This is a genomic window from Paenarthrobacter sp. 4246, from assembly GCF_040546855.1.
In the GTDB taxonomy this organism is placed as follows: domain Bacteria; phylum Actinomycetota; class Actinomycetes; order Actinomycetales; family Micrococcaceae; genus Arthrobacter.
This window is the reverse complement of sequence record NZ_JBEPOP010000003.1, coordinates 230,687-461,372: the sequence shown is the minus strand read 5'-3', so window position 1 is coordinate 461,372 and position 230,686 is coordinate 230,687. Positions and strand designations below refer to the sequence as shown.

The following is a 230,686-nucleotide window of genomic DNA, read 5'->3' as shown; positions in this document are numbered from 1 at the left end:
TAGCCGTAAAGATCAGCCCCCCGGCCAAGGAGTGGCTGGATGACCACGCCACCGCTGGAACCCATGAGCGAATCGAAACTGACTACGGTGGCCCGTTGTTTCGAAGGGATCATGTCATTGATATACGCCTGTCTGACCGGAGTTGCGGCGGCGCCCACTACGCCCCACAGGGCCAGGAGCACCAACGCAAGCCAGAAGTTGCGGGTGAACCCGAGGATCAGCAGGATGACGGCACCTACCAGGCCACCGAGTATCAGGACGGACGTGCGTTTGTGGAACAGTGTTCTTGCGTGGGGAGCGAGCCAGCCGCCCAGGATCTGCGAACCAGCCACAATGGCTGCAGCCAGTCCGGCGATGGAGTAGGCGCGCGGGTCGCCGAACAGATCAAGCAGGAACGGCTGAAGTGCGTAGAAAACATAGATTCCGACGCCGGCGCTGAACGGTGCGGCGAGCATCACGTAGCGTACTGGCGGTTTTTTCAATCCGTTCTCAATGGACGCCGAGAGCACTGCCCGGGTAGCACGAAGGGGGTGCGTCGAGCGTTCAGGCGAGAACCCGACGTCGTGCATTAGGGCGAACGCTACTGCGAACATCGCTGCCAACACAGCTACCCGGAGGATGAACGGCACCCCGAGATTGGTTGCCTGAGCTATGACGCCGCCAGCCACGGAACCGAGCAACATGGCCACGCCTTGCACCATTTGCCCCCGGCCCAGCACGGACTCGAGCCCGCCTTCGTAACCCGAGAAGCGCAAAGCGTCCACTAGCCAGGCCTCCACAGCCCCGGAGAAGAAGGTAAAGCCCAAGCCCAGCAGGACGGAGACCACCGCCCACATCCAGAACGGCGCCGAGATCTGCCACAGCACAAAGTACAAATAGGTGGAGACGGTCAGCGTCACCGTGCCCAGCAAGAAGGAAACCCTACGGCCCCAACCGTCGGCGATGACCCCGGTAGGAACCTCGAAAAGGACCATCCCTGCTGTGAAGAACGCATTGGCGGCGAATGCCTCAAGGTTGCTCAGCCCGGCATCAAGCAGGAAGAGAGTATTGATACCCCAGATGAACGAGGCAGCAATGGTGTTTCCCAGCGTCAGCGTCAGATAGACGCGCTGGATCTTCCGTGCGGCGGGGTTCATGGTGGTCACCCGCACAGCTGCTCGAGTGTCTTTCGCGCAACCAAGTCCATCTGCGATGCGTACTGATCCAGTCGGCGCCCGGTTACTGGATCCCCGTCCTCCGCTGGCAGGGTGGGCAAGGCCATTCCGATGGTGACTTGTCTGTCGCCGTCGTCGCTGGAAATCGACGTGGAAAGGTAGCCGTAAACGCTTCCCCGGTGGCCGTAGCCGTAGCCGGTGGGAGAACATCCATCCCGCCATCGGGTCAGGCCCAGGCCATAGTCCATTGACGGTGCTTTCTTCATTTCCGCGAGGCTTCCGGGAGAGACCAGCCTGCCCGTGAGCAGGGCACGGTAGAAGTCATTGACATCTTCAACAGTGGAGACCACTCCACCCCCTGGGAATCCGACCAGTTGTTCCGCCTGGGTGACTTCAACGCGTTCCCCATCCACCAGGACATAGGCCCTGAGGTTGTCGGAGGCCTCCCGGTCCTCAACTCCGAATGTCGTTCGATCAAGGCCGAGGGGCACGAAGGCGTCGTCCTTCAAGACCGCGGCCAGCGGTTTGGCCCGGAGCTTCTCAATAAGCTGGGCAAGCGCGAGGTAGTTGCCGTTTGAGTATGCGAAGTAGCCTACGCTGCTGCGTTCCCAAGGCAGCGCTGCCGTCAGTTCCAGTCCGCGCTGCACAGTGAATCCTGAGGTGACTAACTCCTTGACGGTGCCCGTGGTGCCATACAGTGCGAGGAACTCGGGCATTCCTGAGGTGTGGTTCAACAACTGGCGGACCGTGATGGGACCAGGAGGCGTTAGTACCGTGACGAAGCTTTCCAGCACCCCGTTGACTGGATCGTCCAGCCCGATCAACCCGTCATCCACGAGCTTCATCACCGATGCCGCAACCATCGATTTGGTGACGCTGGCTATGGAAAAACGATCCTGGGGCCGCGCGGGGTCATCCCCGCCTTCATCACGCAGGCCGTAACCCCGCGACCATTCCCCGCCTTCCCAGCGCACCTGCACCACCACGGAGGTGACGTCGTCCTCCATGAAGCGGCCAATGGTGTTCTCCAAGGACTCAACGGCAGCCGGGGCAGTACCTGCAGGGGTGGGCGCAGGGACTGGTCCGCCAACGGTGCATCCCGTGAGCAGACATGCCAAGGTGACCATCAGGACTGTCCCCGGCGTCGTGCGCCAATCGCCCATAGGGCCGTTTTACGCCCAAGCCACCCCGAATACTAGGGGCGTGCCCGGCACTTGCCGGCCCCGACATCCAGGGGGTTTCCGGAGAGCTTGAACGGCAGGTGTCCCAACGGTCCCCAGGCAGAGCGTCCAGACACCAAAAGGGTCTGTTTCCCGGGCGGGGAAGCAGACCCTTTTGCTGTGGCAGGAGCTGATTAGTGCCAGAGCCCCAACGCGAATTCCGCGATCACCGTGGAGAGGAGGAAGGACGCCGTAATGGCCACCAAGCCAACCGGGATGATCTTCCATCCGATGTTCCGCAGCAGGGGGATATCCTTGCCAAGCGACAGGCCGGCGAGGGTGAGCATCACCGTAGCGATGGAGAGGAAGTCCACCGTCTTGACGGCTTCGTTCAGGACACCGGATCCGAAGAACCACGGACTGGAAATGTACGCGCCGATGGTGGTGATGAACACGATTGCGGAGATCTTCCTGGTGATCTTGGCCAGCAACAGGCTCACGAGGACGAGGGCCAGCATGATGCCGTAACCGGCCAGGATGGAAAGGCTCAAGCCCTTGGCCGCCACCGCTGCTGTACCCACACCCAGGACGGTTAATACCGACAGGGAAAGCCACAGCGGCAACTTCATTGCTGCGGAGGACCTGGCGACTTCCTCACGGAAGCGGCGGTTCTCTTCGGCCTGGACTTCATCATGGGCGAGCTCGGCTTCAGACCGTACCTGGGGCACCGGGCCGGCGGCAACCTTCTGGTTTTCCTTGTTCCGGGTCAACACCTTGTAGAACTTGTCAGCCACGGGAAGCGCGATGTAGATGCCGACGTAGACGCCCAGAATGGTGGTGATGAGGTTGGAGACTGCGGCCATGCCGAGAATTGCTTCCTGGTCTGCAGGGTACGCCGCGATGATGCTCGCTGCGGAGGCGGCCATCATGGAGCCCGAGCCCACGCCGGCGCCCATGGCCAAGGCCAGGGGATCGAAGATCTTCCAGTTGGCCACCAGGGAGGTCAGCAACGTGATGAAGATGGCGCCGAACAGTGTGCCGAAGACGTACATTGCCAGGACACCGCGGTATTGGTCAGAATCCGGACCGTACTTCTCCGAGACCATGGCGAATGAGGGCTCGCGGTCCAGCGAGAAGGTGGCGCCGACGGTGGCCTTGCCCATCCGCAACAGCACGGCCAGTGGAAGTGCAAGGACTATGGTTCCCAGCAGGTGGCCCACTTCCTGCAGGAGGAGGGCAGGACCGGCCTTGATCAGGCTGGGAAGGCTCGGACCGATGTTGAACGCCAACCTTGCTACCAAGAGCAGGACAGCAACGCCCACGAGTGCGGCGGCTACCCGCTGAAGGTCAAGGCCAAGCGGCTTGAACTTCTGAATGGAGACGAGCAGGCCAAGAATCAGGCCCCACACCATCGGGAAGATAATGATCGCGCCGATGCCCAGATCGATTTTGGCTTGGCCAATGAACTGAACCGCAAGGGCAATGACAAAGGCCAGCGCGGCAATCGGAAGCGTAAGGCGTGTGTCGGCCTTGTCCGTCCGCGCGGTTGAGGTGTTGGTGCTGGTGCTCATGATGATGCTTCCTGGATCAGGGCTTCGGGGCGGTAGGCCGCCTTGACGAAGCGTTCTCTCTGTCGGGGACTGGATGCGGCGCCTGCCACGGTCAAAGCCAGCGCTGTGGCTGCCTCGAACATCACGGCGTACGCCTGGGGAGTGTTCGCCAAGGCCGCGAAGCCGTGCGAGTGAATAGGCACGTTTGCTCCGGGTATGCTGAGCCACGGATGCAGGGATGGAATGACCTGGGAGATGTTGCCCATGTCCGTGGAGCCACCGCCCATGCCCGCCGCCGGCGAGGTGTCCTTGCCGAAAGCGTCCATGGCTGCCGTCCAGTGGCTGGCCAGGTCCTCGTCCTGAACCAACGGTTCGTACAGTGGCTCCGCTGCAGTGATTTCCAGGGTGGTTCCCGTGGCCAGGGCCGCCCCTTCAAAGCATCGCTTGACGCGTTCCAACAGCACTTCATACTCAGGGATCGTGAACGCCCGGCACTCAAACGGCACCACTGCATGATCAGGAATGATGTTGGTGACGTGTCCGGCCTCAGACACGTAGCAGGCGATCCGGTGATCGCCCGGTATCTGCTGGCGCAGCAAGCCGATGGCAACCTGGCTCAGGACCGCCGCATCAGCGGCATTGACACCATGGTGTGGGGCGGCCGCAGCATGGGCGGCCTTGCCGGTGAAGATTGCCTCGTACCGGCCCACGGCCTGGGCGGTGGTTCCTGCCGGGTTGTAGGTGATGCCATCCTGGACAGGATGGACCATCAAGGCCAGGCCTACGCCGTCAAAGGCGCCGCGTTCGAGCATGAGAACCTTGCCGCCACCATGTTCCTCGGCGGGCGTCCCGATCGCCCTCAAAGTGATGCCGAGTTCGTCAACGTGGGGGAGAAGAGCCAATGCTGCAGCCACCGAAGCCCCGGCAATGAGGTTATGCCCGCATGCATGGCCCACGGATGGAAGCGCATCGTATTCCACGCAAAGTGCCACCACGAGGTCACCGGTTCCCGCGCTCGCCGTGAACGCCGTGGGGAGGTCCGCTGTTCCCTTGGCCACCTCGAAGCCGCCCTCGGCCAACAAGGACGTGATGGCTTCGGCCGCCTGGACCTCCTCGAAGGAGATCTCTGGGTTGGCATGCAGGTTCTCAGACAGAGCCTGCACCCTCGGCCTCCACGTGGCGACGCCGTCTTGCAACGCTGAGCGCAGATCGTCAGCTGCTGATGTTGTGTTGGTAGTTTCCATGATCATTCCTGCTAGTAGGACAGGGACGGGAACGGGGAGCCAGCTGCCCGCGTGGGCACCCAGACGGCTTTGGTCTGGGTGTACTCATCCAGGACTCCCGGACCGGAGGAACGGCCGTGTCCCGAATCGCCGAAGCCGCCGAAGGGGACAGCGACGTGGATGGTCTTGTAGGAGTTGATCCAAAAAGTCCCGGCTTTTACTTCACGGGCGATATGGTGTGCCCGGGAAACATCGGAGGTCCATACGGCTCCTGCCAGGCCGAAGCTGGTGTTGTTGGCACGGGCAATTGCTTCCGACTCCGTGTCGAAGGCATCGGCACCCACCACAGGACCAAAGACCTCGGTGGTTTCCAATCGGTTGGCAGGTGTCACGCCGTCCAACAGCGTCGGCATGACCCAGTGGCCGCCGGCGAGGCCCGAGCCGGCCAGCGCTTCGGGGAGCGCCGAGTCCGTCACCCGACGGCCGCCGTCGTTCATTCCGGCCTCAATCAACGATGTCACGGTGGCAAATTGCGGCGCGGTGATGATCGGCCCCACCTCGGTGTCCGCGTCCAACGGGTCTCCGACACGGAGCCTGGCGGCGCGGTCAGCGACCAGTTCGACGAACCGGGCGTGGACGCTGCGTTCCACCAGCAGGCGCGAACCGGCAACGCAGGACTGGCCTGCGCCTGAGAAGATCGCTGAGATGGCCCCGTCGGCGGCCCGTTCGAGGTCGGCATCTGCGAAAACGATGTTGGCGCTCTTGCCGCCAAGCTCCAGAAGGGCCGGGATACCGGCCCCAGCGGCCGCAACGGCCACCCGGCGCCCGGTAGGAACCGATCCGATGAAACTGATTTTGCCCACACGCCGGTCTGTAGTGAGTGCTGCTCCGACGGTCTGTCCCAGCCCGGCAGCAACGTTGAAGACGCCGTCGGGCAGCCCCGCGTCGTGGGCCAGCTGGGCAAGCCGCACCGTCGTAGCCGGAGTGAACTCACTGGGCTTGATGATGACGGCGTTGCCCGCGGCCAGTGGAGCGGCTGAGTTCCAGCCAGCGGTGAACAGCGGGGCGTTCCACGGCGTGATGGCCACAACGACGCCCCAAGGAACACGCTCGGTATACGTGTGCCACGGCCCAGGAACGGGGATGGTCTGACCGGTGAGCTTGTCCGCCCAGCCGGCGTAGTACCCGAACATCTCGGCGACCTTGGCGGCTTCGGCGCGGGCATCACGGATTGGCTTGCCAGTGGTTCCTGCTTCCAGGATGGCCAGTTCCTCGATGTGCGCGGCAACTACCGCGCTGACGTTGCGGAGGATGGCCGCACGTTCGAAGCCGTTCAATTTTCCCCAGGTTTCGGCGCCGCGGAGCGAGCTTTCAAGAATGGCGTTGGCTCCCTCGGCACCTGGATCGGCGTAGCCGGCGAACTGTTCGCCTGTAGCTGCGGACGTGAGAGTGATGGTGCTGCCGGAACCCGGGACTACTAATCCGTCCATGAAAGCGCCGAGGCCCTGGGGAAAAACCGAGTCCAGGATTGTCCGGGCGGTCTCCGTGGAGGATGCTGCGGGGGCTGTTGTGATGCTCAAAATGCTGTCCTTCTCTCAGGGAGTGCGTGCTACGCGTCCGTACTGCTTTTCGGAGCGCCGGCAGGTGTAATGGAAGGTGCCACGGTCCGGGCGATTTCAGTGAAGTCGGCAGATGGGCCCAGTGCGGCCAGAGCATGCTGCCACTGGCCGGCGGCCGCGGCCAGGAGTTCCGGTTCCTCACCCATCTGACGGGCAACGTCAATGGCCAAGGAAGCATCCCGGGCCATTAGGCCCAGGGAGAACCCGGAATCATGCGTGCCGGATAGGACCCACGTCGGGTACATGGCCGCTGAGACCTTGCTGCCGCCGGAGGCGTTGCTGATGCTGGTTGCCGCCACGGCCGGATCAATCCCGTAGGCCTTCGCCACCCCCAGGGCTTCACCCACGGACACCAAGTTGGCAGCGGCCAGGACGTTGTTCAACAATTTGACGACGTTGCCGCTGCCCGGGCCGCCGATGTGGGCGTACTGGCCGCCCGTCAACGCCTCAAGAACAGGACCTGCGGCGGTCAGCGCGTCCTTGCTCGCTCCGACAAACGCACTCAGGCTTCCACTGGCTGCGCCGTCCCGTCCCCCGGAAACCGGGGCGTCCACGAATGCTGCGCCACTGGAAGCGGCGAGGTCGGCCATGGACTTACTGGTCCCAGGCTCAGAGGTGGTGGTGTCGATGATCGCAATTGTGCCTGGCGTTGCGAGAAGCACCGGAACTGTGGCTTCCACGATTTTGGCCGAGGGTAGGGACAGGACTGCGTAAGAGGTTCCCGCCAGTTCACCTATCTCTGCGGTAGTGGAGATGCCGGTGCCGGCGGCAGCTTCCCGTGCGGCTTCCGACGGATCGAAGCCGGTAACATCCCAGCCTGCGCGGTTCAGGGTGGAGGCCATGGCTCCGCCCATGGATCCGAGGCCGATGACGGCGACACGACGATTGTTGCTCATGTGCTACTCCTTGCTGGGGCAATGCTTGGATCTTGATGGCCAGGGGGTGCTGGCCACGGGGGTGCTTAGTCCAGGTAGATATCCAGGTCTTTCCACAGCTGCTGGGTACGCCGGATAGCGACACGGCTGCGTTCCGGGTGGGCTGCTTCCATGCCGGCAAGCAGTCCATAGACCATCGAATTTGCGGCCGTGACGGACTGGAAAAAGGAGATGCCTTCTGATGCGACGATCAGTAAGTGGTCAGCAGCTGCTGCGAGACGGCCACGGCGCATGTCACTGATGGCCACCACTGTGGCCCCGGACTGCTTGGCAGCTTCGGCGGTGACGATGACCTGCTGGACGGACCGCCACATATTCACAACCACCAGGACATCGCCGGGGCCGAGGTTGTTCGCCGCCGACGCGAGGTGGACGCCGCCGCGGTTTTCCAGCGTGATGGGGTAGCCCATGGTCGAGCCAAGGTGGGCCATAACGCTTGCCGGGCCTGCGAAGGATCCGATGCCAATCGCGGTAATGGACTTGGCCGAGGCAAGGGCGCTGATGGCAGCCTCGACATCTTCGGCAGTGTTGGAGTCGAGCGTCAGCCGGAGATTCTCAATGTCATGGTTCAAAGCATCATGGAGGGGACTGCGGTGCTCACCGTGTTCAAGCAGGGTGTCTTCGGTGGAGATCATCACCAGGTACCGGGAGCGGAGTTCGCGCTGCAGGTCGGGCCAACCGCGGTATCCGAGCCGCTGTGCCGTCCGGACGACGGTGGAGTTGTTCACGTCCGAGCGTTGGGCGATTTCGGCTATATCAGCGTAAGAGGAGAGCTGCGGATTGCGTGCGATGACTTCCACCACCCGCGCTTGCGACTTGGACAGGGTTACGTCCGGGAGCGCGTCCCCAAGCCACGCGTGGTCCACAGGCTCCCGTGCCCCGGAGGGTGCCCCCACTTGGTCCCGGTTGATCTTCACTTAATCTCCTTGTAACCCACATCACTCTGCAAACCGCATTGCAATAAAGATACTCTGCAATCTGGTTTGCTTCTAGTGGTTTGGGTTACAGGGATGTAAAACTTTCACCAAGGGGCATCCGCCCGCAGATTCTCTGTCCATACTTCCGCCGCTCAAGGGAGTGCCGGCAGGCCCGTGGCCTACCGGCACTCCCAACTCCGACTATGGGACCTTTATGTCCACTGGCTGGTTGCTAAGCCTGGACGAGTCCAGCGCCCGGGTGTGAAGCCAACAGCGGCGCGAAAAACCGGCCAAGTTCGGCCGTCGCGGTCAGGGGCAGCACATTGGCGACGTACTGGTCCGGGCGGACAACGACCACGACGCCGTCGCGGCTGAGTCCGCGCAGGTCAAAAATGTCATTCTTGGGGTCGGTACCGAATACTTTTTCGAGGTAGGTGAGCTTGAACGGTCCGACTGTCGGTTTGAATGCCGCAGGAACGGCGTTGATGTCCACGTTGGTGTGATCTTGCTGGTAGATCACTTTCACGTCGAACCAGGCGTCGCGGTCCGAGTCCGACGGCGTCGCGGCCAGCGGCGATTCCGGTGAGTTCGCGATCCACTCGGCGAAGTCGGCTACCGGACCTGGACTGCCCGCCTGTGCAGTGTCGGCGAAGACGTAGATGCGCCAGCGGCCGTCTGCTTTCGCGTGGTGGCCAAGGTGCATGGGGTTGGTGTCGCAGACCCTCTGGACGGGTGCGGATTTGAAGCGTTTGCCGACGGGGAAGCCGGTGGCGAGGTCCTGGTGCTGCGCCTCGGCAACCAGCATGGATGGGGCGTATTGGGTCATGAAGCCGGCCGGGAACTCGGCGGTGCTGGTGTAGAAGTTCTCCAGTTCAGTGGGGTCGTCGAATTCTTCGGGTTTCTTGGCCATCAGCGTGGACCACTGCTTGTCGAAATCGATGAGGTTCTTGGCCACCACTTGGCGCTCCGCGGAGTACGTGTCCAGCAGACTCTCAGGGCTGCGGCCTTCCAGGACATGGCCGAGTTTCCAGCCGATGTTGAAACCGTCCTGCATCGAAACGTTCATGCCTTGGCCGGCCTTGGCGCTGTGGGTGTGGCACGCGTCCCCGGTGATGAAAACCCGCGGCGTGCGGGTTCCGCGGTCCTCCGGCAGAACGTCGTCGAACCTGTCTGTGAGCCGGTGGCCTACTTCGTAGACGCTGTGCCAGGCGACATTGCGGACATCCAGGGTGTAGGGGTGGAGGATGTCGTTGGCCTTGCCGATGATTTGCTCGATGGTGGTTCTCCGCACGGCGCCCTTGTCGTTGGGATTAACTTCGCCCAAGTCCACGTACATGCGGAACAGGTGGCCACCTTCGCGGGGGATCAACAGGATGCTGCCACCGGCGCCGGACTGGATGGCGCACTTGGTGCGGATGTCCGGGAAATCTGTGACGGCGAGGACGTCCATGACACCCCAGGCGTGGTTGGCCTGATCGCCGGCAAGGTGGCACCCGATGGACTCGCGAACCTTGCTGCGGGCACCGTCAGCCCCCACCACATATTTTGCCCGGACAGTGCGCTCCCGGCCTTCCTTGGGACCGGACGTATGGGCCAGTGTGACGGTGACAGGGTAGTCGCCGTCTTCGGTGACTTTGAGGCCTTGGAATTCGTAGCCGTAGTCCGGCGTCATCCGCGTGGGGGAGTTGGCCATGAACTCGGCAAAGTAGTCCAGCACGCGGGCCTGGTTCACAATCAGGTGCGGGAACTCACTGATCCCCGCGGGATCGTCCACAGCCCGGGCAGCCCGGACAATGCGGGAGTGGTCGGCCGGGTCCGGCTTCCAGAAGGCCATCTCGGTGATGCGGTAGGCCTCCGCGATGATGCGCTCGGCAAACCCGAATGCCTGGAAGGTCTCGACGCTGCGGGCCTGAATGCCGTCGGCCTGGCCGATGGCGAGCCGACCGGGGCGACGCTCCACAATCCGGGTTGTGATGTCAGGAAACTGAGACAGTTGCGCCGCGGTCAACATTCCGGCAGGGCCGGTGCCCACAATGAGGACGTCAACTTCGTCGGGCAGCTCGGCGGGGCGGTTGATGCCGACGCCGGCGGCCGGTTCGACTCGCGGGTCACCGGATACGTAACCGTGGTGGTGGAACTGCACGGGCTTTCCTCACTTCTTTGTGGGCAATCAATCACTGGTGTGTTCGATAATAGAACAGCTTGTTCTATTATCGCTCACATAATAGTAATGCCGCTCACAGTAGTCTTCAAGTGTTCGTAGTGACCCACCACCGAATCTGCCGGAGCTTCCTGCCCAAAGGGCTGTGGACATGTCAGGATCAGGTATGCCGCGACTGATGCTTTTGGACACTGCCTCTTTGTACTTCCGCGCCTTCTACGGCGTGCCCGATTCCATCCGCCGATCCGATGGAACACCTGTGAACGCGGTGCGGGGGCTCATGGATATGATCGCCCGACTCACCACCGACTACGAAGCCACGCACTTGGTCGCCTGCTGGGACAACGATTGGCGCCCGCAATGGCGCGTGGACCTGATTCCCAGCTACAAGTCGCACCGGGTCGCGGAAATCGTTCCAACTGGTCCGGATGTGGAGGTTGTCCCCGACCCTCTTGAAGCGCAGATTCCCATGATCCGGCGAGTATTGGACCTCGCCGGGATCGCTGTGGTGGGCGTTGACGCGCATGAGGCAGATGACGTCATAGGGACCTACGCGAGCCAGTCCCGGATGCCAACAGATGTGGTCACCGGCGACCGCGACCTGTTCCAGCTCGTCGATGATGACCGTGGGGTCCGCGTCATTTACACAGCGCGCGGCATGAAGAACCTGGAAGTCCTCACCGACGTGGTTGTGGTGGGCAAGTACCGTGTGCTGCCCCAGCAATATGCCGACTTCGCAACACTCCGGGGAGATGCTTCCGACGGACTACCCGGCGTTGCCGGCATTGGAGAAAAAACGGCGGCGTCGTTGCTTGGCGAACACGGGTCGTTGAAAGGGCTGCTTGAGGCGGCGGAAGCTCCCGACGGCGGGTTGTCGGCTTCTGTGCGCGCCAAGCTGTCCGCGGCGGCTGACTACCTCAAGGTGGCGCCCGCCGTCGTAAATGTGGTGCGCGACTTGGAAGTGCCGACACTTGATGAAGCAGGTGCCCAGCTGCGTCCCGTCACCGGGGACGCGCGCGCGGAACTTGAACAGCTGGCGACAGAGTGGAATTTGGGGGGATCGGTCAAAAGGCTGCTGGAGTCGCTGGAGCGCGTCCGCTGAGCACATCCCCCACAGGCTACGGTTCACTTTCACAGCCGAATGACAGGTTCGGAACAGCCGGGGCTGTGGTGCGTCTCCCATCGTATTAAGGAGGACGGAATCATTGACCGTCCCTCAGACACCAGCCGTACCGACGGCTCATTGAGGAGAGGCACATGTCGAAAGTCATGAGAATCACGCTGGGCGTAGCAGCCGGAGCACTGGCATTGGGAGCAGGCTTGGGCGCGACGAGTATCGCGACGGCGGCCACCACGCCGGCACCGAGCGCAACGGCGTCCCCGAGCGGCACATCGTCAGCGGACCCAACCATCCGTTCAGACCGTAGTGGAAAGCCTGGTGGGCACGGACGCGATCGGGGACAGATAGCCGCTGAGCTGGCAACCAAGCTCGGTGTGGACGAGGTTAAGGTCACCGAAGCCTTGAAGGCGTTCCGTGAGGCCAACAAACCCACCACGCCGCCTGCCGAAGGAACCAAACCGGACCGGACGGAGCGAGACGCGGCACTGGCGAAATCGCTCGCTGACGCCTTGGGCGTCGACGAAGCCAAGGTCACCACGGCACTGGATGAAATCCGGGCCGCGGGCCAAGCCGAACGCGCCGCTGCACTGAAGTCCAAGTTGGACAAGGCGGTGACGGACGGCAAACTCACCCAAGCAGAAGCCGACGCCGTGACCAAAGCCGTAGAGGCTGGAGTCATCGGGGGAGGCGGCCGCTGACAACGCCAAGATGATCAGCTGATCCAAGGGATCTCCCGGGCGATATCCGGGAGATCCCTTATGGCCTGGTTTTTACTTGGCCTGGCACTTAGCGGGGACGGAATTGGTTAGTGACCGGACATTCAAACGGCTCTCCGGCGAATAAGCCAACCTCGTCCAAGTACTTCACCACGATCACGTAAGACGCCCCCAAACTGGTTTCGGTATAGGGGATATCCAGCTCAGTGCAGGACGCTTTGACGATCCCTGAGGCGCGGTGCAGGTAGGGCCGCGGCATGTCGGGGAAAAGATGGTGCTCAATCTGGTGGTTCAACCCACCCATCAGCACGTCCATGAACCTGCCGCCGGAGATATTCCGTGCCGTGAGGATTTGGCGTTGCAGGAAGTCTGTCCTGCTCGTGCTCGGCAGAACGGGCATGCCTTTGTGATTGGGAGCGAAGGACGCACCCATGTAGAAACCGAACACGCCCAACTGAACTCCGAGGAAAGCGAACGCCATACCCAACGGCAGGAATGAGAACACCAGGATGGGCACCACCAACAGTCGCAGCATGATGACCGGGATCTCAACCCAGCGGTGATCCACCGTTCTTTGATGCAGCAGGAACTTCAAGGAATCAATGTGCAGGCTCACGCCGAGGAAGAACAGCAAGGGGAACAGCAGCCAGCCCTGCCTGCGCGTGACATGGACCATGACGCCGCGACGGGTACTGGCTGCTTGAGGGTGAAAGGCGATAGCTCCGGTGTGGATATCCGGGTCCTTGTCGATGACATTGGGAAAGTTGTGATGACGCGTGTGTTTCTGCGCCCACATGGAGTAACTGATACCTACCAGACCTGTACCGACGAGCCGTGCAGTCCACTCATTCATGCCCTTGGACTTGAACACCTGCCGATGCGCGGCTTCATGGGCCAAGAATGCGAACTGCGTGAGGACCACGCCCATTCCCGCCGCAATGAGAAGCTGGAACCAGGTGTCCCTCAGCAGGAGGAAGCCGCCCCACGTGCCTGCCCAAGCCACCATCAGCAGCACAAAGACTGTGATGTAAAACCCTCTGCGTCGCCTCAGTAGTCCTGCATTCCGCACGGACTTCAGGAGCGTGGAGTACGTAAGGACCGTCCGGGTGGCACCCCGGTCCGGCAGAATTCCATCGGACGAACGACCTGGTGCCATGATGCCTCGAACCACTTACCGGCGGACTCAACAGAATCGTTTCCCACCGTCCCTTCAGACTACGCCGGTCTTGTCCCCAAAGAGCCTGGAAATTCATGAACTCTTTTGGCCGGGGTTTACTGGTGGTGACGGAGAGGCTCCGGGTCTGCGGCCGACGCGGGAGTGCTCGCAGCCCAGCTTGCGAGCAACTGAAGGGCGTCCGCAGTGCTCGTCCCGGGCTCGGCGTTGTAGACGGTCAAGGTCAGGCCAGCATCAGCGGATAATTCCAAGGCCTCGTAGATCAGGTGCAGATCACCGAATATCCGGTGCCGGAAGCGTTTCTTGCCGGTGAAATGCTGACGGACATTGTGGGATGCCCAGCGGACCCGGAATTCCTCGCTGCGGGTGGACAGCTCGCCCACAAGGTCGCTGAGCCCCCGGTCATAGGGATCACGGCCGGCTTCCGTACGCATGATGGCCACGGTGTCGTTGGCGGCGCGCTCCCAGTCTGTGTAGAAATCTTGGCTGCGGGGATCAAGGAACAGGAAACGTGCATGGTTGGGCGGTCCGGATGGGCTGTCGTACATGTCCGCGTACAGGGCCCGGCCCAAGGCGTTCGTTGCCAGAAGGTCCAACCTGCCGTTGCGGATGAAGGCCGGCGAGCCGGTGATCGCATCCAGCGTGAGTTGCACCCCCGGCCGGATGGCCTGCTTCCGGACAGGTCGACGCCGGAACTTGCCGCCGTCGCTTGCCGCGCGGGCGAGGTCATACAGATGGGCGCGCTCGGCGTCGTCCAGCTGCAGGGCGTTGGCCAGCGACTCCAACACACTTTCAGAGACACCGGAGAGGTTACCGCGTTCCAGCCGGGTGTAATACTCAACACTCACGCCGGCCAGCATGGCCACTTCTCCGCGTCGGAGGCCCGGGACCCGTCGATTGCCTCCGTAGGCGGCCAATCCCGCTTGTTCCGGCGTGATCTTCGCCCTTCGGGTGGAAAGGAAGTCACGCGTCTCAGTCCGGTTGTCCATGGTTTCAACGGTATGGCTTTTGGCCGGCTAAGGGAGTCCCTGTCATTACCCCTTACAGCAGTAACTCCTTGCGTCCAGGGAAACAGGGTTAGATGGAGACATCCACCAACGTTCAGAACGCAGGAGAAACATGCCTACCGCTAACGCTTACGCTGCCCCCTCGGCTACGGGCGACCTGACCTTGACCACCATCGAACGTCGCGAGGTCGGCCCGAACGACGTCCACATCGACATCAAGTTCGCCGGCATCTGCCATTCCGATATCCACACTGTCCGCGGTGACTGGGGACCGCAGCAGTATCCTTTGGCTCCCGGCCACGAAATCGCCGGCATCGTCACCGAGGTTGGCTCCGACGTGACCAAGCACAAGGTGGGCGACCGCGTTGGCGTCGGCTGCATGGTCAACTCGTGCAAGGAGTGCCGGAACTGCACAGCCGGAGAAGAACAGTACTGCCTCAAGGGAAACGTCGGCACCTACGGTGCCGTTGACCGCGACGGCACCATCACCCAGGGCGGATACTCCAGCCATGTGGTGGTGAACGAGGACTTCGTCGTCACCATACCGGAAGGCCTGGAACTGGACGTCGCTGCTCCGCTGCTGTGCGCAGGCATCACCACCTACTCGCCCCTGCACCACTGGGGCGCCGGCCCCGGCAAGAAGGTTGCAGTCGTTGGGCTTGGCGGACTCGGCCACATGGCCGTCAAGATCGCCCATGCCATGGGCGCTGAGGTCACGGTCCTTTCGCAGTCACTGAAGAAGATGGAGGACGGGCTCAAGCTCGGCGCGGACCACTACTACGCCACCAGCGATCCCGCCACGTTCGAGCAGCTCGGCGGCACCTTCGATCTCATCATCAACACGGTGAGCGCTTCGATCGACATCAGCGCGTACCTCCAGTTGCTGACGCTCGACGGAAGCCTGGTCAACGTCGGCGCCCCGGCCGAACCACTGCCTGTGAACGTCTTCTCCTTGATCACGGGTCGTCGCAGGTTCGCAGGCTCAGCCATCGGCGGCATCCGCGAAACGCAGGAAATGCTGAACTTCTGCGCAGAGCACGGCCTTGGTGCCGAGATCGAGGTCATCCCGGCCAGCAAGATCAACGAGGCGTACGAGCGCGTACTCGCCTCCGACGTCCGCTACCGCTTTGTTATCGACGCTTCCACCATCGGCTAAAGCAAGGCACCCAGAGGAAGGGCCACGCCCGGTTCACGCCGGCGTGGCCCTTCCCATGCCGGCCAACTGGGACAATGGACTGGTGACTTTCAGATTGGACACCATCGGTAAGGGGCTGGTCTTTGCTGAATCCCTCGCCGACCTGACCGCAGCGCTGGAACGCCAGGGTAACGGCGGCGTAGCAGTCGTCCAGGCGCCGCCCGGCACCGGCAAGACCACGCTGGTGCCTCCGCTGCTGGCCAACCTGCTGGCCGAACGGCAGCTTCTCTCCGAACGGCAATCCTGCCAGCCACGTATCGTTGTCACCCAACCACGGCGTGTTGCTGCGCGTTCGGCTGCACGCCGGCTGGCGTCATTGGACGGCAGCCGCTTGGGCAGCAGAGTGGGATACACGGTTCGCGGGGAGAGCAAGACCGGCAAGGACACGGTGGTGGAATTCGTCACCCCCGGCATTCTCCTCCGCCGGCTCCTCGACGATCCCGGCCTGGAGGACGTTCATGCTGTGGTCCTGGATGAGGTGCACGAGCGCGGGCTTGATACCGATCTGCTGATTGGCATGCTGGCCGAGGTCCGTGAGCTCCGTGGCGACCTGACATTGATCGCAATGTCGGCGACCCTCGACGCACCGCGTTATGCAGCATTATTGGAGCAGGGCGAGACAGCTCAAGACGACGGCTGCCCGGCTCCCGTTGTTGATTGCCCTTCTGCCCTGCACCCGCTGGAGGTTAAGTGGGCCCCCTCCGGTGAGCACCGCCTCAACGAACGGGGAGTGGCCCGCACGTTCCTAGATCACGTGGCCCGTACTGCTGCAACAGCCCACGGACTGGCTTTGGCCGCCAACCCTGATGTTGATGCGTTGGTCTTCCTGCCGGGCGCCCGTGAAGTGTCCGACGTCGCACATCGCCTTCGCGCCCAGGTTCCCCGGAACGTGGAGGTACTTGAGTTGCACGGCCAGATCGGTCCCGATGCCCAGGATCGGGCTGTGTCCGGGCGGGAGCCCGGCGGCCCGCCTCGGATCATTGTGTCGACCTCGCTGGCTGAGTCATCCCTCACCGTTCCCGGCGTGCGGCTCGTGATTGATTCGGGGTTGGCCAGGGAACCGCGGCGGGACTCGGGGCGTGGGATGTCGGGCTTGGTGACCGTCTCCTGCTCACGGGCTTCGGCCGACCAGCGTGCCGGACGCGCGGCACGGCAAGGGCCAGGCGCGGTGGTCCGCTGTTATGACCACCAGTCTTTCGCAGCAGCCCCGGCCCACCAAACACCCGAGATTTCGGTAGCCGACCTCACGGGAGCCGCGCTGGTCCTCGCCTGCTGGGGCGCTCCGGGAGGCCTGGGCTTGCAGCTGCCTGACGCTCCACCTTCAGGAGCCATGGACGAGGCTGTGGAAGTCCTCCGGGAACTGGGTGCAGTGGCCTGGGACGGATCCGTCACCGCGCTGGGCAAGTCACTGGCACGCATTCCGGCCGATCCCCGCCTGGCCCGGGCCTTGCTGGATGGAGCTGCAGTGGTCGGCACACGGGCAGCGGCGGAAACCGTAGCACTCGTGGCTGGTGACCAGCGCGCACCCGGTGCGGACCTCACCGCCTTGCTGACGTCGCTGAGGTCCGGTTCCGATCCCGCCGCGCGACGTTTCGCGGAGGAGGCCAAGCGGATGGAGTCGATGGCCCGGCAGGAGGCGTCCGGCGTCGTGCCTTCACAGCCCCCAGTGGTCGTTACCGCCAGGGATGCGCCCGGGTTTGTGGTGGCGTTGGCATTCCCGGACCGTGTGGCACGTCGGGTTCCCGGCGATGGTTCCACCTACCTGTTGTCCTCCGGGACACGGGCCGGGCTTCCTTCCGGAAGTCCGTTGTCCGGGCATGAATGGCTGGCAGTGTCCGAAGTGTCACGGGCACAGGGCCGCGACGCTGCGGGAACGGGTGCGGTGATCCGCGCAGCGGCGCCCTTGTCCGCGGAACTTGCACAAGCTGCTGCCCCCGATCTCATGGTCACCAAGGTGCAGGCCAAGTTTGACCACGGGAAGGTGGCCGCCCGCCTGGAACGCCGGTTGGGATCGATCGTCTTGTCCTCCACGCCTGTGCGCCCCAGCGCCGAAGCCGGACGCCACGCGGTGGGTGATGCCCTGGCAAAAACCGGGTTGTCCATGATCGGTTGGTCAACAGCAGCCGACGCCCTGCGGAGGCGGCTCGCCTTGCTGCACCACGAGCTCGGCGCGCCCTGGCCCGACGTCCGCGAAGCCAGCCTGCTGGCCCGGCTGGAGGACTGGTTAAGCCCGGAGCTGGAACAGGTGGCCACCGGGACGCCCGTTAAGTCGATCAACCTGGCGGAGCCCTTGCGTCGGCTGCTGCCTTGGCCGGAAGCTTCCCGCCTGGACAGCTTGGCTCCTGAGCGTCTGCAGGTTCCCAGCGGTTCGCGGGTCAGGATCGATTATCCCGAGGTGTCGGAGAAAAGCCCGGAAGAGCACGACGGCGGCCGGCCGGTAGTGGCGGTCAAACTCCAGGAATGCTTCGGCTGGGACTGCACGCCACTGCTTGTCGATGGCCAGGTCCCTGTGCTGTTCCACTTGTTGTCTCCGGCAGGCAGGCCGTTGGCCGTCACTGACGATCTCGCCTCTTTCTGGTCCGGTCCCTATTCCCAGGTCCGGGCCGAGATGCGTGGGCGCTACCCCAAGCATCCCTGGCCCGAGGACCCCTGGACTGCGCCGGCCACCGCCAGGACCAAGAACAGGATGCAGTCCGGCCCCTCGAGCTAGGCGAGCCGCTCCAGCATGAACTGGATCTCGCCGTCCACGAATGTTCCCAGGACCGCACTGGCAGCCAACTCGTCGGGGTCGGTGGTCAGGGGGTCGAGTTCGAACGCCGTGAAGTCTGCCCGTTTGCCCACCGAGATGGAACCGGAGACATTCCAGAGGCCTGCCGCTTTTGCCGCATGTGAGGTGTAGCCCTCCAGTGCCTGGTACGCGGTAAGGCCTTGCGCCGGAGCGATGGGCTCCTGCTCGGGATGTCCGGAACGCCGTCGCAACTGTGCATCCGCGATGATGGGAAGGGGCTCAAACGGAGCGATCGGCCAGTCCGAGCCGATGCCCAATGTCACTCCCGCCTCGCGGAGGTCCCTGCAGCGCCAGGCCCGGTCCGCACGCTCCTTGCCCAGCCGGGTGGACCAGTTGTCGCTGTGGTCTGCCAGGGAGTAGTGGGTGCAATGCGTCGGTTGCATGCTGGCAACTATGCCCGTTCCCTTGAAACGCTCTACGAGCCCATCCGGAACCGTCTCGAGGTGCTCAATCCGGTGGACAGTTCCGCGCAGGATGTCCGCAGGCACATCGCCTCGCAGCGACTCCAGCGCCTCCAGCACGTACTCCACTCCCGCATCCCCAATGGCGTGCGTAGCGGTCGGTATTCCTCGGGCCGCGAAGTAGCGGATGGCGGCCGTGTACTCTTCCGGCCGAGGCCAGAACGGTGCCGTGGACTGGCCATGGGTGTCTGGCTCATGGAGCCAAGCGGTTCCGTTGTCCACTGTTCCATCGACGAAGAGCTTGATGGCTTCAACGGACCACCGCCGGCCACCAGTTCCCATGGTCCGGGCGAGCTTTTTCCACTCGGCTTCATCGCTTCCGGGCATGCACCACGGAGCGCTGCGCAGCCGCAGTGGAAGCTCACCACCGGCCTCCAGCGCCTGAAACAGCGCGGAGGACTCCTCGCTGTGGTCCATGACGTGTCCACCGGTCAGCCCTGACCTGGCAAAGTCCCTGAGGAGGGTGGCGAGACGTGCCTTGCGTTCGCTGAACGGCTCTTGGGGAATGTGCCGCTGGACGAGTTCCATGGCGGCTGCTTCGAGGAGGAGACCGGTGGGAACGCTGTCGGCATCGCAAACCACCTCGGATGCCTGCTCGAATTCGTGCCTGCCCCGGATTCCTGCCAGGTCCAGGGCCCGGCTGTTGGCGAGCGCCGAATGACCGTCGAACAACCGGATCAGCGCGGGCTTGTCACCGCTGACAGCATCCAGAACGCTCCGGTGCAACGGAACTTCGCCAAAAGCGTTCGGATTCAGGCCCCAGCCACGCAACCAGCCGCCGTCGTTCTCTGATTCCGACTGGAGCAGGGCGCGGACCTCCTCCAGGGTGGCAGCGCTGGACAGGTCAACACCGATTGTCAGGTCCAGTCCGAACACCGGATGGATGTGGCAGTCCACCAGGCCCGGAGTCAGCGTCGCGTTGCCAAGGTCAACCACGCGGGTGCCGGCGTACGCCCAGTCCTGCGCTTCAGCCCGGCTTCCGACGGCGGTAATCACCCCATCGCGGACTGCTACAGCTTGATGGGAATCGCCCATCTGGCCGTCCATGGCATGGATGGTGTCGGCAAGGACGATGAGGTCAGGAGTCATGTTTTTCGAAGCTTCCAATCCGGGCAAAGACGTCAGGGCGGGTGGTGCGCAGGCGGCGTGCAATCAGCAGGCCTGCCAGGAACACAACTGGTGATACCAGGAGGAGGACGGTGTTGGTGAGGGGATCGGCAAACGTGAGGAGCTCGATGTTAATAGCGATCAATGCCACCACCCCGAACAACAGGATGGCCGAGGCCATGCTGACTGGAATGAGGAAACGGTTGGTGACGGCCGCGGGATGGCGGCGCAGGTAGATGAAGGCGGCCACTGACACCAGGCCCTGGAGGGCAACGATCCCCACTATCCCCGGGGTGTTTACCCAGATCAGCAGCTGCTTGTACGGATCGGCGCCGGCGATGGCGCAAATGATGATGACGACGGCGGCCAGGATGGTCTGGATCTGGCCGGCACGGTGCGGGGACTTGTATTTGGGGTGAGTCTTCCCCAGGAACGCGGGGAGCACGCCGTCTTTAGCGAGCATGTATACGTAGCGGTTGATGGCGTTGTGGAAAGCCAGTTGTGAAGCATAGACGCTGGTCACGATCAGCACGTACATCACCACCTCGGCCCACGGCCCCACGTACTGGTTGATGGTGGCGAAGAACATTCCGTCGGCCAGTTCACCGGCTGCGGTGACCACGTTCCCGTCGCCGAAGGCTTGAATGACTGTCCAGACAATGAAGGCGTAAAACACGGACATGAATCCGACGGCGATGTAGGTTGCCCGAGGGACGGACTTGTCCGGGTTGCGGGCCTCGCGCCGATACAGCACGGTGGATTCGAAGCCCATGAATGCCGCGAAGCAAATAGCCAGAATGGCCAGGACACCCGGCGTGAAGGCGTGCTCAGGGGAGAAGGAGGCGAAACTGATGCCGGCAGCTCCGCCGCGGGCAAGGATCGCTACGCCCATGATCCCCAGGATGGCGGTCTCGGCGATGAGCAGGACTCCGAGGACTTTCGCGCCGACGTCAATGCCGCGGAATCCGAGGAGCCAGACGGCTGCGATGGCCACCAACGCCACAACGGGCCATGGCACGTCCAGGCCAAAGAGTGTGCGGAGCATGGCCTGGGTCTGGACGGCGAACAATCCGTAAACGCCGATTTGCAGGCAGTTGTAGGACACGATCGCCAGTATGGCCGCGGCCAGCCCCACTGTCCTGCCCATGGCCAGGCTGATGTAGGTATAGAAACCGCCGGCAGCTTTGACGTGTTTGGTCATGGCCATGAAGGAGATGGCGAAAACCAGCAGGACGGCCCCGGCAATGACGTATCCCATGGGGGCGCCAATGCCCCCGATGCCGATAGCCACAGGGGCTACGCCGGCCATCACTGTCAGGGGGGCTGCTGCGGAGATCACCAGGAAGGCGATGCCGCCGGTGCCGATGGCATTCCGTTTGAGCCCATTTCCAGCATCTGCTGCTGGAGGTCGGGTTTCGAGGTCAGACATGGGGATCCTCAAGGGTGTTGGGGGAGGGAATGTTCAAGGAGTGCCAATCATTAAGCGAAAGGCTTTCGTTTAGCGTAGGGCCTAGTGATCCGGAGCACAATACCTGGACGGAAAGTTCTGGCTAGAGTCGTAACAACAACCTTGAATGGAGACACCCGTATGGCACGCCCGCTGGTCCCGCTGATATCCATCGATGCCCTCGTCACCGCCGCCCTCCAGTTGGTGGACGAGACGGGGGACTTCAGCCTGCCCAAACTGGCCAAGCGAATCGGCGTCAGCCAGTCCTCCATCTACAACCATGTGAGCGGACGGGAAGAGATCCTTGAGCTGATGCGTGGCCGAATCATCGGCGAAAGTCCTTACGTCCTGGAGGACGAGCAGGACTGGGAGGCGTCGCTTCGCGCCATTGTCCGGAGTTACCGCGATGCCTTCGCCCGTCATCCGAAACTCGCACCCCTGCTGGTGCTCCAAACAGTTCAAGATGACAAGGTGATGGCCCTCTACGAGAACCTTGCCGTTGCCCTTGAAGTCGCCGGGTTCCGGGGCCGGGACGTGATGTCGGCGATTTCCACCATTGACAGCTTTGCCCTGGGTTTCGCCTTGGACCTGGCAGCACCGGATGTCGTCTGGGCTCCACCTGCGCAGGGGTATCCGGCCCTGACCGATGCCTTGGCACAGGCTGGACCCGCAGTGGAGCGTGGCGAGGCAGCTTTCGACTTCGGCCTCGAAATCCTTATTGCCGGGCTGCATTCCCGCCTTCAGTCGACAGTGCTGTGAGACTGTCCGTGCATTGAATCCGGAAGGCGCAATGACCCTCTTTCAAGCGTGGTGGGACGCGGTGGTCCGCGGTTTCACCGAAACGCACACCACCGCGGTGCCACTGCCGGCCTTGCTGGGCATCCTTGCGTGTGCCGTTGTCCTCAGCATCCCGCGCGTGACCTGGCGCTGGTTCGGTCTGTACGTCACGTTCGTCCACGAGCTCGGCCACGCCTATGCGGCGCTGATGACGGGGCGCTATGTGCACGGGCTCCGGATAGGCCTCGACCATTCGGGACGCCTTGTCAGCAGTGGCCGGAGTGCTTTTGGCGCGGCCTGGTCCGGGTTTTGGGGATACCCCGCACCAGCGGTAGTTGGCCTCGGGCTGATCGCCGCGTTTGCGGCAGGCCGTTCCGGCGCGGCGATGTCCGTCGGGGCCTTGATCCTGCTGGTGTCGCTCATTTTCCTGAGGAACCTCACCGGGATTCTCGTGGCCGTCGTGAGCGCTGCGGTAGCCCAGCTGCTGATCCTGTTCGCTGCGCCGGCAACAATGAACTATGTGGTCCTTGCCCTTGGCGTCGCCCTGTCAGTAGGCGGTGTCCGCGACCTCTTCAAACTGGCCAGTGTGCACACCAGCCGCCGGGACCGGATTGGGGCCTCCGACGCCTTCATCCTGGGCCGCACCACAGGCCTCCCGGCCTTCGTGTGGTTGACGGGTTTTACTGTGGTGATCCTCGGATGCGCGGCAGCATCTGCCTGGTTGCTGTGGGGGATGCTCGTCCTGTAATTCGTATTTCTTCCCGCTGCCAAGGACCCGACGGCGGCTGGCCGGTTTTGCCGTCTGCCAGCCCTTGCCCTGTGGTCACCTCAGGGTGTCCAATCCTGTTAACGTTCGAACAGGATGTGTTCGGACTCCCTGCCGGGATTCAACACGAGGAGGTGCCCATGTCCGCGAAGGGCACACGCGAAACGCCTAGGGGAGCCGGACCCGGCATGCCTGAAACGCGACGGGGTGATGCCGGTGCGGCATTGGCAGCAAGGGACCCTTCTCGACTCAGGAATGTTGCACTCGTAGGGCATTCGGGAGCCGGCAAGTCGATGCTGGTGGAGGCGCTGCTCGCCGCAACCGGGGCCATCACCAGGATGGGATCCATCAGCGAGGGCACCACCGTCAGCGATTCCGATCCTTCCGCCGTCCACCAACAACGCTCAGTGACCATGTCTGTGGCGCCAATTCTGGTGGGTGATATCAAGGTCAACCTGATCGACACCCCGGGCTACACCGACTTCACCGGCGAATTGCGCGCTGGTTTAAGGGCCGCCGATGCGGCCCTTTTTGTTGTCTCGGCTGTCGACGGCATTGACGCTGCCACCATTGCACTGTGGGGCGAGTGCGAGAGAGTCCGCATGCCTCGGGCGGTGGTGCTCAGCAAACTGGACCATCCGCGCGCCGACTTCCGTGCCGCCGTCGTGCGGTGCCAGGAAGCTTTTGGTGAGTCGGTGCTCCCCTTGTACGTTCCGGCGGTGGGCAATACCGGCCTGGTCGGCATCCTCAATGCGCCGGCTGATGGGGATCCGTCATCGATGCCGGATGGTGAGGAGGCGCGGGGCAACTTGATCGAAGGGATCATTGCCGAGAGCGAAGACGAAACACTCATGGACCGGTACCTCGGTGGCGAGGAATTACCACTGGCAGACCTCATCAAGGACCTGGAAACCGCTGTGGCCAGGGGGAGCTTCTTTCCGGTCATTCCGACGTCGGCGGAAACCGGGGTGGGCCTTCCCGAGCTCATGGCCTTGTTGACCGATGCCTTGCCATCGCCGGTGGAACGCATCACCCCCGCGGTGATGAAACTGGACGGTTCGCCCATGAAACCGTTGGAATGTGATCCTGCGGGGCGTCTGGCCGCAGAAGTGGTGCGGACCACCGTGGATCCATTCCTTGGCCGCGTGTGCCTGGTCCGTGTCTTTTCCGGGACGTTGCGGGAGGATTCCGCCATCCATGTGGGCGGCAGGGGACTGGCGGACAGGGGCCATGAGGACCACGACGCCGATGAACGCGTCACCCACCTTTATTCGCCGGTGGGCTCCAGCTTGAAGGCCGTTCCACAGTGTATTGCCGGGGACATTTGCGCCATCAGCAAGCTCGCCAGTGCCGAGACCGGCGATACCGTGTCCGACAGGGAAGCGCCGCTGCTGATCGAAACGTGGAACATGCCCGAGCCACTGATGCCCATCGCCATCGAAGGTGCTTCACGGAGTGATGAAGACGCGCTGGCAAAAAGCATCGGGAAGGTCGCGGCCGCAGACCCGACGCTTCGATTGGAACGCAACCAGGACACCCACCAGCTCATCCTCTGGTGCATGGGAGAAGCCCACGCCGAGGTAGTCCTGGACAGGTTGCGCGGCCAGGGCGTCAAACTGCAGACCGTGGACGTTATTACTCCGCTTAGGGAGACTTTCGCCGGCAAAGCTGTGGGACACGGACGGCACGTCAAGCAATCCGGGGGCCATGGGCAGTTTGCCATCTGTGACATCGAGGTGGAGCCCCTCGCCAGAGGTGAAGGTTTCGCCTTCACTGACAGGATCGTGGGCGGGGCGATCCCTGCAACGTTCGTTACCAGCGTGGAAAAGGGCGTCCGTTCCCAAATGCTCAAGGGCGTATCCGCAGGATTCCCGGTGGTGGACATCAAAGTGACGTTGGTGGGCGGAAAAACCCATAGCGTGGACTCATCGGATGCGGCCTTTCAGGCAGCCGGGGCGCTGGCCCTTCGTGAAGCTGCGGCAGCCACCAAAATCCAGTTGTTGGAACCTGTCTCATCGGTGGTTATCAGTGTCCCTGACGAGTACGTAGGTTCCGTGATGAGTGATCTTTCGGGCCGGCGCGGCCGGGTTACCGGCACAACCGCGACCGACGCCGAGGGAACGGACATCAGTGCCGAGGTGCCGGACCAGGAACTTGTGCGCTACGCCATTGAACTGCGTGCCCTCACCGCCGGTACCGGTCGTTTCCGCCGGTCCTACCTCCGCCACGAGCCCCTGCCAAAGTAGTGCCGCCGGGACTGGCTCAGGAGTTGGCCCGCAGAAAGGCAGCCACCGCAGGCGCCAACGATGCCCCTGTCTCAGCCGGCCCGCGTTTGACACCCTTGACCGCGAACGAATGGTCACCGCCTTCGCTCCACTGGAGCGTCGCCGTCGGGCCTATCTTGTCCACCACGGACTCCAACAGTTCCGGTGTCGCGAACGTATCCCGTGTGCCTTGGAGGAAGAGCATGGGCGCCGTAACGCCGTAGAGGTGTTCGTCGCGCAGTTTCTCCGGCTTGCCGGGCGCATGCAGGGGGTAGCCGAGGTACACCAATCCGCTGGCAGGCATGCCTTCGGCCACCGCCATGGACGCCATCCGACCGCCAAAGGACTTTCCGGCAGCCCAGAGGGGCTCACCATCGCTCAGTTCAGCGGCCTTGTCCATGACGTTGCGCCATGTGGCGATGGCCAGGGGTGGGCGGTCGGGGAACCGTCGGCCGGCCTCGCGATACGGAAAATTGAAGCGGAGGGTAGCCACTCCTTCACCCGCCATCGCCTCGGCGAAGCCCTGCAGGAACGGATGTTCCATTCCAGCTCCGGCGCCGTGTGCCACCACCAACGTGGCAAACGGGCTGTCCGGCCTGATGTAGAGGGCGGAAATGACGGATTCATCGAGCGTGATGGTGACAGGTGTTTCAGTGGTGGGCATGTAACCATCATTGCCCACGGCATCAAAAACGCCGTGGATGCTGACGCGCAAGCCATTAACGGGGTAGCTTGTGCCCATGGCGAGCGAAGCAACCACTGTCACTGTTCCCGGTCCCGACGGCCCCAGAGAAGTCCGGATTTCCAGTCCAAGCCGGGTGATGTGGCCCGAGGCGGGACTGACAAAACTGGACCTCGCCAACTATCTCATCGACGTCGGAGACGCGTTTGTGGCCGCCAACGGAGGCCGGCCCGTCAGCCTTCAACGCTATTCAGGCAATATTGAGGGCGAGATGTTCTTCTCGAAAAATCCGCCCAAGGGCGCGCCGGAGTACGTCCGTTCCGTCCCGGTGACCTATCCCAGTGCCCGGTCCCATCCGCAGCTGGTCATCGACGAGCCTGCGGCGGCTGTGTGGGCGGCACAGATGAACACCGTGGTGTTTCACCCTTGGGCCTCGCGGGCCGACGATCCCGATAACCCCGATCAACTGAGGATCGACCTCGATCCCCAGCCGGGCACCGATTTCGACGACGCCATCCCTGCCGCCCAAGAGCTCCGGTCCGTGCTGGAAGAAGCCGGATTGACTGCGTTCATCAAGACATCCGGTAATCGGGGACTTCATGTCTACGCGCCAATCCACCCCAAGCATGAATTCCTCGACGTACGCCATGCTGTGATTGCCGCTGGACGCGAGTTGGAGCGCCGCCAGCCGGAAAAGGTCACGACAGCCTGGTGGAAGGAGGAACGCGGGAGACGGATCTTCGTGGACTTCAACCAGGCAAACCGGGACAGAACCATCGCTGGCGCTTACAGCCCCCGCGCCGTACCCACGGCACAGGTGTCCTGCCCGCTGACGTGGGATGAATTGGAGAGCTCCGATCCCGCGAAGTACACCATCACCACAGTCCCGGACCGCCTGGCGAAGACGGGCGACCCCTGGGCCTCCATGCACGATCACCCCGGCGATATTGACGTGCTGCTCGAATGGTGGGAGCGGGACGTGAAGAACGGCCTGGGCGAGATGCCCTTCCCGCCTGAATTTCCCAAGATGCCGGGTGAACCCATGCGCGTGCAACCCAGCCGGGCCCGCAAGCCCGAGGAGTAGACCGGGAGTCTGCGTGCCGCGACGTCCAGGTCAGGGGGTAACGAGCCTCGCACTTGCGTGGGGGTGGTTTCTTTGTGGGTGCACCGGAACGCCGGACCCCCTGCCGACGCAGCCCACCACGCCGGCACCGCCTCCGGCAACCACAACGGTGGTGCCTACGAAGACGGCCCCTCCTTTGGTGCCGACGGTCACCGAATCACCAAGCGCGCTGCCCACGGACACCCCCTCGGTTTCGCCGGCGTTCCAGGAGCTTCGGGCCACCTTGGAGCTCTTCTCCCGGGAGAAACTGGAGGAAGGCGCCTCAGCGGTGCTCATCAAGGCGAAAGTTGGCCGTCAGGAGTGGACCAGCGCAGCAGGAGTAAGGAGCCGGGAAGCGCGCACCACAGTCCAGCCCAGCGACAGTTTCCCTGTGGGCGGGCAACTCCGGACCATGGTGGCAGTGTCCATCTTCAAGCTCGCGGAAGAGGGACTGCTGACGTTGGATGACACCGTCACTACGTACCTGCCGGGTTCCGTTGCTTCGGATAGCCCCCTCACCATTCGCCAGCTCCTGGGAATCACCGCGGCTCTCCCGGACATGACCCCTGCCCAGGCCGATGCGTTGTTGGGACGGGTGGTGGAGCAGCTCCGTGGTTCCTCGCTGGAAGCTGCCCTCCGGGCCGACATCCTGACACCCCTGAATCTCGGGACCACCCAGCTGTTGGTCCCGGGCTCCACCGTGCCGGATGACCTTGTGCATGGCTATATCCAGGTGGGCGGGGATACCGTGGATGTCACGTTTCCTTCGGCGCCACCCGGGGTCGCACCAGGTGGCCTGGTGTCCAGCGTCGGGGACATCAGTACTTTTCAAGATGCCTTGCTTAGGGGGCGGTTGTTGGCGCCGGCAAGCCTCATTGCCTTGAAGGGCACGGTGTTCGCCGAGTACGGTCTTGGCCTGGATCACTGGGACGACCGCTGTACAAACGGCTCCTACTACGGCCACGCCGGAGATGTTCCAGGCTACGGAAGCATTGCCCTCAGCAGCGCCGATGGCAACCGCCAGTTGGCCATGTTCGTGGCCTATCCTCCGCAGCCTGTTGTGATGCAACCGTCCGCACTGTCGCTGGAGATGACGGGTGTTGCGCAGGTGGCCTTGAACTCAGGTTGCCGTTTCCAGTTCCGCTGAGCGTGCCTTCCAAGCATCCGTGCGGCTACTCGAAGCGCGAGGTATCACCCATTCCGCGACGCACAACCTCGGCCACTCCACTGGAGAAATCGATCACGGTAGTGGGCTCTGAGCCGGTATCGCCGGCGTCGATGACGCCATCCACCTGGTTGTCCAGGCGCTCCTTGATTTCCCAGCCCTGGGTCAACGGTTCTTCCTCATCCGGCAGCAGAAGGGTGCTGGAGAGCAGAGGCTCGCCGAGTTCGGCCAACAGCGCCTGGACTACCTTGTGATCGGGAATGCGCACCCCCACGGTCTTCTTCTTGGGGTGCAGCAGCCGCTTGGGGACTTCACGCGTAGCCGGGAGGATGAAGGTGTAGCTGCCGGGAGTGACGGCCTTGATGCTCCTGAAGATGTCGTTGTCCAACATCACGAACTGACCCATCTGGGCAAAGTCCTTGCAAACCAGGGTGAAGTGGTGTTTGTCGTCCAACTGCCGGATGGTCCTGATCCGGTCCAGAGCTTCCCTGTTGCCGATCTGGGCGCCCAGCGCGTAGCAGGAGTCGGTGGGGTAGGCGATCAAGCCGCCGCCTTGGAGCATGTTCACCACTTGGCCGATGGCGCGTGGTTGTGGATCTTCCGGGTGTACGTCAAAAAATCTGGCCATGGGAAGAGCCTACGACAAAGCTATGACAAGACGTCCTTGGTAGAGAATTTGGCGTAGGCCAGCGCGCCGCACACTGCCATGTACCCAGCCTGGAGAAGCGCGTTGTCGCCGAACGACGTCCAGGAGATGGGCTGCCGCAGCAGATCCGCGAAGCCCAGCCAATGGTGGCTGAAGAGCCAAGGGTGCAGCCATTCAAGTTGGGGGAGGTTGTCCAGTACTTGCGAGACCACCGAAAGGACGATCGTGGCCGCCATAGCCCCTACCGGCACGTCCGTGAACGTCGAAATGAGCAGGCCGATCGCCGAGAGTCCCAGCAGCGACACAGTGATGTAGGCAGCGATCAACAGCGATCTCATGGCCGACTCACCCACGCTGATGGTGTCACCGGACAGCAGGGTCACCGGCCCCACGGGAAAAAGTACGACGCCGGCCAGGGCGCCGGAGGCCGCGACAGTCGCCGTTGCGGCGAAACAGAAGGCAACGGCCCCGGCATACTTCACCAACAGCAAGCGGATCCGTCCTGAGGGAGCCAGCAGAAGATACCGCAGAGTTCCCGTGTTGGCCTCTCCCGCGATGGTGTCTCCGGCCACCACGCCAACGGTCAGTGGCAGGAACAGCGGAACGCACACCACCAAGGCAGTCACAGCCACGAAGAGACCATTCTGGGTGATGCGGTCCAGGAAAAGCGGTCCACGCCCGGGCGTCGTGGGCCGGGATGACAACTTCACCGCCACGGCAATCAGCAGGGGAACTGCAGCCAAGGCGATCAGCATGGCCCACGTGCGGAGCCGGCGGAACAGCACGGACAACTCGGAACCCAGGAGTGCCCATCCGGCTCCGGGCCGCCCAGCAACCGCGGTGCGTTGACCAGCAAGTTCAGCCGACAACGTCGAACCCCTCTCCTGTCAGTGACACGAACCGTTCTTCGAGGCTCGCGTTTTCCACGGCGAAGCCACGGACGCGGACACCCTCGGCAACCAGTGCGGCCACGATCATTTCGGGTTCCAGGCCATCGAGCCCAGTGCCCAACAAGGCTGTGGTTCCCCATGGGCTGCCGGTACCGGGAGCTTGGCCGGGAATCAGTCCCAGGCGGGCCATGACGCTGGCGGCACGTTCGACGTCGGGTGTGTGGACCACAACGTGAGCCTGCCCGGCGGAACGCAGCTCCTCCAGGGGACCTTGGGCAACCAGCCGGCCGGCACTCATCACGCCCACGTGGGTGCACATCTGTTCCACCTCAGCCAGCAAGTGGCTGGAAACAAACACGGTGGTCCCGCCTGCGGCCAGTGCACGAACCAGGCCGCGCACCTCACGCGTGCCCTGCGGGTCCAGTCCATTGGTTGGTTCGTCGAGGACCAGCAGTTTCCGTGGCCGCAGCATGGCGTTGGCGAGGCCAAGGCGCTGCTTCATACCCAGCGAATAGGCCCGGACCTTCTTGCCCGCGGCGTGGCCAAGCCCCACTCGCTCCAAAGCGTCGTGGACACGTTGCCGCCTGGTGGACGAGGCGGCATGGCGGTCGGCGGTGTCCAGGCGCATCAGGTTGCCCGCACCGGAGAGAAACGGATAGAAGCCCGGCCCCTCCACCAAGGCGCCGACATCCGGCAGCACGGACGCCAGCGACTCGGGCATCTCCTGGCCGAGCACCCGGATGTCGCCACCGCTTGCCGAAGCAAGGCCCAGCAGCACCCGGATGGTGGTGGTTTTGCCCGAACCGTTGGGGCCAAGGAAGCCGAAGACAGAGCCCCGGGGGACTGCGAGATCTATCCCATCAACGGCGGGACGGTGACCGAAGCGCTTGACCAGGCCTCGCGTTTCTATGGCGAAGTCAGTGGGTAAGGAACCGCTCACTGGGTGGCAGCGGCTGACTGGAGCCGCTCCAATGGCACCATGCCCGCGTAAACGCGGCCGTCGTCGAGAATCAAGATGCTGACCAGCGACGTCGTCAACGCACGGCCACCGACAACAGGTTGGAGTGCCTGGGACAGCTGGGGGTTTGACGTGAGCCCGGCCGGGGCAGAGCCGGCCGGCAAGGCAACAACCGACTCCCAACCCTCACCCGTGACGGTAGGGCGGGGCCGATGATGCTCCGGTGCAACTCCAGGTGTGGGCGTGCCGGGAGCGGCCATGGTGGGAACCGGCTTGGCCGGGAGTGCCTTCTCCGTCACAGTGGCGCCCGGTGGCGGGGTGAACTCGAACAACGCAGCATCCGGAGTGGACAGGTTCAACTCAGTGAAGCCCAGTGAATACGCGGGGTCCGACTGGCCCTTGGCCCGCACTTCGACACCCAGCGGCAGGCCGGTGTCGGCATCAACATCGATCGCCACGGACTCAACCAAGGTCGCGGTGCTGCGGGGATGCAGGCTGAGCCGGTACGCATTGCGGCCGGCAACCGAGGTGGAATCACCAACGGACACCTCGGTGTTGTCGTCGATCGCCGCCAGGAACCGGCTGGCCAGTGCTTCGGGCGTGGGCACGTCCCGTGAGGACACATCCGGTGAGGACATATCCGGTGAGGGCCGGTCTGATGAGGAGGTGGGCGGAAGCGACGGCCTGGGGCCCGCGAAGGACGGGACCTCGGCTGGAGATGGCTGTGGCGCAGTTAAGTGCGTGGCGCTGTTGTCCGCCGAGTTGTAGAACCAGGCGTCGCGCCCGTTGATCACCACGTCACGCTCCGCCATGCGGTCCATGATCTGCAACCGGGCCCTGTGCGGACCGTCGACATAAACCCGGGCTGTGTGGGAGCCGGTCAACAACTCCATCGCCGAGGCCGCCCCGGGGGCAATGCCCGGGCCCACCGCGGGGATTTCCGGCAACCCCAGTGCGGCGGTTTGTTCTACGGTGCCGGACAAAGCCCGGACCTCTGTGCGGGCAATCATCGCCAGGACCTCGTCAGCGGTCTTGGCCGGGAGGGAGACGGTGGCGCCGGCTTGGACCGAGCCGAACACGGCAGCCATCGCTACAACAAGGGCGATCACGCCGACAGGCAGCCACCGCTGCTTGGACCGCGCCATTGTCACCAACCACCGATCGGGAAAGGCATGAACCCAGACTACTCCGGTTGCCTGCGCGGATCACCTGTCCGGGCATCAGTCCTTGATGAGTTGGCGTGCCAGTTCCACCGCCCCGTGGACCGGGGTTTGGGAGAGAATCCGGATCGATGACGGGTCTTCCAGGGAGACCTTCCGGGCAACGGAGCCAGCGAGCTGGCTGTGGTTCACCAGTAAGCTGCCGGCCATGACCAGCGGCAGCTCAAGGCCGAGCTCTCCCAGTACCTGCCTGGCCAAACTTGCCAAATGATGGGCTGCCTCAGCCTGGATCCGGACGGCTGCCGAGTCGCCTTCGGCCGCGAGTTCAAGGACCAGTGGGGCGAGAGTCGCCCAGTGATCCGGCTCAGGTTTGGCGTAGAAGGAATCCATGAGTTGCAAGGCGTCCACATTGGCCGTCGCGGCCATCAGCGAGCGGACCAACGTCCCGGGTTCCAGGCCTGCGTAGTATTCTCGAAGGGCTTCACGCACGGCGTCACGCACCACGGAGTAGCCACCGCCCTCGTCGCCCAGCAAGTAGCCATAGCCACCGCTGCGGGCTTCCACTCCGTCTGCATTCCGGCCCCAGGCCACTGACCCGGTACCAGCAACCAGCACAACTCCGGCATCCAGGCCTGCTGCGGCGAGGACGATGCGGGTGTCATGGACCACTTCGACGCGGGCGCCCGGAAAATGCTCAGTCAGGAGCGCGGACAGCACAGCCCGGCTGGCTGGGGTGTCGGCGCCGGCCGCACCAGCACAAACGGCTTCGATTCCGCTGCCCACACTCGCGGCAATCCTTCGCAGAACTGCGTCGGCTCCTTGGTGGCCTACTGAGGAAAGATTGGCGCTCGCTTCGGTGATTTCGACGCCCCCGCCCTCGGCATGGGTTCCGTCCCAGCGAACGGCATGCGTCTTGGAGCCGCCGATGTGCAGGCCGAGAACCGCCGGCGTCATCGACGGGCCGCCGTTTCATCTGTCCCGGTCAAAGGGGCAACGCTGGTTTTGGAGCTGTCCCCGGACCTCTTCCCGCCGTTTTCACCGAACTGCTTTATATCCTCCAACTGACGTCCCTTCGTTTCCTGGCTTTGTCAGATCAGCGTGGCCCACATGAACCCAGTTCACATTGGCATAGACCAATTCCGTTGTCTACAAGTAGGATGTCCAATATGCCCACAGACCTCGCGCCGGCAACGCCTAAGTACTACCTCCTCAAGACTGAGGTACTCGCGCTCATCGCGGACCTCCAGCCAGGAACGCTGATCCCCACCGAACGCGCATTGGCAGAAAAATACGCCACGTCCCGCACTACTGTCAGGCAAGCAATCAGCGAGCTGGTGGCCGAAGGAAAGCTGGGCCGCATCCAAGGGCACGGAACCTTTGTCGCCCCACCCAAAGTGACGCATGTCAGGCAACTGACGTCCTTCTCCGATGACGCCCGCAACCAGGGGCTGCGGCCGGATTCCCGGCTGCTTGCCCTGGATGTGGTCGGGTCCGATGCCGGCGTCGCAGTCAAGCTGGGACTTGTGCAAGGCGAGCCTGTTACCCGGCTCGAGCGCATCCGGTTGATCGAGGGGGAGCCACTGGCGCACGAGGTCGCCTGGCTCCCAGGCAGGCTCCCGCGCTTCAAGTCCAATCTGGCTAAAACCGGTTCGCTCTACGCTGTACTGGCCGATGTCTACGGCCTCCGCGTGGCCGACGTTGAAGACACTGTGGAGACGGCCCTGGCTGGGCCGGAGGATGTCAGGCTGCTGGGGATCGAGATGGGCGCGCCATTGTTGGTGGTCCACCGGCTGGCCCGCAGCGCCAACGGCGCCCCGGTGGAATGGACCCGCAGCGTCTTTCGCGGTGACAGGTTCCGGTTCGTATCCCGCGTGAAGTCGGGAGCCTGACGTGGCCAACTCGTCCTCGGGGGAGTCAATTATCAGGCGTCTGGTCCGGCTGGTGGGAGCGTTCGACGACGACCACCTCACCATGAGCGTCGCCACCTTGGCCAGGCGTTCCGGGCTTCCGGTCACAACCACCTACCGTCTGGTGGACGAGCTGTTGAATGAAGGCTTGCTCGAGCGCGGAGCCAATGGCGAGGTGCGGATCGGCACCCGGCTGTGGGAGCTGGTGTCCAGGAGCTCACGCATGGTTGGCCTCCGCGAAGCGGCCCTGCCCTTCATGGAGGATGTGCAGTCAGTGGTCCAGCACTCCACCACTTTGGGAATCCTGGATTCGGACGAGGTCCTGTATATCGAACGGATCGGCTCCCGGGATTCCTTGGTGGACATCACCAAAGTGGCCGGCCGCCTTCCGGTTCATGGAACCTCGTCAGGGCTGGTGCTGCTGGCCTATTCGCCCCCTGCGTACCAGGACCTGTTCCTGTCACGAACGCTGGAGAAATTTACCGATGCAACCCTGACCCAGCCCAATGAGCTGCGCCGTCACCTGGCAAGTATCCGGCAACAGGGGTTTACCTCCATGCCCGGAATCATCGTTCCGGAATCCAGCGGAATCGCAGTCCCCATTTTTGGCCGTGCGAATACGGTGGTCGCCGCCCTGAGCGTCGTGGTTCCAAGAAATGAAGAAAACGTCGCAGCCCGGGTTCCTGTCCTGATGACTGCGGCGCGGGGCATCTCACGTGCGCTTGGCTGGCGGGGCGAGCTCAAGGGCGCTGTCCGGCAAAGCAACGGAAGCATCTGATTCCCGTTCATCGGTAACCTCGTGGTTCCACTCACAAGCGCGCTGGCAGAGTGGAACCCAGCAGGGCATCACCGCCCGATCTCCACCTCAACAGGGCCCCTGGGGCCCTGTTCCGTGCTGCCCTGCGTCGTACCCGGGTTTCAGCAGCCGCAACGCCGCGGCAGGAGGAGTTGGTCATGGAAACAGCAACGCAGGCGGGGCAGGAGTCAGTCAGCGGGAGAGTGGCCGGCAAGGTCGCCGTGGTGACCGGAGGCAGGGGAGACCTTGGCGGTGCAACAGCCCGTCTGCTTGCCCACCACGGAGCGATCGTTGCCAGCCTGGACCGGGCAGGAACATCCGCCACAGCAAGCCACTCACGGATCACTGAGTACGACGTCGATGTCACCAGTGAAGCCAGTGTCGCGCAGGCAGTGCAGCAACTGACCGCTGATCTCGGCGCACCGGACATCCTGGTCAACGCGGCAGGAATCATCGGTCCGGCAGGTGCCAGCCATACTGCCAGCATGGACCAGTTCAACCTCGTCTTCGACGTCAATGTCAAAGGCGTATGGCTCCTGACCAAACACGTTGTTCCGGCCATGATCGCCAAGCAGTCCGGCAGCATCATCAACTTTTCGTCCATCCACGGATTGACCGGCGGGCGCAACGTCCCCCTGTACCACGCCACCAAAGGAGCCGTCCGGCTCTTGAGTAAATCTGACGCAGCGGCCTATGGCACCTACGGAGTCAGGGTGAACTCCATCCATCCCGGATCCATGAATACGCGGATGAGCAGGCACTCGGCAGAACAGTCGGACATCGGAGCGGAGGCCTACTACCAGCAACTGGTGGGCGGAAACCCGCTCCCGCGCCAAGGGGAGCCGGATGAGATCGCCTACGGAGTGCTCTATCTGGCCTCCGATGAGTCCCGGTTCACCACCGGCTCCGAGTTGGTCATCGACGGCGGTTACACGGCCGTCTGACAGCCCCCCAATCCATCACGCCCATTGAGAGGTACCACCATGAAATTCCTGAACGGCACTCCCTCCGCTACCTATGACGTCGTCGTCGTCGGTTCCGGGGCCGGCGCCCTGACTGCAGCCGCCACGGCCGCACGTGCCGGCAAGTCCGTCGTCGTGCTTGAAAAGACCCAAATGCTGGGCGGAACAACCGCCGTCTCGGGAGGCATGTTGTGGGTTGCCGACAACCATCATGCCCGCGAAGCCGGGCTGCGTGACTCCAAGGAAGCGGCAGCACAGTACGTCCGCGCGGTTGCCCGAGGCCGGGGCCGCGAAGAACTTCTGGATGCGGCCCTGACCTACGGCGACACCATGCTTCGCTTCACCGAAGACGAATGCGGAGTCCGGTTTATCTTCCTGGACAACTTTCCGGACTATCGGCAGGACCTGCCCGGTTCCGTGGAAGGCGGCAGGACAGTTGAACCTGAGCTGTACAACATTCGTGAAGCGCTCGGCGGCCTCGCCGCCCACGTCCGTTCCGATGGCCGGGCCCCATTCACCATGCAGGAGTATGAGACCTGGGGCGCATTCACCAAGTTCCCATGGGCGCAATTGCACCAACGGCAGGAGCAGGGGCTTGTTGCCAAAGGCCAGGCGCTGGTCGCCATGCTGTTGGCCAGCTTGGTGCGGGATGACGCTGCGCTGGTGGTGGGCGCCCGTGGGCATCGACTGCTGAACGACGGCGGCAGGGTAGTGGGCGTGCAGCTGGCGTCAGGCGAAACTTTCCATGCGAACGACGGCGTCGTCCTCGCCACGGGCGGCTTCGAATGGGACAAGGCGCTGGCGGACTCGCTCCTGGCCTCACGCCTGTACATCATGTGCTCACCGCCGTCGAATACCGGCGATGGCCTCAAGATGGCCCAGCGGGTGGGGGCCCACACCCGGGGAACCCGGGAAGCCTGGTGGGCTCCCATGTCCATCACGGGAGATACCCGGGATGGTGAACCGGTTGGTACGCTTCTGCGTTTCGAGCGTCAAGGACCGGGATCGCTCATGGTCAACCGTCATGGCCGGCGGTTTGCCAACGAATCCCAGAACTACAACGACCTCGCCCGGTGCCTCCAATCGTGGGATTCACCCAACAACCAGACCCTGAACACCCCTGCCCACGTGGTGTTCGATCACGGCTACCTGGCGCGCTACGGCATCCTTGCCCATCGGGCGGGGCAACCGACGCCGGCTTACCTGACGGAAGCCCCCACGTTGGCGGAACTGGCCGCGAAGATCGGTGTCCCTGCCGAAAACCTGGCGGCCACCGTTGAACGCTTCAACCACTATGCAGTCAACGGCGAAGACCCCGATTTCGGCCGCGGAGAAAGTGCCTACGACAAGTACTGGGGTGACGATGACCGCCCTTGGCCCAACCCTTCCCTGGGTCCACTGCAGTCCGGTCCTTTTTATGCCATGGAGGTGGTCAATGGCGCCTTCGGCAGCAACGGTGGCGTGGCAACCGACGCGCTGGCGCGGGTCCTGGACGTCGACGGAGAGCCCATCCCCGGCCTGTTCGCCGCCGGAAACACAACGGAGAACGCCTACGCTGCTGGCTACCCTGGGGCGGGTGCCACCCTTGGGCCCATTATGACCATGGGCTATCTGGCAGGACGCACCATCGCAGGCAAGCCGGCAGAGTACACGTCCGCGGGGTATAAGGCGGTAGCAGGAGTTGACGCATGATTCGCCACGCGGTGCTCTTCAAGTTCAAGGCCGACTTTCCCGTGGCAGACAAGGCTGCCTGGCGGGAAGGCCTGGACAGGATGAAGGGCAATATTCCCGGCCTGCTGGAGCTCACCCACGGGCCGGATGTCCTCCACCATGACCGGTCCTTCGACTACGCTATTGTGGCTGACTTCAGTACGGTAGACGACCTTGAGGTCTACACCACGCACCCACTGCACGAGCCGCTTAAGAAGTACTCCTACCCCAACAGCGAGCAGATCATCGCCGTGGATTTCGCGCTCTAGCTGGCCGTTTCCTTCAAGGTCCGGCGAACAAACTCCGCACTGGGCTCCGCATAGGCGGCAACTATCCGGCGGAACAGTGCCGAACCTTCGGCCCCGGGCCAGTCCTCCGGCAGGAATGCAGAAGGTAACCCGGGGTCCAGGTACGGGATGATCCGCCATCGGTCGATGCACTGCACGTAGGTGGAAAAAGCTTCGGCAGAGGGCTCTACCGTCCGGCCCGGAGACACAGCAAGGCCGTCGCCGGCCGAACCGTGCTCACGGATAAAGTCCCGGTGCAGCGCGGCCACTGCTCCCAGGTCCCACCACTTGGAGGCTGCGTCCCTAAGGCTGCCGCCGACCATGGGTGTTTCCGCGACGAAGATCGTCGCCATGTCCCGGAGCGACAAATCCGTCAGGATTTCCTCTACTTCGCCTCGCAGCGAATCAGGGCAGATCCACAAACCCGCCGCCACCGTCCCGCAACCGATCCAGTGGAGCCGGCGCCGCAGCTGGTGCCGCTTTTCGCGTTCAGTCTCCGGAATGGAGAAGGAAATCAAGCACCAGGGATCCTCCAGTGACATGCTCCGTGGGTTGTAGATGCGGCGGTCGCCGCGCGCCAACATGGTGGCGGCCCCGTCTGTAAGCGTGAACCCGGGAACCCCGGTACGCGCCTCCTGAAGCACCACATCCTTTTTGCGCAACCGGCCCAAGGCGGTCCGGGTTACTGTTCCTGACGTGCCCAAGGCCTCCATGAGTGCCACGATGTCCTTGGCGGACATCCATCCGCCGGCGTCGCGCAGGTACAGGCCGATCACGGTACGCAGCAACGAGGTTGTACTCCCCGGACGGGAGTCCATGTCGTCGAGGACAGCACTCATTTCCGGCTCACTGCAATTCGGAGAGTGCGTCGCGGATGGCTGCCACACCCAGTTCAACTTCGGCAAAGCTTGTGCTCAAGGGAGACAGGCCAATGCGCAGGCCGTGCGGGGGACGGAAGTCGGGGATGACACCCTTTTCCCAAAGCCTCGCCGTGACGTCTGCGAACAACGGGTGGTCCACGGTGATGTGGGATCCGCGCTCGGCCACATTCCGGGGGCTCACGATTTCCGCGCCAAGAGGCACCAGGAGCTCCTCGGAGAGTGCGATTGCGTACTCAGTGAGCTTGATGGACTTTTCCCGGACCGCGTCCATCCCCACGGAGGCAATCAGTTCCAGCATGTCCTTCATAGGCTGCATGGCCAGCACGGGAGGAGTTCCCGTGATGAACCTGCGCATCCCTTGTGCGGGACGGTAGGCGTCCGTCATGCCAAACGGGTTGTCGGCACCCATCCAACCCCAGATGGGTTGCTGCAGCCGGTCCTGCTGGGAAGCGTTGACGTAGGCGAAGGCAGGCGAACCTGGGCCACCATTGAGGTACTTGTAGGTGCAGCCGACTGCGATATCCACGCCCCACTTGTCCAGCTCCATGGGCACGGAACCTACGGAGTGGCAAAGGTCCCAGAGCATCAGGGCACCGGCCTGGTGAACCTTGGCGGTGATGCCCTCGGCGTCAGCCAGGAAGCCTGACCGGTACGCAACATGGCTGAGGACCACTACGGCGGTCCTCTCACCCAGCAATCCATCCAGGTCCTCCGAGCGGACACCGCTGGCGGGGTTTGCAGCGATCCACTTAATGCTCACCCCACGCTCCGCGGCGATACCCTCGATGATGAACCGGTCGGTGGGGAAGTTGTCGCGGTCAATGATGATCTCATCCCGACCCGGCTGGGCCTCCACTGCCGCGCGGATCATCTTGTAGAGCATCACGGACGTGGAGTCGCCCACGGTGGTCTGCCCAGCGGCGGCGCCCAGCGTCACTTCGCCGATGCGGTCTCCCACGACCGTCGGCTCATCCATCCATTGCTCGTCCCAACCCCGGATAAGGCGGCTGCCCCAAGCCTCGTGCACAAACGAATCGAGCTTCCCTGCCGTGATTTTCAGCGGGCGTCCCAATGAGTTGCCATCCAGATATGAGGTGAGTTGGGCGGCGTCGGGCGCGTAGAAGGCCTCGCGCTGGGCGGCGAGGGGATCAGCGGCATCCAGTTCGGCCGACGTTGGCCGTTGGGTTTGCTGTGCTGTGGTCATGGTTCCTCCTGCGGAAGTGTTGTGCGTCGATGCTGGATGCTTGCCTGGGTGCTTGCCTGGGTGCTTAGTTGCCGATTTCGGTGCGTACGGCGTAGAGCTCGGGGAAGAAGGTCAGGTCCAAGGCGCGCTTGAGGAAGTCCACGCCCGAGGATCCTCCGGTGCCCACCTTGAAACCGATGGTCCGCTGAACGGTCCGCAAGTGGCGGAAACGCCATGCCTGGAAGTTGTCCTCGATGTCCACCAGGTCTTCGCACGCTTCGTAAAGGCCCCATGGGGTGTCGTCCGATTCGTAGATCTTCTGGAAGATGGGGACCAGGTCCTTGCGGAAGGTCCACGGCTCGCTGGTGTCCCGCTCAAGGATGTCGGCGGGAATGTCATAGCCGGCGCGGGACAGCACTGAAAGGAAGGCGTCATACAGCGTGGGCTCCACCAGGAGTTTGCTGAGCAACGCATGAGCCTCGGGTTCGCTTTCGAAAACGCGCAGCATCCCACGGTTCTTATTGCCCAGCAGGAACTCAACACCACGGTACTGATAGGACTGGAAGCCGGACGAGCTGCCCAGGAACCCGCGGAACTGGGCGTACTCGCGGGGCGTTAGCGTTCCCAGGACCGACCATTGTTCCGTCATGGTCCGTTGGATGGCCTTAACGCGAGCGATGCACTTCAGTGCCTTGCCCAGGTTGTCCGCGTCAAACAGCCTGCGGGCTTCCAGAAGTTCGTGTAGGACCAGCTTGAGCCAGAGCTCGCTGGTCTGGTGCTGGATGATGAACAGCAATTCATCATGGTGTTCCGGCTCGCTCAGAGGATGCTGGGAGCTGAGCAGGTGATCTAGGTCCAGGTATCCGCCGTAGGACATCGCATGACGGAAATCTGTGCGGACGGTGTCCTCGATGTCCCGGACGCTGTGGGCGGAATGGACTGTGGGCTTTTCCATAGTTTGAGATTATCACTTCCAAGACGCACGTCAAGGTATTGATTTAATGCTCGTGGGGGATCATTTCAAGGTCGTGGGGAATCCCCGTCACGTAGGCTGAAGCACAACCAACGGGGAAGGGGGGGAGTGCGCATGGAAAGTGCGGAAAGGGCTGCCGCGCCCGTGTCGATCTACCTCGACGTCGACGGCGTGGTGAACCCCTTCAGTCCGGTGGGAACCACCGATTGGGGTGGCGAATGGACCATCGCCGACGCCGGGATCCTGGAGGTGGCCTTCGCGCCGGAACTCGTGGCAGGACTTAATGACCTTGCCCACCATCCAGATGCGCGTTTCGTATGGCTGACCACGTGGGAGCGCCTTGCACCCGAGTTCCTCTGCCCGGCTATCGGCCTCAAGGGGGAGGACTGGCCGGTACTGTCCAGCCAGGGCTGGGACCAAGGCCCGGAGTGGTGGAAACTTGTCGCCCTCCAAAAGGACCTGGCGGCTACGGGGAGCCAGCGGATCGTATGGTTGGACGACCAGCTCAGCCGGGAATCCGACGCCCGCTCCTGGGCTGAGTACCAGCACGACCGTGTGCTTTACATCTCACCTGATCCCCGCAAGGGACTGTCCCCGAGCCACCTTGCAGCAGTACGGGAGTATCTGGGCTGAAGGGAAGGGCGAGTACGTTTGTCCGCTCACTGGATGCCACGTAAGATTCTTAAGGTTTCAAGCCCGCCAGAGTGAATTCCGCAAGCCCGGTCAGTTGAACACTTGCTGAACTATGCTGTGGATGGCAGGTACGGGGAAGTGAAACTGCTGAACGTCGACGACTCTGCAGATTGGGCAACAGGTGGATATCACCTTCATGGTCGCGCTGGTAATAGCGTTGGCCCTTTTCTTTGACTTCACCAACGGGTTTCACGACACAGCGAATGCGATGGCCACGCCTATCGCCACGGGGGCGATCAAGCCCAAAACGGCCGTTGCCTTGGCCGCTGTGCTCAACCTCGTCGGCGCGTTCCTCTCCACGGAAGTGGCCAAGACCATTTCCGGTGGGCTGATCCGGGAAGGCTCGGATGGTATCCACATCACTCCGGACATCATCTTTGCCGGACTCATGGGCGCAGTTCTCTGGAACATGGTCACGTGGCTCAAGGGCCTGCCATCGAGCTCATCGCATGCCCTGTTCGGCGGCCTGATTGGCGCGGCAGTGGTGGGCATCGGGCTCCATTCCATCAACTTCGAGACCGTGCTGCAGAAGGTGATCCTGCCCGCGATCTTCGCGCCGCTGATCGCCGGCCTGGTGGCTTACATCTGCACCCGCCTCGCCTACGCACTGACCTCGCGCCACGATCCCGAAACCGGCGACAAGCTCACGCAGAAACGCGGCGGTTTCCGTACCGGACAGATCTTTACGTCCAGCCTGGTGGCACTCGCGCACGGCACCAACGACGCCCAGAAGACAATGGGCATCATCACTTTGGTTCTCATCGCAGGTGGAACCCAGGCTCCAGGCAGCGGTCCGCAGTTCTGGGTGATCGCCGCCTGTGCCTTCGCCATCGCCATCGGTACTTATGCAGGCGGCTGGCGGATCATCCGCACCATGGGTTCCGGCCTGACCGAGGTCAAGCCCGCCCAGGGTTTCTCTGCCGAAACCAGCACGGCTTCGGCCATCCTCGCTTCCTCGCACTTGGGCTTTGCCCTGTCCACCACGCAGGTCGCTTCGGGATCGGTCATCGGCTCGGGCCTGGGCCGTAAGGGCACCTCGGTTCGTTGGGGTACCGCAGGCAAGATCGCGTTGGGCTGGCTCTTTACCCTCCCGGCCTCGGCCATTGTCGGTGCGCTGACCGCGCTTTTGGTGAGCATCGGCGTCGTGGGCGTCATCATCGCGGCAGTTGTTGGAACATCAGCGGTGCTCTTCATGTTTGTTGCCTCGCGCAAGTCGCATGTGGGCCACCATAACGCCGTCGAAGTTGAAGAAGCCGGCCATGCCGTCCGGTTCCGCAAGAAGAAGAAGACCCGTAAGACCACCCAGATTGAGGATGTGCAGCGATGAAATGGTTGGAATTGCTGCAGGTAGGAGGAGTCACCCTCGTAGCGGCGGTGACTTTGGTGGTCCTTTACTCCCTGGGGGTCCGCCTCACGGCCATCGCCGGTGACGCCCAGCAGAAGTCGCCTGTCCTGGTCCGGTCCCTGTCCTACGTTTGCTTCGGCGTGTGCGCTGTTGCCGTGCTGTTCGGGATCTATCTGATTGTTCCCTACTTCGGTAAGTAGCAGCTTCTCTGGCAGTCAAGGGCTTTCGGGAGAATAATCAGCAGTGTAGTTATGCACGTAACTGCGTGGTTGTGATCCGGCAGATGCGGGGCTGTCATGAATTGCCCATCTCGAAGCCATCCCATCCGACTGGCCCTGGTTCCGGTCTTGATGATGGGGCTCTCCGCCTGCCTTCCACCCGCTGCGGAGGGTGGCGGATCATCCCCTCCGGGCTCTCCCTCCTCCACAGCCGCCACCACTGGGCAACCAGCACCAAGCACGCTGGTTCCTACAGCCACCCAACCGGTCGGTCCGGCAGGCCCAGGCGTCCCACAGACAGATGCTCCCGTGGTTCGCTGGGTCCCCATCGGACCCGTTGGCCCGAACGATCCCACCTCCGGCCAGCGATACCTTTTGCTCCAGCAGTTCCAATGCGATGCCTTAGTGCAGAGCGTGGAGGGTGCCGACGACGCGGCAGTCTGGCTGGCGGGCGCCGCCGTGTGCAAGGCACTGCAGAGCGGCAGTCAGCAGGATTGGCAGCGGGCATCCATCGCAGTTGCTGCCACGCCCCGGATTCCGCAAACCCAGTGCCTTGAATTCCGGGTGGCCGCCACTTCAGCGTCGCTGCTCGCCCAACACCGCAGCAATCCCTACGCCGTCTTCAGCGTGGAGCCTGGACAGGGCGAAGCATGCCCGAGGCAGTTGGTTGGATTGACGGTGGTAGACGAAGAGCTCAGGCCGGTCCCCGGGCTGGCACGCGCGTCCGGGCCCAGCAGTGGTGGCACGATCGTTCGCTTGGACGGCTACTACGTCCGGGTGGGCGACGTCTTGTTTGACGGCGTTCCCGTGGATGCGGAGTTCGTTGGCGCCAGGGAAGACTACCAGCCCGTCTATCTGCGGATGCCCTCGTCAGGTGGCCGGGACTCGATCCGGATCTCCATCACGGACACCGTGGATATTGCCGGAACGGTGACCTTCTTCTACGACGACTCCGGAACCGCCACTGGCTCCGCACCACCCCCGGAGACCGCAAGCCCGGGCACCGGTACGCCTGGCCACAGTCCCTCCGGCACTCCATCCCCGACTGCGCCGCCGTCCGGCGCCGCCTCCCCAACGGCTGCGCCGTGAGCGACACACCGGAAACCGAAGAAGGAATCAACAACACACGCTGGCAGCGGACCCTTGAGGTCCTCTCGGTCATCGGTCCGCCGTTGACCATAGCCACGGCGCTGCTGGTCTATTTCGGGTGGGCGCGCACTGACGCCCAGGCCAAAGCCATGGGCCTGGATGTCAGCCTTTTCGGTTACACAGTCCAGGACTTTGTCCTGAGGAGTATCCAGTCGCTTTTCCAGCCGTTGGCATGGCTCGTGGTCATCGGTTTGCTGTGGCTCATGCTGGACCGCGCAGTAACGCGGCTCCTTGAAGCCGGGCGGCACAGAAAAGCCGTCCACTTGACCGCCACACTTGTGATGTTGCTCGGCTTTGCCTATGCCACGGCGATGTGGCTGGCTATTTCGGCACGTCCCGGCCAGATAGTGCTGTACGCGCCCTTCTTGATCGCCGGGGGATTGGTGGTGGGGGCCTGGGGCCTGAGTGTGCGACGCCGGGCGGTTGAGCGTGGCCACCCGGCGCAGAGGATCACCCCAAGGGCCCTGGAGAGGTCGCTGGTGTTCGTGCTGGTAACGCTCCTGCTGTTTTGGGGTACGTCGGATTACGCGCAGGCACTGGGGCGCGGGGCTGCCCTCGACTACGAGGAACGGTCCAGCCTTTTGCCCACGGCGGTGGTCTACAGCAAGGAACGTCTTGCGGTTGGCGCCCCGAACGTCCGCGAGGAGTCCGCGGGCTCGGACACGGCGCCCCTGTATCGGTACACCGGGTTGCGGTTGCTGGTGGTCAGCGGCGGACGGATCTTCCTGCTTAACGAAGGCTGGTCCCTGGAGCGGGGCCGCGTGGTGGTGCTGCAGGATGATGGCAGTGTCCGCGTGGAGTATGGGAACCCCACGGCGGATTGACTAGTCTGGGCCCATGTCGACGTTTCAGTACTACGTAGCTTGCACCATCGACGGCTTCATAGCCTCCCCGGACGACGACCTTGGCTGGCTCCTGCAGTTCGACCGGGTTGAGGGCGTAAACCAGGGCATCGAGTCCTTCATGGCGGGCGTCGGGTGCATCGTCATGGGCGGGGACACCTACCGCTGGCTCATGGAACACGAGCCGGGCCAATGGCCCTATCCGGACACTCCCTGCTGGGTGTTCACCCACCATGAGTACTCGGCTCCGGCCGGAGCCGACATCACCTTCGTCCGGGGAGACGTCCGCGAGTTCACCCCGGACCTGCTCAGGGACGCCGGGGACAAGAATGTCTGGTTGGTGGGCGGAGGCGACCTCGTGGCCCAGTTCGCCAATGCCGGGCTGCTGGACGAGATGATCGTCACGATCGTGCCCGTGGTGTTGGGCGCGGGGAAGCCGCTGTTGCCGCTTAAAGGCCCGACGGCGCCCCTGGAGTTGGTTTCGCACAAGATCCTTGGCGGGGCCGCGGCCGAGCTTCACTACCGGCTGCCCAAGGGCTCGGATTAGGTGCTCAGTGCCGGTTGTGCCGGATCATGTTGGTAATCCGGGCGGTCGAGAGCCGGCGGCCCTTGTCATCGGTCATCACGATCTCGTGCGTGGCCAGGGTTCCGCCCAGGTGAATCGCCGTGCACGTGCCCGTCACCAGGCCGCTGGCCACTGAACGGTGGTGTGTTGCGCCCACCTCAATGCCTACGGCATGGCGCCCCCGGCCGGCATGGAGGGATGCCGCGAACGATCCCAGGGTCTCGGCGAGGACAACGTGGGCCCCGCCGTGAAGGATGCCCGCTACCTGTGTGTTTCCTTCCACCGGCATGGTGGCGACCATTCGTTCCGCGCTCATCTCCGTAAACCGGATCCCGAGCTTCACCACCAGTGCACCCACACCGTGTGCCGAGAGCCAATCGTGGAATTCTTCGGGCACCCCTGCCTCGTTGAGCTCATCGGCAAAGGGGTTCGGCGTGAAATTGTCCATCATGCCAACTAGGCTGGCACCTGTGAGTGAAACAACCAAACCGGACCAGGTTCCAACGGCCCAAGCTGCTGCCATTGCGACAGCCCCCACCCCCTCTGCCACAGCATCCGCCAGCACCACGGGGGAGGGCCGGCCCAGGTTGCTGGTCCTTGACGGCCACTCGATGGCGTTCCGGGCTTTCTATGCCCTTCCTGCAGAGAATTTCTCCACTGCCAGGGGCCAGTACACCAACGCAGTCCATGGGTTCACCTCCATGTTGATCAACTTGATCAAGGACCAGAAGCCCACGCACGTCGCCGTAGCTTTTGACGTCTCCGACGACACCACGTTCCGCAAGGCCGAATACAGCGAATACAAGGGCGGGCGCAACGCGACGCCCGCAGAGTTCGCCGGCCAGATCGGCCTCATCGCCAAGGTCATGGAGGCCTGGGGCATCAAGACCATCGCCATGCCCGGGTACGAGGCAGATGATGTCCTGGCCACGCTGGCCGCGCAGGGGGACGCCGCAGGCTTCGAAGTCCTTCTCGTTTCCGGCGACAGGGATGCGTTCCAGCTGATCAACGACAACGTCTTTGTGCTCTACCCCAAGCAGGGCGTGAGCAACATTCCCAAAATGGACGCTGCGGCGATTGAAGAGAAGTACTTCGTCAAGCCCGGCCTGTACTCGGACCTCGCCGCCCTCGTTGGCGAGACCGCTGACAACCTGCCCGGCGTCCCGGGCGTTGGCCCCAAGACAGCTGCAAAGTGGATCAATCTCTACGGCGGCCTTGAAGGCATCCTGGAAAACCTTGACTCCATCGGCGGCAAGGTGGGCGGTGCCCTGAAGGAGAACCTGGAGAACGTCAAGCGGAACCGCCGGCTGAACCAGTTGCTGACCGACCTCGACCTTCCCCTCACCTTGGCTGACTTGCACGAGCCACGTCCGGATCGCCAGGCGATCGAGGAACTCTTCGAGGAACTTGAGTTCAGGACCCTCCGCACGCGGCTGTTCGATCTCTACGGCGATGACACGGCAGGAGAGGCTCCGGACACCATTGAGGCCCCGGAGTTCGCGACGCTCACTGATGCTCCCGGGCTGGAGTCCTTCTTCACTGCAGGAGCAGGGATGCGCTCCGCCCTCGCCGTGCATCTGGTTCCCGGCAGGATCGGCGACGACGCGAATGCCCTGGCTGTGGTCAGGAACAACGGCGCCGCATATATAGACCTCACCGCCTTGGATGCGGCGGCGGAGGCTGTAGTGGCTACGTGGCTGCGGGACCCCGAGGAAGCCAAAGTCCTGCACGAGTTCAAGTCCGCACTCAAGGCCTTGCACCACCGGGGCCTAGCCTTGGAAGGCGTGGTGGATGACACCTCCATCTCGGGCTACCTGATCCAGCCGGACCGCCGCAGCTACGACCTCGCCGAGCTCGCCCAAGTGCACTTGAAGATCTCACTCAGCACGGGCGTTGCCAGTTCCGGCCAGCTGGAGCTTGACCTCTCCGGGGAGACGGACCAAGCTGCCGCAGCAGCGCTCGTACAGCAGGCCGCCGTCGTGCATGCCCTCAGCAAGCACTTCGAAACTGAACTCGCCGCTATCAAGGCCGATGCCTTGTTGACCACGCTGGAACTTCCCGTGGCCCGCGTGCTGGCCCACATGGAACTGACGGGCATTTTCGTTTCCACGGACCGCATGGACGAGCAACTAGCGGACCTCACCAAGGTGATCGAGAACGCCCAGGAGCAGGCGTTCGCTGCGATCGGGCACGAGGTCAACCTCGGATCACCCAAGCAGCTTCAGACTGTCCTTTTCGAGGAACTTGGGCTGCCCAAGACCAAGAAGATCAAGTCCGGCTACACCACCGATGCCGCGTCCCTGAAGGGCTTGCTGGAAAAGACCGGTCACGAATTCCTGGTCCAGCTCATGGCCCACCGCGAGTCGTCCAAGCTGGCCCAGATGGTGGAGACGCTCAAGAAGTCGGTCGCGGAGGACGGCCGTATACACACCACGTATGCCCAGAACATCGCAGCCACCGGCCGCATTTCCTCCAACAACCCCAACCTGCAAAACATCCCGGTCCGCAGCGAAGAGGGCCGGCGGGTTCGCGGAATCTTTGTGGTCAGCGAAGGCTACGAGTGCCTGTTGTCGGCAGACTACTCGCAGATTGAAATGCGTATCATGGCACACCTTTCCGGTGACGAGGCCCTGATCCAGGCATACCGCGACGGAGAAGACCTGCACCGTTTCGTGGGTTCGCGGATCTTCAATGTAGAGCCGGCCGAAGTCACCAGCGCCATGCGATCCAAGGTGAAGGCGATGTCTTATGGCCTCGCGTATGGACTCACGTCCTTCGGGCTCTCCAAGCAGTTGGAGATCTCCGTGGACGAGGCCCGCACGCTCATGAAGGACTACTTCGACCGCTTCGGCGGCGTGCGCGACTACCTGCGTGGTGTCGTCGACCAAGCCCGGACGGACGGCTACACAGCCACCATCGAGGGCCGCCGCCGCTACCTCCCTGACCTGACCAGCACCAACCGGCAGGCGAGGGAAGCAGCAGAACGCATCGCCTTGAACTCGCCCATCCAGGGCTCTGCAGCAGACCTTATCAAGCGCGCCATGCTTGGCGTGTCCGCCGAGCTCGCCAGCCAGGGCCTGAAGTCCCGGATGTTGCTGCAGGTCCACGATGAACTCGTGCTGGAAGTGGCACCGGGAGAGCGCGAAGCCGTGGAAAAGCTGGTCATCGAGCAGATGGGATCAGCTGCTGAGTTGTCAGTGCCGCTCGATGTCCAAATCGGCATTGGTTCCAGCTGGTACGAGGCCGGGCACTAGTCCGGGCACGGAATTCCGGGTATCGCCGCAGGGCGCGCCGCCGAGATGGTGGCGCGCCCTGCGGCGTCTGGCTAGGCTCGGGATCGTGGCTGATCCCAATGAACCAACCTCCCGGAAATATTCCGTCCAGCGTTTCCCCGCTGTCGCCGATAAGGAAGACTCCGATGCCTACAGCCGCTGTGCCACCTGGGTGCAGGCTGTATCGCACGGATTTCACCAGCAACGGCGTGACGACGAGTACCTCGCGAAGACCCTTGCCGCCTACCAGGCGGACAAGCGCGAACTGACAGGCGTTTACGCCACGGGCACCGTTCCTGAGCACTCCCTCGGGGCGAATGTGCCGGTGGCAACTTACGCCACCATGCGCAAGACCTTAAATATCGGTTTTGGCCGACAGTTGGAGTCCAACCTGGTCACAGCTGTGACGGTCCGTGGAACGCACCGCCGTCAAGGAATCCTGCGTGGCATGATCACGGCCGACCTGGAGGGCGCCAAGGATGACGGCCTGGCCATGGCGGCACTGACGGCTTCGGAAGGTTCCATCTATGGTCGTTTCGGTTTCGGTGTGGCTACCTTTGAGCGCAGCATCAAGGTTGACACCGGACCCCGCTTCCGGATGAAGGGCCAACCGGAGGGAACTGTGGAAGTCGCGGATCCTTCCGTGCTGCTTGAATTGGCGCCCAAGGTGTTCGAGCGCGTCCAGCGGCTGTCGCCGGGCTCGGTGGACCGGCAGGAGTATTACCGGCTTGCTGCCTCCGGCTCCCTCGGGCAGGATGGCAAGCCCGACACCACCGTCCGCTGCGCCCTGCACTACGACCTTTCCGGAGCGTTGGACGGCTACGTCTCGTACCGGTTCAAGGGCTGGGACCACAAGCCATACACCATGGAAATTGTGGACCTCGTTGCCGCTACCAACGCCGCCTACCTCGATCTGTGGCGCTTCCTGGGCAGCATCGACCTCATCGAGGACGTGACGTGGGCTGAGGCCCCTGTGGACGATCCCTTGGCATGGGCCTTGGAGGACCCACGGTGCATCGAGGCCTCCGAGGTCCGCGACATGTTGTGGCTCCGGATCCTGGATACCCCGGCCGCCTTGCAGGCACGCCGCTTCGCCTCTGCAGGACGCCTGGTCCTGGAAGTGACGGACTCCCTGTCGCTGGCAGGCGGCACCTGGGTCCTGGAGTCCGACGGCGGTGCTGCCGCCGTCGTGACTGAAGCTTCGGGCCAATCAGCAGACCTGACGATGGACGTGGCCGACCTCGCGTCCATCTATCTTGGTGCAGTGTCTCCGGTAACCCTTGCTGCTGCGGGACGCATCCGTGAGAAGTCGGCCGGTGCCGCATTCCTGGCCCAGCAACTGTTCGCGGTGGAACGCCCGGCGCATTGCCTGACGCACTTCTAAGCTGCACCACGTCATCAAAAGCACATAGCCACACCTAGTTAAGGACATCCATGGGGGATTCCACGCGGCGGCCTTTGGCCGGCCGGCGATCAGTGCTGCTTGGAATGGCGGGCCTCGCGTCAGCTGCGTTGGCGGCGTGCGCATCGGTCGAGGGACCGTCAGGATCGGCATCACCGGCGGTTGCGCCGCCGACAGGCCCGGCCACGCCGCCGCCGTCGATTGCTGCAACATCAAGCGAACAGGCCGCTGCTGCCCTTGTGCCTACGGTAATCGCCACAGCGGCCACAGTGCCCGACAAAAAGCAGATCCTGGCCGAATTCGCTGGCAGGCGGCCCATTGAGTGGGGGCTGCACATTACGGGAGTGGTGAACAATTCGCCGTCGAAGCACGTGGCGTTGACGTTCGACGCGTGCGGCGGCCCCGGGGGCACTGGTTGCGACCACGCCCTGCTGACGACACTCCGCCGGCTCAATGTCCCGGCGACGCTGTTCATCAACAGCCGCTGGCTCCACGCCAACCCATCGCTGGCCGCCGAGCTGGCCGCCGACCCACTGTTCGAACTGGCCAACCATGGCACCCTGCATCAGCCCCTGTCCGTCAACGGAAGGTCTGCCTACGGGATCCCTGGGACAGCCGACACTGCTGCTGCCTACGACGAGTTGATGGGAAACCAGGCGCTGATGCAGGAGCTCGACGGCTCCGCTCCCAGGTTCTTCCGGCCGGGAACTGCCTTCTACGACGACGTCGCTGTGGAGATGACGCGCAGGCTTGGCATGCTGCCGGTCAACTTCACCATCAACGGTGACGGTGGGGCCACCTACCCGGCGGCCACCGTCGCAGCCGAGGTGGCCCGCGCCGCTGCCGGCGACATTGTGATATCGCACTTCAACAGGCCTGCCGCGGGCACTGCCGAAGGCTACGCCCGGGCTTTGCCGGGAATGCTGGACAGGGGTGCCACGTTTACCCGTCTGGGAGACGTACTGACCACGTGACACTCCTTTTGACCCTGCTTTGCCAATGCGACTAGAATAAACGGGCGTGTACTACGTGCATGCATCCATTTTGTATTAATCCACAAATCAGGATGACCCGGTATTTTGCCGTGTTCTGCCGTCCGGACCCGGACGGCAGCGGTTTGCCTGACCGACTCACTATCCACAACGGAGCCCCTACTACATGACCATCACCTCCACCGAGAAGCCCGGTACCCCCGTAGTCGCTATTAACGACATCGGTACCGCTGAGGACTTCCTCGCAGCTGTCGACGCCACCATCAAGTACTTCAACGACGGAGACCTCGTCGAAGGTACCGTCGTCAAGGTCGACCGCGACGAAGTTCTGCTCGACATCGGTTACAAGACCGAAGGTGTCATCCCTTCCCGCGAGCTTTCCATCAAGCACGATGTCGATCCCGGTGACGTTGTCGCCGTTGGCGATCAGGTCGAAGCTTTGGTTCTCACCAAGGAAGACAAAGAAGGCCGTCTGATCCTCTCCAAGAAGCGTGCTCAGTACGAGCGCGCCTGGGGCGACATCGAGAAGGTCAAGGAAGAAGACGGTGTCGTCACCGGTACCGTCATCGAGGTTGTCAAGGGTGGCCTCATCCTGGACATCGGCCTGCGTGGCTTCCTGCCCGCATCCCTCGTCGAGATGCGCCGCGTCCGCGACCTCGCTCCGTACATCGGTCAGCAGATCGAAGCCAAGATCATCGAGCTGGACAAGAACCGCAACAACGTTGTGCTGTCCCGCCGTGCATGGCTCGAGCAGACCCAGTCCGAGGTTCGCTCCACGTTCCTCAACAAGCTGGAAAAGGGCCAGGTTCGTCCGGGCGTTGTTTCCTCCATCGTCAACTTCGGTGCCTTCGTGGACCTGGGCGGCGTAGACGGCCTCGTTCACGTTTCCGAGCTGTCCTGGAAGCACATCGACCACCCCTCCGAGGTTGTCGAGGTTGGCCAGGAAGTCACCGTCGAGGTCCTCGAAGTGGATCTGGACCGCGAGCGTGTCTCCCTGTCGCTCAAGGCTACGCAGGAAGATCCGTGGCAGACCTTCGCCCGCACCCACGCCCTCGGCCAGGTTGTTCCGGGTAAGGTCACCAAGCTGGTTCCGTTCGGTGCGTTCGTTCGCGTCGAAGACGGCATCGAAGGCCTCGTGCACATCTCCGAGCTGGCTGTCCGCCACGTGGAGCTCGCCGAGCAGGTTGTCTCCGTTGGCGACGAACTGTTCGTCAAGGTCATCGACATCGACCTCGAGCGTCGCCGCATCTCCCTCTCCCTCAAGCAGGCTAACGAGGGCGTTGACGCTGACAGCACCGAGTTCGATCCCGCTCTGTACGGCATGGCCGCTGAGTACGACGAAGAGGGCAACTACAAGTACCCTGAGGGCTTCGACCCCGAGTCGAACGAATGGCTCGAAGGCTACGAGACCCAGCGTGCAGCTTGGGAGCAGCAGTACGCTGACGCCCAGACCCGTTGGGAAGCCCACAAGAAGCAGGTTGCCCAGCACGCTGCTGACGACGCTGCTGCTGCAACGTCCGGTGAGAGCGATTCCGGCACCACGAGCTACTCCTCGGAGCCGGCTGCTGCTGAGTCCAACACCGGCGGCGGTACCCTGGCGTCCGACGAAGCACTCGCCGCACTGCGTGAGAAGCTGACCGGCAACTAATTCCGCCTCCCTCACGGGATGTGCTGAATAGCCAAAGAAGGACCCCTGCCTCCGGGCGGGGGTCCTTCTGCTTTAAACCTTCGCGATGTGGGAACTGCTCAGCGGTGGACGTCTACCCATTCGGTTCCCTGCGGCCGCAGCTCAAGATGTCCAGCCGTCAGTGAAGCCAACCGCGCGCGTGCCTCGGAGATTGCCGTTGCTTCGTCGGGCAAGGCGAGTTGAAGAACCGCGTGCTGGGGTTCGTATCCGGTGTCCGCCATGACGTACCCGGCGCCGCGAAGCTCGTTTTCCAAGCGGCCCGCCTCGGCATGGGGGACATCAATGGCGCACAGGCGCAATCTTCGCCGATGAACCAACGGAGCCTGGTCCAAACCAGCGGACACCGATTCGGAGTATGCACGGACCAGTCCGCCCGCGCCCAGGAGAATCCCGCCAAAATAGCGCACGACGACGACACTGACGTCGCTGAGGTCCGTCACCCGTGGTGAGGTCTCACGTTTGACGAGTGCCTCCAGCATGGGTATGCCTGCCGTACCCGACGGTTCGCCGTCGTCGCTGGAACGTTGAATCATCCGATCCGGACCTATGACGAAGGCTGAGCAGTGATGTCGGGCGTCGTGGAATTCACGCCGAAGGTCACTGACCAGTGAACGCGCGGTTTCCTCATCGGGTGAGCGCCGAAGGACTGTGATGAAGCGGGACCGCCGGATCTCCAGTTCGTGTCGGAAATCCGAACCAGCCGCGATTGTCGTATACGTTGTCGCGCGGCTGTCATCCTCATTTTCCACCGCTTCAGTCTAGTGTTGGAGGGTGCTGAAGATTGGGTTGACGGGCGGCATCGCCTCGGGGAAATCGCTGGTGGCGTCCAGATTGCGGGAATTGGGTGCCATCCTCGTGGACGCGGACGTCCTTGCGCGGCAAGTGGTGGAGCCTGGAACTCCTGGGCTGACCCGCGTTGTGGAAGCGTTCGGCCCTGGAATTCTCGACTCTGATGGAAGGCTTGATCGGCCCAAGCTCGGAGCTATCGTGTTCCAGGATCCCACCCAGCGCGAAGTGCTCAATGGCATCGTTCACCCGCTTGTCCGCGAAGCAGCGGGCACGATTGTTTCAGGTGCCGGCCCTGGCGACATCGTGGTCCAGGACATTCCGCTGCTGGTCGAGACCGGGCAGGGCAGCAACTTCCACTTGGTGGTGGTGGTGGATGCGCCGGAGACGGTTCGCATCCAACGAATGGTGCATTCCCGGGCGATGACTCCCGACGATGCCCGTGCCCGTATAGCAGCCCAGGCCACGCGGGAGGAACGCAATTCTGCTGCCGACGTTGTCCTGGCCAACGACGGTGACCGCGAAGAGCTCCTTGCCAAGGTTGAGGCATTATGGACGGACAGGTTGTTGCCTTTTGCCAAGAATCTCAGCCAGGGAGCCAGGGCTGAACGGCACGTTGGGCCGGTCATGACGCCATACAACAGTGACTGGAGCAGGCAGGCTGATCGCCTCGCCGCCCGTATTACCGTTGCTGCCCCCCACCACATCCTGGCGGTGGACCACATCGGCTCTACATCGGTGCCTGGACTGGCAGCCAAGGATGTGATCGACCTTCAGGTGGCGGTTTCCGACCTCGGGGTCGCTGATCTGATCGCGGATCAGCTCGCAGCAGCCGGATTCCCGGCTGTCCCGGGAGCCAACCGGGACACTCCAAAATCCATTCAGCCTGATCCTGCAGAATGGCAGAAGCGGTTCCACGCCAGCGCCGATCCCGGCCGGCCGGTGAATCTGCATGTCCGCGTGGCCGGGTCGCCAGGGTGGCGGTACGCATTGCTGTTCCGTGACTGGTTGCGCTCTGAGCCCTCCGCCGCCGAGATGTACGAGGCGTATAAGCGCAAGTTGGCCACCACCTTTGCGGCCGATGGGGGCACGTCCGCCTATGCCGATGCCAAAGAGCCATGGTTTACCGATGTTGCCTGGCCACTCATGGATGAGTGGGCCAAGCGCACAGGGTGGCAGCCGCCGTCGTATATGTCTTCAGCTGAAGGCAAACGCGGACAGTAGCTGTCCTAGGGCAGGGGTAGATTGGTTTTATGAGCCTTGCCCAGGAAATCAACCGTGTCGTCGCACCTTTCGAAGTAATCAGTGAGTTTAAACCCGCCGGTGATCAGCCGACAGCCATTGCAGAACTGACGGAACGAATCAACAACGGTGAAAAAGACGTAGTCCTCCTCGGCGCCACTGGTACGGGTAAAAGTGCCACCACGGCGTGGCTCATCGAGCAGGTCCAGCGACCCACCTTGGTGATGGTCCAGAACAAAACACTCGCCGCGCAGCTGGCCAATGAGTTCAGGGAGCTGCTGCCCAACAACGCAGTCGAGTACTTTGTCTCCTACTACGACTACTACCAACCCGAAGCATATGTAGCACAGACGGATACCTTCATTGAGAAAGATTCCTCCATTAATGAGGAAGTCGAACGCCTCCGGCACTCTGCCACCAACGCCCTGCTGACCCGTCGCGACGTCATTGTGGTGGCCACGGTGTCCTGCATCTACGGTCTGGGCACGCCCGAAGAGTACATCGCCGGCATGGTGACGCTCCGCAAGGGTGCGGAAATGAATCGGGACCACCTCCTGCGCAAGTTCGTTTCCATGCAGTACGCCCGCAACGACATGGACTTCCACCGGGGAACGTTCCGCGTCCGCGGTGACACCGTGGAGATTATCCCCATGTACGAGGAACTGGCGATCAGGATCGAATTCTTCGGTGACGAGATCGAGAACATCCAGACCCTCCACCCCCTGACCGGAGAGGTTCTCCGCGACGAAGAGGAGATGTACGTTTTCCCGGCGTCGCACTATGTTGCCGGTCCGGAGCGCATGGCCCGTGCCATCAAGCGCATCGAGGACGAACTCGCCGACCGTTTGAAGGTCCTCGAAGGCCAGAACAAGCTGGTGGAGGCCCAGCGCCTCCGGATGCGCACCACGTACGATCTCGAGATGATGCAGCAGATGGGTTTCTGCAACGGCATTGAGAACTACTCCGTGCATATTGACGGCCGTAATCCCGGGACCGCCCCGCATTGCCTCATCGACTACTTCCCGGACGACTTCCTGCTGGTCGTAGACGAATCACACGTCACCATCCCGCAGATCGGTGCCATGTATGAGGGCGACATGTCACGCAAGCGGAACCTCGTGGACTTCGGCTTCCGCCTCCCGTCCGCCATGGACAACCGGCCGCTGAAGTGGGATGAGTTCCTCGAACGCATCGGCCAGACGGTTTACCTGTCCGCAACGCCCGGTAAGTATGAGCTCGGAAAAGCTGATGGCTATGTGCAGCAGATCATTCGTCCCACCGGCCTCATCGATCCCGAGGTAGTGGTCAAGCCCACCAAGGGACAGATCGACGACCTCCTCGGTGAAATCAGGACCCGCACGGAAAAGAATGAACGCGTTCTGGTCACCACGTTGACCAAGCGCATGGCGGAGGATCTCACAGATTACCTGGTGGGCCACGGCGTCAAGGTGGAGTACTTGCACTCCGACGTCGACACCCTCCGGCGCGTGGAACTGCTCCGTGAGCTGCGGATGGGCGTGTTCGATGTCCTCGTAGGCATCAACCTCCTCCGCGAAGGCCTTGACCTGCCTGAGGTTTCCCTCGTGAGCATCCTCGACGCTGACAAGGAAGGTTTCCTGCGTTCTTCCACCTCGCTCATCCAGACCATCGGCCGCGCAGCGCGTAACGTGTCGGGCCAAGTCCACATGTACGCGGACCGGATTACCGACTCCATGGCCCACGCCATTGAAGAAACCAACCGGCGCCGTGCCATCCAGGTGCAGTACAACACGGACCATGGCATTGATCCGCAGCCGTTGCGGAAGAAAATTGCTGATATCACGGACCAGTTGGCCAAGGAAGACGCAGACACCCAGGAACTGCTCAACAACAACCGACTCGCCAAGGGCGGCAAACGCGGCAAGTCGGCAGCCAAGGGTGCGGCGACAGTTCGGCAGGACGGCCTTGCCGCCGCTCCCGCCGAGGACTTGGTGGGACTCATTGAGCAACTCACCGAACAGATGCACGGGGCGGCTGCTGAACTGCAGTTCGAAGTCGCCGCCCGCATCCGTGACGAAGTCAAGGAGTTGAAGCGCGAATTACGCCAGATGCAGTCCGCCGGGCACGCCTAAGGTAAGGTTTAGGTCACGTAGGGGAGTATCCCAAGCGCTACGTCCGTCAGCACGCAAGGCACAGATGCCTCGCCGGATCTAGCGGGCCGCCAATTTTTGCATTCACCGCACCCTGGCAGGCCGGAGAGACTTACACCGCTTTCCCGTACCCTGCGAAAGGCACCTTTAATGCAGCTTCCCGTCTGGTTTGAGATCGGCTCGTTTGTCGTTCTCGGAATCATCCTGCTGATCGACCTCCTGTTGGTCGTCAAGCGTCCCCATGAACCTTCCATGAAAGAAGCCGGCCTGTGGGTCGCCTTCTATGTAGGACTGGCACTGCTCTTTGCCGTGGCCATGTTCATCTTTGCCGGTGCAGAGTATGGCGGCCAGTTCGTCGCCGGCTGGGTCACTGAGTACAGCCTGAGCATCGATAACCTCTTCGTTTTCATCATCATCATGGCCCGTTTCTCGGTGCCCCGTAAGTACCAGCAGGAAGTGCTGATGGTGGGCATCATCATCGCGCTGATCCTCCGCGGTATCTTCATCGCGCTGGGTGCCGTGGTCATCGAGCAGTTCAGCTGGGTCTTCTACATCTTCGGCGCCTTCCTGCTGTGGACTGCCTGGAAGCAGGCGAAGGACTCCGGCGAAGACGAGGAAGACACCGAGAACCCTCTCATTGCCCGCCTCCGCAAGGTCCTGCCGATGTCCGAAAAGTTCGACGGCAACAAGATCCGCACCACTGTGGACGGCAAGAAGGTCTTCACCCCCATGCTGATCGTCTTCATCACGATCGGCCTGACAGACCTCCTCTTCGCAGTGGACTCCATCCCGGCGATCTTCGGCCTGACGCAGAGCGCGTTCATCGTGTTCACTGCGAACATCTTCGCGCTGATGGGCCTGCGCCAGCTGTACTTCCTCCTCGGTGGTCTCATGACCCGCCTGGTGTACCTCAAGCACGCACTGTCCGTCATCCTGGCGTTCATTGGCGTCAAGCTCGTCCTGCACGCCATGCACGTCAACGAGCTTCCGTTCATCAACGGCGGACAGCACATCGAATGGGCACCGGAAATCCCCACCTACGTTTCCTTGGCGGTCATCGTTGGAACGATCGTAGTTGCGGTTGTAGCCAGCCTCCTGAGCCCGGCAGCACGCCAGGCCAAGATCGATGCCCGTTTGGAAGAAGACGCACGAAAGAGCATGAGCGAGGCAGAGTAACTCTCCTCGGAAAGTTGTAGTCTCGTGAAGTGACTACCACTTCAACTACGGCGCTGGACCCACAACGGGTTCAGCGCCGTACTGTTTTCCTGCTCAGTTCCGCACAACTTCTCAGCGGAGTCGGCAACGGAGCAACGCTCTCCATCGGATCGTTGCTGGCAGTGGACCTATCAGGTTCAGAAGCCTGGGCAGGCTCCATCACCACAGTGCTGACACTGGCCGCAGCGATCGCGGCCCTGCCCCTGGCGCGGCTGGCCGAAACGCGGGGACGCCGGACAGGTCTGGTTACAGGACTGGTGGCCGCGATGATGGGGGCGCTGTTGATTATCGCGTCCGTGGTGGGGCAGTCCTTCGTGCTGCTCTTGTTGGGCGCAGCTTTCCTGGGTCTTGGAACCGCCGCGAACCTGCAGGCGAGGTTCGCCGCCGTCGACCTCGCTGACCCGGAGCACCGCGGCCGGTCATTGTCCACCGTGGTCTGGGCCATCACTATTGGTGCTGTCGCGGGCCCCAACCTGATCCAGCCCGGTGCAGTGGTTGGGGAGGCACTCGGGCTGCCGCCCATTGCCGGTCCCTTCGTATTTTCTGCGGCCGGCCTGTTCCTGGCAGCTGTCCTGTTGTTCGCAGGCCTCCGCCCGGACCCCCTGTTGCTGTCCCGGCGGCTGGCATCCCAGGCAAACGGCGACGCAGGGGAAGGCGCGCTGCCTGTCAGGGGGACCATCCGTTCAGGATTGAGTGCCGTTCGCTCATCACCGTCGGCGATGCTGGCCTTGGCCGCCGTTGTGGCTGCGCACGGCGTCATGGTGGCCGTCATGTCCATGACGCCCCTCCACCTTCAGCAACTCGTCGGCGGTTCACACGCAGGCCATCATGGCGGAACCTCCGACAGCGCGGATGCCTTGGTAATCATCGGCCTCACGATTTCGCTTCACATTGCCGGAATGTTTGCGTTGTCGCCTCTATGGGGGTGGCTGACTGACAAAGCAGGGCGCCTGCAAACCATCGCCATGGGACACGGCCTGTTGCTGGTCGCCGTGTTCATTGCCGGGTTTGGCCAGCATGAGCCTGGTCTTGTCACCGCTGGCCTTATCCTCCTGGGTTTGGGCTGGTCTGCGGCCACCATCGCAGGTTCAACGTTGCTGGCTGAAAGCGTTGCCCCCGATGCGCGAGTTACCGTTCAGGGCGTCTCTGACACACTCATGGGTGGCGCCGGCGCCATCGGTGGCGCCACCTCCGGTCTGCTGCTCGCGTGGATCGGTTACCAGGGCTTGAACATGGCGTCCAGCGTTCTGGCCGCTGTGGTGCTGGCCTTGACGCTCGTCATGGCCGTACGGTCAGCAAGGGCCCGCAACGCGCCGGCGCTCCAGCCACCGGCCTAGCGGACTGCCCGAACCATCCCAAGGAGACGTGCGAAGATTCCCTCGCCATCTTCCCCAATACCATCGTGGTGGAAGTCTGCGGTGACCCATGGTTGAAGCCCACGCACTGCCGCAGCCGTTTCCAGGGACAGATCATGATCTACGTAGATATCATCCTTGTAGACGGCGGCCGCCACGGGGACGGTGTTTGCCGCCAGGCGTTCGGGACTGTACAGGGGCTTCCAGTCCTTCTTGGCGGCCAACAGCACAGCCACGTCCCGCAGGGGCACCAAGGCTGGATCCTGTTCGAAATACCAGGGGTAGACCATCTCACCGGTGAGCAGTGGCTCGTTCGCGTCGGGTTTGAATTCCGGATGGTCCTCCAGCACCCGCCACGCGGCCCAGTCGGTTGCCTCACCCTGTCCGTAAATCGACTCGTGCATGACGGCGTACAGAGGATTGGCCGCGCGACTTACGAGGCCCCGCACTTGTTCAAGGAACGCATCGGACAGGCGTGGACCGGAAGGAGTGTCAATAAATGCATCCTCCAGGAGGTAGTGCAGCGCATCCACCCGGGTGTTGCCCCCGAGGAAGGACCCGACCATCTGGAAACGCTCGGTCGTGAGCCTTTCGCCGCTGGCGAGGAACTCAGCATGCTGGTCCAGGTGGCGGGCGATCCGGGTGACGATGTCCCGGTCTTCCGGGTACCAGGAGAAGTATTCCGCGTTCCGCAAAGCGACACGGTGGAACGTGGCCTGGTACACGCGGTCCGCCGGACCGTGGAGCGGCGCCAGCCCACCGGTGATAAGGACCTCGCGGAGGCCCTCCGGTGCGAAGGACAGGTACGTCAACGCGCAGAAGCCGCCGAAACTCTGGCCGAGGACAGACCATGGACCGGAACCGAGCACACGGCGGATGTACTCAGCGTCAGCCACGATCGAGTCGGCACGGAAGTGGGTCAGGTATTCGGCTTGTGCTGAAGGGTCGCCCCGGAGTTCGAGTGACTGTTGTTCAACGGGTGTGGACAAGCCTGTGCCGCGTTGGTCGAGCATCAGGATGCGGAAGTCCTTCGCGGCCGCCTTCATCCAACCCGACAATGATGTGACCCGGTTGCCGCGGCCGCCCGGGCCGCCTTGCAGGAACAACAACCAGGGCAGCCTGGCGGCTTCCTCGGCCGTGTGGTCGGTGGATGAGTATTCCCTGGCGAAAACCGTGATGGTCTCGCCGGCAGAAACTGATTCATCCGGTGCGTGCACCAGGGGAACGGTGAAGTAATGCTCCGCCGTTCGCAAGCCACGGAACTCGTGGCGCGCGTGGACACTGTGCACGCCGGCAGTGCTACGGCCGGGGTACTGGTCAGCCACGGGCGAGAGCTTCGTTGGCATGGCCCGCTTTCGCGCCGAACGCCTCAAGTGCCTCGCCCGTCAGGCGGAACGTGGACCACTCTTCCATGGGGAAAGCGCCCAGATTCTTGTAGAACTCGATCGATGGTTCGTTCCAGTCAAGGACGCTCCACTCAACACGGGCGTAGCCACGTTCGACGGCGGTGGCCGCCAGATGCTGCAACAGCGCCTTGCCATGGCCCTCGCCACGTGCGTCGGGGATTACGTAGAGGTCCTCCAAGTAGATGCCGTGGACGCCCTCCCAGGTGGAGTAGTTCAGGAACCAGAGGGCGAACCCTTGAACTGTGCCGTTACTGTTTTCGGCGATGGTGGCGTAGACACGGGGGTTCTCGCCGAAGAGTACGTCGGTGAGCATGGCCGGGGTATTTTTGACCGCGTCCGGCTCCTTCTCGTAGATCGCAAGATCATGGATCATCCGGAGGATGGCAGGGACGTCGTCTACAGTAGCTGGGCGGATTACACTCATGGCTTCGAGCTTACTAGGCGAGCCGTACCTGCCGCTCCCGGTTCTTACTGCCAAGCCAAGGCGGACGTTCCATACTTCACCGGCGCCTTGCCGTACTGGAGGGGAACACCGTCCATGGTCAGGGGCGGCCCTACGAAGCGAAGTGGCCCATAAGGGCTGTCCATCAGATGAAAGTCCGGAATGGGCACTCCGCCGACGCTGCTGGCGGGCTCGCGCAAAGGCAGGCTGAAGAGCACTTCCGCCGTGCGGGCCAGGGAAACGTGCGCCGATCCTCCTTGTCCTGTGTGGAGTCGTTCGGACAGGAGAGCCAGGGCGGCTGCAGCGATCCCATACCCCGTTGCGTGATCCAGTGCCTGGACGGGCAGCGCGCCGGGTGTCCACCCGTCGTCCTCATATCCGTATCGCTCAGCGATTCCGCAGGCTGCCTGGACCAGGCTGTCGAAGCCGCGCCGGCCATTCCACGGTCCTGAGCTGCCCCAGGCGCTCAATGTCACCACCACCAGATCAGGCCTGGCGGCCAGCATCGCGTCCGGGTTCAAGCCGAATCTGTCCAGTCCACCGTAGCGGTAGCCGGTCACTACGACGTCGGCCGCCGAAAGCAGACGGTGCACCACTTCCAAGGCCCCGGCATTGTTGAGGTCGGCTTCGGCGCTGCGCTTATCGAACCCGGAGTCAACAAAGGCATCAGTGAGCTCAGGAAGACCCGGCGGATCGATCCGCAGGACATCCGCACCCAGGGCGCCCAGAAGTCGCGTGGCCGTGGGTCCGGCTATGACACGGGTCAAGTCCAGGACCTTGAGTCCTGACAAGGGCCGGAACGGGTCCGTTGAGGGAATCCACGACGACGGCCGCGGAGTCTCATCCTGCGATGCAGGACAGGTGAATCCGATCCACGGACCCGTGCTTGCCGCGACATGCATTGGTGTGGCAGTCCACTCCTCCCGGGTACGGACGGCCGCAGCAACACCCCTCCCGGCGGTGATGGCCATCTCTGCCTCCAGTGCGGTCATGGAACGCAACGCCCGGTCAAGCCCATCGGGCGTCGTAGTCCGGAGCGTTTCCATCAGCCGCGCCGCATGGTGCGGGTAGTTGGCATGCAGACGGATCCAACCATCTGCGGTGGGACGGAACCCGGACATCGGAGCAAAACCTTCGGGTTTCCGGCCCGAGATCCTCAGGTGCCCCAACGAATCAAAAGAGGCTGCCGTCAGTTCTGACGACACCGCGTATCGTCCCGTAGAGCCCGTCAGGAATTCGAGGGCAGTGGCTGCTGCCTGGACGGACCCCAACGCGAGCCCTTCGACGTCCAGGCTGCCACCCCACCACCAGCGTGGACCGATGCAGGCTGCCGGCTCTGCAGTACTGAAGGCGTCCAGCAACCGCAGGCTGCCAGTCAGGTCCGGGACCGGTTCCACAGCGGTTGGCCTAGAGCCTGTTGGCGTCTGTCACCCGGACCACTGCGGTACCGGTCTCGTCGGATGCGGCCAGGTCCACTTCGGCCGAGATTCCCCAGTCATGGTTGCCGGCGGGATCATCGAAGATCTGCCGCACTTTCCACGTGCCGGGTTCCTCGGTGATGATGAGCAGTCCCGGGCCACGGGCATCAGGACCCGTGCCGATGTCGTCGTGTTCATCGAAGTAGTCATCCAGGACTTCTTCCCAGCGTTCTGCGTCCCAGCCGGCATCGCCATCCAGCTCACCCAGTGTCGTAGAGTCTTCGTCCGCAAAAAGTTCAACCCGGCGGAACATTTCGTTCCTGACCATCACACGGAAAGCCCGGATGTTGGTCGTCAGGAGCGGCGGCGGAGGAGGGGGAGCGTCGTGTGGTGTGGGGGCAAGCCCCGAAGTGAGCTCTTCCCATTCGTCCAGCAGACTGGAATCAACCTGGCGGACCAGTTCTCCCAGCCACGCAATCAGGTCTTCCAGGTCCTCACGCAGCGAATCCTGGGGAACGGTCTGCCGGAGCGCCCGGAACCCGTCCGCCAGGTAGCGCAGGACGATGCCCTCCGAGCGTGCCAAGCCATAGAACTGAACGAACTCCCCAAAATTCATGGCGCGCTCGTACATGTCCCGGATGATCGATTTCGGCGCCAGCTCAAAGTCACCCACCCACGGCGCGGCCTTGCGGTATACCTCAAAGGCTTCGCCGAGGATCTCCGCCAAAGGCATGGGGTACGTAACTTCGTCAAGCATGGCCATCCGCTGGTCGTACTCGATGCCATCGGCTTTCATGGCCGCAACTGCCTCGCCGCGTGCCTTTTTCTGCTGCGCCGAAAGAATCTGGCGGGGCTTCTCCAAGGTTGACTCGATCACGGAGACCACGTCCAGGGCGTAGGACGGCGACTCGGGATCGAGCAACTCCAAGGCGGCCAGAGCGAAGGGGGAGAGCGGCTGGTTCAGGGCGAAGTTTGCTTGCAGGTGCACTGTCAGGCGTACGGAGCGCCCCTCAACTTCCTGCTCCTCCTCCGGGATCCGTTCAACCACACCTGCGGCCAGCAGTTCGCGGTAAATCCCCAAAGCCTTCTTCATGAGTTTGAGCTGGGCTGCGCGGTTCTCGTGGTTCTCGCTGAGCAAGCGCCGGGTTGCCTGGAACGGGTCACCCGGGCGTTCCATGAGGTTCAGGAGCATTGCGTGCGTCACGGTGAAGCTGGACGTGAGTGGCTCAGGCACGGACTCCACCAGCCGTTTGAACGTGGGTTCACCCCAGGAGACGAATCCTTCAGGAGGTTTCTTCTTCACCACCTGGCGCAACTTTTTCTGGTCATCGCCAAACTTGGCAGTTGCCTTGGCCATCGCTTTGGTGTTCTCCACCACATGGTCCGGGGCCTGGACTACCACTGTGCCGGCGGTGTCGTACCCCGCGCGACCGGCGCGTCCGGCAATCTGGTGGAACTCACGTGAGTTAAGCGATCTGGTGCGTACGCCGTCGTACTTACTCAAAGCAGTCAACAACACGGTCCGGATGGGCACGTTGATGCCCACCCCCAAGGTGTCGGTACCGCAGATGACCTTCAGCAGGCCGGCCTGGGCCAGTTGCTCCACCAGCCGGCGGTATTTAGGGAGCATGCCGGCATGGTGGACACCGATGCCGTGACGGACCAGCCGGTTGAGGGTTTTTCCGAAGCCGGCGGCGAACCGGAATCCAGCGATGAGCTCAGCGATCCGGTCCTTCTCCGCGCGGCTGCACATGTTGATGCTCATAAGGTTCTGGGCACGCTCAATGGCTTCGGCCTGGCTGAAGTGGACCACGTACACCGGAACCTGCTTGGTGGAGAGCAGTTCTTCCAGGCTCTCGTGGACCGGTGTCAGGTGGTAGTAGTAGTGCAGCGGAATGGGACGTTCCGCTGAGCTCACTGTGGTGGTGGGCCGGCCAGTGAGTTCGGTCAACCCGGTTTCGAAGCGTGTGACGTCGCCCAGGGTTGCGGACATGAGGAGGAACTGGGCCTGGGGAAGTTCCAGCAGGGGTACCTGCCACGCCCAACCGCGCTGAGGATCGGAGTAGAAATGGAATTCGTCCATGACCACCGAGCCGAGCTCCGCCGTCGAGCCTTCACGGAGGGCAATGTTGGCCAGGATTTCAGCGGTGCAGCAGATGATCGGGGCGTCCTGGTTGACGCCGGAATCGCCGGTAATCATTCCCACGTTTTCCGCGCCAAAGATGTCACAGAGGGCAAAGAACTTTTCGGACACCAGTGCCTTGATCGGAGCCGTGTAGTAGCTCCGCTGGCCCCGTGCCATCGCCTCGAAGTGTGCCGCGATGGCCACCAACGATTTTCCGGAGCCCGTGGGGGTGGCGAGGATGACGTTGGCGCCGGAGGCAAGCTCCATGATCGCTTCGTCCTGGGCCGGGTACAGCTGCAGCCCGCGGGTTTCGGTCCACTCCACGAACCGTGTGTAGATTTCGTCCGGGTCCAGGGGACCGGTGGCGGTGGAACCGGGAAGCTGCTCAAGAAGTTTCATTGGTTTCCAGCTTAGTGCCCGCACGGTTTAGGCTCGGCCCAGCAATGGTGGCAGATGCGAGGAGGCTTTGATGAAGTGGGATCCGTCCAAGTATGTGGAATTCGGAAACCATAGGGACCGTCCATTCCACGACCTCGTCGCGAGGGTCCAGGCCAGTGAACCCCGCACGGTAGTGGACCTCGGCTGTGGCCCGGGAAACCTTACTGCTACGCTCACCGAGCGCTGGCCCGGCGCCCGCATTGTTGGCCTGGACTCCTCTGCGGAGATGCTCGGTCAAGCAGACGCCCTTACGCAGCGGTTCAAGCATCTGGAATTTACACAGGGCGATATCGCGAAGTGGTCGCCCGACGCCGAGACAGATGTTGTTATCAGCAATGCAGCCCTTCAATGGGTCCCCGGCCATCTGGAATTGTTGGCCGGCTGGCTGCGGGCCCTGCAGCCCGGTGCATGGTTTGCCCTGCAGGTTCCCGGCAATTTCACGTCGTCCTCCCACACGCTGATGCGGCACCTCGCGGAATCGCCCCGGTGGTCGGCCCGGCTGGGCGGCGTTCTCCGACATGAGGGTGCAGTCGGCAGTCCGGCGGACTACTTGGAAATAATGCTCGACGCCGGATGCTCGGCTGACGCTTGGGAGACCACCTACCAGCAGGTACTGCCGGGCAGTGACCCGGTCCTGCAATGGGTCCGCGGCACAGGGCTCCGTCCTGTGTTGGCGGCATTGTCCTCTGAAGAAGCTGCCGACTTCGAGACGGAGTACGCCGCAATGCTGCGCGAGGCCTATCCCGCAACAAGCCATGGAACCGTCTATCCGTTTCGACGCATTTTTGCCGTGGCACGGAAGAACGCGTGACGCCGTTGGATTCCCCGGGAGGGGAGGCAGCGACCTTCTTGCGCCGTGAGCTGCGTGGTGATCTGCCTGGTCCTCGATGTGGATGTGCCTGTCGTCATGGCTTGTCCACTGCCGTCGTCGCTGGTCTAATTCTCGGCATGGACCAAGGACGCTTCCGACATCAAACGCCCCGCTACATGCCGGCACCAAGGCGGAGATCGTTGTGACTCCCACCGGCGATTTCCCGGGCACCTGGCGGCCCAACACCACCAGCGCTGTCGCCCTCTTTGAACAGTTAAGGTTGCGGATCATCGAGCTCGCTGACTCGGGAGTCCTGGCGGTTGGAGCGAAACTTCCACCCGTGCGCAATCTGGCCGGCGTACTGGACGTCGCACCCCACACCGTCGCCCGGGCCTACAAAGAACTGGAAGCCGCGGGCGTCGTGGCAACCCGCGGTCGGAACGGCACCGTGGTCTGTGCACGGGACGATCGCTGGGGAGCGCTGGCCGAGGTGGCCGGGCAGTATGCGTCCGCTGCGAAGGCACAGGGCGCCTCTTTCGCCGAGGCAGTCCAGCTTCTCGCCGCAGCGTATGACGCGGATTGATACCGATCGGTAGCATGTGAGGCACGACATGGAAATTCGAAGAAGTTTTCGATTAGCATTGGTAAGTGCCCAAAGCCTTAGCTGAAGATACCGCCATCGAATCCCCGAACAGCATCCCTGTGGTTCCTGACTCCAAACCCGCGAGGCCAGACCTCTCGCGGCTGGTGGTCAAGGGTGCCCGGGAGCACAACCTGCGCAACGTGGACCTCGACCTTCCGCGCGATGCCATGATCGTGTTCACGGGACTCTCGGGTTCCGGTAAGTCATCGTTGGCTTTCGACACCATCTTCGCCGAGGGGCAGCGCCGCTACGTAGAGTCGCTGTCCGCTTACGCGCGCCAGTTCCTTGGCCAGGTAGACAAGCCTGATGTCGACTTCATCGAGGGATTGTCGCCTGCGGTCTCCATCGACCAGAAATCCACCAGCAAGAACCCGCGTTCCACCGTGGGCACCATCACCGAGATCTACGACTACATGCGGTTGCTGTGGGCCCGCGTCGGCCGCCCGCACTGCCCTGTCTGTGGCGAACCCATCGCGCGCCAGACACCGCAGCAGATCGTCGACCAGCTTCTGGAGCTTGAGACGGGCACCCGTTTCCAGGTCCTCGCCCCGGTGGTCCGCGGACGCAAGGGCGAGTTCGTTGACCTGTTCAAGGAACTGACCGCCAAGGGCTATTCCCGGGCACGCGTTGACGGCGAGCTTGTCCAACTGAGCGATCCTCCCAAGCTGGGGAAGCAGTTCAAGCACACCATCGAAGTGGTGGTTGACCGCTTGGTGGTCAAGGAAGAGATCAGCCAGCGGCTCACAGATTCCGTGGAGACCGCCCTGGGCCTGGCGGAGGGCCGTGTCCTGGTGGAGTTCGTGGATCTTGACGCCGCGGATCCCGGTCGTATCCGGGCTTTCTCCGAGAATCTCGCCTGCCCCAACGAGCATCCTTTGGCGATCGATGAGATTGAGCCCCGCTCGTTCTCCTTCAACAACCCCTTTGGTGCCTGCTCGGCCTGCAGCGGCATCGGAACCAAGCTCGAAGTGGACGAAGAACTCATCGTCCCCAATCCTGAGCTCTCCTTGGGCGAAGGCGCCATTGCCCCGTGGTCCTTGGGAACGGCAACCACTGAGTACTGGAACCGCCTCCTTGAGGGCCTGGCCCATGAGCTCGGTTTCTCCATGAAGACACCTTGGGAGAAGCTCTCCAAAGAAGTCCGGAACACCGTGCTGCATGGCAAGGACCACAAGGTTGTTGTCCAGTACAAGAACCGTTTTGGCCGTGAACGCAAGTACAGCACGGGCTTTGAAGGCGCCATTCAGTACGTTCACCGAAAGCACGGTGAAACCGACTCCGACTGGGCCCGTGACCGGTACGAAGAGTACATGCGCCAGATTCCCTGCCCTGAGTGCAATGGTGCACGCCTCAACCCGGCATCGTTGTCCGTGCTGATCAACGGCAAGTCGATCGCAGCCGTTGCTGCCATGCCGATGCGCGAGTGCGCAGAGTTCCTCGGCAGCCTGACCCTCACCAGCAGGGAAGCGCAAATCGCCAACCAGGTGCTGAAGGAGATCCAGGCCCGCCTGACCTTCCTTCTGGACGTGGGGTTGGAATACCTCAACCTCGAGCGGCCGTCAGGAACCCTGTCCGGTGGAGAGGCCCAGCGCATCCGGCTGGCAACCCAGATCGGTTCGGGCCTGGTGGGCGTCCTGTATGTCCTTGACGAGCCGTCCATCGGCCTCCACCAGCGTGACAACCGGCGACTCATCGAAACCCTCACCCGCCTCCGGGACCTCGGCAACACGCTGATTGTGGTGGAGCATGACGAAGACACCATCCACGAGGCCGACTGGGTGGTGGACATCGGACCAGGCGCTGGTGAGCACGGAGGCCAGGTGGTGCATTCAGGCACCTACAAGGAGCTGCTGGAGAACACGGATTCCCTGACGGGTGACTACCTGTCGGGACGCCGGAAGATCGACGTTCCCACCAAACGCCGTAAGTATGACAAGAAGCGTGAGCTCAAGGTTGTTGGTGCCCGTGAGAACAACCTCAACAATGTCGATGCCACGTTCCCGCTGGGGCTCTTTACTGCGGTGACCGGCGTCAGCGGTTCCGGCAAGTCCACACTGGTCAACGAGATCCTCTACAAGGTCCTCGCCAATAAGCTCAATGGCGCCAAGCAAGTGGCAGGACGGCACCGGACTGTGGCCGGCCTGGAACACCTGGACAAGGTGGTCCACGTCGATCAAAGCCCCATCGGCCGTACTCCCCGCTCCAACCCCGCGACGTACACCGGGGTGTTCGATAACATCCGCAAGCTCTTCGCCGAGACCATCGAAGCCAAGGTTCGTGGATATCAGCCCGGACGGTTCTCATTCAACGTCAAGGGCGGTCGCTGCGAGGCGTGTTCAGGCGACGGCACCTTGAAGATCGAGATGAACTTCCTGCCGGACGTCTATGTTCCTTGCGAGGTGTGCCATGGTGCCCGGTACAACCGGGAAACCCTTGAAGTTCACTACAAGGGCAAAACCATTGCCGATGTCCTCAACATGCCCATTGAGGAGGGTGCGGAGTTCTTTGCTGCCTTCACCCCGATTGCCCGCCACTTGACTACTCTGGTGGACGTTGGCCTTGGCTACGTACGTCTGGGACAGCCGGCAACCACGTTGTCCGGTGGCGAGGCCCAGCGCGTGAAGCTTGCAGCAGAGCTGCAGAAGCGCTCCAATGGGCGCAGCATCTATGTTTTGGACGAACCCACCACGGGCCTGCACTTCGAGGACATCCGAAAGCTCCTTATGGTGCTTCAGGGCTTGGTGGACAAAGGCAATACGGTCATCACCATTGAGCACAACCTCGACGTCATCAAGTCCGCGGACTGGATTGTGGATCTGGGCCCCAATGGTGGCTCGGGTGGCGGAAAGATTGTTGCCACGGGAACACCCGAACAGGTGGCGAAATCCACGGACAGCCACACGGCCACCTTCCTGGCCGAGATTCTCGGATAATCGCCAGAAGTATTCCGGTAGCGGCATGCGAGTTTCAGGCATGCCGCTACTCGTGAGAAACTAACCCGGTGACTCAAACAACGGTGCCCGTAATTTTCGATCTGGACGGCACCCTTGTCGATCCAGCCGGCGGTATCACGGGAGGAATCTCCGCGGCCCTCCGTGAATTGAACCTTCCCGTTCCTGAACAGGCCGTGCTGAATTCCATGGTGGGTCCCAAGCTCAGCGATTCCCTGCTGCATTTGGCCAATGTCCCGGAAGCTCTGGTCAATGAAACCATTGAGCGTTACCGGCGCCATTACAAGGAAACGGGTATCGGGCAGAGCAGGCTTTACCCCGGAATCTTGGAACTTCTTGAGTACTTTGCTGAATCCGGCCGGACTGTAGCAGTGGCTACTCAAAAGCCGAACTCCATTGCGAGGCTCGTCCTCGAGCACCATAAGATTGCCGATTTCTTCGTGTCCATTCGCGGGGCGGCGGACGACGAGTCCTTGGAAGCGAATACGGCATCCGGCAAGGTCGAAATTGTTGGGGCAGCCCTGGCTGACCTGCATTCACAGCCGGCGGTGATGGTGGGAGACAGACATCAGGACGTTGCAGGGGCCATGGCAAACGGCCTGGATTGCATCGGGGTGGCTTGGGGATTCGCCCCGGACGGAGAACTCGAAGAAGCCGGCGCTGTGGCCGTAGTGCAAACCGCGGCCGAGTTGCGGACCAAAATTGAAGAACTTGACGCTGTCCGTGCGGCAGCCCTGAGCGAGGTACAAAACGATGGCAGTCTTTGATGCGATCCGGTGGACTACCCGTGGACTGATTTCATCCACGTGCCGGCCTACTGTCATTGGTTTGGAGAACGTTCCCAAAGAGGGGCCCTTCATTGTGGCACCCAACCACCTTTCCTTCCTTGACAGCGTGATCGTCCAGGCTCTGATGCCGCGTCCGGTCGCCTTTTTCGCCAAGGCCGAGTACTTCACCACCAAGGGCGTCAAAGGCGCCGTGATGAAGTCCTTCTTCGAAGCTGTGGGATCCATTCCGGTGGAGCGCGGCGAGCAGGCTGCCAGCGTGCAGGCGCTCAAGACCTTGCTGGACATCCTCGAGTCAGGCAAGGGCATCGGCATCTACCCCGAGGGCACCAGGTCCCGCGATGGGATCCTTTACCGTGGACGTACGGGCGTGGGATGGCTTGCCCTGACCACAGGCGCGCCCGTCATTCCCGTGGGCCTGATCGGAACCGAAAAGCTCCAGCCTGCGGACAAGAACGCAGTAAGGCCGCAGCACTTCACCATGAAGGTTGGCGAACCGCTCTATTTCGAGAAGACCGGGCCGGACCACTCGCTTCCGGCACGGCGTGAAGTCACCGATAGAATCATGGACGCCATCGCCGTGCTGAGCGGCCAGGAACGCTCTGCAAGCTACAACCAGAGCAAATCCGTCGACTAGCAGCTGCCGCCGCGAAGACGTGGCATTGGTTGTCGTTCCGGTTCACTAGACTGGAAACGTGGCAGATCCAGCAAGTTACCGGCCCCAAACAGGTGAGATTCCTACCACCCCGGGCGTCTATCGATTCCGCGACCCCCATGGCCGGGTCATCTACGTAGGCAAGGCAAAGAACCTCAGGTCCAGGCTTAATTCCTACTTTGCCAACCCTGCAGGGCTGCTTCCCAAGACCTATGCCATGGTGCATGCGGCCAGCAGCGTCGAATGGACCGTAGTGGGCAGCGAGCTGGAATCGTTGCAGCTGGAATACACGTGGATCAAAGAATTCAAGCCGCGCTTCAACGTAGTCTTCCGCGACGACAAAACCTATCCCTACCTTGCCGTCACCATGGGGGAGAAGTACCCGCGGGTGCAGGTCATGCGGGGCGAGCGCAGGAAGGGCACCAGGTACTTCGGCCCCTACACCGCGGGCGCCATCCGCGAAACGATGGACACCCTCTTGAGGGTTTTCCCGGTCCGCAGCTGCAGCGCGGGCGTCTTCAAGCGCGCGGAATCCAGCGGACGTCCTTGCCTGCTCGGTTACATCGACAAATGTTCGGCCCCTTGCGTCGGCCGTGTGAGTCCGGACGAACACCGCAACCTCGCCGAGGACTTCTGTGCCTTCATGGGCGGCGAAGCGAAACGCTTTATAGGCCGCTTGGAAAAGGACATGGCAGCAGCCGTCGCCGAACTCGACTATGAGCGGGCTGCCGGGCTCAGGGACGACATCATCGCGCTCCGGAAAGTTTTTGAGCGCAATGCCGTGGTCCTCGCCGAAGATACCGACGCTGACGTTTTCGCCCTCCACGACGACGAACTGGAGGCTTCCGTGCAGGTCTTCCACGTCCGCGGTGGCCGGGTCCGCGGACAGCGTGGCTGGGTAGTCGAGAAGGTCGAGGACGCCACGACCCCTGAGTTGATCGAACATTTGCTGCAGCAGGTCTACGGAGAGGACAGCGAGGTCCAGGGCCGGATTCCCCGGGAAGTCCTGGTGCCGGAAGCGCCCAGCAACCATGCCGAACTCACTGAGTGGCTGGGCGGGCTGCGTCGTGCCAAGGTGGACATCCGCGTGCCCCAGCGTGGTGACAAGGCCGCCCTGATGTCCACAGTGCGCGAGAACGCCGAACAGGCCCTCAAACTGCACAAGACCCGCAGGGCCGGCGACATCACTGTCCGCTCCGTGGCACTTCAGGAATTGCAGGAAGCCCTGGATATCCCGGTTCCCTTGCTGCGGATAGAGTGCTTCGATATCTCGCATGTGCAGGGCACCAACGTGGTGGCCTCCATGGTGGTGGTGGAGGACGGCCTGCCCAAGAAGGCGGACTACCGCAAGTTCTCCATCACGGGCGCAGCGGCAGCTGACGATACCGCGGCCATGCACGACGTCCTGACCCGGCGGTTCCGGCATTATCTGACGGACAAGGCTGCCCAGGTCCCCGTGGTGTCCGGCGAGATCGTTAACCCGACGCGTGCGGGAGCCAAGAGCAACACCGAAGCCCCGCCGTCGGACCCCACTATGCCGGCCCCCAAGGCCAAGTTCGCCTACCCGCCCAACCTGGTGGTGGTGGACGGCGGCCAGCCGCAGGTCAACGCTGCCAAGCGGGCGTTGGCGGAGCTCGGCATCGACGACGTCTACGTCGTGGGCCTTGCCAAGCGCCTGGAAGAAGTCTGGCTGCCGGACAGCGACTTCCCGGTCATCCTGCCGAGGACGTCGCAGGGACTGTATCTGCTTCAACGGATCCGTGACGAAGCCCATAGGTTCGCCATCACTTTCCATCGGCAGAAGCGCGGGAAGGCCATGACGGTATCGGTCCTTGACGGCGTTCCGGGCCTGGGTGAAGCCAAGCGCAAGGCTTTAGTGGCACACTTCGGCTCGCTTAAAAAGATCAAGGCGGCTTCCGTCGAAGAGCTCACGTCTGCCAAAGGCATTGGCCCTGCGTTGGCAGCTGCCGTGGTTCAACACCTGGGTTCCACGGAAGACTCCGCCGGGGCAGTCCCGGCGATCAACATGACCACCGGCGAAATCCTTGAATCTTAGCTAGGGTTAGAACTTGGCCGATGGCCGCGTCAGCGGTCACCGGCCATTGAACATATCGAGGGTGCACTGACCCAACGGGAGGGCACCTCAGGCTGTAAACACCACTTCGGACGAAACGGGGAACAACTCATGGATGAGGCAACGGCAGGGTCCGGAACGGAGCAGGACGGCCTCACGCCCGTCAAGCCCCCGGAGGCGGAACTGCTGGTAGTCACCGGCATGTCCGGGGCAGGACGCAGTACGGCCTCGGATGCCTTGGAAGACCACGGCTGGTATGTGGTGGACAACCTCCCGCCGCAGATGCTGGGAACCCTGGCCGAAATCGTCTCGCATGCTCCGAAATCAATTCCCAAGCTGGCAGTGGTGGTGGACGTCCGCAGCAAGGACCTCTTCACTGACATCCAGACGGCGCTGGGCGCGCTCAGCGCCAGCGGCATCACCTTCCGGGTGCTCTTCCTGGATGCCAATGACGACGTCCTGGTCCGCCGTTTTGAGCAGGGACGCCGTCCGCATCCCCTGCAGGGCGGCGGCAGGATCCTTGATGGCATCGGGGTCGAGCGCGAAGTCCTGCGGGAACTGCGCGAGCATGCCGACGTCGTGCTGGACACGTCCGACTTCAATGTCCACGGCCTGGCAACAGCCATCACCGAACTGTTCAGCGACACAGGCCCGGTGACCCTGCGCCTGAACGTCATGAGCTTTGGATTCAAGTATGGGCTTCCCGTGGATGCCAACTTCGTGGCCGATGCCCGCTTCATTCCCAACCCGCATTGGGTTCCCAAGCTTCGGCCCCATACAGGGCTGGATGAGGACGTCAGCAATTACGTGCTTGCGGCCGACGGCGTGCACGAGTTCGTGGACAGGTACGTCCGGGCTTTGGAGCCTGTCCTGGACGGCTACCGCCAGGAGAACAAGCACTATGCCACCTTGGCTGTTGGCTGCACCGGAGGCAAGCACCGTTCAGTGGCGGTCGCCGTCGAACTTTCCAAGCGATTGGCGCAGTATCCCCGCGTCACCGTCACCACCACCCACCGTGACCTGGGACGCGAGTAGTGGGCGTCCTCACTGGCCCGCTGCCCTTGATTCCGCCCAAAGGCGTCCCCGGCAGCCAGCAGAAGAAAAGTCCGTCAGTGGTTGCTTTGGGTGGCGGCCACGGACTGGCGGCGTCGCTGTCGGCACTGCGCTTGCTCACCTCCGAGCTGACGGCAATCGTCACAGTAGCGGACGACGGCGGCTCGTCCGGGCGTCTCCGCGAGGAGTACGGCGTCCTTCCGCCCGGGGACCTGCGGATGGCGCTCAGCGCCCTGTGCGACGATACCGACTGGGGCCGGACCTGGCGGGACGTCATGCAGCACCGTTTCAATGCCGGGTCCGCCAAAGGCGGCTCACTGGACCATCACGCCATGGGCAATCTGCTGATCGTGACCCTGTGGGAGCTCTTGGGAGATACGGTTGCCGGCCTGAAGTGGGCCGGCGCCCTGCTGGGAGCCCGGGGCCAGGTACTTCCCATGTCCAGTGTTCCGCTCACCATTGAGGGACAGGCCCACATTGACCTTCCGGGGGGCGGCCAGGAACTGCGTACCGTCCGGGGCCAGGCCAAATGCGCTGTGGCGGGCAAGCTTGAAGACGTCAGGCTGCTGCCTGAGGATGCCCCTGCCTGCACAGAAGCCCTGACGGCCATCGAACTGGCTGACTGGGTCATTCTTGGACCCGGCTCCTGGTACACCTCGGTCCTGCCGCATCTGCTGCTGCCTGAGCTGCGCCAAGCCCTGGGCGACACCGCTGCGAAGCGTTGCCTCACCATGAACCTTGACGTCGAAACCAAGGAAACCTCAGGTATGACAGCCGCAGACCATCTGGACGTCCTGCGCCGCTATGCACCTGAGTTCAGCGTCGATGTGGTCCTTGCGGATCCTGCTGCAATCCAGGATCTCAAAGCCTTTGAGAAGGCCGCGGGGATGATCGGGGCCGAAGTGGTGTTGGGTAGAGTAGGGGCGTCGAGGCGCCGCCCCGTCCATGATCCACTGCTGCTGGCAGCGGCGTACCACGATATTTTCGGGAACAGTTAGGAATACGCGATGGCACTTACTGCGTCGGTCAAGGACGAACTGTCCCGGCTGGACATCAAAAAATCTTCGGTCCGGAAGGCTGAAGTTTCGGCAATGCTGCGCTTCGCGGGCGGCCTGCACATCATTTCAGGCAGGATCGTCATCGAAGCTGAAGTCGATCTCGCTTCCACGGCACGCCGCCTCCGGGCAGCGATCGCCGAAGTGTACGGCCACCAGAGCGAAATCATCGTCGTTTCCGGCGGCGGCCTGCGCCGGGGAAGCCGCTACGTTGTCCGTGTGGTCCGGGACGGTGAAGCACTCGCCCGCCAAACGGGCCTGCTGGACGGACGCGGACGCCCGGTGCGGGGACTGCCCTCGGTGGTGGTCAACGGCTCGGCTGCAGACGCCGAGGCTGTCTGGCGGGGAGCGTTCCTTGCCCACGGTTCCCTCACCGAGCCGGGACGTTCTTCCTCGCTGGAAGTTACTTGCCCCGGCCCCGAGTCAGCGCTGGCGCTCGTAGGAGCTGCCAGGCGGCTCGGCATCCAGGCCAAGGCCCGTGAGGTGCGCGGAGTGGACCGTGTGGTCATCCGTGACGGAGACACGATTGCTGCCCTCCTGACCCGCATGGGGGCCCATGACGCCCTGATGGTTTGGGAAGAGCGGCGCATGCGCAAGGAAGTCCGTGCGACGGCCAACAGGCTTGCCAACTTTGACGACGCCAACCTGCGCCGCTCTGCCCAGGCGGCAGTGGCCGCGGGTGCCAGGGTGGACCGTGCCCTCGAAATCCTCGGGGACGACGTACCGGACCACCTCAAATACGCCGGAGAGCTCCGTGTTGCCCACAAGCAGGCCAGCCTGGACGAACTCGGACGCCTCGCGGATCCGCCCATGACCAAGGACGCAATTGCGGGTCGCATCCGCCGCCTGCTCGCCATGGCGGATAAACGTGCCCTTGACCTGGGCATCCCGGGTACTGAGGCAAATGTGACTCCGGAAATGATGGACGAGTAGTCCGCACCCATAGAATCAAAAATGCGGGAAGGAAATACTGCAAGGCCCCCCGGGGTTGTTCCCGATGGAGGCAAGAGCAGGCTTCTTCGCCAAGGATTTCCGGCCAGCGTGCTGGCCGGATGATATTAACGAGAGTTACCAACCCGGACGTCAGTCCATTACATTGGAGGATTTCGTGACAGAGTACGTTCTGCCCGAGCTCGGCTATGACTATGCAGCACTCGAGCCGCACATTTCGGCAAAGATCATGGAGCTGCACCACAGCAAGCACCATGCTGCTTACGTCGCAGGCGCCAACAATGCCCTGTCCCAGCTGGCCGATGCCCGCGAGAAGGGTGACTACGCCAACATCAACCGTCTCTCCAAGGACCTCGCGTTCCACACCGGCGGACACATCAACCACTCCGTTTTCTGGAACAACATCTCCCCGGACGGCGGCGACAAGCCCGAAGATGAGCTCGCAGCAGCCATCGACGACGCTTTTGGTTCGTTCGACGCTTTCCGTGCACAGTTCAGCGCTGCCGCACTTGGTTTGCAGGGTTCCGGATGGGCTTTCCTGGCGTACGAGCCCATCGGGGGCAACCTGCTCATCGAGCAGCTTTACGATCAGCAGGGCAACGTTGCAGTAGGCACCACGCCGCTGCTGATGCTGGACATGTGGGAGCACGCCTTCTACCTGGACTACGTCAACGTCAAGGCTGACTACGTCAAGGCCTTCTGGAACATCGTCAACTGGGCGGACGTTGCGAAGCGCTTCGAAGCCGCGCGCGCCAACGCCACGGGCCTCATCGTCCTTTAGTTGGTGAGCCCCGGTTCACGCCGATGTAACAAAAGTCACTTTTTGCGTGAATTGGGGCCAAATGCTGGAAAGCCTGCCTCCGCAGTTGCGGGGGCAGGCTTAGTTAAACGTAAGATGGATCACGGAAGGCGGTTAGCCTTCAGCAACGTGGCTGGTCGCCCTCCGATCTGATAATCACCTCTGCCCAAAGACGTGCGGGGTCTGTTAGTTGGAAATAAAAAATCCGACTCACTAGGCGTGCTTGCAAGAGCACCAAGGAGATTGACACATAGTGACCACCCGTATTGGTATCAACGGCTTCGGCCGCATCGGCCGTAACTACTTCCGCGCAGCACTGGCCCAGGGCGCAGACCTGGAGATCGTCGCCGTCAACGACCTCACCAGCCCCGAAACTCTCGCCCACCTCCTGAAGTACGACTCCGTCGGTGGACGCCTCGCCCAGACCGTGGAAGTTGTCGATGGAAACCTGGTAGTCGATGGCAAGTCCATCAAGGTCCTGGCTGAGCGCGATCCCGCCAACCTTCCGTGGGGCGATTTGGGCGTTGACATCGTGATCGAGTCCACCGGCTTCTTCACCAAGGCCGCAGCAGCCCAGAAGCACATTGATGCCGGCGCCAAGAAGGTCCTGATCTCGGCACCTGCCAGTGACGAAGACATCACCATCGTCATGGGCGTCAACCACGAGCTTTACGATCCCGCAGCGCACAACATCATCTCCAACGCCTCCTGCACCACCAACTGCCTCGGCCCGCTGGCCAAGGTAGTGAACGACGCCTTCGGTATCGAGCGTGGCCTCATGACCACGGTCCACGCCTACACGGCCGACCAGAACCTGCAGGACGGACCGCACGGCGATCTCCGCCGCGCCCGCGCCGCCGCCATCAACATGGTTCCTACGTCCACCGGCGCAGCCAAGGCAATCGGCCTGGTCCTGCCGGAGCTCAAGGGCAAGCTGGACGGCTACGCAATCCGCGTTCCGGTCCCCACGGGTTCCGCTACGGACCTCACGGTTACCGTTTCCCGCGAAGTAACGGTTGAAGAAGTCAACGCAGCAGTCAAGGCCGCCGCGGAGTCCGAACAATTCGCTGGCATCCTCAGCTACACCGATGCTCCCATCGTGTCTTCGGACATCGTCGGGGACCCGGCATCTTCCATCTTCGACTCCGGCCTCACCAAGGTCATTGGCAACCAGGTCAAGGTTGTTTCCTGGTACGACAACGAGTGGGGTTACTCCAACCGCCTCGTAGACCTCACGGAGCTCGTCGCATCCAAGCTGGGCTAGGGTAGACACATGACATCTCACACCCTCAACGAACTCATCGCTGAAGGTGTCCGCGGGCGGTACATTCTGGTCAGAAGTGACCTGAATGTGCCGCTCGACGGCTCTACAGTGACCGACGACGGCCGCATCAAGGCCTCACTGCCGGTCCTCAAGAAGCTCTCGGACGCCGGTGCCCGTGTGCTCGTTACCGCACACCTGGGACGCCCCAAGGGCGCTCCTGAAGACAAGTACTCCCTGAAGCCCGCTGCAGCCCGCCTTGCGGAGCTTGCGGACTTCCCGGTACAGCTCGCCGCAGATACGGTGGGGGACTCCGCCAAGGAGCTCTCATCCGGCCTCAACGACGGTGACGTACTCATCCTGGAAAACGTTCGTTTCGATGCCCGCGAAACCAGCAAGGACGACGCCCAGCGCGGCGCCTTTGCGGACGAGCTGGTCGCCCTCACGGGAAGCAACGGCGCTTTTGTGGATGATGCCTTTGGAGCGGTCCACCGCAAGCACGCCAGCGTTTATGACGTGGCTACCCGCTTGCCGTCCTATCTGGGGGACCTCGTCCACACCGAGGTAGAGGTTCTCCGGAAGCTCACCACGGACACGCAGCGCCCATATGTCGTAGTTCTTGGTGGCTCCAAGGTCTCGGACAAGCTGGCGGTGATCGAGAACCTCCTGGGCAAAGCGGACACCATCCTTGTTGGCGGCGGCATGCTCTTCACCTTCTTGGCTGCAGCAGGCCATAAGGTAGCGGGAAGCCTTCTCGAAGAGGACCAGATCCCCGTAGTCCAGGACTACCTCCAGCGCGCTTCAGCTGCCGGTACCTCCTTCGTGATCCCCACCGACGTAGTGGTCGCCAGCCGCTTTGCAGCTGATGCAGACCACGAGGTCGTCAGGGCTGACGCCATCGAGGACAGCGCTTTCGGAGCTTCCGGTATCGGCCTGGACATCGGACCGGAGTCCGCTTCCGCGTTTGCAGCCCAGATCGAAGGCGCCAAGACCGTCTTCTGGAACGGCCCCATGGGTGTCTTCGAGTTCGAAGCCTTCTCCAGCGGCACGCGGGCCATTGCCCAGGCGCTGACGGATACGGTTGCCTTCACCGTCGTGGGGGGTGGCGATTCCGCCGCAGCCGTTCGGACCCTAGGGTTCGAGGACTCGCAGTTCGGACACATCTCCACTGGAGGTGGCGCAAGCCTGGAATACCTTGAAGGCAAGGAACTTCCCGGCCTGAGCGTCCTGGACCGCTAAGTACCACCCGGCCGGCAGGACGCCATCGCGTTCTGCCGGCCGTTCCACATTTCAACGCATTCTTTGGAGTTCATGTGACTACCTCTGCCAACGGCAACTTTGTCCGCAAACCTTTCATCGCCGGCAACTGGAAGATGAACATGGACCATGTCCAGGGCATCACCTTGCTGCAGAAGCTCGCTTGGACGCTGTCCGACGCCAAGCACGACTACAACCGGGCCGAGGTCGCTGTCTTCCCGCCGTTCACGGACCTCCGTGGCGTCCAGACGCTGGTCCAAGGTGACGACCTCGAAGTCGTCTACGGTGGCCAGGACCTCTCGCAGTTCGACTCCGGAGCCTACACCGGTGACATCTCCGGTCAGTTCCTCAGCAAGTTGGGCTGCGCCTACGTCCTGGTGGGCCACAGTGAGCGCCGCACTGTCCACAACGAGTCCGACGACATTTTGAACGCCAAGGTAAAAGCTGCGTTCCGCCATGGCGTCATCCCCGTCCTCTGCGTCGGCGAAGGCCTTGAGATCCGCCAGGCAGGAACGCATGTGGAGCACACTCTTGCCCAACTGCGCGCCGGTGTTGAAGGACTCACGGCTGAGCAGGCTGCGGAACTCGTGGTTGCCTACGAACCCGTCTGGGCCATCGGCACGGGTGAAGTTGCCGGTCCGGAGGATGCACAGGAAATGTGTGCAGCCATCCGAGCCGAACTTGCCGAACTCTTCGACGAATCCGTCGCAGCAAAGACCCGCCTCCTATATGGCGGCTCCGTCAAGGCCAACAATGCTGCCGCCATCATGGCCGAAAGTGACGTTGACGGATTGCTTGTGGGTGGCGCGAGCCTGGACCCCGCTGAGTTTGCTAACATTGTCAGGTTCGAGAGCCACCTCGTCACGGACTAGTCCGGCTCCCGTTTTCCGCTTCTTCGAAAGGCCGTCGTGGACGTTCTTCAAGTCATTCTGCAGATCTTGCTGGGAATCACCAGCCTTCTGCTGACGCTGCTCATCCTCCTGCACAAGGGACGTGGAGGCGGTTTGTCCGACATGTTCGGTGGCGGAATGAGCTCCGGATTGAGTTCGTCCGGTGTAGCCGAGCGCAACCTGAACCGCTTCACCATCATTCTCGGTATCACGTGGGGAGCTGTCATCATCGGCCTTGGCCTGATCATGCGCTTCACCTCAGGCGGCGATTCGTAGTCTCCACCTCAACGGATCTGTCACTAGGGGAGTGGTTCCTGCCAAGGGACCACTCCTCTTTTTGTCGGTTACCCATCCCAGTGCCGTCCTCGAGCACTTCGCATTAGAATGTCCGTGTTGGCCGAAAGGCCCACAGGCCGTGACGGCCGACCACCGAGTCGCTAGGGGTTCGAAAATGGTTCATGGCACGCCAGGATATCGGGGCACCCGCGTTGGTGTGGCCCAGGGTTCTACTCCGAGAAACCAAAGCGACCATGGCGAGGGAGTGCAGCTGCCGCGAATTCGGGTTCCTTATTGGTGCGCCAAGGGCCACGAAACGCGGCTTGTTTTTCTTAAACTGCCGGACGATCAAATTCCCAGTAACTGGGACTGCCCCAAGTGCGGTCTTCCGGCCTCACGGGATCCTGGCCATCCGGCCACGGCCCGGCCAGGGGATGAGCTCTTCAAGTCCCATCTCGATTACGTTAAAGAGAGACGCTCCAGCCAAGACGCAGAAATTGTCCTGACTGGAGCGTTGGAGCGGCTACGCGCCCGCGGGGTCCTTCCGGACCAGTTGCTGGGGGACGCGTGACGCTGCATTCTCGTCGATAAGCCACAGGGTCCGCGCACGGCCAACGGGGCCGGATGCGGGCACCTGGACAGGGTTGGCACCCGCCAAGGCCAGGCCAACAGCTCCTGCCTTGTCCTCGCCGGCAACAACCATCCAGATCTCCTGGGCGGTGTTTATGGCGGGCAACGTCAAGGATATGCGCGACGACGGCGGCTTGGGCGAGTTCTCGACTCCCACCACCGTGCGTTTCTTCTCACGGACGGCGGCCTGCTCGGGAAAGAGCGACGCCACGTGGGCGTCCGGGCCCACACCGAGAAGCAGGACATCGAAGCGTGGCAGGATGCCAGGTTCGTCGGAGCGTTTATCAGACATATCTGCTGCATGCTCGGCTTCGGCTGCTGCCTTGAGTTCCTCGGCATAGGCAGAGGCGGCCTCGTCAGCTGTGGCAAACTGGTCCGTCGAACCAGGCTCGTGGATCCTGGCAGGATCTACATCCAGGTGGGCCAGCAGGGCCTGGTGCGCTTGACGGGTATTCCTGTCCTCGCTGTCGGCGGCAACGAAGCGTTCATCACCCCACCAAAAGTTAACTTTCGACCAGTCGACGGCCGGTGCTGCAGCTGAATCGGCCACGGCCTTCAGGGTTCCGATACCGACAGTGCCGCCGGTCAGGACCACCGTGGCCTCGCCGTGCTTGTCCTGGACATCCACAAGCTTGGTAATGAGGCGTGCCGCGATGGCGGCCATCAACACCTTGGAGTCGGGATGGATGCTAACTCTTGGCTCAGCGTGCACTTGTCTGGACTCTCCTCTGGCTGGTAAGTGGCAGTCCCATCGTAATCACTTCTCCGAAGACTTCGTCGGGGTCGAGCCGTCGGAGCTCTTCGGCGAGGCAATCTTTCAGGCTGCGCCGGGGGAGGGTGATACGCTGTGCCGGCTGTCCGGGCTGGGTCAGTTCCGCCACGGACAGTCCGGGACGGAAGAGCTGGACGTCGCCGCTTGCACGGGTCAGCCGGACCCGCCGAATGCCGGTACCTGCGGGGTCCGCCACAATCGTCACGGGCGCCTCCAGCGCCAGGCTCAGCCAGGCGGCCAGCAGCAGGGTGCTGGGAGAGTCCGATGCACCTTCTACGGCCACTGCCGAGACGGGGTCGCTGTCAACTTGGTCGAAGACAGCGGCGAGTTGCATGCGCCAGTTGGTCAGTCGCGTCCAGGCGAGGTCGGTGTCGCCGGCTTTGTACGTTGCCCGGATGTTCTCCAGCGCCAGGCGGGGGTCAGGTTCATTGGCCGAGTCCGTGATGCGCCGGTGCGCGATGCGGCCAATCGAGGTCTCGCACGCACTCTCCGGGGCTCCGTGTGGCCACCAGGCCACAATCGGGGCATCCGGCAGGAGCAGGGCGGCCACGAGAGATTCGGATTCGTGGGCCATGTGCCCATGCCCGCGCAGGACGATGACTTCGGACGCGCCGGCGTCGCCGCCCACCCTGATCTGCGCGTCAAGACGGTCCGGACCCTCAACGCCGGCATCGGCCAGGACAATGATCCGGCAGGGGTGTTCCCTGCTGGCTTCATTGGCGGCCTCAATGGCTTCTTCTTCCTGCCCGGACTTGGTCACCACCACCAGGGTCAGGACACGGCCCAAGGCGATGACGCCGCCTTGTTCACGCAGCGACATGATCTTCTTGGAGATTTTGGAGGTGGTGGTATCGGGAAGATCTACAATCATGGCCTTCTCCAGGTTCGTCCGTCACGGGCAAGCAGGTCAGCGGCCGACGCCGGCCCCCAACTGCCGGGTGCGTAGGGTTGCGGTTGCTCGTCCAGGCCGGCCCAGTATTCCTCGAAGGGGTCCAGGATCTTCCAGGACAACTCCACTTCCTGGTGGCGCGGGAAGAGCGGCGGTTCGCCCAGGAGTACGTCCAGGATGAGTCGTTCGTAGGCTTCGGGGCTGGACTCCGTAAAGGAGTGACCGTAGCCAAAGTCCATGGTGACGTCGCGGACTTCCATCTGGGTGCCCGGGACCTTGGAACCGAAACGGATGGTGGCGCCCTCGTCGGGCTGGACGCGGATCACTACGGCGTTCTGACCGAAGTCGTCCTCACCATGGTCGCGGAACAACAGGTTCGGAGCACGCTTGAACACCACGGCAATTTCGGTGACGCGGCGGCCCAGGCGCTTACCGGCGCGCAGGTAGAACGGCACACCATTCCAGCGGCGGGTGTTAATGTCCACCCGGATCGCAGCGAACGTTTCGGTCTTCGAATCGGCAGGGATGCCGTCCTCGTCCAAATATCCGAGGACTTCCTCGCCGCCCTGCCAACCACCGGTGAACTGACCACGCGCCGAATGGGTGGACAGGTCATCGGGCAGCTTGACTGCCGCGAGGACCTTCTCCTTCTCCGCCCGCAAATCATCGGCATTGAAGGAAATGGGCTCCTCCATGGCCGTCAACGCCAGCAACTGGAGCAGGTGGTTCTGGATGACGTCGCGGGCAGCACCCACGCCGTCGTAATACCCTGCACGCCCACCAGTGCCGATGTCCTCGGCCATGGTGATCTGGACGTGGTCCACGTAGTTGGCGTTCCAGAGCGGTTCGAACAACTGGTTCGCGAAACGCAACGCCAGGATGTTTTGCACCGTCTCCTTGCCAAGGTAGTGGTCGATCCGGAACACGGCATCGGCCGGGAACACCGATTCGACGATGTCGTTCAGCTGCCGGGCGGACTCAAGGTCATGCCCAAACGGCTTCTCGATCACCACACGGCGCCATTGGCCAGGCTTGGCCTGGGCGAGGCCGTGCTTGGACAGCTGGCGGCAGACCTGCTCAAAGGCCTTGGGCGGGATCGACAAGTAGAATCCGTGGTTCCCGCGGGTACCGCGGGTCTCATCCAGCTCATCAAGGACATCGCCGAGGCGCTCAAAAGCGTCGTCGTCGTCGAACTCACCCCGGACAAAGCGAATACCCGAAGCCAACTGCTCCCATACCGCTTCATCGAACTTGGTCCGGGCATGGGCCTTGACGTTTTCCTTGACCTCGGCCGCGAAGTCAGCGTTGTCCCAGTCACGGCGGCCGAAACCGACCAGCGCGAAGCTGGGAGGCAACAAACCACGGTTGGCGAGGTCATAGACCGCCGGCATGAGTTTCTTACGGGCGAGGTCGCCGGTGACTCCGAAGAACACCAACGACGACGGCCCGGCGATGCGGTTCAGGCGCCGGTCCCTCGGATCCCGCAAAGGGTTCCGCAGACCAGCGTTCTTCCTGCCGTTTTCAGTTTCTGGCATGTTTGGTTCTGTGCCTTAGCTTTCGAGTGCGCTGGCCTGGTCGGCCAACGCAGCGACGACTTCCTGGAGTTGGGCCACGCCGGCAGCACGTTCGGTGAGGTGCAGGCGCAATACAGGGCGGCCATGGCCTTCAAGGACCTGGGCGTCGCCCGAGGCTTGGGCGGCAATGAGCTGGCCGAAAGTGAAGGGCCGCTCCGGGATGTCCAGATCGGTCGAGGATGCTGCAGTGACCTGCAGGAACACTCCGATTGCCGGTCCACCCTTGTGGAACTGGCCCGTGGAGTGAAGGAACCGCGGACCCCAACCGAACGTCACGGGACGCCCGCTGACGGCTGCGAGTTCATCGCGGATACCTTCAAGGGGTGCGTGGGAAATACGGTCGAGGTAGGCCTGGACGCTCAAGTAGCCATCCGTGCCGAGCTGGCTGAGCAGTGCCTGCACAGCTTCGCTTACCGTTGAGGCGTTACCGAGCCATTCGCCTCCGCGTACTTCCACAGCACCGTCCGTGAAGGCGGCGGGTGTGGGTTCGGGACGGGCGTCCAGCAGGCCGCGCGCTGCCACCTTGGCGGCCTCGACGTCGGGCTGGTCAAACGGGTTGATGCCCAGCAGTCGACCCGCCACCGCGGTTGCGAACTCCCAGACAAACATCTGCGAGGCCAGGCCACCGGCGATGGCTACCTCGTTCTCACGAAGCTCGACGTCGGCATCCGCACCGACCAGCCGGACCACCAGTACGTCGTCGGCACCGTTCAGGGCCTCAGGAGAATCCGGGCCGGCAACGACAGGCAGGACACCCGTGCCCAGTTTGCCCGTGGATTCCGCAATGAGCTGTTCGGCCCAATCAGCGAAACCAACAATGCCTGAGCCGTCTTCGGCGATGACGACCTTGTTGCGCAGCGGGCTGGTACCACCCAAAGCTATGCCCAGTGCCAGGCCGATATTGTCAGCGGAGTCCTCGTTGAGGATCTCCGCAGCTTCCTCTGCCTCATCCAGGAAGGCCTGGATGTCCACACCGGCAAGCCCACAAGGGACCAGGCCGAACGCAGTCAGTGCCGAGAAACGGCCTCCCACGTTGGGGTCGGCGTTGAATACCGCACGATAGCCTGCCTCGCGCGAAGCCTTATCCAGGGGCGAGCCCGGATCGGTAACGATGATGATGCGGCTCTCAGCGTCGATTCCGGCGTCGTTGAACGCCTTCTCGAATACACGGCGCTGGGAGTCGGTCTCGACGGTGGAGCCGGACTTGGAGGAAACCACGATTGCCGTTTCCGCCAGCCGCTCCGCCAGGGCAGCACTGACCTGTTCAGGATCAGTGCTGTCCAGCACAGTCAGCTCGACGCCGGCAGTGCCGGCAATGACCTCGGGAGCCAGCGAAGACCCACCCATGCCACACAGGACGATGCGGGTAACTCCTTCGGCGCGAAGGGCGTCACGAAGTTCCAGAATGTCGCCGACCAAGGCCTGGGACACTGTGGCGGCCTCTACCCAGCCGAGACGGATCGCGGACTCGGACTCCGCATCAGGACCCCACAGAGTGTGGTCCTTGGCGAAAATCCGGGTGGCGATCCTGTCCTCGACCAGGCTGTCAATGTGCTGGGCGATGGCCTGCTGCGCGGCACCGCTGGCGTCGTAGCTGATTGTGCTCATGGTGGGTTAGGAAGCCTTCCGTGCGGTGGCGAGGGCGCCTTCGACGTCGGCGAGGAGTTCCTTCCAGGAGCCCACGAACTTCTCAAGGCCTTCGGTCTCAAGCAACGTCACAACGTCGTTGTAGGAAACGCCGAGGGCTTCGAGAGCATTGAGGATTTCGTTTGCCTCGTCGTAAGTGCCGGTGATGGTGTCACCAGTGACGACGCCGTGGTCAAACGTGGCATCCAGCGTTTTCTCCGGCATGGTGTTGACCACTCCGGCTGCCACGAGTTCGGTCACGTAGAGGGTGTCCGGGTAGGCCGGGTCCTTGACGCCGGTGGAGGCCCACAGCGGACGCTGCGGGAGCGCGCCGGCTTCTGCCAGCACTGCCCAGCGCTCGGTGGAGAAGAGCTCTTCGTAGACCTGGTAGGCCAAGCGTGCATTGGCGACGCCGGCCTTGCCCTTGAGCGCCTTGGCTTCATCGGTGCCGACGGAGTCGAGGCGCTTGTCGATCTCGGAGTCAACGCGGGACACGAAGAACGAAGCTACGGAGTGGATCTTGGAGAGGTCGTGGCCGTTCTCCTTGGCCTGCTCAAGGCCGGACTGGAAAGCGTTGATGACCGCGCGGTAACGCTCCAGGGAGAAGATCAGGGTCACGTTGACGCTGATGCCCTCGGCCAGGGTAGCCGTGATGGCTTCGAGGCCTTCCAGGGTTGCGGGGATCTTGATGTGGACGTTGTCCTTGTTGACTTTGGCGTACAGGTGCTTGGCCTCGGCGATGGTGCCGGCGGTGTCCCAGGCAAGGCGGGGATCCACCTCGATGGAAACACGGCCGTCCACGCCGTTGGTGGCGGCAGCTACCGGTGCAAAGAGATCGCAGGCGTCTGCGACATCAGTTGTGGTGATTTCAAAGATGGTCTCTTCGACGCTGGCGCCAGCCGCAGCCTGCGCTGCGATGGTGGCGTCGTAGTCCGTCCCGGCGGTGATCGCGGCGTGGAAGATGGACGGGTTGGTGGTCACACCAACCACGTTCTTTTCGTCGATGAGCTTCTGCAGGGTGCCTGTGTCCAAGCGGGTGCGGGAGAGGTCATCGAGCCAGATGGAGACGCCGGCGTCGGAGAGCTGCTGCGTGGGAGTGCTGGTCATGTGTTTTTTCTCCTTGTGAGAGGGAAGCAGACTGTTATGCGTTGGAGTCTGCGAGGGAGTCTTTGGCTGCGGCCGCGACGGCTTCGGCGGTGATGCCGAATTCGTTGAAGAGCCGCTTGTAGTCTGCCGAGGCGCCGAAGTGTTCCAGGGAGATGGAGCGGCCGGCGTCACCGACGAGTTCGCGCCAGCCCAGAGCCAGGCCTGCTTCAACGGAAACGCGGGCCTTCACGGATGCCGGGAGAACCGACTCGCGGTAGGCCTCGTCCTGCTTGTTGAACCACTCAACGCAGGGCATGGACACAACACGGGCGGCGATTCCTTCAGCCTGGAGGGCTTCGCGGGCCTGCACGGCGAGCTGGACTTCCGAGCCGGTGCCGATCAGGATGACCTGCGCATCAACGGTTTCGCCGTCCTTGGACGCTTCTGCCAGCACGTAGCCGCCCTTGGCAACACCTGCGGTGGAACCGAACGTGTCACCGGTTGCTTCACCTTCGCCGCGGGCGTAGGTGGGGATGTTTTGACGGGTCAGGACGATTCCGGCCGGGTTCTCGTGGTTCTCCAGCATGACCTTCCATGCCGCGGAGACCTCGTTCGCGTCGCCGGGGCGGACAACGTCCAGGCCCGGGATGGCGCGCAGTGAGGCGAGCTGCTCCACCGGCTGGTGGGTGGGGCCGTCTTCGCCCAGGCCGATGGAGTCGTGCGTCCATACGTACAGGGACGGAACACCCATCAGCGCCCCGAGGCGGATGGCCGGGCGCTGGTAGTCGCTGAAGATCAAGAACGTTCCGGAGAAAGCGCGGGTGCGGCCGTGCAGGGAAATGCCGTTCACGATCGACGCGGCAGCGTGCTCACGGATACCGAAGTGCAGTACACGTCCGTAGGGGTTGCCCTTCCAGGCGTCCGTGGAGCGTGAGGTCGGGATGAACGACGGCGAGCCTTCGATGGTGGTGTTGTTGGACTCCGCGAGGTCGGCCGAACCGCCCCACAGCTCCGGCAGGACCGGGCCGATGGCGTTCAGGACCTTGCCCGAAGCCGCGCGGGTGGAAACGTCCTTGCCTGCTTCGAACACGGGAAGCGCAGCATCGATGCCCACGGGGAGCTTCTTCGCTTCAACGCGTTCCAGCAGGGCAGCGGCGTCCGGGTTGGCGGACTGCCATGCCTCGAACGAGCGCTGCCAGGCAGCGCGGGCCTCTGCACCGCGGTCCAGGACCTTGCGGGCGTGTGCCAGGACTTCTTCGTCAACATCGAAGGACTTGGCGGGATCGAAGCCGAGCACGGTCTTCAGAGCCGCGACTTCCTCGGCACCCAGGGCGGAACCGTGGATCTTGCCGGTGTTCTGCTTCTTCGGAGCCGGGTACCCGATGATGGTGCGCAGCGAGATGATGGACGGCTTGTTCGTCTCTGCCTTCGCAGCGAGCAGTGCTGCGTAGAGTTCCTGGACGTCTTCGACGTAGTCTCCGGTCTTGGTCCAGTCAACGCGCTGGGTGTGCCAGCCGTAGGCCTCGTAGCGCTTGAGGACGTCCTCGGTGAAGGCGATGTCGGTGTCGTCTTCGATGGAGATGTGGTTCTCGTCGTAGATCACTACGAGGTTGCCAAGTTCCTGGTGGCCGGCCAGCGAGGACGCCTCGGAGGTCACGCCTTCCTGGAGATCGCCATCGGAGGCGATGACCCAGATGGTGTGGTCGAACGGCGATTCGCCGGCGGGAGCATCGGCGTCGAACAGGCCGCGCTGGCGACGCTGGGAGTACGCGAAACCAACAGCCGAGGCCAAGCCCTGGCCCAGCGGGCCGGTGGTGATTTCCACGCCGGCGGTGTGCTTGTACTCGGGGTGGCCGGGGGTCAGTGAACCCCATGTGCGGAGCGCCTCAAGGTCCTTCAGTTCCAGGCCGTATCCGGACAGGAACAACTGGATGTAAAGGGTCAACGACGTGTGGCCGGGGGACAGGACAAACCGGTCGCGGCCAAGCCAGTCCGGGTTCTTGGGGTCATGACGCATCAGCTTCTGGAACAGCAAGTATGCTGCCGGAGCCAAGCTCATCGCCGTACCCGGGTGGCCGTTGCCGACCTTCTCGACGGCGTCTGCGGCCAACACGCGAACGGTGTCAACTGCCTTCTTGTCCAGATCGGTCCATGACAGTTCTTGCTCTTCCAAATGTGGCACGAAAACCGAGCCCCTCTCTGTGCTGACGGCAGGCGTATGGACACGGCACGCAGGAAGCACAGGATGGCGCCCGCTGCAATGTGTCTACCAGCCGTTCACCATTGAAACGTTGATCTCTCATCCAGACGCACGGATTCCCGAGAATACGGTTTCCCGGATCGTCAACGTGTGCTGATCTGCTCAACAGCTTAGCCCTAAACGTGTCAAGGAACTCAGGGAATCCCACTAACTGGACAGAAATTCCCTTATATGAATCACGATGGCCCGGAAGCGGAGTGAAGATTCGGAAACATTGGCGAATTTTGCGGACATTGGGCCACTTCCGGCCACGGTATGATATTTGGAGGCCACCAGCGGTTCATGCGCCCGTGTCAGCTTTCGAAGACCGGGACGGCAGCCGTTGCGAGAACCCCAGAGCATAGAACAGAGTGACTGCCGCCGTGAGCACAACTGATACGCCCCTCAACGCGTCCCCGGCCCGGGGAAGCATCGGAATTTCCCGTAAGTTCAAGGCGTATCTGGCACTCACCAAACCCCGGGTCATCGAACTCCTCCTGGTCAGCACCCTGCCCACCATGATCTTCGCCCAGCGCGGCTTCCCCTCCATCGGCCTGATCCTGGCCACCCTCGTCGGCGGAGCGTTTGCAGCCGGCAGCGCCGGCGTCTTCAACTGCTACATCGACCGCGACATCGACAAACTGATGCACCGCACCGAGAAGCGCCCCTTGGTCACGGGTGAGGTGACGCCGCGCGAGGCCCTGGTCTTCGCCTGGATCCTGGGTGCAGCGTCAATCGCCATCCTGTGGTTCGGCGCCAATCCTCTGTCCGCCTGGCTCGGGCTCGGTGCCATCGTCTTTTATGTGGTCATTTACACCATGATCCTGAAGCGCCGCACGGCCCAGAACATCGTGTGGGGCGGAGCGGCCGGATGCTTCCCCGTGCTGATCGCCTGGGCTGCTGTCACCAACACAGTGGAGTGGCCGGCAATCGTGCTCTTCATGGTGATCTTCCTGTGGACGCCCCCGCACTACTGGCCCCTGTCCATGCGCTACGGCGAGGATTACCGCAACGCCAAGGTGCCCATGCTCGGTGCCATCGCCGGCGCCAAGGTGGTATCGGTACAGGTTGTCCTCTACGCCTGGGCCATGGTCGCCTGCTCACTCTTGATGGTGCCCGTTGGCGGTGCAGGCTGGGTTTACACGATCGTCGCTGTTGCCGCCGGCGCTTGGTTCCTCTACGAGAGCCACGCCCTGTACAAGCGCGCACAGGGTGGTGACGTGTCCAACAAGGGCGCCATGAAGGTCTTCCACGGATCCATCAGCTACCTGACGCTGCTCTTCATCGCACTGGCCGTTGACCCGTTCATTGGCTCAGCGATCGTCGGCGGCTAGGTCCACAGCTCGTCAAGCAAAAGCGTTCGACGCCGGTGCCCGCCAGGGTGCCGGCGTCGCGCTTTTCCCTCACACCACTGACGCTCGCTCACATCCCAAAAGACGCAACCAAGTGAGCCAACGGGGGAGGTGCCTTGTCAGCGGGCAGCGCAGAGACCAGCAGGGGAGCGTAGCGAATCTTGTTGCCACTCCGGCCCCCGAAGAACCGCCGTAATTGGCCTTCCACGGACCGGTCCCGCAGTGAGGGCTGGCGCTGGAGCAGCTTGAACGAGGCCAAGTCGCCCTGGGCCTCGATGACCTCGAGGACTGCGTCGATTCCCAGGCATTGGATGAGTTCATCCTCCAGGTCGGCATCACAAACCTGGAATCCCCGCTCTTCCAGTGGCCCGGATCCCATGCCAGCACGCATGAGTGCCCTGGCAATGACTTTGGACTCGCCTGCATCACAAAGCCCAAGTAATCGGTGGTCGGCTCCTTTCGGGCCGTAGCGCTCGAGGTAGTGGAGGGCTTTGACGCGCTTCTATACCTAGAGTTCTCACGGCAGCACCTAGTTTCGCCCTTCCGGGCACCTATTTCTTACCCAAATGCCACCTAGTTTGCGGAAAAGTCGTCTAGGTGGTGCCGTGCGCACCCTAGTGTTCGAGATGGAACAGAGCCGTTCCACACCGCACGAACATTGGGGAAAACAATGAAAGCGCTCCTCCGTACTGCAGGAATCGTGACCATCGCGTCGGCTTCAGTTTTGACCGGAGTGACAGCGGCGCAAGCAGCGCCGGCCTGCTCCACAGCCAGGGTCTGCCTCTACGACAACTACTGGTTCACCGGAACGCAGCGGACCTACAACTGGGTCGCATCGTATGTGGGCGACGCGGCAAACGATAAAGCCAGCTCCATCGTCATAGGCCCGGCTGCGAACGTTCAATCGCCGTACGTGTATCTCTACAGGGACCTCAATTACTCCGGGCATGCAGTGATCTTCCGTGGTGGCAACGCAGTTAACGATCTTCGGGGTGTGTCAATGTATGCCGGTGTGAACTGGGACGACGAGATCTCAAGCATTTGGGGTTAGCCTTGCAATCTCCCGTTCTTCGTTCCACCGTGAAGGTCGCCGCGTTGCTTGCAGGGATCGCGATGGCCGGCGCGGCTTGTTCCGGCCCGCCGGCATCGTCGCCCATTGAATCCATGGCCGCCAGCCTGCCCGCCATCGATCGCTCTGCCGGCACCGGGGCCAAGGCGTCCCTCAACGAAGCGAGCGGCGAGGTGATTCTTCCCATGAGTTCCTACTGGTACTCGGACCGTGAGAACGTGATCGTAAACTCGGCGGTCGCCTTCCTCATCTACGACTGTGTGGAAGACGCCGGGTTCACGGTGGCGCCGTGGGGCGGCGGAGGCAAGGCCCTGCAGGACTACAGGTTTGGCCAATGGTCCCGTCCTTTGGCAGCCAGGAACGGTGCCATGCCGGAGATACGTGAGGTGCCAGGGGTGCTCGACGAGCAACCGGAGCGCCCACCCCTCAGCGCCAGGCACCAGGCGCAAGAAGCGAAGTGCGCCACCTCTGTGGGGCGGGCAGGCTTGCCCGAACTCCTGGAGGGGCTGGCCGGAGACACATCCCTCCCACACCGGATCACCCGTAACGCCGTGGCGCTGACGGAACACGATTCCGACTACGTTGCTTTCCGGAAGAGCTGGGAGGACTGTGTGGCCGGCAAGGGCCTGAAGGTCGCGGAGGAGGGTTCCTGGAATCTGTCATCGAGCGGCTCCAAGGAAGACGAGATCCGAGTCGCCTTGCTGGACCTTGATTGTAAAGAGGCCAGCGGCGGGGCCAGGAAACCCTATGACATTCTCGCTGAGTACCAGGCAGCACAGATGAAGGACCACCAAGCCGAACTGAACGCCTTGGCAGAAGAGAAGACGGCCGCCGTGGAGCGAGCCAAACAAATACTGCGGGACCATGGCGTGGCTGATGCAAGACCCTGAGTCAATGCTGATTCGCCGCGGCATGCGGCGTGTTCCGCGATGGTGGCTGATGCCTGTCGCCGTGCTCATTGTCCTTGGAGGTTTGGGCATTACCTATTGGGCCGGGGCTTCCAGCACGGCCGAGATGGAGTCAGTACCACCCGCGCCCGGGGTGGTTCCTGTTTCGGCAACGGTGGAGCGCCGCGCGGTGGCCAAACAGGTGGTTCTTTCAGGAAAAGTCATAGCAGGAGCCCAGTCCGCACTGCAGGCAAGCCCGGCCGAAGGTGTGGACAGGCTGGTGGTGACGGCGGTGGCCAAAGAGGCTGGGAGCATCGTCGTGCCCGGTGAACTGCTGGCGGTCGTCTCCGGCAGGCCCTTGCTGATACTGCCCAGCAGTGTGCCGTTGTACCGTGACATCATCCATGGGGAGTCGGGACCTGACGTCATAGCCCTTCAAGCGGCTTTGTCGACGTTTGGTTTTGCATGCACCACAACAGGAACCTTTGACCTGGATACTCAACAGGCACTGCGATCGTGGTACAAAGCCGCAGGGTTCAAAGCCCCCACCGCGCCCGCTCAACTGCCTCAGGAGGACGCTGGAAAGGCAGCACCAAAGGCTGCCTCGTCCGACGTCATGTTCCGTTGGCGGGAATTCGTGCAGGTCCCCGGCGACACTGGGACAATTGCATCCCTGGCTGGCCCAGGGGCCCTGCTGGCAGAGGATGGGATCGTAGCCCGCATAAGAGTTGCCGACGATTCGATAGTTGCGCGGGCTGACGTTGTCCAGTCCGAGAGTTTTGCGGTGGGCACGCCCGTCAAGGTCAGGGCCGGCTCAACGGTCCTGGACACTACAGTGGCGAATATCAGCGGCTTTCTGGAGGGTGACTCAAGCACGAACGAAATCCCTGGAAAAGACATCACGGTGGCAATCCCCCCAGGGTCGCCGGGATTCCCCGCAGAACAATCAGTCACTGTAACTGCAGGCAGCGCTACTGAAGAGTCCCTCGCCGTTCCGCTGATAGCGATTCGCCAGGATCGTGGAACACCGTACCTCTTGATTGAGGGGAACGACGAGCCTCGCCGCCTTGAGGTGAAGGTCACCGCACAGGCCGATGGTTGGGCGGCGATCGCTGATGTGGACGGCCTGGTTGTTGGGGATCAGGTGAAGCTCCAATGAGCGCACTGGTGCACACGCACGAATCAGCAGGGCCTGAACGGCCCATGCCTGTCCTTAGCCTGCGAGGCGTAAACCGGGGATTTCCCGGAACGAAGGCACTGGTGGACGTGGATCTCGATATTCACGAGGGGGAGTTCGTCGCGATAGTGGGTCCCTCCGGTTCGGGAAAGTCCACGCTCCTCAACGTCCTGGGCCTGCTGGACACACCAACATCAGGCACATATCGCATCAGGGGTACGGACGTCGCCCAGTTTGACGAGAGGCAGCGGGCCGATCGACGGGCCGAAGTATTTGGCCTCGTCTTCCAGGAATCACATATGGTGGGCCGGGACGCCGCCGCCCGCAACGCTGTGTTGGGGCTACGTGCACGAGGCATCGGGTTTGCGGTTCAAAAACAACTGGCCATGCCTGCTCTTCACAAGTTTGGGCTTGGGCATAGGGCAGCGACCCCAGCGTCAGTCTTGTCCGGGGGAGAACGGCAACGCCTGGCCATCGCCAGGGCAGTGATCGGAGCACCGAAGGTAGTCCTCGCGGACGAGCCCACAGGCAGCTTGGACACAGAGAATGGAAAAATCGTCATCCGCCATCTGCGTGGACTGAGTGATGCCGGTACCACGGTGGCCATGGTGACCCACGATCCGGACATTGCGGCCGCCGCGGACCGGATTATCACGATGCGCGACGGAGCGATCGTCAAGGACTCAGGCCACAGCGGGGGCGCCAATACCCTTCCCGAAACATCAGTTGCAGGTCCGGGAAGCAATGAGCCCACCTTCGCTCGGCGCCGGCGCCACGAAGCCATTGACGTCGTTGCCGACGCGCTTTCTGCGCTGACGGTTCGTCCGTCCAAGGCCCTTTTGCTGATCATGGCATTCCTCCTTGGCAGTGGAGGGTTGGTAGCGGCCATTGGACTGAGCGAGAGCGCTTCCGTGAAGGTGTCCGCCCGGATCGACACAGCCGCCAGCGATGAAGTCAGGGTGACACGCGAGGCTGGTTATTCATCATGGGAAGCCGTCACCAGCGATCTCAAGGCATCCGTGAGACTCTCCGGCGTGCACGATGCCGGAGTCGTCGCCGAGCTCTCGTCGTCGGTGGTGCAGCCATCAACCTTCCGGCCCGCATCCTTTCCTGAACAACCCGCTTTCAACGGAGCCGTCCGGATCATCGACTCAGCGTACCTTCGACTCCAAGGGGCAACCGTGTCCTATGGTGACGCTGCCTTGCTGGATCACTCATTTGGAGGGCCTGTCGCCATCCTGGGCCAGGGTGCCGCCCAAGAGTTGGGAATCGCCAAGCCAGGTCCCGGCGTCGTGGTGTGGCTGTATGGCCAGGCGGTCCCGGTGGTGGGGATCGTTGACGAGCCGGGCCGTGACCCAGTACTGCCATCAGCGGTGATGGTGGGTGTTGGGTCTTACGCTTTGACCAGCAACGTGTCAGCCAGCCTGGTCCTTCGGACGAGTCCGGGGATGCCGGCAGCCATAGCAGAGGCCCTGCCAAAAGCACTCAACCCTGCCGAACCCGGGACCGTGGAAGTACAGACGGTGGCCGACCTTCGGGAGCTCAAACAGGGGATCAATACGGACCTCGGCAGGCTGGTGGCCATTGTCTCCGTCATCCTGCTCGCCATGGCCTGCCTCAGCGCCGGAACCACCATGTACTTGGGCGTGCTGGCTCGATCAAGCGAGATTGCACTGCGACTGGCCCTGGGCATGCGACGCGGAGTGCTGGCCTCGATGTTCCTCACCGAAGGTGCCGTGGTGGGAGCATTGGGCGGGGCAGCAGGCGCAGCCGCCGGAATGGGCGCCGTCCTGGCTTACGCATCCAGTGAAGGCTGGGCTGCAGTGATTCCTTGGTACGCATCGATGTGGGGCATGGGGGCTGGACTTGCCAGCGGTACGCTGTCGGCCGTATATCCGGCAATACTGGCCATGCGGTCCAACCCGGCGCACCTGATCCGGGCCTAGGAGAGGCGCAGGAGAACGGTTATTGGACCGGGCTGTGCTTCGCAAGGTCGGCGGCATTGGTGGCGGCACTCATGAGGACGGCTGCCCCGAACATGTGCGCACCGACCAGGAGAGCCGGAATGCCGTTGTAGTACTGGGTAAAGCCGATGACGGCCTGCAGCAGCGTCACCCCCAGGAGAAGGAACGTCGCCGTCCGGAACGGACCGCCAATCTTGTGACGGAACACCAGGTAGAGGGCGAACAGAGTGCCGGCCGTGATCAGGTACGCGGGAACGGCGTGGATGTGGGAGAAGAGGTCCCAGTCAAGGTTGTTGCGGGGGGCATCGGCATCACCTGCGTGCGGACCGGCCCCCGTGACCACTACCCCGAGCATGACGGACAGCGCCGAGAAGACTGCAACGGCAATGGTGAGCGGCCGGGTAACAGCAGGAAGTACAGGCAAGATGCGGTTCATGAACTTGCCGGTGCGGCCGTAAGCCCGGTTGACCAACAGTGTGGCGAAGACCACCAGAGCCATGGAAACAAGGAAGTGAAGGCCAACAACCCAAGGGTTAAGGCCGGAGAGAACCGTGATTCCTCCGATGATGGCCTGGGCCGGGATGCTCGCCAAAAGACCCAGTGCCAGCAGGAAAAGATCGCGGCGTTCCTTGCGGAGGTTCCACAAGTACACCAGCATGAGTGCGGCAACGGCTGCCAGGGCGAAGGTCAGCAGGCGGTTCCCGAATTCGATGAACCCATGGATGCCCATTTCCGGTGTATTGACCAGCGAGTCATCGGTGCATCGCGGCCACGTGGGGCAGCCCAGCCCGGAAGCGGTAAGGCGGACGGCACCTCCGGTCACCACGAGGACCGTCTGCCCAATGAGTGAAAACAAAGCCAGACGGCGAACGGCCTTGTTTACCTCGGTAGGCAACTTGGAGGCGAACCGCTGAATGGTTTTGGGAAGGCGCGATGCCGTGCTCACAGTTTTCTCACTTCTCAGTTCTGCATTGTTGTTGGTGCCCGGTTGGATTAGTTCCACTTGAACCAGCGGATGGCTGCAGCGCCGGCAAGTACCGTCCACAGCAAAAGGACAAGGACCGCTGTAAATGGAACGGCACCCGTGAGGAAAGCGTCGCGGAGCGCTTGGCCCAGCGCACCCGACGGCAGGAAATGGACGATGCCCTGGAGCAAGCCGGGAAGTCGTTCGGACGGGACCACGATTCCGCCCAGCGCACCCAGCAGGATCCACAGCAGGTTGGTGATGGCCAGCGTTGCCTCCGGACGGACCGTGCCCGCTACCAGCAGCCCCAGGGCAGTGAAGGCAGCGGCGCCAAGAACCAGCAGTCCGAACCCGGGGAGCCAGGCCTCGGGCCGGGGCTGCCACCCCAGGAAGGCTGCAATGGTGCCGACCACCACTACCTGCAGGAAAAGAACCACCAGCACGGCAAGGATCTTGCCGGCAATGAGCCCACCCCTGCCCAGGGGTGTGGTGGACAGGAACCGGAGGACTCCATAGCGACGGTCGAATCCAGTAGCAATGCCTTGCCCGGTGAAGGCGGTGGACATCGCGCAAAGAGCAAGGATGCCCGGCGTGGCAACGTCCACACGTGATCCCCCCAGGCCATCCAGGAGGGGAGTCACTACGAGCCCAACCAAAGCCATCAATGGCAGGACGATGGCAAGGATCAACTGTTCGCCGTTCCGCAGCATGGCGATGGTCTCATAGCGTCCCTGCTGCATGATACGGCGCGGCAGCGATGCGGGTCCTGCGTTGGGAGAGAGGAGCTTGCTCATCGGAGGTCCCTTCCGGAAATGTCCAGGAACACGTCTTCAAGGCTACGGGCTTCCAGCCGAAGTGAGGCCGGCATGATGTTTCGTTCCGCCCACCAGGCAGTCAGCGCCGCAAGGTCTTTCGGTGTGATCGCACCGGTGATGGAGTAGCTTCCCGAGCGTGTCTCGGTCAGCTGGAGACCCGGCCCCAAGGCGCCGGCAAAGTCGAGTCCGCCCGGCGCATCGAAGTAGAGCGTGCGGTCCGTGATGGCAGAATCCGTGGCGTGGTCATGTCGAAGCAGTTCCGCGACGGTTCCCTCCACCACGTTGTGGCCGCCGTCGATGATGTAGACGTAGTCGGCCAGGCGCTCGGCGTCGTCCATCAGGTGGGTGGTCAGGACGATACCCATGCCGGCGTCCCGAAGTTCGGCGATCAGGTCAAAAACCATCTGGCGCGATTGCGGATCCAGCCCCGCGCTGGGCTCATCGAGGAACAGGATCTCCGGGTTTCCCACCAAGGCAGCCGCCAGAGCGAGGCGTTGCTTTTGGCCGCCGGACAACCTGCGCACGCTGGTCCTGCTGAATTGGCCGATTCCCAGCCGTTCCACCAGCGCGTCAACATCCATGGGGTTTTGGTACATGCCGGCAACGTGCCGCAACAGTGGGATGGGACGGGCCGACGGCGGCAGCCCGCCGTCCTGGAGCATGACGCCTACGCGGGACCTCAAGTCGGCGCCTGCCGCATCAGGGTCCGCACCAAGGAGAGAGATACTCCCACCGGTCCTCTTCTGCAGTCCTTGCGCGCATTCAAGGGTGGTGGTCTTGCCGGCACCATTGGCGCCGAGGAGGGCGGTCACCTGGCCGCGCTCCGCCACAAGGGACAGTCCGCTGACCACCCGGAGCATTTTGCCGTCAAGGGAAGCCAGAGGGCCTACATCCTTAATGAGTCCGTCTATGGTGAGGACAGGGGATTCGGGTGAGCGCACCAGAGTATTCTACGTGAAGTAGTACGGTCACACTTGGCGGGCGACTGAGGTCAGTCTTGCCTTACTGGATGCATGAAACAAATTACGACATGATTGTGTTGTGTATTCCATGAGCAGTCCAACTTCCATGCCCTCACCACGGCATGCTGCAGCGGCAGGGGCATTCGTTGCCCCGCCTGCGCTGCCGGACGCGGATGACCGCACAAGGGACCGGGTGCTGAGCGCAGTCCTTGAGAACGGTCCGGTGAGCGCCGCGGAACTCGGCGACCTCCTCGGCTTCACACCGGCTGCGGTCCGCCGCCACCTTGACCATTTGGAGCGAAGCGGCGTCATAGAGGTCAAGCGCGTGGCCAAGGCCGGCTCCGGAGCTGGACGTCCCGCACGCCGCTACGTCCTAAGTTCCCAAGGGCAGTCCACCCTCGGCGACGACTACCTGAACATCGCCAGTTCGGCGCTCCGCCGCCTCCAGGAACTCGCCGGCGAAGACGCAGTCCGTGAGTACGCGGAGGAGCGCTTCTCCGACATGGAACGGCGCTACGCCCCCGAGGTCGACGCCGCCGGAGATGACATCACCGCCCGGGCCATGGCACTCTCCAAAGCCCTCAGCCGCGACCGCTTCGTTGCTTCGGCGCACTCCATTGAGGCCAAGGCCCCGTTGCCTGCTGCGCTATCCAGTGTTCAGTTGTGCCAGGGTCATTGCCCCATCCAGCGGCTCGCCGCGGAGTTTCCAGTGTTTTGCGACACCGAGACCAACGTCTTCTCGCGTTTGGTGGGCGTCGATGTCCGGCGCCTCTCCACGCTCGCGCAAGGCGGCCACGTCTGCACCACCCATATACCTACCGGGCGCCCGGTTGCCACGGCATCCCCAGATGCCGCAGAGCAGTCCGGGAACCCGTACCAGGAATCAAACAACCAGCAAGAAAGGCCGTGATGACGGACCAAATAGCAGAGAAAGCGGTAGCTGACGGCACTGTGATCTCGGAGATTCTGGAGAAGAATCCCGAACTGCACGGTATCGGAAACTACGAGTACGGCTGGGCCGACAAGAACGACGTAGGCGCAAACGCCCGTCGTGGCCTCAACGAGGAGGTTGTCCGCGACATCTCCTCGAAGAAGAACGAGCCCGAATGGATGCTCGATCTGCGGCTTAAGGGCCTGAAGTACTTCGACCGCAAGCCCATGCCTACCTGGGGTGCAGACCTCTCCGGCATCGACTTCGACAACATCAAGTATTTTGTGCGTTCCACCGAGAAGCAGGCAGCAACGTGGGAAGATCTTCCGGAAGACATCCGGAACACCTACGAGAAGCTGGGCATTCCGGAAGCTGAGCGCAGCCGCCTCGTCTCGGGCGTCGCTGCCCAGTACGAGTCAGAGGTGGTCTACCACCAGATCCGTGAGGACCTTGAAGCCCAAGGCGTCATCTTCCTGGACACGGACACCGCACTGCGCGAGCACCCGGAGATCTTCCAGGAATACTTCGGCACCATCATTCCGGTGGGCGACAACAAGTTCGCATCGCTGAACACGGCCGTATGGTCCGGCGGTTCCTTCGTGTATGTGCCCAAGGGCGTGCACGTGGACATCCCGCTCCAGGCCTACTTCCGTATCAACACCGAAAACATGGGCCAGTTCGAGCGCACGCTGATCATCGCCGATGAGGACTCTTACGTTCACTACATCGAGGGCTGCACGGCTCCGATCTACACCTCGGATTCCCTGCACTCGGCCGTTGTGGAGATCATCGTGAAGAAGGGCGCCCGCGTCCGCTACACGACCATCCAGAACTGGTCCACCAACGTGTACAACCTCGTCACCAAGCGCGCCATCTGCGAAGAGGGCGCCACCATGGAGTGGATCGATGGCAACATCGGTTCCAAGGTGACCATGAAGTACCCGGCCGTTTACCTCGTGGGCGAGCATGCCAAGGGTGAAACCCTCTCCATCGCTTTCGCCGGCGAAGGCCAGCACCAGGACACCGGCTCCAAGATGGTGCACATCGCACCGAACACCAAGAGCTCGATCATTTCCAAATCCGTGGCCCGCGGCGGTGGCCGTGCTGCATACCGCGGCTTGGTCCAGGTTCGCGAGGGCGCCAAGCACTCGGCCAACACGGTCCGTTGTGACGCCCTCCTGGTGGACACCATTTCCCGCTCGGACACGTACCCGTACATCGACATCCGTGAGGATGACGTTGTCATGGGCCACGAGGCCACCGTTTCCCGCGTCAGCGAAGAGCAGCTCTTCTATCTGATGTCCCGCGGCATGCCTGAAGACGAGGCCATGGCCATGATCGTGCGCGGCTTCATTGAGCCGATTGCCCGTGAACTGCCCATGGAATACGCCCTTGAGCTGAACCGCTTGATTGAACTGCAGATGGAAGGGTCCGTCGGTTAACAATGACTGATATCACTACTGAAAAGGCGCGCATCGGCGCGCCCTCGGCCCAGCCGTTTATCAACGGCTTCACCGAGGAAGGCGAGAACCTTTCGCCCGTGAACACCGGTACGAACACCAGCACGACGTCGGAGCAGCCTTCCGCTGGTCCGCTGGCCGGCGCTTCGGCCAAGAGCCACTCGCATGGTGGCGGCGTAGGCATCCCGGACAGCTCGCGTGCCGGCCGCCTCACGTCCTACAAGCTGGCAGACTTCAAGCCGCTTAACGGACTTGAGGAAGACTGGCGCTTCACCCCGCTGAAGCGGCTTCGTGGCCTTCACACCGACGTCCTCAACGGCGCAGCCCCGGCTGTCAGCGTTACCGCGCCCGCCGGCGTCGTTGTTGAAACCGTTGGCCGCGATGACCAGCGCATCGGCCAGGCAGCCATCCCGGAGGACCTTGTGTCCGCCAACGCCTGGGAGAACTTCGCCGAGGCAACCGTCATCACCGTGCCCGCCGAGCTGCAGGCCGAGAGTGAAGTTTCGGTCCTGATCACCGGCGCCGGCGAGGAACCGTCTGCCCAGCACATCGTGATTGTGGCGGAACGCTTCTCCAAAGCCGTTGTGGTCCTGGACCACCAGGGCACCGCGATTGTCTCCGAGAACGTGGAGATCATCGTTGAAGACGGTGCTGAACTGACCGTTGTCTCCTTGCAGGAATGGGCAGACAACGCTGTGCACGCGTCGTCGCAGCAGGCAGAGATCGGCCGCGATGCCAAGTTCAAGCACATCGTGGTCAGCCTTGGCGGCGACCTCGTTCGCGTCACGCCGTCCACGCGCTTCACGGCTCCCGGTGCCGACGTCGAAATGTTCGGCTTGTACTTCGCCGACGCCGGACAGCACCTTGAGCAGCGCCTGTTCGTTGACCACGCGGTGGCCAACTGCAAGTCGCGCGTTCTCTACAAGGGCGCCCTCCAGGGCCGCAACGCCCACAGCGTGTGGGTTGGCGATGTCCTGATCCGCAAGGAAGCAGAAGGCACGGACACGTACGAGGCCAACCGCAACCTGGTCCTCACGGACGGTGCCCGCGCCGATTCCGTCCCCAACCTCGAAATCGAAACCGGGTTGATCGAGGGTGCCGGCCACGCCAGTGCCACCGGCCGTTTCGACGACGAACACCTGTTCTACCTCATGGCCCGCGGCATCCCTGAGAAGGTTGCCCGCCGACTGGTGGTCCGAGGCTTCCTCAACGAGATCATCCAGCAGATCAAGGTTCCGGCAATCGAAGATCGCCTGACCGCAGCTGTTGAGCGCGAACTCGCCGCGACCGACAACTAAGACAGGCCAGGCAGAGCAACAATGAGTGAAGAAACCAAGGGCGAACTGGTATGCAACGCCAATGACATCCAGGTCAAGCAAGCGCTGCGCGTCCTGATTGATGACTACCCCGTAGCCATCGTCAAGGACTCGATGGGCGAGATCCACGCCATCGCCGATACTTGCTCGCACGCGGACATCTCGTTGTCCGAGGGTGAGGTTGAAGGCTGCGCGATCGAGTGCTGGGGCCACGGATCCCAGTTTGACCTCCGCAGCGGACAGCCGCTCCAGCTGCCTGCTTATGACCCCGTCCCTGTTTTCGCCGTCACCATCGACGGAGACGACGTGTATGTGGACGTGACCAACGTTGTGAACGGCGCCTCGGTAGATCACTACTGAGCGCCCAGTACCGCCAGACTTACGAACGGAAAAGAAAGAAGAGCATGTCAACTCTTGAAATCAAGGACCTGCACGTCAGCATCGAGACGGAGCAGGGCACCAAGGAGATCCTTAAGGGCGTCAGCCTCACCATTAAGACCGGTGAGACGCACGCCATCATGGGCCCCAACGGCTCGGGCAAGTCCACTCTCGCCTCCACCATCGCCGGGCACCCGCGCTACAACGTCACCAGCGGCACCATCACGCTGGATGGCGAAAATGTGTTGGAAATGAGCGTCGACGAGCGCGCCCGCGCAGGCGTCTTCCTGGCCATGCAATACCCGGTAGAGGTTCCCGGTGTCACCATGACCAACTTCCTGCGGACCGCCAAGACTGCAATCGACGGCGAAGCACCGGCCCTGCGCACGTGGACCAAGGACGTCAAGGCTGCCATGCAGCAGCTCCGTATCGACGCCGACTTCGCACAGCGCAACGTCAACGAAGGCTTCTCCGGTGGTGAGAAGAAGCGTGTTGAGATCCTTCAGCTCGAACTCTTCAAGCCGAAGTTCGCCATTCTTGACGAGACCGACTCCGGCCTTGACGTTGACGCCTTGAAGGTTGTCTCCGAGGGCGTTAACCGCGCTCATGAAGAGGGCAACATGGGCACCCTGCTCATTACGCACTACACCCGCATCCTGCGCTATATCAAGCCGGACTTCGTTCACGTGTTCGTCGACGGCAAGGTTGTCGAAGAGGGCGGCCCCGAGCTCGCCGACCGTCTTGAAGACGAGGGCTACGACCGCTACGCCCCAGGCGCCGGCGTTGCCGTTGCTCCTGCCGTACAGGCCTAGTTAGGATCGTTCCATGACCGAAATCAACACGGCGCGCACCAGCCTCGAGGACGTCGAGGAAGCGCTCAAGGACGTCATTGACCCCGAACTTGGGGTCAACATTGTGGACTTGGGCCTTCTTTACGGACTGAAGTACTCCGACGACGACGGCGCACTCCTGATCGACATGACACTGACCACTGCGGCTTGCCCGCTGACGGACGTGCTTGAAGAGCAGGTAGGCAAGTCCCTTGACGGCGTGGTTGATGATTGGCGCCTGAACTGGGTATGGATGCCGCCATGGGGTCCTGAGCGGATCACCGATGACGGCAAGGACCAGATGCGGGCCCTCGGCTTCAACATCTGATCAGCAGTTTTACGCTCGCTTGCAGCGGGTAAAAGGAAGGGTTCCGGGCCACTGGCCCGGAACCCTTCCTTTGTCGTTAGCCCACTGCACTAGGGCGCAGCTACACCAAACGTGTCGCATTTGTTGATGTCGCCCGTGGTGTACCCCTGATAGAACCATTTCTGCCGCTGCTCACTGGAGCCGTGGGTCCATGACTCAGGAGAGACGCGGCCCGTAGCAGCCTCCTGGATGCGGTCATCGCCAACCGCGGAAGCAGCGGAGAGCGCATCCTGCAGATCCTGTTGGGTCAGGGGATCAAGGAAGGGTTTGCCGCTGGCGTCCGTTTGCGTCGTCGCATGCCTGACCCACAAACCCGCATAGCAATCAGCCTGCAGTTCCACCCTGACGGCACCCGACTGCGGACCTTGGGGATCCTGCTGTGCCTGATCCAGGTTTCCGAGGACATTCTGGACATGGTGTCCGAACTCGTGAGCCACGACGTACTCTTGTGCCAGCGGTCCTCCGGAGGAACCAAAGCGGGTCACCAGTTCATCAAAGAAGCCCGGGTCAAAGTAGGCCGTGGTGTCGGCCGGGCAGTAGAAGGGGCCCACGGCACTGGTAGCTGCACCGCAGCCGGTGTTGGTGGCTTCGCTGAAAATGACGGTCTTGGGCCGTGGATACTGGACGTTGTAGTCGGCAAGGTAGTCAGGCCAGAAAGCGTTCAGGCTGTTCACCGTTCCGGTGATCCGGCAGTCCAAGCGTTTGTCCGCGTCAGCACCTGTCTGGCATTCCTGGACACCTCCGGCGCCGCCACCTTCGACGGCGGGCGGCTGGGTTCCGCTGCCTGTCAGGTCGCCCAGGATGTTCGGGTTTATGCCGAAGAGAGCCAGCAGCAGCACCACGATCCCGCCACCAATGCCACCGCCGATCTTGGTCCCGCGGCCCATTCCACTGCCACGTCGGTCCTCCACTTGGGAGGGGTCAAGCTGTGCGCCGTCATTGAAACTCATACAGTCAGAATAGACGTCACTATTGGTGCCCGGCTGCTGACACTGCCGTAAAATCGTCTGGATGCCTTTCCTGGACAAACTTCAGCTCTGGGCCGATGAGCGCCCCCACGACACCGCAGTCGTTGTGGGCAGCAGCCGGCTCACCTGGGTGGGACTCCGCGACGCCGCAGCAGGGCTGCTGGACGATGCGACCACCACTACTGTTCTTGCCGAGCCCAATTCCGTTCGCTTCGTGGAACGCTACACGGCAGCGGTGGCGGGGGAGCGGAGCTGCGCTGTGCTCGACCCCGAATGGCCAATTCCGATGATCGAAGAAGTCACGTCGCGAATCGGCGGGAGCACCAGTCCGGTCGAGACCGGGTTGTTGGACGGGGAGCCGTCCAGTACGTTCCTCATCGGCCTTACATCGGGCACTACCTCCGTCCCCAAAGCCTTCACCAGGTCCCGCCGTTCCTGGCAAGTGTCCTTCGAGGCATCCATCGAGTTCTTCGGCCTCTCACAGGACGACCGGACGCTTGCGCCCGGCCCTTTGTCAGCCAGCCTGAATCTCTATGCGCTCTCGGAGTGCCTGTACGCGGGTGCCGCGTTTCACACGCTCGAATCCTTCGACGTGGGAGACGCCCACGCTGCCATCAGCCACGACGGTATTACCCGCTTGGTCCTCGCACCCACTGCTCTGCGATTGCTCAGCGAACGGGGACTGGCAGGAGACGTGGACGCCTCGGGAATCCGCAGCATCATCTGTGCCGGTTCCAAGTTGGACGCCAGAACCTTGGAGGCGGCCCGGCGGTGGGCGCCCAGGGCGGCCATCTACGAGTATTACGGCGCTTCCGAATTGAGCTTTGTTTCGGGCACCCGCCTGGCTGCCGGGGAACCAATGGACGCCGGTGGTACCGGCATTGGCTCGCCCTTCCCGGGTGTTGAACTGAACATCCTTGACGACGCCGGCAATCCACTGCCGGACGGCGGGCATGGAAACATCAGCGTTCGCAGCGGAATGGTCAGCAATGGCTACCTGTGGGGAGACGATGGCCAAGCCCTGAGGTGCCTCGACGGTTGGTACACCGTAGGGGATCAGGGGTTCCTGGAGAACGGCACCCTTCACATCCTGGGCCGCAGGTCAGACATGATCATTACCTCGGGAAAGAACGTCTATCCGCATGAGGTGGAGCTTGCCGTCGCCTCCGTGCCCGGCGTAGACGGTGCTGTTGCGGCCGGAGCGCCCGACGATATCCGCGGCCAAAAGGTGATCGCCGGCGTTGTGCCTGCCTGCGGTGAGGTCACTGCCACCCAGCTCCGCACGGGACTGGATGGTCTGCTGGCACGGGACAAATGGCCCCTTCAGTACTACTTGTTGGCGGAGTTGCCCCTGACCGACCGGGGCAAAGTCAGCAGAAAAGTCCTCCTGGACTGGATCAAGAACCACGACCCCCGGGCGCAGCTTCTTGGATAGCGACGACGACTCCGCCCGAGAGATCCACGAGTCCCGGCAACCCGTCATCATCGCCGCGCTTCGATCTCCGATTTGTCGCGCCAACGGCCAGCTGAAGCATCTCCGTGCCCCGGACCTCCTGGCACCTGTGCTGACCGCCCTGGTGGAAACAGCAGGTGTGGACCCGGCCGACGTTGACGACGTCATCATGGGCAACGCCGTGGGCGGCGGCGGGAACGTGGCGCGCTTCGCAGCGCTCCAGGCGGGCCTGCCCATCACCGTTCCCGGGATCACCGTTGACCGGCAATGCGGTTCGGGCCTGGACGCCATTGCGCTGGCGTCCCGTCTGGTGGCGGCCGGAGGTGACCCGCTGTTCCTGGCGGGCGGCGTTGAAAGCATCAGTACCGCCCCGGCAAGGGCCAACAGGAACGACGACGGCGAACTCGACTTCTACTCGAGGGCCATCTTTGTGCCACCACAGTTTGGCGACCCTGACATGGGCGTTGCCGCCGAGAACGTTGCCCGGGGGTTTGGCGTTACGCGTGAGCGCCAGGATGAATACGCCCTCCGGAGCCATCGCCGTGCCGTTGAAGCGGCCAGGACAGGCTGTTTCTCTGCGGAAATCGTTCCGCTGAGCTACAACGAAAAGATGGTGGATTCCGACGACGGTCCCCGGGCTTCCCTCCGGGCGCCGCTGATGGCCAGGTTCCCTGCGGCGTTCGTGCCCGGCGGAACGGTCACGGCAGGGAACTCTTGCTGCGACGCGGACGCAGCATCCGCCGTCGTCATCACGTCACTGCAGCGTGCCCGCACCATGGGGGCCACCGACGGATTGGTGGTGCTGGGGTGCGACACCACCGGGGTTGATCCGCAGTTCCCCGGTATTGGCGCGGCGCATGCGGCCGAACGTCTTCTGGACAGCCACTCTATTGCGGCAGCTGATATTGATCTAGTGGAATTCAACGAGGCCTTCGCATCCCAAACCATTGCATGCCTGGAATACGTGGGCATCGATCCGGTGAGGGCCAACCTCCAGGGCGGTGCCTTGGCACTGGGACACGGCTATGGTGCCTCGGGGGCTGTCCTGGTGACCCGCTTGTTGGCTCAGGCACGCAGCATGTATTCCGCTAAGGGAAAGGGCCCGCTGGGGTTGGCCATGATCAGCAGCGCAGGCGGCATGGGAACCGCAGCGCTCCTGCGGTACTCAAGGCTCTAGTCCTTCTCCGGTTCGCCCAATCCGCGGGCCGCCAGTGCATCACCGGTTTGCCGGGCATACGCCACGGTGGTGATGAAGACCGGAAGAACCAGCGCCCGGGGATTGCGTTCAAGCCCGCGTGCCCGCGCTGAGTCCCGTACATCCGAGAATGCGCCGGCAATAAAGGGAATGCTCCTGAGCATCACCGCGATGGTCAAGGCGAAGCGCTCAGGGTCGGCACCGAAGCGCCGGAAGGGCTTTGCCAGTGCCACCACACCATCCAACAAGTCCTGCACGGGGGTGGTGGCTGTCAACACTGAAGCTGCCACCACGCACACCAGCACGTTCAACACGATGCGGGCACCGGTGGGCGCGCCAAGTTGCCACCACTGGAAGAGGCCGACGACCAAGAGGATGGGCATCACCATCCAGATAGCCCGCACGAGGCGACGGAACCCGGCGCCGGTCAGCATGAACAAACCACACATGATGGCAAAGATCGCCACCGAAACGGCCCAGTCGACAATGAGGAACGATGCCGCACCACAGACCGCCACCACCAGGAACTTCAGCCACAGGGGCGTGCGGTGGATGATCGAATTGCCGCGAACGTAGTTGGCGATCAGGAAGCCGTGGCCTCTCACCTGGACACACCACCCAAGCGGGGACTGGGCAGGGGAGTTGCGCACAGCGCACGGTAACGGGCGACGCCTTCGGCAGCACCGCCGTCGAACACGATGCGTCCGGATTCCACCACCAGGACCCTGTCCATGTCGAGCGCAAGCTCCAGATCATGAGTGGACATGATCACCTGTTGGTCCAGGCCGGCAACGGTACGCCGCAGGAGTTCACGGTTCCTCAGGTCCAGAAGCGTGGACGGTTCGTCGAGGACCAGCACTGTGGGATCGACGGCCAGGACTACGGCCAAGGCCAGCAACTGCCGTTCACCACCGGACAGTTCGTAGATGCTTTGATCGGCCAAGTGCAGCAGGCCGAAACGTTCCAGGACTGTTTCTGCCCGGGCCGCCCGCTCTTTGGAGTTCTTGATGGAACGACGCAAGGAAAGCTCAACATCTTCGCGCCCTGTCGGCATCACCAGTTGGGACAAGGGATCGGTAAAGACAAAACCCACATTTCCCCGGACACGGCGCACGGCGGCAACAGTGTCATCGCCGTGGACCTCTACGCTGCCTTCGGACGGCTCAACCAAGCCATTCACCAGCCGTAGCAGGGTGGACTTGCCCGATCCGTTGGCACCGATCACTCCGATCCGGCGTTCGGTCAGTTCAAGGGAAAAATCGTGCAGCAGGGTCTTGGGCGTGTCGCTGCCATCGACAGCGACACGCACCGAAACCCTGCTGAAACTGATGGAATTCATGGAGTGACTGTTCCCGCTTTACTTGACCCGACGCACCAGGACGTCCGGGAAGGCTTTGTGGATTGCCATGGCGATGATCACGGCCAGGACGTTCTTAAGGATATCTCCGGGGACAAAGGGAAGGTCGGCGAGGAAGGCCTTGGCGAAGTCCAACCTGGCGTTGACCATCATGCCCACAACACCCAGCCCGTGGATGATGACGATGCTGCTCACCATGGTGGCGGCGAACAACCAGAGGGCCCGGAACTTGACGGTCCGGCGGATGACGATGGCCGCGAGGTACCCAGTGGCTGCTGCAGCCAAAGGGAACGCAATGATGTAGCCCGCGGAGGGAGTCGCCAGGATACCCAGTCCGCTGCGGCCGCCGCTGAAGATCGGCAGCCCTGCCAAACCCAGCAATACATACAGCCCGACGGCGGCAAAGCCGCGCCCGGCGCCCAGCACCAGTCCGCTGAGCATCACTGTCAGGGTCACCAGGGTGATGGGCACGCCCAGGGCGCCTACCGGGATGCCGGGAACGATCGCGGAGGCTGCCACGAGGGCCGCGAAAACCGCGACGAGACCGAGGTCGGTGGCAGTCCACCGTTTACGGGACATTGGCTTGTGCTGCGCGGTGGCAGCGTTGGTCTGGCTCATGACAGGTCCAATCAGGTGTGATGCGATGTGATGAATGCGGAGCTTTCTCCCCTGTTCATGAGGATACGGATGCCGCTGAAGTGGAATTTTGGAGCCTTCCCACAAAGCTGGCCAGGAATTGTTTGGCCGTTGGCACAGTTAGTTCTTGCGGGGCCCGATGTCACCGCGCGGCCGGGGTACCGGTAGACTTGAACAGGCTGTTCTCACAGCCGCATCCCGCCGCACTTATCGGACCCACCGGTCCCCGCGAGCGTTCCCCATTGAAAGGCATCACCCGAATTGATTACCGTCCAGGACCTCGAACTCCGCGCTGGCGCACGCCTGCTCATGGACCAGGTCAACTTCAGGGTGGACAAAGGGGACAAGATCGGCCTCGTCGGACGCAACGGTGCCGGCAAGACCACCCTCACCAGGGTCCTCGCCGGCGAAGGCCTTCCCGCAGGCGGCAAGGTCACCCGCACCGGTGAAATTGGCTACCTTCCGCAGGACCCGCGGACCCCGGACATGGAGCAGCTCGCCCGCGACCGCATCCTCTCCGCACGTGGCTTGGACGTCGTGGTGGGCAAACTCAAAAAGGCCCACGATGACATGGCCAGCGACGACGCGTCCGTCCAGCGCAAAGCCATGAACCGCTATGACCGTCTGGAAGCTGAATTCCTGGCCGGTGGCGGCTATGCTGCCGAGGCTGAGGCCGCGGCGATCTCCTCCAACCTCGCGCTGCCGGACCGTCTCCTGAACCAGCCGCTGAAGACTCTTTCCGGTGGCCAGCGACGACGCGTGGAATTGGCGCGCATCCTGTACTCCGATGCCGAGACCCTGCTCCTCGACGAACCAACCAACCACCTTGATGCCGACTCCATCACGTGGCTGCGCGACTTCCTGAAGAACCACCAGGGTGGCCTGATCGTGATCAGCCACGACACCGAACTGCTGGAAGCAACGGTCAACAAGGTCTATCTGCTGGATGCCAACCGCGCCCAGATCGACTACTACAACATGGACTGGAAGCGCTACCTGCTCCAGCGCGAAACGGACGAGCGCGCCAGGAAGCGCGAACGTGCCAACGCTGAAAAGAAGGCCCAGGTACTGATTGACCAGGCCAACAAGATGCGTGCAAAGGCCACCAAGGCTGTCGCCGCCCAAAACATGGCCAAGCGTGCTGAGCGGCTGCTGAGCGGACTGGAGGCTGTACGCGAGAACGACCGCGTGGCCGCACTGCGCTTCCCGGATCCCTCTCCATGCGGCAAGACTCCCCTCACCGCGGAAGGGCTCAGCAAGTCTTACGGTTCGCTGGAAATCTTCACGGACGTGGACCTCGCCATCGACCGCGGTTCCAAGGTAGTCATCCTTGGTCTCAACGGTGCCGGCAAGACCACTCTGCTGCGCATGCTGGCAGGCGTCGACAAGCCGGATACGGGCGACATCATTCCCGGTCATGGCCTCAAAGTGGGCTACTACGCCCAGGAACATGAGACGCTCGACGTCGACCGTACCGTCCTGGAAAATATGCGTTCATCCGCGCCGGACATGAAAGATGCCGAAGTCCGCGGCATCCTGGGTTCATTCCTCTTCTCCGGGGACGACGTCGACAAGCCGGCGGGTGTTCTCTCCGGTGGTGAGAAGACCCGCTTGGCCCTGGCCACCATCGTGGCTTCCAGCGCCAACGTCCTCCTCCTCGATGAACCCACCAACAACCTGGACCCCGCCAGCCGTGCGGAAATCCTGGGTGCACTCAAGAACTACAGCGGCGCCGTCGTCATGGTCAGCCACGACGAAGGCGCTGTGTCCGCGTTGAACCCCGAACGTGTGGTGTTGCTCCCGGATGGCGTGGAGGATCACTGGAACGAGGACTACCTGGACTTGATTACGCTGGCGTAAGCCTCGCTTGTCCGTCCGCTGCGTGTGTTGCGTTCCGCTGCGCGGCGCGCCTGATCTGCCGCGTGCTCGCTCGTTCCTCGCTTAGACGCACGCTACGCAGATCAACCGCGTCGCTTCGCTGGCGGTTAGGTCACCCCGCAGGCTGACGCAGCTAGCGGACTTGGAGTTCTTCCGCGGCGGTGATGCGCGCTAGTTCCTCGTAGGCGATGGAGAACATGGAGTTGTGGTCTCCGGCTCCGGCCCAGAGCAGTGGGTGTTCCTGCAGGGACGTGTCCAGAAGTGTCCTGATCTTCCTGGGGTGGCCGACCGGTGCCACTCCGCCTACTTCCTGGCCAGTGTGTTCCAGCACGAAGTCCGGTGTGGCACGGCGGATCTTGCCGATGCCCAGTCGATCGGCCACCATCGCGGTGTCCACCTTCCCCGCTCCACTAGCGAGGATGAGCAGGGGTTCGCCGCTGACCTCGAAGATGAGGCTGTTGGTGATGGCTGCGACACCGCATCCCAGAACAGAAGCTGCGGCAGCCGCCGTCGGGACTTTATCTTCAAAAATCCGGACGGTGTCCTGGGCACCGGCAGTCGTCAGCGCTGACTTCACGTTGAGCACGGAAACGGGGATTGAATCAGTAGCCTTGTGCATCCAGGATGGCGTCTTCCTCTTCTTCGGACGTAGCGCGCTTGTTCTTCCGGGGAGCCGGAGCCCGCTTCTTCGGCGTGCCACCAGCAGCGATGATGTTCTCTTCCTCTTCCTCTTCGGCATCGATGGCGGCGTTGCGGGCCTGTTGCCGCGCCGCGTAGCCGAACCCGATAAACATGAGGACACCAAAGGCAAACCACTGCAGGGAGTAGGAGAGGTGCGTCCCCTCCTCGGTTACCGGTTTAGGGAAGGGCGTCGGCATTGGTTGAACTGCAGGATCTTCACTGGCCAGCTGCCCGTAGGCCCCAGTAGCGATGGGGTAGGGAAGCTCGCTGGCGAAACTGGCCAGGTCAATGGAGGCCAACTGCCCGTCCACCGCTCCACGGTCCAACTTGGGTTCAGCAGGCTTGAGGCGCGCCACTACGGTAACTTGCCCCGTGGGTGGGTCCGGTACAACATCGGGGCGGCCGGGAGTGTTGTTGCCGATGGGCAACCATCCACGGTCAATGACCACCGCTTCGCCAGTGGTGAGGCGGAAGGGAACCACGACGTCGTAACCTGGCTGGCCGTTCAGCGGGCGGTTTCGGACAACCCGCTGGCCCTCCAGGTCGTAGCTGCCGCGCAGTTGGACCTGGGTCCATTCCCGTTCAGGATCCAGGGTGTTGAACTGGTCCTTGATTTCCGTGTAGGGGACAGGCGTGGCCGAGTAGTTGCTCACCACGCGATTGATTTCCGCCAAAGTCTCGGCGCGGCGGTCCATCTGCCAGCGGCCCAGGAAAACACACGCGGTGGCAAAAATGACAGCCAGGACAAAGTACCCCAGCCACTTGCTGGAGAAGAGGAAGCGGTACATTCAGCCGGCCTCGTTCACTGCAGCTTCGCCCGCCGTGAAGGCGATCGTTTCTTTCCACAATCCCCGGGTGGTCAGATACTCCTCCAACCATTCCCGGTGGTCTCCGCAGGAAAGCCACACTTTGCGCCGTTCCGGAGTGTGGATACGCGGGTTGTTCCACAGGAGTTGCCACTGGGCAGCGGACCGGCACCCCTTCCGGGAGCACACAGCCGGAGCCGCGGCACGTTCGGATTCCTGGCCGGCTGCGCCTGGACCGCCGAGGTTAAAGATGTTCATGAAGCCGCCCGTTCCTCGCCGGGGTGTCCGGCCTCGCCTGCAGGCCCCGTTGAAGGGCCGGCTGGATTGCTTGTTGGTTCGTCGTCCACCAGCTCGCCCTGGAGCACCGTGGGTCCATCGGCAGTGGCTTCTTCCGGCTGGGAGGAGCGCTCGATTTCGGGGACAGCCACGTAGTCCAACAATGACTCGCTGTGGTCCTCAGCTTTGTCGTTGCCGTTGGCGATGACAACCGCGATCCATGGGAGGAAAACAGCGCCGGCGATCGCAATGATCTTGAACCACCCATCAACCACGAAAATGAGGATGATGCAGACCATGCGGATACCCATGGCCACCGCGTACTTGATCATGCGCTCACGCATGTCCTCGGAGTGGGCAGCGGCGGCATCCGTGATGCTGTGGACCTCGGGGTCGCCGGAAAAAGCGTCCGGCTCCCCGGGCACTTGCTGCAGGGGACTGTTTTCTCGTGTCACAACTGAATCATCACGCTCCAAAGGCCTCTCCCAATTCTCTCACCAAGGCCGTAGCGGCCCAAACCGCGCAGGATGCCGGTTACCCACGGGTTGGGATGGGCGACAGATAAGATCGTCACAGGAAAATCCCCCTTCAATGCGGCACTTCGATGCCGCGGAACCTGGAGCCACAGCATGTCTGAAGCAGTCACAACCGGCCGCAGCGTCTTGATCACCGGCGGCAACCGCGGCATTGGCCTGGCCATTGCGGAATCGTTCCTCGCCAACGGCGACAAGGTGGCGGTGACCTACCGAAGTGAAGCAAAGCTGCCTGAAGGTATCCTGGGCGTTCAGGCCGATGTCACGGACGAGGCCTCCATTGACGCTGCGTTCAAAATCGTCGAAGAAGCCCATGGACCGGTTGAAGTACTGGTTGCCAATGCCGGCATCACCAAGGACACGCTCCTGCTCCGCATGAGCGAACACGACTTCACGTCGGTCCTCGACACCAACCTCACCGGAGCATTCCGTGTGATCAAGCGGGCGTCCAAGGGAATGATCCGGCTCCGGAAGGGCCGCGTAGTCCTCATCTCTTCCGTCTCCGGCCTCTATGGTGCACCCGGCCAGATCAACTACTCCGCGTCCAAGGCAGGCATGGTGGGCATTGCACGTTCCCTGACCCGCGAGCTCGGCAGCCGGGGCATCACGGCCAACGTGGTGGCGCCCGGCTTTATCAACACCGACATGACGGCTGAACTGCCCGAGGACACCCAGAAGGCCTATCTGGCCAGCGTTCCGGCAGGTCGTTTTGCCGAGGCCTCCGAAGTGGCTGACGTGGTGCGCTGGGTTGCCAGCGACGAAGCAGCGTACATCTCAGGGGCAGTGATTCCGGTGGATGGTGGACTGGGTATGGGCCACTAGCCTGAAGCGCGGTTTTTTGTCCGGGGCCCACAAGCGATTTCGTCCTTGCCGCTGGCATGATGGAAGGCGAGGCCACGGAATTTGGATGAAGTGAACAAAAGGAGCATGAATGGGAACGCTGGATAACAAGACCGCCATCGTCACGGGATCTTCCCGCGGAATTGGCGCCGAAGTTGCCAAGATCCTCGCGGGCGAGGGTGCCGCCGTCGTCGTTAATTACCGGCAGAAGGCGCCCCGGGCCAATAAAGTAGTGGCGAGCATCCAGGAAGCAGGCGGCCGTGCGGCTGCCGTGGGCGCAGACCTCACCACCGACGAAGGCGTGCACGCCCTTGCGAGCAAAGCAATGGAGGAGTTCGGATCCCTGGACGTCCTGGTGCTGAACGCGTCCGGCGGGATGGAATCGGGCATGGAAGAGGGTTACGCCCTCAAACTGAACCGCGATGCCCAGGTCAATATGCTCAACGCAGCCGTTCCTCTCATGCCCGAGGGTTCGCGCGTCGTTTTCGTGACCAGCCACCAGGCGCATTTTGTGGAGACTGTTCCCACCATGCCGGAGTACGAACCCGTCGCGAAGAGCAAGCGCGCAGGGGAGGACGCACTGCGTGACCTGATTCCCCACCTCGCGGACAAGGGCATCTCGCTGGTGGTGGTTTCCGGTGACATGATCGAGGGTACAGTGACTGCGACCCTGCTGGATCGGTCCAACCCAGGAGCCATCGAAGCGCGGCGTGCCGAGGCCGGCAAGCTTTACTCCGTGGAGGAATTCGCAGCCGAGGTTGCCAAGATGGTCACGGCGGACGTCGAATCCGGACACACGGAATACGTTGGCGGAGCCGATTACTTCGGCAAGACTGCCGAGTAGCAAATACCAGCACACAGCTGTGGCCCGGGACCCTGTTCCCGGGCCACAAGTGTTTAACTCCATAGTGGAGGAACAGGCTCCCATGCTTTGAAGTGTCGGTTTGATAAATATTCCGGATTCTCGCGTCACGAAATGGAAATCATTGTTTTGCAGAATTGGTTTTGCATTATGAGAATCCTTCTGGTTGACTCTCCAAGGCAGCCTCGCACGTAGTTGTCAGCACGTTGCATAAACCACGATGAGAGGGTTGTGCATGCCTTAGGAGCTTCTTTGGACCTGTTATTACATGCTGATGATATTCACGCATCGTACGATCAGCGGCGTATCCTCAAAGGTGTAGGGCTTTCGTTGCATCGCGGCGAGATTCTGGGGCTGATTGGGACCAACGGCGCCGGCAAGACCACCCTGATGGGCGTCCTGGCCGGATCCGTCAAGCACGACCATGGACGGATTACCCTGGCCGGTGAAAAGTACGTGCCTGATTCCATCGCAGAAGCGCAGGCCTGCGGAGTGGGCCTTATTCCCCAGAACTTCCACATAAACCCGGAACTGACCATCACCGAAGCCATCTTTCGCGGGACCTTCCAGTCGGGCCGGTCGCACGCGGAACTCCGCAATCAAGCGGGCAAGCTGATCCGGGACATTGGCATCACCATGGACCCTGACGCGAAGGTCGGGACGCTGATTCGAGCCGAGCAGGCCTTGGTGGAGGTACTCCGAATGGTGGCTGAAGAAGCCCAACTGGTGATCATGGACGAAGTGGCCGCGTCACTTCCGGACCACGATGTCGCGGTTTTGCATCAGGTACTGAGAATGCTGACACGGCAAGGACGGGCCATTATTTACATCACCCACCGCCTTGATGAGGTCCGTTCCATAGCCCACCGCATCGCTGTTATGCGCGACGGCAAGGTGCACAAGATCGTGGAAGCCAGCAAGACCGACGTCGACGAACTTGGATTCCTCCTGCTACAGCAGGAACTGGAACGGATTTCCCGGCCTTCCGGCCCGGTGACGGGCGGAGAGGCCCTGCGGATCTCCAACCTCAGCGTGGGGGAGAAAGTCCGCGATGTGAGCTTCAGTGTGGCCAAAGGCGAAATCTTCGGTCTGGTAGGTACCCACAGATCGGGCGTTTATCAACTGATATCAGCACTGGCGGGTATCCGCCCATGCACCTCGGGAAAGATCTACGTGAACGGAACCCACGTCCACATCCGAGGGCCCCAGGATGCACAGCGGTTGAAGATCGGTTACTCCCCGGATGCGGCCGATACCCTTGGGCCTGCGACCAGCATCGCGGGGGGGCTTTACCAGGGCGCCGGGGCAGGCGCTGAAAGCCTGCAGGATGAGATCACCCACCTCAGGGGTGTGGCTGAGGTAGTGCACCGCATGCGCATTAACACCACCAACATCCAGGGCGCCCTCTCCACTCTTTCCGGCGGCGACCGCCAGAAGGTGGAACTGGCCCGATGGATCTCCAGCGACTGTGACGTCCTGATCCTCAGTCATCCCAGCCGCGGCATTGACATTGGGGCCAAAGAGATTGTGTACAAGATGCTGACGCAACTCAGCAAGACCGGCGTCTCCATCATTCTCCTGTCCTCAGACCTCTCGGAGATGGTCAACTGGTGCCACCGGATTGGTGTCATGCGGGACGGGGAACTTGTCACCATTGAGGCCAACGCCAATACCAATGAGGATGTTCTGGTGCACCATATGCTGGGCGTCAAGTTCGAATCGGGGGGCAGCGCAGCCCGCCGCGCGAAAGTCTGACGCGCCCTGCATCACCGGCGGATGAAGGGCGGCTGCGATATTCGCAGCCGCCCCTCACACTTAACACCCGGAGGTCAGATGGCGATGGCCTTGGCGATGTTATTGAGCTTGTGCCGCGCCAAGGCCAGGTTGGCATAGGTCCGATCCAGCACGAGGTAGACAAAGAGCCCCTTGGACCCCGCCGAGTTCAGGACGTTGATGAGATGGTACTGCGAATCCAGAGTGATGAGGACGTCTTCAATGGAGCTGTCCAGTCCGAGGTCGGCCATGGTTCGTAGCTTGGAACTGACAACATTGGAGTTTCCGGCAGCAGCTGCTCCCAGATCAAAGCCTGGGTTGCCGCCCTGCGCCAGTGCCATTCCGCTGGTGTAGTCAACAATGGCCGCACCAGTGGCGCCTTCGATGGAGAGCAGTTGCTTCGTAGCTTCGTCAAGTGAGCTCATGATCAGTTCTTCCTGTTCTGTGGTTTCATCACTGGCAGCCATGAAATAGACGGACGGAACTTCATGGTAGGCAGGGGCGCCAGGACCGGAATCCCATTGGTTGGGGACCATGCCCGTTGCCACCGCGTCAGGGTGCCGCTCGCGAATGATCTCATGGAGAGGTGTTGGAAGGGGTTCAAATCCTTCGCTGCGTTTCCACCATTTCCACGTACGCTCCGAACGGTTCACTTACTGACCCTGCACTTCCGTCATTCAGACTGCCGCATGTCCTACGGATTTCTTCGTCGAGTTTTTCACTCTACACATCAATTACCGGCAAACAGAAAGAGTGTTCATTTCCCGGGGAATCCGCGGCAAAGAATGCACCATTAATGACAATTTGATAAATAGTCAGAATAATCGCGTCACGAAATACACATTGTTGTTTCACGCCGCAGGCAACAGGGCCGGGCAGGTTCGGCACCAGTTGTTTTTGGGCGCGCTAATGCGACCCGCAGCAAGTGCGGGTTGGCCGTGGGTCACCGCGGCGTAGGCAGAGCAGGGGTCAGACGTTGGCGATGTGCCGGACAGCGTCAAGGTAGGGCATGTTGATTGCAGCGTCCGCTGCCGCACGAACAGCCGGCTTGGCATTGAACGCAATCCCAATTCCTGCCGCACTGAGCATGTCCAGGTCATTGGCGCCGTCGCCGACCGCGATGGTGTGCTCGAGGCTGATGCCCTCCGCGGCTGCCCACTCACGCAAATACTTCTCTTTGGCCGCGCGGTCGATGACAGCGCCAAGCACCTTGCCGGTCAACACGCCGTCGACGATTTCGAGCTCATTGGCTATCCAATGGTCCAGCCCAAGTTCCGCGGCAATGGGACGGAGGATCTGGTTGAAGCCACCGGACACTACGGCCACAACATGGCCCGCTTCCTTGAAGGCCGCCACGAGTTCTGCAGCACCAAGACTGAGGCGCACCTCTTGCCGGACTGACTCGACGACCGCCACGGGCAACCCTGCTAGCACGGCAACCCGGGCATGGAGACTCTGGGCGAAGTCCAACTCACCGCGCATGGCGGCCTCGGTGACAGCAGCGACTTCCTCGCGCTTGCCCGCGTGGGCTGCCAGCAATTCAATGACTTCCTGCTGGATCAGCGTGGAATCGACATCCATGATGAGGAGCTTCCGGGAGGCCTGGCGCAGGCCCTCGGGAACAATGGCTGTATCGATGCCGTCACTGGCTGCCGCAGCAACGTGCCGCCGAACGGTTGCAAGATCCGCCAACGTCTCCGTGCCCGCAGCAAGACCGGCCGTCATGACACTGAAGCGATGATCGCCACCCTGTGATTCCGATGACACCTCGACGCCGGCGTCAGCAAGTACCCTCCGAAGGCCAACGAGGGATTCGGGGGACAAATGCACGCCATAGCTGACTGCAGCCAAGTTCGAAGTCATGGCGTCAATCCTACTGAGCACTTCCTGTCCGCCCGAATTCATTTCGACTGGCAAACACTGCTACGTGACCGGTTATCAGTCATATGGATTTTTGTCCTAGTGTCTACTGCTATGAGTGATGTTCTGGAATTGGCTTCCGTCAGCGTTGTCCGAGGCAAGAAGACCCTGCTGGACAAGGTTGACTGGCAGGTCAACGAAGGGGAGCGCTGGGTCATTCTGGGACCGAACGGCGCAGGCAAGACCACCCTTCTCCAAATTGCCGCAGCCCGGCTCCACCCCAGCAGCGGCAAGGCCGGGATCCTGGATGAGGTCCTGGGTCGCGTTGACGTCTTTGAACTCCGCCCCCGGATCGGACTCTCCTCGGCCGCACTTGCTACCCAGATTCCCGAGCACGAGAACGTCCTGAACGTGGTGGTTACCGCCGCCTACGGTGTTACCGGACGGTGGCGTGAGGGCTACGAGCGCGACGACGAACGTCGCGCCTTTGGGCTGCTGAACGACTGGGGGATGGGCCCGCTGCTCAACCGGACCTTTGCCACGTTGTCCGAAGGGGAGCGCAAGCGTGTGCAGATTGCCCGCGCCCTCATGACGGACCCCGAACTGTTGCTCTTGGATGAACCGGCTGCGGGCCTGGACCTCGGCGGCCGGGAGGAACTGGTCCACAAGCTCAGCGAGTTGGCCGGCGACGAAGCCGCACCCGCCATGGTGCTGGTCACCCACCACCTTGAAGAAGTGCCTCCAGGATTCACCCACGCCATGCTGCTTCGCGAAGGTGGAGTGGTCGCTGCCGGCCCCATCAAGGAAGTCCTCACCGACGAACACCTGAGCACCACGTTCGGCCTTGCCCTGGATGTCTCGGAAAACGGTGGCCGTTACACTGCCACCGCCCGCCGCTAGAGCGGTCCGGTAGCCAACAGTGGAGATTCTTAGCAGCATCCTGGTCTTTTTTGCCGGCTTGTGGGCCGGCACCATCAACGCGGTCGTCGGCTCCGGCACGCTGGTGACCTTCCCCGTGCTCATCGCCATCGGCATCACACCCGTGGTTGCGTCCATGAGCAACGCCATGGGCCTGGTGGCTGGCACAGCAGCAGGGGCCTGGGGTTACCGCCGCGAGTTGGCCGGCAGGGGACGGCAGCTGATGAAGCTGCTGCCGGCCTCACTGCTGGGCGGCATCACCGGTGCTTGGCTGTTGCTGCATCTGCCGGAGAAAGTCTTCCACTACGTAGCGCCCGTCCTGCTTGTCCTGGCGCTCCTGATGGTGCTGTTCCAGCCCAAGCTGCAGGCCTGGGTGCGCAGCAGGGAACAAAACCCCGAACATGCCATCCGGGACCGCAGCCACGGCATCCTCCTGGTGGTGCTTGTCTACCTCGCCGGCGTCTACGGTGGCTATTTCGTGGCGGCGCAAGGGATCTTGCTGGTAGGCATCCTCGGCGTGTTCCTCACGGGAACCATGCAAAATGCCAACGCCATGAAGAACATCCTGGTGCTCGGTGTCAACATGGTGGCAGCAATCTCCTACCTGATTTTTGCTTTCGACCGGATCGAATGGCTGGTGGTCCTCCTCATTGCCGTGAGCTCCACCATCGGCGGCTTGGTGGGATCAAAGGTTGGCCGGAAGTTGTCCCCGCGCGTCCTCAGGGCCGTCATCTTCACCCTGGGGATAGTGGCCCTGGGCTTCATGATCGCCAACCTGCTGAAATAATCACCCGGTGACATTCCACTACCTTGAGTCCGCGGATGATCCACGCGTGACGGACTACACCACCCTCACCGATGTGCATCTGCGGAAGTTACGCGAGCCTGAAGAGGGCATGTACATCGCCGAATCCTCCAGGGTCCTGCGCAGGGCATTGGCAGCCGGGCACCAGCCCCGCTCCTTTTTCCTGGCGGAGAAGTGGCTGGAAGACCTCGCCGACGTTTTCCAGGCATATCCGGACGTTCCGGTGTTTATCGGCAAGGCGTCCCTGCTGGAAGAAATCACCGGTTTTCATCTGCACCGCGGTGCCATGGCAGCGATGCACCGGCCTGCCCCTGTTCCATTGGAAGTGCTGCTGGCCAACGCGCGGCGCGTGGCCGTGCTCGAGGACATCGTTGACCACACCAACGTGGGGGCCATCTTCAGGTCCGCCGCCGCACTTGGCGTGGACGCTGTCCTGGTCTCTCCACGCTGTGGAGATCCGCTCTACAGGCGCAGTGTCCGGGTCAGCATGGGCACGGTCTTCCAGGTTCCCTGGGCCCGCCTGGAAAGCTGGCCCGACGACTTGTTCCGCCTCAAGGAGCAGGGCTTCACCGTGGCAGCAATGGAGTTGACCGAGGACGCGTTGGACCTGGACGATCTTGCGGCAAAGCAGTATGCCAAACTGGCCTTGGTGCTTGGTACAGAGGGTCCCGGCATGAGCCAGGACACGTTGGCCGCGGCTGACCTCGCAGTCAAGATTCCCATGCGTGCCGGCGTTGACTCGCTCAACGTCGCGGCTGCCTCGGCGGTGGCCTTCTGGGAACTCCGTCCACGGGACTGATCGCGGTTTCGTCTGACGGGGCGCTTTCCGCTATGATTGGTTGTTGGCCCGGCAGCTGGATTATTCATCCTGCAACAACCGGACCACCTCCATTCATACCTGGCAACTGGCAAAATCCAGTTGCGTGAACAAAAGGTCCCATTATGAAGTCTGATATCCACCCGAAGTACGAAGCTGTTGTTTTCAACGACCTGGCTTCCGGTACGCAGTTCCTGACCAAGTCCACCGTGTCTTCTTCGAAGACCATCGAGTGGGAAGACGGAAACACCTACCCGGTTATCGACGTCGAAATCTCTTCGGAGTCCCACCCGTTCTACACGGGCAAGCAGCGCATCATGGACTCCGCTGGCCGCGTCGAGCGCTTCAACGCCCGCTTCAAGGGCTTCGGCGGCAAGAAGTAATCTACTTCACCCCAAGGCTTTCAAAGCCCGCATTGCCGGATTCCCGGCAATGCGGGCTTTTGCGTTTTCCGGCAAGATGGACAGCATGACTTCCAGCCCTGAGCAGCGACCCACCCTCGACGACGCCGACAACCGCCTTCACGGCGAATATAAAGTTCCCGGCGGCAAACTGGTGGTGGTTGACCTGAACGTCGTTGCAGGGAGGTTCGCCAACGTCTCGCTGAGCGGTGACTTCTTCCTTGAACCGGACGAAGCCCTGCAGGCCATCAACGCCTCACTCACCGGACTTCCGGACAGCTCAACGGCAGCAGACATCGCCGCAGCCGTCACGGCCGGGCTGCCCAAGGATGCCGTCCTGTTTGGGTTCTCCGCGGAAGCCGTGGCTGTCACCGTCCGCCGTGCACTGGCCAAAGCCACCAGCTGGGCGGACCACCAGTGGGACGTCATCCCGCCGACCGTGCTGCCCACCCAGATGAATGTCGCCTTGGACGAGGTCCTCACTGAGGAGGTAGGTGCCGGATTGCGCAATCCTACGTTGCGCTTCTGGGATTGGGAGGAGCCATCCGTGGTGATCGGCAGCTTCCAGTCGGTACGCAACGAGGTGGACCCGGAGGGTGTAGCCCGCCACGGCATAACGGTGGTGCGACGCATCAGCGGTGGCGGCGCCATGTTCATGGAAGCCGGCAACTGCATCACCTATTCGCTCTACCTGCCCCAGACCTTGGTGGACGGCATCAGTTTTGCCGACTCCTATGCTTTCCTGGATGCCTGGGTGATGGCAGCCTTGGAGAAACTGGGCATCACCGCTTTCTACGTTCCCCTCAATGACATCGCTACCGAACAAGGCAAGATCGGGGGCGCAGCCCAGAAGCGCCTGGCGAACGGTGGCATGCTGCACCACGTCACCATGAGCTACGACATCGATGCCGACAAAATGGTGGATGTTCTTCGCATCGGCAAGGAAAAGCTCTCGGACAAAGGGACACGCAGCGCCAAGAAGCGTGTTGATCCGCTTCGACGCCAAACGGGGCTCGCCCGAGCGGCCATCCTCGCGGCCATGCAAGAGGTCTTCGTGGAACGCTATGGCGCTGAAGAGTCCCGCCTCACCGAGGCCGAGCTCGGTGAGGCCAGGAAACGCGTGGAGGGCAAGTTCGGCACCGACGAATGGTTGAACCGGGTTCCGTAGCTTTTCGGCGGGATCTACCCCACGGCGGCCTGTGCCGTGAGTGCCCGCAGCAAGTGGCTTCGCTGCTCTATGACTATCCGGCGAAGTGCGCGGGGAGCATCAGCGTGCGTCTTCAGCCAATCATCTGTCCGCACCAGCACCGGATGTTCGGCGGGCTGCATGCCCTCGGTCAGGTCCTGTGCGCCCGGGAACAATCCGCGCACAATCCTGCCGGCAATCTCGATGCTGCGTTCCGCCCATACCTGCTCGAGGCAGTCGAAGTAGCGTTCCACATACGGTTCCAGCAGGAACCCCGGGGCCGTGGAGAAGCCCGCTATTGTTGCGCTCAGGATCTCGTTGGACAGCCCAGGGCTGTTAACCGTGGAATCCCAAGCGGCTGCCTTGACTGAGGCATCCGGCACGGCGGCCGATGCCAGGGCATGGCCCTCCCTGCCGGACGCTGTCTTATCGGCCTGCAGTTCCCGGTCCAATTCGGCACGTGACGCCTGGCCTTGGGCGGACAGGGCCTGCCAGAAGCTCCACCGCAGTTCTGCGTCCACCGCAAGTCCGTCAATGACAATGCTGCCTTCCAGGATTCCGCGCAGCAAAGGAAGTTCTGTGTCCCCGTGCCGGGACACGTCCGCCAATGTCCTCGCCCATGCCAGCTGATGGTCGGAGCCGGGGGCCGCTGCCTTCATCCTGGCCGCCAATACTGCGAGGAAGTCTTTGCGTACCCCTTCACGGGCTGCCACCGGAACGTAGCGTTCAATGGCGCCGGAAGCATTGCCAAGCACGTTCAACAGGACCCCGATGCCGGTCTCCGAGGAGGCAAACTGCTCCACTGCGGCCACGTAGCGTACGGCGGGCGTTACACCGTCGCGGGCAGAATCCCACAATGCGGTCCAGCACAGGGCGCGGGCCATGGGATCGGTGATTTTGTCGAGCGACGTCCGGACAGTGTGTTCGGAATCCGGATCCAGGCGGACCTTGGCGTAGCTCAGGTCGTCATCGTTGACCAGAAGCAGGGCAGGACGGCGCTTGCCGTTCAGCTGCGGCACCAAGGTGCTGGGCCCTGTTACGTCCACCTCATGGCTTTCGGAGCGGACCAGCCGGCCCGAAGCATCGGCGTCGTACAGACCCAACCGCAACCGGTGCGGTCGGAGTTCCTGATGTCCGGTGATGGGGTCAATGGCATCCTGCCGAAGCGTCACGGCGCCAAAGACGCCGTTGTCGTCCACGATTTCTGCCGCGATGGTGGAAATTCCGGACGTCTGAAGCCATTGACGGGCCCAGTCTCCAAGGTCCCTTCCTGATGCGGTGCTGAGCGCGCGGAGGAGGTCCTGGAGAGAGGTATTGCCGAACGCATGGTCCCGGAAGTACTGACGGGAGCCGGCAATGAAGGCATCAAAGCCTACGTAGGCCACCAGTTGTTTCAGTACCGAAGCGCCCTTGGCATAGGTGATCCCGTCAAAGTTCTGCTTGGCTGCTTCAAGGTCCGGGATGTCGGCCACAATCGGGTGCGTGGTGGGCAGCTGGTCCTGGACATAGGCCCAGGCTTTACGCTTATTGGCGAAGTTCACCCATGCGGTGTCCCAATCGGTGGCACGGTCCACGCCAAGTGTCCCCATGTAGTCGGCGAACGACTCCTTGAGCCAGAGATCGTCCCACCAGTTCATGGTCACGAGGTCGCCGAACCACATGTGGGCCATCTCGTGCATCAAGGTGTTGGCACGGGCCTGGTACTGGGCATCGGTTGCGCGGGAGGCGTAGACATACTTTTCCGTGAATGTGACCAGCCCGGGATTTTCCATGGCGCCGAGGTTGTATTCGGGCACGAAGGCCTGGTCATACTTACCCCACGGGTAGGGGTAGTCGAAGAGGTCGTTGAAAAAGGCCAGCCCGCTCTTGGTCAACCGGAACAGTTCATCGGCATCGAAGGAGTCCGCCAACGAGGCCCGGCAGAAGAGTGCCAGCGGCACGTCAAGGCGGGTGTCGTCGTCGAGCGTTACGCCCCAGTGGTCAGTTGCCTTGAAGTAGGGCCCCGCGAGCACGGTGGTGATGTATGTGGACATGCGTTGGGTCCTGGCAAAATCCCAGCGCGCGGCGCGGGTGTCACCGGCCTCCGGTGTCCGCAGTTCCTCAACGCCGTTGGACGCGACTTCCCAGCCTGCCGGAGCGATCACATGGAACGTAAATTCGGCCTTGAGGTCGGGCTGTTCGAAGTTGGCGAAGACCCGGCGGCTGTCGGCAGGTTCGTACTGGGTGTAGAGGTAGCACTGGCCATCGGCAGGATCAACAAATCGGTGCATGCCCTCGCCTGAGCGGCTGTAAAGCGCTGTCCCGGTCACGGTGACCGTGTTCTCGGCCCCCAGTCCGGCCAGGATGATCCTGTCGCGGTCCACCACCGACCCGACGTCCAACGCCTGACCGTTCAGCACCACGGACTGCACGCCGCCATGGATGAAATCCAGGAAGGTGGCAGAGCCTGGCTCAGCGGAGAAAGTGATGGTGCTGGTACTCGTGTAACCGGAAACGGCGGGATCTTCCGCGTCGCGGACATCGAGGGTGACGTCGTAGCTGTGGGTGGTGATCAGGGCTGAACGGGTAGCGGCTTCATCGCGCGATAGATTGTGATTCGACACACAGCTATCTAATCATGATCAAGGCGGCGCCCAGGCCCAGCGATGCGATGAGCAGCCAGGATCCCAGAGCCACCAGAACAGCACGCCCTCCGGTGTGGATCAGGGTCCGTATGCGCACGGCAGAGCCCAGTCCAAAGAGCGCCGTCGCGAGCAGAATGTCCTGGACCGCTGCCGCGATCTCCAAGGCCACCGGCGGCGCCCAGCCCAACGACCGTACGGCCACCAATGCGAGGAAACCCACCACGAACAAAGGGACAATCGGCGGAAACCTACTCTCCATTCCGGCCGCTCCATTGGCGCGTTCCCGGACATGGAGGACCCGCTGATGAAGCCCCGCGGTGGCTGCTATCGGTGCCAGCAGGACAACCCTGGTCAATTTCACGACGACGGCAATTGCCAACGCCGAGGTCCCGGCGGTTTGGGCGGTGGCCACCACCTGGCCGACGTCATGGACGGAGGCGCCTGTCCATGCACCGAACTGCCCGGGGCTGAGGCCCAAGGGGTGCATGAGCAGGGGAAGAACCCCAATGGCCAACGTGCCGCAGAGGGTTACCAGCGCTACTGGCAGGACCGTGTCCTGGTGCCTGATCCGCCGCACTGCAGCCATGGCCCCGATCGCCGAAGCGCCGCAGATGGAAAAGCCTGTGGCAATCAACAACGCAGCCTCGCGGGGGAGGCGCAACAAGCGGGCCAGGCCATAGGTTCCTGCGAAGCTCACCAGGACCACCCCGGCGATCAGCAGCAGTGCCACCCACCCAAGTCCAAGGACATCGCCCATGCTGACCTTGAGTCCCAGCAGGACAATGCCTGCACGCATGAGGTGTTTCCCCGCGAAGTCCAGCCCCGGGCGGGCGCGCCCCGCCGTGAGGACAGCCGTCCCCGGTATATTTGCTGAGAGCAAGCCCAAGGCAACAGCGAGCGTCATGGCCGGAACCGCCGGAAACACGGCGTGGATTGCGAAGGCAAGACCCGTAGCGGCGATGCTCAGGACCAACCCGGGCCCCAGCCGGGACAGCTGGGGCGCAAGACTATTGAAGGGCATGCCATAACCCTGCCGGATGGGGGCACGGAAAGGCGAACCGGGAACATCCGGAAACCGCGACACAATCAGTGCGTAATGCGCTCGACTCAAAAAGGTGATTGTCTAATTCCCATGTCTGACCTATTCCAGGATTACTCCGAGGCCGCTGCCCGCAGCGGCGCCTATGACGAGATGTTTGCCCCCGGCCACGTTGCCAGAAAATCCTACGGTCAGGTTTCCGGCGCCTTGCGGGAGCTGTCGCTGGCCGATGTGACAGCCCGGGCCGACTCCATGGCGCGCACGTTCCTGGACCGCGGTGTCACCTTCGACTACGCGGGGGAGGAGCGCCCGTTCCCGCTGGACATCGTTCCCCGCGTTATCCCTGCCGACGAATGGAATGTCCTGGAACGCGGGGTAGCCCAGCGGGTCAAAGCACTGGAGGCTTTCCTCAACGACGTCTACGGACGCATGGCGGTAGTCACCGACGGCGTGATCCCCCGGCAACTCGTCACCACCAGCGCACACTTCCACCGGGCAGTCCATGGATTCGAGCCATCCGGCGGTGTACGTGTCCATGTCTCGGGCATCGACGTCGTCCGTGATGCTGCCGGGACCTTCAGGGTGCTTGAGGACAACGTCCGCGTTCCCTCCGGCGTCAGCTACGTTTTGGAGAATCGCCGGGCGATGGCCAAGGGCCTTCCAGAGGCTTTCGGCCAGCAACACATCCGCCCCGTGGAGGAATATCCCCGGCGCCTTCTCTCAGCACTCCGTAAGACTGCTCCGGCGGGCGTGGACGATCCCACGGTGGTTGTCCTGACGCCCGGCGTGTTCAACAGCGCCTACTTTGAACACACGCTCCTTGCCGGCCTCATGGGTGTGGAACTGGTGGAAGGCCGCGACCTCATTTGCCGCGGCAACCGCGTCTACATGCGGACCACTGCGGGCGAACAGCGCGTGGACGTCATCTACAAGCGCATCGATGACGACTTCCTGGATCCGCTCCAGTTCCGTTCCGATTCCATGCTGGGTTGTCCGGGCCTGGTCAATGCTGCACGTGCCGGGGGAGTGACCATAGCCAACGCAGTAGGCAACGGCGTAGCTGATGACAAGCTCGTGTACAGTTACGTGCCTGACCTGATCCGGTACTACCTTCACGAAGAGCCGATCATCGCCAACGTTGACACTTTCCGGCTAGAGGAAAAGGAAGCCAGGGAGCATGTGCTGGACCGCCTTGACGAACTGGTGGTGAAGCCCGTGGACGGCTCAGGCGGCAAGGGACTGGTTATTGGACCTGATGCCACGAAGGACGAGCTCGATGCCCTGCGCAAGCGGGTTATTGCCGATCCCCGCGGATGGATCGCGCAACCTGTCCTGCAGCTGTCGACCGTGCCGACGCTTTCCGGGGACAAATTCGGACCCCGCCACGTTGACCTCCGGCCCTTCGCAGTCAACGACGGCGACGACGTCTGGGTCCTCCCCGGCGGACTGACCAGGGTGGCACTCAAGGAAGGTTCCTTGATCGTGAACTCCAGCCAGGGCGGCGGTTCCAAGGACACCTGGGTCCTGGCCGACTCGCCGAAGCTCCCCGCCGAGGTCATCCCTCGCCAGTCCGTCACCGTCCGTGAACAGGTATCTGTGTGGCCCGTGGAAAGCAATTGGCGTGACCGCCAAACGGAGCAGCAACAGTGACCCCGCTCCACCACCACTTGAACTTCGACCTGCACCACTCGAAGGAGGCAGTTCCATGCTGAGCCGTATTGCTGAGTCTCTTTTTTGGATCGGACGCTACGTAGAACGCGCCGACGGTACGTCCAGGATCCTGGATGTGCACCTCGAACGACTGAACCACCTGCCCCTGGAGGAGCAGCAGAGCGTAGCCCGGGAACTCCTGGCCGTGATGGGTGCCAAGCCCCAGAGCGAGGACTTCGGACTCCCTGAACTCCTGCATGCACTTGCTTATGACAAGCAGAGTGCGTCCTCCATTGCCGGTTCCCTGGGGGCTGCCCGCGAGAATGCACGGCGTGCCCGGGAAACTGTCTCGCAGTCCCTCTGGGAAAGCCTCAACACCACCTATTACGGCCTCAACCAGCATCGCAAGGACGTGGTGGGAACCTACCGTTTCTGCAACTGGGTCCTCGAACGGACAGCGATGGTCCGTGGTCTTGCGGACACCACCGTCAGCCATGACGAGAGCTGGTTGTTCATGGTGTTGGGTCGTTCCCTGGAACGGGCGGACATGACTGCCCGCATGCTCTCAACGCGCGATGTCCAGTCTGCAGGAATGTCGTGGGTCAACATGCTCCGATGCGCCGGCGCCTATGAGTCGTTCATCCGTACGCGCAGGGCTGCCTTCGGAGACCAGCACGCCGCGGAATTCCTGCTGTTGGACCGTTTGTTTCCGCGGTCCATCGTCTATGCCCTGCGCGATGCCGATGAATGCCTCGCGAAACTGGACCCATCAGCCCAGCGTGTGGGCTTCATCAACGATGCCCGGCGCATTGTGGGCCAGGCCCGCACGTTCCTCGAGTTCCACCGCACAGACGACCTCATGTCCGAGCTGCCCGAGCACATGGAACGTGTGCAGAAGGCCGTGACGCAGGCGTCCGATGCGATTTCCCGTAAGTACTTCAATCAGGCTGATGAGCACGCCTGGGTGGGAGAAGTTTCATGACCCGGCTGAGCATCGTCCACAAGACGGCTTACAAGTACAACCGCCGCGTGACGTTGTCCTATAACGAGGCCCGGATGACGCCCCTCACCGACGGCCAGCAGGTGGTCCTCGAGTCCTCGCTGAAGGTCTCACCCAACCAGGCGTCCGTCAGCACCTACCGTGACTACTGGGGCACCAGGGTCACGGCATTCGATATGCAAATGCCGCATGAGAGCCTTGAGGTCCTCGCCACGGCCACTGTGGAAGTGCACCGCACCGAACGCGTGGCAGTCGAGGACGACATCGTCGGATGGGACATCATTGCTTCGGACAAGGTGCAGGACGAGTTCAGCGACTGGTTGCCCCAGTCCAGGCTCAGCGGACCGGGCGAGGAAGTTCTGGGCATTGTCCCCGGCATTGTAGAGGGGAAGAATCCCCACGAGGCAGCCTTGGCGGTGTTCGCCTGGATGGCCGGTGAGATGACTTATATGAAGGGCACCACCGGGGTGACGACGAATGCCGAGCAGGCGTGGTCCCAGCGCCAAGGCGTGTGCCAGGACCTGGCCCACTTGGCCATTGGAGCATTGCGCTGCAGCGGCATCCCTGCCCGCTATGTTTCGGGGTACATCCACCCGAGGTCCTCGGCCGACATCGGCGAAACCGTTGCGGGCCAATCCCACGCGTGGCTGGAATGGTGGGATGGGGAATGGCGCAGCTGGGACCCCACCAACCACAAGCCGGCAGGCGATTACCACGTCACGGTGGCGCGGGGTCGTGACTACCGCGATGTTCCCCCGCTGAAGGGCATCCTGTCCGGTGGCGGCGGCTCGGGACTCTCCGTTTCGGTGGAGATCACGCGCCTCGCGTAAGAGATCAGGCATGGACAAGGCCCCCAAGAGTCGCTCTCAGGGGCCTTATCCATGCTCGTCCGTAGCCTGTTTACCAAGGTGACGGTTTGTAGTCCTTCAAGAAGACACCGTACTGGTCCTCGCCCTTTTCGCCCATCACGATGGGGTCGTAGACTCTAGCGGCGCCATCCACCAGATCCAACGGTGCATGGAATCCTTCTTCCATGAGCCTGACTTTGGTGTAGTGCGGTCGTTCGTCAGTGATCCATCCCGTATCCACCGCCGTCATGAGGATGCCATCGGAGTCCAGCATTTCCTGGGCGCTGGTCCGGGTCATCATATTCAACGCGGCCTTGGCCATGTTGGTGTGGGGGTGTCCGGGGCCCTTGTAGGCGCGGGAGAACTGTCCCTCCATGGCGGAGACGTTCACGATGTACTTCCTGTGGGCCGTCGACCGCTTCATGGCATCCCGAAGGCGACTGACCAGCAAGAATGGCGCAGTGACGTTGCACAGCTGGACCTCGAGCATCTCCAAGGGATCCACCTCGTCCACCACTTGGGTCCAGCTGTTGATCGAGGCGAGGTCGGGGACCAAGCCGCCGGCATCGATCGCTGTTCCAGACTCGATCCGTTCCAGGGACGCGGACCCGGTGGAGAGCGCCAGAGAGGTGATCGCATCGCCCGCCAGGACAGGGTGCTCGGTGACGCTGCTGGCAAGGGCCAAGGGATGTTTGTCATGGGCATGGCCGAACGTGACCAACTCCGGGCCACCATTGGCAGCGTCAAGGGCGGCAGGCAACGGCTCGTCCTCTGCGTCGACCAGGGGCTTGTATGCATTGCCGGAGCGCCGAACGGTCTGGGCTGCGTTGTTGATGATGATGTCCAGCGGGCCAGCCTCGTTAAGGGAGTCCGTCAGAGCCATGACCTGTGCCGGGTCGCGGAGGTCGATGCCCACGATCCGTAGCCGGTGCAGCCACTCGCTGCTGTCTTCCATGGCAGCAAAACGACGGGCCGCGTCCTTGGGGAAGCGGGTGGTGATGGTGGTATGGGCGCCATCCCTGAGCAGGCGCAGCGCGATGTACATGCCGATCTTGGCACGTCCGCCGGTCAATAGGGCCCTGCGTCCCGTGAGATCGGTGCGGGCATCGCGCTTGCTGTGGCTGAAGGCCGCGCACTCAGGGCAGAGCTGGTGGTAGAAGGCATCAACCTGCGTGTAGTGCTTCTTGCAGATGTAGCAGGGACGCGAGCGGATGAGGTGGCCGGCAATCTCACCAGTAGCGGAGGGTGCCAGCTTGTTGCCGCGGGTTTCGTCGTCAATGCGGTCCGGGGCGGCGGTGGCAGTCAGGGCTATGACGGCCCGGTCAGCCTCGGCAATGGAGTCGCGCTTGGTGACCCGGCGGTGTCGCTTGACGGCTTTGAACATCTTGCCGGTGGCACGGCGGACTGCAACGTAGTCCGGGTGCTCCTCGTCATAGACGTGGATCGTGGTCAGAACCTTGAGGCAGGCCTGGATCTCTTCAGGCGTCAGATCGGTGGAGCTCATTGACCTGATTTTACAGCCTTGGGAGCCAGTGGCCTGCCTCGGGTTCTGTCGGCGTCAGCCGGGCGCCCAGCGCTTAGTGCGAGGCACCCTGCGCTGCGGCGTCCGCTACGCGCGATTGGATTCCCGCTGCTACCTTTTCGGCAGAGTCGCGGATGTCCGGATCATCATGGGTGGCAGCCTTGACAGCCTCTGGCAATCCACGGCGGTGTTGCGCGGACAGTGCGAGCTCGGCCTCGCCGGGCTCGGGCACAACCTGGCCCTTTGCCAGCACGGTGATGCCTGACTCCGTCACCTTGTACCCCCGCGCCTTATCCAGTGCTGGGTCCAGGCCGATGGCCGCACCTGCAGGAACCTTGACGTTCTTGTCCAGGATGGCCCGCTTAATCACGGCGCCTTCGCCTACCCGGACCTTGTCCATAAGAACGGAGTCCTGGACACGGCTTCCGGCGGCCACGTAGGCGTCGTTGGAGATCACGGAACCTTCAACGATTCCACCGGAAACCACCACACCGCTGGCAACAATGGAATCGAGGGCCGTACCCACCGTGTTGTTCTCGCCCCGGACAAATTTTGCAGGGGGCGAGATGCTCTGGCGCGTGTAGATCGGCCACTCGGAGTTATAAAGGTTGAAGATCGGCACGGGGGAGATGAGGTCCATATGGGCGTCATAGAACGAGTCGATGGTACCGACGTCCCGCCAGTAAGTGCGGTCCCGATCCGTGGCTCCCGGGATGTCATTGAGCGTGAAGTCGTATACGCCTGCTTCGCCCTGGTCCACGAAATACGGAATGATGTCCCCGCCCATGTCGTGCTTGGTATCAAGGCGCTCTGCATCCACGTGCAGGGCTTCAACCAGGGCGTCTGCGTTGAAGACGTAGTTGCCCATGGAGGCCAGGAACTGCGTGGGATCTGCTGCCAGCCCGGGGGTGCTGGCCGGTTTTTCCACGAAGGCGGCGATTTTCTGGGGATCGTTCTGGTCTACCTCGATCACACCGAATTGGTTGGCCATGTTCAGGGGCTGCCGCACAGCAGCCACCGTCGCTTTTGCGCCACTGGCAATGTGCTGCTCCACCATTTGGGAGAAGTCCATGCGGTACACGTGGTCTGCGCCGACCACAACCACGATGTCCGGGGCGTCGTCATGGATGAGGTTCAGCGATTGGTAGATTGCGTTGGCACTGCCAAGGAACCAGCTCTTGCCCACGCGTTGCTGCGCGGGCACAGAAGCTACATACCGGCCCAGCTGCGTTGACATACGCCAGGTCTCCGAGATGTGCCGGTCAAGGCTGTGCGATTTGTACTGCGTCAGTACGACGATTTTCAAATATCCCGAATTAACGAGATTGGATAGTGCAAAGTCAATTAACCTGTAGCCGCCTGCGAACGGAACCGCGGGCTTGGCCCGATCCGCCGTCAGCGGCATGAGTCGGTTGCCTTCTCCGCCTGCCAATACGATTGCCAGAACTTTCTTCAACGCCATGGTCACAGCTCCCCGTACGTCTTCGTATCCCCCAAAAGTCCGATTTTCCGGACTCTTTCACACTAGAACACATACGCCGGAACGACTACGTTGGTTAGCGTGCGAATAGACATTGTGACTAAAGAATTCCCTCCGGAAATTTATGGCGGTGCCGGTGTCCACGTTGCCGAGCTCAGCCGGGTGCTGGCAAAGCACGTCGATCTTCACGTGCGGGCCTTCGGCGCGCCGCGTGATACCGACTATCACGGGGCTTCGGTGGCTTCCTACGCCACCCCTGAAGACCTCGGCGATGCCAACGCAGCCCTTCAAACCCTGGGCGTGGACCTGAGGATCGTTCCGGATATTGCGGGAGCGGACTTAGTCCACTCGCACACCTGGTATGCCAACATGGCGGGCCACCTCGCGTCGCTGCTGCACGGAATTCCCCATGTGCTCAGCGCCCATAGCCTTGAGCCTCTCCGCCCCTGGAAGGCTGAGCAGCTGGGGGGCGGCTACGCGTTGTCCTCATGGGTGGAGAAAACGGCTTATGAGGCAGCGGCCGCGATCATCGCCGTCTCCGACGGCATGCGTCAGGACATCCTGCGCAGCTACCCCAACGTTGATCCGGACAAGGTCCGCGTTGTCCACAACGGCATCGATGTTTCCCTCTGGGAACGCGATGAAGAGGACGACGCAATCCGTGCCCTGGGCATCGATCCCGCCAAGCCCAGCGTGGTCTTCGTGGGACGCAACACCCGCCAGAAGGGGGTACCGTACCTGCTTCGCGCGGCGTCCAGCCTTCCTGACGACGTCCAGTTGGTGCTGTGCCTCGGAGCCGCCGACACACCCGAGCTTGCCGCCGAAACTGCACGGCTCATCGAGGAACTGCAGACCAAGCGCCAAGGGGTGGTCCTCATCGAGCGGATGCTGCCCCGGAAGGAACTCATCCAGGTGCTCAGCCATGCCACGGCGTTCGCCTGCCCTTCGATCTACGAGCCCCTGGGCATCGTGAACCTCGAAGCCATGGCATGCGGTGCGGCGGTAGTGGCCAGTGCCACGGGCGGCATTCCAGAGGTGGTCCAGCACGGCGAAACCGGGCTGCTGGTGCAACTGGAACAAGTCACCGACGGAACCGGGACGCCCCTGGACCCGGAGAAATTCGTCAGCGACTTCGCGGCTGCCTTAAACGAGGTGGTGGCAGATCCTGCTCGTGCCCGCGAGATGGGCATTGCGGGGCGCCGCCGGGCAGAAGAGCACTTCTCCTGGGAATCCATTACGGAGACGACGCTGGAGGTCTACCGGTCGGTCTTGCGCTGAACCAGCAGCGCTCCAACAGCAGACAATGAAAGCACGACGACGCCGCCCCCTTCGGTGGGTACGGCGTCGTCGTGCTGTTTAACAGTTCCGCAACTCTTAACCGCGTAGCTGCTTGGCTCTGCTAGCGGGTTTTGGACGCTTTCAGTGCAAGAAGGGCTTTCTCGTCGGCGGGTGCACTGCCGCTGGCCCGCTGCTCACGGAAGTGCTTGCGTGCCTCGTCCTGACGGTTGGATTCTGCGCCGGTCGCGATCGAGGCCCGCAGGTGCTCAGGACCGTAGCCGAAAGCATCGACGAGGTCCACAGCGTGCGGGCGGATCTTGACCAGCAACCGGTTGATGTACGTGCCCACCGTACGGCCACGCTGCATCGAGAGCCTGCCGTTCATCAAGTACCAGGAAAGGTGCTTCTCAATCAGGGACAAACCGAACAGGTCGCGCAGCCAGGTCAGCACGCGCTTGGTTCCCTCATCCGTGACATGGGTCAGGGCCTCGGTAAAAGCTTCCCACTGGAGCAGTTCAGCGTGTGCCTGGGCCGCCTCTATGAGTTCGTGCTGGTGCTGGTTGAACAGCGCTGCGGCCTGGTGCTGGGGGAGTTTGTTGGCTCCCTTCAGTGCAGAACCGACCTCGGCGACCATGGACTGCACGCGGTCAGCCAGGAGGGTGCGCTGGCCTTCCTCGTCCCGCAAAGCCAAAGCCGCCTTCTGAACCGACCCGGTGTCGGCCACAAACTGGGCTACCTGGCGAAGGCCCGTCCGGTGAAGGGCCACACCTGCAGCCTGGTCCACCACGTAGCGCGCAAGGACACCAAAGTCAGCGCTGCGGAATTCCTTGGCGTAGTCGGCAAGCAGCCGCTTGGCGACCAGCTGCAACAGGACGGTGTTGTCGCCTTCAAAGGTCACATAGACATCAAGGTCCGCACGCAGCGAAGCAAAACGGTTCTCAATCAGGAAACCCGCACCGCCACATGCTTCGCGGCACTCCTGCAAAGTGTCCAGGGCATGCCATGTACTGAGCGGCTTGAGCGCGGCCGCCAGCGTTTCCAAGTCCTGACGGTCGGCGTCGGTGTCGTGCGCGCCGGAGAAGACGTCGTCGAATTTCTGCAGTAGCTGCTCGTGCGCGAAGCTGGCCGCGTAGGTAGTGGCCAGCCGGGTGAACAGCCGGCGCTGGTGTCGCTGGTAGTCCAGGAGGACTTCCTCATCGGTTGCCGAGGAGGCGTTGAACTGACGGCGTTCAGTGGCGTACTGGATGGCAGTCTTCAAAGCCACTTTGCTGGCAGCAACCGCTGCTCCGTCCAGGGAAACACGTCCTTGGACGAGGGTGCCAAGCATCGTGAAGAAGCGGCGCCCCGGGCTCTCGATGCTGGAGGAGTAGGTGCCGTCCACAGCCACATCGCCGTAGCGGTTCAGCAGGTTGGTGCGCGGGATACGTACATCGGTGAAGTGCAACCGGCCGTTGTCGATGCCGTTGAGTCCGCCCTTGATGCCGTCGTCTTCACCGCCGATGCCCGCAAGGAACTCCTTGGTGGTTGGATCACGGAGTTCAACATAGAACGCATGGACGCCGTGATTGACGTTCCTGGTGATCAACTGGGCGAACACCACAGCAGCGAGGCCGTCATTGGCAGCATTGCCAATGTAGTCCTTCCACGCCGCACGGAAAGGTGTATTGATGACGAATTCCTGGCTGGCTTCGTCGTAGGTCGCCGTGGTGGCGATGCTGGCAACGTCAGAGCCGTGGCCGGTCTCGGTCATGGCGAAGCATCCGGGAATCTCCAGGCTCATGATGCCGGGGAGCCACTTGTCCTGATGTTCCATCGTGCCGAGGTGCATCACGGCAGAGCCAAACAGACCCCACTGGACGCCGGCCTTGATCTGAAGCGACGGATCGGCGGTGACGATCTCTTCGAAGCCGGCGATGTTGCCGCCGTGATCGTCGGAGCCACCCAAGCGGGTGGGGAAGGCACGATGGACTGTGTTGTTGTCCACCAGGAACTTCAATTGCTCAAACACGCGGGCGCGGTGCTCGGTGTGGTGCAGCCCTTCGATCTTTTGTACCGCCGGATTGCCTGCCACCTTGCGGGCCTCGTGGCGGATGTGCGCCCACTTGCCGAGGAGTTGCTCTCCAAGCGCGGCGACGTCCACCACAGGCTCGGCGCCAGTGGCGTCATCCTTGCTGCCTGTGGGGCGCTGGGCGGAGGCGGTCCGGTCCACTACTTCAGTCATGTTGCTTCCTTCTTTGGTTCCGACAACTGATGAGTCATTGCTGGTGTCAGGTGGATGTCTTGAGCGCTGGAGCAATGCCGAGGCACAGCCAGTCGGTGATTTGAGCCGCCATGGTTTCCTGGTCCGGCTTGGCGCCGCTTGCCGGACTCCCCAGCCACATCTCTCCGGCGTTCCTGACGAGGCCGATGGCGGCGGTGGGCCAATACACGAGCACAGCTTCCTTCTCTTCGCCCAGATAATCCCGCATGGGGGTGGCGATCATTACCGTGATCTGCTCGAAGAAGTTTCCCAGCGCTCCCGACGCCGCAATGGCGTCCTGCGCCGACGCTTCCCCTGGAGTGAGCCGGGTAATGAACGCATACACGTGAGGGCTTGATTCGGCCATCTGCAGGTAGGCGGAGACCATGGCGAACAACCCTTCCCGGGGAGTCTGGGCCAGCTGGGCGGCTTCCTGCATGCGGCGCTGCATCTGCCCCAGCACTACCTCACCCATGGCTTGCTGTAGTCCGGCTTTGTCACCGAAATAGCGGTAGAAGACAGACTTCGATGTACCGGCGGCTCCCGCTATGTCCTCCATGGACGCGTCACTACCGAGCCTGTGAACGGCTTTGCGCGCCTGCCGGATGAGTTCGGCACGCCGCTCCTCGCGGTGGGACTGCCAACGGGCAGCCCGGCCGTCGACCGCGGTACTTTGCGCATCCGCTGCGGCACTGACGAATTCTTCGTGGCGACTGTTCACGATACCCAGCGTATCAGGTACGCTGGGTATCAGTAACTGGCATTGATCGAAGGAGACCAGCATGGCTGCAGCAGACGTCACCACGGGCGGGACCCGCGAACCGGATTCCACCCCCCAAGCACCACGCAAGGCGGTCATCGTGGGCGGCAACCGCATCCCCTTTGCCCGCACGGGAGGCGCGTACGTCAAGTCCTCCAACCAGGACATGCTCACTGCGGCGCTGGAAGGCTTGATCGCGAGGTTCGGGCTGCAGGACGAACGCATCGGCGAGGTAGCCGCCGGAGCAGTGCTCAAGCACTCAAGGGATTTCAACCTCACTCGGGAAGCTGTCCTCGGCTCAGCGCTGTCACCGGAAACCCCCGCATATGATCTGCAGCAAGCATGCGCAACCGGGCTCGAGACAGTGATCGGTTTGTCCAACAAGATCAAGCTGGGGCAAATTGAGTCAGCCATTGCCGGCGGGGTGGATTCGGCATCCGACGCCCCGATTGCCGTGAGCGAGGGACTGCGTGAGATCCTGCTGGACCTCAACCGTGCCAAAACCCCTGTCCAGAAGCTCAAGATCATTGGCCGCATCCGCCCCAAGGACCTGGCCCCGGACGCACCGAACACGGGTGAGCCACGCACCGGCCTGTCCATGGGGGAGCACCAAGCACTCACTACGGCGCAGTGGAAAATCACCCGCGAAGCCCAGGATGAGCTTGCCTTCAACAGCCACCGCAATCTTGCTGCCGCCTATGAGCGCGGCTTCTTTGATGACCTCATCACTCCGTACCGCGGCCTCAACCGCGACTCCAACCTGCGCGCAGATACATCTTTGGAGAAACTCGGATCACTGAAGCCGGTCTTCGGCAAGAACCTCGGCTCGGAAGCGACCATGACGGCGGGCAACTCGACACCGCTCACCGACGGCGCATCCACCGTCCTGCTCGCAACGGGGGAGTGGGCTGACGCCCACGGCCTGCCCAAGCTCGCAACGGTCCTGGACGGCGAAGCCGCTGCAGTGGACTTCGTGCACGGCAAGGATGGCCTGCTCATGGCACCCGTTTTTGCGGTTCCGCGCCTGTTGGCCCGTCACGGTTTGACGTTCGAGGACATCGACTTCTTCGAAATCCACGAAGCATTCGCCGGCACGGTCCTGAGCACACTCGCCGCTTGGGAGGACGAAGACTTTGGCCGCACCAGGCTCGGACTCGATGGAGCGCTCGGAAAGGTTGACCGGGCCAAGCTCAACGTTAACGGATCGTCGTTGGCTGCCGGGCACCCGTTCGCCGCTACCGGTGGCAGGATTGTGGCATCCCTTGCGAAAATGCTGCATGAGAAGGGCTCCGTGGACGGGCGTCCGGCCCGCGGCCTGATCTCCGTTTGCGCCGCAGGCGGCCAGGGCGTCGTTGCCCTTCTCGAAGCAGCATAGGGGGAACTCCATGACGGACAAATACACACAACTGGTGAGCCACGGACTGGGAAGGGACGTTGCCAAACGGCTCGGATTGCCGCAGCCGGTGGAGCTTCGCCGCTACCAACCCGGCAGCCCACTGGTAACCGGCCCGGTCCTTGTCAACGGAGACAGTCCAGGTGCGGATGATATTGCCACCACACTCCTCGGATGGGGTCTTGACGTTCGTCGGAACGCGTTGCCCAAGGAAAAACTGGGTGCCATCATTGTGGTCCTCGATGCTGTCCAGCACCCCGGAGACCTGGCCAAACCCGTGCTGACCGCAGGCACTTCGCTCCGCGATCTGGGCACCAACGCACGGGTAGTCACTATCTCCCGGACATCCCAGTCAGCCCAAAACCCTGCCGCGGCTGCCGCGCGCCAGGGCATTGACGGGCTGGTGCGTTCCTTGGCCAAGGAACTCCGCGCAGGCTCCACCGCGAACGGCATACTGCTCGACGACGACCTCGCCACCACCAGCCCCTCGGCATTGGGCGCACTCAGGTTCTTCCTCTCCGGGCGTTCTGCCTACGTGGACGGACAGTTCCTTACGGTCAGCTCGACGTCGGGCACCTTGCCCAGCGACCCGGACAGGCCGTTGGTCGGCAAGGTCGCAGTAGTCACCGGTGCGGCCCGGGGTATTGGGGCTGCCATAGCCCGGACGCTGCACCGCGACGGCGCCAAAGTGGTTGCAGTGGATATCCCGGCGGCTGGAGACCACCTGGCTGCGGTGGCCAACGAGGTACGGGGCACCGCTCTCCAGCTCGATATCAGTCGAGACGACGCCGGTCACCGGATCATCGAGCACGCAGTGGAACGCCACGGCCGTCTCGACATCGTGGTCCACAACGCTGGAATCACCCGCGACAGGCTGCTGGCGAACATGGACGAAAGCCGGTGGCAGTCGGTGATCGCCGTCAACATCGCAGCCCAACTGAGCATCAACGAGGTCCTTCTCGCCTCCGAACACTTCAAGGACACACCGCGCATCGTGTCGGTGGCTTCCACCAGTGGTATCGCGGGCAACAGGGGACAGACCAATTACGGCGCCTCCAAGGGCGGGGTGATCGGCATGGTGAGGTCCACGGCCCCGTTGATGGAACCCTTCGATGGAACCATCAACGCGGTGGCCCCCGGGTTCATTGAAACCGAAATGACCGCCCGGATGCCCTTTGCCATCCGTGAGGCTGCCCGCAGGCTTAACTCACTCAAGCAGGGCGGACAGCCGCGGGACGTCGCCGAGACCATTTCCTTCCTGGCCAGTGACGCCGCCGGTGGAATTTCCGGCCAGGTCCTGAGGGTCTGCGGTCAGCAATTGGTGGGAGCATGACCAACCCCCAGCCAGTGATCCTCGGGGAGCTGCCCTCACTTTCCAAGCTCTACGTCAACGCGGCAACAACCGCCGCCCGCCGTCGGGTGTTGGGGTCGGCAACAGGCCAGCACACCTTGCCCCCAGTCAGCCACGAAGTGAGGAACGTCAAGGCAGACGTGGAAAACCTGACCGCATACCAACATCTGGTGGGGGAGACGGCCAGCGACACCCTGCCGGCCGGTTATGTCCATGCCTTGGCCTTCCCAGTGTCCTTGAGCGTCATGAACCGGGATGATTTCCCGTTGCCGCTCCTGGGCATGATCCACCTGAAGAACCATGTGGAGCAACGGATTCCCATTGCCTTCTCCGAGGCCTTGGATATCAGGTCCTGGGCTGAGAACCTTGCGGGCCACAAAGCCGGAACCCAGGTGGACGTTGTGGCGGAGGTCCGTTCGGCTTCCAGTGGCGAACTGCTCTGGCGTGGCGTCTCCACCTACTTGGCAAAGGGCATCTTCCTGCCGGGCATCGACAAACACGGAAGCGCGAACGGAGCATCAGCACCCAGCGACTTCTCTCCTCCAAACCCCACCGCGCTGTGGCAACTTGGCCTGGATACCGGACGGAGCTACGCAACGGTCTCCGGCGACTTCAACCCGATCCACCTCAGCGTCCTTTCTGCCAAAGCATTGGGCTTGCGTGGGTCCATTGCCCACGGAATGTACCTTGCCTCCCGTGCGCTGGCTGACGTGGGGGCCGTCAAAGCCGATGCGTTCACGTGGGACGTTGCCTTTGAGGCACCGGTGTTCCTCCCGGCAAGGGTCGCCGTGGATATTTCGACGGTTCAGTCGGGTTCAGGGAGTTGGGAACGTTCGGATTATGCAGCGTGGAATGCCCGCAGCGGCCGGCGTCATTTCACTGGCAGTGTGGCTGCGTTGGGCTGAGCAAGGTCCCGTTGTTGACCGAAGGGCGGCGGTCGCCATATGGTGACCGCCGCCGTCGTTAATCCCTTAAATCCCTTGTCTGCTGTTCCGGAACCGCGGGGGCCGACCATAAGGCACCACAGCGACGCGACAAGGGCCGTAAAACAAAACAAGGCCCGGAATCCGTAGATTCCAGGCCTTGCGATGGTGCGCGGAGGGGGACTTGAACCCCCACCCCCTTTCGAGGACTAGCACCTCAAGCTAGCGCGTCTGCCATTCCGCCACCCGCGCAGGTGGTGTTCGATGGAGTCGTTTGCACCTTCCGGTGCTTCGCTTTCCTCCGAAGCAGCGAGAAAAACTCTAACACGGTTTCCGGTGGCGAAAAAATCGGCGCGGGCCAGGATGGCTTCGAGGGACACCCGGAGACTTCCGGCGCCATGCATTCCTGACGAGGGCCGCGTCCGGTGAGTAGGCTGATGGGATAGGGGACGTTCAATCCGCGGAAGCCGCAGAGCACGTCGCCGAAACCTGCAGCCCAGCCACGCTAGGAGAGTTTCCATGTCTGTCATCCGCCCCGAAGATGAAGTTGTCCGGATCTGCCAGGAGCTGATCCGTATCGACTCCTCCAACTTCGGCGACGACACCGGGCCGGGGGAGCGTGCGGCGGCCGAATACACGGCGGGCCTCATTACTGAGGTGGGGCTCGAGGCAGAGATCTTCGAATCCGCCCCCGGTCGGGCCAACGTGGTGACCCGGATGGCGGGCGAAGACCCGTCTGCCGACGCCTTGGTGGTTCATGGACACCTGGATGTTGTTCCTGCCCTGAAAGACCAGTGGAGCGTTGACCCGTTCAGCGGCGAATTGAAGGACGGGCTGGTCTGGGGCCGTGGAGCCGTGGATATGAAGGACATGGACGCCATGATCCTTTCGGTCATGCGCGACTTCGCCAGGACCGGTCGCAAACCCAAGCGCGACATCATTTTCGCGTTCTTTGCCGACGAGGAAGCCGGCGGCACCTACGGCGCCCGCTACGCCATCGAACACCGGCGCGAGCTCTTTGATGGTGCCACCGAGGCGATCTCCGAAGTGGGTGGCTTCTCCGCCACCATCGGCGGCCAACGGACCTATCTGCTCCAAACAGCCGAGAAGGGGCTCTCCTGGCTCCGGCTGGTGGCACACGGCCGCGCCGGCCACGGATCTCAGATCAACACCGACAACGCCGTCACCCGCCTGGCCGCTGCCGTTACCAGGATCGGCGAATACAAGTGGCCGGTGGAGCTGACCCCTACCACCCGCCAGTTCCTGGACGGCGTCACCGAACTGACCGGAGTCGAGTTCGATGCCGACAACCCCGACATCATCCTGAAGGAACTCGGCACAGTAGCCCGCTTTGTGGGTGCGACGCTGCAAAACACGTCCAACCCCACGCTGCTGCGTTCGGGATACAAGCACAACGTCATACCGGAGTCGGCCGAGGCATTCGTGGACTGCCGGACGTTGCCCGGCCAACAGGAACTGGTGTTCGAGACCATCAAGGAGCTTGCGGGCGAGGGCATCGACATCAGCTATGTCAACAAGGATGTGTCCTTGGAAGTGCCGTTCGCCGGCAACCTGGTGGATTCAATGATCGACGCCCTGCACTCCGAGGATCCCGGCGCCAAGGTGCTTCCCTACACGCTTTCCGGTGGCACGGACAACAAATCCTTGAGCAAGATCGGCATCACCGGTTACGGTTTTGCCCCGTTGATGCTTCCTGATGAGCTTGACTTCACCGGCATGTTCCATGGCGTAGATGAGCGGGTCCCGGCCGAGTCCCTCCAATTCGGCGCCCGCGTTCTGAACAGGTTGCTCAGCAACTACTAGACCGCAATCAACAAGAAAGAGGCCTGGTGATGGCTCCCGAGGAAATCCTCCCCGACGCCCTGCTTGAGCGGCTGCGCGGCCGCGCTGCCGGCTACGACCAAAACAACGGATTCTTCCACGAGGACCTGGAGGAGCTGGCCGAGGCCGGCTACTTGAAGCTTTTCGTACCGGAGTCCGACGGCGGATTCGGGCTCGGTCTCGAAGCGGTAGCTGCCTTGCAGCAACGGCTCGCCACGGCTGCCCCGGCCACAGCGTTGGCCGTCAACATGCACCTGGTGTGGACCGGCGTCGCGCAGGTCATGGCTGCCCGCAACGACACCTCGTTGGAATTCGTCCTCAAGGAAGCGGGTCAAGGGGAAGTTTTTGCTTTCGGTATTTCCGAAGCGGGCAACGACTCCATGTTGTTCGACTCGGGCACCGTTGCCGAGCCGCTGCCCGATGGTGGGTACAAGTTCACGGGCCGGAAGATCTTCACGAGTCTTTCCCGAGGCTGGACCCGGCTGGGCACTTTCGGAAAAGACTCCGATGCCAGGGCCGGTGAGGGGGAGCTGGTTTTCGGTTTTCTGCGCCGCGACGAGCCCGGACACGAAACCCTTAGCGACTGGGACACGCTGGGCATGCGGGCCAGCGCTTCAAACACCACGCTCCTGCATGGCGCCGTGGTTCCGGCGGAGCGGATCTTCCGCAAGCTCCCGGTTGGGCCCAACAAGGACCTGCTGATCTTCGCCATTTTTGCGTGCTTTGAAACGCTTCTCGCCGCGGTCTATACGGGGGTGGCCCAGCGTGCTTTCACTCTTGGAGTAGAGAACGTCAAACGCCGGGTGTCGGCCAAGCACGGTGGCCGCAGCCTCGCCCAGGACCCTGATATCCGGTGGAAGGTGGCCGACGCCGCATTGGCCATGGATGGCATCGCACCTCAAATATCCAGCATTGCCCGCGACGTGGACAACCTGGTGGACCACGGAGCCCAGTGGTTCCCCCAACTGGTGGGACTCAAATCCCGGGCTACGGAAAACGCGCGCTACGTGGTGGATCTTGCCATCCGTGTCACAGGAGGCTCCAGCTATTTCAGGGGCTCAGAGATGGAACGCCTCTACCGGGACGTCCTGGCGGGCATTTTCCATCCGTCCAACGACGAATCTGCGCACAACACGGTGGCCAACGCCTGGTTGGGGCCGCTGGACGGTTAGGAGCCTAGACGGTCCGCTGCACCGAATACACCTTGCGGCGCAACCAAAAACGGCGGCCACCGCCGAGGTAGAGCACGCTGCGTTCGAGCTCCCACTTGCCATACTCGGAATGTTCCGCGAGCCGGCGCCGGGCGTCCGGCAGCGAATCGTCAGGTCCCACCGTCAGGACGAGGTACTCGTACTGACGTGCATAGTCTCGTTGGCGCTCTACGGAGCTACCCGGAAATTGTTCTCTCATCCCTCTCCATTTTCGTCCTTTTCCGGCTAACGTGAAGGCATGAGCATCGATCCGCGTGTCGCGCTTCAATCATTGACCGCCGCCCTCGAAGAGCACCTGGCTGCGTCATCCGCCCGCCGCGGTGAGGGCGACCCCACCGTCGAGGCCGCATTCTTCGCTGTTGCCGACGCCTTCGAAGTGTATGAGGACGCACTCTACGAGGCGTATTCCGAGGTTACTCCGCTTCAGGTCTTCGATGACGAGGAAGACGAAGACGACCAAGTGCCCGACGAAGACCTCGAAATCGTCGAGGACTAAGAACCCCATCGACCGGCCGCCTGTGGGCGGCCGGTTTTTTGTTGCCTTGATGACATGTTTGTAGCCTTTCACGCCCGGATTTCCAGGGTTTTCAGTAGTTAGGCCACGTAGTCCCGGCACCCCTGGATAGGTACTTGCACGTAGGGGTCATAGGTAATCCTGCGCAAAGTTGAGTATCGACTACTGGTGCGCCTTCGGAACGCCGCGGCTTCACTGATAGTTAGGCAACGGCAGGTCTGCAAAGAAGGCTGACATGGTGAGAGTTCAAGTCTTGCGATCCGGCAAGGCAGCGGCACCCCAGGGTGCGGCTCATGCCCCCACAGGGTCAACCTTCCGTGCTGACTCTGCCGCCGCCAACGTCAATCCGCCGGCGTCTCCTTGGATTGGCAAGCCCGCTGCTGCACAGCGGACTGAAAAGGCGGGACTGGCGGCGCCGAGGTCGGATGTCACCCTGGACCCCGTGCTGCCGCCAGTCACCCACCGTCACAAGCGGGTCAAGGTACCGTTCAAAGACCGTTTGACCTGGACGCGATTCCTGACGTACAGCCTCCGACTGGCTGACACGGCGTTGGTTGCCGTAGCAGTCATCGCCGGGACAGCGCTGAACACCCATGGAATGGGAACATCGCCCGGAGGGCCGGCGCAGGCCCAACACCTGGCCATGGGGTTGACCCTTGGAGTGGTCTGGTTGGCGGCGCTGGAGGTGTACAGGACCCGCGACCCGAAAGTCCTCGGCGTAGGCCCGGAGGAGTACAAACGGGTACTTTCCGCCAGTTTCCGGGTTTTCGGGTTCCTGGGCATCGTTGCGGTGGTGTTCCGTTTGGAGGATGTCAGTTCCTTTGTCCTTGTCTCCTTGCCGCTGGGCCTGGTGGCCCTGACCGGAAGCAGATGGGGCTTCCGCCGCTGGCTGAGCCACGAAAAGTCGAGGGGCCGTTGCCTATCCCGCGCGATCGTTGTGGGCGAACCGCAGGACGTCAGATACGTCATCAAGCAGATCAACCGAAAGTCCGGCGCCGCCTACGACATCCTGGGTGCCTGCCTCCCAGGTGCCCGCCGCGGTACTGTCCTGGCGGTGGACCACCTGCGCGTACCGGTCCTGTCTTCCATCTACGGTGTGGCGCACACCGTCCGGCAGACCGGTGCCAACGCCGTGATCGTCGCCGGCCCGGTTCCTGGTGGAAACCAGTTCATCCGGGAACTTGGATGGCGGCTTGAGGAAAATTCCGCTGAGCTGGTTCTGGCCGCGACCCTGACCAACGTGGCAGGCCCGCGCATACACTGGCGGCCTGTTGAGGGACTTCCCCTGATGCACGTGGACATTCCGCACTATTCCGGCGGGAAGCACACGCTCAAGCGGCTCATGGATATCGCAGTATCAGCAGCGGCTTTGCTCGTTCTGGCTCCTGTCCTGATCGTCCTGGCCGCAATCGTCCGGGCCGACAGCCCCGGGCCTGTCCTGTTCAAGCAGGAGAGGATCGGAAAGCAGGGCACTACCTTCCGGATGCTGAAGTTCCGTTCCATGGTGGTGGACGCCGAAGCACACCTGGAAGCCCTCAGCAGCCAGGATGAGGGCGCCGGTGTCCTGTTCAAGATCCGCGGAGACCCCCGCGTTACCCGGTGCGGCCGCTGGATGCGGAAGTACTCACTGGATGAACTTCCGCAATTCTGGAACGTCCTGGTGGGGAACATGAGCCTGGTAGGGCCCAGGCCGCCACTCTCACGGGAAGTCAGCGGCTACGAGCGCCATACGCACCGCCGGCTGTTGATCAAACCCGGAATCACGGGGTTGTGGCAAATCAACGGACGCTCGGACCTTCCGTGGGACGAGGCAGTCCGGCTGGACCTCTATTACGTGGAGAACTGGTCAATAGCGGGGGACCTCATCATTATGTGGCGGACCTTCCGGGCAATGACCCGGCCATCCGGCGCCTACTAGACAACACCATGAAGTACCTGACAAGAACCGCGCTTTCAACACAGAAGTCGAGTGGGAAATGAGCATACGAACAATTCCATCAGGACAACTCAACGGTCACGCACTGCGGCCCAAGCTTCGCATAGCAGTGGTCGGAGCGGGCTATTGGGGTCCCAATCTCGCCAGGAACTTGAAAGCCAGCCCTGACTGGGACCTTGTGGCCATTTGCGACCTCGACGTAGAACGCGGGCTCAGGCTCGCCGAAACGGTAGGTGGCGTGGCCGTCGTCGAGTCCTTGGACGAACTGCTGGACACATACAACCTCGATGCCGTCGCAGTGGCGACACCGGCACATACCCATCACGGAGTGGTGATGACCGCGCTGCGCGCCGGGAAGCATGTGCTGGTGGAAAAACCCTTGGCGGACAGCCGGGCAAAAGGATTGGAGATGGTGGAAGAAGCCAAAGCCAGGGGTTTGGTGCTGATGGCAGACCATACCTACTGTTTCACCCCGGCAGTCTTGAAAATCCAGGAGCTCGTAGCCACCGGCGCGTTGGGCGACATCCTTTACGTCGATTCGGTTCGCATCAACCTGGGCCTGGTCCAACCGGACGTCAATGTCTTCTGGGACCTGGCTCCCCACGATCTTTCCATCCTGGACTTCGTCCTGCCGGGCGGCTTGCATCCCACAGAGATTGCAGCCCATGGGGCAGATCCGCTGGGCACCGGCCGTGACTGCGTTGGACATTTGACGTTCGGCCTTCCCAACGACGCCATGGTGCACATCCACGTGAACTGGCTCAGCCCCACCAAGATCCGGCAGATGATCATCGGGGGATCGAAGAGGACCCTCGTGTGGGATGACCTGAACCCGCAACAACGCCTCAGCGTCTACGATCGTGGGGTCAGCCTGGAACACCAGCCCCGGTCAGCGGCAGACAAACGGACCTCCGCCATTTCCTACCGCCTCGGCGACACGTGGTCACCTGCGCTGCAGGAACGCGAGCCCCTGGGCCAGGTGGTGGCCGAACTCGCAGCTTCCATCCGCAACCACACCATGCCGCGAACCAGCGGTGAATCCGGGCTTCGCGTCCTGTCTGTCCTGGAGGCCGTCACCCAAAGCCTGAGCACCGATGGGCAGTCCACAGTGGTGGCCGGCAACGAGGTCAATCTCCAGGTTGCACGGTGAAAAGGCTCCTCGGTGCCAACGTCCTGGTCACCGGTGGAGCCGGAACCATAGGCTCCACGCTGGTTGACCAACTGCTCGACGCCGGTGCGGCGCACGTGGACGTCCTGGACAACCTGGTGCGGGGACGCCTCGCAAACCTGGACGCCGCCTTGGCCAGTGAACGGGTGGACCTGGTGGAAGGTGACCTGCGGGAACGCGACCTGGTGCATGACCTCACCCGAGGCAAGGACCTGGTGTTCCACCAGGCCGCCATCCGCATCACCCAATGTGCCGAGGAACCACGGCTGGCACTTGAAGTGCTGGTGGACGGAACGTTCAACGTGATCGAGGCCACCGCCCAACACTCCGTGGACAAGCTCATCCTGGCCTCCAGCGCTTCTGTCTACGGCATGGCCGAAGAATTCCCCACCACCGAACGCCACCATCATCACAACAACGACACCTTCTACGGCGCAGCCAAGTCCTTCAACGAGGGAATGGCAAGAAGCTTCCGGGCGATGTCAGGCTTGAACTATGTGGCGCTGAGGTACTTCAACGTTTATGGGCCCCGGATGGACGTGCACGGGCTGTACACCGAGGTGCTGGTCCGTTGGATGGAGCGGATCGCCGACGGCCTTCCGCCGCTCATCTTCGGCAGCGGTCAGCAAACCATGGACTTCATCCATACAGCCGACGTGGCCCGCGCCAATGTCCTGGCAGCACTCAGCAATGTCACCGAGGGCGTCTACAACGTAGCCAGCGGAACCGAAACCAGCCTCGCCGGGCTAGCCCAAACGCTGCTGGGGGTCATGGAGTCACCGCTGCACCTTGAGCATGGACCGGAACGGGCCGTCAACGGCGTGGCGCGACGCCTGGCCGATACCTCGGCCGCACGGGAAGACCTCGGTTTCGAGGCTGCCGTCGGCTTGGAGGATGGACTGCGCTCGCTGGTTGCCTGGTGGCGGCCACTGCGCGATGAGATTGCCGAAGGACGAAGCACCAACCGCCCTGACGCTCCGGTAGTGGGTGCGAGATGACCGCCTCCGGGCTCCACCTGGCACGCATCGACGTCATGAAGCCATGGCTGGGCGAGGAGGAGGCCCAGGCACTGGCCGAAGTGATCGCCTCAGGTTGGGTGGCACAAGGTCCTAAAGTCCGCCAGTTCGAAGAAGCGTTCTGCCTGCTGCAACAGTCAGACTTCGCCGTGGCGACGTCCAACTGCACTACCGCCCTGCACTTGGCCCTTGTAGTGGCCGGGGTGGGCCCGGGGGATGACGTGGTGGTGCCGTCGTTCTCTTTCATTGCCACAGCGAACGCCGCAACGTATGTGGGAGCGCGTCCGGTGTTTGCCGACGTCGACATCACTACCGGCTGTGTCACCGCTCAAACTTTGCGGGCCGCCCTGACTCCGGCCACCAAGGCCGTGATCGCTGTAGACCAAGGCGGGATGCCCGTTGATCTGGATCCAATCCGTGCGTTGTGCGATCCCTTGGGCATCACCGTGGTGGAAGATGCTGCCTGCGCCATTGGTTCCCGCTACCACAGCCGGCCGGTGGGGGCAGGGGCGGAAGTCGCCGCCTGGTCCTTCCACCCGCGCAAGGTCCTCACCACAGGGGAGGGTGGCATGCTCTCCACCTCACGGCAGGACTTTGCTGATAGATCAAGGCGACTCCGTGAACACGCCATGAGTGTCTCGGCTGCTGACCGGCACGCAAGCATCCTGGCTCCCCCGGAGGAGTACCTCGAGACCGGGTTCAACTACCGCATGACTGATCTTCAGGCCGCCGTCGGAATCATCCAATTGGGTCGGCTCCGGGAAGTCATTCAGCGGCGGCGGGAACTGGCGGCCACCTATGCAAACGCCTTCGCGGGAATTGAGGGCCTCCGGCTGGTCAACGACCCGGGTTATGGAACCAGCAACTTCCAGTCCTGCTGGCTGGAAGTCGGGCCTGGGTTTCCCGTGGGACGGGACGGGTTGATGTCTGTTTTGGCCGAGGATGGAATCTCCGCCCGTCGGGGGATTATGGCAGCACACCGCCAACCGGCCTACGCCGGCAAGGACAGCGGTAAGGCAGGCTTGGATGCCACCGAATGGCTGACTGACCACACGCTCATCCTGCCCCTGTACCACCAGCTTTCCCTGCACGACCAGGTCCGGGTCATTGATTCCGTTCTACGGGCAGCAGGTCGACTGACATGAGTGAACTTCTCCTCATCGCAGCCAGCGGCCTGGCCAGGGAGGTACTGGCCATGGTCCGCAGCAACGGGCCCTTTGACGTGATCGGGATACTCGACGACGACGAAGACAAACTCGGGCGGGTGGTGGACGGCGCCCACGTCCTTGGCCCCATCCGGGACGCCCTGAATTTCCCCCATGCCTTGTTGCTGGTGTGCATCGGATCCGGATCGGGGCGGGAAGCCGTTGTCATGCGGCTCAGGACCCTGGGACTCGATGAAGGCCGATATGCCACGGCCATAGATCCCTCCGTGCAAGTACCCGAAGGCTGCATGATCGGCAGGGGCAGCATCCTTCTTGCCCACGTGAGCATGACGGCGTCCGTGACGATCGGCAACCACGTGGTTGCCATGCCTGGCGTGACCTTCACCCACGACGACGACGTCAGTGACTTTGCGACCTTCGCCTCAGGGGTTTCGCTCGGGGGCAACGTTCACATTGGGCGTGCCGCCTATGTCGGGATGAATGCCAGTGTCCGCGAGCGCACGTCCATCGGTGCAAACGCCACGATCGGGATGGGCGCGGCGGTCCTCACCGACGTACCTGCGGAGGAAACCTGGGCCGGGGTCCCGGCGCGGGTCATCAGGCGGGGAAATTCCCCCGCGCTGGAGGGCATCAAATGAAACTGATGCGTCCCGTTCCCCTACGGCACCCGGTGAGTGTTTCGGTGGTGGTGCCGTGCTACAACTACGGACACTTCCTGCCTGAGGCTGTTGCCAGTGCTTTGGAGCAGGAGGGCGTGGACGTCGAGGTCATCGTGGTCGATGATGCGTCCACGGATGGCAGCGCCGCCGTGGCCTGGCGGCTGGCTTCCGAGGACCAGCGCATCAGCGTTGTCCTCCACGACAGCAATAAGGGGCACATTGCCACATACAACGACGGCCTCTCCAGGGCGCGGGGCCGCTACGTGACGCTTCTCTCCGCGGATGATGTCTTAGCCCCCGGTGCGCTGGCCCGGGCTGCCGCGCTGATGGAAGCCCACCCCCGGGTGGGAATGGTGTACGGCCTTCCGCGGGACTTCACTGACAAGCCTCCGGTCCCTTCCTCCCATGACCACAGCACATGGACTGTGTGGGAAGGCCGGGCATGGATTTCCCTGGCGTGCGCCCGCGGGAGGAACTTCATCCTCTCACCCGAAGTAGTCATGAGGACCGCGGCAGTGCTCAGCGTGGGTGCTTACAGCACCACGCTGCCGCACTCCGGGGACCTGGAGTACTGGCTGCGGGCCGCGGGCTCCTGGGATGTGGGCAGGATCAACGGACCGGTGCAGGCGTACTACCGGGTCCATGGTGCCAACATGCATCAGACGGAGTTCGCAGCGGCCGCCGTGGATCTTAGGCACCGGCTGGAGGCCTTCCGGGTCCTTGAAGACTCACGGTTTCCGGGCAATCCGAAGAATCGGGCACGGCAGGTGCAGCGGGCCAAGTGCGCCCTCAGCAAGGAAGCCGCCCAGTTGGGGTTCAGGGAAATCAACCAGGGCGGATCGGTGGAGGCCGCAATCGAGCTGCGGAAATTCATCGAGGGCCTGCACGAGGTTCCCGGAAATATCCACCGGGCCAACGCGTTGCATGCCAGGATCACCCGGGCAGCCCGCGGCCGGAAACCAAGGGCAGGGAGGCTCGCCGCTGGTTTTGTGCGGAGCCAGCTGGACCGGGTCCGCTGGCGGCTATGGGCCATGACGGGAATCTCGTGACCACCGTCAGCGGCCAAGACCGCACACTGGGCAACCGGGCTGCGAGCGCCACCCTCTGGGGTGGCGTCAACATGGCCCTGGGCCGGATCGTCCAGTTTGCCACCACCATCATCGTGGCCCGGATGATTGCTCCGGAGCACTTCGGGGCGCTGGCAGTAGCAATTGTGGTGCAGACCATCGCCACCAACATGGCCGAGCTCGGTGCAACAGCCGCCTTGGCGCGCGGCACCGGGGATCCGGACAAGATCGCCCCTACTGTCTTCTCCATTGCACTGGTCACCAGCGCCGTCATGACCGCGGCAGCCATCGCTCTGGCACCTGCCTTGGCCGCGGCGTTTGATGACCCGGCCGCGACGCCCGTGATCCAGGTGCTCTCGCTCACCATCCTGCTCCAGGGGGCTGGCGCCGTCCCTTCCACCATGGTGTGGCGGGAATTCATGCAGAAGCCGCGGGTCGTCGTCGACCTCTGCGGCCTGGTCACCGTCTTGGTACTGGTGGTGCCGATGGCGTTGGACGGTTGGGGAGCGATGGCGCTCGCTTGGTCCCGGGTGGGTGGGCAGTTGGTGGCCATGACTGGATATTGGATCATCACTCCCAAGAGGTACGCCCTTGGCTTTGACCGTGCCGTGGCAGCGGAGATCCTGCGTCTGGGCATGCCGTTGGCCCTGGCCAACCTGGTAGTGTTCGTGACCCTGAACGTGGACTATCTTCTGATAGGCAGGATGCTCGATCCAACGGCATTGGGCTTGTACCTGTTGGCGTTCAATCTGGCCGGGTTGCCAAGTTCCGTGATCACTGCGGTCATACGGGCCACTGCGGTGCCCACCTTTGGCCGGCTGTTCGCGGAGGGCACCCTGGGGGCGGTGGCGGGCAGGTTTGTGGCCGGTATTTCCTACTGCGCATTCCCGATCTCGGCCATGGTGATAGCTCTTTCGCACCCTTTGATGGTGGTGGCCTACGGGGACGCATGGGCGCCGGCCGGGACAGCGCTGGCAACACTGGGAGTCTTCGGCGCTACTCGGATCCTGGTGGAAGTTTTCGCTGACCTGTGCGTGGGTGCAGGTCGAACCGTGTGGCTTTTCTGGTTGCAGGTGGCTTGGCTGGTGAGCCTCACGCCGGCACTCATCGTTGGGATTCAATGGTGGGGGATCGCCGGGGCGGGAATCGCGCATGCTGCAGTGGCCTGTTTGGTGGTCATCCCTTTGTATGTGGTGGTGCTCAAATCCGTGCTGGATGTTGGCGCCTGGGAATTGGTGCGTGGAAGTCTTGTCCCTCTAGCGGCTGCCATTATCGCCGGATCAGCGGCATGGCTTGCAAGCGTCAGCGTGACGGAGCCTCTGATGGCTCTTCTGCTGGGGGGCTTCCTGGGGGGCGCGGTGTACGTAGCGCTGACGTACCGGCGGGGGAGGCTGCTGCTGCAAACTGTGCGGGGGCTGCTCCGCGAGAGGACTTCCCTCCCTGCAGGCGGACATACGGGTGCGGGGGAATCATGACGACAAACCTGCCGGTGAATGGTGCCAGTTCCTCTCCGATCAGCGACCTTGCGGTGGTCACACCAAGCTATGTGCCCGACCGTGAGTTGTGCATTGACCTGAACCGGTCGGTCCTCGAAATGACCGGCCCCGGCGTGGTACATCACATCATCGTCCCGGACCGGGACGTGGGGGTCTTCGCTGGCCTCCGGGGGCCCAGGACAGAGGTGCACGCAGCCAGCGAATTCCTGCCGTCTTCGTTTATCAGGCTTTCGGGGTTCAACGTCTGGATCAATGCAGCCCATCCCTGGCCGCCGGTTCGTGGGTGGATCGCCCAACAGATACTTAAACTCGCCGTGGTTGCGGCACTTCATGTTGACGGTGCCTTGCTCCTTGACTCCGACAGCCTTCTCATCCGCGATACCAACCTTGATACATTCCGGAAGGACGGCAGGATCGCCCTGTACCGCGCTCCAGGGGCTGTTGATGCGTCCCTTCCCGGGCACAGGCAGTGGCACGTTTCGGGCCGTCGGCTCTTGGGGCTGGCACCTCCTCCCGAAGGTGACCTGGCTGACTACATCTGCTGGCCGTGCCTCTGGGAACCGGCCGTGGTGAGAGACCTGCTCCACCACATCCAGAACGTTACGGGCCGGGACTGGCACACAGCGGTCGGAGCGGAGCTGCATTTCTCCGAGATGATGCTGTACGGCCTGTATGTTGACGAAGTCACCGGCGGCCCTGCCGCCAGCGTCAGTGAGATGTGCGGAATTGTCCACTCCGACGAGGTGCCCTTGGACCAGGCGGACATCGAACGGCTGCTCCACGGGGCGGCCCCAGGCAAACATGTTGTGATGCTTTCCGCCAAGGCCGGCATACCCCTGGATGTGCGGAGGCGTGCCCTACGGTCGTTCCTGCAGACCGCCCCCGGTTCGGAACGGGGTGGTATCCAGTGATCAACGTGATGGGGCGGATTCTGGGCCAAGCCAGGAAGGATGGTTGGGGTTCGGTTGCCGCTAAAGTGCTGCAGAGGACTGCTGGCAAAGCACTGGAAAACCTGGCTTTCACCGAGCCCACGCTGCCGGTTCGGCCTGAGGACATCGTGGATTTTGATGTTCTATGTGCCGCAGGCAGCCCTCGCCCCAGAACGGGGAGCCTCGATGTCGGGTGGGTCTGTACGCCTCCTGGACCCGGCTCAGGCGGACATACCACCTTCTTCCGCATGGTTCAGGGCATGGCGGACCGCGGGCACCGTTGCACGCTTTTCCTCTACGACCGCAACAGCGATGACGTTTCCCGGCACACTTCCACCATCAGGCAATACTGGCCGGATCTCGATGCCCACGTGAGAAGTGTTACCGAGGGGTTCGAGGGAATGGACGCCGTGGTTGCCAGTTCGTGGCCAACCGCGTACGCGGCCGCGGCACGGCGGGGTCCGGACATTCACAGCTTCTACTTCATCCAGGACTACGAGCCATACTTTTACCCCCGGGGCACGCTGTATTGGCTCGCAGAGAACAGCTACCGCCTGGGGTTCACCAACATCGGCCTCGGAGAGATGATCACCGCCGTGATGAAGGCAGAAACAGGTCAGGAGCCCGCCGCTTCAGTACCCTTCGCCTGCGACACTTCGACCTACCGCCTGCTGGAGGACAAAGACAGACAGGGTTCCCGCCAAGGCGTGGTCTATTACGCGAAGCGGGCGGTGGATCGACGCGGTTACCTCCTTGCCAAACTGGCCTTGGAGCAATTCCACGCTATGCATCCGGAGCAGGAAATACACGTCTACGGCGACAGGATCAGCGGTTGGTCCATTCCCGTGCACAACCACGGCAATCTCAGTCCTGCTGCTTTGAACGAGCTCTATAACCGCACCATCGCGGGGCTTGCCATCTCTTTCACCAACATCTCCCTCGTCCCGGAAGAACTGTTGGCTGCCGGCAACGTGCCCGTACTGAATGAGTCGCCGTTCGCTGCACAGGTCTTGAGCGACCCGGACGTCCTGTGGTCACCTGCCATCCCACGCCGGCTGGCCGAAACGCTGGCGGAAGCGGTTGAGGCCCCTGATGTCTCCGGGCGTGCGGCTAGGATCGCGCAACGCAAGCGACTGGACTGGTCGACCTCCCGGGAAAGCTTTGCCGCAGTGCTCGAATCCGTCTGTGCCAAAGAACCAGGAAGCCCGGGGCTGCCATGAGTACTGCGCGTAGTTTCCCTAGCCTTCGGCAACCGGTGCAAGCTCCAGAGCTGGACGACCTCACCGTGAGCGACCGATCGGCCAGCCCACGGGTGCCCTTGCTTTTGAAGTTTGCCGCTTTCGGAATCTTCTTCTTTCCCTCCAATATGGTGCTGAAACCGCTGGGCGCGGTGGGTACGTTGCCCCTGATTTTTGCATTGCTGCTCTTGGCTGTCTGGCTGTGTTCCGTACTCTTTGGGTTGACCAACCCGTTGGATACCAGGCACCCCGGCCGCATGGGCTTCGTTCTCCTCTGGGTGGGAACTTGCGCTTCCTATGCGGCGATGTACTCCGGCTACACCGGGGGAAGCGAAAGTCCTGCACGCGCTGCAGCTGACAGGTGGCTGATTCTCCTGTTGGCCAGTGCCGGTATCATCCTCGTTACGGCGGAGGCCGTGAGGACGCTGAAGACTGCCATGGAACTGACCCGTGCCTTGTTGGCCGGTGCGGCCTTCTGCTGCCTTGTTGCCGCCGTTCAATTTTTCTTCCGGATTGATCCCATGCAGTGGTTGCAAATGGCAATGCCGGGCTTCACCAATAACGGGGGAAATACAACATTCCAGATACGCGGGTCGTTGATGCGCGTCTCAGGGAGCACATTTCATTCCATCGAAATGGCCGTGATCTGTGCAATGCTTCTTCCCCTCTCCATCTGGCGGAGCCTCTACGACCCTAAAGGCAGAAAGTGGGTCCATTGGACCATCACGGCGCTGTTGGTCTTTGCCATCGCCTCGACGGTCTCACGCTCAGGCATCCTTGGCCTCTTGGCGGGCATGGCAGTCTTCCTGCCTTTCCTTCCCCGCCTGGCCAGGCAATGGGCCTACGTCGCAGCTCCCGTCACCGTAGCCGCACTGTTCCTCGGAGTGCCGGGCCTGATCGGGACCCTCACTGCGTCATTGACTGCCGGGGAAAGCGATCCTTCGATTACCACACGGACCAACAACTACCCCCGCGTCGCTGCCATGGTAGAAGAACATCCGTTCTTCGGAGTTGGTCCAGGCAACTACATGCCAAGCAACGCGATACACATCCTGGACAACCAGTACCTGAACGCAACGGTCACCATAGGTTTGGTCGGGCTTGTCGGGTTGATTGCCTACCTGACCTTTCCCGGCCTGACGACACTCCTCGCCGCTCGCGCTTCCCGCCTTGCGCCCCTGCGCTGCCTGGCAGGCGCCGTAGCCGCAGCAGGAATTGTTGCCGCCATCTGCTCGCTCACCTTCGACTCCATGTCCTTCCCAGTGTTCGCCCTCACCTACCCCTTCATCGTCGGATTGTCCGGAGGGACCTGGAACATGGTCCGGCGGGAACTTGAACTCCAAAAAGTGCGTACCCCATCCGACCACCCATCCGGGCCGACCCAAAGCACCACGCAACTAGTCCCCAAGGAGGGAACATGGACCCCGTAGCCGTTCTCAAGACTCTTTGGCGTTACAAGGTATTCGTAGTGCCCGTTCTGCTGCTGACGGCGGTGGCCGCTGTGTACATGTTCTCTTTCGCTCCACGAACCTATGAGGCCCGGACCACCTATGCAATCGTCAACCCGCAGACCCCTACAGCGGAGCAAATCGAAAAAGATCCTGCCTTGGGTCTGCTTAATCCGGATAACCCCTACCTGCGGTCTGCCGACTCGTCCCTTGTAGCCCAAGTTGCCGTGACCCGCCTGAACGACGTGGCCACTGGCGACATCCTTGCGGAGCAGGGGCTCAGCACTGATTACAAAGTAGAGCGTCCCTCCGATGCGTTCCTCATTGACATCTCCGGCATCTCGGACGACAAGTCACAGGCCATTGCCACTGCCAAAGCATTGGGGGAGCGCCTGGAAGAGGACCTTCGAACCATTCAAACAATTAACGGAGCCTCCGACAGGTATCTTTTCACCGCGCTGGCGGTAGCCTCGCCCGATAAGGCCACGGAGCAGTTCTCCAGCAGGCTGAGGTCCGTGATCGTCGTTGTGGTGGCCGGTCTCGTCCTCACCCTTGGCGCGGTCTCCCTGGCCCGTGCCGTCGAGACAACCCGGAAGCGTGGGAAGTCCACAAAGACCAGGTCCGGCAAGCGAGGGTCACCGATGGAACGCGAAACCAAAACGTCAACCCTGGACCTTCCCGGCACAGGCCTAACGGTCAACGACACCTCGTTACCACCCATGGAAGTCCTTCTTGGAGGCGATACCCGTCGACAAAGCCAGGGCAACAAGACGGTCACCAGCCCACCGGCTGTTCAGCCAACCAACAGCCGGTAGGCTCGGGAAAGGTGCGGCCATGAACCGGTTTGGGTACTTGGTGCCGGAATTCCCGGGTCAAACACACGCCTTTTTCTGGCGTGAACTGAAAGCACTGACGGAGCTCGGACACCAGCCAGAACCAGTCTCCACGCGCCATCCAGGACAGGCCGGTCCCATCCCTTCCTGGGCGCATGGCCGGATACCGGAAATCCACTACCTCGTACCACCGAACGCGCTGCAGATTGCAGGGACTGCCTTGACTGCGCTCTCCGGACTGCGGCACCTTGATGAGCTCCGAGCAGCCTCCGGCCTGCAAGGCAGTCCCCTCCCTCCAAGGAAACTGATCCAAGACCTTCCACGGAAGGCCGCCCTGTTCCTGGCCGGAGCCGCACTGGCCAGGCATGCACGAACCAGAGGGTGGACTCACATCCACGTCCACTCCTGCGCAGACGCAGCCCAGGTGGCGCTCTTCGCCCACATACTCTCAGGCATTCCCTACAGCCTGACCCTCCATGGCCCCCTCAGCGACTATGGACCCAACCAAAGCGAAAAATGGCGCAACGCCGAGTTCGCCATCATCATCACAGAACAACTCCTTGCCGAAGCACAGGAGCACCTCAACGGAAGCCTGCCCACCACCGTGAAGGTCGCCCCCATGGGCGTCGAACTCTCCGCCTTCGCCCGCCTGAGCCCCTACAAGCCGTGGACCCAAGGCACCCAAGCCCAAATCTTCAGCTGCGGACGACTCAACCCCAGCAAGGGTCATATGGACTTGCTCAGGGCCCTGCGGAGAGTTGTTGACTCCGGGGTGGATGCCGCCCTGACCATCGCAGGTGAAGACGAACACGGCGGCACGGGCTACCGGACGGTCCTGCAACAAGCCATTACCGACTTGGGACTGACACGACGCGTAACACTGCTCGGCGCAATCCCCGAAGACCGGGTCCGCAGGGAACTGGAGCGGACACACCTTTTTGCCCTGGCCAGTCTCCAGGAACCGCTGGGAGTCGCCATCATGGAAGCCATGGCCATGGGTGTCCCGGTAGTCGCTACCGCTGCCGGCGGAGTTCCCCAGCTCGTCACAGAGGGCCTCAGCGGCCTCCTGGTGGAACCCCGGCAACCGGCAAAGTTGGCCACCGCAATGGTCCACATTCTGCGAAACCCTGCCAAAGCTGCCGAGATGGGCGCCCACGGCAGAATCAGGCTCGAATCCACTTTTGACGTACGCCAAAGCGCTTCTGCCCTGTCCGAACTCATGTCCTGTCCGAACTGACAAAAACACCAGGAGAAACCGTGAGTGCAAAAACCGTGGGACTGTGGACCGGCGCTGCGCTCGCCGTGGCACTGATTGGCGTGGCAGCAGCCAACGGGCTGACACCGACCGCCGGACAGCGGGAGCCTGCGTCGCAACCCGCAGCTGGGGCCGCGGCCGGACCGAACACGACGGCGGTCACCCTCCGGCCTGTTGACGGGGGAGCGGACTACTATGCCAGGTTCAGGAACAGTCTCCCCGCCGAGCCCACCTTCTTTCCTATTGGAGTGTGGCTGGAAAGTGTCCTCGACAAGGGAAATGTCGCCATGGACGCCGCGGCGGGACTCAACACCTATGTGGAATTGACCGCCAACTCAGACGTCCAACTGATCCACGATTCAGGCATGTACGCCCTGCCCGCCTTCGTCCATGAAGCCGCGGCCGGATTCACGCTGAGCGACGAGGTGGACATGTGGGCAGGCCCCGGTAATGCAACCTGGACGGGAAACTATCCCGGCGAGGGCCCTCCCTGTTCCCCGGAGGGAACTCCGTGCGGGTACACCATCCAGAAGGACCGTCGGGCGGTGGCCCCACAAGGTGCACTGCTCTACTCCAACTATGGCAAGGGCGTAACCTTCTGGGAATCGGACGAGGAAGCACGCGAGTTCTTCACAGGCCTTCAGGATGTGGTGTCCGCAGATAACTACTGGTTCACCGATCCCAACATCTGCGGCCAAGGCGAGGGCGGCGCCATCGTAGGTTACGCAAGGGATCTGACAAAGGAGGAATGCCGGCTGGCTGCCAACTATGGCTGGACCATCGACAGGCTACGGAATCTGCAGGACCCTGCCGCCAGAATTCCCGTCTGGGCATTCGTGGAAAACGGTCATCCATCCGGCGACGTCCCCAACACCTCCACCATTACCGGTCCCGAACTCCGTGCCGCCGTGTGGAGCAGCCTCATTCATGGCGCCCGGGGGATCATCTATTTCAACCACAACTTTGGCGGCGAATGCCTCACCCAGCACGTCATCAGGGACTGTGGGAAGGACATCGTTCCCACCCTCACCGCCGTCAACAAGCAAATCACGGGTCTTGCTCCGGTTCTCAACGCACCGTTCCTCGACAATGCCACCACAGCAACCGGGCCCGTAGACTTCACCACCAAACTCCATGACGGAAAGACCTACGTCTTCGCCGGAGCCAACAAAAAGGCGGGCGGCGATGCTAGCTTCAAAGTCCGGTGTGGCGGCAGTACCGCCGTCGTACTTGACGAAAACCGGACCATTCCGGTGGTGGACGGCACTTTCACCGACACATTCGCTGACGGAAACGCCGTCCACCTCTACCGCATTGAAGGCGGGGGAAGCTGCGGCTTTTGACTAACGGCTGCTGTCGTCCCGCTCCCAGGCGGATGCAGGCTTTCCTCCCCGGAACGGACGACGGCGGCCACCAACGGCGAAGGCAGCGTAAACAGCGGCGTCAACAGCGGAGAACGGCCCCCTCACGGAGGACAACAATTCCCGGACAGTCCGTGACGTCGCAGCTTCGGCCCCCATCCTGTCCTGCTGCGCATTGCCGCGATAGCTCCGCCGAAGAACAGCCAGCAACGCAGCACAGCTCCGGGGCGTCCGAACCACCACAGGCTCAGTAGGCAGCACGGCTTTCTCCTCTCCACTGAAGAGCCGGTCAACGTAATAGTCATCACCTGTCAGCGACGGAAAGGCTCCGAGCCGATCGTGCCCGGCCTCACTGAGCGCATAGACCCCCGCACCCCAAAGTCCCTGGGCGGTGGAAGGAATCCGGCCCCTCGCCCGGTAATAGGACCTAACCAAAGCAGAGGCACCATCAGTGTTGTAGCGGAACGCCGGACGGGCCGCCAGCAACGGGCCGTCCGAAAGAGCCTTCAGGACCGCGTGCACGGCATCCGCACTGACTTCAATGTCCGCATCAAGGTAAAGACGGGGCCAACGCACCGCAGCCTGGTCTGCCGCGTTCAACGCCGAGGTCTTGGAAGCAGCATCCACTCGCAGGACCCGCACGTCTTCAAACCCCGACGCAATGGCCTCCGTGCCATCCGTACAGCCATTGCACGCGACAATGACCTCAACACTGCCCCAGGCAATGACACCCTGCAACGATTCCAGGGTCCTGGCGATGACAGCTTCTTCATTGTGAGCCGGGATGATCACAGCGCCCGATGGTGGCGCCGCGCCCATCATCGGGGAAAGCTCTGCGCGGGTAGCGTGCGGCAGCGCATCCCACCGCCTGCGGTCAACCACGGCAAGGGCAGCCTGACGATGCCCAGGCTTATGGAGCCGGACAAGCTCCGCAGCCATGACCACCAAAGTGAACGCTGCCACAGTGCCCCTGCCGTGATACTTGTCCGCATAGCGCAAACGGTTCACGGACATCAGCGCGGTCAACTGCGGCGATGTACCCGACCCCCCACGTTCATGCCACATCCGCGCCAGGGGCTCAAACCAGATGGAAAGGCCCGCGGCCCGCACCCTTCGGCAAAAGTCTGTCTCCTCGGAGTACAGGAAGAACTGCTCATCCCAGCTGCCCACCTCACTCACAGCATCAGCGCTGATCAAGAGCGCCGCACCCGTCGCCCAATCAACCCGGTGGGCATACACGTAACTCTCCGGATCAAAGTCCATCTCAGACAACCAACCCGGCCTGCCCTGGAGGTGTCCGCCCAAGGCCGCGTCACCCAGCGCTCGCAGGACCCCCGGCTCCCGCCTCAGCGATGGATAAACGCTGCCGTCGTCGTCGAGCAGGACCGGCACCACCATGCCTGCCCCTGACACTGCCATCCGTCGCCGCATGACCGCGATCGCGCCAGGCTCCACCCGCAGGTCCGGGTTGAGGATGAGGTAGGCGTCCGCGTCGCCAGCCACCCGCATGGCAGCGTTGATTCCGCCGGCATACCCAAGATTCCCACCCGTGCGTAGTGCCAGGACGTCTGGAAACCGGGCCAATTCGGCCATGGTCTTGTCGTCGGGGGAGTTATCAGCCACAACAACCCTGATGGTTTGTGCGGTGGCCTCCGCCCGGAGCCCAGCTACCAACGGCCCCACGTCGTCTGCGTTGTTGTAGGTCACCACGATCACGGCGACGTTGGCTTTGACGTCACCCGCGACGAACTGTCCCGGAGCACGGCTGGGCCCGCACTCCGGGGCAGATTCAACGGCGTTGGAGGGCACTGCCGCCTCAGAGACGGTTGGCGGATCGGACGGGTCTGCGGCACTTTGACGCCGCAACGTCATGTAGGCCTCTGGCCCGTCCACCAAGTATCGCCGGGCGAGTCTTCGCGGTTCCAACGCCAGCCGCCACGCCCACTCCATCCCGTGGTCACTCACCCAGCCCGGGGCGCGCCTGATCCGGCCCGCCAGGAAATCCACCACCGCGCCGAAGGCGAGCAACACCCTAGCTCCTGTCAGCTGCCCGTATTCCTCAATCCACAGCTCTTGCCGTGGCTTCCCCAAGCCCACCACCATGATGTCCGGACAGGTGGCAGCTATGTTCTTCGCCAACATCGAGGAGGCCTTCGCGTCTGCGAGGACCGAACGTTCGGGTGCCCACCAGCCGGCAACGCTTAGACCGGGACGTTCCGCAGCAAATCTATGTCGGATGAGCTCCTGCGCCTGGGGGCTTCCGCCCAGGAAACCCACACGGAGACCACGGTGTTCGGCCTCCTCCAGCAGTGGTCCAATGAGGTCGCTGCCTGCCAGCCTGGGCCACGTCCGGCCGGTGATCCGCGCGGCTTCTGCAACCAGCGGTGCCCCGTCCACCAAGGTCAGCCACTCCAGCGGACCAGGCTGGCTCAAAGTGCCGTTCCATCTGCCACCCGAGCCGAAATGGCGGAGGTGGTCAAGATTGGCTGAACAGACCGCCAGCGGCTTCGCGTCCATGGCCTGTGTATGGTCAAGAATCTGGCGCATTGCACCGTCGAAGTCCATGAGCTTGACGGGCGCACCCCCCAAGGTGACCCACTGTGCAGCCTCCGGCTCGGTGGGGCCGGGCTGGCTTGCGGAAGACGGGCCCCGCAGTGGGGTCAGGAGCCACGATCCCCTGGCGCCCTGCGTGGCGGCGCGTGGGAGCACGGCGGCGTGGGGGAGTGCGTCTTGTCGGGGCGCGATCTTCGGCAGCAGCATTCTCGGCTCTCCAGGCTTCAGGTCCAGCTCAGGACACAACAATTGAGCCGGCGATCCATGCTGCTGCACTGCCTGGATCGCCGCGGACAGCCAAGGCTGCCCATCCAACGTGTTCACTTGAGTTGTCTCCCGGCCTGCCTCAGGCTGGCTGCCGTACGGCCACTGTAAGCCCTTTTTCCGGACGCCGCTAGGGTTCCAAGCCCTCCAGATACTCCGTCAGGCGCATCGGCGCTGGAGCCGGGTCGAATCCGGTGGCCCGGATTTTCGCCAGGTCCAGAACGCTGCTGCGGGGGCGCGGCGCTGTACCGGGCCTGGCATAGTCTGCAGTGCTGACAGGCTTCACCCGGACAGGATCGGCCCCGCAGTGCCGGAAGACATCCCGGGCAACGCCTGCCCAGGATGCCCGCTCGCCGCTGTTGCTGACGTTGTACGTGCCGTAGGGGGCCTGACGGTCCACCAGGTGACGGATGGCCGCAGCGACGTCGACGGCGAAGCTCAGCCTGCCCCATTGGTCATCAACCACGGACGGCGAAACCCCCTGGGCGGCCAGGGCAGCCATGGTTCGAACAAAGTTTCGACCCTCACCCACTACCCAACTGGTCCGCACGATGTAATGCCGCGGGACCGACGCTGCGGCTACCTCTCCAGCTGCTTTGCTTTGCCCGTACACCCCCAAGGGTGTCGGGTTTTCGTCCTCGCGGTGAACGTCGACAGTTCCGTCGAAGACATAGTCGCTGGAGACATGAACCAGCGTTAGTGAATGCTCGACGGCGGTCCTCGCCAGGCGGGCCACGGCAGTTGCGTTGATGGCCCAGGCGGCTGCACGGCCATCCGCGGTTTCGGCGGCGTCAACACCCGTAAAAGCTGCCGCATTGATGATGGTGCCGTATTTCCGCCAGTCCCGTGCCGCATACGATTCCCACGACGTGAGATCGAAGTCTGCCCGGCCGGCGAATTCCACGCTGGCCTCTCCGGCATACTCGTCCCGTAGGGCCTTGCCTAGTTGTCCGTCCGCTCCGAGGACCAGCGTTCGCCGTGGCTGCATGGGCTTGACGTCCGGCAATCGTGGGTGGTTCTTGTCCTGGGTCGACAGCACAGCCCGGTCCAACGGAATGGGCCAGGGAACGGCTACGTCTTCGTCGGCCGCATTGAGAAAGGTATAGTCCTTCTGCGCTTCAACACTCCAGTGATCATTAACCAAGTACGTGTAGGCCGTGTCGTCTTCCAGGGTCTGGAAGGCGTTTCCAACACCGCGGGGAACGTACACCGCATCCTTGGCCGTCATTTCCGCACAGAACATGGTGCCGAAGCCGGGCCCTTCGCGCAGGTCCACCCATGCACCGAAGATCCTCCCCGACGCCACAGAAATGAACTTGTCCCACGGTTCGGCATGGATTCCCCGGGTAGTTCCGCGCGCAGCGTTGAAGGATATGTTGTTTTGCACCGGTCCGAAGTCCGGGAGCCCCACATCCAGCATCTTCTGCCGATGCCAGTTTTCCTTGAACCATCCCCTGGCATCGCCATGAACGGGCAACTCAAACAGGACCAGCCCGGGAATCGTCGTGGTCCTTGAGCGCAACTGCTGCAGCGGTTCCACGGATCAGTGGCCTTGACCGGCGTATTTGGATTCCGTCGACGCCTTCTGTGGCCGCCACCACGCTTCGTTGTCCCGGTACCACTGGACTGTGGCGGCGAGGCCGGCGTCGAAATCCGAAAACCGGGGCGACCACCCAAGTTCCCGGCGGAGCTTGCTTGAATCGATGGCGTAGCGCAGGTCATGGCCTGGACGGTCGGTCACCAGGTCGTAGGCGTCGCTGGGCTGGTTGGCGAGGGACAGCAGCTTTTCCACCACCTCCCTGTTGGACCGTTCTCCGTCGGCTCCGATCAGGTAGGTTTCGCCCAAGCGGCCCCCTTCAAGAATGGCCACGACCGCAGAGGAATGGTCTTCGACGTGAATCCAGTCGCGCACGTTTCGGCCATTGCCGTAGAGACGAGGCCGCGTACCTTCCAGGATGTTGGTGATCTGCCGGGGGATGAACTTCTCAACGTGCTGGTACGGACCGTAGTTGTTGGAGCAATTGCTGATGGTCGCCTTGAGGCCGAAGGACCTGACCCATGCCCGCACCAGCAGGTCCGAGCCTGCTTTCGTGGCGGAGTATGGACTTGTGGGCCGGTAGACGGAGTCTTCGGTGAACCGGCCCGGTTCATCCAGGGCAAGATCGCCGTAAACCTCGTCCGTGGAGATGTGATGGAAACGGGTCCCGTGCTTTCGCGCGGCTTCGATCAGGGTGAATGTTCCCAACAGGTTGGTGTCGAGGAAGGGCCGGGGCTCTTCCAAGGAGTTGTCATTGTGGGACTCGGCGGCGAAATGCACCACGGCATCCACGGCGGCAGTCAGCGGATCCACCACTGCGGCATCACAAATGTCACCCTGGACAAATTCGAAGCGTTCCGGGGGCAACCCGGCCAGCGATTCGATATTGCCTGCATAGGTCAATTTATCCAGGACCGTGACATGAAGGCCGGTGTGCCCCATGATGTAGTGGACAAAGTTGCATCCGATGAATCCGGCCCCGCCGGTGACAAGGATTCTCTGCATGGCCCTAGAGTAGCCGTCCGCGGCGGGACAGGGCACAGGTGAGGACGGCAGGTTTGCGAGGAATTATTCTTGCAGGTGGGACGGGTTCAAGGCTCCATCCCATCACGCTCGGAATCAGTAAACAGTTGGTTCCCGTGTTCGACAAGCCAATGATCTATTACCCGTTGTGCACACTGATGCTCGCCGGGATCCGCGATGTCCTCATCATCACCACGCCCGGCGATGCCAGCCAGTTCCAGCGGCTCCTGGGCGATGGTTCACAGTTCGGCATCAACCTCACCTACGCGGAGCAGCCGACGCCGGACGGACTCGCCCAAGCGTTCATCCTGGGGGAGGAGCACATCGGGAGCGGCAAGGTGGCCCTCATCCTCGGCGACAATATTTTCAATGGGCCCGGCATGGGCAACCAGCTGCGGCATTATGTGGACGTCGACGGCGGCGCCATCTTCGGGTATTGGGTCAAGGACCCGTCCGCCTACGGTGTGGTGGAGTTCGACGACGATGGCCTGGCGGTTTCGATCGAGGAGAAACCGTCCGAGCCCAAGAGCAACTATGCCGTCCCCGGACTGTACTTCTATGACAACACCGTGGTCGCCATGGCGAAGGACCTTAGACCTTCCCCACGGGGAGAGTTGGAAATCACGGACATCAACAGGAAATACATGGAAATGGGACGATTGCACGTCCAGAAGTTCCCCCGTGGCACCGCATGGTTGGACACAGGCACCTTCAGCGACCTGAACGATGCCTCCAACTATGTCCGCACCACTGAGAACCGGCAGGGCTTGAAAATCGGCGCTCCGGAAGAAGTGGCGTGGCGGATGGGTTACCTGGATGACGACGGACTTCGACAGCAGGCCGCAAAGCTGGCCAAGAGCGGGTACGGCAGCTATCTGCTCGACATCCTGGACCGGCAATAGACCCGTCTACAGTGCCGAAACGTCCTCCAGGGCGCGTCCTATCTCCGCAGGCAGAACCGTCAATTGTGCGTCCAGCAATTCCTTGAGCTGCACGGCGTTCCTTGCCCCGACGATCGCTGTCGAAACGCCGGGCCTGGACAGCAACCAGCTCAAGGCAACATCCATGGGGGAGCGCCCCAGACCGCGGGCAGCCATTGCCAGGGCCTCCACCACGCGGGAGGCCCTTGGCTCCAGGTAGGGCTCCACATAGGCAGCCAGCCGGCTTTGGGCGGCACGGGAATCGGCCGGGATCTGACCACGGTATTTGCCGCTCAGGACGCCCCTGCCCAGCGGTGCCCACGCCATGAGTCCCAGTCCAGCGTCTTCGACGGCAGGGATCAGTTCATCCTCCGCCTTTCGCTGAACCAAGGAGTACTCCGACTGGTTGGCCACCAGGGTGAATCCGGCCACGGCAGCTGCCTTGGCCGTCTGCCAGCCGTTGTAATTCGAAATACCCACGTAACGGGCACGGCCGGTCCGCTGGGCCAGCTCAAGCGCGGAGAGGGTTTCATCAAGGGGTACGTTGGGGTCCCATTCGTGGGCGAACCAGATGTCGATGTAATCGGTGCCCAGCCTGGCAAGACTGGCATCGAGCGCGGACAGCATCGCACCTCGTGAAGCGTTGACGCTGCGCCGGGAGTCCGACGACGACACGCCGGCCTTCGTGGAGATCACTACCTCGGAACGCGCCACAACGTCGCCCAGCATGGATCCCAGCATCGCCTCGGCCTGGCCCTGCGCATAGGAGGCCGCCGTATCAACCACCGTGCCGCCGGCGGCGACAAATGCGTGGAGAACCTCGGCAGCGTCCTGTTCATCTGTCTCCTGCGCCCAGGACATGGTTCCAAGGGACAAAGAGGACACGCGGAACCCACTGTTCCCGACATAACGCTGCTGCATAGCTGCTAGCTTACGGGGAGTTCCCAGTCTTCATGACGTAGGGTCTATTCACGTGAACTGGATAGAAGCAGCCTTGCTGGGCCTCGTGCAGGGCCTCACCGAATTCCTCCCGATCTCCTCAAGCGCACACCTGCGGATTGTCGGCTCATTCCTTCCGAATGCGTCCGATCCCGGTGCAGCGTTTACTGCCATCACGCAGCTGGGAACCGAAACCGCCGTCATCGTTTATTTCTGGCGGGACATCGTCAGGATCATCCGCGCATGGTTCGGGTCCCTCACCGGCAAAGTGGAACGCAATAATCCCGATGCCCGCATGGGCTGGCTCGTCATCCTGGGCAGCCTTCCGATCATTGTCCTGGGCCTGTTGTTCCAGGACCAGATTGAGTCGGTGTTGCGCAGCATGTGGATCGTCGCCACCATGCTGATCGTTTTCGGTATGATCCTGGCTGTTGCGGATGCGATCGGGCGGCAGGAGAGGGATCTCACACAACTGACCTACAAGCACGGCATCCTGTACGGGTTCGCCCAGGCAATGGCGTTGATTCCGGGCGTCTCCCGCTCCGGTGGAACCATCACCGCAGGACTGCTCATGGGATACACCCGTGAAGCCGCTGCCCGGTATTCGTTCCTGCTGGCCATCCCGGCTGTATTCGGCAGTGGCCTGTACCAGTTGTACAAGACGGTTTCCAACGACGGACTGGCCGGTCCTTACGGTTTGGCGGAGACTGCGATGGCTACGGTCATCGCTTTCGTGGTGGGCTACATCATCATTGGCTGGTTCCTGAAGTTCGTCTCCACCCGCAGTTACCGGCTGTTCGTCTGGTATCGGATCCTCTTGGGCCTGGCCTTGTATGTCTTGCTGTATTTCAATGTCATCAGTGCCTAGCACTAAGGTTGAATCGTGAAATCGTGGACCTCCCGCCCTGTTCCTGAGCTGCCCGGCAGCATGCCGCAATTACGGCTGTTCGACACAGCCCTAGGCCGTGTAGTGGAGGTTGAACGGCAACCGGAACAGTCCATGTATGTCTGCGGCATCACGCCGTACGACGCGACGCACATGGGGCACGCGGCAAGCTACGTGGCCTTTGATCTACTGAACCGGGCCTGGCGCGACGCTGGCCTCCGCGTCTCCTATGTCCAAAATGTCACGGACATCGATGACCCCCTGCTGGAGCGCGCCACCGCCACAGGAGTGGACTGGCGCGAACTGGCCCAGAGCCAGATCGAGCTTTTCCAGACCGACATGGACGCACTCAATGTCCTTGCACCCAATCACTACATCGGCGCCGTTGAGGCCATCCCGGATATTGTTCCCGCCATCGAGCGCCTCATTGCCGACGGCGTTGCCTACCGGGTTCACGGTTCTGACGGTGAGCCCGACGGTGATGTCTATTACGACGTAGAAATGGCGGGCAAGCGCTCGGACGCCACCGATGCCTGGACTCTGGGTGACGTGTCGGGACTCGGCGAAACCGAGATGCTGGCCCTGTTCGCCGAACGCGGCGGAGATCCTGGCAGGGCAGGAAAGCGCCACGCCCTGGACCCGTTGCTCTGGCGGGTTGCCCGCGACGGCGAACCGAGCTGGCCCGGGGCATCCCTCGGAAACGGCCGACCCGGTTGGCACATCGAGTGTACGGTCATTGCACAGAAGTACCTTCCGGCGCCCTTCACGGTTCAGGGCGGCGGATCCGACCTCGTTTTCCCGCACCACGAAATGGGCGCCGGCCACGCCTACTCGCTGTCCGGCGTCCCGTTGGCCAAGCACTATTCCCACGCGGGCATGGTGGGCCTGGACGGAGAGAAGATGAGCAAGTCCAAGGGCAACCTGGTGCTGGTCTCCAAGCTGCGCGCAGCGGGCGAAGAACCCGCAGCCATCCGCCTGGCCATTCTTGCCAACCACTACCGTTCAGACTGGTCGTGGACCGACGAAGGGTTCGCTGCCGCCAAGACGCGGTTGGCTCAGTGGCGTGAAGCTGCAGAACACGCTCCGGAGGGCTCCGCGGGATCACTGGTAGCCGCCATGCGCACGGAATTGGCCAACGACCTCAACGCCCCCGGAGCCCTTGCCGCCGTCGATCGGTGGGCCCGGGAGTCCCTTGCCTCCGGTGCCGCAAAGTCCGCACAGGACAGTGCCTTGGTTACCGATGGCATCGACGCTTTGCTGGGCGTGGAACTCTAGGAATAAGCAACGGCACGAAAAGCGACTGCACAAGCAACGGCCCTGACATATCGTCAGGGCCGTTGATTGTTGTAGGGGTTACGGCCGCTCTTTGCCGCGACGCTTGAGGTAACGCTCGAATTCGCGGGCAATGGATTCGCCCGAGGCTTCCGGGAGGTCTGCGGTGTCCTTGGCCTCCTCCAGTTGCCGCACATACGCGGCAATCTCAGGATCCTCGGTGGCGAGCTCGTCCACTCCACGCTCCCAGGCTTCGGATTCTTCGGCCAGTGCCAGGCTGTCCAAGGGAACCTGGAGCAGGTCCTCAACCTTGTGCAGGATCGCGAGCTGGGCTTTAGGCGACGGCGGCTGGGCGACGTAGTGCGGGACTGCCGCCCACAAGGACACCGTCGGCAGTCCCGCCAGCATGGCAAACTCCGCCAGGACGCCTACGATGCCCACCGGCCCTTCGTACTGGGAAGCCTCGAGGTTGAGACGCTCCCGCAGGGAGCTGTCCTCGGTGGTGGTGCTCACCGGAATGGGACGGCTGTGGGGCACGTCAGCCAGCAATGCGCCAATCAGGACCACGGAATCAACCTTGAGTGCTTCGGCATGGACCAACAGCTCAGTGGTGTAAGCCCGCCAGCGGTAGGAAGGTTCGGTGCCGAGGACGAACACCACGTCCACGTTGCTGTCCGGTACGGACGCCTTGTAAATCCGGGTTGATGGCCATTTCACCTTGCGGGCCCCGGACGACGTTCGCCTCACGGTGGGCCGGGTGAACTGGAAGTCGTAATACTCCTCGGCATCCACGGTGGCAACCTTCTTGCCGTCCCACAACTTGTTCAAGTAGTGCAGCGCATCGCTGGCGGCCTCACCGGCGTCGTTCCAGCCCTCAAACGCAGCGAGCATTACGGTGACTCGCTGGCCTTCCGCGGGTTCCTTGAGGAAACGCTCGGGCTCCGCGGTGATGTCCTGCCCTTCGGGGGTCCCGTCCACACTGTTCATCCACTCACCCTACGTCCAAGACCCTCGTGGATGCATGGCATTTCATGTCAATGCGTGTCACCGATTCGCCCACAGCGCAATGCACGCACAGCCGTCCGCCAGGTTCCACGTAGACTTGAAACCATGCATTCCTCACCCAGCCAGCCCCTCCTCAAAGCCGTGCTCTGGGATATGGATGGCACACTTGTGGACACCGAGCCCTACTGGATCGCGGCCGAGCGTGCGCTGGTGGAGTCCCATGGCGGAAGCTGGTCGCACCAGCAAGCCATGCAGCTGGTGGGGCAGTCTTTGCTCCACTCTGCGGCTGTCCTGCAGGCTGCCGGTGTCAGGCTTGAAGCCCGCGACATCGTCGACACCCTGAGCGCCCAGGTCATTGAGCAGGTCCGCAAGGAGGTCCCATGGCGGCCCGGTGCGCGCGAACTGCTGGACGACCTCAACGAAGCCGGCATCCGTTGCGCCTTGGTCACAATGTCCGAGGGGCCCCTGGCGGGTGTAGTTGTCGAGAGCTTGCCCAAGCCCTACTTCGAGTTCATGGTCACCGGCGATACCGTCGCCAACGGAAAGCCGCACCCGGAGGCCTACCTCACGGCGGTTGAACGGCTCCGGCTGGATGACCCGTCCCTCACCATTCATCACTGTGTCGCCTTGGAAGACTCCATTCCCGGCGCCACGGCGGCCATTGCTTCGGGGGTGGTGACGGTGGGGATTCCACACCAGGTGCCCCTGCCCGAGGACCCGCGCATGGTCAGGTGGGACACCTTGGTGGGCAGGACCGCGCCGGATGTTCAGCAATTGATCGTTGACCGCCTTGCCGCAGTGAACCTGCTTGAAAGGGCCAACTAGGTGACCTCCTCTCCCGCGCCGCATCACGTTGCCAGCAAGAAGGACGGCATACCCCTCGGAAAGATTGCCGGCATACCTGTCTTTCTCGCCTACTCATGGTTTGTGATCGCCGGCTTCACGGTCATCGTGTACGGACCCGCGCTCCTGGTACGGATGCCGGATCTCGGCATCGGAGCCTACTTCGTTGCTTTGGGGTACGCCTTGCTGCTGGCCGTCTCTGTCCTTATCCATGAACTGGCGCACGCCTTGAGCGCCAAAGTGTTCAACTGGCCCACGGAAAAGATTGTGCTGAACCTCTGGGGTGGCCACACACAATTCGAGAACTTCACGGCTTCACCCGGTCGTTCAGTAGTGGTCGCCTTGGCCGGCCCTGCCTCCAACTTCATCTTGGCGGCCGGGATGTGGGCCGTACTCTCTACAGGCGTCCTCAACGGCGTCTCCGACATCCTGGCCAACATCCTGATGTGGGCCAACCTCCTGATCGGCCTCTTCAATGTCCTCCCCGGCCTGCCCCTTGATGGCGGGCGCTTGGTTGAGTCGGCCGTGTGGAAAGCAACGGGCAGCCAGGATAAGGGCACCATCGCCGCCGGCTGGTCCGGCCGTATAATCGTTGCCGCCTTGGTCATCTGGTTCATCGGCCTTCCGCTCCTCAGCGGTTCACCCCTGGACATCAACCTCATGCTGATCACCGTCCTCGTCTGCGGTTTCCTCTGGATGGGCGCGTCGAGTTCCATCCACCACGCCAAGCTCCGCAGCCGCCTCTACCTGGTGAGCGCCGCGGGCCTGGCAGAGCGCGCCGTGGGTGTACCGAACTCAGCCACCGTGGCCGACGTCCTGGACATATCACCGACCGGAAGTCCCGCCGTCGTGATCTGTGGACCGGATGGCAAACCGCAGGGGGTAGTGGACTTCGGCGCAGCGGCCGCAGTGCCTCCCCAGTCGACGACGACGACGCCGGTCACGGCAGTGGCGCACGCGCTAGGCGCCGGGGCGTACGTCCCGGAATGGTCCAAAGGCCAGGAACTGATCCAGTACTTGGCACGGCTGGAGGGCGGCGAATACGCTGTGGTGGACCACAACGGAATCGTCACCGGGCTTCTCCGCCAACAGGCAGTAGTGACGGCCATAACAGGCAAGGAGGCCCGCAGGAGCGGGCGCCCCTGACATCCTTGCCGGTAGAGTTGCATGCCGGCGGTTTTACCGAAGAACCCATTGATTTTTGGCGCCCATCCGCCAGCACGATGTTGCGGCCAAGCCGTACAGGAGTGAGGAACAGTACATGAGCAGCGAAACCGCAGCCCCCGAAGCAAACGCCGGCACCGACGAGGCGTCCGCCAGCCCGGCAATGACCGGCCAGGCTGTGCAGCCGACGGGCGCTGCTCGCCGCCGCGGGCCTTTCCGTGTCGGTGAGCGGGTCCAGCTCACTGACGAGCGCGGTCGCATGAACACCATTACCCTGGAGGTTGGTGGTGCTTTCCACACCCACCGCGGCTTCCTGAACCACGATGAAATCATCGGCAAGGTGGATGGCTCCGTGGTCAGCAATAACGTTGGCCAGCAGTACCAGACGCTGCGTCCCCTGCTCTCCGACTTCGTCCTGTCCATGCCCCGCGGCGCCGCTGTGGTCTACCCGAAGGACGCGGGCCAGATTGTCACCATGGCCGACATCTTCCCGGGCGCACGCGTGGTTGAAGCCGGCGTCGGCTCCGGCGCCCTCTCCATCTCCCTGCTGCGCGCGGTGGGTGACGGTGGTTACCTCCACTCGTTTGAGCGTCGCGAGGAATTCGCCGACATCGCCCGTGGCAACGTGGAGACCATTTTCGGTGGACCGCATCCGGCATGGCAGATCTCCCTGGGCGACTTCCAGGAAGAAGTGGTCAAGGCCGAGGCTCCAGGCTCCGTGGACCGCGTGGTCCTGGACATGCTCGCTCCGTGGGAGTGCCTTGATGCTGTGGCCACCGTCCTGGCACCCGGTGGTGTCTGGATCAACTACGTGGCAACCGTCACCCAGTTGTCCCGCACGGCCGAGGCCATCCGTGCTGACGGACGCTTTACCGAGCCTGATGCTTGGGAATCGATGGTCCGCGGGTGGCACCTTGAGGGCCTTGCCGTCCGTCCGGACCACCGCATGGTGGCGCACACCGGCTTCCTCCTGGTGACCCGCCGCCTCGCCGACGGTGTGACCGGCATTTCCGTCAAGCGCCGCCCGTCCAAGACGGAGTTCAGCGAAGAGGACCTCAACGCGTGGACCCCCGGCGCAGTGGGGGAGCGGTCAGTTTCGGACAAGAAACTCCGCCGGGCTGCCCGTGACGCCATCGCCGGCACCAACGTCCAGGACGATCCCGCAGTCACAAACTGACAAAGGTCACAATAGGGTCCGCATTCCGAATGTCACCCAGCACCCTGAGCTTTTCGGGACTAAGGTCTTGTTAAGCGCAGGAAGGGGCTGATGAATCGTGGATACGTCAAACAACGACCTTGGACGGCCAACGCCGGAGGAAGCACACGCCGCAGCGGAAGAAGCAGCAAGCCGGGGGCTTTCCGCTGTCCAACCGCCCGAGCCCTCGAGTGATCTGACCGTCGCCGAACGGCAAATCAATATCCTCCGGGACAAGCTTCGCCACATTGACCGCCAGTTGGCAGCCGCTACCCAGAACAACAGCAAGCTCGTGGGCATGCTGGAGACCGCGAAGGCCGAGATCCTCCGTTTGAAGGGTGCGCTGGAGCAGGAGGGCCAACCCCCCTACAGCTTCGGAACCGTGGTGCAGATCAATCCGCGGAAGCAGCCGGCTGCCGGCAGTTCCGGCCAGGCCGCCACCGAAGAGTCCGTGGACATCTTCAATTCCGGCCGGAAAATGCGGGTGGGTGTCAGCCCACTGGTCAATCTGAACCAGCTCGCAGTGGGGCAGGAAGTCCTCCTGAACGAGGCATTGCTGGTGGTGGCCGGCCTCGGCTACGAACGCGCCGGCGAACTGGTGACGCTCAAGGAAATGCTCGGCAAGGACCGCGCACTGGTGGTGGGACGGGCCGATGAGGAACGGGTGGTCCGGCTTTCGGGCGCACTACAAAGTGTTCACTTAAAGGTCGGCGACGCTCTGTCGCTGGATTCCCGCACCGGTTACGCCCTTGAGAAGGTGCCGCGGGCCGAGGTGGAGAACCTCGTCCTCGAAGAAGTACCGGATATCACCTATCAGGACATCGGTGGCCTCGGCCCCCAGATCGAACAGATCCGCGACGCCGTGGAGTTGCCGTTCCTGCACCCGGACCTCTACCGTGAGCACGGGCTGAAAGCCCCCAAAGGCATCCTCCTTTACGGCCCTCCGGGGTGCGGCAAAACCCTCATCGCCAAAGCCGTGGCGAATTCGCTTGCAGCACGTGCGGCGGAACGTGCCGGCAACACCGACCTCAAGAGCTACTTCCTGAATATCAAGGGTCCGGAATTGCTGGACAAGTACGTTGGCGAGACTGAACGGCACATCAGGTTGATCTTCTCCCGCGCACGGGAAAAGGCGTCCGATGGCAGCCCGGTAGTTGTTTTCTTCGATGAAATGGACTCGTTGTTCCGGACCCGCGGCACCGGCGTTTCCTCAGATGTTGAAACCACCATTGTTCCGCAGCTGCTCAGCGAGATCGATGGCGTGGAACGCTTGGACAATGTGATTGTCATTGGCGCCTCCAACCGTGAGGACATGATCGATCCCGCCATCCTCAGGCCGGGCCGCCTTGACGTGAAGGTCAAGATCCAGCGTCCCGACGCCGAGGCAGCGGCTGATATTTTCGCGAAGTACATCACCACTGACCTGCCCTTCCACGCGCAGGACCTGGCCGAATATGGCGGCGACGTCCAGGCGACCGTCGACGCCATGGTCCAGCGCACCGTGGAAGCCATGTACTCAACGGAGAAGTCCAACGAGTACCTTGAGGTGACCTACGCCAACGGCGACACCGAGATGCTGTACTTCAAGGACTTCAACTCCGGTGCAGTGGTGCAGAATGTGGTGGACCGTGCGAAGAAGTACGCCATCAAGGACCTCCTGACCAACAATCAAAAAGGACTGCGCATCGAGCACCTGCTGCGGGCCGTGGTTGACGAGTTCCGTGAGCACGAGGACATGCCCAACACCACAAACCCGGACGACTGGGCACGGATCTCCGGCAAGAAGGGCGAGCGGATCACCTACATCCGCACCATTGTCCAGGGCAAGGCTGGCCAGGAACCAGGCAAGTCCATTGAAACCACTGCCAACACGGGCCAGTACCTGTGACAGCAAGACCCGAGGGTGCGCCCGCTGAGAAGTTGCCCACCGGCGGTGCCATGCGCGTCATGGGCTCGGAAACTGAATACGGCATCCATGCACCATCGGCTCCCGGGGCGAACGCCACCATGATGTCCGCGAGGATCATCCAGGCGTATGCCGCAGTCACCCGGCAACGGGCGGCCGGGGGAGCGGAAACACGCTGGGACTACACCGACGAGGAACCGTTGCACGATGCCCGCGGCTGGACCGTGGACCGGGCAGCGGCTGACCCCAGCCAGTTGACGGACCAGCCGCCAGTGCTGGATGCCGAGGCAGTCGCGTTGGCCTATGGCCGCCAGGAGTTGGAACTTGATGGGGCGGATGAGTCCGGTTCCCTGCTGATGAACATGGTCCTGGGTAACGGTGCACGCCTTTATGTGGACCATGCGCACCCGGAGTATTCGAGCCCTGAGGTCACCAACCCCCGGGATGTTGTTGCGTGGGATGCCGCAGGGGACTTGGTTGCGTTGGCCACTGTTCGCAAGGTGGCGGCCGATGCCAGCCTCCCTCCCATCAATCTCTACAAAAACAACACGGACAACAAGTCAGTGTCTTATGGTTCGCATGAAAACTACCTCATGCCGCGTTCGGTTCCCTTCGGTGACATCATTCGCGGCCTGACACCGTTCTTTGTGTCCCGCCAGGTCATGTGTGGGGCCGGACGCGTTGGACTGGGGCAGGACAGTTCTACCCCCGGTTACCAGATCAGCCAACGGGCCGACTTCTTCGAGGCAGAGGTGGGGCTGGAAACAACCATCCGGCGCCCCATCATCAACACCCGGGATGAGCCGCACGCAACAGCTGACAAGTACCGCCGCCTTCACGTCATTATTGGCGACGCCAACCTCAGCCAGGCCTCGAACTACCTCAAATTCGGCACTACTGCCATGGTCCTGAGCCTTATCGAGGCCGGCCAGGCGCCCAGGATCGAAGTCCACGAACCCGTCCACGCGCTTCAGGCCGTGAGCCATGACACAACCCTGACGGCGACAGTGAGGTTGCTTGATGGCCGAAGGGTGACTGCCTTGGATATCCAGTGGATGTTCTACGAGGCTGCCGCCAAACTTTCCCAGGAAACGGGAGTAGCGGATTCCGTGACCGGTGACGGCCACACCCATGGTGTTCTATCGCGGTGGGAATCAACGTTGACAACGCTGGGCAGCGACCTCGATGCCGCCGCATCCTCTGTTGAATGGGTGGCCAAGAGGTCACTCCTGGAAGGGTACCGGAAGCGCGACGGACTGTCCTGGGACGACGCCCGGCTGGGCCTGGTTGATCTTCAATGGTCCGATATCAGGCCGGAAAAGGGTCTTTACTACAGGCTGCTGTCCAGGGACCGCATGCTGAGGATCGTCGCCGACGCCGACATCGCCCGGGCGATGACCGAACCGCCGTCGGACACCCGCGCATACTTCCGCGGCCGTTGTGTTTCGAAGTTCGGCAAGGACGTGGTCGGGGCAAGCTGGGACTCGGTTATTTTCGACGTTCCCGGGTTGGGCAAACTGCAGCGGGTCCCCACCCGCGAACCCCTCCGGGGCACTCAGGCGTTGACCGGTGCGCTGTTTGAGCGCCACCAGGATGCAGGCGCCTTCCTGTCTGAATTGATGGGCCGGAATGTACCCCCGGCGAAGAGCTGACGGCGCTCCGCCACGGGAAGATCCAGGCCTGGTCAAAGCAATACGCAGCAGCCCGCAGCGTGGCAATATGGCAGTAGGAAGTCTCCGTCATCAGGAGACTGACAGTAGGGAGAAAGAAAATGGCAGCACAGGAGCAGCAACAACCACAGTCACGGGACACCGAAACTGAGGTGGACGTCCCCGAGGCCCCGCCCGCAGCACCTGCGGCACAGGCTTCGGACGCAACGCAGGGCGTGGATGACCTCCTCGACGAAATCGACGGAGTTCTCGAATCCAACGCTGAGGAATTCGTCAGGGCGTTTGTCCAAAAGGGTGGCCAGTAAGCGGACCCGCTACAGGATGTACTGCCCGGCCGGCGTGAGGCCGCCGGGCATCGGAACGCAGAGTCGAAGGAGTGCAGCAATGCAGGACCCATCAACCGGCCCCCTGGCCACCCAGGCAACATCTTCTTTCACGGAGCATCTCCAACGCTCGCGTCCCGAACTCCTCCCGTTCAATCAGTCCTTACCCGCCGGCACCGTCCCGTCCTCGCCGCACGCCACCACCATCGTTGCTTTGACGTATCCGGGCGGCGTGCTCATGGCGGGAGATCGACGCGCCACCATGGGCAACATCATCGCCAGCAGGCACATCGAGAAAGTGTTCCCTGCGGATGAGTACTCCGTCTTGGGTATTGCCGGAACAGCCGGCCTGGCCATCGACATCACCCGTCTTTTCCAGGTTGAACTGGAGCATTACGAGAAGATCGAGGGCACCTTGCTCAGCCTCGTGGGTAAGGCCAACCGCCTCGGCGCCATGATCCGTGGAAACCTGCCAATGGCCATGCAGGGAATGGCGGTCATTCCGCTGTTTGCAGGGTTTGACCACGTCTCCGGCGTAGGCAGGCTGTTCTCCTATGACGTCACCGGTGGCCGCTATGAAGAGCAGGAACACCACTCGGTGGGTTCGGGTTCAGTGTTCGCCCGCGGAGCCCTGAAGAAATTGTGGAAGCCGAACCTCTCCGAGGAAGCCGCCGTTGCGGTGGCTGTTGAGGCCCTCTACGACGCCGCCGACGACGATTCAGCTACCGGCGGGCCCGATCCCGTCCGCCAGCTGTGGCCCGTGATCTACACCGTCAACCGCGCCGGGACCCGCCGTGTTCCGGAACGGGATTTGGCGGCCATAGCGGGCGCCATCGTCGAATCCCGCGCCATCGCTGGACGGGAGGCCTGAGATGACCCAGCAGTTCTATGTCTCGCCTGAGCAACTCATGAAGGACCGTGCGGACTTCGCACGGAAAGGCATCGCACGCGGCCGGTCAGTAGTGGTGATCAGTTGCTCCGACGGCATCGCGCTGATCGCGGAGAACCCCTCGCCGTCCTTGCACAAAATTGGTGAAATCTACGACAAAATCGCGTTCGCGGCGGTAGGCAAGTACAACGAGTTCGAAAGCCTCCGGCAGGCCGGCGTCCGCTACGCCGATGTCCGCGGCTATTCCTACGACCGCGAGGACGTCACTGCCCGTGGACTGGCCAGTGTGTATGCCCAGAGCCTCGGTGCCGTGTTCACGGCCGAACAGAAACCCTTCGAAGTGGAACTGGCAGTCGCTGAGGTCGGCTTGGCGCAGGAGCAGGACCACCTCTACCGGCTGACGTTTGATGGCTCCATCGCGGATGAGAACGGCTTCGTGGTCATGGGTGGACTCGCCGACCAAATTTCCGACGTCGTCAGCGGAGCCTGGGATCCTGAGCTCACCCTGGCCGGCGCCATGCGTTTGGCCCTGCGCGCCCTGTCCACGGACAAGGACGCCGATGCTCTGCCGGCCACCGCCGTCGAAGCTGCAGTGCTGTACCGCGCATCCGAAAGCCACCGCGGTTCCCGGAGGGCGTTCCGGAGGCTTTTGCCGGAGGATATGACCCGGCTGCTCACAGAGGAGGCTTGAGATGGACAAGAGAATATTTGGCATCGAAACGGAATTCGGGATCTCTTATTCCAGCCCGGATTCACGGCCCCTGGCTCCTGAGGAAGTAGCCCGCTACCTCTTCCGCAAGGTAGTCAGTTGGGGCCGTTCGTCCAATGTGTTCCTGACCAACGGCTCGCGGCTTTACCTGGATGTGGGTTCGCATCCGGAGTATGCCACGGCCGAGTGCGATGACCTTGCACAGCTGATCGCCCACGACAGGGCGGGCGAGCTTATCCTGGACGACCTCGTGGATGAGGCCCAGTCAAGGCTGGCGGCAGAGGGCTTCAACGGCACTGTCTACCTGTTCAAAAACAACACCGACTCCGCGGGAAACTCCTACGGCAGCCACGAGAATTACCTGATCCCGCGCCGCGGCGAATTTTCCCGCTTGGCTGAGATCCTCATTCCCTTCCTGGTGACGCGCCAGCTGATCGCCGGTGCAGGCAAGGTCCTCAAGACACCGCATGGGGCCACCTTCGCGTTCTCCCAACGGGCGGACCACATCTGGGAGGGCGTGTCCTCAGCCACCACCAGGTCCCGCCCCATCATCAATACCCGCGATGAGCCCCATGCCGATGCCGAGTTCTACCGCCGCCTCCATGTGATCGTGGGGGACAGCAATATGTCCGAAACCACGGCCCTGCTCAAAGTGGGAACAGTGGACCTGATCCTCCGCATGATCGAGTCGGGCGTCATCATGCGCGACATGCGGATGGAAAACCCCATCCGCAGCATCCGCGAAATCTCACATGACCTCACAGGCCGCGCCTTGGTCAGGCTTGCCAACGGCAGGCAGCTCACCGCCTTGGATATCCAGCGCGAATACCTCACCAAGGTCACTGAGTTTGTCGCCTCCAACGGGGCACACAATCCCCACGTACCTCTCATCCTGGACCTCTGGAAGCGCACGCTGGACGCCATCGAAAGCGGCGATACGTCCACCATCGACACCGAGGTGGACTGGGCCATCAAGAAGAAGTTGATGGACGGGTACATGCGCCGGCACGATCTCAGCCTGGACTCTCCACGAATCGCCCAACTTGACCTCACTTACCACGACATCTCGCGGCAACGCGGCATCTTCTTCCTGCTGCAGGCGCGGGGGGCAGCACGTCGGCTGGTTACGGAAACAGAGGTAAAGGACGCCGTGGACGCACCGCCGCAAACAACGCGGGCGAAGCTGCGCGGAGACTTTGTCCGCCGGGCCCAGGAACTTGGCCGCGACTACACCGTGGATTGGGTCCACCTGAAGCTGAACGACCGCGCCCACCAGACAATTCTTTGCAAGGACCCGTTCCGGAGCGTCGACGAGCGGGTGGATGCGCTCCTGGACTCTATGAGCTGACTCCCAGCTTCACGGGCTATTCTGAATAGTGGTCTCTTCACGGGACCCAACCTGCTTGGAGGCGCAACGCGCCCTTCCGAGTGTCCCTTGCCCCGACGAAAGTGTCTTTTTTGTGCGCCGACTCCTAGCAATCCTCCTGCCCGCCCTTCTGCTCATCACCGCCTGTGGCGGCGAGAGCACGCCGGCCGCCGAGCCCACCAGCAAGTCCGTAGGCGACGTCTCCAAGCTCGACTCCGTCAAAGTTACGGACAACGGCAACGACAAAGCGCCGGGCATTGAGTTCTCCAAGCCCCTCACCGTCGCTGAGCCCACGGTTGACGTCGTCAGTGAAGGCGATGGAGCCCGCGTGAAGGCGGGGCAGACGGCTGAGCTGGCCTACGTCGCCGTGGACGGCAACGATGGCAAGACCCTTGAGGACGGCTACGCGACCGGTCCCCAGCCAATCGATCTGACGGACCAGATCAAGTCCTCTAATGAACTGATCTACAACGCCATCATCGGAGCCAAGGTCGGCAGCCACGTTGCCATCGCCGCCCCCGGCAATTCCTCGGGTGACACCCCTGCCGGCACGCAGCTGGTGGTCTTCAAGATCATCTCCGCCAAGGATGCCGCTCCGGTCCTGGAGAAGCCCGAGGGTGAAGCAGTGACTCCTCCGGCCGGCCTGCCCACCGTGAAGGAAGACGACAAGGGCATTCCGCAGATTTCCGTAGATGGCGTCGCTGCACCCAAGGAACTCATCGCCCAGGACCTGATCAAGGGCTCCGGAGCTGCCGTCAAGGCCACGGACACCCTGACCGTCAACTACGTCGGTGTGAACCTCGTAGGTGGCACCAAGTTCGATTCGAGCTTCGACAGGGGAGAGCCCACCAGCTTCCCCCTCACCGGCGTCATCAAGGGCTGGACGCAGGGCCTTGAAGGCAAAACTGTTGGCTCACGAGTCCTGCTGGTCATCCCGCAGGACCTGGCCTACGGTGAAACCGGCCAGGGTGAAGCCAAGGGCGACCTCGTGTTCGTGGTCGACATTCTGGGCGTCAAGTAACCACCACTGAATCGTCGACAAGACTGCCAGGAACTGGCTTAAGCTGGTTCCTGACACCAATCCGTCCCTCACACCAAGGAGCAACCATGTCATTTGGTCAGCGTGACTTTGACCGAACCAAGCCCGAAATCGACTTCCCGGAAGGCGACGTCCCCACGGACCTTGTCATCACGGACCTCATTGAGGGCACCGGCACGGAAGCCAAAGCCGGAGACACCGTCTCCACCCACTACGTTGGCGTCGCCTGGTCCACCGGCGAAGAATTCGACGCTTCCTGGGGCCGCGGCGCTCCGCTGGACTTCCGCGTTGGCGTCGGCCAGGTCATCCAGGGCTGGGACCAGGGCCTCCTGGGCATGAAGGTCGGCGGCCGCCGCCGCCTGGAGATTCCTTCGGAGCTCGCCTACGGTTCCCGTGGCGCCGGTGGAGCCATCAAGCCCAACGAAGCACTGATCTTCGTTGTAGACCTCGTGGCCGTCCGCTAGGACACCTTTCAGGGCAGGGCGCGTTACTTTCCGGTTTTACCGGTTGGTGACGCGCCTTGCTGCTTTCCCGCCGGACTTTAGTAACGTAGCAACCGTGTCCGCATCCCGCACTGAACGACTCTTGAACCTTCTCCTGGCTTTGCTCAATACCCGGGTGGGCCTGCCACGCTCCGTCCTGCGCGAGAAGGTCTACCACGATTCCGCAGAGAATGACGTTGCCTTCGGGCGCATGTTCGAGCGCGACAAGGTGGATTTGAAACAGTTTGGCTTTGAGATCGAGACACTCACGGATCCACGCCACTTCGGTGTCGACGACCCTGCGTCAACGCGTTATCGCATCGGCAAGGACTCCAACCGGCTGCCCGATGTGAGCCTCACGCCCGCAGAATGCACCGTGTTGCTTCTCGCTGCGCAGCTGTGGGAGCGGGCAGCGCTTGGCTCCGCAGCAGCCAACGCCGTCCGTAAGCTGCAAGCCGCAGGAGGTTTCACGGATGTGGACCTCCCCGCCGGGGTCCAGCCCCGGATCAAGCCAGCCGGACAGGCCTTCGACGACGTCGTGGCGGCCATGCATGGCAACCATCCGGTCCGCTTCGCCTACCTGGCAGTCAGTACCGGTCGTGAAGAGGTCCGGGAGGTTGAGCCCTGGGGACTGGGCAGCCGCTTTGGCCAGTGGTACCTCGTGGGCTTTGACCGGGCGAGAGGAGCCAAGAGACTGTTCCGGCTCTCACGGATGACTTCAGCGGTAACCGTGCTGCCTGCGAGCAGCTTCGAGCCTCCGGTCGGCTTCAATGCCAGGGCCGAGCTCGACACCCTCCATGAACTGCCCGTGCAGCGGGCCACGCTCTCCGTCGACAAGGACCGCCTGCTTGCCTTGCGCAAAAGAGCCGTCGAAACGGCCCCCGTGGATTCCACCCGTGACCGCGTCATGGTGGAGTTCCGCGATCCCGAGGTGCTCGCCGAAGAGCTGGCCTCATACGGTCCCCACGTAAAGGTGGACGGCCCTGCTGAACTGCGTGCCGCCGTCGTGCGCCGCCTCCAAGGTGCCTTGGACTTCGACGGTGAACCGCCTGTACCGGTGGCGTTCCCGGAGGCCGCACGGGCGCAGCGTGCCCGAAAGCGCACTTCGGAGGACCAACTAGCCAGGATGCTGCAGTTGGTCCCGTTCCTGGTCCATCATCAGGGTCTCCACATCCAGGAAGTCGCAGACCACTTCGGCATTACCCGCAAGGCGCTGATTGATGATCTGAAGATCCTCATCTGCTCGGGACTCCCTGAGGGATATCCGGATGACCTCCTGGACATCCAATGGGAAAACGATCATGTGTATATCTCCGAGCACCTGGACCTGAACCGCCCGGTACGCTTCAGCGAGGATGAAGCCGCTGCCTTGCTGACCGGCCTGGCCATGCTGGGAGACCTTCCGGCGTTGGCGGGCGTCTCCGAAGACGAGCCCGGGAGTGCTTTGGAATCTGTCACCATCAAACTGACGGGTGCTGCAGGGCAGGCGGGACGTTTGGCAGGCGCAGTAGCCGGGCAATCAGTTGAGCCTGAGCAGTCCCAGGCGTTCGCCGTCATTACGCAAGCGATCAGGGACGGCCTCCAGCTCCACTTGAAGTATCTTTCCCGGCAGCGGGATGAGCTGACCGAACGCGACGTTGATCCCCTGAGGCTCTATTCGCTGGATAACACGTGGTACTTCGAGGCCTATTGCCACAGCAAGGCGGGCATCAGGAACTTTCGCCTGGACAGGGTGGAAATCGTCGAGCCGAACGGGCTCCCTGCCTCCGGGACGGCCACTGCAGAGCAAGACTTCCCCGCCCGTTTGTTTACGCCAAGCGACGACGACGTCCTGGTGGTGCTGCACCTGACCAGGCAGGGTTTGGGACTGGCGGATGACTACTACGCGGAGCGCACGGCGCAACTGTCCGACGGCGGCCTGCTCGCCGAAGTGCGGTTCGGCACAGCGGAGTGGCTGCCCATGTTCGTTTCCCAGCACGGTGGCTCCGTCCGAATCTTGGAACCTGGGGCCCTGCGCGACCAAACCAGGGCATGGCTTAACGTGGCCGTGGAGCAGTACGACTCTCCGTCGGACCGCGCGGCTGGCTAGACTACTCAGATGCCTTGGTGGTTCTGGATCCTGTTGTGGATCGCGCTCATAGCCCTGTCGTTGCTGCTTCACCTGACGCTGGGGTACCGCTTGTTCAGAAAATTCATGTCAACTGTTCATGAACTGGGCGACGCGGGTAAACGTTTCAGCAACCTTTCACCTGTCGCCGAAACCTCCGACGTTGAAACCTCGGAAATCCGCCCCGAACCAGGGTCCGCAATTTTTGCCTCACCGGATCAGATGCGTCATGATTACCTGACGGCCAAAGCCTTCCGCCAGGAAGTTCGTCGCCAGAGGCGCGTCAAGCGCAAAGCAGGGCGGGGTCAACCCCAATCCCTGCACGACATTGAATTCAGATAGACGTAGGATGTATCCAAAAGGAAAGGACCTCCCCACATGAGGCTCGAAGGCTGGCATCTCATCATCATCATCGTCCTGGCTCTGGTGCTCTTCGCAGCGCCGAAGCTGCCGTCCATGGCGCGCAGCATTGGGCAGTCGATGCGCATTTTCAAGTCTGAAGTCCGGGAAATGAAGAAGGACGGTTCTTCCGAAGCGAAGGACTCCCAGGACGCTTCCGATGCCGTTGAAGGCAAGGTAGTAGGCCACCCGGACGCCAAGGCCAAGAACACCGGCGAGACTGACGTTCCGCCCTCCAACCGCGTCTAAAGAGAAGTGGTAGAAACGAAGGGGCGCAAGGCCAACCCCGAAGCCCGGATGGCGCTCCTTGACCACCTCAAGGAGCTGAAGAACCGGCTCTTCAAGGCTGCAATCGGCATCATCCTGGGCACCGTGGTGGGCTTCATCGTCTACCAGCCGCTTCTGGAGGCCCTGATCAAACCGATCAAGGACCTCAACGAGAAGGAGGGGCGCGCCGCCACCCTGAACTTTGACGGAGTGGCCAGCTCTTTTGACCTCATGGTGCAGGTCTCGGTGTTCCTCGGTGTGCTCCTGGCCTGCCCGGTGTGGATTTACCAGCTCTGGGCCTTCATTGTGCCTGGGCTCCACAAGAAGGAACGGCGCTTGGCGCTGGCCTTCGTGGCGGCGGCCGTACCTCTCTTCGTCGGCGGGGTACTCCTTGCCTGGCTGGTACTCCCCAATGCAGTCAGGGTGTTGACGGACTTCACCCCGTCGGGTGCCTCCAACTTCATCACCGCCCAGGTGTACCTGGCGTTTGTCCTGCGGCTCCTGCTGGCGTTCGGCATCGCTTTCCTGGTTCCCGTGGTGCTCGTTGGGCTGAACCTTGCCGGGATCGTCAAAGGCAAGCAGCTCATCAAGAGTTGGCGCATTACCATCTTCCTGGTCTGCTTGTTCGCTGCGATGGCCGCTCCCGGCGCTGACGCCATGAGCATGTTCTATCTCGCAGCACCCATGCTGCTCCTGTTCTTTGCGGCCATTGGAGTCTGCGTCCTTAACGACCGTCGCCGTGAGCGCCGTGCCATCAAGCGGGCGGCTGAGACTGAGGCAACGGCAGACATCGCCACCCCGGCAACGGATCTGGAGAATCTCTAGACCGTGGGCCACTAGGCTTGATGCATGTCCTCCATATCCGGGTCTCCATCACCATCAGAGAGCTACCAGGCTGCAGCGCAGCGGGCCTCTGAGTCGAAAACCTATCTGGGCGCTTTCGCCCGTTCCTTGGATTTTGAGCTGGACGACTTTCAACGCGAGGCATGCAGGTCCCTCCAGGAGGGCCGTGGCGTCCTGGTGGCAGCACCCACGGGCGCAGGCAAGACGATCGTGGGGGAGTTCGCGATCTACCTCGCCTTGGAACGAGGCCTCAAGGCTTTCTACACCACTCCCATCAAGGCGCTGAGCAACCAGAAGTTCTCGGAGCTGGCGTCAAAATACGGCGCTGCGAACGTTGGCTTGCTAACAGGCGATACCACCATCAACGGCGACGCGCCCGTGGTGGTCATGACCACCGAAGTCCTGCGGAACATGCTGTATGCAGACTCGGAGACCTTGGGCGACCTGGGGTTTGTGGTGATGGACGAGGTCCATTACCTGGCCGATCGCTTCCGCGGTGCAGTCTGGGAAGAAGTCATCATCCACTTGCCCAGTGAGGTCCAGGTGGCTTCGCTCAGTGCCACCGTTTCCAATGCTGAAGAGTTTGGCGCGTGGTTGGACACTGTCCGTGGTGATACCGATGTCATCGTCTCCGAACACCGACCGGTGCCGTTGTGGCAGCACGTCATGGTGGGCCGCGAAATAGTTGATCTCTTCGCCGGCGACACAACCTTCGATGAAATTGCGCCACGGGCCACCGGCGCACCGGAGACTGAGGTGCCGGATATTTCCGAGGCCGCCGAGGTAGCCAGTGAACCCGTCACCACGGACCGGCGGAACGTCCATGCCAAGCGATACTCCTCAGCCAAAGTCCAGCAGGCCGTCACCGGACCTGAGTTTGAGGTCAATCCGGATCTGCTGGCCATGGCCCGTTCCGAGAGCCGCATGAACATGGGCGGCCGCTTTGGCCACGGGGGACGCAGCCGCCGTCGTCAGGACCGTCACCGCGACGAACGCCAGCAGTCCGAGCAGCGCAGCCCGGTTCGCAAGGCAAGCCGCCCCCAGGTCATTGAGAGCCTCAGGCGCCAGGATCTGCTGCCTGCCATCACATTTATTTTCTCCAGGGCCGGCTGTGACGCTGCCGTCGCCCAGTGTGCAGCCTCGGGGCTGTGGCTGACAACGGAGCGTGAACAACAGATCATCGCCCAGCGCGTGGACGAAGCCAGCCACGAAATTCCTGCGGACGATCTCGACGTGCTCGGTTTCTGGGGCTGGCGAGACGGACTCGTCAGGGGCTTTGCCGCCCACCACGCGGGCATGCTGCCCACCTTCAAGGAAGTGGTGGAAAAGCTCTTCGCGGACGGCCTGGTCAAGGCCGTCTTTGCCACCGAAACTCTGGCCCTGGGCGTCAACATGCCGGCCCGCTGCGTGGTGCTGGAAAAGCTGGAAAAGTTCAACGGTGAAGCCCATGTCAATATCACGGCGGGGGAGTACACCCAGCTGACCGGCCGGGCAGGACGCCGGGGCATCGACGTCGAAGGCCATGCCGTGGTGCTGTGGCAGCCGGGGACCGACCCCGCCGCTGTGGCAGGCCTGGCCTCACGGCGCACGTACCCCCTGAACTCCAGCTTCCGGCCCACCTACAACATGAGCATCAACTTGATTGCCCAGTTTGGCCGTGTTCGCGCCCGTGAAATCCTGGAGTCCTCTTTTGCTCAGTTCCAGGCCGACCGCTCCGTGGTGGGTATTGCCCGGCAGGTGCGGGGGCGCGAAGAGTCTTTGGCTGGCTACGCCAAATCCATGAAATGCCATCTGGGTGACTTTACCGAGTACGCAAAACTCCGGCGCGAGCTGAGCGACGCCGAGAATTTCGCGGCCCGCGACCATCAGCGCGCCCGTAAGTCCCACGTTGCCGATTCCCTGGCCCGGCTGATCCCCGGCGATGTCATCAGCATCTTCAGCGGCAGGCTGGCCGGCCATGCAGTTGTTCTGGAGGTGGATCCGAACGCCCGTGAACCACGGCCCTCGGTGCTTACCTCGGATAACCAGCTTCGCCGGATCGGCGTGCACGACCTTGAGGGACCGGTCTCGCCCGTGACGCGGATCCGCATACCCAAATCGTTCAATGCCAAAGTGCCCAAGGCCCGCCGCGACCTCGCCTCGTCCATGCGCCACGCCATTAGTGAAGATGCACCGCACAGCCGCCGCCACAGCAGGCACGAAGACTTCGGCCTGGGGGCCCGCCTGCCGGACCAGGAAAAGAAGATCACTGACCTGAGGCGTGCGCTTCGGGCCCACCCCTGCCACGGCTGCAGCGAGCGTGAAGACCACGCCCGGTGGTCGGAGCGCTGGTGGAAGTTGCGAAAGGAAACCGACGGACTGGTGCGCCAGATCCAGAGCCGCACCAACACCATCGCAAAAACGTTCGACCGCGTGTGTGATCTGCTCTCGTCGTACGGCTACCTGGAGACGAACGACGCCGGCCATGTCACCATCAGCGTCGACGGGCAGCGGCTTCGCAGGATCTATGGCGAGAAGGATCTGCTCATTTCCCAGTCGGTCCGGCGCGGGGCCCTGAACGACCTCGATGCCGCCGAGCTGGCGTCTTTGGCCAGCACGCTGGTCTACCAAGCCAAACGTGAAGACCGCGGCCTGCGGCCCAAGATGCCTAGTGTTTCGTTGGAGTCCGCCGTCGATATCGTCATTCGCGAATGGTCCCAGCTGGAGGACACCGAGGAACACCACAGACTGCCTTTGACCGGCGAGCCGGAACTTGGACTGATGCGGCCCATGTATAAGTGGGCCAAGGGCCGCCACCTTCAAGATGTCCTGAGTGGAACCGACCTCGCTGCCGGCGACTTTGTCCGATGGGCCAAGCAGGTGGTGGACCTGCTTGACCAATTGGCCAAGATTCCCCAACTCGACGCCAGAGTGGCACGGATCTGCCGTGAGGCCATTGAGCTGGTCCGCCGCGGCGTTGTTGCCTATTCCACGGTGGCCTAGCACCACCCTTTCACTGATTGACTGTTTCCAACGCTCAAGGAGCACAACGCATGAACCAGCCAGGCGTGCCAGCCGGCCACAACCGGACTGCAGGGGACCGCAAGGTCACTATGTACCGCAACGGGTCCATTTATACGGCCGCTGATCCCTTTGCCACCGCCATGGTGGTGGACGGCGATACCGTCGCCTGGGTGGGCTCTGAGCAGGCCGCCACCTCCATCGCAGACTCGTCCATGGAGATCATCGATCTCCGCGGCGCCCTCCTTGCCCCCGGCTTTGTGGACTCGCATGCGCATCTCACCGAAACGGGCCTTGCCCTATCCGGCGTAGATCTTGCCACAGTGCGTTCAGCCAAGGAATTGCTCGACGCCGTTGCCACCGCCGGCGGCAACGGCACCATTGTGGGGCACGGTTGGGATGAGACAGCATGGAACGACTCCTCGCTGCCCACCATCGAAGAACTCGACCGAGCAGGGGCTGGACGGCAGGTCTACCTCTCCCGCATTGATGTCCACTCCGCCTTGGTTTCTTCATCGTTGGCCGCAGCTGCCGGCCTGAAAGGCGTGGACGGGTTCTCCGGCGGTGCACAGGTTGTACGTGCAGCGCATACCGCCGCGCGAATGACAGTCCGTCAGTTCCCCGAAGCGGTGCGGCGTGGCCTCCAGGAGCGCGCCCTCAAGGAAGCGGCGTCCCATGGCTATGTGGCATTGGCTGAAATGTCGGCACCGCACATCTGCGGCCCGGACGACCTGCGCCTGGCAACGTCGTGGAACGACCTCGGTGGCAGCCCTGAAGTGCTCCCATACTGGGGTGAGCTGGCCTCGTCTGCGGAGCATGCCGGGAACATTCTGGGTGGCCTGGGGACCAAGGTCCTGGGCCTCGCCGGAGACCTCAACGTAGACGGGTCGCTTGGTTCCCGAACAGCTGCGCTCCTGGATGACTATGCCGACGCGCCTGGGAACCGAGGCAGCTTGTACCTCTCTGTGGATGATGCGGCCCGACACCTTGCTGCAACCTCCCAGCTTGGCGTCCAGGCGGGCTTCCATGTCATTGGCGATGCCGGCCTCGCAGCTGTTCTTGAAGCCTTGGACGTTGCCGCAGCCGAGGTAGGGGAGCAGCGGATCCGGGCCGCGGGCCACCGGCTGGAGCACGTCGAAATGGCCGATCAGTCCGCCATCGACAAACTGGCCAAATACTCCATCACTGTCAGCGTACAACCTGGCTTCGACGCCGCGTGGGGCGCTCCGGGCGGGTTGTACGAGCAGCGCCTGGGAGGTCGAAGCAAGGCCATGAACCCCTTCGCTTCCTTCTACGCGAGTGGTGTCCCCATCGCCTTTGGCAGCGACAGCCCTGTCACGCCTCTTCGTCCGTGGACCAGTGTGCGCGCGTGCTTGGAACACAGCAACCCTGAGCAACGGATATCCGCCAGGGCTGCCTTCCTGGGCCATACACGCGCTGGCTGGCGTGCCGCGAAGTACCGCAACCCCCTGATGGGCCAGCTGGTGCCTGGTGCACCTGCCAGTTTCGCCGTGTGGGAAGTCGAGGAGCTGATGGTCCAGGTGGCAGACAGCCGCGTCCAGTCGTGGAGCACGGATCCGCGGGCGCGGACACCGCTATTGCCCGCTCTGGATACCGGCAGCGATCCCCGGTGCTTGCAGACCGTCCGCGAAGGACAGGAACTCTTCGCCCACGAGTCGCTCCGCGTTTAGCAGTACCAATTTCCAGCCCGCCGTTGGCCCCCTGAACTGGGCCGACGCCAGGATCCGCAGGTCACCGGCCGGTTGACAGTATGTGGTGAGTCCGTAGCATTGAGGCTCAACGGATGATCAGCCCGGGGCCGAAAGCCGGGGTTTGATGGTCCGGTCGCGGCCGGAGCACGTCATGGTGGCGGCAAACAGGTGGGCAGGTCCGCAGCGACCCAGAAAACAGTTCGTCCGGGACTCAGTTGCCCGGCGCCACTGGACCTGGGCTTGTGGACCTGCCCGCGGCAAGCCGCCCCGGCACCCCCGACTGTGTCCCACGACACTACCGCCAAGGGAGTGCGCTGCGGCGTCCTATAATGGAGAGTTGCGCCAGAATGCCAGCCGCCACGGCTGGTCCGGCACACTGACCGCTCCATCAAGGAAAGGCCTCTTCTTGCGTGTCCTGACGATCATTCCCACCTACAACGAGCTCGAATCGCTCCCCGTAACCCTGGGGCGGCTGCGCGCAGCAGTTCCCGAGTCCGATGTTTTGGTGGTTGACGACAACAGCCCTGATGGTACCGGACAACTTGCCGACGAGTTCGCTGCCGCAGACCACCAGGTTCACGTGCTGCATCGAAAGGGCAAGGAAGGCCTCGGGGCAGCCTACATCGCCGGCTTCAAGTGGGGGCTCGCAGCAGGATACGACGTCCTGGTGGAAATGGACGCCGACGGTTCGCACAAGCCGGAACAGTTGCCTTTGCTCCTGGATGCCGTCAAGGACGGAGCCGACCTCGCCATGGGCTCACGCTGGGTCCCCGGCGGCAGCGTGGTCAACTGGCCGCTCTACCGCCAGGCCATCTCACGTATCGGCAGCACCTATGCCCGCATCATGCTCGGCGTGAAGATCAAGGACGTCACCGGCGGCTACCGCGCCTTCAAGCGCAGCACCCTGGAGGCCCTGAAGCTGGATGAGGTTGAGTCGGTTGGCTACGGCTTCCAGGTGGACCTCGCATGGCGGGTGGCCAAGCTGGGCCTCCGCATCGAGGAACGCCCCATTACCTTTGTGGAACGGGAGCTAGGTGCCTCCAAGATGAGCGGCAACATTGTGGTGGAAGCCATGATCAACGTCACCAAGTGGGGACTGGCCGCTCGCTGGGCAAAGCTCACCCGCAAGTCGCCCGTCGCGGCAAAGTAGCCCTCCAACAATAAGGCCGGGTCTGGTTCCCAAAGGAACCAGACCCGGCCTTATTTGTCTGGGCTTACTTTTGTCTGGGTTGCAGACTAAGCGGAGCGGCGCTCTCCACGGCGCTCACGCAGAATGTTCAAGCGATCCTCAAGGATCTGCTCCAGCTCAGGAAGGCTGCGGCGTTCCAGCAGCATGTCCCAGTGGGTGCGGACGGCTTTCTCGTTGGCATCCACAGGACGCTCGCCATCAACCAGAAGAGCTTCCTTGCCGGTCTTGGAAACCCAGACCGGGGGAATCTCGGCCTCGGAGGAGAAGGTCACGAAGACCTGTTCGCCGTCCTCGCAGCGGTACTCGACCCGCTGGCGCGGTGCCGGTTCAACGCCGGATTCGGTTTCCATGCTTTGGGCGCCAAGACGCATACCCCGCAGGCTGCGATCGCTCATGATTACTCCCTCTGTCTGTACGCGGAGCAGGAACCCCGCGCTGGCCGTAAGCCGTTTTCACGATCCTTACGGACTACTTCTGCACACCTTGCATCACTAATTGCAACGCCTGGCCAAGCTTTTATGTTCCATCCAGGCTGAACCAGCCGGACAAATATCCCATTATACGCGGAACATCTCCTACTACTCAAAAGCCACAACGCGCAACGAGCGGCCAGCCGGAGTGGCTGGCCGCTCGCAGTGCCTTGACCTCTGGTTATTCGGCTGGCCGTGCATGCTCCGGGGACGCTGTGGGAGCGGCCGCCTTGCTGTCGTCATTGCCACCGAAGAGACCTCCGGGGGAGTCCCCGTTGTTCCCGCCGAGGGCGCCGCCGATGCCCTTAAGGGCTTCGCCGACTTCGCTGGGAATGATCCAGAGTTTGTTCGAGCTTCCTTCAGCGATCTTCGGGAGGGTCTGCAAGTACTGGTAGGCAAGAAGCTTCTGGTCCGGGTTGCCCTTGTGGATGGCGTCGAAGACCTTCTGGATGGCCTGGGCTTCACCGTCGGCGCGGAGGATGGCTGCCTTGGCGTCACCCTCAGCGGCGAGGATGGCCGCTTGGCGCTGGCCTTCAGCAGTGAGGATTTGCGACTGCTTGGTACCTTCAGCGGTCAAAATGGCCGCACGACGATCCCGCTCTGCGCGCATCTGCTTTTCCATCGAGTCCTGGATGGAATGGGGCGGGTCAATCGCCTTCAGCTCCACGCGCGACACGCGGATTCCCCATCGACCCGTGGCTTCGTCAAGGACGCCGCGCAGCTGACCATTGATCTGGTCGCGCGATGTGAGCGCTTCTTCGAGGTTCAGCCCGCCCACCACGTTGCGGAGCGTGGTGGTTGTCAGCTGCTCGACTGCCTGGATGTAGTTGGCGATCTCATACGTAGCCGCCCGGGGATCAGTGACCTGGAAGTAGACCACGGTGTCGATCGAGACCACCAGGTTGTCCTCAGTGATAACCGGCTGCGGCGGGAAGGACACCACTTGTTCGCGGAGGTCGAGGAGCGGCAGGAGCCGGTCGACGAACGGGATCAGGATGGTAAGGCCCGGGTTTAGCGTGCGCTGGTACTTGCCGAGCCGTTCAACGACGCCGGCACGAGCCTGCGGGATGATCCTGACCGAGCGGACCAACACTATGATGACAAAAATAACGAGAACAATCAGCACAATCGCTGCTGCTGTTCCTCCTAAGCCGTCCATACATCTCCTTCGTTCCCCAATTGCGTGGTTTGATGCGGCGGTCCGGCCAGGCTGCCGAGCCGCGTAAATCTAGGGCGCTTTGTCAGCGCGGGCTGTTGTCGGCCGGCGAGGTGACTACCGCCGTCGCGCCGTCGATTTTGGTGACCTGGACTGTGGCGCCGGCGCCGATGACCCCGGCAGTGCTGCGGGCGCTCCAGACGTCACCGCCAATTTTGACGAGCCCGCTGGTGCCGCTCACGGCTTCAATGACGAGAGCGGGCTGGCCGATCAGCCGGTCGATGTTGGATCGCTGCTCTTCGGGGCCTTTGTGAAGGTGCTTCAGCGCTACGGGCCGCACGAAGGCGATCATCAGGAGGGAAACCACGCAGAAGATGACAATCTGAAGCCAGAAATCAGCGCCGGCAAAGTCAGCCACCAACCCGGCCAAGGCTCCTCCGCCCAGCATGATGAAGAAGAGGTCCAAGGTGAGCATTTCCACCACTGCGAACGCGAGGAAGACCGTGAGCCAGAGGGCCCACCAATTCTCGCCGAGCCATTCAAACATCATTTCCCCCTTGGTCCCGGACCCCGCGGGCGGGGTCACAGTCGCTGTTCTTCCATCCTAGCCCGATGCGCTGTCCCACGTCAGGGCACGGTAAAGACGTTGATCCGGAATTTCGCGGTGGTGGACACAGAAGCGGGGGGTTCGCCCACCTGTCCCTGGTCCCGGTGATGGTGGCCGGCGGGACCCATGTATGCGAGGTCGCCCATCTGCGGGCCGGTCAGCTCCAAGGGCACGTCCAGGCCGTAGACCGCAGCGGGGCTGAAATACTCCTTCATGGCGTCCGCCAGACGTTCCTCCTTGCCCTCTTCGATGCCCAGCATTCCCGTCCTGGCAGCAACCTCGGCGAGATGGCCCGGCCTGGGTGTCACCACAATCAGTTTCCCGCCGGGGCGGATGACCCTCGCAAACTCGGCTGGGTTGCGCGGGGCAAAGACCACCATGACCACGTCCACCGAATTGTCAGCCACCGGTAAAGGGCGCCAAATGTCCCACACGAGGTTTGCCGCCTGGGGGTTGAGCCGGGCCGCCCTGCGGAGCGCGAACTTGGAGATGTCCAGGCCAATCGCGGCGGCACCGGATTCTTCGATGACTGCATGGAGGTAGTGCCCGGTGCCGGTACCTGCATCCAGAACCACCGCGTCGGGAAGGCGAAGCGCCCCTGCCGCTTCTTCCGCGACTGCGGCGGTCAAGGCAGCATAGTGGCCTGCGTCCAGGAACCGTTGCCGTGCAGCCACCATGTCGGCAGTGTCGGATTCAAAGACTGTGCCCTTGCCTGTCAACAGGTTGAAGTATCCCTGTTTGGCGGAATCGAAATGATGTCCGGCTCCACAGGCCAGCGCCCTCTGCGGATCTTCCTTCAGCTGGAGCACCCCTTGGCACAGCGGACAACGGAGGGCAGCAACGGCGTCGGACAACATGGCTCCAATCCTACGGCTGGACGGAGTGTCAGGTGCCGTGCGCCGGGCTCCCGGGCTAGGCTCACCCTCGTGAAACCCGAGCAACTGCCACTGCTGAACTCCGTGTCCGCCCCTGCCATCCACCCCGATGGGACAAAGGCGGTGGTTTCTGTCACCAGGCCGGATTTTGACGCCGACAGTTATGTCGGCCAGCTGTGGACAGTCCCCTTGGACAACACCAAGCACCCGCGCCGCATTACCCGCGGTTTCAGGGACAGCTCGCCTGCCTTCTCACCCGACGGCCTTGTCCTGGCCTTCCTCCGGAGCGATCCCGACGGCAAGCCGCAACTATTCGTCGTGGAGGCTGCCGGCGGCGAACCTCAACGAATCACAGATCAGCACGCCGGAGTGGCAGGATTCGTGTGGGCGCCCGATTCGCACCGGATTGCTTTCCTGGCGCGCGTCCCGGAACAAGGGCGTTACGGAACGGTGGAGGGGGTGACCTCCGGCGGCGAGGATGCCCGACTGCTCACTGCGAACCAGTACAGAATGAACGGCGTGGGATACACCTCCGATCAGCGCCAGCAGGTCTTCGTAGTTGAAGTACCGGAATTAGGCGGTGAGCCTGCGGTAGCGCCCCGTGGGCGCGCGGCCCACGAACAGCCAGCACCTGCGGCGCCCGGGATTCCAACGGCCAGGCAATTGACGTTTGGCGATTCAGACCACGAGTCTCCGTGCTTTTCTGCCGACGGCTCGCATCTCTACTTCGTGGCGGCCCTGCATGAAGGGCACGACGACGATCTTGTCACCTCGGTTTACAGGGTGGACTCCGGCGGAGGTGAGCCGTCCGTCGTTGAACCATCCAATGCCGGCCCTCAAACCGTCACCGGCGTCCGTGCCTCCTTGGATGGACGCTGGCTGTTCTATACCGCCCAGGACCTGGGAACCACAGGCAGGGACTTCGTTGCCCGGAACGCCGTCCTGTACGTCATGCCAGTCGGCGGGGGAGAAGCAGCAGCCCTGACCGATGAAGAACACCTGGACGTTTCAGGGCCTCTGGAACCAAGCGGACCTGCCAGCGTGCTTGTCCTGAATACGGCCCTGGGCAGCGTTGAACTGCTCGACGTTGCCGCCGATGGCGGGATCATGCCGCTGGTCCACGGTGCCCGGGTGGTCGTTGGCGCCACGGTTGCCGCCAACGGCGAGATCGCGGTAAGTCTCGTCGACGCATCAACCGTGGGCGACGTCGCTTCCCTGGTACGTGGGGAACTGCGCTTGTTGACCGACTTCTCCGCCGCGCTCAGGAACAACTCGCGGGTCAGCGAGCCCTTGGACTTCGAGGCCGAATCCTCTGATGGACATCCGGTGCATGGTTGGCTGGTCCTGCCGGACGGACCCGGACCGCATCCTGTGTTGCTGTCCATCCATGGTGGTCCGTTCGCCCAGTACACCGGAGCTTTCTTCGATGAAGCGCAGGTTTACGCTGCCGCCGGATACGCAGTGGTGATGTGCAATCCCCGTGGCTCAGCCGGTTACGGCCAAACGCACGGCCGCGCCATCAAGGGGCGCATGGGAACCTTGGACATGCAGGACGTGCTGGCATTTCTGGATGCTTCCTTGACCGCCCATGGCGGGGTGCTGGACAAGGACCGGGTGGGCATCATGGGCGGTTCCTACGGGGGTTACCTGACTGCTTGGACCATCGCCCACGATCACCGCTTCAAAGCAGCGATCGTGGAACGCGGTTTCCTGGACCCGGTCAGCTTCGCGGGATCCTCGGACATTGGCTGGTTTTTCGGCGGTGAGTACACCGGTGGCACTCCTGAACAGATGACGGCCCAGAGCCCCATGGCAGTTGTGGGTGCCGTCCGAACTCCAACGCTGGTGGTGCACAGCGAAAACGACCTTCGATGCCCCATCGAACAAGGACAGCGCTACTACTCACACCTGAAGGCCCAGGGAGTTGATACCGCTTTGTTGGTTTTCCCGGGCGAGGACCACGAGTTGTCCAGATCCGGGACGCCGCACCACCGCAGGCAGCGCTTCGACCACATCCTTGGCTGGTGGGCACGGTACATGCCTACTGCGTCGAATCAGGTGGAGGACCAGCAGCACTAAGCTGGCGGGCCACTGAGCCTGTCCTTGGCCGTCAACGCAGGAAGCCCAGGCTCCGCCGTGCATCCTCGATCTCCGGAGTAGCCCAGCGGGCAGAATGCTCTGCATTGCTGGACAACGATCTGATTTCGGCACGGTCCAGGTACAGCGTGCCGAGAAGGTGGTCCGTCTCATGTTGCACAATGCGCGCCTGCCAGCCTGAGAACCATTCCTCAACAGGCTCACCCGCGGGTGTAACGTAGCTCAGCTCTACATTCCGGTGACGGGTCACCACTGCCTGGTAGCCGTTTACGGATAGGCAGCCCTCATAGAAGGAGGCTGTCTCCACCCCCAGCGGACGGCACTGCGGGTTCACTACGGCCAAAAACTCCAGATGCTCCCGATGCCGTACCGCGGCGGAGGCGGGGTCAAGGTCGTACTGGTCCTCCAGCACGGCCAACTGCAGGGGGATGCCCAGCTGGGGTGCAGCCAACCCGACGCCGGGAGCGTCGTGCATCACCTCGCGCATCCGCTCCACCAACGCCATCAGTTCGACGTCGTCCAGCTGGCCGTCGTACGGGGCGGCGAGTTGACGCAGCACGGGGTGTCCAGCCTGGACGATCGTGGGAAGTTCTTCCGCATCAAGCAACCTGCGGACAGCGTCCCGGATCTGGGTGGGGTTGAAGTCCGTGGCTGGGCTCGCGGCCTCGTGATGAGGTTGATGGTTCATGGCACGAGCCTATCGCCACGGCTGTCCGTTGCGTTGGGCTAGGCTCGACAAATGACCGATTCATCTTCTTTGGACCGCGTACTGGGCTTCGTCAGGACTGTTGAAGCCGGCGGTGGAGCTGCTGAGCTGCGACCATACCTTGCTGAGGACTTCCAACTCACTGAGTGGCCCCATGCGTTGTCCAAAACAGGTTCCACCAGGAACCTGCAGGACACTCTGGCCGGCGCCGACCACAGCAAGGACATTGTTGCCGATCAACGATTCGAGGTGGTCCGCACCACCAGCGAAGGCGACCGCGTGGTACTCGAGATGAACTGGTCGGCCACGCTGCTCCTTGACCTGCCGCACTGGGACCGTGGCGATACCATCAGGGCCAGGAGCACAGCGGTCTTTGAGCTGCGGGACGGGCTGATAGTCAGCCAGGATACGTACGACTGCTATTACACAACGCCGGAGTAGCTAACGCATGGTGAAGCGCCGTTCCACCAACCCTGCTATCGAAGGAAGCCCGAGCACGCCGGCGAAGAACCTGTTCCGGGCTTCCATGACCGGCGGTGGCAACGGCCTGCCCAGCGCCATGTTGAGTCCGGCCTGGCGCGAAGCCCGTTGGGCCGCCTTTCTACGGGACCTCTCGAACTGCTCCAGCAGCCGCCCCAGGTCGGCCCCACCAAACGAAGCGTCCATGATGGGTGCAAGTGCGGCGGCGTCCAACCAGCCCAGGTTCATGCCTTGCCCACCGATCGGACTGATTTCGTGGGCGGCATCGCCGAGCAAGACCACCCGGCCGTGGACCATTCGCGCCGCAAGCCGGGACCGCACCTCGAAGGCACTCAGCATCGTGTTGCTCCGGACGTCAGGCACTTCGCCCGTTCTGGCGCCGATCAGCTCAGCCAGCCCGGACGCCGTCGTGCCCTTGTCCGGTGCCCCCAGCCTCACCACCCATCTGCGTGCCCCGCCCGGCAACGGAAACGACTCCACAATCCCGGCCGGTTCCAGATAGAGGACGGCATCCGTGCCATGAGGAGTCGCGTCAGCGAAATCGCCCATGATGTAGCAGTCCGGATAGCTCCGCGACGGCAAATGCGGCAGAATCTTTTGGCGGATCGCTGAGTGCGCCCCATCAGCGGCCACCACCAACCGGGTGCGGAACTCAAGGCCGCCACCGATTGAGTCCGCCGCGACGCGCACGGACCTGAAGTCATCCACCACTTCCTGGACATCCGCGCCGCGGACGATCGCCGCGGAGTCCAGATCCAGGACTGTCCTCTCCAGGACCTTTTCGGTAACCGTCTGCGGTACAGCAAGGATGAACGGAAAGTGGGGGTCGCCGTCGAACGCCAGCCGGGCAACCACGTGCCCCTGGCTGTAGGCGACACCCTGGTGAATGTGGACGCCGGCGGCGACCAGTTCGTCGGCAACCCCGGCCCTGGCCAGCTCCGCCAACGCCGGCGGATGGATACCGATGGCCCGCGAACTGTCACTTCGGCTGACCCTCCGTTCCAGTATCCGCACCTGATGCCCTTGTTGAAGCAATAGCGCTCCCATGAAAAGGCCCACGGGTCCGGCACCGACGATCACAACGTCAAGCATTTTCTGCCCTTGGTTCAGAATCCGGGAGCTCCTCATGGACCAGCAGGTGGTGCCAAGGGCCGTTTGCCTCGACCCTCCAGCTCGCCGGAACGGTGGATGCCAGTTCAGGTGCTGTGTAGCTGCGCTTGATGGACACCAAGCCGTCACCCCAGATGAAGGAACGCAGGCCCAAAGGCCAGAAGCCGACCATGAACAGCAGGTAGGAGAGGTTACTGCGTTTGAGGTCGTTGTGGAGGACGAGACCACGGCTGAGCGCCTCAGAGTCGCGCAGGACACCGACGATCTGCCCGGCATCGAGGTGGTGAAGGATGTGGTTGGAGATAACGAAATCGAACACCAGCCCTTCTGCGACGAGCTCGGAACTATGGGCTTGACGGTAGGTGACACCATCCATCGCGGGAAGCTTCGAAGCAAAGGCAAAGGCCCTGGCATCCGGATCGATCGCAGTCACCGTGAGGCGGAAGCCATCCTTCCGGGCCCACCGTGCGAGGCTGCGTGCCACGTCACCGCTGCCGCATCCAATATCCAGAAGCGACGCTGCGCCCTTGGCAGCCAGCACTGGCCGGATCCTGTGGCGGTAGGTACCGTGCCAACCCGACAGAAGACTGTTGACCACCGGAAACCTGGCATAGGTCCGGGTGAGGCGATCGGGGTCGCAGTCAGCCCTGTCCATCTCCTCCACGGATGACAGATCCCTCTTTTGGAGGGACCCCCAAGGGCTCACAGATCGGGGGAGACCAGCGTGAAGAGGCCCGTCTCCACCGTCAGGCCTGGACCGAACGCCATGGAACAGATCCGTTCCTCGCGTTCGGTGGCGGCCTGGCCCAACATGTACTTCAGGACGAAGAGCACCGTGGCGCTGCTCATGTTGCCGTATTCGCGCAGAGTCTCCCGAGCCGGAATCAACTGTTCCTGGGTCAGTTCCAGCTTGGACTCCACCTTGTCCAGGATGCTGCGGCCGCCCGGATGAATGGCCCAATGGGTGATGTCCCGGTAGGGGAGCCCGGCCAGCTGTGGCTCCTTGGCGAGGAGTGGTTCCAATGCCCCCGTGATGTGTTCCTCGATGATGTGGGGGACGTAGGAACCCAGTACCATTTCGAATCCTTCGTCGCCGATATTCCAAGCCATGGCTTCCTCGCCCACGGGCGTGAGAACTGTTTCGAAGTGGTCCAGCCTGATGACCGGTTCCGGTCCTTCCGGTTCCCGTGCCGTCACCACGGCGGCCGCCGCGCCATCACCGAAGATGGCCGAACCCATGATGGTGTCGGGATCGTTGGACGTGCGGACGTGAAGGGAACAGAGTTCAACACAGATGACCAAGACCACGGCCTCCGGATCAGCAACGCAGAACTGTTTGGCGGCCTTGAGGGCAGGGAACGCGGCGTAGCAGCCCATGAAACCCAGGTGGTAGCGCTGGACGGCAGGGTTCAGGCCCAAGGCCCTGACAACCTTGTAATCGGGGCCCGGGTTGAAGAAGCCCGTACACGACACGGTGATGACGTGGGTGATGTCGTCGAGGTCGATGCCGGAGGCTTGGGCAACCGCCGTCTTTCCGGCCTCCACAAACAGCTTGGTGGCTTCGGTAGCGAAAATTTCGTTGCGCACCTTGGTGCTGGGGCTGAGGACCCTGTTGGTTTCGGGGTCGAAGAACTTGGGATTCTCCGGATGGGCGTCAAGGCTGAGCTCAGCAACGGCCGTGTAGCGGGTGTCGATTGCCGCCGAGTCGAAACAGGTGGCCACCAGGCGCGTTCCCAGTCGTGTCAGGCCTGGTTGGGAGGCGAAGACCTCGCGTGCCTGCTGCTGGACGAGGATTGTTGGCGGAACTGCGGTTTCAAGGGACCTCACGTATACCGGCATGCTTCATTCTTAGCGAGTAAACCTGGGAAGACAATGGCAGAATCGAACTTACTGACCGAGGTTGGTCACAGATAGCCAGGCGACGCCGACGGGGGACTGTTGGGCAGCGCCGCCCCACAGATGGAGAAATGATGACTATTGCCGCGAGCACTGACACAGAGTTTCCCAAGTCCCATGTCGCAGACACCCACGATCTCATCAGGGTCCAGGGTGCGCGCGAGAACAACCTGAAGGACGTCAGCATCGAGATTCCCAAGCGCCGGCTGACGGTGTTCACGGGCGTCTCGGGCTCAGGAAAAAGCTCCCTGGTTTTCGCCACGATCGCTGCAGAGTCGCAGCGCATGATCAACGAGACGTACAGCGCTTTTGTCCAAGGGTTCATGCCCTCGCTGGCCCGCCCCGACGTGGACATGCTGGAGGGCTTGACGACGGCGATCATCGTGGACCAGGAGCGCATGGGCTCCAATCCCCGTTCAACAGTTGGCACCGCCACGGACGCGAACGCGATGCTGCGGATCCTTTTCAGCCGTCTCGGCCAGCCGCACATCGGTTCACCCAATGCCTACTCGTTCAACGTCCCCACAGTGAAGGCCAGTGGAGCCATCACAGTAGAGCGCGGCGAGGGCAAAACGAAGACAGAGAAAGCTACGTTCAACCGCTTGGGCGGTATGTGTTCACGCTGTGAAGGCATGGGATCCGTCAATGACTTCGATCTCACGGCACTCTACGACGACACAAAGTCGCTCAGCGAGGGCGCGCTCACCATTCCCGGTTACACCATGGATGGTTGGTATGGACGGATCTTCAGCGGTTCCGGGTTCTTCAATATGGACAAGCCAATCGCAAAGTTCACCAAGAAGGAACTCCACGATCTCCTTTACCGTGAGCCCACCAAAATCAAGGTCGAGGGAATCAACCTCACTTATGAAGGCGTCATCCCCAAGATCCAGAAGTCGATGCTCAGCAAGGACGTGGACGCCTTGCAGCCCCACATCCGCGCGTTCGTTGAGCGGGCCATCACGTTCACTACGTGCCCGGAGTGCGAAGGAACCAGATTGAGCCCCGAAGCGCGGTCTTCGAAGATTAAAGGCAAAAGCATTGCCGATGTCTGCACCATGCAGATCAGCGACCTCGCCGGCTGGATCCGCGAACTTCATGAGCCCTCAGTGGCGCCCCTCCTGAAAGGACTCCAGCACCTTTTGGATTCCTTCGCGGAGATCGGCCTCGGCTATCTTTCGCTCGACCGGCCTGCCGGCACGTTGTCCGGGGGAGAGGCGCAGCGTACCAAGATGATCCGACACCTGGGATCCTCCCTCACCGACGTGACGTATGTTTTTGATGAACCCACCATCGGACTCCACCCGCACGACATCGAACGAATGAACCAGCTGTTGCTGCAGTTGCGGGACAAGGGCAACACCGTGTTGGTGGTGGAGCACAAGCCCGAAACAATCGCGATCGCAGACCACGTGGTTGACCTTGGACCCGGCGCAGGAACCGGCGGGGGCTCTGTCTGCTACGAGGGAGATCTGGAGGGTTTGCGGGGGAGCGACACCATCACTGGGCGCCACCTGGACGATCGTGCTTCGATCAAGGATGCAGTGCGTTCCGCTTCCGGCCATCTGGAGATCCGGGGGGCCTCAACCAACAACCTCAAAAACGTCGACGTCGATATCCCCCTGGGCGTTCTCTGCGTCCTGACCGGTGTGGCAGGCTCCGGCAAAAGCTCACTGATCCATGGCTCGGTGGCGACGCGTGAAGGCGTGCTGGTGATCGACCAAGGCGCCATCCGCGGCTCGCGCAGGAGCAACCCCGCCACCTACACCGGACTTCTGGAACCCGTCCGTAAAGCCTTCGCGAAGGCAAACGGTGTGAAGCCGGCGCTGTTCAGCTCCAACTCGGAAGGTGCATGCCCTACCTGTAATGGCGCCGGTGTCATTTACACTGATCTCGGAGTCATGGCGACCGTGGAGTCTACCTGTGAAGAATGCGATGGAAAGCGCTTTCAAGCCTCAGTTCTTGAATACACGCTGGGGGATCGCAATATTGCAGAAGTGCTTGCAATGTCTGTGGATGAGGCGGAAGTCTTCTTCAAAGAAGGAGAAGCCAAAACGCCGGCCGCGCACAAAATTCTGGACCGCTTGGCAGATGTTGGCCTCGGCTATCTGACCCTTGGCCAGCCGCTGACCACGCTGTCCGGCGGTGAGCGCCAACGCCTGAAGCTGGCCACCCAGATGTCCGAGAAGGGTGAGATCTACATCCTGGACGAGCCCACCACCGGCCTGCACCTGGCCGACGTACAGAACTTGCTGGGAATGTTGGATCGCCTGGTGGAATCGGGCAAATCCGTGATTGTAATCGAACACCACCAAGCAGTTATGGCTCACGCCGACTGGATTATCGACCTGGGACCAGGCGCAGGACACGACGGCGGCACCATAGTTTTCGCCGGAACGCCGGCTGAGCTTGTGGCCGGGAAATCGACGCTGACAGGCAAGCACTTGGCTGCGTACGTCGCGAATAGCTGACGGCCCCGGTGGTGGTCGTTCCGAAAAAGTTCGGAACGACCACCACCGAATCTACTGGCGAAGCTTGAATTTCCGTTCCATCCCCAGATGCTGACGCCGCCAAGTGCCAGGGGACATGTGACAGACGGCGGAGAACGTTTCATGAAAGGAGCTCAGCGACTGAAAACCCGCTCGCGCGGACACAACCGCGGTGGGAAGATCCGTCGTGAGAAGAAGACGCTGAGCGTGAGCGACGCGGTGTTGTCGCAGGTAAGCGTTGATGCCTATGCCAAAGACCTCACTAAAGATGGAAGCCGCCCGGTTGGGATGAAGGTGAATTGCAGCCGCTACATCCGTTGCACGGACTGGTGATCCTGAGTTTTCCTTGATGAACAGCGCCATCCTGGCGGCTCGTTGCATGTTCACAGAAGATTTGCCATGTTCCGGCACGGCTTCGGACCAATCACCAAGGGATAACCGAACCAGCAGTCCTTGGATTTCCAGCTCCGCGGCGTGTTGTCCAAGATGACCCGGGAAGTAGAGATCGTAGGCCCAGCGATGGAAACTCGCCTCCAACCCGGAGTAGTCCCCGTCTGATGGTCCATGGAGGATCTCTCCCTGGAGCAGCCGGGCCTTAACGTTCGCGGGGACTGACCAAGACAAGAACCGGGCCAACGGAACCGTGGCGAAAGCAAATGGCGTTGCCGGATCCATCTCCACCAATTGATGCGGTTGGGCGCCCCAAAACGCCGCCGGAATGCCTGCAGGGATGACGGAAGTGCGGCCGCCGGAGTCGTAGATCACAGGGGCGGCACTGAAGTTCACCTCAATGTCATTGTGAGCATGCGCTTCTGACATGCGGCTTGAATTGCCGCGCCACGCGACGAAGCCGAACGAGTTGTCGGTTTGCCGAGGCTCAGGGACATCTAACATGGTGGATTCTTGGAATTCTGTGGGGGAGAAGGCGACTCAGGTCCAGAACTCCAACCGTAGCATTGTGGTCTCGATCAAGTTCAAGGAGATAAGTCGTGACTCAAGAAATCCACCCTGCGGCCGGACCAGCTGCTCTACTCGCCGGAGCCCCCCGCGAATACCATCTGACTGACGAGGAGATCGCCAGCTTCGACGAGAACGGTTACGTTATCTTGCGCAATCGGATTGGCGGCGACCTGCTGAGAAAGCTGCAGGCCGCCTCAACTCGATGGATTGCCGACGGGCACGCCCTGAAAACTGAGGAAGACGGCCGCGGTGATTACAACTTCGCCACCCGCCCATCAGGGAGAGTACTTTTTCGAATCAACTATCTGCACAGCAAGCAGGAGGCCGCTTCATTGGAACTGCTTGGGAGCCCTGAAATGCTTGGAATCGCCGAAAGCCTTGCCGGCCCGAATTTCGTGCCAACCTACGAGTCGCTCGTCTTCAAGAACACTGGCGACGGAGCCCCGATCGATTGGCACCAAGATGCAGTGCACCCGAGAACCCACCGCATTTTTAACGTTGACGTCTATTTGGATGCAAGCCGCAAAGGGGCCGGGGCGCTGCGGGTCGCGCCGGGCTCCCACAAGCAAGTTGTTGACGTTTGCCAGCTTGAAGAGGAATTCGGCTGGGATGCCCCGGGCGTAATCCAGACGGAGATGAACCCAGGCGACATACTGGTGCACGACGTCATGTTGGTTCATGGCTCCGAGGCAACACTGGCGAATGCGCTACGCCGGACTATCTACTACGAATTCCGCCCGGCGGAGCAAATCCTCGCTGAAGGTCCTTGGGACCACAGCTTCATCGACCAACGACTGCGACTGGTGGCCTTGGGGCTGGCTGAATGGAAGAAACAAAACCCGACCAGCGGCCCGTTTGCATGGAACGTCGACGAAGAACTTGTGCCGACCCTAAGCAGCAACGCCGAGACCGAGCTTAGGATTGCCCACGCCACCCATAGTCCTGGGTCATTCTGCAGCGCCGGGAACGTCGCTCCAACACCCAATGGCCGCGCAGTCCGGATAGCATCACAGGGAGAAGCTCATTGATAGTCGGCTTGAATCCGGAGGGACTTAGGAGTCGCCGGATTCAAGCCGAGCTAGCGGCTACTTCTACTCGTCCTACTAAACTGGCGTGCGCGGTTATTCATGAGCCGGGAGTAGGCCCATTCCGGGTGGCTGGCAACGCCTTCGAAGTGGAAGTTTTCCCTGACCGCCTATGCTGAGCCAATGGGTTTTGGTCGTGAGTCGAGGCGTGTTCGTGATGAGTCGCTGCCGCTTAGCCATCGCTTTATGTCCCTTGGTTCCTGGATCCAGCAGGCGCAGCCGATCGGCTTTGAACCCACTTGGGCATACCTTGAGGCGAAGTTGAATCTTTCTTGGTATGAGCCGGACTTCTTGTTGCCAGCGATGGATATGTTGGAGGCAGAACGAGCGATTCATCTCCGGATTGCCGCGGAGTATGCCGACCTTCGTAGGCTGCAGAAGGCTGCCGGCCATCGGTCTCCGCCGCGGGACCAAGTTACCCCTATCGAGCCGCGCCGCTGGCACGGCGATGAACGGGCTGGCGCACGACATGCGCTGGAATCATGGCTCCGGCGCGTAGGCCTGGCTCTTTCCGACCCTTACGAGCGAAGAATCCGCGGTGTGGTGGAAGATGCTCTCTCAGGATCAACGCTGACAAAGCTTGACACTGACGAGCTCCAGTCACTTCTTGATGGCGCGCGCGCCCAGAGTGCGGGCTTCGCAGGTGGCACGGTTCCGTATCGGAATGCCTTGTCCTATCGTCAGCCTCTTGGGCACTTGTTTTTGATGTTTCATGAGGTTCCTTCCGTCGGGAAGCCCTGGAATTTTCGAACCCCTTAGATTCAGGTTGCCTGCTTTCGGGCGGCGATGTATTGGGCGTAGGCGGCGGCTGAGTCTGTTGCGTGGCGTTCGATGGTGGTGGGGGAGTAGCCGAGGGTTTCGGCGATGATGGCCACGGGGACGAGTTTGGTGAGTTCGTGGAGTGTTCCCAGGCGTGCGGCGCGGGTGCTGAAGAGTTTGCTGAGGCGGGTCGTGAGGTGTCCTGGGTGGATGTGGCGTCCGGGTGATGCTCCGCGGAACACCCATTTGGTATTTGGGTGCGCGGCGGTCAGCTCGTGGCCCGGGTTCGCGGCGAGCTCCCGCCATGGCTGCGCTAGAGGGTCTGGCAGTGCGATCTGTATGCTGCCGAGCTGAATGGTGACTAAATCATCAGTGACGCTGACGTCGTCCCAGGTGAGCCGTGCGATGTTTTCGGCTTGTTGTCCGAAGACGAGGATCAGGATGGCCGCGGCGCGGTCGCGGGTTTCCAGTTCTTTGGTGTGGATTACTTGGTGGAGTGCTTGGTCTTGTCCAGCCTTGGGGAGTCGTGGGCTGGTGCCGCGGCGGTGCGGAATGATGGTGGGCCCGGCGGGGGCGGTTTTGGTTTTGATGGCCCATTTGAGGAAGCGCTCAGCGATGCGTCTGGTTGTGGGTCCTTCGGCTTGCCAGACGTCCAGGTGGGGTTGCTGCAGGTCGGGGAGCTTGATGTCATGACTGGTGAGCCAGTTCAGGAAGTCGATGGCGACGGTGACTTCCTGCTTGGCACGAAGAAAAGTGCCGCGCGTAACTTCGTCCATGACATTCATGGGCCGTTGGTGGTGCCAGCGGATGTAGCGGCGGATCACGTCAAGGTGCTGAGGGTCGCCGACGCGTTCCAGGGCCTGTGCTGCCCAGTTGTCGTAGCGCGTCAGGAATGCATTTCGTTGGGGGAGCACGCCGTGTTCGATGAGGAGCCCCCGGACGTATTCGCGGGTGCGCGAGTCGGGTAGTTCGTCAAAAGTGTCGTGACTGATTCTGGGTGCGACGGCGAGGTTTCGAAGGAAGTCTGTGACGTGCTTTTGCCGGATCCAGGTCATGCCGCTGTTGGCCCGTTTCATTGACTTCAGGGCCGCTGCCAGCGGGATCAGTTCCGTTGCCATGATTCCCGTAGTCGGGTTGGTCAGCAGGTCGTCGACGATGTCGCCGAGGACGCAGCCCCAGCAGCGTGCACCGGTATAGAGTTCGTCTTCGGCGCCGCAGCTCTGGCAGTCGATATTGAGCCGAACGCCTGAGCAGTTACGGCATGCCGGCTGCTTATCGATGATTCCGGGCAGGACGCCGTCGTGGCCGCAGGGGCAGACTCCTCGGGTGCGTTTTGCCTGCTGGTAGCAGTAGCCGCAGACTCCACCGTCGGGCCAGCGCGCGACGGTTTGGTGGTGTTGGCCGCAGCGGCCGCAGGGGACCGGCCAGCGGGTGGGGTCCTCTGCTTTGCGTGGCCTACTCACCGTCTTCGGGAGCGACGAGCCGGACGCGTCGTGCGATCGGGTTTCCTGGTTGGATGCCGAGGTCTTCGCTGCGTTTCGGGGCGTTCGCTGTCGCTGCGGCGCGCATTTCTACGAAGGGTTCGAACAGGTCGTTTGGTGTGCAGTCCAGGATGTCGCAGAGCGCGGCGAATGTCCTGGCCGGAATGCGCTCCGGCGTGGAGGTGACCAGCCTGTAGACCTGGCTTTCGGAAAGGTTGATGCCACGGGATTTCAGGAGCGGCATAAGTTCGGTGGTCTTCCAGAGGTTCTGCTTTGCCGTCAGGGCTCGCAGGTTCCAGCGGTAGCCGATCCGGCGCTGTTCAGGCATCTGGGTCCTCCAAGTTCGCGATGCGGCGTTCAATCATCTGCTGCACGGTTTTCTGCTTGAAGTCCGACGATACCGAGGTGTAGAGCCCGGTGGTCGAGGCGTAGGAGTGTCCAACCTGCGTCTGCACGAAGGCCGCGTCATAACCGGCTTCGATCAGGTGGGTCACGTAGGAATGCCTGAGGCAATGCAGGCCCAGCTCTTGGGGCAGACCGACGGCATCCCGCGCGGCAGCGAACGCATCACCGAACGAGCCCAGGGACATCCGGGCGCCACGCTCGCTGGGCCACAGCGCCGAGGACCGTTCAGCGGTCGGAAACTGTTGCCGCATGCCGCCGGCTGTCCAGGTCTTGAGCTGGTCCACGACCCAGTCGAACTCCGGAACGGTCAACACGGTCCGCCTTCTGGGTCCTGAGCCTGCCGTGCCTTTGGCGAATCGGACCTGGACTGCTCCGAACCGTCCGTAGTCGCTGACGTGTGTGGGTTCGGGCCGAAGTCCTCCAGGTCCAGCATGGTCATTTCGCGTCGGCGAAGCCCGTAGGCGTAGCAGACCTTGAACGCCACCGAGTCCCGGAACAGGGGCAGCCAGCGCTTGCTGCCGGCGGCGTATTCACGGTCGACAAGGTCATCGAGGTAGTCGAAAAGCCGCTGCAGTTCCGCCTTGGTGAACGAGCGCTTCTTCGCAGGGACGGCATCATCGGTGGTGTGCCGTGGCGTGTTCCACTCGAAGCAGATCTGGCTCGGTATATCACCGAATGTCCGTTCGCAGAACTCGCCCCACCCATAGCCGGGATGCGTCAGGTAAGAGCAGAACATCGCCACGGCGTTGCTGTACGAGCGCAACGTCTTCAGGCTGATCGGCTTCTCGCCAGAACGCAGATCGGCCAGGAAATCATCGATGTCCGCGGGGCGCCATTGCCACGGAAATTCACCCGTGAACCGCTGAAAACGCTCCAGCAGCTGGCAGCGCTGCTTGATGGTGTCCGTCGTGAGGCCACGGGCAAGCATCTGCGCCCGCCAGCCATCCAGCATGGCCGTAAAAACCCGTTCATCAGCACGGAAGAGGATCCGGGCGCAAGTTCACACTCAAGGCGCGAGCATGTTCGTGACCAGTGAATCCTGTTTGACCTGCGGTGCGGAAACGTCGAAATCGTTGATAGACGGGAGTTCTCGCAGCTACTTCTACTCCCGTTACTTAAACGCCGATAATCTACATTATGTAAAGTAAGGCAAATGAGGTCCTCCCCAATGACCCGAAACCAACCGCTTCGCGGCTTGCCTGGCACCACGCTATTGCGCAGCAAACGTCGCAAAAGTGCAGTCAGCGCCGGGCCGATGTTGCGGTCAGCGCTGGGTTGACGTCAGGACATTCTGCGGTTCCTTGTCATGGAAACCAGCCGTATTCACCCCACTTGACCCTTGCCACACTCCTGCTAGTATCGAAAAAGCGAAGGCATGTCCTATCAAAAGAACAAAGGGTGACATACTCAGCACGTCGTACGGAGTGGCGTAGCGGAGCTTAACCTGGAATGCGGGGAACTTTCAGTGGCGAATCAACTTGGTCTCAACATCGACCGTTCCTCCCCCATACCGCTCTACCATCAGGTTGTCCAAGGCATCGAAGCCGCGATCCACAGCGGCCTATTGGAGCCCGGAAGCCGGCTGGATAACGAGATCGACCTCGCAGCACAGCTCAACTTGTCCCGGCCTACCATGCGCAAAGCCATGGATGAACTGGTCCGTTCCGGCCTTCTGGTCCGCAAACGCGGTGTCGGAACCCAAGTGGTCTCCAGTCAGGTCCGCCGGCCGCTGGAGCTCTCAAGCCTGTTTGACGACCTCACCAACAATGGCAAGAAGCCCACTACGGAAGTACTGAGCTTCTCCCACATGGAGGCTGACGCGCCGACTCTGGCAACCCTGCAACTGCCGGCCGGTTCCAAGGTCTACCACTTCACCCGCCTGCGCAAAGTGGGCGGAAAGCCATTGGCGCTGATGGAGAACTGGGTCCGCGACGACATCGCCACCATGGACGAAGCCATGCTTGCGGCCGAGGGCCTCTATGCGATTCTGCGCAGAGGCGGCGTGAACTTCCGCCTGGCCACGCAGCGCATCGGGGCAATGATTGCCAATGACTATCAGGCACCCCTTCTTGAAACCGACGTCAACTCTGCATTGGTCACCATGGAACGTACGGCGGTAGACGACACCGGGCGACGGGTCGAAACCGGCCATCACGTCTACCGAGCCGACTCCTACAGCTTTGAAATGACCCTCGTACAGCGCTAAACGCAAAGGACTCCCCTGCCATGACCAATTGGGTCTACCCCCTGGGCACTGCCGCCGACGGCGACTGGGATATTTCACTCGGAACCTCCGACTCCGCAACAGCGGTGGACGGCTGGGCCCATACTGGCCTGAAGGTCGCCACCCTCGCCGTGGGCACCGCCGTCGAACTTTCAGCGGTGAATGAGGAACGGATTGTGGTTCCCCTCAATGGATCATTCACTGTCACGGTGGACGGCGTCGAACACACCCTTGAGGGACGACCATCCGTTTTCAGCGGGCCCACTGACGTCTTGTATTCAGGCATAGGCAAAGCAGTTACCATCAGTTCGTCCAACGGCGGCCGCGTCGCTGTGGCCACTGCCCCGGCACAAGCCTCCCACCCAACGCGACTGGTAACAGCTGCTGAGACGCCGGTTGAATTGCGTGGAGCCGGCAATTGCTCACGGCAAGTCCACAATTTCGGGACACCGGCTGCCCTGGAAGCAGACCGTTTTATTGTCTGCGAGGTCATCACCCCTGCCGGCAACTGGTCCTCCTATCCCCCGCATAAGCATGATGAGGAGAAGGACGGAGAAACTCACCTCGAGGAAATCTACTATTTCGAGACCCAGGTTGCCGCTGGCTCCGGCGCTCCCTCCGACGCGGATGCCATTGGCTACCAGCGGGTATATGCCTCTGATGAGCGCCCCATTGATGTTTCGGCAGAGGTCCGCACGGGTGACGTAGTCCTGGTTCCCTACGGCTGGCATGGCCCCGCCATGGCGGCTCCTGGCTATGACATGTATTACCTCAACGTGATGGCTGGTCCCGGACCGGTCCGGGAATGGCTCATCAGCGACGACCCCCACCACGGCTGGGTCCGGCAGAGCTGGGACGGCCAGGACATCGACCCACGGCTTCCGTTCGGGGTTTGATCCGGCCGGTGGCCTTTCGCTGCACAGAGAAAGCCTCCTCCAGAATCCTTTGGATCCTGGAGGAGGCTTTTCGTTCGTCAGAACGTGACTGTCAAGGCCACCTTTACCGGCGATCCGGTGACCAACGATTCCTGGGCCGCGTCTGCCACCCGGGATGCTGCTACGGCATCTTCAGGCGTGCACGGGTTCTCCCGCTCCCCCAGAATCAACTCAACGAATGCCGCCATTTCGGTGCGGTATGCCGCCTCGAAGCGCTCGGCAAAAGTCTGGTGCGGATTCCCCGCCGGGAAGTTGACACCCGGTTCAGCCGAAACCATGGCAGTCTTCGCGTCCAAGCCCACCATGACTGATTTGTTGGAACCCTGGATCTCCAAGCGGACGTCGTGGCCCGCCCCGTTGTAGCGGCTTGCCGAGACGGTTCCCATGGTGCCGTCGTCGAAGGTAACCACGGCAAGTGCCGTGTCCACATCGCCCACAGCACCAATGGCGGGATCACCGTTGTTGGAACCCTTGGCATACACCTCAACGATTTCCCGCCCTGTCAGCCAGCGGAGGATGTCGAAATCGTGAACCGAGCAGTCGCGGAACAGACCGCCGGATGTCGCCAGGAACTCCACGGGCGGCGGCGTCATGTCGCAGGTAACGGCACGCAACGAATGGATCCATCCCAGTTCCCCGGCTTGGTAGGCGCGTCGTGCTTCGAGGTAGCCCGCGTCGAACCGGCGTTGATGGCCGATTTGCACCACGCCGTTGTTGGCCCTGACATAGTCCAGCACCGGAAGCGCGTCAGCCACGTTCATGGCTACCGGTTTCTCGCAAAAGACCGGGATGCCGGCGTCCACGCCTGCTCGAATGAGCTCGGGGTGCGTCCCTGTACCAGTGGCTATGACCAGGCCGTCCACTCCGGAGGCGATGAGGTCCGCAACCGTCGGCGCAAATTCGGCACCGAGGTCCGCCGCCACCGTCCTCGCGTGGTCAGCGGCAACGTCAGTGAGGCGAAGCCGCACCTTGACAGCCCTGTTACCAAGGCCCGGGTTCAACGCAGTGATGTTGTTCGCGTGCATGACGCCGATGCGCCCCACGCCGACCAAGCCGAGAATGATGTCTTTCATGATGTTCCTTCCAGAAAAATACTGCTACAGGACGGGGGTGGGCTGAGCCGTCACGTCGCCTTCGCCAGGGAACACGATTCCCAGTTGGCGGCGGATCTCGTCAGCGACTTCAAGTGTGCGAATCGAATCAGCGAGCATTCTTTGGCTCGCCTGCAGGCCACCTTCGGCAATGGTGCGGGCCACGGCTGCTGCCTCGTAGTGAAGGCCTTCGAAATGTCCGCCTGCTGCTTCGTCGTAACGAAGTCGGCGACCCTCCGGGAATCGGACCTCGAACGCTCCCGGCATGTTGAAGGGGCCTTCAATCACCAGAGCTGCCTTTGTACCCACAATGGTGGCTGCGGTGGGTGTGAAATTGTGCAGGTGTGTGTTCACGGATGCCTGCGCCCCGCCGTCGAAGGTCATGATGGCTGACAATTGGGCGTTGACCCCTGTCTCGTGGGGCTGCCCCAGTGCATGAAGCCGGAGTGGACTGCCCAACACTGCTGTGACCAGTGCCAGCGGGTACGTGCCGAGGTCAAGAAGCGGGCCTCCGGCCAGTTCGGGATTGAAAATGCGGTGGGAGGGATCGAAGTGCTCACCATACTCGGCAACAACAGTGGTGATGGCACCAAGCGTTCCAGCCTCCAGGAGTTGCCTGATCACATCAAATTTAGGCAGGAAGAAGGTCCACATGGCTTCAGCGGCAAACACTTCCGCGGCTCTTGCCCGCGAAGCAATGTCCCTGGCCTGGTGGGCACTGAGCCCAAGCGGCTTTTCGATCAGTACGTGCTTACCGGCGTCGATCGCCAACACCGCTGACGTGTGATGCGCGGTGTGGGGCGTACAGACGTAGACAATGTCGACGTCCGGAGCGGCGGCAAGTTCCTCATAGCTGCCATAGGCGGCTGGTACGTTGAATGCCTCCGCAAAGGCTTTTGACCTGCTCAGCGAACGGGATCCGACGGCGGTTATCACCTGCCCGGTATGCGCCTGGACAGATTCCGTGAACCGTTCGGCGATCCATCCCGGTCCCATGATGCCCCAGCGAAGGGCCGGAGCATCCCTGGAGTCCGGAACGCGGGACGCTGGGAGCAAAGCAGGCGTCATGAGTAGCTGACTTTCGTAGAGGCGCCGTTGCTGTGCAGTGATTGGATCATTGCCTGCGCAACGAGGGCTGCGTTGAGCCCTTCCTGCGCGCCTGCCAGTGGCGGACTCTCTCCATTGGCAAGTGCGGAGATCCAGGCCTGCAACTGGATCCGGTACGCGTCGGCGAAACGGGGGCGCCAGTCAGGCGGGATAACCCGCTGCTTGGTTCCGTCCTGTTCGATGCCGAGGAGGGAAGTGTCCTGCAACGCCGTGGTTCCCAGTTCGGAGACCACCTCACAGCGGGTGGTGTAGCCAAACCGGGCATTGAGATACAGCTCCAGTGTGGTGAGTGTTCCATCTGCGGTACGAAGGGTCATGAACGACGGATCCTGCAGCCCGCCTCCTGCATTTCGGGTGCTTTTTCCTGCCTGCCACGACACTTCCGCATTGGGCGAGTCCAAGAGCCAGGGAATGATATCCAGCTCGTGAATGGCTGAATTGGTAATGGCGGATTCCGAGGTGGTTCCAGGTGCTGCGGCAGCATTGCGACTAATGCAATGAACCACCAGAGGCTCCCCCTGCAACCTCTCATGCACGGTTTTCCGGAGTGCCACGTAGCCCGGGTCAAAGCGTCGCATGAAGCCAAGCGAAAGAAGCGAGGTTCCCGTTGCGGCAACCATGTCAGCGTCGGCTGCCACAACCTCCAGGCTTTCCAAAAGCGTCGGTGCAAGCGGCTTCTCGCACAGCACCGGGGTCATCGCCTCGAAGCACTCCAAAACCAAGGCGGCGTGCGTGGAATCGTGCGAAGCAACCACCACGGCGTCCACCACGCTGGAATTGATCAGTTCTGAGGGGTCCGTAGTGACGCGTGCGGAAGCGGGCGCCGCAGCGGCGGCGCGTCCGGCGTCGAGATCTGCCACAAAAGTGACTTCCGCTCCGCCGATGCTGGTGGCGAGGTTCCTGATATGGTCCGCGCCCATGATTCCGGCGCCGATGACGCCTACCCGGATCGGCATGGTGTTCCCTTCTGATAAATGAGGTGAAACCCGTCTGGATGCAGTGCACAGCGACGCGGGGTGTTCCGGAGTAAGCTCCGGAACACCCCGCCTCCTGCTCGCGTCAGGCGTGTTTCGGGCCGCCGGCGTTCACAGTGTCGTCGACGTCGGCTACCTCGGCCTTGACCGCTTCCACCACATCGCCGTGGCCCCCAAGCTGCTCCAACTCGTGTGCAAGTTCGGCAAGCTCTGCACCCCCGGCCATCTGGGCCGTAAGCTCGTCCAGGGTGATGTCCTTCTTGTCGTAGTAGCCAATCGATTTGCCGCGTTTGAGCAGCAGGAAGCGATCACCCACGGGGAAGGCGTGGTGCGGGTTGTGCGTGATGAAGATGACGCCGAGGCCGCGGTCGCGGGCTTGGAGTATGTAGCGGAGAACTACACCTGACTGTTTGACACCCAACGCCGCCGTGGGTTCGTCCAGAATGAGGACCTTCGCGCCAAAGTACACGGCTCGGGCAATCGCGACACACTGGCGTTCACCGCCGGAGAGCTGCCCAATGGGTTGCTCGACATCGCGCAGGTCAATGCCCATCTCGGCCAATTCCTTGAGCGTGATGGCCTTCATCTGTTCAACATCCATGCTCTTGAATGGTCCGAAGCCCTTGGTTAGCTCCGAGCCGAGGAAGAAGTTCCGCCAGATCGGCATCAACGGAACCACTGCAAGGTCTTGGTACACAGTGGCGATACCCGCGTCCAGGGCATCACGGGGCGAACCGAACTTTCGCTCCTCCCCCATGATGTTGAGCAGGCCTTCGTCGTGCTGGTGGAGGCCGGCGATGATTTTGATAAGGGTTGACTTGCCCGCCCCGTTATCGCCCAACACACAGGTCACACGGCCGTTGTCCACGGCCATGGTGACGTCACTCAGCGCGATGATATTGCCGTAATGTTTGCCCACTCCCTCAAGGGATAGGAGGTGCACGGGTGTATGGGTCAGGGGGTCGCTTTCGTTCTTAAGAAGTGTTTCCTGGTCGATTGCTTTGGCATTCATTTCCTTGGCCCCTTACTTGAGTTCCGCGCGGCGCTTGACGATGAGGTTGACGATGGTGGCGAGCAACAGCATCAGGCCCAGGAAGAACTTGAACCAGTCGGGGTTCCATTGCGCGTACACAATGCCCTTGTTGGCCATGCCGAAGATAAACGCGCCGATAGCACCGCCCACCGCTGAACCGTAGCCACCCGTCAGAAGGCACCCACCGATGACTGCGGCGATGATGTAGAGAAACTCATTGCCCACGCCTTCGCCGGACTGCACCGTGTCGAAAGCGAAGAGGTTGTGCATGCCCAGGATCCACCCGCAGAAGCCAACGCCCATGAACAGCCCAATCTTGGTGGCCTTGACCGGAACGCCGACAGCCCGGGCGGCATTCGCGTCGCCTCCGACTGCGAAGATCCAGTTCCCAACCCGGGTCCGCATGAGAACCCAGGTGGCGACCGCTACGAGGGCGATCCAGATGAACACTGTGATCTTGACGTCGATGCCCGCGATGTTCACCGACGAAGCGAAGACCCCGCGTGCGGTGTCGAAGCCGTCCATGTTCGAGATGGACGGTGAGGAAACAGAGCCACCGATCAACCGGGTCAAACCCAGATTCAAGCCGGTCAGCATCAGGAACGTTGCGAGGGTGACGATGAAGCTGGGGAGCTTGGTCTTCATGAGGATCCACCCGTTGATGAAACCTATGGCCAGTGACACCACCAAGGCCAGGATCACACCGACCCAGACATTGGTGCTGAAGTACCAGCTGAACATCGAGGCAGTCAGGGCCGACGAGATCACAGCGACGCCTGTGGAAAGGTCGAACTCTCCACCGATCATCAGAAGTGAGACACCAACAGCCATGATTCCGATGGTTGAGCTTCCGTACAGCACGGTGGCGAGGGCGTTGGGTTGGGTGAACGTCGGGGAGACCAAAGCAAAGAAGATAAAAAGTACGATGGCACCGACGAGGGCACCCACCTCGGGCCGGCCGAGCATCTTCTGCAGTGGGCTGCGGCGGGCGACCCGCTCATCAAGGGCGGGAGGAGTGAGCTTTTGAGTGATGGTCATGATAATTCTCCTTGTTGCCGGGCCGGCCGCTGGGCCGGCCCGGCCAGCTGGCTGTTAGCGGATACCCTGTTCAGCGAACTTCAGGACGTCGGCAGCGTTGGACTGATCAACGATGGCAGGTCCCGTGAGCACTGACTGCCCGCCGCCGACTTTGAAACCGCCACGCTTGTTCTGCCACAGCGCATCCACGGCCCCGTAACCCTGGAGCCACGGCTGCTGGTCCACAGTGAACAGGACGCTGCCATCGGCAACCTTTTGGGCGAGTTCCTTATTGAGATCGAAGCTCGCGACCTTTGCCGAACTCCCGGCCGTGCTGACTGATTTCAACAGTGTCAGGGTGATGGGCGCACCGAGGCCGATGATGACGTCGGCATCCTTGGAGGCCTGCAGTTTTGCAGTGGCCGTTGACTCCACCGATGTCATGTCAGCTCCATTGACGTAGAGGATCTCCGTCCCAGGGACTTTTGCCTTAACACCTGCGCACCGGGCTTCCAGTCCTACGTGCCCTTGCGCCTGGATGACGCATACCGGGTGCTTGTATCCGCCCTCTGCCAGGCGCGAACCCACTGCCTCACCGGCGAGCTTTTCATTTGAACCAAAGTGCGTAAACGCTCCAAGCTGCGCGGAGGCCGCCTCCCCCGCATTGAAGCTGACGATCGGAATGCCGGCGTCCGCTGCCTTCTTCAAGGCATCTTTTAATGCATCCGGGGTGGCAAGCGTTACGGCGATGCCGTCAACCTTCTGATCCACTGCCTGCTCAATGAGCTGCGCCTGCCGGCCGGCCTCCGGATCGGAGGTGTACAGGAGCTCCACATTGTCCTTCGCCGCGGCTTCCTCAGCACCTTTCCGTACGGTGTCCCAGAAGGTGTCACCCGCGGGTGCGTGGGCAATCAACGCAATCTTCATCCGCTCCGTGGTGGCCACCTGGCCTCCCCCACCGGCGGAGCCAGCCTCGGGAGCCCTCCCGCCGGTACTCGAACAAGCACTCAGAGCCACCATCGGCACAACTGCCGCAACCAGTGCTGCTTTGCGCCACGAAAAACCAGTCACCATAATCTCCTTTGATCCCAGGCCCGGGCCGCCACCTTGCAGCCTCCGGAGCACCGTCTACGTTTGATCATGGTGACTTGGCTCACGAATGTCAATAGTTTGTCCTGACATTAGTATGTTTGGACGTAGCCGCCGTTGGTTTTATTGCCTGCCCGCCGCGGGTACAGCGGTTGTTCCCCGGATAACCAAAGCTGGCTCGATCAACTTCCTGTGGGAACCCGCCGGGTTGCCTTGGATTCGATCCAGTAGCGCCCGCGCCACCGCCATGCCCACCATGTCGCTGCGGTTGTCCACGGACGTCAGCTCCAAAAAGCGCGACTTCGCCAAGGACGAATTGTCATAACCGACCAACGAAATATCCTCCGGCACCGTCAGGCCGCGGGACTTTATGGCGCCGAGGGCGCCCAGCGCCATGGTGTCATTGGCAGCGAAAATCGCTGTAATGCCGGGATGATGGTCCAAAAGCCAGCAAGCGGAGGCGTAGCCGTCCTCTTCCGAGGTACCTCCCTCCTCCCCCACAATCACCGGATCCATGCCGGCCTGGCGGGTACGCCACTGAAAACCATCCCTTCTGTGGGCAGCGGCGCCACCAGTTCCCGAAAGGTGTCCGATGCTGCGATGCCCAAGGCGCATCAGGTGGTCCGCGGCCATGGCGCCGCCACCATCGTCATCGTTGGTTATCAGGCTTACCTCCTCCGGCACGCCATGACGCCACCCAGCCACGACGGTGGGAACCTCGGCGCCGCCCAGCGCAGTGCCCCCAGGTTCCGCCGCAATGACCAACCCATCAACGTGCATCGCCAGCAAGCCATCCGCGGCCTCCTTGATGCGGTTTTCACCCGGACGCGAGTCAGCGAGCATGACCTGGAAGCCCGGTTCCGTCAGGACGGATTCCATCCCGCGCAGCAGGTCAACAAACCATAGGTTGCGGTAGTCGTCGATGACGAGCCCGATACTTTTAGTCCGGTTGCTCGCGAGCGTGGTCGCCGCCCGACTGGGACGGTATCCCAGCTCCGCAATGGCATTCCGGACCGCCTCGCGGCGCTTGTCACTGACCCGATCAGGGTTCTGCAGGACCAGCGAAACGAGCGACGGCGAGACGCCGGCCGACTTTGCGACATCGTAAATGGTTGGTCGTCGAGCCTGGGGTATGCGTGGAGTCATGAGGCATATCCCCCACGGGCCTGGTCACGGCACAGGCAATGATTGACAGGACATATAGACATAGTTACGCTCAAAGTCAGCATACAAAATTGTAGCGCTGCAAAATGCCGTTGAGCCTCCCGCCACGGCTGAATTTCAAAGGAGAAATCATGGCTGACAGCCTTGGTGTCGCGGTTATCGGCGCAGGTATGGCCGGTAAGGCCCACGCGGCGGCCTACCGGACAGCGTCTACCCTCTACAGCCCGGTGTTGCCGCAGATCCGATTGGTTTCCATAGGTGACGTCAACGCCGAATTTGGCTCACTCGCTGCCCGCCGCTTTGGCTACGAGCGGCATGACACCTCGTGGCAGGCCATCGCCGAAGCAGACGATGTTGACATCGTCAGTGTGGTCATTGCCAACTCGCTCCATCGCGAGGTAGTTGAAGGCCTCCTGGCCGCCGGCAAGCACGTGCTGTGTGAGAAGCCCCTCAGCGATTCGTTGGAGGACGCTCGCGCCATGGCCGAAGCTGCGCGGGCTGCCGAGAGCCGCGGAAACCTGGCCCGAATCGGCTTCACCTTCCGCCGCACCCCGGGCATTGCCTATATCCGGGACCTCATTCAGAACGGCGTTCTTGGCAACGTCCTGCACTTCAGCGGCCGGTACTGGACCGACTACGGCTTCAGCCCCTCCGCCCCCATGAGCTGGCGCTATAAAGGCGGCCCCGGTTCCGGCGCGCTGGCCGACGTCGGAAGCCACCTGACCTATGTTTCCGAATTCCTCTGCGGCGACATCAAATCCATCAGCGGCGGCCGCCTGACCACCGCGATCGACAAGCGGCCCCTGCCGCTGAGCGCCGTCATGGGTCATGACCACGTTGCCGTCAGCGACACCTTCGAGGCCGTCGAGAACGACGACTATGCAGCCTTCAACGCAGAGTTCGCCAACGGCGCCGGCAGCTTCGAGGTCTCCCGCGTCGCCGCAGGACACGCCAACAGCCTCCAGTTGGAGGTCTTCTGCGAAAACGGCGCAGCAAAGTTCGACCAGCGCCGCCCCAGCGAAATCCAGCTGTTCCTCACCGACGGGTCCGGCAACGAGAATGGCTACCGCCAAGTCATCCTCGGCCCAGGCCACCCCTACATCACTGGCGGGCTGGCCATGGACGCTCCGGAGGTCGGCTTCGGCCAGAACGATGCGTTCGGTTACCAGGCCCGCGCGTTCCTTGAAGAAGTGGCAGGGCTCAGCGATGAAGCATCACTGCCCCGCTGCGCCACGTTCGAAGACGGCGTACGCAACATGGAACTTCTCGGCGCCGTTACCGAATCCGCCCTGAACAACGGAAAGAAGATCCAGCTATGAAGCTCGGCGTCTACAACGCGATTCTCCATGACCGTCCCCTGCCGGAGGCTTTGAAGGTCATTGCGGATCTGGGACTTACGGGAATTGAGATCAACACCGGCGGTTTCCTGCCTGCCGTGCACGTCCCAACTTTTGACGAGATCCTTCAGAGTGATGCCGCCCGTGACGATTACCTCGGAATTTTCGAGGGAACCGGGGTTTCCATTGCAGGGTTGAACTGCAACGGCAACCCGCTGCACCCCAAGCGCGAAATCGGTGAAAAGCATGCCGAAGACATCCGCCGCTCGATCCGTTTGGCCGAACGCCTGGGACAGAACCGCGTGGTGACGATGTCCGGTCTGCCCGGCGGTGAGCCCGGAGCCACAACGGTCAACTGGGTGGTCAACGCTTGGAATTCCGCAGCACTGGATGTACTCGACTATCAGTGGGGCGTCGCCGCGGAATTCTGGAAGGAAACCGACCGCCTTGCTGCGGACCATGGGGTAAAAGTGGCCTTGGAACTGCACCCGCAGAACATCGTCTTCAACACCGCGGACGTCCACAAACTGATTGAGCTCACGGGCGCCACGCACGTCGGGGTCGAACTGGACGCTTCCCACCTGTTTTGGCAGCAGATGGACCCGGTCGCTGTAGTCCGCGAACTGGGGCCGCTGGTGTTCCAGGCAGCCGCCAAGGATGTCCGCGTCAACACGGAGAATGCTGCACTCTACGGCGTACTGGACAACAGCTTCCGTCGGCTTTCCCCAGAGGAGAACCGCACCAACCTCGGCGGGGACGAATGGGCCAACGAATGGCCGAAAAATTCCGCGTGGGACTTCGTGGCCCTGGGCCGGGGACACGATACGGGGTTCTGGACAGAGTTCCTCCGCGCACTGCATGAGGTGGACCCTGAGATGCTGATCAACATCGAGCATGAAGACGTCTCCCTCGGCCGGATCGAAGGATTGCAGGTGGCAGCCCAAGTTCTGCTGGACGCAGATTCGGCTCTTTCAGCTTCCTTGAAGCCTGCCCAAGGCTAGACGGCTTTGAACTGTCGGGCATGACATCCCGACCCTGAGGGGGACAGCGCCAACGCGCCGTCCCCCTCATCTTTTACCCTGGGACACCGACAGGAGGAAAGATATGCGCATTGGCATTGTCGGCTGCGGAACAGGGGGAAGCGGCAACTTCCATAACCGCCGCTGGGATGCGGACATCCTGACGCTCGCCACGGTGTTGGCATCAGGCGAGCCGGGTGAGCTATGGCGCGCGCAGGGCCAGCATGGGCTTGTCCCGTCCGCGCAGGAAAACGACGCCGGCTTCTACACAGAGTTCGCAGGGGCAATCCGTGGCGAAGGCCCCAACCAGTTCCGGCGTCAGAAGGGATCCATACCCTCGAAGTCCTGGACGCGGCCCGCCGCAGCGCTGGAGAATGTTGTGGTTGCACTCTGAAGAGGCCCTGCTCCAAGCGCAGAAAACGCCCGATGCCTGCCGGCGTCGGGCGTTTTCTGCATGGTTGTCATCAAGCACAGTCTCCGAAGAAAGCAATTCTGCCAGTCAGCCGGTTACGCCGGCTTTCTCTTTGAAAAGGTGCTCCAGCTCCTCAAGGGACTTGCCTTTGGTCTCCGGAACAGTGCGCTTGACCCACACAATGGCGCACAACTGCAGCGCGACGAAGATAAAGAATGTCGCGGAGACTCCCATCAACGAGACCAACTGCGGGAAAAAGAAGCCGATCAGGAAGTTGATCATCCACAAGACAAAGACGCAGATACCCATACCGATGCCACGGACGTGCATCGGGAAGATCTCGGACATGGTCAGCCACGTCACGGTTCCAATACATCCCTGCATGGAGGCAAGGAACGTCACCATGAACAGCAACACCAGGTAGCCACGCAACGTACTTTCCGGCAAGGCAAGGGAGATAAGCGCAATGGCAGTCAGTGATGACGCCGTCCCCATCAACCCCACAATGAGCATGGGCTTCCGGCGCACCCGCGTCATCAAATACATGCCTACGATGACGGCTGCTACGGACGTCATGCCGTTGAGGACGTTGGCAATCAGGGCCCCTTGGTCCCCAAAACCGGATGAGGACAAGATGGTGGTCCCGTAATACATGATGGCATTGACGCCGCTGATTTGGTTGATGATGGCCATGCCAAGACCGACCACGAAGATCCTGCGTATCCAGGGAACAGCGAGATCCTTGAACGTGCCAAGCTTGGACTGATAGTCCTCCCTGGCCGCCTGGCGCACTTCGTCGAACTCAGCCCCGACGTCCCCTGCACTCCTTGTCGAGCGCAGAACTTCCAGGACTTCGCCGAATCGACCGGCTGACGCCAGCCAGCGTGGGCTCTCCGGCAGGACGAGCATGCCGAACCATAGAATCACGGCGGGAAGCGTGGCAATCACCAGCATCCAGCGCCACACGTGCATCTCTTCAGGGAACAGGTTTCCCAGCACCGCGTTGGAGGTAAAGGCCAGGAACTGGCCGGTGACGATCATGAGCTCGTTCTGTGTGACGATCCTGCCGCGCTGGGCAGCCGGCGACATTTCGGCCAGATACACGGGAACGATGACCGATGCACCGCCGACGGCGAGACCCAGGACTGTACGGGCAAGGACCAGGAGCTCCGTGCTTGGCGCCAGTGAGCAACCCACGGTGGCAAAGGCGAAGACCAGGGCCAGGCCCATGATCGTCCTGCGCCGTCCAAACCGGTCAGACAACCGGCCCGCGCTGATCGCGCCAAATGCCGCGCCGAACAGCAGCGTTGAGGTGACAAGGCCCTCGGTCAGCGGGGTCAGGCCGAGGTCTTTCTGCATAAACGGCAAAGCACCATTGATCACGCCGGTGTCATAGCCGAACAGCAGTCCACCGAACGTGGAGAACAGCGCTACCTTGCGGAGGAATTTCTTTGGATCAGACGGCTTGCCGGTCTTCTTGGAAGTGGCGGGAGGGTCAGCTGTCCAACCAGTGTCGGTCTCGATGGAAGAAGACTTGGTCATGGTTTCCTTTCCTCGCTACCGCTCCTCAGTTTGTCCGGGCAACATAGTCCACCATTGTCTTGAGCTGGTAGCGGGAGACATCTTCCCCGTTCTCATCCTCGGCGAAGACCGAGGAGACCATCACGGTGTTCTCCTTGTCCAGGAACCCGATCTCCTTCAGACCGCCAAAGAACTCGTCCCAGTTCACGTCACCATCGCCGATCTTGAGGTGCTGGTGGACGCGGACGGCATTGCCGGGCGGGTTGGTGATGTAGCGGAGGCCGTGGGAGGCGTGGTGGTTCATGGTGTCGGAGACGTGCACCAATCGAAGCTTGTCCCCCGCCGCCCGCATGATCTCCAACGGCTTGTTTCCCATGTGGAACGTGTGCGAGGCAACGTAAACCATCCCGATGTTCGGCGAGTTGACGCCCCGAATGACACGCAGGGCTGCCAGCCCGTCTTCCACAAAGTCATCAGGGTGGGGATCGATGAGCACGTCCATGTCCTCGCGTTCAATGATCGGCAACAGCTCTTCCATGGAGCGGTAGAACGCGCGCTCGGATTCCTCGGCCCTCTCAGGACGGCCGCTGAACTCGGTGTTCATCGTCTGGACGCCCAGGTCAACTGCGATCTGGATGGCACGCTTCCAGTAGCGAACAGCTGCCTCCCGGGCGTCTTCGTCGGGTCCTGACCAGCGAAGAACGGGCAGGACGGAGGCGATCTCGACGCCTGCGTCCTTACACGCCGCTTTCAGCTTGGCCACTAGCTCGTCGTCCGCCTTGGGGTGGTTGAAGAACGGGATGAGGTCCGCGTGCGGTGTCATCTGCAGGTACTTGTAGCCAAGGTCTGCAGCTACGCGGGGAAATTCCAGCAGGCTGTGGCTGTGGTGGAACGGCGTGGGATCAAGTGCGATCTTCATGACCCATCCCCTACTTGTAAAGATCCGGTTTGGTGTTCAGCTTAACTTTGACCTTTTCGCCGGACTTTTGGGCCTCGACGCCTGCTTCGCAGCAGGCAGCGGTGGCATAACCGTCCCAAGCGGTTGGACCGCCGATGTCACCGCGAAGGGCGTCATCCACCCAAGCCTGCACCTCGACGTCGTATGCTGCTCCAAACCGGTCCTCGAAGCCGGGAGTGACGGTCCCGCCCCACTTACCCGCGCTTTGAACGTAGGGACCGTTGTCGCCACCGATGCTGACGATCCCGTCTTCGAAGGACGCCTGCGTTGCCACCTGGTAGCCGAACTTTGCGTTGACATAGATTTCGACGTCGGCCAACACACCCGTCTCGGTTTCAAGCAGCACATGCTGGGGGTCATGCTGGCCGTTCGGTGCATTACGTGTCGGTTTACCCAGACGAACCTGCACGGAGGTGATTTCCTCACCGGTGAAGTAGCGGATCGCATCGAACTCATGGACTACGGAGTCGTTGATCAGCATCTCGTTGGTGAAGCCCGCAGGTGTGCTCGGGTTGCGGTGCTGGTGGTGCAACATCAGCAGCTCCCCCAATTCGCTGTTGCGGATGATGGCACCCAATGCCGAGTACTCGGCATCGAAGCGGCGCATGAAGCCCACCTGGATGCGCTTGTGCCCCAAAGCCTGCTCAGCCTGGACAACCTTCCATGCACTTTCGGCGTCCGGGGTCAGGGGCTTCTCACAGAGAATCGGGAAGTCTTTCTCCAGGGCCTTGTACAGAATTTCCTCGTGGAGGAAGCCCGGGGTTGCGATCAGGACGGCGTTCACGTCGCCGTTGTTGAGCGCCTCATCGGCGCTGGACAGCGCGACGGCGCCGTTGATGCCCTCGATGGCGGCCTGCGCCCGGGCAAGGTCGACATCGACGACGGCGGCAACCTCAGCGCCGTGGATGCGGGTGCTGAGGCGCTTGATGTGGTCCGCACCCATGCGGCCCGCACCGACGACGGCAACGCGGAGAGTCTTGGTCACTGTATTTGTCCTTCGTGAAGTTCTTCTGGGGTGGCGGTTGCTGGCAGCGTTACTGGACCCTGGTACGGGATCCGCAGGACAGCAGGTAATTGCGGGTTCGCTTGGCGATCGGCATGGGTACGTCGAAGGCTACCGGGTACATGTCCTGTTCCACGATGCCGAAGATCGGCCGGTTGAGCGCCTCGACGGCTTCGATGACGGCGCGCAAATCGGGCAGGCCGTTCGGCGGCTCGGTCATGACACCGGCCAGGTTGGCGGCTGCCCAGGTCATATTCTTTTCGTTGACCTCTGCGAGGACCTCGGGATTGATCTGCTTCAAATGCAGGTATCCAATGCGGTCCGGGTAGTTCTTGATGAGTTCCAGGCTGGACGCGCCGCAGTATTCAGCGTGCCCTGTATCCAGGCAGAGGTTCAGGTACTGCGGATCCGTGGCAGCAAGAAGGGTCTCGATGTCCTGCTGGGCTCCAACGTGGGAGTCGGCGTGGGAGTGGAACTGTTGGTGCAGCCCGAAGTCCTCCAAGAGGACCTTGCCCATGCGGTTGTGGCCTGCGAACAGGTCAGCCCATTGCTCGTCCGTGAGCTCGCCGTTCTCCACAGCTTCGCCAGTGACGTCGTCGCGCCACATCGCGGGGATGACCACGATGTGTTCACCGCCCATTGCGGCCGTGAGTTCGGCCACCTTGCGGGCCGGTTCCCACGCTTCTTCGTACTGCGTCGCACCGCGGTGGAACGCCGTGAAGACCGTACCCGCAGTGACTTTGAGGTCGCGCTGCTTCAGTTCCTCAGCCAGCCGGGTGGGGTCATTGGGCAGGTAGCCGTACGGACCCAGTTCAATCCACTTGTAGCCGGACTCCGCTACTTCATCCAGGAATCGCTCCCATGGAGTCTGCTGGGGGTCATCTGCGAACCAGACGCCCCAGGAATCGGGTGCAGTACCGATGATCAGCTTGTTCTCGACATCAGTCATGACGGCGTTGTCTTCCTTTGCGGCGGAGGGGTGGATTTAGTTGGAGGGGAAGTTGTACGAGGCGCCGGAGGCATGGGTGGGTTCGGGCCAGCGAGAGGTGATGACTTTGCCGCGGGTGTAGAAGGAGACGCCTTCGGGACCGTAGATGTGCTTGTCGCCGAAGAGGGAATTCTTCCAGCCACCGAAGGAGTGGTAAGCCACCGGGACGGGCAAGGGAACGTTGATGCCGACCATGCCCACGGTGACCGAGCGCTGGAACTTACGGGCATGTGCACCCGAAGAGGTGAAGATCGCGGTCCCGTTGCCGTAGGGGTTGGAATTGATCAACGCGATGCCCTCTTCGAGGTCTGCGACGCGGACTACTACTAGGACGGGCCCGAAGATCTCCTCGGTGTAGGCGGTCATTTCGGTCTTGACGTGGTCGATCACGGTGGGACCCACCCAGAAACCATCTTCGTGGCCGGGGACCACCAGATCGCGGCCGTCCACCACCATGGCAGCGCCGGCGGTTTCGGCTTCCGTGACGATCTTGACGATGCGTTCCTTGGACGCCGGGGTAATCACCGGGCCCATTTCGGCGTCGGGTTCGGTGCCGTTCTTAACCTTCACGGCCAGGGCGCGTTCTTCGACCTTCTTCACGATCAGGTCCGCGGCGTCCCCGACGGCAACGGCGACGGAGATGGCCATGCAGCGCTCCCCCGCGGAACCGAAAGCGGCAGCAGCGAGGTGGTCTGCTGCATTGTCCAGGTCGGCGTCGGGCATCACGATCGCGTGGTTCTTCGCGCCGCCCAGGGCCTGGACGCGCTTGCCGTGCTTGGTGGCGGTCTCGTGGACGTACTGGGCGATCGGAGTGGAGCCGACGAAGGAGATGCCGTCCACGTCCGGGTGGGTCAGGAGGCCGTCGACGGTCTCCTTGCCACCGTGCAGGACCTGGAACACGCCATCGGGCAGGCCGGCCTGCTTCCAGAGCTTGGCCAGGAGCATCGAAGCGGACGGGTCGCGCTCGGACGGCTTGAGGATAAACGCGTTGCCGGTGGCGATGGCCATCGGCGCCATCCACAACGGAACCATGACCGGGAAGTTGAACGGCGTGATGCCGGCAACGACGCCCAGGGGTTCGCGGAAAGAGAAGACGTCGATCCCGGTGGAGACCTGGTCAGAGTAGTCGCCCTTGAGCAGCTGCGGGATGCCGCAGGCAAACTCGATGACTTCCAGGCCACGGCCGATCTCACCCTTGGCGTCGGAAAGGACCTTGCCGTGCTCTGCGGTAATCAGCTCGGCGAGTTCGTCCACGTGAGCTGCGACCAGTTCGCGGAACTTGAACAAGACGGCGGTGCGCTTGGCCAGGGAAATGTCACCCCAGGTATCGGCGGCCTTGCGGGCCGCTGCGACCGTGGTGTTCAGGTCCGCCTCGTTGGCCAGGCGCAATTCAGCGGTGACCTGGCCAGTGGCCGGGTTGTACACCGGCTGGGTACGGTCGCCCTCGCCCGTGGTTTCAGCGCCGTTGATGAAGTGGTGGATGGTGGTCAGTGTGGTCGTCGTCGACATGTGCGGACTTCCTTGTGGTCTGTGGGATCTGTGTGTCTGGGAAATCAGCCGAGCAGCTTGCGCTGGCGGCTCTTGTGGTCTGTGTACGTCTTGTAGGCCTGCTGGGTGGATTCCAGCTCGGAGACTGCCGAAACGGGGACATCCCACCAGGACTCGGAGCTCGGGGCGTCCAACAAGGGATCGGACTCGACGTGGATCACGATCGGACCGGTCTCAGGAGCTGCCTTGGCTTCCTTGATCGCCGCACCAAGGGCTTCGATGACGTTCTCGCCCGGTTCGATGCGGATGACTTTCGCGCCCAGTGACTCGGCGTTCGTGGCTAGGTCGATCGGAAGGTGCTCCCCGGCGTCGAAGCTGTGCTGCTCCTTGTCCAGGACCCGGTACTGGGTACCAAAGCGCTGGGAACCGAGGGACTCGGACAACGAACCGATGGATGCGTAGCCGTGGTTCTGGATGAGGACCACGATCAGTTTGATGCGTTCGGCGACGGCGGTAACCAGTTCGGTGTGCATCATAAGGTAGGAGCCGTCCCCCACCATGACCACCACATCCCTGTCGGGGCCGCCGGCCGCGGCTTCGGCCAGCGCTGCTCGTTTGACGCCGAGGCCGCCGGGGATTTCGTAGCCCATGCAGGAGTACGCGTATTCCACGTGGTAGCCGAACGGGTCCCGGACGCGCCACATCTTGTGCAGGTCACCGGGCAGCGACCCCGCGGCACAGATGACAACGTCGTGGTCGTCCATGGCCTTGTTGGTGGCGCCGATGATTTCGTTCTGGGCAGGCAACGGCGCATAGCGGGTTTCGAAGGCTTCGTCCACGATCGCGTTCCAGCGCTTCTTCTCCGCCGCAACCTTCTCTTCCAGGTCCGCACCCACGCGGTAACCGCCCAAGGCCTGGTTGAGCTTCACCAGCGCCTTGCGGGCATCGGCGACGATCGGCAGCGTCGTGCCGTGCTTGTAGGCATCGATCGGCGCGACGTTGATGTTCACGAACTTTACGTCCGGGTTCTGGAACGCCGTACGGGACGCTGTGGTGAAGTCCTCGTAGCGCGTGCCGATCCCGATGATCAGATCCGCTTCGGCAGCGATGGCGTTGGCCGCCGTCGTACCGGTTGAGCCGATGGCACCGAGGGAGAACTTGTGGTCCCAGGGCAGGACGCCGACGCCGGCCTGGGTGTTGCCCACCGGGATTCCCGTCAGCTCAGCGAATTTGGCAAGTTCGTCATTCGCGTAGGCGTACAGGACACCGCCACCGGCAACGATCAGTGGACGTTTCGCGGCGCGGATGGCCTCCACGGCACGGCGGATGTCATCGTCCTCAGCCTCGGGACGGCGTATCCGCCACTCCCGTTCGGACAGGAACTCTTCGGGAACATCGAAAGCTTCGGCCTGCACGTCCTGCGGCAGGGAAATAGTCACCGCGCCCGTTTCGGCCGGATCCGTCAGGACCCGGAGTCCGTGGTGGAACGCGGAGAACAGCTGCTCCGGCCTGGAGACCCGGTCAAAGAACTTCGACAACGGCCGGAACGCGTCGTTCACCGTGATGTCATAGGCGTACGGCAACTCCAACTGCTGCAACACCGGGTCAGCAGCGCGGGTAGCGAACGTGTCCGAGGGCAGCAGCAGAACGGGCAGTCGGTTGGTGGTAGCCAATGCGGCACCGGTCAGCAGGTTCGAAGAGCCCGGACCGATGGAGGTGCTGATCGCGAACGTCTGCCGGCGACGGGTATGCCGGGCATAACCAACTGCCTGATGGACCTGGGCCTGTTCGTTGCGCCCCTGGTAGTACGGCATGATGGACGGGTCCGCGGCCTGGTACTGCTTCAACGCCTGGCCCACCCCGGCCACGTTGCCGTGCCCGAAGATACCGAACGTGCCCGGAATCAGGCGCTCGCGATACTCGACACCGGCCACCGAATCCACGCTGTACTGCTTGGAAAGGAACTCGACCACGGCTTGGGCCACGGTCATCCGACGGGTTGCTGTACCCATTGCTAGCTACTCCGATACTTTCACTGGAACGCGTTCTGACAAGCCTCGATCTCCTGAAGCGGTTGCCGCAGGCGCCGTATTGTTCAGCAGCGAGGCCGCCGTCGCTACGGCACCGGCCACGTCGCCGTCGGCCGGGTAAAGAAGGGTCCGCCCAACGGTGAGGCCCTGAACACCGGGCAGTGCCAGCGCTGCCTTCCAGCTGGCGAAGATCTCGTCCTGTGTCCCGGCAGGGTCTCCACCCAGCAAGACGGTGGGAAGCGTGGTGGAGGCCATGACACGTTCCATCTCTTCCACTACAGGCAGTTTCATCCAGGTATAGGCGCTGGTAGAACCCAGGCCTTCGGCGATGCCGACCGATTTGATGACGGCGTCTGCCCGGAGGTCGTTGCGCACTTTGCCATGCGAGTCACGCACCGAGAGGAAGGGCTCCAC

At 62.4% G+C, this 230,686-nt stretch carries 206 protein-coding genes and 1 tRNA gene (2 of these 207 cut by a window edge); 119 read left to right on the top strand and 88 right to left on the bottom strand.

Features of this window, described 5'->3' with window-relative positions; all coding sequences use genetic code 11:
* The 8 genes from ABIE35_RS07470 to ABIE35_RS07435 all read right to left on the bottom strand — a co-directional run.
* A protein-coding gene (locus ABIE35_RS07470; protein WP_354513681.1) for an MFS transporter crosses the window boundary here: on the bottom strand, positions 1-1,136 show its 5' portion. It extends 136 nt beyond the left edge of the window; 1,136 of the gene's 1,272 nt are visible here — the first part of the coding sequence; it begins with the start codon at positions 1,134-1,136; its stop codon lies off the left edge, out of view.
* 5 nt (positions 1,137-1,141) lie between these two features.
* On the bottom strand, positions 1,142-2,317 hold the full coding sequence (locus tag ABIE35_RS07465) for a serine hydrolase domain-containing protein (protein WP_354513679.1): 1,176 nt from the start codon (positions 2,315-2,317) through the stop codon (positions 1,142-1,144).
* 191 nt (positions 2,318-2,508) lie between these two features.
* Positions 2,509-3,885 (bottom strand): DUF3100 domain-containing protein, encoded by a 1,377-nt coding sequence (locus ABIE35_RS07460; RefSeq protein ID WP_354513678.1) that lies wholly within the window; start codon positions 3,883-3,885, stop codon positions 2,509-2,511.
* Positions 3,882-5,108, bottom strand: a complete 1,227-nt coding sequence (locus ABIE35_RS07455; protein WP_354513676.1) for an amidohydrolase — start codon at positions 5,106-5,108, stop codon at positions 3,882-3,884. Before ABIE35_RS07455 ends, ABIE35_RS07460 begins: the two co-directional genes overlap by 4 nt.
* Positions 5,109-5,119: 11 nt before the next feature.
* Positions 5,120-6,667 (bottom strand): aldehyde dehydrogenase family protein, encoded by a 1,548-nt coding sequence (locus ABIE35_RS07450; protein WP_354513674.1) that lies wholly within the window; start codon positions 6,665-6,667, stop codon positions 5,120-5,122.
* A 29-nt stretch (positions 6,668-6,696) separates the two neighbouring features.
* Positions 6,697-7,602, bottom strand: a complete 906-nt coding sequence (locus ABIE35_RS07445; protein WP_354513673.1) for an NAD(P)-dependent oxidoreductase — start codon at positions 7,600-7,602, stop codon at positions 6,697-6,699.
* A gap of 65 nt (positions 7,603-7,667) precedes the next feature.
* Positions 7,668-8,552, bottom strand: a complete 885-nt coding sequence (locus ABIE35_RS07440; protein ID WP_502921370.1) for a MurR/RpiR family transcriptional regulator — start codon at positions 8,550-8,552, stop codon at positions 7,668-7,670.
* Positions 8,553-8,790: 238 nt separating this feature from the next.
* Complete coding sequence (locus tag ABIE35_RS07435; RefSeq protein ID WP_354513669.1) at positions 8,791-10,701, bottom strand: FAD-binding monooxygenase; 1,911 nt, start codon at positions 10,699-10,701, stop codon at positions 8,791-8,793.
* Between the two features lie 169 nt (positions 10,702-10,870).
* On the opposite strand from ABIE35_RS07435, the gene ABIE35_RS07430 reads away from it, so the two are divergent.
* Complete coding sequence (locus tag ABIE35_RS07430) at positions 10,871-11,821, top strand: 5'-3' exonuclease (protein WP_502921368.1); 951 nt, start codon at positions 10,871-10,873, stop codon at positions 11,819-11,821.
* A 155-nt stretch (positions 11,822-11,976) separates the two neighbouring features.
* Positions 11,977-12,537 (top strand): hypothetical protein, encoded by a 561-nt coding sequence (locus tag ABIE35_RS07425; RefSeq protein WP_354513665.1) that lies wholly within the window; start codon positions 11,977-11,979, stop codon positions 12,535-12,537.
* 88 nt (positions 12,538-12,625) lie between these two features.
* Here ABIE35_RS07425 and ABIE35_RS07420 read toward each other — a convergent pair whose 3' ends face one another.
* Together ABIE35_RS07420 and ABIE35_RS07415 are read right to left on the bottom strand one after the other, a co-directional pair.
* Complete coding sequence (locus ABIE35_RS07420; RefSeq protein WP_354513664.1) at positions 12,626-13,711, bottom strand: fatty acid desaturase family protein; 1,086 nt, start codon at positions 13,709-13,711, stop codon at positions 12,626-12,628.
* Between the two features lie 116 nt (positions 13,712-13,827).
* A complete protein-coding gene (locus tag ABIE35_RS07415; RefSeq protein WP_354513662.1) occupies positions 13,828-14,718 on the bottom strand; it encodes a helix-turn-helix transcriptional regulator in 891 nt (296 codons plus the stop codon).
* A gap of 130 nt (positions 14,719-14,848) precedes the next feature.
* On the opposite strand from ABIE35_RS07415, the gene ABIE35_RS07410 reads away from it, so the two are divergent.
* Positions 14,849-15,892 (top strand): NAD(P)-dependent alcohol dehydrogenase, encoded by a 1,044-nt coding sequence (locus tag ABIE35_RS07410; RefSeq protein ID WP_354513660.1) that lies wholly within the window; start codon positions 14,849-14,851, stop codon positions 15,890-15,892.
* Between the two features lie 55 nt (positions 15,893-15,947).
* On the top strand, positions 15,948-18,641 hold the full coding sequence (gene hrpB, locus ABIE35_RS07405) for an ATP-dependent helicase HrpB (RefSeq protein WP_354513658.1): 2,694 nt from the start codon (positions 15,948-15,950) through the stop codon (positions 18,639-18,641).
* On the opposite strand, the gene ABIE35_RS07400 is transcribed toward hrpB, so the two are convergent.
* Positions 18,638-20,269 (bottom strand): amidohydrolase, encoded by a 1,632-nt coding sequence (locus ABIE35_RS07400; protein WP_354513656.1) that lies wholly within the window; start codon positions 20,267-20,269, stop codon positions 18,638-18,640. The two genes, hrpB and ABIE35_RS07400, sit on opposite strands and share 4 nt — an antisense overlap.
* The gene (locus ABIE35_RS07395; RefSeq protein ID WP_354513654.1) at positions 20,259-21,716 is read right to left on the bottom strand and encodes an APC family permease; all 1,458 of its coding nucleotides are present in this window, start codon (positions 21,714-21,716) and stop codon (positions 20,259-20,261) included. The genes ABIE35_RS07400 and ABIE35_RS07395 overlap by 11 nt, the downstream gene beginning before the upstream one ends.
* A gap of 159 nt (positions 21,717-21,875) precedes the next feature.
* Between ABIE35_RS07395 and ABIE35_RS07390 the strand changes: the two genes are divergently transcribed.
* The 3 genes from ABIE35_RS07390 to ABIE35_RS07380 all read left to right on the top strand — a co-directional run bounded on the left by ABIE35_RS07390 (position 21,876) and on the right by ABIE35_RS07380 (position 25,523).
* Positions 21,876-22,493, top strand: coding sequence for a TetR/AcrR family transcriptional regulator C-terminal domain-containing protein (locus tag ABIE35_RS07390; protein ID WP_354513651.1), 618 nt, complete (start codon positions 21,876-21,878; stop codon positions 22,491-22,493).
* 31 nt (positions 22,494-22,524) lie between these two features.
* Positions 22,525-23,259, top strand: a complete 735-nt coding sequence (locus ABIE35_RS07385) for a M50 family metallopeptidase (protein WP_354513650.1) — start codon at positions 22,525-22,527, stop codon at positions 23,257-23,259.
* 158 nt (positions 23,260-23,417) lie between these two features.
* Positions 23,418-25,523, top strand: coding sequence for an elongation factor G-like protein EF-G2 (locus tag ABIE35_RS07380; protein WP_354513648.1), 2,106 nt, complete (start codon positions 23,418-23,420; stop codon positions 25,521-25,523).
* A 16-nt stretch (positions 25,524-25,539) separates the two neighbouring features.
* Here ABIE35_RS07380 and ABIE35_RS07375 read toward each other — a convergent pair whose 3' ends face one another.
* Positions 25,540-26,205 carry an alpha/beta hydrolase family protein gene (locus ABIE35_RS07375; RefSeq protein WP_354513844.1) on the bottom strand — a complete coding sequence of 222 codons (666 nt, stop codon included), beginning with the start codon at positions 26,203-26,205 and terminating at the stop codon, positions 25,540-25,542.
* Positions 26,206-26,281: 76 nt separating this feature from the next.
* On the opposite strand from ABIE35_RS07375, the gene ligD reads away from it, so the two are divergent.
* Both ligD and ABIE35_RS07365 read left to right on the top strand, forming a co-directional pair.
* The gene (gene ligD, locus ABIE35_RS07370) at positions 26,282-27,307 is read left to right on the top strand and encodes a non-homologous end-joining DNA ligase (protein ID WP_354513647.1); all 1,026 of its coding nucleotides are present in this window, start codon (positions 26,282-26,284) and stop codon (positions 27,305-27,307) included.
* A gap of 151 nt (positions 27,308-27,458) precedes the next feature.
* A complete protein-coding gene (locus tag ABIE35_RS07365; protein WP_354513646.1) occupies positions 27,459-28,472 on the top strand; it encodes a serine hydrolase domain-containing protein in 1,014 nt (337 codons plus the stop codon).
* 25 nt (positions 28,473-28,497) lie between these two features.
* Here ABIE35_RS07365 and ABIE35_RS07360 read toward each other — a convergent pair whose 3' ends face one another.
* From ABIE35_RS07360 to ABIE35_RS07340, 5 genes are all read right to left on the bottom strand, one after another.
* Positions 28,498-29,118 (bottom strand): L-threonylcarbamoyladenylate synthase, encoded by a 621-nt coding sequence (locus tag ABIE35_RS07360; RefSeq protein WP_354513644.1) that lies wholly within the window; start codon positions 29,116-29,118, stop codon positions 28,498-28,500.
* Between the two features lie 20 nt (positions 29,119-29,138).
* On the bottom strand, positions 29,139-30,005 hold the full coding sequence (locus ABIE35_RS07355) for an ABC transporter permease (protein WP_354513642.1): 867 nt from the start codon (positions 30,003-30,005) through the stop codon (positions 29,139-29,141).
* Entirely contained in the window at positions 29,995-30,966 is a 972-nt protein-coding gene (locus tag ABIE35_RS07350) for an ABC transporter ATP-binding protein (RefSeq protein ID WP_354513640.1), read from the bottom strand. The genes ABIE35_RS07355 and ABIE35_RS07350 overlap by 11 nt, the downstream gene beginning before the upstream one ends.
* Positions 30,963-32,129: a LolA family protein gene (locus ABIE35_RS07345; protein WP_354513639.1), complete on the bottom strand. Its 1,167-nt coding sequence runs from the start codon at positions 32,127-32,129 to the stop codon at positions 30,963-30,965. Before ABIE35_RS07345 ends, ABIE35_RS07350 begins: the two co-directional genes overlap by 4 nt.
* 75 nt (positions 32,130-32,204) lie before the next feature.
* Positions 32,205-33,098, bottom strand: a complete 894-nt coding sequence (locus tag ABIE35_RS07340; protein WP_354513637.1) for an N-acetylglucosamine kinase — start codon at positions 33,096-33,098, stop codon at positions 32,205-32,207.
* A gap of 212 nt (positions 33,099-33,310) precedes the next feature.
* Between ABIE35_RS07340 and ABIE35_RS07335 the strand changes: the two genes are divergently transcribed.
* The 5 genes from ABIE35_RS07335 (at position 33,311) to ABIE35_RS07315 (ending at position 37,788) form a co-directional block, all read left to right on the top strand.
* On the top strand, positions 33,311-34,033 hold the full coding sequence (locus tag ABIE35_RS07335) for a GntR family transcriptional regulator (protein WP_502921367.1): 723 nt from the start codon (positions 33,311-33,313) through the stop codon (positions 34,031-34,033).
* A 1-nt stretch (position 34,034) separates the two neighbouring features.
* The gene (locus tag ABIE35_RS07330) at positions 34,035-34,829 is read left to right on the top strand and encodes an IclR family transcriptional regulator (RefSeq protein WP_354513633.1); all 795 of its coding nucleotides are present in this window, start codon (positions 34,035-34,037) and stop codon (positions 34,827-34,829) included.
* 176 nt (positions 34,830-35,005) lie between these two features.
* Positions 35,006-35,791, top strand: a complete 786-nt coding sequence (locus tag ABIE35_RS07325; RefSeq protein ID WP_354513631.1) for an SDR family NAD(P)-dependent oxidoreductase — start codon at positions 35,006-35,008, stop codon at positions 35,789-35,791.
* A gap of 39 nt (positions 35,792-35,830) precedes the next feature.
* Positions 35,831-37,501 (top strand): 4-oxocyclohexanecarboxylate 2-dehydrogenase, encoded by a 1,671-nt coding sequence (gene chcC1 / locus ABIE35_RS07320; RefSeq protein ID WP_354513629.1) that lies wholly within the window; start codon positions 35,831-35,833, stop codon positions 37,499-37,501.
* Entirely contained in the window at positions 37,498-37,788 is a 291-nt protein-coding gene (locus tag ABIE35_RS07315) for a Dabb family protein (RefSeq protein ID WP_354513627.1), read from the top strand. Before chcC1 ends, ABIE35_RS07315 begins: the two co-directional genes overlap by 4 nt.
* Here ABIE35_RS07315 and ABIE35_RS07310 read toward each other — a convergent pair.
* The 3 genes from ABIE35_RS07310 to kynA form a co-directional block, all read right to left on the bottom strand.
* Complete coding sequence (locus tag ABIE35_RS07310; protein ID WP_354513625.1) at positions 37,785-38,645, bottom strand: PaaX family transcriptional regulator; 861 nt, start codon at positions 38,643-38,645, stop codon at positions 37,785-37,787. The genes ABIE35_RS07315 and ABIE35_RS07310 overlap by 4 nt on opposite strands.
* Before the next feature lie 7 nt (positions 38,646-38,652).
* On the bottom strand, positions 38,653-39,891 hold the full coding sequence (locus ABIE35_RS07305; RefSeq protein WP_354513623.1) for a kynureninase: 1,239 nt from the start codon (positions 39,889-39,891) through the stop codon (positions 38,653-38,655).
* 64 nt (positions 39,892-39,955) lie between these two features.
* Complete coding sequence (gene kynA / locus ABIE35_RS07300; RefSeq protein ID WP_354513621.1) at positions 39,956-40,825, bottom strand: tryptophan 2,3-dioxygenase; 870 nt, start codon at positions 40,823-40,825, stop codon at positions 39,956-39,958.
* A gap of 132 nt (positions 40,826-40,957) precedes the next feature.
* On the opposite strand from kynA, the gene ABIE35_RS07295 reads away from it, so the two are divergent.
* The 6 genes from ABIE35_RS07295 to ABIE35_RS07270 all read left to right on the top strand — a co-directional run bounded on the left by ABIE35_RS07295 (position 40,958) and on the right by ABIE35_RS07270 (position 45,637).
* Positions 40,958-41,476 (top strand): HAD domain-containing protein, encoded by a 519-nt coding sequence (locus ABIE35_RS07295; protein WP_354513619.1) that lies wholly within the window; start codon positions 40,958-40,960, stop codon positions 41,474-41,476.
* Between the two features lie 181 nt (positions 41,477-41,657).
* Positions 41,658-42,863: an inorganic phosphate transporter gene (locus tag ABIE35_RS07290; RefSeq protein WP_354513617.1), complete on the top strand. Its 1,206-nt coding sequence runs from the start codon at positions 41,658-41,660 to the stop codon at positions 42,861-42,863.
* Positions 42,860-43,081: a hypothetical protein gene (locus ABIE35_RS07285; RefSeq protein WP_354513615.1), complete on the top strand. Its 222-nt coding sequence runs from the start codon at positions 42,860-42,862 to the stop codon at positions 43,079-43,081. Before ABIE35_RS07290 ends, ABIE35_RS07285 begins: the two co-directional genes overlap by 4 nt.
* 327 nt (positions 43,082-43,408) lie before the next feature.
* Positions 43,409-44,188: a hypothetical protein gene (locus tag ABIE35_RS07280; protein ID WP_354513613.1), complete on the top strand. Its 780-nt coding sequence runs from the start codon at positions 43,409-43,411 to the stop codon at positions 44,186-44,188.
* A complete protein-coding gene (locus ABIE35_RS07275; RefSeq protein ID WP_354513612.1) occupies positions 44,185-45,072 on the top strand; it encodes a hypothetical protein in 888 nt (295 codons plus the stop codon). Before ABIE35_RS07280 ends, ABIE35_RS07275 begins: the two co-directional genes overlap by 4 nt.
* Before the next feature lie 13 nt (positions 45,073-45,085).
* Positions 45,086-45,637: a dihydrofolate reductase family protein gene (locus ABIE35_RS07270; RefSeq protein ID WP_354513610.1), complete on the top strand. Its 552-nt coding sequence runs from the start codon at positions 45,086-45,088 to the stop codon at positions 45,635-45,637.
* A 4-nt stretch (positions 45,638-45,641) separates the two neighbouring features.
* Here ABIE35_RS07270 and ABIE35_RS07265 read toward each other — a convergent pair whose 3' ends face one another.
* Positions 45,642-46,106: a hotdog fold thioesterase gene (locus ABIE35_RS07265; RefSeq protein ID WP_354513608.1), complete on the bottom strand. Its 465-nt coding sequence runs from the start codon at positions 46,104-46,106 to the stop codon at positions 45,642-45,644.
* A 160-nt stretch (positions 46,107-46,266) separates the two neighbouring features.
* Between ABIE35_RS07265 and polA the strand changes: the two genes are divergently transcribed.
* Both polA and ABIE35_RS07255 read left to right on the top strand, forming a co-directional pair.
* Complete coding sequence (gene polA, locus ABIE35_RS07260; protein WP_354513842.1) at positions 46,267-48,909, top strand: DNA polymerase I; 2,643 nt, start codon at positions 46,267-46,269, stop codon at positions 48,907-48,909.
* An 85-nt stretch (positions 48,910-48,994) separates the two neighbouring features.
* Positions 48,995-50,311, top strand: a complete 1,317-nt coding sequence (locus ABIE35_RS07255; protein WP_354513606.1) for a GNAT family N-acetyltransferase — start codon at positions 48,995-48,997, stop codon at positions 50,309-50,311.
* 34 nt (positions 50,312-50,345) lie between these two features.
* On the opposite strand, the gene ABIE35_RS07250 is transcribed toward ABIE35_RS07255, so the two are convergent.
* On the bottom strand, positions 50,346-50,588 hold the full coding sequence (locus ABIE35_RS07250) for a hypothetical protein (protein ID WP_354513604.1): 243 nt from the start codon (positions 50,586-50,588) through the stop codon (positions 50,346-50,348).
* Between the two features lie 10 nt (positions 50,589-50,598).
* Between ABIE35_RS07250 and ABIE35_RS07245 the strand changes: the two genes are divergently transcribed.
* Both ABIE35_RS07245 and rpsA read left to right on the top strand, forming a co-directional pair.
* Entirely contained in the window at positions 50,599-51,303 is a 705-nt protein-coding gene (locus ABIE35_RS07245) for a polysaccharide deacetylase family protein (RefSeq protein ID WP_354513602.1), read from the top strand.
* A 184-nt stretch (positions 51,304-51,487) separates the two neighbouring features.
* Positions 51,488-52,969 carry a 30S ribosomal protein S1 gene (rpsA, locus tag ABIE35_RS07240; protein ID WP_026540604.1) on the top strand — a complete coding sequence of 494 codons (1,482 nt, stop codon included), beginning with the start codon at positions 51,488-51,490 and terminating at the stop codon, positions 52,967-52,969.
* A gap of 98 nt (positions 52,970-53,067) precedes the next feature.
* Here rpsA and ABIE35_RS07235 read toward each other — a convergent pair whose 3' ends face one another.
* Positions 53,068-53,757: an IMPACT family protein gene (locus tag ABIE35_RS07235; RefSeq protein WP_354513600.1), complete on the bottom strand. Its 690-nt coding sequence runs from the start codon at positions 53,755-53,757 to the stop codon at positions 53,068-53,070.
* Positions 53,758-53,779: 22 nt separating this feature from the next.
* On the opposite strand from ABIE35_RS07235, the gene coaE reads away from it, so the two are divergent.
* The 4 genes from coaE (at position 53,780) to ABIE35_RS07215 (ending at position 59,717) form a co-directional block, all read left to right on the top strand.
* Complete coding sequence (gene coaE / locus ABIE35_RS07230) at positions 53,780-55,018, top strand: dephospho-CoA kinase (protein ID WP_354513598.1); 1,239 nt, start codon at positions 53,780-53,782, stop codon at positions 55,016-55,018.
* 29 nt (positions 55,019-55,047) lie between these two features.
* Positions 55,048-57,147, top strand: coding sequence for an excinuclease ABC subunit UvrB (gene uvrB / locus ABIE35_RS07225; protein ID WP_011774759.1), 2,100 nt, complete (start codon positions 55,048-55,050; stop codon positions 57,145-57,147).
* A 168-nt stretch (positions 57,148-57,315) separates the two neighbouring features.
* Positions 57,316-58,341 carry a TerC family protein gene (locus tag ABIE35_RS07220; RefSeq protein WP_354513596.1) on the top strand — a complete coding sequence of 342 codons (1,026 nt, stop codon included), beginning with the start codon at positions 57,316-57,318 and terminating at the stop codon, positions 58,339-58,341.
* A gap of 29 nt (positions 58,342-58,370) precedes the next feature.
* Complete coding sequence (locus tag ABIE35_RS07215; RefSeq protein ID WP_354513595.1) at positions 58,371-59,717, top strand: MFS transporter; 1,347 nt, start codon at positions 58,371-58,373, stop codon at positions 59,715-59,717.
* Here the strand turns inward: ABIE35_RS07215 and ABIE35_RS07210 are convergent.
* Genes ABIE35_RS07210 through ABIE35_RS07195 form a run of 4 tightly spaced genes read right to left on the bottom strand, consistent with a single transcriptional unit; the run spans position 59,714 to position 65,525 of the window.
* Positions 59,714-61,081: an alpha/beta fold hydrolase gene (locus ABIE35_RS07210; protein WP_354513593.1), complete on the bottom strand. Its 1,368-nt coding sequence runs from the start codon at positions 61,079-61,081 to the stop codon at positions 59,714-59,716. The two genes, ABIE35_RS07215 and ABIE35_RS07210, sit on opposite strands and share 4 nt — an antisense overlap.
* On the bottom strand, positions 61,053-61,565 hold the full coding sequence (locus ABIE35_RS07205) for a GNAT family N-acetyltransferase (RefSeq protein WP_354513591.1): 513 nt from the start codon (positions 61,563-61,565) through the stop codon (positions 61,053-61,055). Before ABIE35_RS07205 ends, ABIE35_RS07210 begins: the two co-directional genes overlap by 29 nt.
* Before the next feature lie 44 nt (positions 61,566-61,609).
* On the bottom strand, positions 61,610-62,980 hold the full coding sequence (locus tag ABIE35_RS07200) for a CoA transferase (RefSeq protein WP_354513589.1): 1,371 nt from the start codon (positions 62,978-62,980) through the stop codon (positions 61,610-61,612).
* 10 nt (positions 62,981-62,990) lie between these two features.
* Complete coding sequence (locus ABIE35_RS07195; protein ID WP_354513587.1) at positions 62,991-65,525, bottom strand: DEAD/DEAH box helicase; 2,535 nt, start codon at positions 65,523-65,525, stop codon at positions 62,991-62,993.
* Positions 65,526-65,595: 70 nt separating this feature from the next.
* Here ABIE35_RS07195 and ABIE35_RS07190 point away from each other — a divergent pair, with 70 nt between their 5' ends.
* The 15 genes from ABIE35_RS07190 (at position 65,596) to ABIE35_RS07120 (ending at position 81,596) form a co-directional block, all read left to right on the top strand.
* Complete coding sequence (locus ABIE35_RS07190; RefSeq protein ID WP_354513585.1) at positions 65,596-66,375, top strand: trans-aconitate 2-methyltransferase; 780 nt, start codon at positions 65,596-65,598, stop codon at positions 66,373-66,375.
* 202 nt (positions 66,376-66,577) lie between these two features.
* On the top strand, positions 66,578-66,958 hold the full coding sequence (locus ABIE35_RS07185; protein ID WP_207593504.1) for a GntR family transcriptional regulator: 381 nt from the start codon (positions 66,578-66,580) through the stop codon (positions 66,956-66,958).
* Positions 66,959-67,023: 65 nt separating this feature from the next.
* Entirely contained in the window at positions 67,024-69,951 is a 2,928-nt protein-coding gene (uvrA, locus tag ABIE35_RS07180; protein ID WP_354513583.1) for an excinuclease ABC subunit UvrA, read from the top strand.
* A 68-nt stretch (positions 69,952-70,019) separates the two neighbouring features.
* Positions 70,020-70,736: an HAD hydrolase-like protein gene (locus tag ABIE35_RS07175; protein WP_354513581.1), complete on the top strand. Its 717-nt coding sequence runs from the start codon at positions 70,020-70,022 to the stop codon at positions 70,734-70,736.
* Positions 70,723-71,391 (top strand): lysophospholipid acyltransferase family protein, encoded by a 669-nt coding sequence (locus tag ABIE35_RS07170; RefSeq protein WP_089595050.1) that lies wholly within the window; start codon positions 70,723-70,725, stop codon positions 71,389-71,391. Before ABIE35_RS07175 ends, ABIE35_RS07170 begins: the two co-directional genes overlap by 14 nt.
* 58 nt (positions 71,392-71,449) lie before the next feature.
* A complete protein-coding gene (uvrC, locus tag ABIE35_RS07165; RefSeq protein ID WP_354513579.1) occupies positions 71,450-73,465 on the top strand; it encodes an excinuclease ABC subunit UvrC in 2,016 nt (671 codons plus the stop codon).
* Positions 73,466-73,594: 129 nt separating this feature from the next.
* Positions 73,595-74,518 carry an RNase adapter RapZ gene (gene rapZ / locus ABIE35_RS07160; RefSeq protein WP_089595052.1) on the top strand — a complete coding sequence of 308 codons (924 nt, stop codon included), beginning with the start codon at positions 73,595-73,597 and terminating at the stop codon, positions 74,516-74,518.
* Complete coding sequence (locus ABIE35_RS07155; RefSeq protein ID WP_207593509.1) at positions 74,518-75,534, top strand: gluconeogenesis factor YvcK family protein; 1,017 nt, start codon at positions 74,518-74,520, stop codon at positions 75,532-75,534. The genes rapZ and ABIE35_RS07155 overlap by 1 nt, the downstream gene beginning before the upstream one ends.
* A gap of 9 nt (positions 75,535-75,543) precedes the next feature.
* Positions 75,544-76,524: a DNA-binding protein WhiA gene (gene whiA / locus ABIE35_RS07150; RefSeq protein WP_018777554.1), complete on the top strand. Its 981-nt coding sequence runs from the start codon at positions 75,544-75,546 to the stop codon at positions 76,522-76,524.
* A 175-nt stretch (positions 76,525-76,699) separates the two neighbouring features.
* On the top strand, positions 76,700-77,323 hold the full coding sequence (locus ABIE35_RS07145) for a superoxide dismutase (protein WP_354513576.1): 624 nt from the start codon (positions 76,700-76,702) through the stop codon (positions 77,321-77,323).
* A gap of 271 nt (positions 77,324-77,594) precedes the next feature.
* The gene (gene gap, locus ABIE35_RS07140) at positions 77,595-78,605 is read left to right on the top strand and encodes a type I glyceraldehyde-3-phosphate dehydrogenase (RefSeq protein WP_159699760.1); all 1,011 of its coding nucleotides are present in this window, start codon (positions 77,595-77,597) and stop codon (positions 78,603-78,605) included.
* Positions 78,606-78,614: 9 nt separating this feature from the next.
* On the top strand, positions 78,615-79,841 hold the full coding sequence (locus tag ABIE35_RS07135) for a phosphoglycerate kinase (RefSeq protein WP_354513574.1): 1,227 nt from the start codon (positions 78,615-78,617) through the stop codon (positions 79,839-79,841).
* Positions 79,842-79,915: 74 nt separating this feature from the next.
* On the top strand, positions 79,916-80,731 hold the full coding sequence (gene tpiA, locus ABIE35_RS07130; RefSeq protein ID WP_354513572.1) for a triose-phosphate isomerase: 816 nt from the start codon (positions 79,916-79,918) through the stop codon (positions 80,729-80,731).
* Between the two features lie 36 nt (positions 80,732-80,767).
* Positions 80,768-81,025: a preprotein translocase subunit SecG gene (gene secG / locus ABIE35_RS07125; RefSeq protein WP_024821019.1), complete on the top strand. Its 258-nt coding sequence runs from the start codon at positions 80,768-80,770 to the stop codon at positions 81,023-81,025.
* A gap of 175 nt (positions 81,026-81,200) precedes the next feature.
* A complete protein-coding gene (locus ABIE35_RS07120; protein ID WP_354513569.1) occupies positions 81,201-81,596 on the top strand; it encodes an RNA polymerase-binding protein RbpA in 396 nt (131 codons plus the stop codon).
* On the opposite strand, the gene pgl is transcribed toward ABIE35_RS07120, so the two are convergent.
* From pgl to tkt, 6 genes are read right to left on the bottom strand one after another with little or no spacing between them, the layout of a single operon-like run.
* Complete coding sequence (gene pgl, locus ABIE35_RS07115) at positions 81,549-82,367, bottom strand: 6-phosphogluconolactonase (RefSeq protein WP_354513567.1); 819 nt, start codon at positions 82,365-82,367, stop codon at positions 81,549-81,551. The genes ABIE35_RS07120 and pgl overlap by 48 nt on opposite strands.
* Positions 82,357-83,298, bottom strand: coding sequence for a glucose-6-phosphate dehydrogenase assembly protein OpcA (locus tag ABIE35_RS07110; RefSeq protein WP_026540626.1), 942 nt, complete (start codon positions 83,296-83,298; stop codon positions 82,357-82,359). The genes pgl and ABIE35_RS07110 overlap by 11 nt, the downstream gene beginning before the upstream one ends.
* On the bottom strand, positions 83,295-84,851 hold the full coding sequence (gene zwf / locus ABIE35_RS07105) for a glucose-6-phosphate dehydrogenase (protein WP_354513565.1): 1,557 nt from the start codon (positions 84,849-84,851) through the stop codon (positions 83,295-83,297). The genes ABIE35_RS07110 and zwf overlap by 4 nt, the downstream gene beginning before the upstream one ends.
* Positions 84,852-84,866: 15 nt before the next feature.
* The gene (locus tag ABIE35_RS07100; protein WP_354513563.1) at positions 84,867-86,498 is read right to left on the bottom strand and encodes a glucose-6-phosphate isomerase; all 1,632 of its coding nucleotides are present in this window, start codon (positions 86,496-86,498) and stop codon (positions 84,867-84,869) included.
* 6 nt (positions 86,499-86,504) lie between these two features.
* A complete protein-coding gene (gene tal / locus ABIE35_RS07095; protein WP_354513561.1) occupies positions 86,505-87,623 on the bottom strand; it encodes a transaldolase in 1,119 nt (372 codons plus the stop codon).
* Positions 87,624-87,657: 34 nt separating this feature from the next.
* The gene (tkt, locus tag ABIE35_RS07090; protein ID WP_354513559.1) at positions 87,658-89,784 is read right to left on the bottom strand and encodes a transketolase; all 2,127 of its coding nucleotides are present in this window, start codon (positions 89,782-89,784) and stop codon (positions 87,658-87,660) included.
* Between the two features lie 428 nt (positions 89,785-90,212).
* Between tkt and ABIE35_RS07085 the strand changes: the two genes are divergently transcribed.
* On the top strand, positions 90,213-91,175 hold the full coding sequence (locus ABIE35_RS07085; protein WP_089595064.1) for a heme o synthase: 963 nt from the start codon (positions 90,213-90,215) through the stop codon (positions 91,173-91,175).
* An 88-nt stretch (positions 91,176-91,263) separates the two neighbouring features.
* Here the strand turns inward: ABIE35_RS07085 and ABIE35_RS07080 are convergent, their stop codons facing one another.
* The gene (locus ABIE35_RS07080) at positions 91,264-91,572 is read right to left on the bottom strand and encodes a hypothetical protein (RefSeq protein ID WP_354513557.1); all 309 of its coding nucleotides are present in this window, start codon (positions 91,570-91,572) and stop codon (positions 91,264-91,266) included.
* 291 nt (positions 91,573-91,863) lie between these two features.
* Here ABIE35_RS07080 and ABIE35_RS07075 point away from each other — a divergent pair, with 291 nt between their 5' ends.
* The 4 genes from ABIE35_RS07075 to ABIE35_RS07060 are packed head-to-tail and all read left to right on the top strand — an operon-like array spanning position 91,864 to position 96,272.
* The gene (locus tag ABIE35_RS07075) at positions 91,864-92,244 is read left to right on the top strand and encodes a peptidase inhibitor family I36 protein (RefSeq protein WP_089595066.1); all 381 of its coding nucleotides are present in this window, start codon (positions 91,864-91,866) and stop codon (positions 92,242-92,244) included.
* Positions 92,245-92,246: 2 nt separating this feature from the next.
* Positions 92,247-93,152 (top strand): hypothetical protein, encoded by a 906-nt coding sequence (locus ABIE35_RS07070; RefSeq protein WP_354513555.1) that lies wholly within the window; start codon positions 92,247-92,249, stop codon positions 93,150-93,152.
* A complete protein-coding gene (locus ABIE35_RS07065) occupies positions 93,139-94,308 on the top strand; it encodes an efflux RND transporter periplasmic adaptor subunit (RefSeq protein WP_354513553.1) in 1,170 nt (389 codons plus the stop codon). The genes ABIE35_RS07070 and ABIE35_RS07065 overlap by 14 nt, the downstream gene beginning before the upstream one ends.
* Complete coding sequence (locus ABIE35_RS07060; protein WP_354513551.1) at positions 94,305-96,272, top strand: ABC transporter ATP-binding protein/permease; 1,968 nt, start codon at positions 94,305-94,307, stop codon at positions 96,270-96,272. Before ABIE35_RS07065 ends, ABIE35_RS07060 begins: the two co-directional genes overlap by 4 nt.
* A 19-nt stretch (positions 96,273-96,291) precedes the next feature.
* Here the strand turns inward: ABIE35_RS07060 and ABIE35_RS07055 are convergent, their stop codons facing one another.
* From ABIE35_RS07055 to ABIE35_RS07045, 3 genes are read right to left on the bottom strand one after another with little or no spacing between them, the layout of a single operon-like run.
* The gene (locus ABIE35_RS07055; protein ID WP_354513549.1) at positions 96,292-97,236 is read right to left on the bottom strand and encodes a COX15/CtaA family protein; all 945 of its coding nucleotides are present in this window, start codon (positions 97,234-97,236) and stop codon (positions 96,292-96,294) included.
* Between the two features lie 47 nt (positions 97,237-97,283).
* The gene (locus ABIE35_RS07050) at positions 97,284-98,048 is read right to left on the bottom strand and encodes an ABC transporter permease (protein WP_354513547.1); all 765 of its coding nucleotides are present in this window, start codon (positions 98,046-98,048) and stop codon (positions 97,284-97,286) included.
* On the bottom strand, positions 98,045-99,010 hold the full coding sequence (locus ABIE35_RS07045; RefSeq protein WP_354513545.1) for an ABC transporter ATP-binding protein: 966 nt from the start codon (positions 99,008-99,010) through the stop codon (positions 98,045-98,047). The genes ABIE35_RS07050 and ABIE35_RS07045 overlap by 4 nt, the downstream gene beginning before the upstream one ends.
* 109 nt (positions 99,011-99,119) lie before the next feature.
* Between ABIE35_RS07045 and ABIE35_RS07040 the strand changes: the two genes are divergently transcribed.
* From ABIE35_RS07040 to ABIE35_RS07015, 6 genes are read left to right on the top strand one after another with little or no spacing between them, the layout of a single operon-like run.
* Positions 99,120-99,941 (top strand): helix-turn-helix transcriptional regulator, encoded by an 822-nt coding sequence (locus ABIE35_RS07040; RefSeq protein WP_354513543.1) that lies wholly within the window; start codon positions 99,120-99,122, stop codon positions 99,939-99,941.
* The gene (gene sufB, locus ABIE35_RS07035) at positions 99,941-101,404 is read left to right on the top strand and encodes a Fe-S cluster assembly protein SufB (protein WP_011774792.1); all 1,464 of its coding nucleotides are present in this window, start codon (positions 99,941-99,943) and stop codon (positions 101,402-101,404) included. The genes ABIE35_RS07040 and sufB overlap by 1 nt, the downstream gene beginning before the upstream one ends.
* A gap of 2 nt (positions 101,405-101,406) precedes the next feature.
* Positions 101,407-102,720, top strand: coding sequence for a Fe-S cluster assembly protein SufD (sufD, locus tag ABIE35_RS07030; RefSeq protein WP_354513541.1), 1,314 nt, complete (start codon positions 101,407-101,409; stop codon positions 102,718-102,720).
* Between the two features lie 21 nt (positions 102,721-102,741).
* Positions 102,742-103,098, top strand: a complete 357-nt coding sequence (locus ABIE35_RS07025) for a non-heme iron oxygenase ferredoxin subunit (protein ID WP_089595076.1) — start codon at positions 102,742-102,744, stop codon at positions 103,096-103,098.
* 44 nt (positions 103,099-103,142) lie between these two features.
* Entirely contained in the window at positions 103,143-103,928 is a 786-nt protein-coding gene (gene sufC / locus ABIE35_RS07020) for a Fe-S cluster assembly ATPase SufC (protein ID WP_089595077.1), read from the top strand.
* A 13-nt stretch (positions 103,929-103,941) separates the two neighbouring features.
* A complete protein-coding gene (locus ABIE35_RS07015) occupies positions 103,942-104,274 on the top strand; it encodes a metal-sulfur cluster assembly factor (RefSeq protein WP_089595078.1) in 333 nt (110 codons plus the stop codon).
* A gap of 89 nt (positions 104,275-104,363) precedes the next feature.
* Here the strand turns inward: ABIE35_RS07015 and ypfJ are convergent, their stop codons facing one another.
* Positions 104,364-105,263 carry a KPN_02809 family neutral zinc metallopeptidase gene (gene ypfJ / locus ABIE35_RS07010; RefSeq protein WP_354513538.1) on the bottom strand — a complete coding sequence of 300 codons (900 nt, stop codon included), beginning with the start codon at positions 105,261-105,263 and terminating at the stop codon, positions 104,364-104,366.
* A 61-nt stretch (positions 105,264-105,324) separates the two neighbouring features.
* On the opposite strand from ypfJ, the gene ABIE35_RS07005 reads away from it, so the two are divergent.
* Both ABIE35_RS07005 and ABIE35_RS07000 read left to right on the top strand, forming a co-directional pair.
* Positions 105,325-106,716, top strand: coding sequence for a class I adenylate-forming enzyme family protein (locus ABIE35_RS07005; protein ID WP_354513536.1), 1,392 nt, complete (start codon positions 105,325-105,327; stop codon positions 106,714-106,716).
* Positions 106,709-107,911 carry a thiolase family protein gene (locus ABIE35_RS07000; RefSeq protein WP_354513534.1) on the top strand — a complete coding sequence of 401 codons (1,203 nt, stop codon included), beginning with the start codon at positions 106,709-106,711 and terminating at the stop codon, positions 107,909-107,911. Before ABIE35_RS07005 ends, ABIE35_RS07000 begins: the two co-directional genes overlap by 8 nt.
* On the opposite strand, the gene ABIE35_RS06995 is transcribed toward ABIE35_RS07000, so the two are convergent.
* Genes ABIE35_RS06995 through ABIE35_RS06985 form a run of 3 tightly spaced genes read right to left on the bottom strand, consistent with a single transcriptional unit; the run spans position 107,908 to position 109,904 of the window.
* A complete protein-coding gene (locus tag ABIE35_RS06995) occupies positions 107,908-108,534 on the bottom strand; it encodes an energy-coupling factor transporter transmembrane component T family protein (RefSeq protein ID WP_354513532.1) in 627 nt (208 codons plus the stop codon). The two genes, ABIE35_RS07000 and ABIE35_RS06995, sit on opposite strands and share 4 nt — an antisense overlap.
* Complete coding sequence (locus ABIE35_RS06990; protein WP_354513530.1) at positions 108,531-109,268, bottom strand: energy-coupling factor ABC transporter ATP-binding protein; 738 nt, start codon at positions 109,266-109,268, stop codon at positions 108,531-108,533. Before ABIE35_RS06990 ends, ABIE35_RS06995 begins: the two co-directional genes overlap by 4 nt.
* Before the next feature lie 18 nt (positions 109,269-109,286).
* Complete coding sequence (locus tag ABIE35_RS06985; protein WP_354513528.1) at positions 109,287-109,904, bottom strand: biotin transporter BioY; 618 nt, start codon at positions 109,902-109,904, stop codon at positions 109,287-109,289.
* 279 nt (positions 109,905-110,183) lie between these two features.
* On the opposite strand from ABIE35_RS06985, the gene ABIE35_RS06980 reads away from it, so the two are divergent.
* Positions 110,184-111,782, top strand: a complete 1,599-nt coding sequence (locus tag ABIE35_RS06980; protein ID WP_089595084.1) for an ABC-F family ATP-binding cassette domain-containing protein — start codon at positions 110,184-110,186, stop codon at positions 111,780-111,782.
* A gap of 151 nt (positions 111,783-111,933) precedes the next feature.
* On the opposite strand, the gene ABIE35_RS06975 is transcribed toward ABIE35_RS06980, so the two are convergent.
* The 4 genes from ABIE35_RS06975 to ABIE35_RS06960 are packed head-to-tail and all read right to left on the bottom strand — an operon-like array spanning position 111,934 to position 114,039.
* On the bottom strand, positions 111,934-112,419 hold the full coding sequence (locus ABIE35_RS06975; protein ID WP_354513526.1) for a YbaK/EbsC family protein: 486 nt from the start codon (positions 112,417-112,419) through the stop codon (positions 111,934-111,936).
* On the bottom strand, positions 112,403-113,269 hold the full coding sequence (locus ABIE35_RS06970) for an SURF1 family cytochrome oxidase biogenesis protein (RefSeq protein ID WP_354513524.1): 867 nt from the start codon (positions 113,267-113,269) through the stop codon (positions 112,403-112,405). The genes ABIE35_RS06975 and ABIE35_RS06970 overlap by 17 nt, the downstream gene beginning before the upstream one ends.
* Entirely contained in the window at positions 113,270-113,545 is a 276-nt protein-coding gene (locus ABIE35_RS06965) for a hypothetical protein (RefSeq protein ID WP_354513522.1), read from the bottom strand. It abuts the gene before it with no gap.
* Positions 113,542-114,039 carry a DUF3099 domain-containing protein gene (locus ABIE35_RS06960; RefSeq protein WP_354513520.1) on the bottom strand — a complete coding sequence of 166 codons (498 nt, stop codon included), beginning with the start codon at positions 114,037-114,039 and terminating at the stop codon, positions 113,542-113,544. The genes ABIE35_RS06965 and ABIE35_RS06960 overlap by 4 nt, the downstream gene beginning before the upstream one ends.
* 153 nt (positions 114,040-114,192) lie before the next feature.
* On the opposite strand from ABIE35_RS06960, the gene fabG reads away from it, so the two are divergent.
* From fabG to ABIE35_RS06945, 3 genes are all read left to right on the top strand, one after another.
* Positions 114,193-114,918, top strand: a complete 726-nt coding sequence (gene fabG, locus ABIE35_RS06955; RefSeq protein ID WP_354513518.1) for a 3-oxoacyl-ACP reductase FabG — start codon at positions 114,193-114,195, stop codon at positions 114,916-114,918.
* A gap of 109 nt (positions 114,919-115,027) precedes the next feature.
* Positions 115,028-115,780 (top strand): SDR family oxidoreductase, encoded by a 753-nt coding sequence (locus ABIE35_RS06950; RefSeq protein ID WP_354513516.1) that lies wholly within the window; start codon positions 115,028-115,030, stop codon positions 115,778-115,780.
* Between the two features lie 249 nt (positions 115,781-116,029).
* A complete protein-coding gene (locus ABIE35_RS06945) occupies positions 116,030-117,553 on the top strand; it encodes an ATP-binding cassette domain-containing protein (RefSeq protein WP_354513514.1) in 1,524 nt (507 codons plus the stop codon).
* 74 nt (positions 117,554-117,627) lie between these two features.
* Here the strand turns inward: ABIE35_RS06945 and ABIE35_RS06940 are convergent, their stop codons facing one another.
* Positions 117,628-118,224, bottom strand: a complete 597-nt coding sequence (locus tag ABIE35_RS06940) for a hypothetical protein (RefSeq protein WP_354513512.1) — start codon at positions 118,222-118,224, stop codon at positions 117,628-117,630.
* A gap of 316 nt (positions 118,225-118,540) precedes the next feature.
* A complete protein-coding gene (gene serB / locus ABIE35_RS06935; protein WP_354513510.1) occupies positions 118,541-119,434 on the bottom strand; it encodes a phosphoserine phosphatase SerB in 894 nt (297 codons plus the stop codon).
* Between the two features lie 111 nt (positions 119,435-119,545).
* On the opposite strand from serB, the gene ABIE35_RS06930 reads away from it, so the two are divergent.
* The 5 genes from ABIE35_RS06930 (at position 119,546) to lplAB (ending at position 123,540) form a co-directional block, all read left to right on the top strand.
* A complete protein-coding gene (locus ABIE35_RS06930) occupies positions 119,546-120,331 on the top strand; it encodes an ABC transporter ATP-binding protein (RefSeq protein WP_354513508.1) in 786 nt (261 codons plus the stop codon).
* Between the two features lie 19 nt (positions 120,332-120,350).
* Entirely contained in the window at positions 120,351-121,136 is a 786-nt protein-coding gene (locus ABIE35_RS06925) for a sulfite exporter TauE/SafE family protein (protein ID WP_207593544.1), read from the top strand.
* A gap of 7 nt (positions 121,137-121,143) precedes the next feature.
* Positions 121,144-121,953, top strand: a complete 810-nt coding sequence (locus tag ABIE35_RS06920; RefSeq protein ID WP_354513506.1) for a TrmH family RNA methyltransferase — start codon at positions 121,144-121,146, stop codon at positions 121,951-121,953.
* Between the two features lie 143 nt (positions 121,954-122,096).
* Positions 122,097-122,354 carry a type B 50S ribosomal protein L31 gene (locus ABIE35_RS06915; protein ID WP_017200906.1) on the top strand — a complete coding sequence of 86 codons (258 nt, stop codon included), beginning with the start codon at positions 122,097-122,099 and terminating at the stop codon, positions 122,352-122,354.
* A gap of 76 nt (positions 122,355-122,430) precedes the next feature.
* A complete protein-coding gene (lplAB, locus tag ABIE35_RS06910) occupies positions 122,431-123,540 on the top strand; it encodes a lipoate-protein ligase LplAB (protein WP_502921366.1) in 1,110 nt (369 codons plus the stop codon).
* A gap of 14 nt (positions 123,541-123,554) precedes the next feature.
* Here the strand turns inward: lplAB and pepN are convergent, their stop codons facing one another.
* Together pepN and ABIE35_RS06900 are read right to left on the bottom strand one after the other, a co-directional pair.
* Positions 123,555-126,161 (bottom strand): aminopeptidase N, encoded by a 2,607-nt coding sequence (gene pepN, locus ABIE35_RS06905; protein WP_354513502.1) that lies wholly within the window; start codon positions 126,159-126,161, stop codon positions 123,555-123,557.
* Between the two features lie 4 nt (positions 126,162-126,165).
* Positions 126,166-127,203 (bottom strand): YeiH family protein, encoded by a 1,038-nt coding sequence (locus ABIE35_RS06900; protein ID WP_354513500.1) that lies wholly within the window; start codon positions 127,201-127,203, stop codon positions 126,166-126,168.
* Positions 127,204-127,314: 111 nt separating this feature from the next.
* Here ABIE35_RS06900 and ABIE35_RS06895 point away from each other — a divergent pair, with 111 nt between their 5' ends.
* The 3 genes from ABIE35_RS06895 to ABIE35_RS06885 are packed head-to-tail and all read left to right on the top strand — an operon-like array spanning position 127,315 to position 130,701.
* On the top strand, positions 127,315-128,871 hold the full coding sequence (locus ABIE35_RS06895; protein WP_089595098.1) for a circularly permuted type 2 ATP-grasp protein: 1,557 nt from the start codon (positions 127,315-127,317) through the stop codon (positions 128,869-128,871).
* Positions 128,872-128,926: 55 nt separating this feature from the next.
* Entirely contained in the window at positions 128,927-129,853 is a 927-nt protein-coding gene (locus tag ABIE35_RS06890) for an alpha-E domain-containing protein (RefSeq protein ID WP_354513498.1), read from the top strand.
* Complete coding sequence (locus ABIE35_RS06885; RefSeq protein ID WP_354513496.1) at positions 129,850-130,701, top strand: transglutaminase family protein; 852 nt, start codon at positions 129,850-129,852, stop codon at positions 130,699-130,701. The genes ABIE35_RS06890 and ABIE35_RS06885 overlap by 4 nt, the downstream gene beginning before the upstream one ends.
* 70 nt (positions 130,702-130,771) lie before the next feature.
* Here ABIE35_RS06885 and ABIE35_RS06880 read toward each other — a convergent pair whose 3' ends face one another.
* Both ABIE35_RS06880 and glgC read right to left on the bottom strand, forming a co-directional pair.
* On the bottom strand, positions 130,772-132,223 hold the full coding sequence (locus ABIE35_RS06880; RefSeq protein WP_354513494.1) for an SDR family NAD(P)-dependent oxidoreductase: 1,452 nt from the start codon (positions 132,221-132,223) through the stop codon (positions 130,772-130,774).
* A 73-nt stretch (positions 132,224-132,296) separates the two neighbouring features.
* Entirely contained in the window at positions 132,297-133,709 is a 1,413-nt protein-coding gene (gene glgC, locus ABIE35_RS06875) for a glucose-1-phosphate adenylyltransferase (protein ID WP_172322769.1), read from the bottom strand.
* Between the two features lie 93 nt (positions 133,710-133,802).
* Here glgC and glgA point away from each other — a divergent pair, with 93 nt between their 5' ends.
* Entirely contained in the window at positions 133,803-134,999 is a 1,197-nt protein-coding gene (glgA, locus tag ABIE35_RS06870; protein WP_354513492.1) for a glycogen synthase, read from the top strand.
* Positions 135,000-135,120: 121 nt separating this feature from the next.
* On the opposite strand, the gene ABIE35_RS06865 is transcribed toward glgA, so the two are convergent.
* A complete protein-coding gene (locus tag ABIE35_RS06865; RefSeq protein ID WP_354513491.1) occupies positions 135,121-137,220 on the bottom strand; it encodes an acyl-CoA dehydrogenase family protein in 2,100 nt (699 codons plus the stop codon).
* A 46-nt stretch (positions 137,221-137,266) separates the two neighbouring features.
* Positions 137,267-138,022 carry a TetR family transcriptional regulator gene (locus tag ABIE35_RS06860; protein ID WP_354513840.1) on the bottom strand — a complete coding sequence of 252 codons (756 nt, stop codon included), beginning with the start codon at positions 138,020-138,022 and terminating at the stop codon, positions 137,267-137,269.
* Here ABIE35_RS06860 and ABIE35_RS06855 point away from each other — a divergent pair.
* From ABIE35_RS06855 to ABIE35_RS06845, 3 genes are read left to right on the top strand one after another with little or no spacing between them, the layout of a single operon-like run.
* Positions 138,021-139,373 (top strand): acetyl-CoA C-acetyltransferase, encoded by a 1,353-nt coding sequence (locus ABIE35_RS06855; protein WP_354513489.1) that lies wholly within the window; start codon positions 138,021-138,023, stop codon positions 139,371-139,373. The two genes, ABIE35_RS06860 and ABIE35_RS06855, sit on opposite strands and share 2 nt — an antisense overlap.
* Positions 139,374-139,383: 10 nt before the next feature.
* Positions 139,384-140,724 carry a 3-oxoacyl-ACP reductase gene (locus tag ABIE35_RS06850; protein WP_354513487.1) on the top strand — a complete coding sequence of 447 codons (1,341 nt, stop codon included), beginning with the start codon at positions 139,384-139,386 and terminating at the stop codon, positions 140,722-140,724.
* On the top strand, positions 140,721-141,647 hold the full coding sequence (locus ABIE35_RS06845) for a MaoC/PaaZ C-terminal domain-containing protein (protein WP_354513485.1): 927 nt from the start codon (positions 140,721-140,723) through the stop codon (positions 141,645-141,647). Before ABIE35_RS06850 ends, ABIE35_RS06845 begins: the two co-directional genes overlap by 4 nt.
* A gap of 184 nt (positions 141,648-141,831) precedes the next feature.
* Here ABIE35_RS06845 and ABIE35_RS06840 read toward each other — a convergent pair.
* Positions 141,832-141,917 (bottom strand) — tRNA-Leu (locus ABIE35_RS06840).
* A 267-nt stretch (positions 141,918-142,184) separates the two neighbouring features.
* Between ABIE35_RS06840 and ABIE35_RS06835 the strand changes: the two genes are divergently transcribed.
* Positions 142,185-143,489 carry a M20/M25/M40 family metallo-hydrolase gene (locus ABIE35_RS06835; RefSeq protein WP_280622847.1) on the top strand — a complete coding sequence of 435 codons (1,305 nt, stop codon included), beginning with the start codon at positions 142,185-142,187 and terminating at the stop codon, positions 143,487-143,489.
* Between the two features lie 29 nt (positions 143,490-143,518).
* Positions 143,519-144,679, top strand: a complete 1,161-nt coding sequence (locus tag ABIE35_RS06830) for an acyl-CoA dehydrogenase family protein (protein ID WP_354513483.1) — start codon at positions 143,519-143,521, stop codon at positions 144,677-144,679.
* A gap of 4 nt (positions 144,680-144,683) precedes the next feature.
* On the opposite strand, the gene ABIE35_RS06825 is transcribed toward ABIE35_RS06830, so the two are convergent.
* The gene (locus ABIE35_RS06825) at positions 144,684-144,917 is read right to left on the bottom strand and encodes a DUF5703 family protein (protein ID WP_011774832.1); all 234 of its coding nucleotides are present in this window, start codon (positions 144,915-144,917) and stop codon (positions 144,684-144,686) included.
* 39 nt (positions 144,918-144,956) lie between these two features.
* Between ABIE35_RS06825 and ABIE35_RS06820 the strand changes: the two genes are divergently transcribed.
* The 14 genes from ABIE35_RS06820 (at position 144,957) to ABIE35_RS06755 (ending at position 160,786) form a co-directional block, all read left to right on the top strand.
* On the top strand, positions 144,957-145,214 hold the full coding sequence (locus tag ABIE35_RS06820) for a hypothetical protein (RefSeq protein ID WP_354513481.1): 258 nt from the start codon (positions 144,957-144,959) through the stop codon (positions 145,212-145,214).
* 253 nt (positions 145,215-145,467) lie between these two features.
* Positions 145,468-147,150 (top strand): sugar transferase, encoded by a 1,683-nt coding sequence (locus ABIE35_RS06815; protein WP_354513479.1) that lies wholly within the window; start codon positions 145,468-145,470, stop codon positions 147,148-147,150.
* A gap of 58 nt (positions 147,151-147,208) precedes the next feature.
* Positions 147,209-148,318, top strand: coding sequence for a Gfo/Idh/MocA family protein (locus ABIE35_RS06810; protein ID WP_354513478.1), 1,110 nt, complete (start codon positions 147,209-147,211; stop codon positions 148,316-148,318).
* The gene (locus ABIE35_RS06805; RefSeq protein WP_354513476.1) at positions 148,315-149,334 is read left to right on the top strand and encodes an NAD-dependent epimerase/dehydratase family protein; all 1,020 of its coding nucleotides are present in this window, start codon (positions 148,315-148,317) and stop codon (positions 149,332-149,334) included. Before ABIE35_RS06810 ends, ABIE35_RS06805 begins: the two co-directional genes overlap by 4 nt.
* Positions 149,331-150,497 (top strand): DegT/DnrJ/EryC1/StrS family aminotransferase, encoded by a 1,167-nt coding sequence (locus ABIE35_RS06800; protein WP_354513474.1) that lies wholly within the window; start codon positions 149,331-149,333, stop codon positions 150,495-150,497. The genes ABIE35_RS06805 and ABIE35_RS06800 overlap by 4 nt, the downstream gene beginning before the upstream one ends.
* On the top strand, positions 150,494-151,156 hold the full coding sequence (locus ABIE35_RS06795; RefSeq protein WP_354513472.1) for an acetyltransferase: 663 nt from the start codon (positions 150,494-150,496) through the stop codon (positions 151,154-151,156). The genes ABIE35_RS06800 and ABIE35_RS06795 overlap by 4 nt, the downstream gene beginning before the upstream one ends.
* Positions 151,153-152,226 (top strand): glycosyltransferase, encoded by a 1,074-nt coding sequence (locus tag ABIE35_RS06790; protein WP_354513470.1) that lies wholly within the window; start codon positions 151,153-151,155, stop codon positions 152,224-152,226. The genes ABIE35_RS06795 and ABIE35_RS06790 overlap by 4 nt, the downstream gene beginning before the upstream one ends.
* Positions 152,223-153,719, top strand: a complete 1,497-nt coding sequence (locus ABIE35_RS06785) for an oligosaccharide flippase family protein (protein ID WP_354513468.1) — start codon at positions 152,223-152,225, stop codon at positions 153,717-153,719. The genes ABIE35_RS06790 and ABIE35_RS06785 overlap by 4 nt, the downstream gene beginning before the upstream one ends.
* Positions 153,716-154,651, top strand: coding sequence for a DUF6492 family protein (locus tag ABIE35_RS06780; protein ID WP_354513466.1), 936 nt, complete (start codon positions 153,716-153,718; stop codon positions 154,649-154,651). The genes ABIE35_RS06785 and ABIE35_RS06780 overlap by 4 nt, the downstream gene beginning before the upstream one ends.
* On the top strand, positions 154,648-155,889 hold the full coding sequence (locus ABIE35_RS06775; RefSeq protein WP_354513464.1) for a glycosyltransferase family protein: 1,242 nt from the start codon (positions 154,648-154,650) through the stop codon (positions 155,887-155,889). Before ABIE35_RS06780 ends, ABIE35_RS06775 begins: the two co-directional genes overlap by 4 nt.
* 35 nt (positions 155,890-155,924) lie before the next feature.
* Complete coding sequence (locus ABIE35_RS06770; protein ID WP_354513462.1) at positions 155,925-157,337, top strand: O-antigen ligase family protein; 1,413 nt, start codon at positions 155,925-155,927, stop codon at positions 157,335-157,337.
* On the top strand, positions 157,325-158,170 hold the full coding sequence (locus tag ABIE35_RS06765) for a YveK family protein (protein WP_354513460.1): 846 nt from the start codon (positions 157,325-157,327) through the stop codon (positions 158,168-158,170). Before ABIE35_RS06770 ends, ABIE35_RS06765 begins: the two co-directional genes overlap by 13 nt.
* Positions 158,171-158,189: 19 nt before the next feature.
* Positions 158,190-159,425 (top strand): exopolysaccharide biosynthesis GT4 family glycosyltransferase EpsE, encoded by a 1,236-nt coding sequence (gene epsE / locus ABIE35_RS06760; RefSeq protein WP_354513458.1) that lies wholly within the window; start codon positions 158,190-158,192, stop codon positions 159,423-159,425.
* Between the two features lie 20 nt (positions 159,426-159,445).
* Positions 159,446-160,786: a hypothetical protein gene (locus tag ABIE35_RS06755; protein WP_354513456.1), complete on the top strand. Its 1,341-nt coding sequence runs from the start codon at positions 159,446-159,448 to the stop codon at positions 160,784-160,786.
* Here ABIE35_RS06755 and ABIE35_RS06750 read toward each other — a convergent pair whose 3' ends face one another.
* The 3 genes from ABIE35_RS06750 to rfbB form a co-directional block, all read right to left on the bottom strand.
* The gene (locus ABIE35_RS06750) at positions 160,787-163,681 is read right to left on the bottom strand and encodes a WecB/TagA/CpsF family glycosyltransferase (RefSeq protein WP_354513454.1); all 2,895 of its coding nucleotides are present in this window, start codon (positions 163,679-163,681) and stop codon (positions 160,787-160,789) included.
* Positions 163,682-163,751: 70 nt separating this feature from the next.
* The gene (locus ABIE35_RS06745; RefSeq protein WP_354513452.1) at positions 163,752-165,161 is read right to left on the bottom strand and encodes a sugar nucleotide-binding protein; all 1,410 of its coding nucleotides are present in this window, start codon (positions 165,159-165,161) and stop codon (positions 163,752-163,754) included.
* Between the two features lie 3 nt (positions 165,162-165,164).
* Positions 165,165-166,163, bottom strand: a complete 999-nt coding sequence (gene rfbB, locus ABIE35_RS06740; RefSeq protein ID WP_354513450.1) for a dTDP-glucose 4,6-dehydratase — start codon at positions 166,161-166,163, stop codon at positions 165,165-165,167.
* Positions 166,164-166,216: 53 nt separating this feature from the next.
* Here rfbB and rfbA point away from each other — a divergent pair, with 53 nt between their 5' ends.
* Entirely contained in the window at positions 166,217-167,083 is an 867-nt protein-coding gene (rfbA, locus tag ABIE35_RS06735) for a glucose-1-phosphate thymidylyltransferase RfbA (protein WP_354513448.1), read from the top strand.
* 6 nt (positions 167,084-167,089) lie between these two features.
* Here the strand turns inward: rfbA and ABIE35_RS06730 are convergent, their stop codons facing one another.
* Positions 167,090-168,022, bottom strand: a complete 933-nt coding sequence (locus tag ABIE35_RS06730; protein WP_354513446.1) for an aldo/keto reductase — start codon at positions 168,020-168,022, stop codon at positions 167,090-167,092.
* A gap of 52 nt (positions 168,023-168,074) precedes the next feature.
* Between ABIE35_RS06730 and ABIE35_RS06725 the strand changes: the two genes are divergently transcribed.
* Both ABIE35_RS06725 and mshC read left to right on the top strand, forming a co-directional pair.
* On the top strand, positions 168,075-168,908 hold the full coding sequence (locus ABIE35_RS06725) for an undecaprenyl-diphosphate phosphatase (RefSeq protein WP_354513444.1): 834 nt from the start codon (positions 168,075-168,077) through the stop codon (positions 168,906-168,908).
* 15 nt (positions 168,909-168,923) lie between these two features.
* Positions 168,924-170,201 carry a cysteine--1-D-myo-inosityl 2-amino-2-deoxy-alpha-D-glucopyranoside ligase gene (gene mshC, locus ABIE35_RS06720; protein ID WP_354513442.1) on the top strand — a complete coding sequence of 426 codons (1,278 nt, stop codon included), beginning with the start codon at positions 168,924-168,926 and terminating at the stop codon, positions 170,199-170,201.
* Positions 170,202-170,279: 78 nt separating this feature from the next.
* Here mshC and ABIE35_RS06715 read toward each other — a convergent pair whose 3' ends face one another.
* Positions 170,280-171,185 (bottom strand): PAC2 family protein, encoded by a 906-nt coding sequence (locus tag ABIE35_RS06715; RefSeq protein WP_354513440.1) that lies wholly within the window; start codon positions 171,183-171,185, stop codon positions 170,280-170,282.
* Positions 171,186-171,215: 30 nt separating this feature from the next.
* Here ABIE35_RS06715 and ABIE35_RS06710 point away from each other — a divergent pair, with 30 nt between their 5' ends.
* From ABIE35_RS06710 to ABIE35_RS06625, 18 genes are all read left to right on the top strand, one after another.
* Entirely contained in the window at positions 171,216-172,028 is an 813-nt protein-coding gene (locus tag ABIE35_RS06710) for an HAD family hydrolase (RefSeq protein ID WP_354513439.1), read from the top strand.
* Positions 172,029-173,192 (top strand): site-2 protease family protein, encoded by a 1,164-nt coding sequence (locus ABIE35_RS06705; RefSeq protein WP_354513437.1) that lies wholly within the window; start codon positions 172,029-172,031, stop codon positions 173,190-173,192.
* Positions 173,193-173,307: 115 nt separating this feature from the next.
* A complete protein-coding gene (locus ABIE35_RS06700; RefSeq protein WP_354513435.1) occupies positions 173,308-174,387 on the top strand; it encodes a tRNA (adenine-N1)-methyltransferase in 1,080 nt (359 codons plus the stop codon).
* Between the two features lie 97 nt (positions 174,388-174,484).
* Positions 174,485-176,293, top strand: a complete 1,809-nt coding sequence (arc, locus tag ABIE35_RS06695; protein WP_354513433.1) for a proteasome ATPase — start codon at positions 174,485-174,487, stop codon at positions 176,291-176,293.
* A gap of 50 nt (positions 176,294-176,343) precedes the next feature.
* The gene (gene dop, locus ABIE35_RS06690; protein WP_354513838.1) at positions 176,344-177,963 is read left to right on the top strand and encodes a depupylase/deamidase Dop; all 1,620 of its coding nucleotides are present in this window, start codon (positions 176,344-176,346) and stop codon (positions 177,961-177,963) included.
* A 119-nt stretch (positions 177,964-178,082) separates the two neighbouring features.
* Complete coding sequence (locus tag ABIE35_RS06685; protein WP_026540702.1) at positions 178,083-178,286, top strand: ubiquitin-like protein Pup; 204 nt, start codon at positions 178,083-178,085, stop codon at positions 178,284-178,286.
* A gap of 79 nt (positions 178,287-178,365) precedes the next feature.
* Entirely contained in the window at positions 178,366-179,175 is an 810-nt protein-coding gene (gene prcB, locus ABIE35_RS06680) for a proteasome subunit beta (RefSeq protein ID WP_354513430.1), read from the top strand.
* 1 nt (position 179,176) lies between these two features.
* Positions 179,177-179,884 (top strand): proteasome subunit alpha, encoded by a 708-nt coding sequence (prcA, locus tag ABIE35_RS06675; protein ID WP_354513428.1) that lies wholly within the window; start codon positions 179,177-179,179, stop codon positions 179,882-179,884.
* Between the two features lies 1 nt (position 179,885).
* Positions 179,886-181,250 carry a Pup--protein ligase gene (gene pafA / locus ABIE35_RS06670; protein ID WP_354513426.1) on the top strand — a complete coding sequence of 455 codons (1,365 nt, stop codon included), beginning with the start codon at positions 179,886-179,888 and terminating at the stop codon, positions 181,248-181,250.
* A 112-nt stretch (positions 181,251-181,362) separates the two neighbouring features.
* The gene (locus ABIE35_RS06665) at positions 181,363-182,289 is read left to right on the top strand and encodes an FKBP-type peptidyl-prolyl cis-trans isomerase (RefSeq protein ID WP_354513424.1); all 927 of its coding nucleotides are present in this window, start codon (positions 181,363-181,365) and stop codon (positions 182,287-182,289) included.
* Between the two features lie 86 nt (positions 182,290-182,375).
* On the top strand, positions 182,376-182,771 hold the full coding sequence (locus ABIE35_RS06660; protein ID WP_011774867.1) for an FKBP-type peptidyl-prolyl cis-trans isomerase: 396 nt from the start codon (positions 182,376-182,378) through the stop codon (positions 182,769-182,771).
* Positions 182,772-182,865: 94 nt separating this feature from the next.
* Positions 182,866-184,878: a helix-turn-helix transcriptional regulator gene (locus ABIE35_RS06655; protein WP_354513422.1), complete on the top strand. Its 2,013-nt coding sequence runs from the start codon at positions 182,866-182,868 to the stop codon at positions 184,876-184,878.
* Between the two features lie 9 nt (positions 184,879-184,887).
* A complete protein-coding gene (locus ABIE35_RS06650) occupies positions 184,888-185,238 on the top strand; it encodes a hypothetical protein (protein WP_354513420.1) in 351 nt (116 codons plus the stop codon).
* Positions 185,239-185,274: 36 nt separating this feature from the next.
* Positions 185,275-185,544, top strand: coding sequence for a Sec-independent protein translocase subunit TatA (gene tatA / locus ABIE35_RS06645; protein ID WP_280622872.1), 270 nt, complete (start codon positions 185,275-185,277; stop codon positions 185,542-185,544).
* 6 nt (positions 185,545-185,550) lie between these two features.
* The gene (gene tatC, locus ABIE35_RS06640) at positions 185,551-186,387 is read left to right on the top strand and encodes a twin-arginine translocase subunit TatC (RefSeq protein WP_354226799.1); all 837 of its coding nucleotides are present in this window, start codon (positions 185,551-185,553) and stop codon (positions 186,385-186,387) included.
* 24 nt (positions 186,388-186,411) lie between these two features.
* The gene (locus ABIE35_RS06635) at positions 186,412-189,387 is read left to right on the top strand and encodes a DEAD/DEAH box helicase (RefSeq protein WP_354513418.1); all 2,976 of its coding nucleotides are present in this window, start codon (positions 186,412-186,414) and stop codon (positions 189,385-189,387) included.
* Positions 189,388-189,437: 50 nt separating this feature from the next.
* Positions 189,438-191,096: an amidohydrolase gene (locus tag ABIE35_RS06630; protein ID WP_354513417.1), complete on the top strand. Its 1,659-nt coding sequence runs from the start codon at positions 189,438-189,440 to the stop codon at positions 191,094-191,096.
* A gap of 427 nt (positions 191,097-191,523) precedes the next feature.
* Entirely contained in the window at positions 191,524-192,267 is a 744-nt protein-coding gene (locus ABIE35_RS06625; RefSeq protein ID WP_354513415.1) for a polyprenol monophosphomannose synthase, read from the top strand.
* An 86-nt stretch (positions 192,268-192,353) separates the two neighbouring features.
* Here ABIE35_RS06625 and ABIE35_RS06620 read toward each other — a convergent pair whose 3' ends face one another.
* The 4 genes from ABIE35_RS06620 to ABIE35_RS06605 all read right to left on the bottom strand — a co-directional run bounded on the left by ABIE35_RS06620 (position 192,354) and on the right by ABIE35_RS06605 (position 195,396).
* Positions 192,354-192,701 carry an RNA polymerase-binding protein RbpA gene (locus tag ABIE35_RS06620; RefSeq protein ID WP_011774875.1) on the bottom strand — a complete coding sequence of 116 codons (348 nt, stop codon included), beginning with the start codon at positions 192,699-192,701 and terminating at the stop codon, positions 192,354-192,356.
* 256 nt (positions 192,702-192,957) lie between these two features.
* Positions 192,958-193,935, bottom strand: coding sequence for an SPFH domain-containing protein (locus ABIE35_RS06615; RefSeq protein ID WP_354513413.1), 978 nt, complete (start codon positions 193,933-193,935; stop codon positions 192,958-192,960).
* An 82-nt stretch (positions 193,936-194,017) separates the two neighbouring features.
* A complete protein-coding gene (locus tag ABIE35_RS06610; RefSeq protein WP_354513836.1) occupies positions 194,018-194,479 on the bottom strand; it encodes an NfeD family protein in 462 nt (153 codons plus the stop codon).
* 80 nt (positions 194,480-194,559) lie between these two features.
* Positions 194,560-195,396 (bottom strand): methyltransferase domain-containing protein, encoded by an 837-nt coding sequence (locus ABIE35_RS06605; protein ID WP_354513411.1) that lies wholly within the window; start codon positions 195,394-195,396, stop codon positions 194,560-194,562.
* A gap of 69 nt (positions 195,397-195,465) precedes the next feature.
* Here ABIE35_RS06605 and ABIE35_RS06600 point away from each other — a divergent pair, with 69 nt between their 5' ends.
* Positions 195,466-197,493, top strand: coding sequence for a S9 family peptidase (locus ABIE35_RS06600; RefSeq protein WP_354513410.1), 2,028 nt, complete (start codon positions 195,466-195,468; stop codon positions 197,491-197,493).
* Between the two features lie 31 nt (positions 197,494-197,524).
* Here the strand turns inward: ABIE35_RS06600 and ABIE35_RS06595 are convergent, their stop codons facing one another.
* Positions 197,525-198,199: a peptide deformylase gene (locus ABIE35_RS06595; protein WP_354513409.1), complete on the bottom strand. Its 675-nt coding sequence runs from the start codon at positions 198,197-198,199 to the stop codon at positions 197,525-197,527.
* Between the two features lie 51 nt (positions 198,200-198,250).
* Between ABIE35_RS06595 and ABIE35_RS06590 the strand changes: the two genes are divergently transcribed.
* Positions 198,251-198,658 (top strand): nuclear transport factor 2 family protein, encoded by a 408-nt coding sequence (locus tag ABIE35_RS06590; RefSeq protein ID WP_089595147.1) that lies wholly within the window; start codon positions 198,251-198,253, stop codon positions 198,656-198,658.
* Here the strand turns inward: ABIE35_RS06590 and ABIE35_RS06585 are convergent, their stop codons facing one another.
* From ABIE35_RS06585 to ABIE35_RS06575, 3 genes are read right to left on the bottom strand one after another with little or no spacing between them, the layout of a single operon-like run.
* Entirely contained in the window at positions 198,659-199,789 is a 1,131-nt protein-coding gene (locus tag ABIE35_RS06585; protein ID WP_354513408.1) for an FAD-dependent oxidoreductase, read from the bottom strand.
* A complete protein-coding gene (locus ABIE35_RS06580) occupies positions 199,782-200,513 on the bottom strand; it encodes a class I SAM-dependent methyltransferase (RefSeq protein ID WP_354513406.1) in 732 nt (243 codons plus the stop codon). The genes ABIE35_RS06585 and ABIE35_RS06580 overlap by 8 nt, the downstream gene beginning before the upstream one ends.
* The gene (locus ABIE35_RS06575; protein WP_354513404.1) at positions 200,510-201,646 is read right to left on the bottom strand and encodes a type III polyketide synthase; all 1,137 of its coding nucleotides are present in this window, start codon (positions 201,644-201,646) and stop codon (positions 200,510-200,512) included. Before ABIE35_RS06575 ends, ABIE35_RS06580 begins: the two co-directional genes overlap by 4 nt.
* 131 nt (positions 201,647-201,777) lie before the next feature.
* Between ABIE35_RS06575 and ABIE35_RS06570 the strand changes: the two genes are divergently transcribed.
* On the top strand, positions 201,778-204,174 hold the full coding sequence (locus ABIE35_RS06570) for an ATP-binding cassette domain-containing protein (protein ID WP_502921369.1): 2,397 nt from the start codon (positions 201,778-201,780) through the stop codon (positions 204,172-204,174).
* A gap of 51 nt (positions 204,175-204,225) precedes the next feature.
* Here the strand turns inward: ABIE35_RS06570 and ABIE35_RS06565 are convergent, their stop codons facing one another.
* Positions 204,226-204,867, bottom strand: a complete 642-nt coding sequence (locus ABIE35_RS06565; RefSeq protein WP_354513400.1) for a helix-turn-helix domain-containing protein — start codon at positions 204,865-204,867, stop codon at positions 204,226-204,228.
* A gap of 314 nt (positions 204,868-205,181) precedes the next feature.
* Here ABIE35_RS06565 and ABIE35_RS06560 point away from each other — a divergent pair, with 314 nt between their 5' ends.
* Entirely contained in the window at positions 205,182-206,180 is a 999-nt protein-coding gene (locus tag ABIE35_RS06560; RefSeq protein ID WP_354513398.1) for a phytanoyl-CoA dioxygenase family protein, read from the top strand.
* A gap of 180 nt (positions 206,181-206,360) precedes the next feature.
* A complete protein-coding gene (locus tag ABIE35_RS06555) occupies positions 206,361-206,996 on the top strand; it encodes a hypothetical protein (RefSeq protein ID WP_354513396.1) in 636 nt (211 codons plus the stop codon).
* Between the two features lie 2 nt (positions 206,997-206,998).
* Here ABIE35_RS06555 and ABIE35_RS06550 read toward each other — a convergent pair whose 3' ends face one another.
* The 4 genes from ABIE35_RS06550 to ABIE35_RS06535 are packed head-to-tail and all read right to left on the bottom strand — an operon-like array spanning position 206,999 to position 209,834.
* Complete coding sequence (locus ABIE35_RS06550; RefSeq protein WP_354513394.1) at positions 206,999-208,459, bottom strand: site-specific integrase; 1,461 nt, start codon at positions 208,457-208,459, stop codon at positions 206,999-207,001.
* Positions 208,452-208,805, bottom strand: coding sequence for a helix-turn-helix domain-containing protein (locus ABIE35_RS06545; protein ID WP_354513392.1), 354 nt, complete (start codon positions 208,803-208,805; stop codon positions 208,452-208,454). Before ABIE35_RS06545 ends, ABIE35_RS06550 begins: the two co-directional genes overlap by 8 nt.
* Positions 208,798-209,196, bottom strand: a complete 399-nt coding sequence (locus tag ABIE35_RS06540; protein ID WP_354513390.1) for a tyrosine-type recombinase/integrase — start codon at positions 209,194-209,196, stop codon at positions 208,798-208,800. Before ABIE35_RS06540 ends, ABIE35_RS06545 begins: the two co-directional genes overlap by 8 nt.
* Entirely contained in the window at positions 209,190-209,834 is a 645-nt protein-coding gene (locus ABIE35_RS06535; protein ID WP_354513388.1) for a site-specific integrase, read from the bottom strand. The genes ABIE35_RS06540 and ABIE35_RS06535 overlap by 7 nt, the downstream gene beginning before the upstream one ends.
* A gap of 513 nt (positions 209,835-210,347) precedes the next feature.
* Here ABIE35_RS06535 and ABIE35_RS06530 point away from each other — a divergent pair.
* Both ABIE35_RS06530 and iolB read left to right on the top strand, forming a co-directional pair.
* The gene (locus ABIE35_RS06530) at positions 210,348-211,088 is read left to right on the top strand and encodes a GntR family transcriptional regulator (protein WP_354513386.1); all 741 of its coding nucleotides are present in this window, start codon (positions 210,348-210,350) and stop codon (positions 211,086-211,088) included.
* Positions 211,089-211,108: 20 nt separating this feature from the next.
* Positions 211,109-212,002: a 5-deoxy-glucuronate isomerase gene (gene iolB, locus ABIE35_RS06525; protein ID WP_354513384.1), complete on the top strand. Its 894-nt coding sequence runs from the start codon at positions 211,109-211,111 to the stop codon at positions 212,000-212,002.
* Between the two features lie 77 nt (positions 212,003-212,079).
* Here the strand turns inward: iolB and ABIE35_RS06520 are convergent, their stop codons facing one another.
* The 7 genes from ABIE35_RS06520 to ABIE35_RS06490 all read right to left on the bottom strand — a co-directional run bounded on the left by ABIE35_RS06520 (position 212,080) and on the right by ABIE35_RS06490 (position 219,498).
* Positions 212,080-213,114: a Gfo/Idh/MocA family oxidoreductase gene (locus ABIE35_RS06520; protein ID WP_354513382.1), complete on the bottom strand. Its 1,035-nt coding sequence runs from the start codon at positions 213,112-213,114 to the stop codon at positions 212,080-212,082.
* A gap of 24 nt (positions 213,115-213,138) precedes the next feature.
* Positions 213,139-214,200: a Gfo/Idh/MocA family protein gene (locus ABIE35_RS06515; RefSeq protein ID WP_354513380.1), complete on the bottom strand. Its 1,062-nt coding sequence runs from the start codon at positions 214,198-214,200 to the stop codon at positions 213,139-213,141.
* Positions 214,197-215,195 carry a Gfo/Idh/MocA family oxidoreductase gene (locus tag ABIE35_RS06510; RefSeq protein ID WP_354513378.1) on the bottom strand — a complete coding sequence of 333 codons (999 nt, stop codon included), beginning with the start codon at positions 215,193-215,195 and terminating at the stop codon, positions 214,197-214,199. Before ABIE35_RS06510 ends, ABIE35_RS06515 begins: the two co-directional genes overlap by 4 nt.
* A 103-nt stretch (positions 215,196-215,298) precedes the next feature.
* On the bottom strand, positions 215,299-216,225 hold the full coding sequence (locus tag ABIE35_RS06505; RefSeq protein ID WP_089595159.1) for an ATP-binding cassette domain-containing protein: 927 nt from the start codon (positions 216,223-216,225) through the stop codon (positions 215,299-215,301).
* A 12-nt stretch (positions 216,226-216,237) separates the two neighbouring features.
* On the bottom strand, positions 216,238-217,284 hold the full coding sequence (locus ABIE35_RS06500; protein ID WP_354513376.1) for an ABC transporter permease: 1,047 nt from the start codon (positions 217,282-217,284) through the stop codon (positions 216,238-216,240).
* A 54-nt stretch (positions 217,285-217,338) separates the two neighbouring features.
* Complete coding sequence (locus ABIE35_RS06495) at positions 217,339-218,334, bottom strand: substrate-binding domain-containing protein (RefSeq protein ID WP_207597561.1); 996 nt, start codon at positions 218,332-218,334, stop codon at positions 217,339-217,341.
* A 141-nt stretch (positions 218,335-218,475) separates the two neighbouring features.
* Positions 218,476-219,498: a LacI family DNA-binding transcriptional regulator gene (locus ABIE35_RS06490; protein ID WP_207593606.1), complete on the bottom strand. Its 1,023-nt coding sequence runs from the start codon at positions 219,496-219,498 to the stop codon at positions 218,476-218,478.
* A gap of 149 nt (positions 219,499-219,647) precedes the next feature.
* Between ABIE35_RS06490 and ABIE35_RS06485 the strand changes: the two genes are divergently transcribed.
* The 3 genes from ABIE35_RS06485 (at position 219,648) to ABIE35_RS06475 (ending at position 222,266) form a co-directional block, all read left to right on the top strand.
* Entirely contained in the window at positions 219,648-220,835 is a 1,188-nt protein-coding gene (locus tag ABIE35_RS06485) for a Gfo/Idh/MocA family protein (RefSeq protein WP_354513374.1), read from the top strand.
* A complete protein-coding gene (locus tag ABIE35_RS06480; protein WP_337340290.1) occupies positions 220,832-221,854 on the top strand; it encodes a sugar phosphate isomerase/epimerase family protein in 1,023 nt (340 codons plus the stop codon). The genes ABIE35_RS06485 and ABIE35_RS06480 overlap by 4 nt, the downstream gene beginning before the upstream one ends.
* A 103-nt stretch (positions 221,855-221,957) precedes the next feature.
* Entirely contained in the window at positions 221,958-222,266 is a 309-nt protein-coding gene (locus ABIE35_RS06475) for a hypothetical protein (protein WP_354513372.1), read from the top strand.
* Positions 222,267-222,371: 105 nt separating this feature from the next.
* Here ABIE35_RS06475 and ABIE35_RS06470 read toward each other — a convergent pair whose 3' ends face one another.
* The 7 genes in view from ABIE35_RS06470 to ABIE35_RS06440 are tightly spaced (at most 49 nt apart) and all read right to left on the bottom strand, a layout consistent with a single transcriptional unit that may run on beyond the window.
* Complete coding sequence (locus ABIE35_RS06470; protein WP_354513370.1) at positions 222,372-223,826, bottom strand: sugar porter family MFS transporter; 1,455 nt, start codon at positions 223,824-223,826, stop codon at positions 222,372-222,374.
* Positions 223,827-223,851: 25 nt separating this feature from the next.
* Complete coding sequence (locus ABIE35_RS06465; RefSeq protein ID WP_337340287.1) at positions 223,852-224,724, bottom strand: sugar phosphate isomerase/epimerase family protein; 873 nt, start codon at positions 224,722-224,724, stop codon at positions 223,852-223,854.
* 10 nt (positions 224,725-224,734) lie between these two features.
* Entirely contained in the window at positions 224,735-225,748 is a 1,014-nt protein-coding gene (locus ABIE35_RS06460; RefSeq protein WP_354513367.1) for a Gfo/Idh/MocA family protein, read from the bottom strand.
* Positions 225,749-225,797: 49 nt separating this feature from the next.
* Positions 225,798-226,715: a sugar phosphate isomerase/epimerase family protein gene (locus tag ABIE35_RS06455; protein WP_354513365.1), complete on the bottom strand. Its 918-nt coding sequence runs from the start codon at positions 226,713-226,715 to the stop codon at positions 225,798-225,800.
* A 36-nt stretch (positions 226,716-226,751) separates the two neighbouring features.
* Positions 226,752-228,263, bottom strand: a complete 1,512-nt coding sequence (locus tag ABIE35_RS06450; RefSeq protein ID WP_354513363.1) for a CoA-acylating methylmalonate-semialdehyde dehydrogenase — start codon at positions 228,261-228,263, stop codon at positions 226,752-226,754.
* Positions 228,264-228,307: 44 nt separating this feature from the next.
* Positions 228,308-230,254: a 3D-(3,5/4)-trihydroxycyclohexane-1,2-dione acylhydrolase (decyclizing) gene (gene iolD, locus ABIE35_RS06445; RefSeq protein WP_354513361.1), complete on the bottom strand. Its 1,947-nt coding sequence runs from the start codon at positions 230,252-230,254 to the stop codon at positions 228,308-228,310.
* A gap of 6 nt (positions 230,255-230,260) precedes the next feature.
* Positions 230,261-230,686 carry the end of a Cgl0159 family (beta/alpha)8-fold protein gene (locus ABIE35_RS06440; protein WP_354513359.1) on the bottom strand. 537 nt of this gene lie beyond the right edge of the window, so only the last 426 of its 963 coding nucleotides appear in the window; its start codon lies beyond the right edge, outside the window — the gene reads right to left on this strand; its stop codon occupies positions 230,261-230,263.

Excerpts from the sequence above, each read along its gene's own strand:
- ABIE35_RS07415 (WP_354513662.1), bottom strand. The coding sequence starts at position 14,718 with ATGGACAACCGGACTGAGACGCGTGACTTCCTTTCCACCCGAAGGGCG.
- ABIE35_RS07025 (WP_089595076.1), top strand. The coding sequence starts at position 102,742 with ATGAGTGAAGAAACCAAGGGCGAACTGGTATGCAACGCCAATGACATC.
- ABIE35_RS06455 (WP_354513365.1), bottom strand. The coding sequence starts at position 226,715 with ATGACTGATGTCGAGAACAAGCTGATCATCGGTACTGCACCCGATTCC.
- ABIE35_RS07310 (WP_354513625.1), bottom strand. The coding sequence starts at position 38,645 with ATGAGTGCTGTCCTCGACGACATGGACTCCCGTCCGGGGAGTACAACC.
- ABIE35_RS06700 (WP_354513435.1), top strand. The coding sequence starts at position 173,308 with ATGAGCAGCGAAACCGCAGCCCCCGAAGCAAACGCCGGCACCGACGAG.
- ABIE35_RS06890 (WP_354513498.1), top strand. The coding sequence starts at position 128,927 with ATGCTGAGCCGTATTGCTGAGTCTCTTTTTTGGATCGGACGCTACGTA.
- serB (WP_354513510.1), bottom strand. The coding sequence starts at position 119,434 with ATGACTTCGAACTTGGCTGCAGTCAGCTATGGCGTGCATTTGTCCCCC.
- ABIE35_RS06475 (WP_354513372.1), top strand. The coding sequence starts at position 221,958 with ATGCGCATTGGCATTGTCGGCTGCGGAACAGGGGGAAGCGGCAACTTC.
- ABIE35_RS06505 (WP_089595159.1), bottom strand. The coding sequence starts at position 216,225 with ATGAATGCCAAAGCAATCGACCAGGAAACACTTCTTAAGAACGAAAGC.
- ABIE35_RS06535 (WP_354513388.1), bottom strand. The coding sequence starts at position 209,834 with ATGCTGGATGGCTGGCGGGCGCAGATGCTTGCCCGTGGCCTCACGACG.
- ABIE35_RS07005 (WP_354513536.1), top strand. The coding sequence starts at position 105,325 with ATGCCTTTCCTGGACAAACTTCAGCTCTGGGCCGATGAGCGCCCCCAC.
- ABIE35_RS06930 (WP_354513508.1), top strand. The coding sequence starts at position 119,546 with ATGAGTGATGTTCTGGAATTGGCTTCCGTCAGCGTTGTCCGAGGCAAG.
- ABIE35_RS06820 (WP_354513481.1), top strand. The coding sequence starts at position 144,957 with ATGAGCATCGATCCGCGTGTCGCGCTTCAATCATTGACCGCCGCCCTC.
- ABIE35_RS06570 (WP_502921369.1), top strand. The coding sequence starts at position 201,778 with ATGACTATTGCCGCGAGCACTGACACAGAGTTTCCCAAGTCCCATGTC.
- ABIE35_RS07295 (WP_354513619.1), top strand. The coding sequence starts at position 40,958 with ATGGAAAGTGCGGAAAGGGCTGCCGCGCCCGTGTCGATCTACCTCGAC.
- ABIE35_RS06635 (WP_354513418.1), top strand. The coding sequence starts at position 186,412 with ATGTCCTCCATATCCGGGTCTCCATCACCATCAGAGAGCTACCAGGCT.
- ABIE35_RS06880 (WP_354513494.1), bottom strand. The coding sequence starts at position 132,223 with ATGAGCTCCACCGATCTGACGCCTGAAGAGATCCAGGCCTGCCTCAAG.
- ABIE35_RS06465 (WP_337340287.1), bottom strand. The coding sequence starts at position 224,724 with ATGAAGATCGCACTTGATCCCACGCCGTTCCACCACAGCCACAGCCTG.
- ABIE35_RS06835 (WP_280622847.1), top strand. The coding sequence starts at position 142,185 with ATGTCTGTCATCCGCCCCGAAGATGAAGTTGTCCGGATCTGCCAGGAG.
- ABIE35_RS07325 (WP_354513631.1), top strand. The coding sequence starts at position 35,006 with ATGGAAACAGCAACGCAGGCGGGGCAGGAGTCAGTCAGCGGGAGAGTG.
- kynA (WP_354513621.1), bottom strand. The coding sequence starts at position 40,825 with ATGGAAAAGCCCACAGTCCATTCCGCCCACAGCGTCCGGGACATCGAG.
- ABIE35_RS06860 (WP_354513840.1), bottom strand. The coding sequence starts at position 138,022 with ATGCTGGTCTCCTTCGATCAATGCCAGTTACTGATACCCAGCGTACCT.
- ABIE35_RS06865 (WP_354513491.1), bottom strand. The coding sequence starts at position 137,220 with ATGACTGAAGTAGTGGACCGGACCGCCTCCGCCCAGCGCCCCACAGGC.
- ABIE35_RS07360 (WP_354513644.1), bottom strand. The coding sequence starts at position 29,118 with ATGGCCAGATTTTTTGACGTACACCCGGAAGATCCACAACCACGCGCC.
- hrpB (WP_354513658.1), top strand. The coding sequence starts at position 15,948 with ATGCCGGCCAACTGGGACAATGGACTGGTGACTTTCAGATTGGACACC.
- ABIE35_RS06990 (WP_354513530.1), bottom strand. The coding sequence starts at position 109,268 with ATGAATTCCATCAGTTTCAGCAGGGTTTCGGTGCGTGTCGCTGTCGAT.
- ABIE35_RS07015 (WP_089595078.1), top strand. The coding sequence starts at position 103,942 with ATGACCGAAATCAACACGGCGCGCACCAGCCTCGAGGACGTCGAGGAA.
- ABIE35_RS07335 (WP_502921367.1), top strand. The coding sequence starts at position 33,311 with ATGCCCACAGACCTCGCGCCGGCAACGCCTAAGTACTACCTCCTCAAG.
- ABIE35_RS06915 (WP_017200906.1), top strand. The coding sequence starts at position 122,097 with ATGAAGTCTGATATCCACCCGAAGTACGAAGCTGTTGTTTTCAACGAC.
- ABIE35_RS06790 (WP_354513470.1), top strand. The coding sequence starts at position 151,153 with ATGAAACTGATGCGTCCCGTTCCCCTACGGCACCCGGTGAGTGTTTCG.
- ABIE35_RS07305 (WP_354513623.1), bottom strand. The coding sequence starts at position 39,891 with ATGACCACAGCACAGCAAACCCAACGGCCAACGTCGGCCGAACTGGAT.
- ABIE35_RS06815 (WP_354513479.1), top strand. The coding sequence starts at position 145,468 with ATGGTGAGAGTTCAAGTCTTGCGATCCGGCAAGGCAGCGGCACCCCAG.
- ABIE35_RS06650 (WP_354513420.1), top strand. The coding sequence starts at position 184,888 with ATGCCTTGGTGGTTCTGGATCCTGTTGTGGATCGCGCTCATAGCCCTG.
- ABIE35_RS06565 (WP_354513400.1), bottom strand. The coding sequence starts at position 204,867 with ATGGATCCGGCAACGCCATTTGCTTTCGCCACGGTTCCGTTGGCCCGG.
- ABIE35_RS06610 (WP_354513836.1), bottom strand. The coding sequence starts at position 194,479 with ATGTTTGAATGGCTCGGCGAGAATTGGTGGGCCCTCTGGCTCACGGTC.
- ABIE35_RS06710 (WP_354513439.1), top strand. The coding sequence starts at position 171,216 with ATGCATGGCATTTCATGTCAATGCGTGTCACCGATTCGCCCACAGCGC.
- ABIE35_RS06780 (WP_354513466.1), top strand. The coding sequence starts at position 153,716 with ATGACGACAAACCTGCCGGTGAATGGTGCCAGTTCCTCTCCGATCAGC.
- ABIE35_RS07465 (WP_354513679.1), bottom strand. The coding sequence starts at position 2,317 with ATGGGCGATTGGCGCACGACGCCGGGGACAGTCCTGATGGTCACCTTG.
- tal (WP_354513561.1), bottom strand. The coding sequence starts at position 87,623 with ATGACCAGCACTCCCACGCAGCAGCTCTCCGACGCCGGCGTCTCCATC.
- ABIE35_RS06490 (WP_207593606.1), bottom strand. The coding sequence starts at position 219,498 with ATGACTCCACGCATACCCCAGGCTCGACGACCAACCATTTACGATGTC.
- ABIE35_RS07445 (WP_354513673.1), bottom strand. The coding sequence starts at position 7,602 with ATGAGCAACAATCGTCGTGTCGCCGTCATCGGCCTCGGATCCATGGGC.
- ABIE35_RS07050 (WP_354513547.1), bottom strand. The coding sequence starts at position 98,048 with ATGAGCAAGCTCCTCTCTCCCAACGCAGGACCCGCATCGCTGCCGCGC.
- ABIE35_RS06470 (WP_354513370.1), bottom strand. The coding sequence starts at position 223,826 with ATGACCAAGTCTTCTTCCATCGAGACCGACACTGGTTGGACAGCTGAC.
- ABIE35_RS07210 (WP_354513593.1), bottom strand. The coding sequence starts at position 61,081 with ATGCCAACGAAGCTCTCGCCCGTGGCTGACCAGTACCCCGGCCGTAGC.
- ABIE35_RS06480 (WP_337340290.1), top strand. The coding sequence starts at position 220,832 with ATGAAGCTCGGCGTCTACAACGCGATTCTCCATGACCGTCCCCTGCCG.
- ABIE35_RS06730 (WP_354513446.1), bottom strand. The coding sequence starts at position 168,022 with ATGCAGCAGCGTTATGTCGGGAACAGTGGGTTCCGCGTGTCCTCTTTG.
- sufC (WP_089595077.1), top strand. The coding sequence starts at position 103,143 with ATGTCAACTCTTGAAATCAAGGACCTGCACGTCAGCATCGAGACGGAG.
- prcB (WP_354513430.1), top strand. The coding sequence starts at position 178,366 with ATGCAGGACCCATCAACCGGCCCCCTGGCCACCCAGGCAACATCTTCT.
- epsE (WP_354513458.1), top strand. The coding sequence starts at position 158,190 with ATGAACCGGTTTGGGTACTTGGTGCCGGAATTCCCGGGTCAAACACAC.
- ABIE35_RS06590 (WP_089595147.1), top strand. The coding sequence starts at position 198,251 with ATGACCGATTCATCTTCTTTGGACCGCGTACTGGGCTTCGTCAGGACT.
- ABIE35_RS07395 (WP_354513654.1), bottom strand. The coding sequence starts at position 21,716 with ATGTCTGACCTCGAAACCCGACCTCCAGCAGCAGATGCTGGAAATGGG.
- ABIE35_RS07190 (WP_354513585.1), top strand. The coding sequence starts at position 65,596 with ATGAAGTGGGATCCGTCCAAGTATGTGGAATTCGGAAACCATAGGGAC.
- ABIE35_RS07100 (WP_354513563.1), bottom strand. The coding sequence starts at position 86,498 with ATGAGCACAATCAGCTACGACGCCAGCGGTGCCGCGCAGCAGGCCATC.
- fabG (WP_354513518.1), top strand. The coding sequence starts at position 114,193 with ATGTCTGAAGCAGTCACAACCGGCCGCAGCGTCTTGATCACCGGCGGC.
- ABIE35_RS07065 (WP_354513553.1), top strand. The coding sequence starts at position 93,139 with ATGCAAGACCCTGAGTCAATGCTGATTCGCCGCGGCATGCGGCGTGTT.
- ABIE35_RS06500 (WP_354513376.1), bottom strand. The coding sequence starts at position 217,284 with ATGACCATCACTCAAAAGCTCACTCCTCCCGCCCTTGATGAGCGGGTC.
- ABIE35_RS06715 (WP_354513440.1), bottom strand. The coding sequence starts at position 171,185 with ATGAACAGTGTGGACGGGACCCCCGAAGGGCAGGACATCACCGCGGAG.
- ABIE35_RS07075 (WP_089595066.1), top strand. The coding sequence starts at position 91,864 with ATGAAAGCGCTCCTCCGTACTGCAGGAATCGTGACCATCGCGTCGGCT.
- ypfJ (WP_354513538.1), bottom strand. The coding sequence starts at position 105,263 with ATGAGTTTCAATGACGGCGCACAGCTTGACCCCTCCCAAGTGGAGGAC.
- ABIE35_RS06630 (WP_354513417.1), top strand. The coding sequence starts at position 189,438 with ATGAACCAGCCAGGCGTGCCAGCCGGCCACAACCGGACTGCAGGGGAC.
- ABIE35_RS06595 (WP_354513409.1), bottom strand. The coding sequence starts at position 198,199 with ATGAACCATCAACCTCATCACGAGGCCGCGAGCCCAGCCACGGACTTC.
- ABIE35_RS07120 (WP_354513569.1), top strand. The coding sequence starts at position 81,201 with ATGGTTCATGGCACGCCAGGATATCGGGGCACCCGCGTTGGTGTGGCC.
- ABIE35_RS07410 (WP_354513660.1), top strand. The coding sequence starts at position 14,849 with ATGCCTACCGCTAACGCTTACGCTGCCCCCTCGGCTACGGGCGACCTG.
- ABIE35_RS06485 (WP_354513374.1), top strand. The coding sequence starts at position 219,648 with ATGGCTGACAGCCTTGGTGTCGCGGTTATCGGCGCAGGTATGGCCGGT.
- ligD (WP_354513647.1), top strand. The coding sequence starts at position 26,282 with ATGGCGAGCGAAGCAACCACTGTCACTGTTCCCGGTCCCGACGGCCCC.
- ABIE35_RS07285 (WP_354513615.1), top strand. The coding sequence starts at position 42,860 with ATGAAATGGTTGGAATTGCTGCAGGTAGGAGGAGTCACCCTCGTAGCG.
- sufB (WP_011774792.1), top strand. The coding sequence starts at position 99,941 with ATGACGGACCAAATAGCAGAGAAAGCGGTAGCTGACGGCACTGTGATC.
- ABIE35_RS07375 (WP_354513844.1), bottom strand. The coding sequence starts at position 26,205 with ATGCCCACCACTGAAACACCTGTCACCATCACGCTCGATGAATCCGTC.
- ABIE35_RS06855 (WP_354513489.1), top strand. The coding sequence starts at position 138,021 with ATGGCTGCAGCAGACGTCACCACGGGCGGGACCCGCGAACCGGATTCC.
- iolD (WP_354513361.1), bottom strand. The coding sequence starts at position 230,254 with ATGGGTACAGCAACCCGTCGGATGACCGTGGCCCAAGCCGTGGTCGAG.
- ABIE35_RS06810 (WP_354513478.1), top strand. The coding sequence starts at position 147,209 with ATGAGCATACGAACAATTCCATCAGGACAACTCAACGGTCACGCACTG.
- ABIE35_RS06825 (WP_011774832.1), bottom strand. The coding sequence starts at position 144,917 with ATGAGAGAACAATTTCCGGGTAGCTCCGTAGAGCGCCAACGAGACTAT.
- polA (WP_354513842.1), top strand. The coding sequence starts at position 46,267 with ATGGCGTTCCGGGCTTTCTATGCCCTTCCTGCAGAGAATTTCTCCACT.
- ABIE35_RS06795 (WP_354513472.1), top strand. The coding sequence starts at position 150,494 with ATGAGTGAACTTCTCCTCATCGCAGCCAGCGGCCTGGCCAGGGAGGTA.
- ABIE35_RS06685 (WP_026540702.1), top strand. The coding sequence starts at position 178,083 with ATGGCAGCACAGGAGCAGCAACAACCACAGTCACGGGACACCGAAACT.
- ABIE35_RS07460 (WP_354513678.1), bottom strand. The coding sequence starts at position 3,885 with ATGAGCACCAGCACCAACACCTCAACCGCGCGGACGGACAAGGCCGAC.
- ABIE35_RS06965 (WP_354513522.1), bottom strand. The coding sequence starts at position 113,545 with ATGAACATCTTTAACCTCGGCGGTCCAGGCGCAGCCGGCCAGGAATCC.
- ABIE35_RS06970 (WP_354513524.1), bottom strand. The coding sequence starts at position 113,269 with ATGTACCGCTTCCTCTTCTCCAGCAAGTGGCTGGGGTACTTTGTCCTG.
- ABIE35_RS07315 (WP_354513627.1), top strand. The coding sequence starts at position 37,498 with ATGATTCGCCACGCGGTGCTCTTCAAGTTCAAGGCCGACTTTCCCGTG.
- ABIE35_RS06830 (WP_354513483.1), top strand. The coding sequence starts at position 143,519 with ATGGCTCCCGAGGAAATCCTCCCCGACGCCCTGCTTGAGCGGCTGCGC.
- ABIE35_RS06800 (WP_354513474.1), top strand. The coding sequence starts at position 149,331 with ATGACCGCCTCCGGGCTCCACCTGGCACGCATCGACGTCATGAAGCCA.
- ABIE35_RS06850 (WP_354513487.1), top strand. The coding sequence starts at position 139,384 with ATGACGGACAAATACACACAACTGGTGAGCCACGGACTGGGAAGGGAC.
- rfbB (WP_354513450.1), bottom strand. The coding sequence starts at position 166,163 with ATGCAGAGAATCCTTGTCACCGGCGGGGCCGGATTCATCGGATGCAAC.
- ABIE35_RS07385 (WP_354513650.1), top strand. The coding sequence starts at position 22,525 with ATGACCCTCTTTCAAGCGTGGTGGGACGCGGTGGTCCGCGGTTTCACC.
- ABIE35_RS06510 (WP_354513378.1), bottom strand. The coding sequence starts at position 215,195 with ATGCCGATCCGGGTAGGCGTCATCGGCGCCGGAATCATGGGCGCGGAC.
- ABIE35_RS07040 (WP_354513543.1), top strand. The coding sequence starts at position 99,120 with ATGAGCAGTCCAACTTCCATGCCCTCACCACGGCATGCTGCAGCGGCA.
- ABIE35_RS07080 (WP_354513557.1), bottom strand. The coding sequence starts at position 91,572 with ATGGGATCCGGGCCACTGGAAGAGCGGGGATTCCAGGTTTGTGATGCC.
- ABIE35_RS07195 (WP_354513587.1), bottom strand. The coding sequence starts at position 65,525 with ATGAAACTTCTTGAGCAGCTTCCCGGTTCCACCGCCACCGGTCCCCTG.
- uvrB (WP_011774759.1), top strand. The coding sequence starts at position 55,048 with ATGAGCCTTGCCCAGGAAATCAACCGTGTCGTCGCACCTTTCGAAGTA.
- ABIE35_RS06985 (WP_354513528.1), bottom strand. The coding sequence starts at position 109,904 with ATGAGCCAGACCAACGCTGCCACCGCGCAGCACAAGCCAATGTCCCGT.
- ABIE35_RS06950 (WP_354513516.1), top strand. The coding sequence starts at position 115,028 with ATGGGAACGCTGGATAACAAGACCGCCATCGTCACGGGATCTTCCCGC.
- ABIE35_RS07420 (WP_354513664.1), bottom strand. The coding sequence starts at position 13,711 with ATGGCACCAGGTCGTTCGTCCGATGGAATTCTGCCGGACCGGGGTGCC.
- ABIE35_RS06900 (WP_354513500.1), bottom strand. The coding sequence starts at position 127,203 with ATGCCCTTCAATAGTCTTGCGCCCCAGCTGTCCCGGCTGGGGCCCGGG.
- ABIE35_RS07340 (WP_354513637.1), bottom strand. The coding sequence starts at position 33,098 with ATGACGCCGGCGGTTCTCGGCCTGCACATCGGCGGCTCCAAGACGCAT.
- pafA (WP_354513426.1), top strand. The coding sequence starts at position 179,886 with ATGGACAAGAGAATATTTGGCATCGAAACGGAATTCGGGATCTCTTAT.
- ABIE35_RS06845 (WP_354513485.1), top strand. The coding sequence starts at position 140,721 with ATGACCAACCCCCAGCCAGTGATCCTCGGGGAGCTGCCCTCACTTTCC.
- ABIE35_RS06575 (WP_354513404.1), bottom strand. The coding sequence starts at position 201,646 with ATGCCGGTATACGTGAGGTCCCTTGAAACCGCAGTTCCGCCAACAATC.
- ABIE35_RS07390 (WP_354513651.1), top strand. The coding sequence starts at position 21,876 with ATGGCACGCCCGCTGGTCCCGCTGATATCCATCGATGCCCTCGTCACC.
- chcC1 (WP_354513629.1), top strand. The coding sequence starts at position 35,831 with ATGAAATTCCTGAACGGCACTCCCTCCGCTACCTATGACGTCGTCGTC.
- lplAB (WP_502921366.1), top strand. The coding sequence starts at position 122,431 with ATGGACAGCATGACTTCCAGCCCTGAGCAGCGACCCACCCTCGACGAC.
- ABIE35_RS07345 (WP_354513639.1), bottom strand. The coding sequence starts at position 32,129 with ATGGCGCGGTCCAAGCAGCGGTGGCTGCCTGTCGGCGTGATCGCCCTT.
- dop (WP_354513838.1), top strand. The coding sequence starts at position 176,344 with ATGCGCGTCATGGGCTCGGAAACTGAATACGGCATCCATGCACCATCG.
- ABIE35_RS06975 (WP_354513526.1), bottom strand. The coding sequence starts at position 112,419 with ATGCACAAGGCTACTGATTCAATCCCCGTTTCCGTGCTCAACGTGAAG.
- ABIE35_RS07265 (WP_354513608.1), bottom strand. The coding sequence starts at position 46,106 with ATGATGGACAATTTCACGCCGAACCCCTTTGCCGATGAGCTCAACGAG.
- ABIE35_RS07170 (WP_089595050.1), top strand. The coding sequence starts at position 70,723 with ATGGCAGTCTTTGATGCGATCCGGTGGACTACCCGTGGACTGATTTCA.
- rpsA (WP_026540604.1), top strand. The coding sequence starts at position 51,488 with ATGACCATCACCTCCACCGAGAAGCCCGGTACCCCCGTAGTCGCTATT.
- ABIE35_RS07205 (WP_354513591.1), bottom strand. The coding sequence starts at position 61,565 with ATGAGTGTAATCCGCCCAGCTACTGTAGACGACGTCCCTGCCATCCTC.
- ABIE35_RS07135 (WP_354513574.1), top strand. The coding sequence starts at position 78,615 with ATGACATCTCACACCCTCAACGAACTCATCGCTGAAGGTGTCCGCGGG.
- ABIE35_RS06615 (WP_354513413.1), bottom strand. The coding sequence starts at position 193,935 with ATGGACGGCTTAGGAGGAACAGCAGCAGCGATTGTGCTGATTGTTCTC.
- ABIE35_RS07270 (WP_354513610.1), top strand. The coding sequence starts at position 45,086 with ATGTCGACGTTTCAGTACTACGTAGCTTGCACCATCGACGGCTTCATA.
- ABIE35_RS06885 (WP_354513496.1), top strand. The coding sequence starts at position 129,850 with ATGACCCGGCTGAGCATCGTCCACAAGACGGCTTACAAGTACAACCGC.
- whiA (WP_018777554.1), top strand. The coding sequence starts at position 75,544 with ATGGCACTTACTGCGTCGGTCAAGGACGAACTGTCCCGGCTGGACATC.
- ABIE35_RS06520 (WP_354513382.1), bottom strand. The coding sequence starts at position 213,114 with ATGAAAGACATCATTCTCGGCTTGGTCGGCGTGGGGCGCATCGGCGTC.
- ABIE35_RS07220 (WP_354513596.1), top strand. The coding sequence starts at position 57,316 with ATGCAGCTTCCCGTCTGGTTTGAGATCGGCTCGTTTGTCGTTCTCGGA.
- sufD (WP_354513541.1), top strand. The coding sequence starts at position 101,407 with ATGACTGATATCACTACTGAAAAGGCGCGCATCGGCGCGCCCTCGGCC.
- ABIE35_RS07110 (WP_026540626.1), bottom strand. The coding sequence starts at position 83,298 with ATGATTGTAGATCTTCCCGATACCACCACCTCCAAAATCTCCAAGAAG.
- ABIE35_RS07455 (WP_354513676.1), bottom strand. The coding sequence starts at position 5,108 with ATGGAAACTACCAACACAACATCAGCAGCTGACGATCTGCGCTCAGCG.
- ABIE35_RS06585 (WP_354513408.1), bottom strand. The coding sequence starts at position 199,789 with ATGCTTGACGTTGTGATCGTCGGTGCCGGACCCGTGGGCCTTTTCATG.
- tatA (WP_280622872.1), top strand. The coding sequence starts at position 185,275 with ATGAGGCTCGAAGGCTGGCATCTCATCATCATCATCGTCCTGGCTCTG.
- ABIE35_RS07400 (WP_354513656.1), bottom strand. The coding sequence starts at position 20,269 with ATGACTCCTGACCTCATCGTCCTTGCCGACACCATCCATGCCATGGAC.
- ABIE35_RS07430 (WP_502921368.1), top strand. The coding sequence starts at position 10,871 with ATGTCAGGATCAGGTATGCCGCGACTGATGCTTTTGGACACTGCCTCT.
- rapZ (WP_089595052.1), top strand. The coding sequence starts at position 73,595 with ATGGATGAGGCAACGGCAGGGTCCGGAACGGAGCAGGACGGCCTCACG.
- ABIE35_RS07060 (WP_354513551.1), top strand. The coding sequence starts at position 94,305 with ATGAGCGCACTGGTGCACACGCACGAATCAGCAGGGCCTGAACGGCCC.
- ABIE35_RS06895 (WP_089595098.1), top strand. The coding sequence starts at position 127,315 with ATGTCTGACCTATTCCAGGATTACTCCGAGGCCGCTGCCCGCAGCGGC.
- ABIE35_RS06515 (WP_354513380.1), bottom strand. The coding sequence starts at position 214,200 with ATGACGCCTGCTTTGCTCCCAGCGTCCCGCGTTCCGGACTCCAGGGAT.
- ABIE35_RS06620 (WP_011774875.1), bottom strand. The coding sequence starts at position 192,701 with ATGAGCGATCGCAGCCTGCGGGGTATGCGTCTTGGCGCCCAAAGCATG.
- iolB (WP_354513384.1), top strand. The coding sequence starts at position 211,109 with ATGACCAATTGGGTCTACCCCCTGGGCACTGCCGCCGACGGCGACTGG.
- prcA (WP_354513428.1), top strand. The coding sequence starts at position 179,177 with ATGACCCAGCAGTTCTATGTCTCGCCTGAGCAACTCATGAAGGACCGT.
- ABIE35_RS06605 (WP_354513411.1), bottom strand. The coding sequence starts at position 195,396 with ATGTTGTCCGACGCCGTTGCTGCCCTCCGTTGTCCGCTGTGCCAAGGG.
- ABIE35_RS06765 (WP_354513460.1), top strand. The coding sequence starts at position 157,325 with ATGGACCCCGTAGCCGTTCTCAAGACTCTTTGGCGTTACAAGGTATTC.
- ABIE35_RS07380 (WP_354513648.1), top strand. The coding sequence starts at position 23,418 with ATGTCCGCGAAGGGCACACGCGAAACGCCTAGGGGAGCCGGACCCGGC.
- ABIE35_RS06660 (WP_011774867.1), top strand. The coding sequence starts at position 182,376 with ATGTCATTTGGTCAGCGTGACTTTGACCGAACCAAGCCCGAAATCGAC.
- ABIE35_RS06555 (WP_354513396.1), top strand. The coding sequence starts at position 206,361 with ATGGGTTTTGGTCGTGAGTCGAGGCGTGTTCGTGATGAGTCGCTGCCG.
- ABIE35_RS06545 (WP_354513392.1), bottom strand. The coding sequence starts at position 208,805 with ATGCCTGAACAGCGCCGGATCGGCTACCGCTGGAACCTGCGAGCCCTG.
- ABIE35_RS07425 (WP_354513665.1), top strand. The coding sequence starts at position 11,977 with ATGTCGAAAGTCATGAGAATCACGCTGGGCGTAGCAGCCGGAGCACTG.
- ABIE35_RS06450 (WP_354513363.1), bottom strand. The coding sequence starts at position 228,263 with ATGTCGACGACGACCACACTGACCACCATCCACCACTTCATCAACGGC.
- zwf (WP_354513565.1), bottom strand. The coding sequence starts at position 84,851 with ATGCCAGAAACTGAAAACGGCAGGAAGAACGCTGGTCTGCGGAACCCT.